The following is a 222734-nucleotide window of genomic DNA, read 5'->3' as shown; positions in this document are numbered from 1 at the left end:
GCTCCGTGGTGATCGGCACGCCGGCGGGAAGACCCTCCAGCGTCGCGACAAGTGCGGGTCCGTGGGACTCCCCAGCGGTCAGCCAACGCAACCTGCTCATACCTCCCACTCCTCAACGCCGCCGCGGGTGAACTCCCTGTCCCCGTGCAACCAGGCCACCTCGTCGTGCAACTGCTCCTGGGAGAAGGCGGAGAGCATGCTGTTGCGCGCCAACGCCTCCTCACCCGCCGGGTGGTACAACTCGTGGCCGATGCGGCGGGCCACCAGTTGAGTGCGGTTGGTGCGCGCGCGGCGCGCGGCGTTGAATTTCTCCAGGTGCTGCATCACATCGTCGCTTCGCACCCCTTCCAGCAGGTCGCCGAGGACGACCGCGTCCTCCAGGGCCTGGCAGGCGCCCTGCGCCGCGTACTGCAGCATGGGGTGTGCGGCGTCACCGGTCAGCACGGCCCGCCGGTCGGTCCAGGCGTCAACCGGATCACGGTCACACAGCACCCACTCCCGCCAGCCCTCGCCGAGTTCGAGCAGTCGGCGCGCGGTCGCCCCCAGATCAGGGAACTGGCCAAGGACGTGGGAGCGCTCGGCGGGGCGGCCGGCAACGGCCTCGGTGGCGCCGTCGTCGCGGGTAGCGGCGAGGTTGAGGAACTCGCCCCCGCCGATGATGTAGTGCACGAAGTGCCACTTGGGGCCGGCCCACAGGGTGACCGTGTTCCAGCGCAACTCCTCAGGCACCTTGTCGATCGGGATCACCGAACGGTAGATGGTGTGCCCGGACACACGCGGCCCGCCGTCGTCGAGCATCTGTGCGCGCACGGTGGAGCGGATACCGTCGGCGCCGACCAGAACCGCCCCGGTGAACGTCCGTCCGTCCTCGGTGTGCGCGGTGATGCGGTCGGGGCTCTGCTCGTAGCGTCCGACGGCCGCACCGGCCACCAACTCCACGGAGTCCGAAGCCTGGCAGGCGGCGAGAAGCGGCTGATACAGATCGCCCCGGTGCACCACCGCGTACGGATTGCCGAACCGCTCCCGGTAGGTGCCGGTCAACTCCATCGAGGTGACCATCTCGTCCGTCGTGCCGTCCATGAAGCGCAGTTCATCGATGAACACGGCACGCTCTCGCACCCCGTCGCCCACCCCGAGCCGGTCCAGGGCGTGGAAGGCGTTGGGGCCCAGTTGAATGCCCGCGCCGATCTCGGCGAAGGTGTCGCTCCGTTCCAGGACGGTGGCGCGGTGCCCGTGCCGGGCGAGCGACAGAGCTGTGGCGAGCCCTCCGATACCGCCGCCGGCAATCACGATGTGAGCCATGTTGTACGTCGCGTCCTCTCTGTTCACGTGCTGGTGGTGGCCCTTCACTTGACGGTGGCGGGCCTGTACTGCGGAAAGAGCCGGTCCAGTTCCTCGTGGAAACCGGGAAACGTCTTTGCCACGCAGCCGCGGTCGTCGAGGGTGATGCCGTCGGCGCGCAGGCCAAGGACCGAGAACGCCATCGCGATGCGGTGGTCGCGGTGGCAGGCGATCTCGGTGGGCGCACATGTGCCGGGGTGGATGGTGATCCGATCGTGCCCGACGTCGGTGCGGATACCGAGAGCACGAAGGTTCTCGGCGACGGCGGCGATGCGGTCCGACTCCTTCAGGCGGGCATGGGCGATGCCACGGATCGTGATCGGGCCGTCGGCCAAGGGCGCGATGGCGGCCAAGGTCATGAAGGTGTCGGAGATTTCGCCCATGTCGACGGTGAATCCACCCCGCAGAGCACCTGTCCCGGTGACCGTGGTCGCCTCCTGCGTACGTTCGACGTGTGCCCCCGCCCGTTCCAGCACCTCGGTGAAGCGCAAGTCGCCCTGGAGGCTGCCGCGGTCGAGGCCGGCCACCGTCACGGTGGTGCCGGTGATCGCGGCAGCGGCGAAGAAGTACGAGGCAGTGGAGGCATCGGGCTCGATGTGCAGCTCCGCCGCCCGATATCCCGCGGGGTCGATGGTGAACACACCAGGAACGTCCTCACCGACGTGCGCCCCGAAGCGCCGCATCAAAGCCAGGGTCATATCGACGTAAGGGCGGCTGACCAAGTCGCGCACCGTCAGCACCAGCGGCTGGCGCATCAGCGGACCGGCCATCAGCACCCCGGACAGGAATTGGCTGCTGAGCTTCCCGTCCAGGCCCAACTCCCCGCCGTCCAGGCCGGCGGAGCGCACCCGCAGCGGCAGCTGTCCGTCCGGCTCGGTGTGGACGTCGGCGCCCAGGTGCCGCAGCGCCTCGGCGAGGGGGGCCACCGGCCGTGCCGTGAGCTGGGCGGTGCCCTCGAAGCGGAAGTCGCCCTGCCCGGCCGCGGCGAACGGCGGCAGGAAACGGGCCGCGGTCCCCGCGTCCTCGCACCACACGCTGCCACTCCCGGTCGGCCCGTGACCCAGACCCGCGACGACCCAGGCGCGGTCGCCGGACTCCCGCTCGATCCGCACGCCCAGACCCGTCAGGGCATGCCGGAAGGCGACGGTGTCATCGCTCACCAGAGGGGCCTCCAGGACGCTGGTTCCGCGCGCGGCCGCGGCGAGCAACAGCGCCCGGTTGGTGAGGGACTTCGACCCGGGGATGCGGGCTTGGCGGGCAGGGGGTGATGCGGCGGTCATCGCTCTCCTTCATTGGGTGCGGCCATTGAGTGCGGCCGACGCGGCAGCGGTCAGCCGGTCCCGGCGGTCGGTCTTGGACGGAGCGGGTGAGGCGGAGGCCAGGGCGCTGTTTGGAACGGCCGGCCCCCGTCAGGGCGACCCTGGCTCCCGGTAAGCGCGATCGGCAAAGCGATACATCCCGGTTCGTCACTATCGAGGTCAGTCCGTCAAGTCGGGTCCGGACCGAAGCGGTCGTGCCTCGGCGAGTGGGACCACCGCTCACACAAGGGCCGCGAGGGCGACGGCGATCTCCACAGCGATCTCATCCGGCTCGCGGTGCTCGGCCCGCACGGACACCGTCGCAACGTCCCGATACAGCGGCAGACGCTCCTGCATCATCTGCGCAAGCCTGCGCCGCGGGTCCTCGGTGAGCAGCGGCCGCGACTCCGCACTTCCGACCCGTTCGGCGAGAGTGTCCAGGCCGGCCCATAGATGCACGACGCGGCACTCCTTGAGCTGGCGACGCGTCGCGTGATGCAGCACCGCACCCCCGCCGAGTGCCAGAACCCCGGCGTGCTCCCGGACCGCCACCCCGACAGCCCGGCGCTCCCACGCGCGGAAGCGGACCTCGCCACCAGAGCCCAGCAGCTCGTGCGCCGGCTGCCCGGTCAGCCGCTCCAGATCGTGGTCGGTATCGCGGAATGCGAGGCCGAGGTGGTCGGCAAGGGCCTGCCCGACTACGGACTTGCCCGTGCCGGGCATTCCGACGAGCACCACCGCAGGTCCGTTCATGGCTGCTCCGTAAGCTGTCAGGGGGTCCCTGTAGCGTCCCTCCGCATACAGAATCGGAGGGACGCTACAGGGGGACACCCGATTGAACGGCCGGCTCGGCTACTGGAGCGCCAGCCCGCGCCCGGCGAGCGCGGCAGCGGCGAATTCGCCCTCGACGGTGGCCTCCACGTCAAAGGCGTACCGCTCGGTGGGCGGGTAACCGATCAGCTCCGCCGCCCGTGCGGGGACCGGCGCTGCGGCGGCCTCGGCCGACTCCCACAGCAACACCGCTCCCCACCGGTTCGTGGCCGGATCCGAGATCCACACCTTCAGGCGCAGCCCCGCCACCTTCGAGAAGCGCTCCACGGCCTCGTCGCGCAGGAACCCTCTCAGCGAGGAGATGCTCTGCCGCGACTCGGTCAGGTCCCACCAGACGATTACCGCGTGCATGTCGACGTCACCGCCTGGAGCAGGGAACCGATGATCCGAGGCCCGTCGACAGTGAGCATCGATTCGGCATGGAACTGCATCGACGCGAAGCCGTTGGCGCGCAGCGCGTGCACCTCGCCCCCTTCGGCGTCCCGGCTGACCTCGATCCGGCCGTGCACCGGGTGGGTGATGACGTCATCGGCGCATTGGGCGGCGAACGTGTTGTAGAAGCCCACCCGCTCCGTGCGGCCGAACAGGTCTATCTCCCGCTGCGTCCCCTGGTTGGGAACGGGCCGGCGCACGACGTCCAGACCGAGCAGAGTGCTGAGGACCTGATGGCTCAGACACACCGCCAGGAACGGACGGCGCTCCTCCAGGAGTTGGGCCACCGCCGTCCGCAGGTGTGCGATCTTGGGATGGCCGGTGTCCTGCGGATCGCCCGGACCCGGCCCCATGACCACCAGGTCATGCGCGTCGAAGCCGTACGGCTCGTCGAAACGGCGCACCACCACCTCGCAGCCCAGTGAACGGATCTGCTGGGCGATCATCTCGGTGAAGGTGTCCTCGGCATCAATGATGAGGACACGCCGACCGGTCAGCGACTCGACCGCCTGACCGCGCCGGCCCTGCTCCTGCAGCCAGAACCCGGCGACGAGGTCATTGCGCTCGTCCAGCGCCTCACGCACCGCCGGGTGTGCCCCGAACCGGGTGGGCTCCGGCTCGCCGAGGGCGGCGAGCAGTCCCGCGGCCTTCGCACGGGTCTCGTGCACCTCGGACTCCGGGTCGGAGTGGCGTACCAGCGTCGCCCCCACTCCGATCCGCAGCTGCCCACTCGCGTTGATGTCGGCGGTGCGGATCAGGATCGAGGAATCCAGGGTGCGGCCGCCCGACGCGTCCCGGCCGATCAGGGCGGCCACCCCGCTGTAGTAGCCGCGCCCGGCCGGCTCATAGCGGGCGATGACCCGGGCCGCCGATTCCAGCGGAGATCCCGTCACCGTCGGCGCGAACAGCGTCTCGCGCAGGATGTCGGCCGCATCGCGGTCGGTGCGGCCCTCGATGAAGTACTCGGTGTGAGCGAGCCGGGCCATCTCCTTCAGGTACGGGCCCACGACCCGTCCGCCTTCGGGGCAGATGCGGCCCATCATCTTCAGTTCCTCGTCGACGACCATGTACAGCTCGTCGGTCTCCTTGCGGTCGGCCAGGAACCGAAGGACGCCGTCCAGGTCGGGACCGCTCGCCGGGTACCGGTAGGTGCCGCTGATCGGGTTCATCACGGCGGTGGAGTCATGAACGCTGATGTGCCGCTCCGGGGTCGCGCCGACGAAGGTCCGCTCACCGGTGTGTACGAGGAACGTCCAGTAGGCGCCTGCCTCCCGCTCGACCAGGCGGCGGAAGAACGACAGTGCCGATCGGGGCGTGAAGCCCGGCAATTGGGCTGTGAAGGAGCGCTTGATGACGAAGTTCGCCCCCTTGCCGGTGCCGATCTCGTCGGCGACGACTTGGCGCACGATGTCGGCGTATGCCGCGTCGTCCACGTCGAAGCGGCCGTCAGCGACCTTCACCGGTTCATTGGGCAGCCGCGCCAGCGTCTCATGCAGGGGCAGTGTTGCCTGCTCGCGCACCCGCATCGTGAGCAGCGGCTCTCCGTCGTCGGGTGCCGCGAAGCCCCGCTCGGCGAGCTGGCGATAGGGCACCAGCGCGAGCAACTCGTGGTGCGCCCCCGGCCGGGGCTGTTCGGGCAGGTCGAGTCCGGCGAGCGAGTCGACCTGCGCGATGTCGCCCGTCAGCAGCTCCAGGGTGTCCGGGCCGGCCGACTCGGGGCGGTGCAGCAGCGCGAACGGGCCAGAGGTGCCGCCGAGGATCCGCGCGAGCAGTTTCTGCGCGTCGTCCTGTCGTCGTGCCATGGAAGTCGTTCCTTTCGCGGCCGGCGCGTTCAGCGCGCCACCTCGGCTGTATCGAGTTCGGTCAGCACGGACTTGGTGGTCACGACACGGGCGGCGCGCTGCGCCGCGTAGTCGAGTGCCAGCCGGTGGTAGTCGGCGGAGAAGTCGGCGACCGCATCCGCCACCAGGAACGGCTGGATGTCGTTGGTGAACGCGTCCACCGCGCTCATGAGGACACCGACGTGCGCGTACACGCCGCAGATGACCAGCTGGTCCCGGTTGTGGAAGCGCATCCGTTCCAGCAGGTCCGACTTGTGGAAGGCGCTGTAGCGCCACTTGGTGAACTCCCAGTCACCCGGCGTCGGTTCGAGCGGTGGGACCACCCGGCGGTGCTCGGGCGTCGCCTTCATGCCGGGCCCCCAGAAGTCCTTCAGCAGACCGCGCTGCTCGGGCGTCATGCTGCCGGGCTGGGCGGTGTAGGCAACGGGAACACCCAGTGCGGCACAACGCTCACGCAGCAGCGCGGTGTTGGCGATCAGGGAGCCGCCGGGCTCGCCGGATCGTGGGAAGGGTTTGAGGAAGTACTCCTGCATGTCGTGCAGCAGAAGCACCGCGCGCTCCGGATCCACGGTCCACTGGGCGGTGCTGGCCGGGAGTTCGCCCTCGGAGGGCATCGGGTACGGCTCGACGGCCGGAATTCCGGGCACGGTCTTGTCGGTCCTTTCAGAGCTAGACACCGAGCGTCGCACCGCCGTCCACGGTCAGCTCGTGCATCGTGATGTGCCCGGCGGCGTCCGACAGCAGGAAGGCGACGGCCTCCGCGATGTCGTGCGGTGTCGCCACCTTGCCGAGGGGTATGCCGGCCCGGAACGCGGCAGGGTCACCAGCGATCGACTTCTTCGCCGCGGAGTCCGCGGCATGCATGCCGCGCAGCATCGGAGTGTCCGTGGAACCGGGGGCGACGACGTTGCAGCGGATGCCGTGCGCGGAGACCTCCAGTCCCAGGCACTTGGTGAAGGCGGTCGCGGCGGCCTTGGAAGCGGCGTAGGCGGCCATGCCGGCGCGGGCCGTGCCCGCGGCGTTCGACGCGACCGTGACGACCGCGCCCCGTCCGCGCGGGATCATCCGGTTGACCACGGTCCGCGAAGTGTGGAACACCCCGGTCGTGTTGACCGCGAACGTCGCTGCCCAGTCCTCGTCGGACAGCGTGTGCGCCGCTCCCTGGCGAAGCACGCCGGCGGCATTCACCAGCTGCTCGATCGGCCCGAGTTCGTCCTCCACCTGCTGGACCAGAAGCTCCACAGCGGGACTTGAGGTGACATCGGCCGTGAAGGCGGTGACGTCGAGCCCGTCCGCGCGCATCTTCGCGACGGTCTCCTCGATCAAGCTGCCTTCCAGGTCCACCGCCGCGACCTTGAGCTGCCGCTCGGCGAGCAGCCGGGTGACTGCCGCACCGATGCCGCCCGCGGCGCCCGTGACCAGGGCGAGGGGTTCTTCCACGTTCACAACCTCCGTACGAGATGGGTGTCGGCGCGTACCAGGGGCCGGGTTCATGCGCGCCAGGCCGAGACGACCTCGATGGCCTGCCGCGCGTTCAGGCGCGGGTCACAGAAGCTGAGGTACTTGTCGCCCAGGTGGTGGAGTTCTCCGGAGTCGAGGACGCACTCGACGACGCTCTCGGGGGTGGTCTCCAGATGCAGACCGGCCGGAGTGCCGCCGTTCTCGAACACGGCGCTCTGGAAGGCCTCGACCTCGCGCACCACGGTCTTCACATAGCGCGTCTTGAGGCCGTCGGGCCCGGCGACGGTGTTGCCGTGCATGGGGTCGGACAGCCACAGCACGGGGTGGCCCGCCCGGCTCACGGCATCGACGAGTGCGGGCAGCTTCTGCTCCGCGTTCTCGGCGCCCATGCGGGCGATCAGGGTGAGCCGGCCCGGGAGGCGCTGGCCGTCCAGCCGGTCGCACAGGGCGAGCAACTCGTCCGGTGTCATGGACGGACCGACCTTCACCGCGACCGGGTTGGACACGGCGGCGAGCAGGGCGATGTGCGCACCGTCCAGCTGGCGGGTGCGCTCTCCGACCCAGGGCCAGTGAGTGGAGGTCAGCAGCAGAGATCCGTCACCTTCCCGGCGCAGCATCGGGAGTTCGTAGTCGAGCAGCAGGGCCTCATGGCTCGTCCACACCGGCACGCCCAGCTCGGAGCGGCCGGCGGTACCACGCCAGCCGAGGTAGTGCATGGTGTCGCTGGCGGCCCGGTAGCCGGTGAGCAGATTGCCGGGGTCGGGGCGGCGCAGCTCGGGGTCCGGCTCCGGGTGGTTGACCATGTGCCCCCGGTAGACGGGCAGTTCGGTGCCGGCGACGTTCTCGGTCGCGTTGGAGCGGGGCTTGCCGTACTGGCCGGCGATCCGGCCCACCCGCAGCACCGGCTTGCCGGAGGACAGCTTCATCGTGCCGGCCAGCACGTCGAGCAGCGCGGCCTTGCGGGCCACGTCGTTCGGGGTGGCCTCGGCCGGGTCCTCGGCGCAGTCACCGGTCTGGATCACCTGGATGTGTCCGGCGGCGGCCTCCATCAGCAGTGCGCGCAGCCGGCGCACCGCCTCGGAGTCCACCAGGGCCGGCATCCGGACGAGATCCGCCCTGACATCGGCAAGGCGCGGGTGGGCTGCCCAGTCGGGCTGCTGGAGGGCGGGTAGGGAACGGAGGTAGGACTGAATGTCGATCATCGACTTCCCTCGGCGAGCATGCCGGAACAGGTCCGGCGGATGGTGGGCGTGGTAGGTCGGCGGCGGCACGGGCAGGTGGCGCGCCGCCGGTATGCCCTGCCCGGCGCTCTTCGTCCTGCAGCGGCTCGGGTGCGGAGCGTTCCGGGGCGATGCGAATGCATGCGGCCCGTCCCCCTGGAGACGGGCCGACCGGGGCGAATACCACTATCAGGAGATAAATAATCTCCTGCAATGGCTTATGGAGGAGTCCGTCAAGTGACGCTCTGTGGGCGGCAGTTGACCGATCGCGACCTTCGCCGGGCATTGCCGGCGGCACTCGGTGAGGTGAACCGGCTCGAAGGGTCAGGCGGCGAGGTCGGCCAGTACGGCGAGCCGGACGAGCGCGACCCGGCTGGAAATGCCCAGTTTGGCGAAGATGTTCCGCAGGTGGCTGTCGACCGTGTGCGGCGAGACGGACAGCTGCGCGGCGACGGCCCGATTGGTCAGCCCCTCGGCGACCAGGTTCGCCACCCGCAGTTCGGCGCGGGTCAGAGCTGCCCACCCATGGTGTGGGGCCGCGGGGCGCAAGGCGCTGCGCGCTGCGGGGAGTGTGGCGTCAGGAATGTTCTTGAGGGTCGGCCGGGAGTCCGCGTTGGCTCGTATCACCCGGCCGACCCTGCCCGCGCCGGGGATGAGCCGCAATACGGAATGCGTGAGTCTGTCATGTTCTGCGGCGGGCGTTGAGGACGGATGCCGCCGGAGCTAGAACCCGCCCAGCAGGCCGTCCACCACGTTCAGCAGGGCCTGGCGGTCACTGTGCACCCTGGCCAGGACCCGCAGGCCGTAATAGGTACTCAGCACTTGGCCCGCCAGGGTCCTGGCGTCGTGTGCTGCGGTGATCTCGCCGGTCCGCTGTCCGCGAGCGATGGCCTCACGCAGAGCCTCCTCCACCGTGGTGAAGTGCCGCCGCACCTCTTCCTTCACGGCGGGATCCGAACTCGCCTTCTCCACCGAGGCGTTGATGGCGAAGCAGCCCGGCGTCTGCGAATCGGCGAGATCGGCGTCGATGGCCCCGACGATCAGCTCCCGGAGCCGGTCCTTGACCGGGCCCGGCCGCCGCAGCAGAGCGGTCTGCTCGGCCGTGGTGGTGTCGTAGTAGCGACGCAGGGCGCGCAGATACAGCTGCTGCTTGTCCCCGAACGTGTTGTACAGGCTCGACTGGCCCAGGCCTGTGCAGTTGGCCAGGTCCCGGGTGGAGGTCGCTTCGTAGCCGTGCCGCCAGAACGCGTCCATGGCGGACGTGAGCGCGTGCGTCTCGTCGAACTTCCTGGGCCTGGCCATGCTCGTACCCTAAAGGTTTTGGAGCGGTCGCACAAAAAACTTGCGACACAGTCCGACGTCGCCCGCGAACGTGCTCCGGTCTCGCACTACGCCACCACCCCGACCGCCTCGATCTCGATCAGCCAGTCCGGGTCGGCCAAGGAGGAGACCTCGACGAACGACTCGGCGAACGCGTGCGCGGTGAAGTACTGCGCGCGCAGCGCGGCGAACGCGTCTTGGTGCCGGGCGATGTCGGTGACGAACACCGTCGCCTTGACGACGTGGCCGAGACCTGACCCGGCGTTGTCCAGGACGGTGGCGAGATTGGTCAGGGCCCTGCGGGCCTGTGCCTCGAAGTCGCCCCGGCCGACGGTGACCCCGTGCTCGTCCACCGGCGCCTGGCCGGAGGTGAAGACGAGGTCGCCCACGCGTACGCCGAGCGCGATGCCGGCGGGGGAGTACCAGTCGTTCTCCGCCGTGACGCGCTCGGGCCGAGGCGCGCCGGATACTGCAGTCATGATGCTCCTCGCAGCAGGACCAGGGTGGGAAGGGGGGGCGGTCAGTCACCCAGATGTTCACGCACGGCGTGGACCAGCTCCGCTATGGAGCGCTCGCCCGTGGCGGTGCCGAAGGAGTCGAAGATGTGGAAGGCGCCGGACCACTGGTGCAGTGTGACCGGGACGCCCGCTTCGAGCAGTCGCTGCCCATAGCGGATGCCTTCATCGCGCAGCGGGTCGTACTCGGCGGTGACGATGTGAGCGGGGGGCAGCTCCGCGAGGGTCGCGGCCCGGTTCGGTGCCGCGTACGGCGACGTCTCGCGCTGCTCGTGCCCCTCGCCGAGGTAGTGCCGCCACATCGCCTCGGACTGCGGCGTGGACCAGACCGGGGTGTCGTGGAACCGGCGCGCGGACGGCGTGTCCATCCGGTCGTCCGTCACCGGGAAGGTCAGAAGCTGCAGGGCGAGTTCGGGGCCCTGCCGGTCGCGCGCCATGAGGGAGACGGCCGCGGCCAGGGCACCGCCCGCGCTGCACCCCGCCACCCCCAACCGGCCCGGTACCACGCCGAGTTCCCCGGCCTGGGCAGCGAGCCAGCGCAGCGCGGCGTAGCAGTCCTCCGCGCCCGCGGGGAAGGGGTGCTCGGGCGCGAGCCGGTACTGAACGCTGACCACGACGCACTTGGCCTGTGAAGCGAACCAGACGCACTGGTTGTGCTCGGTCTCCAGGCTGCCCATGACGAAGCCGCCGCCGTGGATCCACAGCAGGCCACCGTGCGGCCCCGGTGCCTTGGGGCTGTAGACCCGCACGACGACGTCCGGGGCGCCTTCGGGCCCGGGGATCAACTGCTCGGTGACAGTGATCGCGCTCGTGTCCGCGGGCTCCCACTGAGCCTCAAGCTCCTTGAGGGTGGCGCGGGCCACCTGCGGGTCGCGCACGTCGAGATACGGGATGCCCTCCACCAGAGCCGCCAGATCGGGCCGCAGATTCATCCGGGTCGGTGCCTGGCCCGTGGAACGGGAAGTGGTGTCACTCATGGGGTCATCCTGCGGTGGGAGGAGTGTCGTCCGCCTCCGCCACTTGTCGCCCATTGCCCGCTGCGCATGCGCCGATTGGCGCGGCAACCTGACGGACTGCTGTTGCCGCGAGCTGCCAAGGCGGGGGTGCGGCCTAGCCTCCGCGGATGTACCCACCGACACCGAACCCGCCGTATCCGGTCTCTGGAGAGGGGGCCGTGCACAGCGCCGTCCCCCGCTTCGATCCCGTCCTCGAAGGGTGGGCAGGAACCGCCATGCTGGGCCACCCGGGCGCGGATGGAGAGGACTGTGCGCCAGGGGGGCGCTGGCCGCTGCGTCTGGGGGATCCCGGTCTGGTGCAGGCGGCGCTGTCCGCGCGGCTCCCCGAGGCCGAGCGCTCCCGGGCCCTGCAACTCCTGGGACTGAGCCCTCGGGCCGACGTGCGCGCCGTAGCGGTCGTGGTGTGCGAACCCGGCCTGCTGCACCGGGCGTTGCACGGCTGCGCGGAACGCCTGGGCGGCCGCGAGGGCGCTCCCACGGCTGCGCATGTGGCAGCCCTTTGGCCGACGGTCGGGGCGGTTCTGTTGCCCGGTTCGGTGGCCGTTCCGCGGGAGGCGGAACCTGGGCCGGCCCGCACGGCGATGGGGGTGGGGCCGGCGACAGGCCCCCAGCAGCTCCCGGATTCGTGGGCGCAGGCGCGGCGCGCGGCGCGTTTCGCCGGTCTGGGGCCCACATGGCCGCGTGCGGTCGTGGCCGAGGACCTGGGCGCGCTGGCTCTGCTCGCCGATCTCCCGGCACCAACTGCCCTCGCCCATCCCGATGTTGCGGCCGTCGCACGGCTGGGCTGCGGTACGGACGGAGAGCAGGCCCTGGCCACGCTGGAGGCGGTGTGCCGCAGCTCATCGCTGCGGGAGGCCGCCAAGATCCTGTGCCTGCACCACAGTGCGGTGGCGCATCGCATACGGCGCATCGAGCGGATTCTGCGAGTGTCGCTGAGTGATGCGCACGGGCGTCAGCGGATCCAGACGGCGCTGCTGCTGTGGCAGCTGAACGCCCCGGGCAACTGGCGCAGCGACCAGGAGAGTTCACGACAGCACGGTGGACCGCACTCATTTTGAATCAGTCGCTTCAAAACTGTGTTAGCGTCGCCCCGCGGCCGCCCGCTCCCCGCTCTGTTCCCCTGCATCTGGAGGCATTCCATGCCCCTTGCCGTCTACGTACTCGGCTTGGGAATCTTCACCCAAGGCACGTCGGAGTTCATGCTGTCCGGACTGCTGCCCGACATGGCCCACGACATGGGTGTCTCCATTCCCGACGCCGGTCTGCTCATCTCCGCCTTCGCGATCGGAATGGTGATCGGTGCGCCACTGCTGGCCGTTGCGACCCTGAAGTGGCCGCGCCGCACCGCCCTGGCAGCCCTCCAGGCCGTGTTCATCGCCGCACACGTCGCCGGTGCGCTCGCACCCGGCTACGGCGTCCTCTTCGCCACCCGGATCATCAGCGCCCTCGCCTACGCCGGATTCTGGGGCGTCGCCGTGGCCACCGCCGTCGCACTCGTCCCCGCCGACGCCAAGGGCAAGGCGGTCGCCGTCGTCGCCTCCGGCCTGACCCTCGCCACGATCGTCGGCGTGCCCGCCGGTACGGTGCTCAGCCAGGTGTCCGGCTGGCGCGCCGCCTTCTGGGGCGTCGCGGCCCTGACCCTCATCAGCCTGCTGTGCTCCCTGGCAGCCATCCCCGGCGGCAAGGGAGCCGCGGACGAACAACGCACGGTCCGCAGCGAACTCAGGGCCATGGCCCGCCCCCAACTGTGGCTCTCGTACGCCGTGACAGCCTTCGCCTTCGGCGCGGTCATCGTCACCTTCAGCTACCTCGCCACACTGCTCACCGATGTCACCGGCCTGTCCGAGGGCTGGGTGCCCGTCCTCCTCGCGCTCTTCGGCGTCGGCGGCCTGATCGGCATGGTGATCGGCGGCAAGGTCGCCGAGGTCTATCCCATCCGCACCCTCGTTCTGGCCATGGGCGTCCTGGTGGTCGCGTCCGCGCTGCTGGCCGTGACCGCGCACAACACGGTCGCCACCGTCGTCCTGGTCTTCGTCCTGGGCCTGGCCGGTTACGTGACCAACCCCGTTCTGCAGTCACGGGTGTTCGTCGTGGCACCGGGCGCGCCCACCCTCGTCGGTGCGACCAATACCTCCGCCTTCAACGTCGGCAACACGCTGGCACCCGCCCTCGGCGGCATGGTCATCAGCGCCGGCTTCGGCTACGCCTCCGTCGCCTGGGTGGGCGCGGCGCTCGGCGCCGTGGCCCTTGTCGGCGCCCTCTGGGCAGGCCGGCTGCAGTACCGCACCCCCCGCCCCAGCGACGTCGTCGCCCATGGTGCGGCGCGCCAGGAAGCGGCCGCCGCGACCCACCGCTGACCCGACCGGTGCGGAGAACAGCGCCGTGCCCCCGTCCGCCGCACAGAAGCAGCGGCAGACGGGGGCACGGCCACAACGGACACTGGCAACCGCGAGGTTCAGGACGTGATGCCGCCGTCGATGACCAGGTCATGGCCGAGGGCGAAGCCCGATTCGTCGGAGGCGAGCCACAGCACGGCCGCCGCCCCCTCCTCAACAGTGCCGATTCGGCCCAACGGGAACATCCCCTTGGCCCGCTCCACCCGCTCGGCCTCGGTCTCGTTCTCCAGCAGCGACATCGGCGTCTCCATGGACGACGGGCTGAGTGTGTTGACCCGGATGCCGTCGGCCGCGTACTCGCGTGCCGCGCTGCGCGTCAGTGCCGCGATCGCCGCCTTGCTCGCCCCGTACGCAGCCGCACCCGGGATGGTCAGATGCGCGCCGACCACCGACCCGACGTTGACGATGGCGCCGCCACCGTTGGCCCGCATGTGAAGAATCTCGTGCTTCATCGACAGCCAGGTGCCCAGCAGATTGATCTGCAGGGTGCGCGAGAACGTCTCGTGGTCGAGTTCGGCGAGGCCGGCCGGACGCGGCAGGTGGCCCGCGTTGTTCACGGCAATGTCAAGCGAGCCGAACTCCTCCACCACCGTGCTGACCAGACGCTCGACATCCGGCTCCCGAGCGATGTCCGCCACCACGAATCCACCGCGGCCGCCGTCCTTTTCGATCAGGCGGACCGTCTCCTCCAGGTGCTCCACGGTGCGCCCCGCAACGACCGCCGTCGCCCCCGCCCGAGCGAAGGCCAACGCGGTCGCCCGGCCGATTCCGGAGCCGCCACCGGTGACCAGAGCCACCTTGCCCGTGAAGCGAGCAGTCATGTTCCCATCCATTCCTCGGTACGGAGAACGCCGGCACGCACAGTCCGCGCGCGACGCTCCGCACACCATGACGTCTGGCCGCGCCGGTGCCATCCCGTATCCACGCCAGTGACCGGGAAAAACCCCGGATTCACGTGATGCCGGACGGCCGTCGGCTCGGTGTGGGATGGAAGCGCACGCACCGACCACGGAAGGAAACCGGTGAGTTTCGAGGAATCCGAGGGGATCGTCTACATCCCGCCGAAGGCCGGAGTGTCCCGCTGGGTGTTCGGTGACCACTACACGATCAAGGCCGACAAGGAGAACACCCACGGATCCCTCGGCCTGATCGAGGCGCTCGTACCCCCCGGCGGCGGGCCGCCCCTGCACATCCACCACGACAGCGACGAGGCCTTCTACCTCATCGACGGAGAGCTGGAGATCTCGAACGAACAGCGCTCCGAAGTCGTCGGGACGGGCGCGTTCATCTTCGTGCCCCGCGGCAAGGTCCACGCTTTCAAGAACACCGGCGACAAGCCCTGCAAGATGCTCATCATCTTCACCCCCGCAGGATTCGAGCGCTTCTTCACCGAACTCGGTGTGTCCGGCGAGGGCGACATGCCCGCCGCCGACGCGGAGCAGTACGCCCGGGACCTCGCGAAGGCGGAGAGCATCGTGGCACGTTACGCAGCGGAGTACATCTGATGCTCGATGCAAAGACAGTCGACGCCTACCTGGAACGCATCGGCGCCAAACGCCCCGAGCGCCCCACCACCCAGGCGCTGGCCCACCTCCACGAACGCCACGTCCTCAGCGTTCCCTTCGAGAACATCGACTTCGCCCTCGGCCGGCCCAGCCCACCCGTCGGTCTCGGCGAACCGGCCCTTGACAAGATCATCGGCCAGAACCGGGGCGGCTGCTGCTACGAACTCAACGGCGCCTTCTACGAGTTGCTGCTCTCGCTCGGCTTCGACGCGGTCCCTCTCGCCGGCCGGGTCCTCGAAGACGGCGAATTCGGGCCTCTGCTCGGCCACTTGACCCTGGGCGTGCAGACCGAGGACGAGGACGGGCCCTGGCTCGCCGACGTCGGCTACGGCCAAGGCTTCCGGCATCCCCTGCTCCTCGCCTCCCGCGCCCCTCAGCCCGACGCACAAGGCACCTTCGAACTGGCCGAGACCCCCCTCGGCGATCTGGACCTGCTGCGTGACGGGGAGGTGCAGTACCGACTTGAGCTGCGGCCGCGTGAGCTCGCCGACTTCGCTCCCATGGTGTGGTGGTTCCGCAGCGCTCCACAATCGCCGTTCCTGGCCCGCCAGGTGTGCTCGCTGCCCACCGCCGACGGACGAGTCACTCTGGCCGGCCGCACCCTCACCCGCACCGTCGGCGGGCACAAGACCAAGCAGGAACTGACCGACGACCCCGCGGTCCTGGACGCGTACCGCACCTGGTTCGGCATCGAACTCGCTGCGCCGCCCCCCACAACCGGCGCCCCCCAGGACACCTGACCCCAGCCAGTACCACCATCGGAGCACACCATGCCGCAGGCGACCGACCTCATCGACGTCCACCACCACGCGATACCGCCCGCCTACGCCCAGGCACTCGGCGATCGCGTCGCCATCCCGGGCGTCGACTACCCCACCTGGACGCCGGAGGAGAGCCTGGAGGTAATGGACCGCCACTCCATAGCCGCCTCCGTCCTGTCCATCACCGCGCCCGGCGTCACCTTCGCCGACCGCGACGAGGCCCGCCACCTGGCCCGCCAGGTCAATGAGTACTACGCCGAACTCATCGCCCGCCACCCGGCCCGCTTCGGCGCGTTCGCGATCCTTCCCCTGCCCGACGTCGCGGCGGCCAAGGACGAACTCGCCTACGCCGTCGACGAGCTGGGGCTCGACGGCATCGGCCTGCTCACCAGCTACGGCAACCGCTACCTCGGTGATCCGGAGTTCGAGCCGCTGCTCGCCGAGATCGCCGAACGAGGCCTGCCCGTCCACGTCCACCCGGGCACCCCGCCGGCCAAGGACCTGGCCACCTTCGACCTGCCGCCGTCGCTGTACGAGTTCACCTTCGAGACCACTCGCACCGTGATCAGCCTGCTCTTCAACGGCGTACTGGAGCGGCTGCCCCATCTCAAGCTGATCGTCTCCCACGCCGGCGGCACCCTGCCGTTCCTCGCCCAGCGCCTCACCTATGGCCCCACGATCGGCAAGTACCTGACCGAGCGTGCACCCAGCGACGTCATCGCGTCCCTGCGCGGTCTCTACTACGACATCGCCATGTCGGCCAACCCCTACGCCCTGCCGGCCCTTACCGAACTGGCTGCCCCGGACAGGATTCTGTTCGGCAGCGACTTCCCGTTCATGCCGGCCGCCCACACCACCGAAAACGTCACCGGATTCGCGACGTACCCGGGCTGGAACGACCAACAGCGCATGGCCATCGGCCGAACCAATGCCCTGCAACTGTTTCCGCGTCTGGCCGAGCAACTGCGCGGGACTGTCTGATCAATGGGTGATCTTGGTTGTTGAGGTGTCAGTTGCTGGTGAAGGAGAGGAAGGGCACCATCTCGGCCCAGGCGTCGAACCACAGCTTGGCCACAGCTGGATATTTGGTGCCCGACTTCTAGGGGAACTCCAGGAACCGCTCGGTCGCGGCGACCGAGTATGAGGACAGTCCTCGACGTCGCGGTTGCGGAGTTCGGTGAACACGCTGAGCCGGTGCCTGGCGCCCTGGTCTCCGTCACCTGCCCAGATCCCGAGGACGTTGCGGGTGCTCTCGACGGTCACGGCCATGGCGATATGGATCGGTCGGTTCGCAATCTGGCCGTCGTGGATCTTCACGTTGATGGCGTCCACGAACGCGACCGGGTGGACGCGGTCCAGCGGCCGTGACTGCCATTCGGCCATGCCCACCATGACCTTGTGCGTGATCGTGGTGATGGTCTGCTTGGACACCTCAGCCCGTACACCTCGGCCAGATGCGCGGCTATCCCCCCCGTGCGGCGACCCCTCTTGCGGACAGTGGCAGCGCCATTTCATCAACGCCGGTCAGACGGCGCTGCCGCTTCTCGACGATCTGCGGCTCGAAGGTGCCGGCCACGTCGCGAGGCACCTTCACCTCGGTCGGGGCCGCACTGGGTGCAGGAAGTCGGTGCCGAGTTCCCGGTAAAGCAGCCGGTCGCGCAGGAATCACAGCTCGCGATCGCGAGCTCGTGCGTGACCGTGACCATGGCGGGTTTCCCTTTCTGACGGGCGGAGATGCGGCGCAAGTACACGGAGTGAGCGTCATTGGATTGGGGGATGTCGGCCAGCGCCCAGGCTGAGTGAAGTGCGTGGCGTCCGAACAGAATGGGCAACGCTGCCCGTGAGGTATCGGTCACCGCGTGACGACCTTGGCTTGTCGTGCGAGCGCGATGTCGCCGCTGACCAGCGGCGTGTGCCTATGTCCAGTCTCGCCCCTCGGACACAGAGCACGTACACATGGAAGAGCGGGTTGTGACTCGACGGTCACGATCCGCTCTTTTGCGTAGTAGGTCAGCTTGAGAGGCCGAGGGCCAGGTAGAGCCGCTGCTTGCCTTCGGGGGAGGCGGTTGAGAGGGCGGAGTGGATGCTCCGTGAACAACGGATGCGCCAACACCGCCCGATCAACCATGCCCCTCACCACCAGAGCATGCCCACCCGCAATCACGCACCAACTCGTTAAGGGTAGGCGGGGGTGGCGGTAATGCGTCGGCAGGCAGGGTCTTCCACTTGGGTCACGGGGCGTCGGGAACTCCAGGACCTTGGAAGTCCGTGCCCTGCGTTGCTCCCGGAAGGCGGCCGGGCTGACAGATCGTCATGGACCGGACCTCTTTGATCTTTCCAACGGCTGTCGGCGGTTGCTTCTGTGCACCGTCTGCCCATCGCTCGAAGGTGGTGCGCATTTCTTCCGGTGTCTCAACATGAGTCCCTCCCCCCCCGCCGACTGCCTCCACCCTTGACCCCTATGAAGCCGTCCAGCACTCGGCCACACGCACATCTGGTGGCTTCGCTTCCTTTTCCTGTGGCCGAGCCACCTCCGCCTTGACCGGGCGATGAGCCCAGTGATCTGATCAGTACCTGGCTTGTCCCGATCTCGCCCGGATTGCGGTTTGATCCGAGGAGACACGCAATGGCTTGCGGCCATGGCTCCAGTAGTCATGGCAAGCAGAGGCAGCTTCGTGGCCCAGGCCAAAGTGAATTCCCGCACGACGTGCCGTGTGCCGCGTGCTGTGCCGGATCGGTGGCTCCGCCCCCTTTCCCTGCCCCTATGGAGAACCGATGGACCATGTACATTCCCGCGAGCGCACGGGCCGCAGACGCCGCGCGCTCCTGGGCGCGGCTCTAGCTCTCGCATCGACCGTGCTCGGCACCGTCGGTGTCACCGCCTCGGCGGCTTCGTCCACCTCGCCAGACGTGCGAAGCGCGGCCGTGACCGCGCCGCCGTCGAGCGGGACCCTGTTCGACGACTTCAACTACACCGGCCCGGACGATCCAGGCCTCGCCGCGCATAACTGGACCATACGCGGGGAGACTGGCGGGCCCGGCCCGATCGGCGCGAAATGGTCGCCGAACGCGGTGAGTTTCCCCGCTGACTCCACCGCGCAGGGCGGCCGGGCCATGCAGCTGCGAGCCAGCACCGACGGCACGGCCGCCGGAACCGTACAGGCCCAGGTCAGCACCGCCCAGCGCAAGTTCTACAGCGGCACCTATGCCGCACGCGTCTTCTTCACCGACAGACCCACCGCCGGCGACAGTGACGGTCGCCCCGTGGACCACCCGGTCCAGACCTTCTATGCCATCACCCCGGAGAACCCGCTCTACAGCGAGCTCGACCACGAGTACCTGCCCAATGGCGGCTGGGGCGCCCCCGGTTCCTCGCACTTCACCACCGCATGGCACGACACGGAGCCGGCGGACAAGGAGACGTACAACAAGGAGAACGCGGTCACCTCGCTCCAGGGCTGGCACACCCTGCAGATGACGGCCGTGAATGGTGCGGTCGACTTCTACCTGGACGGCCGGAAGTACTTCAGTCCGTCCGCGAAGTACGCCCCGCGTGAGCCCATGACACTGAACTTCAACGAGTGGTTCATCGACCTGGTGTCTCCCGGCCAGACCCGCACCTGGGACCAGAGGGTCAACTGGGTCTACTACGACGACTCCGGTGCCCAGACACCTGCGCAGGTGGACGCCGCCGTCAACGGCTACTACGCGGGCGGCATCCACTTCGTCGACACCGTGCCCACGAAGAGTCCCGCGAACGACCACGACGGCGACGGTATCGGCGACCTCTCCCTGCTGTACGACTACGGCAAGGGCAGCGCCACCGGTTGTGCCCAGAACGGAAGCGCCAGGCGCACCGCGCTGTTCAGCCTGTCCGGCAAGGCCGACCGTTCCGGCGGTCTGAGCGGCATCACCCCCCTGTCGGACAGCCCCTGCGAGACGGCCAGTCCGAAGTTCGTCACCTCCGGCGACTTCAACGGCGACGGCAAGAGCGACGTAGCCGCGTTCTACGACTACGGATCCGCAGGTTCCACCTGCTCACCCACCAACCACGTGGCAATCGTCGAATGGCTCGCCGACCCGAAGGGCAGCGGTGCACTTCAGTCACCCAAGACGGTCTGGGAGAGCACCTGTTGGGGCGGTGGGACCTCATTCATGAAGTCCGGTGACTTCAACGGCGATGGCAAGAGCGACCTGGCCCTGCTGTATGACTACGGTGCCGGGCACGTCCGCCTGTTCACGCAGACCGCCGATGGGAAGGGCAGCGGCGGGTTCGGCGGCGTGGTGTCCCAGTGGGACGGAAGCAGTTGGGGCACGGGCACGAAGTTCCTCACCTCCGGCGATTTCAACGGAGACGGGAAGAGCGACATCGCCCTCTTCTACGACTACGGCGCTACCGGCGCCACGTGCAAGGGCAATGCCCACCAATCCGTTTCCACCCTGACCGCCAACTCGAACGGCGACGGCGGCTTCAACGGCAGCGCAGACCCCACCAAAGTCTGGGAGAGCACCTGTTGGGGCGGCGGCACTGCATTCTTCAACTCCGGTGACTTCAACGGCGATGGCAAGAGCGACCTGGCCCTGCTGTACGACTACGGCGCGGGGAACGTCAGCCTGCTCACCCTGAGTGCGAACCCGAACGGCAGCGGCGGGTTCGGCGGTCTTGTCCCGCGTTGGGACGGGACCCGCTGGGGCGCCGGCACGAAGTTCATGACCACCAGTGACTACAACGGAGACGGCAAGAGCGACATCGCCCTGTTCAAGGACTACGGCGCCTCCGGGGCCACCTGTGCGGGCAACGCCCACCAGGCCATCTCCACCCTCACAGCCGACCCCTACGGCACCGGCGCCCTGCACAGCCCGGCCACCGCCTGGGAGAGCACCTGCTGGGGAGGCGGCACCGCGTTCATGAACTGACGGCGCGCAGACAAGGCACCGCCCAACTCGCCCGGCTGGGCGGTGACTTGCGGCAAGTGGCGCGGCGCGCGCTGGCTCCCCTCGGTCCCGATGTGGCCTGGAACCGGTCCGCCGCGTCTGGCTGTCCCCAGGGCGCGTGCCCCGGAGTGGAACTGGCCGTGCTCTCGGTGTGCGTCGCGGTCGCGGCCTATGTGGCGGGGCTGTGGATCGGGTTCGGAACCAACGGGCGGCTGAGGCATGCGTACGGGCCCTGGGCAACCCGATGCGGGACGAGGTCCCGTCGGTGAACCAACCGTCGTGGAGCGTCTGTTCCTGCTGTCCCGGGAATGGCCGCTGAGGTGGGGTGACGGTACCCGTATCGACCTGGTACCGCTCTGGCCGAACGTGGTGATCTCCACGACCCTCGGCGGCATCGTCATCGGCAGTGTTTTGGCGGTCTGCCGTCTGGTGCGCGGCCGGCCGGAAAACCCCCAATCAACACCTCGCAGAAGGCGGGCAGTTGGAGTGAGCGAGTTCAAGGCCTCAAGCCGACGAGGCATCCTCACTGGCGGCCTCAGCCTGGTCGGCGGCGCCCTCGCGGTCACCGGCCTGCCTGGGCGATGGCAGCCGTGCTCCCCGTCAAGTGGCATGAGCTCGGCTCCAGGGACAGCGGAGCTCCAGCCCAGCCTCACATGGAAAGCGGTGCAACTTGCCGTTTGAGCGCACGGACGGCGGGGCGTTCGACGAGGCGGTGTACGAGCCAGGCTGCGAGCAGCATGACCGCGGTGATGGCAGTGACGAGGAGCCATGGGGGGAGGTGGCCGTGGAGTTGGCGGATGGCTTCCCAGCCGAGTTCCTCGTGGAGGAGGTAGAGGGGGTAGGTGAGGGCGCCGGCGGTGGCCAGCCAGCGGTAGTTGAAGGGGGGATGTCGCTTGATGGCGACGGTGAGGACGGCCGCGTAGAAGAGCGTGATCGCAGCCAGGCAGACGGTCCAGGACAGCGGGTGGTGGACGGAGTTTTCGGCGGGCTTCATCAAGTTCCGCAGCTGCCCCTGGGCGAGGATCCACGAGGCCCCGAGCAGGACCCACAGCGCCAAGGTGGGGCGGAAGCGGTGCATCAGGTAGATGAGGATGCCGGCGACGAAGTACGGGGCGGAGTCGGGCATCGCGAACAGGCTCAGGAGCGGGATGCCGGCGTGGGGGGCCAGAACGGTCAGCAGGAGCCAGATGCCGCAGAAGTAGAGCACCCTGCGGTAGGTGAGGCCGAGCGCGGCGACCAGGGCGAAGAGGAGGTAGAAACGCATCTCCGCCCAGAGGGTCCAGTAGACGGGATCGATGTCGCCGACACCGATCGGCTCCTGAAGCATCGTGAGGTTGGAGAGGATCTTGGAGAGGGTGGCTGGGACCGGTTCGAGGCGGCCCGCCGCGAGCAGGGCGCCGGAGGTGAGCAGGACGGCGAACCAGTAGGCGGGGTAGAGCCTGAGGAAGCGGGAGATGGCGAACTGGCGCAGTGAACGTCCCCAGCAGGACATGCAGATGACGAAGCCGCTGATCAGGAAGAAGAGCTGCACGCCGAGCCAGCCGTAGGCGGCAGCGTGGTGGGCGGTGGGGAACACCCGGGAGGTGGAGGCGCCCCAGGGGGAAGCGGCCCAGTCGTCGAAGCCTATGAAGTGGAAGGAGACGACCATGAGTGCCGCCAGGAGCCGCAGTCCGTCCAGGGCGTAGAGCCGGGTCGTCGCCGTTTTGCCGCCTGTAGTGGTGCCTTTGGGGGGAGCGACGGAAGGGGCGGCCAGCAGGGAAGTCATTGCTTGGTGTCCTTGGGCGCGGGTGTGGTGCGGAGGGTGGCGTCCGGGGCGAGGTGGGCCAGCACGGGGCGGTCTTGTGCGTCGACGGCCAGGGTGTGGGTGCCTACCATTGGGCCGGGGATGGTAGTCCAGCGGGCCGGAGTTCCGGTGCGCCAAGTAGCAGTGCTGGTCGTGCCGTTGTTGTTGCGGGCGGCCAGGAGGGTTTCGCCGCGGCGGGCGAGCAGCGCGAGCGGGCCGTAGCCGCGTGCGGAGAGGCCGGGCCGTTCCACGTGCCACTCGTCGGTGTCGGAGGGAAGCCGACAGAGGAGTGGGCGGCTGCTCTTGGCCTCGCGGTAGGCGAGTACCAGCGTCCCGTCGGGGCCGACGGCCACTGCTGGTGGGTCTGCCGGCGCCGGGAGACCCGTCTTGGCGAACGTGAAGGGTCCGCCCGGTTTCTCCTGCGTCCAGTGGTGGATGGTGTCGTGGCCGGAAGCCAGGACATGGATTCGGCGCTCTGCGCCGGTGACTGCGCTGAGGCCTTCCTGGACGTCAGCGCCGCCGAGGTCGCTCCAGGCACTCCACCGGCCGTCGGGCAGTTGCCGGCGCATGGAGATGCCCTTGGACCAGTTACGGACGAAGACCAGTGCTTGTCCGTCCCTGTCACGCGTGACGACGGGAGTGCCGACGCGGCGCCCGTGGTCCGGGTCGCGTTCGGGGTTGCCGAGGGTGGTCCACGCGCCGAATGGGCCGTTCCTGGTGCGTTGTTCGGCGGTGACGATTTCGCGGGTGTTCTGGGAGGAGGTAGGGCCGAGTGAGGCGACGCGCTCGGCGAACAACTGCCAGCGGCCGTCCTTGGTGAGGCTGGAGGCCAGGCCGGGTAGCAGTTGCTCGGCACCGAAGAGGACGGGTGCGGCCCACGTGCCGCTGGCTTTGGTGTTCTCGCGCCACATGGCGGCCTGGCCGCCGAGTACAGCGAAGGCGGTCAGCCGGCCGTCGGGGTCGAGTTGGAGCGCGGGCGCGGCCGGATAGCGCAGGGACGTGCGCTGCAGCCAGCCGGTGCCGTAAGAGCGGTCCTTGCCGACGTCGTAGTCGCCGCAGCCGGCCGAGAAGTCGCAGCTGTCGGGTGAGCCCCCGTAGATGTTGAGGACGTCGGCCTTGGCTCGGACCAGTTCCTCGGGGAGGTTCTGGGGCCAGCGTTCGTTGTAATAGCCGCGGTAGGAGACCACGGTGTACGGGCGGCCCTCTCCAGGTCCTTGGTAGTGCTCCAGAGCCGCCAGGGTGAACAGGGCCGTGGCGGTGTGATCGGGGTGGTCGGAATAGCCGGTTTGGTCGTGGTGGGTACGGTGCGCGGCGTCGTGCACCTGCATGTCGGGGTCCGGATCCATGGACCTGACCAGGGTGGGCCGGTAGCGGTCGAGCAAGTGGGCAAGGGCGGCGATCACACTGTCGCGGGTGATTGGGTGCGTCTTCCGTACGGGCGAGCCGGTGCTGACAAGGGTGCTGGTCGCCATCGAGGGATCGGCCCACAGCTCCGGCAGTCCCTTGCTGGGGCCGTTTCCGTACGACGTGTGCTGGCGCACGCCGAGAAAGACCAACTGCAGGCCGGGATGTCCGTCGAGGGTGTCGAGTTCGACCTGGGTGCCGTCGGGCAGGGTGAGCGCCTCGGCCTTCCATGCCGTGTGTGCCTTGCCGGTGGCCATGTACGCGTAGGCCTGGCGCAGGCCCTGGCGGCGTGCTCCGGCGTAGGCGGCGACGTCGGGTTTGGGCGGGGTCTTGCTGCCGGGGACCTTGTTGACGCCGCCGGTCTCGCCGCAGTTGAGGTAGATGCTGACCAGCTGGTCATTGGCGGCGATGGACTGGGACAGCTCCGGGTTCATGAAGTACAGGTCGTCGTCGGGGTGGGCGACGATCTGCATCACCCGGCTTCCGCTGTGCCCGTCCCGGCCGGCGGGCACCTTGGCGCGGGCCGGGACAGTGGGCTTGTCCGCACCGGACGAGGTGCAGGCAACGGCGCCGAGTGCGACGAGGCCGCCCACCACGGTGCGTCGGGTCAGGCGACTGGTGGGAAATATGGACACGAGGGAATCCAAGGCGGTGCGGTGGTCGGCGGTCGGTCGAGCCGGTGTCACAGGGGACGCTCGAACCGGCTGGCCACCGGGAAGTACGCCTCCAGGAAGGTCCGGATCAGGCGATCGCTTCGCGCGAAGTCGCCCTCGTTGGACGTGGTGTCGTTGAGGCAGAACACGTCCTTGTCGCGCGCGAGCAGCAGCCGGTCGAGATGATTGGGCGTGTGCGGGTGGGCGACGTCCAGGTACACGTACCGCAGGTCGCCGGGGACTGCGCGGCGTGTGTGGAAGGCGTGGTAGTGGTACAGGGACGACGGGATGGCGATGTCGTCGCTGCTGCGGAACCGGTGGGAAGCCGTCGTGGCGTGCTGCTCGGCGAAAACCGTCTCGATCTCTTCCAGGACGCTGCGGCTCAGGGCGTGCGGAGTGTGCCGCATCTTCTCGACGGGCGTGGTCCCGAACCGCCGCTGGATCAGCGTGCGGTTGTTCTTGCCGGCGGCCGCGACGGGGACGTCCTCGGCAGAGGGAGGACCCAGCGGCACAAGGGCGGGCGAGGGGAAGAACCTGGTTAGCCCGTTGGCGAGGAAGAAGTCCCTGGGGGACAGTTCCGAACCCAGGAACACGTCGTCGTTGAAGTAGAGGAAGTGCTCCGACAGCCCATCGATGTGGTGCAACTGGCTCTCGATGGCGTGGGAGTTGAAGGTCGGCAGCACGCTGGTGTCACGGAAGACGTCCCGGTGCGACACCACCTGGATCCCCGGGGCGGAGGTGTCCAGCCAGGCGGGGGTCTGGTCGTCGGTGACGACGTAGATGGTGCGGATCCACGGCGCGTACATGTCCAGGGACCGCAATGAGTAACGCAGTTCGTCGTGGTCCGCGTAGCGCGCTGCGTTGGCCGCCTCTGCGTGATAACTGGTGCCCGAGAAACGCGAGCGGCGCGTGAGCCACGCCGGGTCGGACCCGTTGACCCACGTGTAGACCGCGTCGACGGGGAAGGTGATGTCCCGGGGCAGGACGGTGGTGAACTCCTCCCGGGTGCGGACCGTCAGCAGGCCACGGTCCCGGGTGCCGTAGGGAGCGGTGAAGGTCTCGGCCGGGGTCTCGACGGTCAGGCCGTCGGCGGGCACGGACTCCACGATCGAGTTGCGACGCGGGGCCGTCAGCTTCTCGCCATCCGCGGACCAGAATTCCAGGTCGCAGCCATGCTCGGCGCCGAGGACCAAGCGCCGACTGGGGTCGGTGTGGTACGTGAACAGTCGTACCACCTTGGCAGAGGCGAAACGCCTCCAACTCGGGGACCGGTAGCCGGCGAAGACCTTCCCGGCGTTCCCCGGAGTTGTCAGGTAGCAGGATTGGACGCTGGAGTGTTCGCTCAGGGCCTGGAGCGCGGCGGCGCGATCGGCGCGAGCGACGGCGACGGTCGTGGCCGAGCGGTCTCGCTGGCGTATGCAGAAGTAGTCGATACCGGCCGAGGCGAGTACCTCGGTGACGGTGGCCAGGTTGGCACGCCGCGCTGCCTCGGGAGACAGACGTGGCTGGGGGAGAGCGAGGCGTGAGCGTCCCTCGATCGTGACCACGACCGTGCCAGAGCCTGCGATCAGCGCGCGGTGGGCCGCAGTGAAGGCTGAGGACCGCAGCCCGGTGGCTTGCAGACCCGCCGAAGCGGCGGTCAGGCGCTGCTTGAACCTGCGGCGCTGCTCGGGCGAGAAACGCCGGGCGATGGCACGCCGCCCATTGGCGGGCAGTGCCTTGCGGTAAAGGGAGACAAGGCCGGAGGCCTCGGCATTCGGCGCTGTGCCACTGACCGTGCCGGCCACGTTGCCAGAGGCGGCGGACTGGTGCGCCCCCGGTGTGGCCTGTGCCCGGTTCCCCTGCGCTGACGCTGTCGTCGGCGCCCCCTGGGCCTGTGTCATGCTGTTTTGCTCCGTTTACTGGTGTTCGTCCCGAGACGCAGGACGGTGCCCCCAGAGGGGCCCGCCGGTGGTCATGAGCCGGACCCTTCAGTCTCAGGTGAAGATAAGATGATGTTCACGTAACGGTAATGTACGTAATGCGCTGGTCAAGACCAATCACTCGCGAGATAGGTGCATATGTCCGAATTGACCGGTAGTTTTCGGGTCTAACCATCCGATTTCACATGGTGCCCGCCAAATCGGGCTATGGACTGGACTGCGGGGCACCGGTTCACATTCCATGGGGTCCCCGGTGCGGCCAGGAGTCGCAGAACACAGAACGGAACGTCATGGGTGAACCCCTCCTGTCCCACGCGGTGCGAGCCGCCAAGTGGGCCCGAGGAGCAGCAAGTCGTGCACGGCTGCGTACCGAACAGATCGACACGCTCCCCGCGCTGGGCGCCCGCGGACGTTCACTCGCTCTGCTGCGACCCGTCCACCTGTCCGTCCTCGGGGGCCGCACCCTCAACCTCGCCCTACCCTGCCCCTCATCGGCCGGTGGCGTGACCGGGGCCCGACTCCTCCTGGAGTCCCGCGGCCGCAGTCAACACCTGCCTCTGGAGGTGGAGCCCCAACCTGACGGCGGAGTTTTGCTGACGTTGACCACCCCGCTGCGCCACGCCCGCCTGGACCCAGCGGACGCCAGGGGACTTCGACTGCACGACGGCATCTGGCGGCTCACCCTGGTGGCCACCGACCATGCGGGCCGACAGCACCGGGCCGCGGTGGCTTCCCCCACCGCGCCCATCGGCGACGGACCCACGCTGCGGACCTCACCCGACCCCGCAACCGGCGTGCGCTACCGGGTGGCCCGAACCGTGGACGGTCACGCCGTGATCAAGGTCTCCGCGCCGCGTCGGCAAGCCGAGTTGACCGCCCTTGACCTGAAGTGGGACCGGATCACCGTGCGGGGCAGGCTACTCGCCGTCCAACCACCCCACGACGCCTACGCAGCCGAGGCGATACGCCGTGGCGCCGGCGGCACACCCATTGCCATACGGCCGCGCTGGCAGGGCTCCGACTTCACCTTCGACCTGCCGCTCGCCGAGATGAGCCGGCACAGCCGCGGCCAGCGCATGTGGGACATCCGCCTGACGTCCAACACCACCCGGATCAAGATCGGCCGCCGTCTTACCGACGTACGCCATCCGAAGCGGGTCTTTCGTACGCCCTTCCGTGCCGTCGCCCTGGACGACGGCACCGTTCTGCGCGTGCACGCCCATCTCTCCGCAGCAGGCACCCTCGCTGTCAGTTGCGCCCCCTTCGTCACCCCCGAGGACTCCACCCGATGAAGATCACGTTCCTGCTCACCTGGGGCGACGAGATGGGCGGCACCGAGATGGCCGCCTACACCCAGGCCACTCACCTGGCACCCAGCCATCAGGTCGAGGTCATCAGCGTCTTCAAGACCCGCCCCGAGCCCTTCTTCGAGGTCGGCCATACCGTCGCGCGCCGCTACCTCATCGACCGCACCGGCCCCTACGAACAGCCGGTCCGCGCAAGCGACTTGAGCGAGCAGGAATGCCGCACTCTCGCCTCGCTGCCCAGCGAGGTCATCAAGCCCTCCTGGGAAGCGACCTTCGACCGCCTCTCCGACGTCGAGATGACCGCCGCACTCGGCTCCCTCGATACGGACGTACTCATCACCACCACCCCGGCCCTGATGGCCGCGGCCGCCGAACTCGCGCCCGCCCGCGTCATCACCGTCCACCAGGAACACCGCGCCTCTCAGCTACGCGGCGCCACCGGCGAGCCCCTGCTGGTCTACGCGCCCCGCATTGATGCCCTGGTCTCCCTCACCGAGCGCACCAACGACTGGTTCGCCGACTCCCTGGGGACGGCCGCCCCTGAACTCGTCGCCATCCCCAACGCCGTCCCCAGCGGCTTCCGGCCCCGCTCCGACCTCGACAGCAAGACCATCGTGCTCGCTGCCCGGATGACGCCGGAGAAGCAACTCGACCATGCCATCGAGGCCTTCGCGACGCTGGCCGAGGAGCACCCCGACTGGACCATGCGGATCTTCGGCGACGGCCCGCAGGAGGTGAACCTCCGCCGCCTGATCGACGGCCTCGCCCTGCACGACCGGGTCCAACTCCTCGGCCGATCCGCCCAGATGGAACAGGAATGGGCGAAGGCGGCACTCGCCGTGCTGCCCTCCCGCAATGAGGCGTTCCCGCTGGTGCTGTTGGAGGTCTTCGCCGCGGGCGTGCCGGTCGTTGCGTACGACATCGTCACCGGCCCCGCCGAGATCGTCCGCCACGGCACCGACGGGCTGCTCGTACCCGCCGCCGACAAGGATTCCCTCGCCGCGGCCATGGCCAAGCTGATGGAGGACGACGACACCCGCCTCGCCTACGGCGCCGCAGCCCGCCATGGGGTGCACGCACGCTTCGGCTCCGCCGACATCGCTGCTCGCTGGGAAGCCCTCTTCACTCGCCTCGTATCGCGGCGTGACGACCCCAAGCGGCTGGCCCAACGCGCCGACCGCACGGCCCGGCGCATCGCAGCCGGTGGCACCCGCAGCTTCAACATCAGTGCTCCGGTCACGGCCCTCGCCCACTCCGCCGATGAGCAGAAGGCGCGCGAAGTCCTCCTCCAGGCTCAGGACCGCAGCGGCACCCTGGTGCGCACCGCCGGCCGCCTCGCCGAAGTCCGCGACGACGTCCTGGCTTCCCGCATGGCCGAGTGGAACCTCGAACTGGTCACCGCTGCCCTCACCGCGCACCAGATCCCGTATGTACTCCTGCGGGATGGTGGCACCTCGTACCGCATCGCCGTCGAAGTCGAGTGCAGGGCCCAGGCATTGGACGCACTCGCCACGGAGCTGCACGGCAAGCCCGTCTACGGCGAACTCATAGCCCCCAAGGGCGCCGCCCCCGGCGCATGGCTGGCTGAGCGGCTGCGCGATGCGGGGGACGTTGCCGGAGTCCGTGTCTTCAAGCCGGTGACCACTACCGGCCGCACCCTGCGATACGGGCCGGCCTTCGGCTGCACCGTCGAATTCTGGGCCGTCAGCGACGAAGACGAGGAATTCCCCGGCTGGCGCAAGGCCCCTCGCGGCTCCACCCTGATCGGCCCACGCCTGCCCAGCCTGGAGACCGCCGCCACGCTACGGGTGGGCGAGCGCGAACACCCCACCGCCGCGGCGTTCACCGGCCGGCTCATGAACGACATCGACTTTCCCATCGACGTCGTCTACACCTGGGTCGACGACACCGATCCCGCCTGGCAGCGGCGCCGCGACAACGCCCGCCGCGAAGCCGGCATCGCAACGACGGGCGGCGCGGACAGCGGCGACGTGCGCTTCCGCAACCGCGACGAACTCCGTTACTCCCTGCGTTCCCTGGCCATGTACGCACCCTGGGTACGCACCATCCACATCGTCACCGACGACCAGGCACCCGCCTGGCTGGACACCAGCGACCCCCGCATCAAGCTGGTCAGCCACCGGGACATCTTCACCGACCCCACTTGGCTCCCCACCTTCAACTCCCACGCCATCGAGAGCCAGTTGCACCGCATCGACGGCCTCGCCGAGCACTTCCTCTACCTCAACGACGACGTGTTCGTCGGACGGCCGGTGACCCCGCAGGCCTTCTTCGACAGCAACGGCACGGCACACCACTTCCGTTCCCCCACCGCCGTACCGCCGAACGAACTCTCCGAAGACGACGAAGGCTACTTCGCCGCAGCGAAGAACAACCGGACTGTATTGAAGAGGGAGTTCGGCCGCACCGCCACCCACAGCTTCCTGCACGCACCGCACCCCCTGCGGCGCAGCGTCCTTGCGGAGATCAGCGAGAAATACGCTTCCGAGGTCGCGGCAACAGCCGGCAATCGCTTCCGTGCCGCCACGGACCTCTCCATCACTTCGTCCCTCCATCACCACTACGGCTACCTCACGGGACGCTCCACACCAGCGACGATCTCCTGTACTTACGTCAATGTCGGCAACTCCCAGCACCACACGGTCCTGAGCCGCCTCCTGGCCACCCGCGGCCGCACTGTGTTCTGCATCGGCGAATCCGCAGACGCGGAAGTCTCCGTCACGGAGCAGGACCGCACCCTGCGCGCCTTCCTTGAGGCCTACTATCCCGTGCCCTCACCGTTCGAGCGCGCCTAGAACAACACCGACAGAGGGCGTATCCCGGGCCTCGGCGGACCCACCGCCGGGGCCCGCACGCGCCACAAATCGACGCCGTCGGGCATCACGCGCCCATCGGCGACGAGCCTGTCCGATAGCTCGCTTCGACACCGCTTCGGCGCCCGCGGTCGACAGATCCCCGCCCCCATTAGGGGATCTGTTGGCTCACCAGCAGCACCCCCGGGCAGATTCCGGGGCTTGCCAGAATGCTCACGTGCAAGACATGTTGGCTCAGTGCTCGTAAGAGGATCTGCTGAAGCGCCCTGATCGAGTGCAGTCGAGGCGATGGTTCACTGCTACGGCGCGGGGTCGAGGTGGTGAGTGTTCCCGAGGCTGACGACTTGGCGGTTGTGGAAGAAGTCGTCCTCGCGCAGCGTGGTAATGCTGCCGGAGGGGGCCCGGAAACTGGCGTAACCGGCCGACTCGATCGGCATCTTGATCCAGGACGCCACGACGAAGGTCAGCGAGCCGCCGTGCGTCACGATGATCTGGTGTTCGCGCGGATGCCGCAGGATCTCGTCCATGGCCGTGTAGATGCGCTGCGCCCACTCCGCTTTCGTCTCGGCTCCCTCCACGCCCTCGTCGTGGTCCATCCGTTCGCCGACAGCCGGCGGTGGGACGAAGCGTCGGTCCAGCCACTCCTGTGGCCTTCCCTCCGCCTCGCCGTAGGACTTCTCTCGCAGCCTGCGGTCAAGGATCGGCCTTACGCCGAACAGTTCGGCTACCTGCTCGGCGGTTTGCCGGGTGCGCTGCAGATCCGAGGAGAACAGGTCAACCTCGGCGCCGTCCGGGATCTGGGCCCGAAGTGCCTGGGCGATGGAGGCCGCTGCGCGGATGCCGGTGGGCGTCAGGCGGGAGTCGTGCCATCCGCCGACGACTCCCTCGACGTGGTGCGTCGCCTCTGGGTGGGTCACGACGTAAAGAGTGCGCACGAGAGCTTGCCCTTCGTGTGACTGGAGTCCTGTCCCGCAGGACGCGGCCCGCTACCTTAGCCAACACGATCGCGATCCGGCCTTCCTGCGTCGTCGGCCCCGGCGACCGCTCGGGCCAGGGCGGCAGCAACGGTTCGAGGAGCCCACAAGCCGTCGTCCAGGATCCACGGTCGAGTCGTCACACCCACCCGAACGGTCCGATCGTCACAACTGTCGCGCCGGAGCAAGGCACTTCAGCAAGATCCTGTTCCGAGCTCTTCGCTACGAGAACCGTCACTTCGACGATCGTGCTGACGGTCCCCAGAGTCAGCGTCTCAGTAGGCACGCTCACGCATCGAGCGTAGCCGCGGCGGCGAGCCGCCCGAATCTCGGCTCGCACTCAACCCTGGTGCCCTCTGTAGCCGACCCGTCACCATAGGTGGTGCTGCGGCGGCGGCCGCGGCGGACGGTTGGCAGAGCCGGGGAGGGGCCATGAAACGTGCCAGGAGTCCCGAGAACGCCCAGCGCCGGGTCGCGCGCAACCTGGTCCTCTTCACCGTTCCGCTGGCCCTGATACTCCTGTTGTCGGTGCTGCTGATCTGGGAGATCGTGCGCGACAACATGGCCGAGGCGACCCGGGCACGCTGGCCCTGGCGACTCGCGCTCCTCGACCAGCAGTCGCTCGGGCACATGCTTGCGCTCACCGGCGGTGTCGCCTTCGCCCGGGCCCAGTACGCGCGGTCGGTGCGGCCGCAGATCGGCTGGTCCGGGATGCCCATGCCGAACACGTACGGGATGTCCGGTGACGAGGTGTGGGAGGTGACGGTACACAACGGAGGGACGCGAAGCGCCACCATCGAGTGCGCCGAATACGCAATCGAGTGGAAGGGGCAGCCGACGGGCGGCTGGCTGAGCTCTCAGGAAGCGAGCCGCGCGCTGGCCCAAGGGCCGATCGAACGAGCTCTGCCCACGCAGCCGGAAGGCCCGCTTCCCCCTGCACAACCGGCAGTTGAGAATGCATCGGGGAAATCGACGGCGGCGACATCCGCAGGCTGGAAACCCGTGAACGGAAAGGATTTCTATCTCAACACGATTGGCTACGGTGGTCAGCTGGGCACATTTGTGGTGGGACGGTTCTCTCACCGGATCGTGGACGAACTGGCCGACTTGCACTTGCGCATTCGGGTCGTCGACGCGGCGGGCGACCACCACGAGCGCGTGCTGAACTGCTTGATCGGCGCCGAGAACGAGATGCGGGCCGCGGCGGAGGAGATGCCGCCCCCCAGGGCCGTGTTCCCCGCCAGGGCAGGCTCGTTGTCTCTCAAGAAGGGCAGGGCTTCGAAACCGCGACGCGCGCCGGTCCCGGCCCCTCGTAGGCGCCGACCAACGGCCCGCGGAATCCGGGGCGCCCAGGCTGAGCCGCCTGGGCCTGAAGGGATGTGTTGACTTGAACGTCCACCACGATGAAGCCCGACTCACCGCCCAACTGTCGGACCTTGGCGTACAAAAGGGCGGCGCCCTGATGGTGCACGCGTCCCTACGCGCCATCGGCACGACGGCCGACGGCCCCGCGACGGTGGTACGGGCGCTGCGCAGCGCGCTCGGACCGGCCGGCACCTTGACCGTGCCCACCTTCACTCCCGCGAACTCCGACACCTCGCCCGAATACCTGGAACGAGTACGCGGCCTCGACGAGGATGCCGTGGCCGAACTCAGAGCGACCATGGCCCCTTTCGATCCGGCGGAAACCCCTTCCACGATGGGCCTGCTCGCCGAGACAGTGCGCCAGACGCGAGGCGCGATCCGCAGCGAACACCCGCAGACCTCTTTCGCCGCACTCGGTGAAGAAGCGGCGAAGATCATCGAGAACCATCACCCGGACTGCCACCTCGGCGAGGACTCGCCGCTGGCGCGCCTGTACGACTTGCACGCTCAAGTGCTGCTCCTGGGCGTCGGGTTCAACGTCTGTACGACCTTCCACCTCGCGGAATATCGGGTGCCGCGACCGGTTCGGCGCCGCTACAACTGCGTGATCACGCTCGACGGACAACGTCAGTGGTGGACGTACGAGGACGTCGCCCTGAACGACGGCGACTTCGGCACTCTGGGGGCGGACTTCGAGCGCCTGACGCCGGCCGGCACCGTGCGCACCGGCCGGGTCGGTTCCGCCACCGCCCGCCTCTTCAGCCTGCGCAAGGCCGCCGACTTCGCCCAGCACTGGCTCCCCGAACACCGGCCGCCGGGCCGCTGACACGCCCGCCTGGCGGATTCACCCGGCAGCGGCCCTGGACCGACATCGTCATCGGTGCGGTCAAACGCCTCGAAGCCCTCCCGAACCCCGGATGACCAGCCTCGCGGTGGAGACGGCGGACGTCGTCGTCCCGGCGGGACTAGTACCGGGTCTCCCGCCACCTGCTGGTGCGGCACGGCGACGGGTGCCCGGGGCGCATATCAGTTGCCGGTGTGCCGGGCCCACGTCCGTTCCGTGTGACCCGGAGTTAACCCGCGGCGGGCTCCCTTAACGCGCAGGCAATCCCGGGTGGCCGCGTGCTGTCATGTCCGGCTCCTACCTTCCGGTCCGTACCCGCACACCGGACCGACGAACGGGGAGCCGCGATGACGGACACCGCCGCCGCACCATCCGCCAGGACGGGCGCGCAGCCGCCGCCGGAGGGCGGGCCCCGGCGCAGCTACGCCAGGATGGCCGCCGACGAGAGCCGCGAGGACTACTCGCTGCGCTATGCCCCGTACTCCTTCCGGCGCTGGTCGCCCACGATGGTGGCGTCCACTGCGCTCGGCGGCATCGCCTACCTCGCTGACTTCGCGATCGGCGCGTCCATCGTCTTCACCTACGGCTTCACCAGTGGGCTCGCCTCGATCCTTACCGCCGCGACGATCATCTTCGTCACCGGCATCCCGATCGCACGGGCCTGCGCCAAGTACGGCCTGGACATGGACCTGATCACGCGCGGAGCCGGCTTCGGCTACTTCGGGTCCACCCTCACCAGCCTCATCTATGCCTCGTTCACCTTCATCTTCTTCGCCCTCGAAGGCTCGATCATGGCCCAGGCCATGCACCAGGCCATTGGACTCCCGGTCCAGGTGGGGTACTTGGTGACGACGCTCATCGTGATCCCGATCGTGTTCCGCGGAATGGGGGCGCTGGCCAAGGTGCAGGCCTGGACCCAGCCGCTCTGGATCATCGGCATGGTCCTGCCGTTCCTGGTCCTGGCTTTCGAGGCCCCGGACGCCTGGGGCGCGTTCGGCTCCTTCGGCGGCACCGAGGGGGCGGGCTCCGGCTTCTCCTGGATCGGCTTCGGGCTCGGCACGGGCGTGGCGCTCTCGCTCATCGCGCAGATCGGCGAGCAGGCGGACTACCTGCGGTTCATGCCCGCCAAGTCCGAGGCGAACAGGCGCCGTTGGAACCTCGCCGTGCTTGCCGCCGGACCCGGCTGGGTGATCATCGGGGCGGCCAAGCAGCTCGGCGGCGCATTCCTCGCCTTCGTGGCCCTGGATGCGGTCGGCAAGACGCACGCCCTGGAGCCGATCGCCCCGCAGATCGAAGCCCTGCGCCCCTGGCTCGGTTCGTTCGCGCTGCCGGCCGCCGCGCTGTTCGTGATCGTCTCGCAGGTGAAGATCAACGTGACCAACGCGTACAGCGGTTCGCTGTCCTGGTCGAACTTCTTCTCCCGGCTCACCCACCGCCACCCGGGCCGGGTCTGGTACATCTTCCTCAACCTCGCCATCGCGCTGACGCTGATGGAGATGAACATGTTCGCAGCCCTCAACAAGCTGCTCGGCTTCTACTCGAATGTGGGCATCGCCTGGATCACGGCCGTCGCAGTGGACCTCGTCATCAACAAAAGCGTGGGCTGGAGCCCCAAGTACATCGAGTTCAAGAGGGCTTATCTGTACGCCGTGAACCCGGCCGGGTTCGGCTCGATGGCGATCGCCTCGGTCGTCTCCATCCTGGCCTTCTTCGGTCTGTTCGGCCGGTACGCCGAAGCCTTCTCGACGTTCATCGCGGCCGGACTCGCCCTCGTGCTCTGCCCGTTGATCGCCTGGGCCACCCAAGGCAGGTACTACCTCGCCCGCCCCAACCCGGTGAACGGACCGGAAGCGGCTGTGGCGGACGTGACGGCCACCCACACCTGCGCGGTCTGCGAGACGGCCTACGAACTCCCGGACATCGCCGACTGCCCGGTGCAGGCCGGGCCGATCTGCTCGCTGTGCTGCTCGCTCGACGCCGAGTGCGGCGATGCCTGCCGCAAGGACCCGGCGGCGGGCCCGGTCCTGATGCCGCTGCCGACTGTGCGTACCACGGTCTGACGGCCCGAGTTCCGTAGCAGTGGGCGCGCCCGCGAGCCGCGCGAACTCCTCCAGGGTGACGTTGCCGTCGGTGGTCTCGAACGGCACCGGCACTTCGCCTGGCACCAGGTGCTGGCGGGCGGCGACGCCGGGGCGCTCGACACCTGGCGGCCGGTCCTCGCCGACGGCATGGGCTGCACCGAGGAGCCGCAGATGAGCCAGGCGCGCCCTGCTGCGGCTGCTGCGGACGAGCCGCCTCGACGAGGCCCGCTCCCACCACCTCACCGGCTACCGGCGGGTCCGGGGCAACACGGGCATGCAGGACGAGGTCGGCCTTCACGTGGAGTTCTGCGCGCTCTCGCGCAATGAGGGCCGGGGCCTTGAGATCCTCGCGGAGAACCGCTCGCTCTTCGAGGCGGCCGGCGCCGCGCTGGCCCACCTGGACTTCCTCACCGGCACCGACGTCCTGCTCGCCCGCCTCGTCGCGGACGGACACGACGGCACCGCGGTCGCCGGGCCCGTGGGAAGGAACTGGACGACGGGTGAACTCCTCACCCACGTACGCTCCGAGGCGGACCGGCTCACCAAGGCGTTCGGCGGGCGCAACGGCTCCACGGCCGTCTCGCGACGCCGTCAACTGCGCCTCGCCCGACGGCCGTTGCTCGACGAACCGCTGCCGCTAGGACTGCGAACCTCCCTGCCGCGCTCGCCCTCGCCCGCGGCCGTCGCGGCAGCCCCTGTACCCGCCACCGGGGTGGAGACTCCCCAGGACTTCGTCGCCCTGGTGCGCGAGGCGCGGCGCATGGCGGCCGTGGGGCACCCGGGGGCCGACAGGCTGTGGACCGGCGTCGCCGAACGCCTCGCCGACGGCACCGCCACGCACGACGACCGGCTCGGCCCGCCGGACCTTCCGCATGCGGAAATCGCCGAGCAGCGCGCCTACCGGCTCTCGCGCGAGGACCGCCACACGGAGAGCGTCACCGAACTGAAGGGGGCCGCCGAGCTGTTCGCGGGGCTCGGGATGCCTGGCACGACCTCTCCGCACGCACCCGCGTCCTCGCCTGGGCGACGGTTTCCGGAAGAGATGTAGAGGACGAGGCCTCGCAGGAGGGCCGGGGAGCAGATCACGTAACCGGGAGCCCGGACGTGGACGCGGACCCGGTCCGGGCCGGCATCGACGGAGCCTTGCGCGAGGCGGAACGCCTCAAGACCGAGGCCCCGCTCAGCGGCGGAGCCTCGGCGCGGGAGAGCCGCGTCCGAGGAAGACCCGGCGGCGGCACGTGCCCTTGAATACCTCACGGTGCTGTACTCGTGCACGTTCGCGGCCTATCAGGAGGTCATGCGGCAGCTGCCGGAGCCTGCCGAGGCGGCCGTGGCGCGGTTCGAGGAGTTCCTGCGGCTCGCGGACACCATCGCCGCTCGGGAGGACGAGCGCGGGCTGCAGACCATGGCCCGGAAGGCGGATCTCGCGGGGGCCGCCCAGATCCTCGATGCCCTGCGGCAGGACTACCGGCGGCGACAGCAGGGCTGAGCGCCCCGGCCCGGGTCCCGCGCGACGGCCGACGATCGCGTGGTGGCCCGGTCAGGCCGGCCGGGACGGGGTGTGGATCCTCGCTCGCAGGCCCTCGGCGAACGCCCGCGCCGCCTCCAGGTCGGCGGCGTTGGGGTGTTGCTTCCTGATGCCGCCGATCGGCTTGAAGGGAAGCCAGGTGTCCAACGCGCGGCACGAGAAGGCGTCGATCGCCTCGAAACCCTTCTGCTGGAGAAGCTGTAGCAGAGGGCGGGTGTAGGGCCGGAACGGTGCTTCTGGAAGTCCGCTGGTGGCGAATACGAATGCCTTGCCCCGATCTTCCTTCGGGAGGGACCGGACGAACTCGCGCAGTCGTGGATGGAAGGCCATGGAGAAGATCCCCGAGCCGAATCCCACGAGGTCGCAGGCGGAGAGTTCCGCCAGATCGACCTGTTCGGGGGTGACGACAGGGGCCTCCAGGACGTGGCCCATGGCGTCGGCGATCCTCTTGGTGTTGCCGTGCGACACGGAGACACACACGATCATGGCCTTCATGGCGATGCTCCTTTCACTTCCACGATTCCCGCCCATGGGACACGGCCCGACCCGAGACCGTGACACCGCACGACTGTGACCCCCATCACCTTCGTCCGGGTCGAACGCCCGGAGTCGACGCCGCACGACTTCGCGGGCTTTTAGTGCGGAATGAGGGATTCAGTGAACTTTTGTGGCGCGCCGGACGTCTAGTGATGTGGGTGGCCGTTGACCTGGCCGCCTGATGGGGGTCACCGCGCGCATTGACCTGCGCGACGGTGCACGAGACGAGAACACGGGGGTGTTCCATCTTGACCGACATCATCGAACGCATCGCGGACCGGCTGACCGGCGAGGCGTCACCGACCCCGAAGGACGGTGAACTGAGGCCGTACATCGCGCAGTTGCCCGTCCCACCGGTGCTGCGCCCGGCCTCCGGTGACGTACGCGAGGAAACAGAGATCGCCGTACGGCCGACGTGGGTGAGGCTGCATCCGCAGCTGCCGCCCACTCTGATGTGGGGGTACGGGGGGCACGTGCCGGGACCCACCATTGAGGTGCGGCGCGGACAGAGGGTGCGCATCGCGTGGACCAACCGCGTCCCGAAAGGCAGCGAATATCCCGTCACCGCCGTCGAGGTTCCGTTGGCCGCGCCCTCGCCGTCCACCGAGCCGGGGCGCGGCGGTGCGGAGCCCAACAAGGGCGTCGTGGCGCTGCCGGCCTGGACGGTGACGCACCTGCACGGCGCCCGTACCGGTGGCGGCAACGACGGCTGGGCGGACAATGCCGTGGGGTACGGCGATGCCCAGCTCTCGGAGTACCCGAACGACCATCGGGCGGTGCAGTGGTGGTACCACGACCACGCGATGAACATCACCCGGTGGAACGTCCACACGGGTCTGTACGGCACGTACCTGGTGAGGGACGACGAGGAGGACGCACTTCAACTTCCGTCCGGTGAGCGGGAGATACCGCTCCTGCTCGCCGACCGCAATCTGGACACGGACGACGACGGCCGGCTCACCGGCCGCCTGCTGCACAAGACGGTCGTCGTCGACCCGAAGAACGCCGAGACGGGCAAGCCGGTGACGCTGCCCTTCACGGGTCCGTACACGACGGTCAACGGCCGCATCTGGCCGTACGCCGACGTGGACCCCGCCTGGTACCGCTTCCGGCTGGTCAACGCGTCCAATGCCCGGATCTACGAACTGGTGCTGGTCGATGAGGACGACCGGCCGGTCCCGGGCGTGCTCCACCAGATCGGCAGCGACGGGGGGCTCATGCCGAGCCCCGTGTCCGTCGACTTCGGCCACGACCTGCCCACGCTCACCATTGCCCCGGCCGAGAGGATGGACCTCCTCATCGACTTCCGGGCGCTGGCGGGCCGGACCGTCCGCTTCGTCAACAAGGGGCCGAACGCGGCACCGGGCGTGCCCGACGTGGCGGGCGGCGTGCGCTATCCGCAGGTCATGGAGTTCCGCGTCGGCACGTGCGAGGACCCGGGGGAGCCGGGCGAGGGCGACGGTTTCGAGCTGCCGAGCGTCCTGTCCGGTTCGTTCCGCAGGATCACGCACGACGTCGAGCACGGCCACCGCCTCGTCGTGCTGACCCCGCCCGGCACGAAGGGCGGCGGCGGGCACCCCGAGATCTGGGAGATGGCCGAGGTCCAGGACACCGGGGACCTGCGGCTGCCGGCCGACGGCGTCGTCCAGGTGCGCGGCGCGGACGGCGCGACCAAGACGTACCGCCGCATCGCGCGCACCTTCAACGACGGCCTGGGCTTCACGATCGCCGAGGGCGCCTACGAGCAGTGGAGCTTCCTCAACCTCGCGGTGAACCCGCCCGTCACGCACCCGATGCACATCCACCTGGCCGATTTCCAGCTGCTCGGCCGCGATCCGTACGACGTGTCGGGGTTCGACCCGACGGTGGGCGGTACGCGCACTCCCGTGGCGTTCGACCCGCAGCGGCAGATACCTCTCGCGCCGAATGAGCGTGGCTACAAGGACGTGTTCCGGGTGCCCGGTGGTCAGGTTCTGCGCGTGATGGGCCGGTTCGAGGGGGCGTACGGGCGGTTCATGTACCACTGCCATCTGCTGGAACACGAGGACATGGGCATGATGCGGCCGTTCGTCGTCATGCCCAAGGAGGCGATGGCGTTCGACCACGGAGCCGGACACGGCGGCCACGAGGGGCACACCGGCTGAACGGGGGCAACGCGCTTCTCCACCAGCACGGTGGAGACCTGCCTGCCCGAGCGCACTCCAACAGAAGCCTCCCCGGCCCCTGTTGGGGTGCGCGTCGCCGATCAGGCTCCGCGCTCCGTGGTTCGCTCCGCGAGCCAGCCGGTCATCGCCCGTACGCCGACGCCGATGGCGCGCTCGTCCGGGGCGAAGTCGGGGTAGTGCGGGTAGGCCGTTGTGATGGGTGCGCCGGGGGCACGGACGCCGAGGAAGGTGAACGTGCCCGGGACACGGTCCAAGTAGAGGGCGAAGTCCTCGCCGCTGAAGGGAGGGAAGGCGGCATGGAGCACGGTGACCGCGTCCCGGCCCCGTGTGCGGCGCAGGTGGTGGGCGAGCACGCGGGCGTCGCGTTCTGGGCAGACCATGGCGGGGAACGGGTCGGCGGGGAAGCTCACCCCGGCCCCCGGGTGTGAGGAGGCCAGGCGGCGGATGTCCTGGCGTACCTCCGTGTACCGCTCCTGCGGCCAGCAGCGGTAGGACACGCTCACCTTGGCCTCCTGCGCCCTGGCCCGGACGGTCACGAACCGTGCCAGCGGTCCGTCGGGTGTCTGGGCGTCGGCGATGAGCCGCTCGATGTCCGCGGGCGTCTGTGGCGGTGTCACGGTCGAGAGCGCGCCGATCTCGGCAGCCATCCGCCGCGCCGTATCGGGCGCGTCCGGTCCGGAGAGAGTCACCTCCGCCTTGTCCAGGCCCGGCAGCCCGAAGCCCGGGGCCATGGCGAACTGGCCGACAGGGAACGGCCCGCAGTGCAGCGCGTGGATCTCCTCGACGCGGGTGCGCTCCAGCACGCCCGCGTCGATCATCGCTCGCGCCCCGGACAGGCTCTCCTCGGCAGGCTGGAAGACGAACACCACCGTTCCGCCCAGTTGCCGGCGCAGCCGCGCCAGGACCTGCGCGACGCCGACCGCCACGGTGGTGTGGATGTCGTGCCCGCAGACGTGGGCCGCCGCCGCGCCGCCCCCAACGATGTCCTGGGGCGGCACGGCGTCCATGTCCGCGCGATACGCGACGGTCCGGCCCGGACGCGAGCCCCGCAGTACGCCGACAACGCCGTTGCCGCCCACTCCGGTGGTGACCTCCAGGCCGGCCGCTCGCAGCTCTCGGGCCACCACACCGGCGGTGCGCCGCTCCTGACCCGGCAGCTCGGGGTGCTGGTGGATGTCCCGCCGCAGAGCGACCAGCCCGCGCTCCAGGCGAGCCACCTCGGCGTCCACCGATCCCTGCGCCACCGGCCCCGTCCGCCCATGGGCGACGGCCCTCCCGGCAGTACCCCACACCATTGCGGCACTTGCTGCCGCTGCGCCGGCCAGCACCGTACGGCGCGCGAGAGCGTGCTTCACGGGATGCTTCACTGTTCCCCCTTCGTGCGGAATCGCTGTCACGACACGATCGCCGCACGCAGACCCCGCTGCCCATCCGGCTGACCACCACGCAGGGGTGGGGACAGCCCCACCGGCTCCTGGACGCGGCTCGGTGCCGGCCCGTTTCCGCGGACCGGCACCGAGCGGGATCAGTAGGCCGGGATCAGTAGGCCGTCGTGACCGTTACCCCGCTGAACGCGGTCTTCGCGTACAGGCTGAGGTACCGGTATCCGGCGGTCTTGTTGGTGACGGTGATGCTCTCGGTGTTGCCGGCCTTGATCGAACGGGCCGTGTAGGACGTGTTGGTCGCCCAGTTGCTCGGGTTGTAGTAGAGGTCGGCGTTGCCGGTGCCGCCGGTGGTGGTGATGTGCAGGGTCACCGTTCCGGCCGGCAGGTACAGGAACATGTAGTCCAGGTTGCCCGCCGTGGCCGCGCGGCCGGAGCGGGAGCAGTTCCGGTCCATGACCCGGGGGTCGGCGTTCGTGCAGGTGGGCAGGGCGCCGGTCACCGCGACGGACTTGGTGGTGGTGTTGGTCAGGCCCTTCGCGTCCGTGACCTTCAGGGTGATCGTGTAGGTGCCGGGGGCCTTGTAGGTCTTCGACGGGTTGGTGGCCGTGGAGGTCGTACCGTCGCCGAAGTCCCACGCGCGGGCGGTGATGGTGCTGCCGGCGTCGGTCGACTTGTCGGTCAGGTTCACCGACAGGCCCGAGACGGTGGCGTCGAAGGCCGCGACCGGGCCGCTGGTCGTGGCACCGCAGGCGCCGGCGGCGCAGGCGTCGAGCCAGGTGTTGAAGTCGGCGTCGTAGCGGGTGCCGATGCCGGTGTTGTAGACCGCGTACGCGCCGGTGTAGTCGCCGGAGCGGAACTTGGCCAGCATGTTCTGGACGTCCGCCGGGTGCTTCTCGACCATGTAGCGGGTGGCGAGGTAGCCCCACGGATAGGTGCGGGTCTGGTCGGAGTTGGAGTACGAGCTCTGCCACAACGTGCTCAGCGGGTAGGTGTGCTGGGCGGCGTCGGAGATCGCCTCGGTGTCGGGCAGGCCGCGGTAGCTGTACGAGACGTACTCGGCGAAGCCCTCGATCCACCAGATGTCCGGGACGACCTGCCCGGCGTTGAAGTCACCGGCCATGTCGTAGCGGCCGTCGAGGTAGTGCGTGTACTCGTGGTTCAGGTTCCAGATGTCGGCGGGGAAGCCGTCGTTGACGCTCTTCACGTAGGAGAGGAAGCGGGCCTGGTTGGCCGGGTCGGAGGGGTTGCCCTCCAGGTACTCGCCGCCGTTGTTGGTGCTGTTGCCGAAGATCCAGCCGGAGTACGTCTGGTAGTCCTTCGGGCTGGCGAACGTCACGATCTGGATGTTGGTGTTGTGGTCGTCGGCCACCGGGCCGTTGTCCTTGACGATGCCGTGGAAGTACGCGTCCTGGCCCTGAAGGCTCTTGCACGCCTCGGCGAGGGCCGCGCTGGTCAGGGACTGGGCGCGGAAGGTGTGGCCGGCGTCGCAGTTGTACGTGATCGGCAGCGCGGCGCTGGTGAGCTGGCCGATAAAGTCGCAGGTGCCGTAGTACGAGCACTGGGCCTTGTCGTTGGCGTCGGTCATCGCGGCGACCCCGACCCACAGCGGCGCGGTCGAGCCCGTGATGGCGGACGCGCCGAGCAGGCCCTTGACCAGCGGACGCACCTTGGCCTGGAGCGCGGGGGTGTCGAGGAAGCGGGCCATCTCCGTACCCGCGTTGGAATCCAGGTAGAACCACGTGTCGTTGAGCTTGGCGAGGTGGCTCAGCGTGAACGTGCTCAGTGTGTCGATGATGCTCGGGTCGGCGGTCACCGCCGAGATGTACGCGGGGTTCCAGTGGCCGCGGAAGAGCGGGGTGAACACGTCGTTGACGGCGGTGTCCATGCTCCAGTACGCGTCGTAGGAGCTGTTGTAGGCGTTGAGCACCTTCTTGTACGTATTCAGGTAGCGGGCCTGCTCGTTGGCGCTGTCGGTGAGGATCAGGACCTCGCCCATGATGTCGCCGTTGGCCGCGCTGACGTCCATGAAGTGCGAGGACGCGGTGAAGGTGTCCAGGGCGGCCTCACTGGCGGTGGCCAGGGTCGGGCCGTAGGGGCCGACGTCGGAGGCGTTGTTGGACTGCACGTAGTACCCGGCACGCAGGAACAGCACGAGCTGCCACACGTTGGTGGAGTTGTCACCCGGGTAGGTGCGCGCCGTGTTCTGCAGGGCGCCCGCGATGGTGACCATCTGCGCCTCGCGGAACGCGTTGTAGGCGTTGGTCCCGGTGAGGCTGAACAGCGTGTTGACGCAGTCGGTGGTCGACGCCTGGACGAACGCGACCAGGTCGGACCCGGTCCGGCTGCCGAAGTCGCCCGGGGTGCAGGACGCCGCGGCGGCGCCCTTGGCCGCGTTGCTCTTCGACTTCTGCGGGGTCGGCGAGGTCAACGGCCTGTTCGGAGGAAGGTGAGCGGCGTCGATCGGGCTGCGGCGGGCGTCGGAACGGTCGGACATGGCGGCCGTCGAGCCGACGGGCGGCGGCGCGGCCTGGGCCTTGCCGTTCTTGGCGGACGGGGTGGCCGCCCCCGGGTGGCCGTCCGCGGCTGCGGCCCGGCCTGGTTGGGCGAGCATGGCGATGCCGAGACAGAGCGCGAGGGCAAGTATCAGGAAGCCGGTGAGACTTCGTCTCTGGCTGTCCGGTCGGGTGTTCACGTGCCGCCTCCCAGCGGTGTGGCCGCGCTCCGGCGCGCGGCGGGTGGGGGTACCGCGGGCCTGGCCCGCCCGGCTGCCCCGACCTCGGGGCGCGACGGAGCGGACCCGGGTGACCCGCGGGTCGTGCTGATCAATTGGCATGAACGCGGCTTGGTTCATTGGTTCTGCGGTCTGTAAAATTGCATATGTCACATGGCTTGGGAAGGGAGTGCGGGTAAACCGGAGGCAATTCCTGGGGGACGGAGGCGACTTGACGGTCCTTCTGGGCCGCGTGGACATCGCCCGAGCACGAGCAGGCGGCAACTCGGGTTCTGGGCTCCGGCTTGACCTCAACCGCGCTTGACGTTCCATGCTCCTTGGCACAGGGCGACGACAGGAGTTTCGTGTGACAACGCATCAGCTGCCGGATCTGGCCCGGCTCGACGCCGGGACCACGCTGATCAGCGAGTGGATCGTGGACACGCCGGACCGGCAGGACCGGGCGGGCCGCGCGCTGCTTGGGGAGTGGGGCGAGCTCTCGGTCAGGGTCCGACCCAAGGCTTTCCTGCAGCTCAGCTGCTTCGCGAGCGCGGACGGGCGTGTGCTGCTCAGCGTCGCGCAGTGGACCAGCGACGAGGCCCACCTCGCCTTCGTCCGCGAGCACCGGGCTGACATGGTCGGCCGCATCGACCGTGAGGTCCCGGGGATCAGGCGCCCCGGGCTGGTCCGCTACCGGTTGGCGCACACCGTCGTACCTGACGGCACCGGCGACGACACGACCGACATGATCGTCGTCGCGCGCGCCGGGAGTGAGTCGGCGTCCCATGCCGAGCGATGGGCCGAGGCCACCGCCGACGGACTTCGGGCGGCTCCGCCCCTGGGCATGGGCGCCGCCCACGTCTTCGTGAGCGAGGACGGTGCCCACGGCCTGCTCTACACACCGGTGACCCAGGCGAACGGCGTTGTCGGTGCGCGGCCCTACCGGCTGCTCGGCGCCGTCGCCGGGCCGGGCGCCGGTGCGGATGGCGTGGGCTCAGCGGGGAGTGGGCGTTCTGACGGCGCGGGCAGCGCGTAGCCGACTCCGGACAGCGGTGCCGGCAACCTCCACGGGCGACCGGTCCCGGGGCGGCGGCCGTTGGGGCGAGCGGTAGCCGCGGCGGTGTGCGGTGTGGCTCACCCCCTGCCGCCCGGTCCGATGAACTCCCCGGTCGCGCCAGTCGCGACCTGAGGTCGGTCGTCTCGTACCGGCGCGGCAGGCGCGCCGCACTCCGGCCGCCCGAGTGAGCCGCGAGCCCGCGCTGAACTGCCTTGTCCTGTCAGCCGGATCCGGCGGATTGAGGAGGGGAGCGCGCTTCCGTTGGGCGGAGGTATGGCGGTCACCGAAATCGCGGCGCCTGCGGCAGGCCGCGCGGGGGCCCGGCGGGTGAGCGAGGGCGGACTCGTTGGCCGCTCAGGGGATCGGGGCCCGGCCCTCCGCCGACGGCCCGGGCCCGCCGCCTTCGCGTCAGCGCTGGCGAGCTGCCAGTGCCTTGGCCGCCTTCATCCGGGCCGGGGTCGTGGCCTCGATCGTGCCCGCGCCCTCGTCCGGCTTGATATCCCAGCCCCGCAGCTTCGCCGCGACCCGGCGCAGCGCCGGGTCACCCGGCTTCACGTCGATCTGGAAGTGCGACTCCTTGGCCGGCCTCAGGTCGCCGCCCCACTTCACGACGCCCTCCAGGTCGGCGAGGATGTCGCGGACCACTACGAGCTCGTGCGGGAAGAACCCGCCCTGCGCCCGCGCCGGATAGAGCAGCGGACGGATCGCGATCGCCGTACCCGAGAGGTAGTTGCTCTCGTACGGCGCCGCCACCGTGTGCGACGTGGCGTGGCCGGTGACCTCGCCCGGCGCGAGCGTGGCGATCTCGTAGTGGAAGCGGCGAACCACGTGCGTCAGCATGGTGGCCACATCGCCGTCTGCCGCGTCGAAGTGGACACCACCCGTGCCCTCGACACGGTGGGCCGGGGCCGAGTCGAGCACGCGCCACCCGTTGGCGCTGGTCCTGCCGCGCCACTGGGTGCCGGCCGCGGCGGCCACCGTTGTGGTCACCCCGCCGAGCGCGAGCGCCGCGCCTGCGGTGGCACCGAGGCCGGTCAGCAGAAAGCGGCGACGGTCGAGCCGTATCGCCGGCGTCATGACATCACGCATGAGTCAAATCCCCCTCCTTGGCCGCGGCCGGCCGACCCACGGCGGCCGCGTGCAACTGTTGTGATGTGCAAAAGCCCGCTGCGATCCCGCGCCCCGATCAGGGGCACAGGAACCGTGCGGCCTGCCAAGGCCGGTCCACGGCCCTGCGGCCGCACTCGCAACGGAGCGCCTACGCACCCTTGGCGTTGGTCTCCTGCAGGGCCCGGTCGTGGAGACCGTCCGCGAACCCCCGGCAGAAGTCGTTGAGGACGCTGTCCGAGAGCTGCGCAGGCAGCGTGGCGTTCTGCCCCGCGATGCCCCTGATGAGGCTCGTGCGGCCGGCCGCGATGACCGGGTCGTACTGCAGGAGCAGGATGGAACGGGCCATGGTGACTACGTAGTCGACGTTGCCGCCGAAGCGCTGCTCGAAGTAGTCACGGAAGCGGGTCAGCGCGCCGGCGTCACGCTCGCCCTGGCCGTAGTGTTCGCGCACGACGTCGAGGAACTGACCGCCTCGCTGCACGCGCCGGGCGATCAGATAGCCGTCCGCGTCCTCGATGAGGTCGTTGAATCCGAACGTCGAGGTCACTCCCAGCTTGGCGAACTTCGCGTCGCAGTAGGCGTGTCCGGACGGGTACGCCTTGATGTCGCGCTGCCACTCCGCGTACAGGGTGATGAGGTCGCCGCCCCACCCCGAGATGTCGCCCGCACCGACCTCGCGGATGTCACTCTCGTTCTGCGGTTTGACGTAGTGCCCGTTGGCGGTGGCCAGCAGATGCGGGGCACCGATCGAGTACCCGGTGACGAAGTCCTTGAAGTCCGGGAGTACGGACGCGCCGTGGCTGTCCGCGAACTTGATGAAGTCGGGGTCGGGATCGCCGATCAGCATGGCCCACTTGAAACCGCCGTAGTCCTTGTGGCGGCCGTACTCCATGGTGAGCCGGTTCGGGTCGCCGGCCCTGGTGGACGTGAACTGCATCGCCAGCGGGAAGACCGTCTCCAGGTTCTTGACGAACGCGTCGGCGGGGTCGACCACTTGGTGGATGGTGTTCTGGCCGGTGTCGCTGCCCGAGCGGTGCGCGTCGTTGTCGAGGTCGAACGCGTCGGACCCGGCCGTGAACTTGAACTCCTTGATCTGGTTGAACGCCCAGTTCGGCGGGAGCGGGAAGCCGAGGTTTCCGGAGAAGCCCCAGGACATGCCGGACACGAACGAATACCGGGCGCCGGTGTTCTTGCTGACCTGCGTGCACACGTTCCGGGAGCCGTAGACGCCGTGGAAGTAGCGCATGCCCTGGTTGGCGAGACCGGCCTGGACGCCCTGGAAGTACGGGACGATGTTGGACGCGATCTCGTCCGCGGTCGCGTCGTAGTCGACCGCGAAGTAGATGACCGTACCCCGGTTGAAGCCGTACTGTTCGGCGTGCGAGTGCGCGTTCAGGGCGTGGTTGAAGCCCTGCTCGAAGGTGAAGTCCACCAGGCGCCGGGCGTTGTCCTGGTAGATCGGGAACACGCTCAGACCGGCCGCGAAGATGTCCTCCAGCTCGCCGTCCTTGATGTTCTTGTCCAGCGTGCTGCCCGGAGGGTCGAACAGGTAGCGGCCCACATGGCGGTAGCCCGCCGCGTACAGGGCGTCCGCGCGGGGGCGGGTGATCCGGAAGCGGGTGTCGCACGCCTGGGCGGGGCGGTCCGGGTCACCGGTGGAGACCAGCAGCTGCGCCCAGGTGCGGTAGTCGCCCACGCCGCTGGGGCTGCCCAGCTCCGAGAACCCCTGGAACGCCCGTACCCACTCGGTGAGTTTGGCGTCGAAGGTGCTGCGGAACGTGGTCATGATGTTGGTGTCGGGCGTGACCACCGGCGAGTTGAACACGCACGCGGCGGAGAAGAGCTGGACGAAGATGCCCGAGTCACCCTCCTTCACCGCATGGTTCTTCAGACCCGCCTGGGTGCCGGGGCCGAAGGCTCCGGTGGCCTGGTCGTCGGGTATGCCGAGCTCGTACTGGATCGCCTTCATCAGCGACTTCTGCACGTCACGCGAGTAGACGCCGTCGGCGGGACCGATGAAGAACGACGACCGGTTGACGTAGCGGCTGTTGAGCCAGCGCTGCACCGCGCGGACCGTGTCGGTGCCGCCGGTGACCGAGACGTACGCGTCCATGCTCAGGAGCGCCTTGAAGATCTTGGGCTGCACCAGGCCGTTCGAAGCGTCGACACCGGCGTCGTTCTTGAGCGCCCTGACCGACTTGTCGGTGGCGGCGCCATACGATCCCGAACCGTCGCCGCCCCAGTAGCCCTTGCAGAACAGCGCGTGCTCGATGATTTTCTTGATGTTGACGTTCGACTCGTTCGGGCCGATGTCGCCGCGCTTCGCGAGCTCGGAAAGCGTGCCCGGGCCGAAGCTCGCGACGAGCGGGGCCATGGCCAGCTCCGCCTGGAGCGCCATCGTCAGCGAGAACATCGTCGACCAGCCGGTGCGCCCGTCCTCGGGGCATTTCGCATAGCCGGGGACATTCGCGTAAGTGGCGTTGACCCATTTCTGGGCAGCGAGGACCTTGTCGTCCGCCATGTTTCTCTTTCTGGTGAGCGGGGCTCGGGGGGGGCATGGGTGCGGGAATTCGACGCCGGGGAGAGCCATTTCGGCGCGGTTGCCCGTTCGGCCCGCCTGTCAGGGCGGCGCTGTCACCAGATGGGATACAGGCGGAAGCGCGAGTTGGGGCCGGTGTCGCTGCAGGGGAAGAGGCGCATGACGGCGCCCGGGGTCTGACCGCCGTACATGTTCACGCAGTTCGCCGAGGCCTTCATCGGCTGGAACTGCCAGTAATTGCCGAAGTCGGCGCCGACCGTGTTGAAGTTGCTGTCCACGCTGTCGCAGTTGTAGAGCTTGATGTAATCGCCCTGGGCTCCACCACCGCTCCAGTTGTTGAGGCAAAACTGCGGCCACGCGGCGCTCTGGACCTTGAAGTAGTGGGAGCCGGAGTCGAGGACGTTCCACTTCTGAGCGTTGCTGTCATTGCACGTCCACTGCTGGACAACCTGCCCGTTGTAGGGGTTGCTGTTCGGGATGTCCAGACAGAAGGCGTCCGCGATGTTGATCGAGATGTTGTAACGGGGGGCGGCCTGGGCCGGAGCGGCGGTCAGCACCGTCCCGAGGGTGGCTGCGGCGGCCGTGGCCAGGGCGGCAGTGCGTATGCGCATGAAGGATCCCGTGATGTGTCGGTGGCGGGGGAGTCCTGTCGGACCCGCCCCGCGGAATGAATTGCGAGAGTGGACATACCGCCTTGCGACGACGCGGGTCTTTGTCCACCGCGTCGGACGGCGTCACTGAGAAACGTAGCCGTCCCGTGAACCCCGAACTGCCGTCCCGAGGCCCCTAACGGGCCGTCCCACGGCCCGCTACTGCTGTCCCGCAGCCATGTCGGGACATCCCGGGACAGAGTTCGTCACGAAAGGTGGTGGCTCAGATGCCGCTCATGGGCCCGAACCCACTGGTTCGCACACCCTGTTGAAGCCGGGGTCGAATGGCTCGTCGTGTGGTGTGCAGGGTTCAGGCGAAGTTCTCGCCGGGGGCGTCGGTGCAGGGGTAGAGGCGGATTTCGTTGCCCTGGCCGGTTCCGCTCCAGGCGTCGAGGCAGTTCGTGGCGGCGCTGCGGGGCTGCATCTGGGTGCCGTTGCCCCTGTGGACCCAGTTGAAGGAGCCGTCGCCGGTGTTGGCGCAGTTGTAGAGCTTGATGTGGTTGCCGGTCTTGTCTCCGCCTTCCCAGTTGTTGATGCAGAGGTTGGTGTCGAGGGAGCTCTGGACGAGGAAGTGGGTGGAGTCGACGTGAACGAAGTTCCACCGCTGGGCGTCGCTGCCATTGCAACCCCACTGTTGGATCTGGGCACCGATCACGGCGTGGCCGCCGGGGATGTCGAGGCAGAGGTTGTCCTGGAGCTTGATCGGGACGCCGCCGTCGCTGGGGAGGGCGCTGGCCGGGCTGGCGGTGAGGCCGGTGGCCATGAGGCCGGTGGCGGCGACGGCGACGGCGGCCATACGGCGCTTGAGCATGGGGGTGTTCCCCCGGGTGGGTCGGGCCATTCCGTCGCGAAGCGCCGACGTCATGTTCAGCCTCATCTTGTTCTCCCAGTGATCAGTGACACGGCCTGTGTTGCGCGCCGGCCGTTGACGCAGTTCAAACGTAGGTACTCGGTACGACCTTGAAGTCTGGTCAGCGCTGTCCCGGGACAACGGGAAGGCCGTCTCACGCCGCTGACCAGGGCATTGGGATGCGGACTCACACTGAACCCGGGACATCCCAGGCGTTTGCCGGCCGAGGCCCGGCACCGAGTGACGGGGCGAGCGGCGGTGACGGCCCGTCCCCGGCTGGCGACGGGGGCTGTGACGTACCGCTGCCCTGGGATGAGGCGAGGGCTGGGTGGCCGACGGCGAAAGAGAGGGCGTGGCGAGTCCCCCCGGCTCCGGCTGCGCCCGCTGTTCGGCAACGCTCTCCGCGAACCGCTTTGCCGACCGGGTCAGTTGAAGTGGAGCCGCCCGCCCCAAGCGCGGCCCAAGCCGCCACGCCAGACGGCCAGTTCACGATCGACGAGACTCCGCATCGTCGCGCCGAGGCGCCCGTTCGGGGTGCTTCACCCGGACGTCGGCCGCAGGATCAGGCATACGAAGCCGAAGACGTCCCGGTACACGTTCAGCCATTCGTCGCGGTGGGTGGTGGCTGCCGCCAGGGCCTGCGGGCTGTCGGGGTCGTCCGGGTGGTCCAGGGCCCATGAGGCCAGGGATCCCGTCCATGCCCATTCGTAGGCGTCGAGCTCCTGACGTGTGCTGATGTGTGCCTGGACGGGGGTCCAGCCATCAGCGACGACGTGGTCCAGGGTGGTCGGCAGGTCGCTGAGGTCGCCCAGCATTTCGGCGGCCTCGGGGGAGGGTTCGCGCAGCCAGAATCCCTCGCCGACCAGGACGCGCCCGCCGGGAGCCAGATGCTTGCGCGCCGCCGCGAGGGTGGGGAGCAGGCCGCCGAAGGCATGCGTGGCCCCGACGCTGAGCACCAGGTCGAAGGCGTGTGGGGCGGTGAACTGCGCGGCATCGGCCTGGTGGAGGACGAGTCGCCGTTGGACGCCGGCGAGCTGCGCGGCCTCGCGGGCGTGGGTCAGCGAGCTCTCGGAGACGTCCACTCCTTCGGCCCGTAGGCGCGGGTGCGCGGTGAGGGCGCGCAGGAGCCACTCCCCGCCGCCGCAGCCGAGGTCGAGTACGCGGGCGTCGGCGCGCGGGACACCGCGTTCCAGCAGCCGACGTACCGAGTCGTCGTCGAGCGGGGCCGCGATCGGATGGTCCGCGTGGGCATGCCGGGAGATCTGGTCACGATTCATTGGGGGAGCCTGGCAGGGGGCGGAGGGGGTACGCACCCCTTTTGTTCCCGGGAGTTGGATTGCGGGTCCTCTCAGCCCGCGGGCATGCCGATCTGGTCGCGTTCCAGTACGGAACGGAGCTCCGAGAGGGGCTGCGCCATGGCCGTCAGGCGGGTTCCTTCGAGAGTGCCGCCGATCAGCTCGGCCAGCCGCTCGGTGAAGGTGCGGTCGGCCGCGTCGACCAGTTCCAGGCCCTCATCGGTCAGCGCCAGCAGCGATGACCGGCGATCCGATGGATTGCGTTGCCGGACGACCCAGCCCTGCTTCTCCAGGCGGTCGACACCCTTGCTGGTCGCCCCGATCCCGACCGCGAACTCGGTGGCGAGGTCCGCCACCCGGGACCCGGGGTGGTCACGGAGATGGCGCAGGAACTCGAACTGGGACGTGACGATGCCGTGCCGCTCGCGAAGGCGGTCGTTGAGGGCGTTGTACAGACGCGTCTCGCAACGGACGAGGTCGGAGAAGAAGCCCGGGAGATCGGCAGGGCTCGATTTGTATGCCACGGCATATAGTGTAGCGGCAGCTACTTACGATGGAGGCCTGGGATGAGCAGGGAACAGCGCACGATGATCGACGCCATGCTGCGGCAGCCCCGACCCGAGGGTCCTCAACCGGTTGAGGCGATGCGAGCGGGGTTCAGGGCGATGATGGCCACGATGATCGTCCCGGACGGAATCCGCACCACGGCCACGACGCTCGCCGCACGCCCCGCACTGCTCGTCGAACCGGTCGAGGGCGCACGCGCCGGGACGATCCTGTACTTCCACGGCGGCGGCTTCGTGTTCGGTTCACCCGAGACCGCACTGTCGCTGACGGGCAACCTCGTGACCAAGACCGGGGCCAGGGCCTACTCGTTGGACTACCGGCTCGCCCCCGAGCACCCGTTCCCGGCCGCGATCGAAGACACGCTGAGCGCGTACCGCGCGTTGCTCGACGGCGGCGAAGATCCTTCCGGCATCGTGTTCGCCGGTGACTCCGCCGGCGGTGGGCTCGCCGTCACCACCTGCCTTGCCGCCCGCGCCGCGAACCTCCCCCTGCCTGCGGCGATCGTCGCGTTCTCGCCCGGCCTCGACGCCACCCGGACGGGCGCGAGCATGGACACCAAAGCAGGCATCGACCCGTTCTTCACCCGCGAATCGCTGGGGCGCACCGGAGCCATGTACCTCGCGGGGCAGGACCCGGAACACCCCATGCTCAGCCCGGCCATCCGGGCCGACCTGAGCGGTTTCCCGCCGATGCTCCTCCAGGTGGGCACCAACGAAGTGCTCCTGGACGACTCCACGCGCATGGCCGCGCGCGCGAGGGCCGCCGGAGTGGACGTGGTCCTCGACATCACCGCCGACGTACCCCACGTGTTCCAGTCGTTCGCCGGCGTCCTCGACGAAGCCGACGAGGCATTGGATCGCGCGGCCCTCTTCCTCACCCAGCACATCCGCACGCCGGACGTTGCGAGTATGTCCGCGGGGTGAGGCCGGCCGACGGCCCCGCGTTCGTGTGACCACCGTCCCCACAGCGTGATCTTTCGTAGCTTCTGCCAGTACGGGCCTGCCGCCGAGTGTGGAGAGACTGCCGGTGTCCGGGACAGGACACCGCAAAAACGGGAGGAGTGCTCGATGAGCGCGCAGGAGACGTACGACGAGATCGGCGAGGCGTTCGAGGGGTTCAAGGCCCTGCCGCTGGCCCAGTACGTGGAAGCGCCCAGCTTCCTCGGCTTGGTCGGGGACGTCACCGGCAAGAAGGTGATCGACCTGGCCTGCGGCACCGGCTTCTACAGCCGTGAGTTGAAGCGGCGCGGCGCGGCGGACGTGTTCGGCATCGACATCTCCGGCGAGATGATCGCCGCCGCGACGGGCATCGAGCAGGCCGACCCACTGGGCGTGCGCTACCAGGTCGGCGACGTGGCCGACCTGTCACTGGCGGAGGAACGCTTCGACGTGGCCACCGCGGTGATGCTGCTCAACTACGCCGAAACCGTCCCCGAGTTCGAGCACCTGTGTCGCAAGGTGCACCAGAGCCTGAAGAGCGGAGGCGAGTTCTTCATGCTCCACCAGACGCCGGACTACGACTTCTCCGGGCCGTCGCCGCGCCCGTACGGGTTCCTCACCGAGCTGACGGGTGAAGAGTCCGGCACCGGGCCCCGGGTGAAGGTCACCGCACTGCTGGAGGGTGCGCCGATCTCGTTCACATCCGGCCTGGCGCGCCGCGAGGTGTTCGAAACGTGCCTGGCCAAGGCCGGGTTCAGCGAGATCACGTGGGTGCCGACCGAGGTGTCGCCCGCCGGGATCGCCGCGTACGGCGCCGACTTCTGGGCGGACTACCGGGCCAACCCGTCCTTCGAGATGCTGCGCTGCCGCGCCTGACGGCTGACCGGACGTCCTGGTGGCCCGGCAGGTGCCCGCCGGTAGCGGAGTTCGGTGACGGGGACTCCGTCGTAGTCCTCCTGCTCCTCGGCGCCGTCCGGGGCGTACCCGGCGAGTTCGTAGAAGCGGCGGGCACGGGCGTTGTCCCGCAGGACCCACAGATCGACGGCGGCCCGGGGATCAACGGCCTCGTGGACGGCGGCTAGGAGAGCCCGCCCCACTCCGATGTGCCAGCCCCCGCACCCGTATCTCGGCCACCGCCGGGACATCCGCGTCGTCCATGACCCTCACTCGCACCATGCGCCACACGGTACGGGGCCGGGATCGGTGGGGGACTCAACGGGCCCCGGGGGTGGCTGCGGTGCTGCGTTGCGGAGGTTGCCCGGCGAAGGGCCTCCCTCCCGGCACCCGCACCAACTGGGCGTTCGCCACGAGTTGTTGGGGGAGGGGAACAGGCGACGGACGTCGATGCCCCGGCCCGCCGTCACGTTCGCCCATTCAGCTACGAAGGGCCGCATCCAGCTCGTAGTAGAGCGTGTCCAGGCGGCTGCGGCCGGGGCCGCGCGGTGGCAGTCGGCGTAGCAGTTCGCGGACTTCCGGTGGGGCGAGGCTGATCGCCCGTTGGATCTCCTCGTCACCGACCGCGGCGTCGTCGCCCGTCGCCAGCTCGCTCGCGCGAGCTGCGTACACCGCGGGCGCGAGCGCGTGCCTCGACTGGTGCGGGGTGGCCAAGGGGTGGATGTACGGGGTCGCCGCCGCGTAGCCCGCGGCGCGGGCGGCGGCTGTGGCGGCCGGGTCGTCCACGTCTCGGGCAGCTGCGAGCGCCGCCCAGGCCACGGCCCGCAGTCGACCGGTCCGCTTCCCCTCGCGTACGAAGGCCCGGACGCCCGCGATCGCCTCGCGAGGGCGGGCATCCGAGGGGGCCTTCGCCTCGAAGAGGGGCAGCGCGTGCTCCACGCACTCGGCGGCCCAGAGTCCGAGCGCCCGGCGGTCTTCTTCGCTGATGGTCACCTGGTTCACCCGTACATCCTGGTGGCTGTGGCGCTCAAGCGGTATCAGGTTCCAGGCCGCCAACCCGTGTACGGCGTGAGGCCGTCCCGGGTGCGGATGCCCGGCTCGCAGGACGCGGCGGTCCAGCCCGATGGCTCGTAGACATGGTAATTCCCTTACTCCATCCGTGAGTTGGAGTGCGTGGCGTCGCGGGACGTCCCGGGAACGCGCATGCCCGGTGTCCCAAGTCGCAGGTCAGGTCGGTGGGATGACGGTGGGACGTTTCCCGGGAACCTTTGAGTACGGCTCAGCCGTGGGTGGCTGCATACCGTTGAGGAGTGGGTCGTCAGGCCGGGAGTCGGCGCCCACCTGGTCCGGGCTCCGGGTGAGTCGGGACCGTAATCCGTAGCCATCCGAAACAGGGGGATCAGACATGCGTGTCAAGCGCGTAGCTCAGGCGGTCGGAACGATGGTGCTCGCTCCGCTCCTCGTCCTGGCGACCAGCGCGGCGGCTCACGCCGACTCGGACGTCCACTGGACCCACAAGCCGGACAACAAGTGCCTGGAGCCCCACTACAACTGGGCCGGCACGCCGGACGACGTCGAAATCGACAGCTGCCACAACACCGTCCCCTTCTGGCACGACGTGCACCAGGGCGACGGAAGCTGGCTGGAGACCGTCTCGGGCAAGACCAACTTCTGTATGACGGCTTACACGGACCACGACGTCTACACGGAGTCCTGCAGCGGCAACAACTACCAGCGCTGGGACGAGATCGACACCGGTAACGGCTGGAAGCTGCGGAACCGGCAGACCGGCGAATGCCTCGACAGCAACGGGAGCTCCGTCTACATGCACGAGTGCAACGACGGGAACGTCTACCAGCTCTGGTACTGAGACGACCTGCCGCAAGACCACCACAACGAAAGGGAACTGAAGTGATTCGGCAGCGTATTGGGCGTGTGTTGGGGGCGGCACTTGTCGCGCCGCTCCTGGTCGTCGGGGCGAGTGCCGCGGCCCATGCGGACGGTGACGTCGTGTGGAACCACAAGAACGGCGGGGGCTGTCTCACCGGCATGTGGGACCACCACTTCGGCTGGAACAACGTGGGTCTCTACCCCTGCTCGTTCGGCGCCGCGAAGTGGCACGACGTCAACGTCGGAGGCAATGTCTGGATCGAGCGGCTGGCGGAGGTGCCGGGGTCCTGCCTCGCCGGGTACACCGACCACGACGCCTACGTCGAGGCCTGCAGCAGCGGCCAGAACGACTACCAGCGCTGGCGCGAGCTCAACACCGGTGACGGCTGGAAGCTGCAGAACGTGGCCACCGGCGAATGCCTCGACGCCAACGACAAGAATCAGGTCTACACGCACGAGTGCAACGACGGGAACGTCTACCAGCTCTGGTCGTGAGGGCCCGACGGGAGGACCCGCCGAACGCTCTCAGGTCTCTTCCGGAAGGTCATTGATGACTCCCGTCGCCGCCGAGCCGTCGGGCTGAATCGGCCAGCCGGTCGGCGAGGGCGGCGACGAGACCGCGGAGTTCGTCCGGTCGCTCGATGACGAACGGCCGGTCCAGCGCGGCGAGTTCACCCGGCAGCCAGTCGAGCCGCTCCACCCGCAGCTCGACTCGGAACCAGGGCCCGGCCGACGCGTCCGCGCTGCTCGCGGGCGGCAACTCCGTCAGGCCGGCGAGGCCGGCGGGCAGCCGGGCGCGGATCTGCTCGGCCGTTCCCTGGATCCGCAGGGTCACCTCGTGCCGGTACGGAGCCGTGGCGAGCCCGGACAGGACGCGTTGCGCCGGATCGATCGCGGCGGGCGGCACGAACGAGCCCGGCAGGGTCCTCGCGTCGGCGACGCGGTCGAGCCGGAACGTCCGGTCCTCGCCGATCGCGGTATCCGTGCCCGTCACGTACCACTTGCCCGAGTGGGCGACGAGCCCGTACGGGTGCAGGGTGCGCTCGCTGCGCCGGCCGTCGGCGGCGGCGTACCGGATCGAGACCGGCCGGTGGTGGCGCACCGCGTCGGCGATCGTGAGCAGGACCGTGCTCTCGGGCGCGACCGACTCGCCGGGCGGGGCGGTGAAGGCCAGCGAGTCGAGCACGGCGTCGAGCCGGCGGCCGAGCCGCGCGGGCAGGACCCGCCGGACCTTGGCCGCCGCAGTCTCGCTCGCCGCGCCGGTGCTCGTCATCAGGCCGGCCCGCTGACCGGCGACCAGACCGAGGAGCACGGCCAGCGCCTCGTCGTCGCTCAGCATGAGCGGAGGCATGCGGAAGCCGGAGGCCAGCCGGTAGCCGCCGTACCGGCCGCGCACCGACTCGACGGGCACGTCGAGATCGATGAGGTGCTGGACGTAGCGCCGCACCGTGCGCTCGTCCACGCCGAGCTGATCGGCGAGTTCGGCGACGTTGCGGACGCCGCCGGACTGCAGGAGTTCCAGCAGGGCGAGTACGCGGGCGGTGGGTCGGGGCATGGTCGGAGTCTCTCGCGAATACCGGGCGGGTTCTGCCCGGTATCGGTCGTAGCGTGCGACTGGAAGCCCCCACGCACTCACCCAGGGAGACCACCCATGGACTTCGTCTCGATCCGTGTCATCACGGATGACATCACCCGCCTCGTCGACTTCTACGAGCACGCGACCGGCGTGCGGGCGAGCTGGTCCACCGAGGACTTCGCCGAACTCAGGACCGCCACGGCCACCCTCGCGATCGGCAGCACCCGTACCGTCCCGATGTTCGCGCCGGGCGCCGCGCACCCGGCCGACAACCGGAGCGTCATCCTCGAATTCCGGGTGGACGACGTGGACGGCCTCGCGCACAACCTAACCGCCCACGTCCAGGAGTTCGTCCAGGAGCCCACCACGATGCCGTGGGGCAACCGCTCACTCCTCCTCCGCGACCCCGACGGCAACCTCGTGAACTTCTTCACGCCCGTCACACCTGCCGCGATCGAGAGGCTCGCCGGCTGAATCGGCCTCCTCGTTCACCTCGCGGGCGGGAACGGACCCCAACCCGGCGAACCGATGCGGTCACAGCACTGCCCGAGGCAGGGGCCTGGCAGTCCCAGGACGATCCCACTCCTGGATGCGGGCGGGAGGACTTGCCACGCTGGTCCCACTCCAGAGATCTCCAGGGAAGGGCCATGACCATGAAGGCCGCACTGCTCAAGGCGTTCGGATCACCGCTGGTGGTCGAGACACTGCCGGACCCGGTCCTCGGCACGGGGGAGGTGGTGGTCGATGTCGTGGCGAGTTCCGTACTCCCTTATATGGGCGAGGTGTTGAGCGGCGAGCGCGGATACCTGCTCCAACTGCCACTCGTGCCGGGGGTCGGGGCGATCGGCAGGGTGCGGGCGGTCGGTCCCGACGCGACGCGGCTGACCGTCGGCGACTGGGTGTTCTGCGATCCCACCGTGCGCTCGCGCGACGACGCGCGGACCCCGGACGTCACGCTCCAGGGCCTGAGCGCGCGCGGTGACGGCGGCCTGCGCCTGCAGCGGCACTTCCGCCACGGCCCCTTCGCCGAGCAGATGCTGATCCCGACCGAGAACGCGATCCCGATCGGCCAGATCGACGCCGCGGACGCCGGACGCTGGTGCGCACTCGGACCGCTCCTGGTGCCGTACGGAGGCTTCCTCGCGGCGGAGCTGGGGGCAGGCGAGACGGTCCTTGTCAGCGGCGCGACGGGTTACTTCGGCAGCGGGGCCGTCCAAGTCGCCCTGGCGATGGGGGCGGGCTGCGTGGTGGCGCCCGGCCGCAACGAGAAGGTCCTTGACGACCTGGTACGCCGCTTCGGCTCACGGGTCCGGCCCGTACGGCTCACCGGTGACGAGGACGAGGACGGTGAACGGATGCGCCGGGCGGCCCCGGGCCCGATCGACTGCGTACTCGACCTGCTCCCGCCCGGCGCCGGGCCGACCCCGGTGCGGACCGCCGCGATGACCGTCCGCGAGTTCGGCCGGGTCGTCCTGATGGGAGGCGTGGGCATGCAGGGCGGCGAGGACCTCCACCTGCCCTACCCGTGGCTCATGCGGAACAGCATCACGGTCCGGGGCCGGTGGATGTACCCGGCGGGGGCCGTCGCCCGACTGATCGCACTGATCAGGTCCGGCCTCCTGGACCTGACCGAGTACGACGTTGCGGAATTCGCCCTGGGTGAGGCCAATGAGGCCGTTGCCCATGCTGCGGCCGAAGGGGGTGCGTTCAGGACCACCGTGCTCCGGCCCGATCAGCGGTGACCACCTGCCGCTGACGGGCGGGGTCGCAGCCAGAGCACGGCGCCCGGAGCTTGGCCCGCCCGAGTCGCCCGTTGCCCGCCCGAGTCACCCGTTCATGCGGCATTTCATGCGGGTTTACCATGCTTCTCTAAGTGTTCGAGCGGTGGGTCACAAGGGGGCGCATTCGGTGGGCAGGCTGCTGCAGGGGTGGGATCGGACGGGGCAGCGGAGCGCCGAGGAGATGATCGCGGAGGCGCGCAAGGCGTTCTTCGTCATGTTCGGATTCATGGTGGCCGTCTGGGCCCTGCAACTCGTCAACTGGCTGTCGGACTACCGCCTGGATATGGACTTCGGAGTCGTCCCGCACGACCCGAGCCGGCTGGGAGCCATCCTGGCCGCACCGTTCCTGCACTTCGGCTGGGACCACATCGAGGCCAATTCCGGGCCCCTGTTCGTCTTCGGGTTCCTGGCGGCGTACCGCGGTGTCGTCCGCTTCCTGTGGCTGACCCTGCTCGTCGCGGTGACCAGCGGCCTCGCCGTCTGGCTCTTCCAGGGCAGCGACACCCTCGTGGTGGGCGCCAGCGGAGTGATCTTCGGCTACTTCGGATACGTGGTGCTGCGCGGCCTGTTCGACCGGCGGCTCGTCGACACGCTCATCGGCCTGGTGATGGCGGCGTCCTTCGCGTACATGGTGACGGTCGCCGTCCCCGGCACGCCCGGCGTCAGCTGGCTGGCGCACCTTGGTGGGTTGGTCGGCGGCATGGTCGGTGCCTATCTGCTGCGTGACGGTCGCCGTCCCACCGCCGTGTCGGGCGCGGGGCGCCCCGCCCCTCCGCTGGACTCGGGCCGCACCGACCTGCACAAGGAACTCCGCGATCTGGGGCTTCTCTGAGCGCGACGGGCCGTACCCGGCGGAACCGCACCAACTCCACCGCTCTGCACCCGACTCCGTGGGGCCGGCCGTCCCTTCTGGCGGTCGGCCCCATCAGGTGTTCAACCACCCGCGTACGGGATCAGGCCACAGCCGGGTCTCCGCGCCGGGCCAGGGCGTCCGACGTCCTAGCCGTGATGTAGAGGGACGCCGCGAGCGTGAGGACCAGGGCGGCGCCCACCGTGATGATGCTGCCGCTCGTGACGGCCGGCGCGCTGCCCGCCTCCGAGCGGGCCGATCCGCTGAGGAAGGGGATCACGGCCAGGACGGCGATTCCCAGGGCGACCTCGGCCCATACGACCTTGGGGAAGTGACGCAGCGTCAGGTGCAGGAGGGGTGCCTTGGCGTCGGCGCGACGGGCCTGGGCGATGCGGGGCATCAGCCAGAACTGGTTGACGCCTCCGGCCGTGACCATGCCGAGCACCAACGCGATCTTGATGAGCAGGAAGAGACCGTAACTCGTGTTCCACAGCTGCCCGATGCCGCCGACGTGCTTCCAGCTCATCCACAGTCCGGAGGTGAGCACGGCGCCGACGCAGATCAGGGCCACGAGGCTGAAGCGGCGCCACAGGTCTGCCCACAGGGCGCCGGCGCTCTCGCTGAGGCGGCCGCGGGCCGTGGCGAGCACGGCGAGGATCACCAGGCCGCCGATCCACACCGTGCCGCTCACGATGTGGACCTGGTCGCATACGAGGTCGATCGCCTTCTCCGCGTCCTTGGGCACGGTGGCGGGTACGGCCGCGACGAGCGACACCGCCAGCGAGAGGGGGAGGGCGGTGAGAGCGAGGAGGTCGAGGTGTCTTCGAGCGCGGGGGAGGAAGAGCGCGATCAGTGTCGCGGCCGCCACTACCAGGACCACGTTCTGCACGATGTAGATCGTTCCCTGGGCCACCCATGCGCCCTTCGTCGCGGGTGCGCGCAGGAAGTCCCAGATGTTCCCGGGCGCGAGCGCCTCGCCGAACGGCATGCCCTTCCCGGCCCGGGCCACGCGGCCGGCGAGCTGGAGGTACCCGGTCACCAGCAGCACGACCCCGGCCCACGCCAGGTAAGTCGCCGACCGCCGACGCAGCACGTCGATGTCACCTTGCTCGTTCCCCGGCGCGCGCAGTGCCGGGCGGACTGTCGCCGCGTACGTCACTGTGGCGCCGATGGCCCCGGACAAGCCTGCGAAATAGCCCGATTTCGTGAGAATCCGCCAGAGCGGGGGCGTGGTGTAGCCGGCCGAGGCGGCCAGGTGAACGAGATTCATGAGAGGTGAGGCTAACCTAAGTAACTCGATGGTGGGTTACATCGTCCGTCGATCGGGCGGGGAAGGTGTGCCTTTGCCCTCGGGAGTCGGAATTGCACCCGGAGGTGAGGGGGCGCGTTGGGGGGGGGGGCTCCTCAGATCGCGGCTGACTGTGTCCCGGCGGTTTTCGCGAGCGCCTGCGGGGCGGGCGGCTGGTGTCGCTGTGCCCACCTCACGATGAGGGGTGCCGCGAGGCCGGCGAGGGCGAACAGCGCCCCGACGACGTACCAGCCGGGTCGGCCCCAGCTGATGCACAGGGCGATCAGCAGGGTCGGACCGGCGGCTTCGGCCAGGCCCGTGCCGAGTCCGAAGACGCCGAGGTACTGACCGGTGGCGTGTTTGGGGGCGAGGGCGAAGGAGACTTCGAAGCCCGCGGCGGCGTGCCACAGTTCACCGATCGTGTGGACGACTACCGCCGCCAGAAGGAGAGTTGCGGCCGCCCAGGCCGGTATCCCGGCGGACAGCGAGATGAGTGCGCAGGACAGGAGGAAGGCGACGCCTGAGCGGCGGTATGCGAGTGCGCCGGCGGCCGGGGTGTCGACGTCGCGGCTCGCGCGCATCTGGAACGCGATGACGATGACGGTGTTGAGCAGCATGGTGCCCGAGATGAGCCAGTGCGGGGCCGTGGTGGCGGCGACCAGCCAGAGCGGGATGGCCACCGTGAGCACCTTGAACTGGATCGCCATGACCCCGTCGAGGAAGGTGAGCGCGAGGTAGGGCCGGTCTCGCAGGGCTGCCCAGCGTGGCCCGCCCGCGGCGGGCTCCGGTGCGACCGGCGGCAGGAGCAGCAGGACCGCCGCGGATGCCGCGAAGGCCAGGGCGTTGCCGAGGACGAGGACCCGGTAGGCGCTGTGGGTGCCGACCTGTACGGCCCACCCCGCCAGTACGGCTCCCAGCGAGATGCCGATGTTGGTCACGGCGCGCAGATAGGCACGGAATGCCTGGGGCCGGTCCCCGCCGTGGTGCCGGATGAGCGGACCCCGCGCGGCATTTCCCGCCCCCTTCGCTCCCGTGGCCACGGACACCGCGAGCACGAACGGCCAGAAGCCGTGCGCGAGTACGAAGCCGGCGGTGGCCAGTGCCTGCACGACAAGGGCTGTCGCATACACCCCGCGCGCGCCGAGCCGATCCGCGAGGTGCCCCACGGCGATGCCCACCCCGAGCGACAGGAGGCCTGCGATGCCGAGCCCGAGACCCACCTGGGCTGCCGGCAGGTGACGGTCGTGCGTGAAGTAGAGCACCCCGGCGGTCAGATAGAGACCGCTGCCGACGGTGTAGACGAAGTTCGAGGCGGCGAGGGTGCGTTGGGGTCCTGGCTCCGGCAACAGGTAGGCCACTGCAGGGTCCGTTTCATGGGCGACAGTAAGGACTGCCCTAGCCTGTTGATTATTACGCGCTGTGGCAAGGGGTCCGTGTCATACGTCTCCGCCGGACAGGGCCCGGGCAGGCCGGTCGGCGACCACCACGTACAACGTGACCGTCGCGAGGAAGGGCTCATGGGCGAGTGCGTCCAACCACCCCTGCGCCGATGCGGCGGTGAGGTAACCGGCCTTCGCCGCTCGCTGGGCGTTGCGCCGCAAGCCCAGGATCTGGTCGGCTTCGCGTGCGTCCCGCAGTACGGAGGTGACGGGAACGACCTCGCCGACGTCGAACCCGGCTCGTGCGGCGCGCCGGGGGAGCTGGCGTCCGATGAGGGCGTTGCGGACCATTCGGCCCACGAGGTGGCGGGTGTAGGCGCGCGAGGCGTCCGGATCGGGGTGGTCGAAGACGAGGGACTCCCAGTCGGGTTCAGCCATGACCAGCCGCCCGCCCGGGCGCAGCACGCGGTGGACTTCGGCCAGCACCCCGTCGGGGTCGGCCACATGCTGGAGGGTCCGGTCGGTCCAGGCGCGGTCGACGCTCGCGTCCCCGGCGGGGAGCGCGTGCACGTCTGCTTGCAGGACGCAAACCTGGGAGCGCTCGGCCAGGCGGGTGCGTGCGCGCTTCACCATGTGGGCGTCGCGGTCGACGCCGAGTGCGCGGCCCGAAGAGGTGACTGCCTCGGCCAGGGTCTCCAGGTCGCCCCCGGGGCCGCAGCCGAGGTCCAGAACGGTCTGTCCGGGGAGAGCGGCCAGTGCCCGGAGCATGACGTTCTTGTAGGCGCGGGCGGTGTCGGTCGCCGCCAGCCGCTCCTGGTAGTCGGCCCTGTCGGGCACGGCCGACTCGAACATGCGTCGGGTGATACGAGCCGTGAACTCCAGCTCCTGCTCAAGGAGTTGGCGGCCCACCGAGGTCAGTTGCAGTGGACGCTGCCTGCCTCGGGCGGGGAGCGGCTCGATCAGCTCCTTGCCCTCCAGCCGGGTCAGGGCGCTGGAGAGGCTGCCTCGCCCCAGGCGCTGTCCGGTCAGTTCCTCGACGGCGGTGTTGATGGCGTAACCGTGCAGAGGGCCGCGTGCGAGCACGCAGAGGACGAGCAACTGGGCGTCGGTCGTCTGCATTTCTGGTTGCTCCCTCGGGCTGAACGCTGAAATGACACGCGTCGCGTGTTAATTGCCTCGTAGTATGCCCGAGGGGCCGGATGGCGGCGAACTCGCCACATGGAGCTGCGCGAAGCGGCCTGGCCCTCGCGCACCCAGCCGACCGCCGCGCGCCGGTCATGCGAAAGGACGCCATGAAACCTTTGAAACTTTCCGGGCCCCTCTACGCCCTCTACGCCGGGAAGTTGCGCAAACAGGTCGCTGCCGGGCCGTTGCCCCGGCACATCGGTCTGATCATGGACGGCAACCGGCGCTGGGCACGCCAGATGGGCCTGGCGCACCCGGGCCTGGGGCACAAGCACGGGGCCGACCATGTCGAGGAAGTGCTGTCGTGGTGCGAACTCCTGGGAATCAGGCACGTCAGCGTGTTCGTCTGCTCCACCGAGAACCTCACCGGCCGCAGCGAAGCCGAGGTCGCCTTCCTCATGCAGGTCATCGAGACCGTGGCGGCCGAGAACCTTGCCCGCCCCGACGCCCGCTGGCAGTTGCACATCGCCGGCTCCCTCGACCTCCTGCCCGACTCCACGGCGCACGCCCTCAAGCAGGCGGTGGAGGCCACGAGGGAGTGCATTACCGGCGCGCACTTGACCCTGGCCATCGGTTACGGAGGTCGACAGGAAGTCATCGACGCCATACGGGACTTGTTGTACGAACAGGCCGCGGTCGGCCGCACCCTCGACGAGGTCGCCGATGCCCTGAGCGCGGACGACCTCACGCGTCACTTGTACACTGCAGGCCAACCTGACCCGGACCTCGTCATCCGCACCAGCGGTGAGCAGCGGATGTCCAACTTCCTGCTGTGGCAGAGCGCCTATTCGGAGCTCTACTTCTGCGACACGAACTGGCCCGCCTTCCGGGAGATCGACTTCCTCCGCGCCGTCCGCAGTTTCGCCGCCCGGCAGCGGCGCTTCGGCTCCTGACCCCGGGGCCGACCCCTACCCGAGCCTCGCAACGAACCGCCGCTGCCAAGGCGTTTCGACCGCGCGGTGCGAATAGCGCTGCCGTACGTAGGCGACCGCGTCCGCGTTGGGGACGCCGTCCAGGACAGCCAGGCAGGCCAGAGCCGTTCCCGTGCGGCCGAAGCCGCCTCCGCAGGCCACTTCCACGCGCTCGTTCTTGGCGCGGGCCAGCAGGGTGCGCAGTGCCTGCGCGAAGGCGGGCCGGTCGGTCGGCAGCCAGAAGTCCGGCCAGCGGAGCCACTGGTGCTCCCACTCGACCGGGGCGGGTCGGCGGCCGCGCAGGTGGAGGGCGAACTCCGGCTTCGGGCCGGGCGGGAGGGGCTTTCGCAGGCCCCGGCCGCGTACGAGCAGTCCCGACGGCAGTTGTAAGACGCCTTCGGCCGAAGGGTCCCAGGGTTTCTCCATGGCGTTCATGGGGTGAGGCTAGCCCTTGGGTGCCGCGGGGGACGGAGTCCTCCGGCTGTGTACGGCACCAGCCTGTTCTGCCTGCGCGTATGCACGGTCCAGCGGCTCCCGCAACCCGGGCGCCGCCATGCGGGGGCGGCTCGGCGGGCCTAGCGTGGGAAGCGAGTGATGTCATCGTCCGGATGTCGATGTCCGGATGTTCCTCGTCCGGCAGGAGGCCTGCCCGTGAGGTATTCACAGATCCAGTGGCGCAGAGCGGGTGTGGGGGCCGCCGCGGCCGCTCTGCTGACCGTCCCTGCCGTCACGGGCACCGCGTACGGAGCCACAGTGTCCCCGTCCCCCTCCGCGTCGGCATCGAGTGACAGCAACGGCGACTTCGCCCAGCTCAGCCCGGCCGTCGCCGCGAAGCTCGACACTGCCATCAAGCAGGTCATGAAAGAGACGGGTGTCCCCGGCGTGAGTGTCAGTCTCTCGGCACCCGGCAAGGGGAGCTACGTCAAGAGCTTCGGCGTCGCCGACAAGGCCACGGGCGCCCCGATGAAGCCGGACATGTACACGCGCATCGGCAGCATCACCAAGACCTTCACCGTGACCGCGCTGCTCGAACTGGTCGACCAGGGCAAGGTGGGCCTCGACGATCCGATCGGCAAGTACATCCCGGGCGTCCCCAACGGCGACAAGATCACCCTGCGTCAACTCGCCGAGATGCGGAGCGGGTTGTTCAACTACTCGGCGGACGACGGCTTCGTCAAGGCGCTGGAGTCCAACCCGACGAAGCCCTTCACACCGCAGCAGTTGCTGGACTACTCCTTCAAACACCCGGTCCTGTTCCAGCCGGGCAAGGAGTTCCTCTACTGCAACACCAACCTGATCCTGCTCGGGCTCGTCGTGGAGAAGGCGGGCGGCATGCCGCTCAACCAGTTCATCGAGCAGAAGGTCGTGAAGCCGGCCGGGCTGACCCACACCAGTTTCCCGACGAACGCGGCGTTCCCCAGCCCGCACCCCCAGGGCTACACCAACCAGACCCCCTCCGGAAAGGTCGAGGAATCCACCAACTGGGACCCCTCCTGGGGCTGGGCGGCCGGAGCGATGATCTCCGACCTGTCCGACCTGAAGAGCTGGGCCACCACCCTCGCCACCGGCACCCTGCTGTCGCACAAGACGCAGGCCGAGCGCCTCAAGACCAACCCGACGGCGATTCCGGGCGCCGGTTACGGTCTGGGCATCTTCAACATCCAGGGCTGGATCGGACACAACGGGTCGCTGCCCGGGTACGAGGCCCTGACGATGTACCTCCCCGAGGCGAAGGCCACGGTGACCCTGGTCCTCAACACGGACATCCTGCACAACGAGAATGAGCCAAGCACCCTCTTCGGCCAGGCGATCACCAAGATCGTGACTCCGAAGCACGTGTACAACATCCCGGTCGTGGAGCCCCATGCGTCGTCCTCACCGAGCTCCGGGTGATGCGGGGGACCGACTCGCAGCCAGCAACCTCCTTGCCAGGGGACGGAGTTGCTCGTCCGGGTGGGTGTGCTCGGATCCTCGGGGCCCTGGACCACGGCGGCCAGAGCCCCGAGGCCGGTACGACTTGGCCCGGCCTCCTTTGGGTGGCGGAGCTTTTATTCACGTGCCGGTGTCACCACGTGCGAGCTACGGTGGGTCTCGTCCAGGTGCGCAGGCAGCGGTTACTTCGACTATTAATCGAGATGTCGCGGGTTCGAGTCCCGTCGCAGGCTTCGGCCGGTGTAGCTCAGTTCGGTAGAGCACTTTGTACCGCCGCCGACCCTGACCTCTGGACGCATGCCCGGCCCCTGGCCGGCCTTCGGGCCGGACGGGGGCCTCTGTGTGTGCGGCGGAGGCGGACACCGGCACGGCGGGCTGACCTGGTCACGGCCTCCGTCTCCAGCAGGGCCGCGCGGACGCAGGGCAACACCTGCGTCCGCCCCCGTCGCGGCTTATGCCTCGCCCCGCCTCTCCAGCCGGCTCCCGCCCCGCACCGTGACGGACATCATGTCGCTCGGGGCGTCGAGTTCGATGCGGTGCCAGCGGCCTCGCGGCACGATGACCGCGGTGCCCGCCGCCAGCTTGACCTCTTCCTCCTCCTTGCCGTGCCGCTCGGGGCGGAAGTAGAGGCGTATTCCGCCGGTGAGGCAGGTGACCAGTTCCTCCGCCTCCGGGTGTACTTCCCAGTGGTCGGCGTGGACGTCGGCGTCGGTCTCCACGTGGAAGGTCATCATGTGCCAGCCGTCGCTACCAGAATCCCTGAACTCCTGTGGTTTCGGGCGCACTTGGCCGCCGTTGCCGAGGTGGATGAAGCGGGCGAAGAGGTCTATCGGGGGCGTGATGGCGGTGTCGGTCATTCCCATGTGTCCTTCCTTCGACGCTGCGGTTCGGGTCTGCGGTTCGTGTCACTTGGCCAGGGCTCGGCACAACACCGCGCCCAATTCGGCTATCTGACGCTGTGACACCTCAGCCGGCAGGAGCGCCTGCGAGCCGTGGAACGTGCCGGCCCACTGGTGCAGTTCGACCGACACCCCCGACTGCAACAGGCGCAGCGCGTAGGCGATGTCCTCGTCGCGGTTCGGGCAGTACTCCGCGGTGGCGATGTACGCGGGCGGCAGGCCGGAGAGGTCGGTGGCGCGGGCGGGGGCGGCGTACGGGGAGGCCGGTGTGGAGCCCAGGTAGTGGCGCCACGATGCGGTGATCTTGTCGCGGGTCATCCAGGGCGTATCGGTGAACTCCCGTGCAGACCAGGTCTGTTGGCGATCGTCCAGGCCCGGCTGGTTGAGCAGTTGGAAGTGGATCCGCGGGCCCTGTTCGTCACGGGCCCGCAGTGCGATCGCGGCCGCGAGGCCGCCGCCCGCGCTGTGGCCGCCCACCGCGATCCGGTCCGGGTCGATGCCGAGTTCGGCCGCGTGCCCGGCCGCCCAGGTCAGTACGGCGTAGGCGTCGTCCGGCGCGGCCGGGAACGGGTTCTCGGGGGCCAGGCGGTAGCCCACCGAGATCACCACCGCGCCGGAGGCCTCGGCGATGCGGGCGGCCCACGGGTGCTCGGTCTCCACGTCGCCCATGACGAATCCGCCGCCGTGCAGCCAGATGATGGTGCCCTGCGCCTGGCGCGGGCGGTAGATCCGTACGGGCACCTCGGGAGCGGCGGGCACCATGAGGTCCTCGACGTCCAGGTTCGAGGTGTCCGGTGCCGGTACCGAGGCGGCCAACGCGGCGAAGTTCCCCCGCTCCTTGACCGGGTCGGTCAGGTCGGCGCGGGGGAACAGCGAGATGAATGCTTCGAGTTCGGGGTCGAGTTTGTGGTCCATGCGGACCATCCTCGGTCCGCCCGGCCGCCCGGAGCATCCGCCGGGCGTCGGGCATCGGGCCCGCATCGCGCGCCGTTCGGCGCTTACCCTCCTGTGGGGGAGGTGTCATGGAGGCACTGGTCATACGGCTGTCGCAGGTGGATTCCGCGGCGGAAGGCGCCATCCGCGTCGTCATGTTCTACGACACGCTCATGCGCCGACGCGTCGATCTCCCGGGGCTCGCCCGGGCCTCGGCGGGCCTGGCCGAATGCGTGGCCGGGATCCGGCTGCACGGCACCGGGAGGGCGGTCCGCTTCGCGCCCGACGGAACGGCGGCGTCCGCCCCGCCGCCGCCTCCGTCCAGCACGGCGCCGATCATCCTCGACGAGGAGGAGATCGGCGCGGTGTGGCTGGAGCGGGCCGGCGCGACGGGACCGCTCGACGACATGGTGCTCGAACGGCTCTCCATCGCCGTCGCGGCGGCCGTCGAGCGGTACGGACCGGCCCGCACCACCATGGCCGACCCCGCCCTCGTCGAACTCGTCGTCAGCTCGGACAGCGAGGAGGCGGCCCGCGCCCGGGCCCTGAGGTTGCTTGGCTTCGCCGCCGAGGTGCCGGTCCGCGTCGTCGCCGTACGCTCGCGCCTTCCGCTCGACAAGATCGGCGCGCTGCTCTGCCCCGCGCGTCCGGTGAAGGCGGCACCGCTCGGCGACGTGGGCGTCGTCCTGGCCGCGAGCGTGGACGCGGCCCGGCTTCCGGCAGGCGTGCGCGCGGGCATCGGCGCCGCCGAGAGCCCCGACCGGTCGTGGTGCCAGGCGCGTACCGCACTGCGCTTCACCACCGTGCGCGAACCCGTAGTCCATTACGGCGAGTTGGGGGCGCTTGCGCTCCTTGCCGAGGTACCGCAGGGCGTCTCGCGGGACAACGCCGACGTGGCCGCGATCGCGCGCCTCGCCGGCCACCCGGAGGATCTGGAGACGCTGGACGCGTACTGCGCCACCGGCTCCCTGCGCAGGGCCGCCGACCTGCTCCATCTGCACCACAGCAGCGTCGCCCGCCGGCTGGAGCAGATCGGGAAGACCCTGGGCATCGAACTCACCGAGCCCACCGGGTTGTTGAGAGTCCGGCTCGCCCTCACCGCCCGGCGGCTGCTGCTGGACGACTGAAACACGTCGGTCCGCTCCCCGCGAGGAGTGCGGGGAGCGGACCGAGACGCAGTGCCGTCCAAGTGTTCTTGGCGAAGTCCGGTGCGGCGGGCGCGACCCGAAAGGGGCGCGGGGAACGGTGCGATCAGCCCCGACCGGCCCGCGGACGAAGAACTCCCCTTCCCGCGGAGTGCTAGTCCGTGCCGGACTCCATCGCCGCCCGGTCCAGGAGCTCGTCGGCCTCGGAGACCTCGCCGCGCGAGGCGATGACCTCCGCGCCGCCCTCCGGCATGGCTCCGATGAGGCCGGTCGCCGCCGCCTGCGCGGCGCCGATCAGCTCCGGGTGCGCGGTGCCGACGATGCCGAGACCGGCGTACTGCTCAAGGCGGGCGCGCGAGTCGGCGATGTCGAGGTTGCGCATGGTGAGCTGGCCGATCCGGTCCACGGGACCGAACGCCGAGTCCTCGGTGCGCTCCATCGAGAGCTTGTCCGGGTGGTAACTGAAGGCGGGGCCCGTGGTGTTGAGGATCGAGTAGTCCTCGCCGCGCCGCAGCCGCAGGGTCACCTCGCCGGTCACGGCCGAGCCGACCCAGCGCTGGAGCGACTCGCGGACCATCAGCGCCTGCGGGTCCAGCCACCGGCCCTCGTACATGAGCCGCCCGAGACGCCGGCCCTCGTTGTAGTACTGCGCGAGGGTGTCCTCGTTGTGGATCGCGTTCACGAGCCGCTCGTACGCCGCGTGCAGCAGCGCCATGCCGGGGGCCTCGTAGATGCCGCGGCTCTTCGCCTCGATGATCCGGTTCTCGATCTGGTCGGACATGCCCATGCCGTGGCGGCCGCCGATCGCGTTCGCCTCCATCACCAGGTCGACCGGGGAGGCGAACTCCTTGCCGTTGATCGTCACCGGGCGGCCCTGGGCGAAGCCGATCGTCACGTCCTCGGTGTCGATCTCGACCGACGGGTCCCAGAACCGCACGCCCATGATCGGCTCGACGGTCTCGACACCCGTGTCCAGGTGCTCAAGCGTCTTGGCCTCGTGGGTGGCGCCCCAGATGTTGGCGTCGGTGGAGTACGCCTTCTCCGTGCTGTCCCGGTACGGCAGGTCGTGGGCGAGCAGCCACTCCGACATCTCCTTGCGGCCGCCGAGCTCGGTCACGAAGTCCGCGTCCAGCCAGGGCTTGTAGATCCGCAGGTGCGGGTTGGCGAGCAGGCCGTACCGGTAGAACCGCTCGATGTCGTTGCCCTTGAAGGTCGAGCCGTCGCCCCAGATCTGGACGTTGTCCTCCAGCATCGCCCGCACCAGGAGCGTGCCGGTGACGGCGCGGCCCAGCGGGGTGGTGTTGAAGTAGGCGCGACCGCCCGAGCGGATGTGGAACGCGCCGCACGCGAGCGCGGCCAGGCCCTCCTCGACCAGCGCCGCACGGCAGTCGACCAGGCGGGCGATCTCGGCACCGTAGGCCTTCGCGCGGCCGGGCACCGACGCGATGTCGGGCTCGTCGTACTGGCCGATGTCGGCGGTGTAGGTGCACGGGACGGCGCCCTTGTCGCGCATCCACGCGACCGCGACGGAGGTGTCGAGTCCGCCGGAGAAGGCGATGCCGACGCGCTCGCCGGCGGGCAGGGAGGTGAGAACCTTGGACATGGGAAGAGTATGCATCAAAGCGAATGTTTATGCAACCCGCTCGGAGCGCTCGGGGGGTTTCCTGTCACGATCCGGTCTCGCTACCCCCTTCGGGTCTTGCCCGACCCCCGTGTAATCGATTCCAATGCCTGCGTGTAATCGATTCCACGACCGGCTGTGGTCCGTGGAATCCGGGAGTCCAGGTTCCACGAGGAGGTGGTCCGGCGATGGCGGGCATCAAGGATGTCGCGGCCGAGGCGGGGGTGTCCGTCGCCACGGTGTCGCGGGTGCTCAACAGCCATCCGTCGGTCAGCGAGGCGGCCCGCGCCCGGGTGCTCGCGGCCGTCGAGACGCTCGGCTACCGGCCCAACGCCGTGGCCCGCTCGCTGCGCACCGACCAGACGCGCACGCTGGGCCTGGTCATCAGCGACGTACTGAACCCGTACTTCACCGAGCTCGCCCGCTCCGTCGAGGAGGCGGCCCGGGCGCTCGGCTACAGCGTGATCATCGGCAACGCCGACGAGCGGCCCGAGCTCCAGGACCACCACGTCCGCACCCTCCTGGACCGCCGCATCGACGGGCTGCTCGTCTCGCCCACCGACGGCGGCTCCCCGCTCATGCTGGAGGCGGCCCGCGGCGGCACCCCCATGGTCTTCGTCGACCGCTGGATCCCCGGCATCGACGTCCCCGTGGTGCGCGCCGACGGCCGCGCCGCCATTCGTGACCTGGTCGCCCATCTGCACCGGCTCGGCCGCCGCAGGCTCGCCATCATCGCGGGCCCGGCCGCCACCACCACCGGCAGCGAGCGTGTCGAGGCGTTCCGCGCGGCGCTCGGCGAGCACGGCATCTCGCTCCCCGACGACTACGTGGGCCAGGGCGACTTCCAGGCGGCCAGCGGGCGCCGGGCCGCCGAACGGTTCCTGGCCCTGCCCGAGCCGCCCGACGCCGTCTTCGCCGCCGACAACCTGATGACGCTCGGCGCGCTCGACGCCCTGCGCGCCCGTGGGCTGCGCATCGGCGACGACATCGCGCTCGCCGCCTTCGACGACATCCCGTGGTTCGTGCACACCGACCCGCCCATCACCGCGATCGCCCAGCCGACCGGCGAGCTCGGCCGGGCCGCCGTGCGTGCGCTCGCCGACCTCATCGAGGGCCGGACCCCGCAGTCCGTCACCCTCCCCGCCTCCCTCGTCGTACGCCGTTCCTGCGGCGAGAGCGCCCCGAACCCGAGGAGGGGACAGTGAGCTCAGCAGAGGATCAACCGGCCGTCGATACAGGCGAGTTGCTGCGTATCGAAGGGGTCCGGAAAGCATTCCCCGGTGTCGTCGCCCTCGACGGGGTCGACTTCGATCTGCGGCGCGGCGAGGTGCACGTCCTGCTCGGCGAGAACGGCGCCGGCAAGAGCACCCTCATCAAAATGCTCTCCGGCGCCCACCGGCCCGACGGCGGACGCATCCTCGCCGAAGGCCGCGAGGTACGCATCCACGGCGCACAGGACGCCGAACGCCTCGGCATCGCCACCATCTACCAGGAGTTCAACCTGGTGCCCGAGCTGAGCGTCGCCGAGAACATCTTCCTCGGCCGCCAGCCCCGGCGCTTCGGGATGATCGACCGCCGGACGATGGAAGCGGCCGCCGAGAAGCTGCTCAAGCGGGTCGGCGTGGACGTCTCGCCCCGCGCCAAAGTGCGCGAACTCGGCATCGCCCGGCTCCAGATGGTGGAGATAGCCAAGGCGCTCAGCCTGGACGCCCGCGTACTGATCATGGACGAGCCGACCGCCGTGCTCACCTCCGAAGAGGTGGACAAGCTCTTCCGGATCGTGCGCACCCTGCGCGACGACGGCGTGGGCATCGTCTTCATCACCCACCACCTCGAAGAGATCGCGGCACTCGGCGATCGGGTCACGGTGCTGCGCGACGGCCGCAGCATCGACCAGGTGCCCGCCTCGACACCCGAGGACGAGCTCGTACGGCTGATGGTGGGGCGCAGCATCGAGCAGCAGTACCCGCGCGAACGCCCCGACCCGGGGCGGCCGTTGCTCCAGGTGAACGGCCTGACCCGGCACGGCGTCTTCCACGACGTCAGCTTCGAGGTGCGGGCCGGGGAGGTCGTCGGCCTCGCCGGGCTCGTCGGCGCCGGGCGCACCGAGGTGGCCCGCGCGGTGTTCGGCGCCGACCGCTACGACGCGGGCACCGTCGAGGTGCGCGGCGAACGGCTCGCCCGGGGTGATGTGAACGCCGCGATGGGCGCCGGGGTCGGGCTCGTGCCCGAGGACCGCAAGGGGCAGGGCCTGGTGCTCGACGCCTCCGTGCAGGACAACCTCGGCCTGGTCACCCTGCGCTCGGCCAGCCGCGCCGGGCTCGTCGACCTCAAGGGCCAGCGCACGGCGGCCGCCCGCATCGCCGGACAGCTCGGGGTGCGCATGGCCGGGCTCGACCAGCAGGTCCGCACTCTGTCCGGCGGCAACCAGCAGAAGGTCGTCATCGGCAAATGGCTGCTCGCCGATACCAAGGTGCTGATCCTCGACGAGCCGACCCGCGGCATCGACGTCGGCGCCAAGGTCGAGATCTACCAGCTCATCAACGAGCTGACGGCCACCGGGCACGCGGTCCTGATGGTCTCCAGCGATCTGCCCGAAGTGCTCGGCATGAGCGACCGGGTCCTCGTCATGAACCAGGGCCGCATCGCCGGCGAACTCCCCGCACATGAGGCGACCCAGGACGCCGTGATGGCGCTGGCCGTCGCCGCACCGAACGCACAGCACGACCAGGAAGAAGGGGTGGGCTCCCGTGGCCACTGACACGCTCGACAACCGTACGGGCGCGAGCGGGGCCGCGACCGTGCGCCGCCTGCTGCTCGACAACGGGGCGCTGAGCGCCCTGGTGGTCCTGGTCGCGGCGATGGCGCTGCTCTCCGGGGACTTCCTCACCACGCAGAACCTGCTGAACGTCGGCGTGCAGGCCGCGGTCACCGCGATCCTCGCGTTCGGCGTCACCTTCGTCATCGTGTCGGCGGGCATCGACCTGTCGGTCGGCTCGGTGGCCGCGCTGTCGGCGACCGTCCTGGGCTGGTCGGCGACGTCCGAGGGCGTGCCCGTGTGGCTCGCCGTCCTGATGGCCGTCGCTACCGGCATCGCCTGCGGCCTCGTCAACGGCGTGCTCGTCTCGTACGGCAAACTCCCGCCGTTCATCGCCACGTTGGCGATGCTGTCGGTCGGCCGCGGCCTGTCCCTGGTGATCTCCCAGGGCAGCCCGATCGCCTTCCCCGACTCGGTGTCGGTCCTCGGCGACACGCTCGGCGGCTGGCTGCCGGTCCCGGTCCTCGTCATGATCGCGGCCGGACTCGTCACCGCGCTCGTCCTGTCCCGTACGTACATGGGACGCTCGATGTACGCGATCGGCGGCAACGAGGAGGCGGCGCGGCTCTCGGGCCTGCGCGTGAGGCGGCAGAAGCTCGTCATCTACGCGCTGTCCGGCCTGTTCGCCGCCGTCGCGGGCATCGTCCTCGCCTCCCGGCTCGCCTCCGCGCAGCCGCAGGCGGCCCAGGGGTACGAGCTCGACGCGATCGCCGCGGTCGTCATCGGCGGGGCCAGCCTGTCGGGCGGCGTCGGCAAGGCGTCGGGCACCCTGATCGGCGCGCTGATCCTCGCCGTGCTGCGCAACGGGCTCAACCTCCTTTCCGTGTCGGCGTTCTGGCAGCAGGTCGTCATCGGCGTCGTCATCGCGCTGGCGGTCCTGCTCGACACCCTGCGCCGCAAGGCGGGCGCGACGCCCGGTGCCCCCTCCGGCACGGCCGGGCCCGGCAGGAAGGGGCCCGGCGCGGTGAGACTCGCGGTCGCCGCGGTGTGCCTGGCGGCCGTCGTCGGTGCGGCGTACCTCCTGAACCCGGGGGCGTCCGGCACGACGACCACCAAACTGGGCATGTCCTTGTCCACCCTCAACAACCCCTTCTTCGTACAGATGAAGGCGGGCGCGCAGGCCGAGGCGAAGGCGGAGGGCATCGACCTCACCGTCACCGACGCGCAGAACGACGCGTCTCAACAGGCCAACCAGATACAGAACTTCACCAGCTCCGGCATGAAGTCGATCATCGTCAACCCGGTGGACTCGGACGCGGTCGGACCTTCCGTACGCGGCGCCAACCAGGCGGACATCCCGGTGGTCGCCGCCGACCGCGGGGTCAACAAGGCCCGGACCGCGACGCTGGTCGCCTCCGACAACGTGGCGGGCGGCAGGCTCGCCGCGCAGACCCTCGCCGAGAAGCTCGGCGGCAAGGGGAAGATCGTGATCCTCCAGGGCACCGCGGGCACCTCCGCGAGCCGGGAGCGCGGCGCGGGTTTCGCCGAGGGCCTCACGGCGTACCCGGGCATCGAGGTCGCCGCCCGCCAGCCCGCCGACTTCGACCGCACCAAGGGCCTGGACGTCATGACCAACCTCCTCCAGTCCCACCCCGACATCACCGGGGTCTTCGCCGAGAACGACGAGATGGCGCTGGGCGCGGTGAAGGCGCTGGGCGGCAGGGCGGGCAGCTCGGTCGCTGTCGTCGGGTTCGACGGAACTCCCGATGGAATCAAGGCAGTTGGGGAGGGAACGCTGTACGCGTCGGTGGCTCAGCAACCGGCGGAACTCGGCAGGATGGCCGTGCGGAACGCGGTCCGGGCGGCCCGGGGCGAGAAGCCGGAGAGCGCGGTGAAGGTGCCGGTGAAGGTGGTGACGAAGAAGAACGCAGCGGAATTCTCGTGAACGAGGCGCACGACACCGGCGTCTGACGATCCATCATCTGCAATGAGGAACGGATTCATGCACGACTACGGCCTGTTGGTGGTGGGTTCGGCGAACGCCGATCTGGTGATCGGGGTGGAGCGCAGGCCTGCCCCCGGCGAGACGGTGCTCGGCTCGGACCTGGCCGTCCACCCCGGCGGCAAGGGCGCGAACCAGGCGGTGGCCGCCGCCCGCCTGGGAGCCCGCACGGCCCTGCTGGCCAAGGTGGGCGACGACGATCACGGACGGCTGTTGCTGGCCTCGCTGCGGAGAGCAGGGGTGGACACGGTGGGCGTGTTGGTGGACAACACACCCACCGGGGTCGCCGTGATCACCGTCGACCCGTCGGGCGACAACAGCATCGTCGTGTCCCCGGGCGCCAACGCGCGCCTGACCCCCGACGACATCCGCGCCGCCCGGGCCCTGTTCGCCCTGGCCCCGGTCGTCTCCGTACAGCTGGAGATCCCCCTGGAGACGGTGACGGAGGTGGCCCGCTCGCTGGCGCCGGACGCCCGCCTGGTCCTGAACCCGTCACCGCCCGCCCCCCTCCCAGCCGAAGTCCTGGCGGCCTGCGACCCGTTGATCGTCAACGAACACGAGGCGCGGTTCATGCTGGGGGAGTTGGCGGGGGAGGGGCCACAGGACTGGGCGCGGGCGCTGCTCGCCATCGGTCCGCGCTCGGTCGTCGTCACGCTGGGCGCGGACGGCGCCCTCGTCGCCTCCTCGGACGGGTGTGTACGGGTGCCGAGCCCGAAGGTCGCCCCGGTCGACACGACGGGCGCGGGCGACGCGTTCACGGCGGCGCTTGCGTGGCGGTTGGGGGCGGGGGAGGAGCTCGCGGTGGCGGCCCGGTTCGCGGTGCGGGTGGGCGCGGCGGCGGTGACCCGGCAGGGGGCGCAGGAGTCCTATCCGACCGCGGAGGAGCTTCTCGGCGTTGGGATTCAAGGGCGGTGCCACGAATGGGTGAGCCGGGGAGCGCCGCCGAACGGCCCTCGGTAGCGTCGGAGCTCCTTGAACCCGGCATCAGTCACAGAAAGGACATTGCCATGGGAGCTTTGGGAGATCTGCTGGGCGGTCTGGTCAGAATTGTCACCAGTCTGCTCGGCCTGTAGTAAGCGCCGCCGCCCGTGTCGCCCCGGTGATGAGCCGGGGCGACACGGATAGGGCGCGCACCCTCCGGTGGCGTTCTGATCGCTCAGCCCGGCCGGTTTCCGGCCGTGGTCGTCGTAGCGTCCGCCGCCCCACCAGTCCTCACACCCTCTCCGCGCCCGGCAGCGCCGCCAGCGCCCGGGTCACGAACTCGGCGAGCAGATCGCGCCCTTCACCGGGCGGCAGTCCGTCGAGCGCGCCGATGGCGGCGTTCGCGTGCCGACCCGCCAGCGCGAGAGACTTGTCGATCGCCCCCGACGTCCGCAGGATCGAGGCCAGAGCGGCCAATGCCCCGGCCGGATCCGTGCGCCCCGAGAGACAGTCCTCGATCTCACGCCGGGTGGACTCGCCGCCATCGCGGTGGGCGAGGATGACCGGCAGCACCGGCCGCCCGTTCCTGACGTCGCTCGTCGGTGCCTTGCCCGCGCTCTGCGCATCACTGGTGTAGGCCAGCAGGTCGTCGTGGACCTGGAAGGCCACGCCCAGCCGGTTCGCGTACGAGACCAGCGAGGCGAGCGCGGCCGGTCCGCCCCCGCCCAGAATCCCGCCGACCTCGCACGCCGCGCGGAACAGCGCCGCCGTCTTCAGGCGGACCATCTCCAGATACGGGCCCACCTCGAACACCCGGCACCCGGTGAGCCGGGCCTCCAGGCTCTGGCCCCGGCACAGGTCCATCCCGGCCCGCGCGATCGCGGCGACCGCGGTCACCACGCGGTCGGCCGGAACACCCCGCTCGCGGCAGTCCGCGAGGCACTCGAAGAGCGAGAAGAAGAGCAGGTCGCCCGCGACGATGGCCTCGTCGGCCCCGTACTTGCGGTGAGCCGCGGGACGCCCCCGCCGGACCGTGTCCGCGTCGATGATGTCGTCGTGGATCAGGCTGCCGACATGCCCGAACTCCGCCGCGACCGCCGCCGGAAGCACGCTCATGGGGTCGCCACCGACGGCCTGCGCGGCGGCGAGAAGCAGGCAGGGCCGGAACAGCTTCCCGGCCGGCAACAGGGAGTGCCGGCACACCTCGTCGAGGCCGTCCGCCCCGGCCGGCCAGCGTGCGTCGAGCTCACGCACCACCACATCGCGCAGCCGGAAGCCCGCCTCGAATGCTTCCGGCGCCGTGCGAGACGCTTCGGTTTCGGTCATGTGCCGAGTCCCGTCTGTCGAGCGAGCCCCTCAAAAACTGCGGTACGGCATTCTCGCGGACGGCCACCGAAATCAGCGGGAATGGCCGCCCGGACACCGAGTGCGGCGGCCGGGGCGGGGCACCGCCGCACGACCCGAACGCACCACCCGCGCTGAACGTGCCGCCACCCGTCCGAATGCAGCCACCACCTGACTGTGGATCATATTCCTTTACCCCGGGCGCTGTTGGCCGCGACGGGACGCCGTGTCTACCCTGGTATCCGCCTGAGGGGGAGACGCATGAGCGGACGCATCGAAGGCACCCGAACCAACGGACGGCCGCCCGAGACCGGCAAGGGCGAGCGCCTCGCGGACTGGGCGGACGGCCGGCTCGGCATCCACACGCTGGCCAAGGCCAACCTGCGCAAGATCTTCCCGGACCACTGGTCGTTCATGTTCGGCGAGATCTGCCTGTACAGCTTCCTCATCCTCATCCTGACCGGCATCTGGCTGACCCTGTTCTTCGAGCCGAGCGGCGTCGAAGTCGTCTACCACGGCTCGTACGTGCCCCTGAACGGCATCCGCATGACGCGGGCGTACGAATCCGCCGTGGACATCAGCCTCGACGTGCGCGGGGGTCTGCTCATCCGGCAGATCCACCACTGGGCGGCGATCGTCTTCGTCGCCGGGCTCATGGTGCACATGATGCGGGTGTTCTTCACCGGCGCGTTCCGCAAGCCGCGCGAGGTGAACTGGCTGTTCGGCTGGACGATCCTGATGCTGGCCCTGCTCACCGGGCTCACCGGCTACTCGCTCCCCGACGACATGCTCTCCGGCACCGGCATCCGCTTCGCCCAGGGCGCGATCCTGTCCGTCCCGGTGATCGGAACGTACCTCTCGTTCTTCCTCTTCGGCGGCGAGTTCCCCGGCCACGACATCATTTCGCGGCTCTACCCGATCCACGTCCTGCTGCTGCCCGGCATCATGCTCGGCCTGGTCGTGGTCCATCTGATCCTGGTCTTCTACCACAAGCACACCCAGTTCGCCGGGCCCGGCCGGACCGAGGAGAACGTGGTGGGAGCGCCGTTCCTGCCCGTCTACATGGCCAAGGCGGGCGGCTTCTTCTTCCTCGTGTTCGGGGTGCTCGCGGTGCTGGGCGCGGTCGCCACCATCAACCCGCTGTGGGCGATCGGCCCCTACCGGCCCGACCTCGTGTCCACCGGAGCCCAGCCCGACTGGTACCTCGGCTTCTCCGAAGGGCTCATCCGGGTCATGCCCGGCTGGGAGATCAACGCCTGGGGCCACACCCTCCAACTCGGCGTCTTCATCCCCTTCATGCTCTTCCCGGTGATCATGACCGCGATCGCGGTGTACCCGTTCATCGAGGCGTGGATCACCGGCGACAGACGCGAGCACCACATCGCCGAACGGCCCCGGAACGCACCCGCCCGCACCGGCATCGGCGTCGCGTGGCTGACGCTGTACGGGGTGCTGCTCATCGGCGGCGGCAACGACCTGTGGGCCACCCACTTCCATGTGTCGATCAACGCGATCACCTGGTTCGTGCGCATCGGGGTCTTCGTGGGCCCGGCCATCGCCTTCGTCGTCGCCCAGCGGTTCTGCCAGGGGCTCCAGCGCCGCGACCGGGACAAGGCCCTGCACGGCCGCGAGTCGGGCATCGTCAAGCGCCTGCCGCACGGGGAGTACGTGGAGGTCCACACCCCGCTCACCCAGGCCGAGCTGTACACCCTCACCGCCCACGAGCAGCCCCGGCCCTACGAGCTCGGGCCCACCGTCGACGCGAACGGAGTGGTACGCAAACCGCGCCGCTCCGACCGACTGCGGGCCCGCCTGGCGAAGGCCATGTACGGCCCCGGCACCCAGATCCCCAAGCCGACGGCCGAGGAGTATCTGGAACTCAACCGGGGGGACGGGCATCACTGAGGGGGCGCCTCTGGGGCCGGGGACCGGTCAGACCTCCCGCCAAAATGATATCTATGAGTGACACTCGATGGTATCGTTTTGCTGACAAGGGCATCCGCGGAAGGGCTGTTCACGTGGCTAGAACCGTCATCGACCTCGACGAAGACATGGTCGCCGAGGCCATGCGCATCTTCGGAACCAAGACCAAAGCCAAGGCTGTCCGCCTGGCCATGGAAGACGCCGTCAAAAGGCACCTGCGGCAGGAGGGGTTCGACGCCATGGACGCCGGCGAATTCGACTTCAGCGAGATCGTCGAGAACACCGGCCCCCGCAACGCCGACGGCTCCCTCAAGCATCACGGTCACCGCGACGGAGGTCAGGCCGCCTGATGCAGGACCGCTACCTGATCGACAAGTCCGCCCTCGCCCGCTGGACGAAGACAAGTGTCAAGAAGGTGCTCCAGCCCCTGCATGACCGTTACCTCCTTGCCGTGTGCCGGCCCACCGAGTACGAGATGATCCATTCCGCACGTGACAGCTCCGAGGCCACACGAATCAGTACCTGGCTGCACGCCTTCGACTACCTCGGCACCGATGACGCCATCTTCATCCGCGCGCTCCAGATTCAGCGCCATGCCCTCAATGCAGGTTTCCACCGCGCCCTGTCCCTCCCCGACCTGCTGATCGCCGCCACGGCGGAACTCAACCGGCGGACGATCCTCCACTACGACGGCGACTTCGACATGATCGCCTCCCTCACCGGCCAACCCAGCGAATGGGTCGTCCCACCAGGCACCGCCGACCGATGAGTGTCAGTCCGACAGTTCTCGCCTTCATCGTCGCCTGATCGGATCAACTGCCTTGCATGCGCCCGGAGTTGAATGTCACCGGCGAGAGGATGTTGTGGCGGAGCCGCCTACCCGTAAGCCAGCGGGTCCGCGAGGACTCTCCGGGCGACGCGGGCCGCCGCTCCCCGGGCCGCGTCGCCCGCGAGCGACGACGCGCGCAGGCGGCCGCTCTCCGGGTGCCAGAGGCCCGACACGGCCCGGCGGGTCAGCTCGTGGGCGGCGGCGGGGGCGAGCCAGGGCATCAGGGTGCGGTAGATGCCGCCGAGGACGACCGCGTCCGGGTCGAAGAGGTTGACCGCGCCGGACAGGGCGACGCCCAGGGTGCGGCCCGCGTCGGCGAGGGCGCCGAGAGCGCTCTCATCACCGGCCTGGGCCCGGCGTTCGAGCTCCGTGACGCCCGGCATCCCGGCGTTCTCGTCGAGGCCCGCCGACCGCAGCAGCGCCAGCTGGCCCGCGTACTGTTCGAGGCAGCCCCGCGAGCCGCAGCGGCACTCCGGCCCGCCCGGGTCCACCACCACGTGCCCGATCTCCCCGGCGAAGCCGTGCGCGCCGCGCAGCAGTTCACCCCCGACGACCAGCGCCCCGCCGACGCCGATCTCCCCGGTCAGGTAGAGGAAGTGGTCCACGCGCCCGCTCGGGCCGCCGAACCACAGCTCGGCGAGCGCCGCGAGATTGGCCTCGTTGTCCGAACTGACAGGCAGGGCAGGGGAGTTGGGGCGCAGGGAGAGCAGGGCCCTGCTGAACAGCTCCTCGGCCTCTACCTGGTTCCAGCCCAGGTTGGGGGCCTGGCGCACGGCACCCTGGGAGACCAGGCCGGGCAGCGCCAGCTCCGCGCCGACCGGGAGGAGTCCCTGCTCGGCCGCCGAGTCCAGCGCGCGGGCGGCGATCCGGGCCGCCCGCGCCAGCACGTCGACCGCCGGCTCGCCCCGGTTGTCGAGGTGCTCGGTCAGGCGCACCCGGTCCGTCCCGGCGAGGTCCACCACGCACACCGATACGTAGTCGACGTTGACCTCGACCCCGGCCCCGGCGGGACCGGTGCGGGCCGGGGTCAGCATGGTGCCCGGCCGCCCCGCCTGCCCACTGAACGACTTGCCCGACTCGGTGAGGAACCCGCCCCGGATCAGCTGATCGGCCAGCGAGGACACGGCCGCCCTGGTCAGGCCGGTGCGGGCGGCGGCCCCGGCCCGGCTGAGAGCGCTCTCGTCGTGCACGGCACGCAGCACCAGGCTGAGGTTGTGCCGGCGCACGGTGTCCTTGTCCGCCTTGGGCCCGAGCGGGGCGGGCCGGCTGCGCGGAGTCGAGTGGTCGTCCATATACCCGCGAGCCTAATCCCAGCCTCCGAAAGCCCCGGGGGTGGCCGTCTGTGTCGAGCGCGGCAGGTGAGAGCGCTTTCCGGTGCATGCACCGCGGAGGGCGACGTGGATGGGCTGCCGGCCGAGAGCGCTCTCACGCGTTGTCGTCGTCGGTCAGGGGCCCAGGACACGGTCGCGGTGGGCCGCCCGGGCATCGGCGGGACCACACCGAGTGGTGAGCCGGGCGCCGCCCGGGTGCCGCGCGACGCGGACGGGACCCTCGACCGGCCCCGCCCGCGACCCCGGCCGAGCCCATCGGCCGAACAGCGACCACCTGACGAAACGCGGAGCGATCCCTTACCCGCCCATGGCCCTTTCTTGCCCTCCCCTTTCTTTGGAGTGCATTCATCTGCCGGACATTTGCGAGGCAGTGCCCAAATCGCGCTCACGTCAATTCCCGTGTATTGGCGAAAGGTTGACCCATTCGGTGGAGAGTCGCAGGTGACCCGCCAGTATGGTCGCCGCATGCCCCCCAATCGTCCGGTGCTCCCGGTTCTTCCCTATCGCAAGCCCAAACTCGGCCGGGACTACTGGGTGTTGGACGATGTGCTGCCCAACATTGATGAAGTCAGGGCACGTTGTGTGGCCAAGGACGACTGGGTCGAGGGATATCCGCACAAGCCCGAGTCCTGGCCGGGACTGCGTACCATGCCCGGCCTGGCGCCCGCCGAGCTCGCCCGCGTGGAGCGCCTGGTCATGCAGCACACCGGGGCCAAGGAACTGTGGCAGGCCACCGCCCCCGGCGGGGCGACGCTCAACCACAATTGCATCCAAGTCGTCGGCGCCGGCGAGAGCGAACCGCGCCCCCACACCGATTCGCGCGCGCTGTGCCGCTACGCGGCTGTGCTCTACCTCAACCCGCAGGCGCCCAAGGACTGCGGCACCAGCTTCTTCCGGCAGAGCCTGCCCGGCGGTGTCCTGGGCGGCAACATGGTCACCGCCCCGCACAACAACCTCGTAGAGGCGCTCGGTACGCGCTTCGTGCCACCGGACTCCTTCACCGAGGACGTGCGGGTCGCGCACCGCTACAACCGGCTGCTGCTCTACACCGCCAACACCATGCACAGCGCGACCGGCTACTGCGGCAGCACCATCGACGACAAGCGGATGACCGCGGTCTTCTTCTGGATGGCATAGGTGGCGAACACAGGAACTCCACAACCCTGTGGTGTGGGCCACCACACGGGGTTCCTGTTAGTTTCCCGTACCGCGGAACGTCACAGTGACGACATGGGGGCTTTCGCGGTCCCGGGTGTTCTTGGTACACCCCTCTCGCCCCCCTGTTCCCTCACGCTTGCAGAGGCCCCCACTCATGGCTGAACTCAACCGGCGCCGGTTCATGCAGCTCGCGGGCGGCACCGCCGCCTTCGCCGCCCTGTCCCAGAGCATCGCGCGGGCCGCGTCCATCCCGGCCGCGGGCAGCACCGGCACCATCCAGGACGTCGAGCACGTCGTCGTCCTGATGCAGGAGAACCGTTCATTCGACCACTACTTCGGTTCCCTGAAGGGCGTCCGCGGCTTCGGTGACCCGCGGCCCGTCACGCTGCCCAGCGGCAAGTCGGTGTTCCACCAGGTCGGCGGCGGCAAGGAAGTGCTGCCGTTCCGGCCCAAGGCGGACAAGCTCGGCCTCCAGTTCATCCAGGACCTGAACCACGACTGGGCGGGCAGCCACAAGGCGTTCAACAACGGCAAGTACGACCAGTGGGTCCCCGCCAAGACGTCCACGACGATGGCGTACCTCACCCGCGAGGACATCCCGTTCCACTACGCGCTCGCCGACACCTTCACCATCTGCGACGCCTACCACTGCTCGTTCATCGGCTCCACCGACCCGAACCGCTACTACATGTGGACGGGCTACACAGGCAACGACAACACCGGTGGTGGTCCGGTCCTGGGCAACGACGAGAAGGGGTATGGCTGGACCACATACCCCGAGCGCCTGGAGCAGGCGGGCGTCTCCTGGAAGATCTACCAGGACACCGGCGACGGCCTGGACGCGGCCGGCGGCTGGGGCTGGATCAGCGACGCCTACCGGGGCAACTACGGCGACAACTCGCTGCTCTACTTCAACAACTACCGCAACGCCAAGCCCGGCGACCCCTTGTACGACAAGGCGCGTACCGGCACCAACGCCAAGAACGGCGACGGCTTCTTCGACATCCTCAAGGCCGACGTCAAGGCCGGAACGCTGCCCAAGGTCTCCTGGATCGCCGCCCCCGAGGCCTTCACCGAGCACCCCAACTGGCCAGCCAACTACGGGGCTTGGTACATCTCGCAGGTCCTGGACGCGCTCACCTCCAACCCCGCGGTGTGGGCCAAGACGGCGCTGTTCATCACGTACGACGAGAACGACGGCTTCTTCGACCACGTGATCCCGCCCTTCGTGCCCTCCGGCGCCTCCCAGGGCCTGTCCACGGTCGCGACCGCCCCCGACTACTTCCCGGGCAACATCAGCTACGCGGCCGGGCCGTACGGACTCGGCCAGCGCGTGCCGATGCTCGTCGTGTCGCCCTGGAGCACCGGCGGCTACACCTGCTCCGAGACCTTCGACCACACCTCCATCATCCGGTTCATGGAGCGCCGCTTCGGCGTGCACGAGCCGAACATCTCGCCCTGGCGGCGCGCGATCTGCGGCGACCTGACCTCGGCGTTCGACTTCAGCCGCACCAACTCCTCGGCCCCGTCGCTGCCTTCGACGACCGCCTACATCCCGCCGGACCACAACAGGCACCCCGACTTCGTGCCGGTCCCGCCCGCCACCGGCACGCTCCCCAAGCAGGAGTCCGGGTCCCGGCCCACCCGCCCGCTGCGCTACGCGCCCTTCGTGGACGGGTCGGCGAACGTGAGCACCGGCAAGTATTCGCTCACCTTCAGTGGCGGCGCCTCGGCCGGCGCGCAGTTCCTCGTGACGTCCGCGAACCGTACGGACGGCCCGTGGACCTACACCACGGAGGCGGGCAAGACGATCTCCGACGCCTGGAACACGACCTATTCGAGCGGCGTCACCAAGCTGAGCGTGTTCGGGCCCAACGGCTTCCTGCGGACGTTCCAGAGCCCCGGCAAGACCGCCGGGCCCGAGGTCACCGCCCGCCACAACGCCGGCACCGGCAACCTCGACCTCACCATGACCAACGCGGGCAGGACCACCGTCCACCTCAAGATCGCGAACGCGAGCGTCTACGGCGGGGCGACCCACACCTTCACCGTGGCCGCGGGCGCCACCGTCACGTTCACGGCCGACCTGCGCTCCAGCAAGAGCTGGTACGACGTGTCCGTGACATCGGACGCCGACGCCACCTTCCTGCGCCGCTTCGCCGGCCACGTCGAGACCGGCGCGACGGGCGTGAGCGACCCGGCACTGCTCACGGCCTGACTCGTCCCGGCACACGGCTGAGGGGCCCCCGCCCGACCGGGCGGGGGCCCCTCAGGGGCGTACGGGGATCAGACCTCGTCCGCGCCGCCGAAGCGCTCGCGGTAGGACTCCAGGTCCTCCTCCGTGATCTTCGCGAACAGCACCGGCGGCACCGTGAAGGCCGTACCGGCCGGAACCGTGTCCAGCGCCCTGGCCTGCTCCGGCGTCACCCAGGAGGCCGTGTCCTCGGTCAGCGCGAACGCGGAGCGCATCGCCTTCGCCGAGGACGGGATGAACGGCTCGGACACCACCGAGTACAGGTGGATCAGGTTCATCGCCGTACGCAGCGTGAGAGCGGCGGCCTCCGGGTCGGTCTTGATCTCCAGCCAGGGCGCCTTCTCCTCCAGGTAGGAGTTGCCGGCCGACCACAGGGCGCGCAGCGAAGCGGCCGCCTTGCGGAACTGGAGCGCCTCCATGTGGCCCTCGTACTCGGCGAGCAGCCCCGCGATCTCCTCGCCCAGCTTCGCCTCGGCGGCCCCGGCCACGGCGCCCGCCGGGACGTCGTCGCCGAAGCGCTTGCGCGAGAAGGACAGGACCCGGTTCACGAAGTTGCCGAGCGTGTCCGCCAGGTCCTTGTTGACCGTCGCGGTGAAGTGCTCCCAGGTGAACGACGTGTCGTCGGACTCGGGGGCGTTCGCCATCATGAAGTAGCGCCAGTAGTCGGCGGGCAGGATCTCCAGGGCGTCGTGCGTGAAGACACCACGGCGCTGCGAGGTGGAGAACTTGCCGCCGTAGTAGTTGAGCCAGTTGAAGGCCTTGACGTAGTCGACCTTCTTCCACGGCTCGCGCACACCCAGCTCGGTCGCCGGGAACATCACCGTGTGGAAGGGGACGTTGTCCTTGCCCATGAACTCGGTGTAGCGGACGTCGGCCGCACCCTCGGGCTCGTACCACCACGACTTCCAGTCGCGGTTCGCCGGGTCGAGGTCGGCCCACTCCTTCGTCGCGCCGATGTACTCGATCGGCGCGTCGAACCAGACGTAGAAGACCTTGCCCTCGGCGGCCAGCTCCGGCCACGTGTCGGCCGGGACCGGCACGCCCCACTCCAGGTCACGCGTGATCGAGCGGTCGTGCAGGCCCTCGGTCAGCCACTTGCGGGCGATCGACGACGCGAGCTGCGGCCACTCGCCGCCGACCCGGTCGATCCACTCCTCGACCTCGCCCTGGAGCTTGGACTGGAGCAGGAAGAGGTGCCGGGTCTCGCGGACCTCCAGGTCGCTGCTGCCGCTGATCGCTGAACGCGCTTCCAGCAGGTCCGTCGGGTCCAGGACGCGGGTGCAGTTCTCGCACTGGTCGCCGCGCGCCTTGTCGTAGCCGCAGTGCGGGCAGGTGCCGACGATGTAGCGGTCCGGCAGGAAGCGGTCGTCGGCGATCGAGAAGACCTGGCGGATCGCCCGCTCCTCGATGAACCCGTTCTCCTTCAGCTTCCGCGCGAAGTGCTGCGTGATCTCGACGTTCTGCTGCGAGGAGCTCCGGCCGAAGTAGTCGAAGGCCAGGTGGAAGCCGTCGTAGATCGCCTTCTGGGTGTCGTGCGACTGCGCGCAGAAGTCGGCGACTGAGAGCCCGGCCTCCTTGGCGGCCAGCTCGGCAGGGGTGCCGTGCTCGTCGGTGGCGCAGATGTACAGCACGTCGTGGCCGCGCTGGCGCAGGTAGCGGGAGTAGACGTCCGCGGGGAGCATCGACCCGACCATGTTGCCCAGGTGCTTGATTCCGTTGATGTACGGCAGCGCGCTGGTGATCAGGTGTCGAGACATCCTCGGATGCTCCTTATGTTCGTGCGTGCGGCACCGCGGCGCGGCCGCGGCGAACCCAGGTAGGGAGGCCCACCCGGAGGATCACACCAGGTGACACCCCCGCCCGATGGGCAGAGCCATGCTATCGAACCGCTCGCGCCCTTCTCGCCGGACTTTTTGGCGCCCGGCCGAGCCGGGCCCGGCGTCCGTCGCGGCCCGTCACGCATGGTCACAGCCCGGTACGGCCCGCGAAGTACGTCGCGATCATGTCCTCGGCGCCGTGCCCGGCGGCCTCGGCCCGGGCGAACCGCTCGGCCGACGCCTCGGTCAAGTCGAGCCGTACGCCTGCCTGTTGGGCCGCATCGAGGATCAGCCGGGTGTCCTTGAGGGCGGTGGAGACGGCGAAGCTGGGCGTCAGGTCGCCGGTGAGCAGGGCCGCGGACTTGGCGTGCAGATAGGCGGTGTCCAGCGGGCCGCCGGCGATCGCGTCCAGGAAGAGGCGGGGGTCCACCTGGAGCCCCTCGGCAAGGCCGAGGCATTCGGCGATGGCGCCGACCAGATTGATCACCCAGGTGTTGGCGACCAGCTTCAGACGCGAGGCCCCGCCCGGCTCGTGGCTCACCCAGACGGTCCGCCGCCCGATCGCGTCGAGTACGGGTGCGAGGCGCTCGCGGGCCTCGGCGGGCCCGGAGACGAAGACGGTCAGCTTGCCCTCCTCGGCGGGTCCCCGTGTGCCGAGGACCGGGGCGTCGCAGTACGCCACCCCCAACTCGGCTGCCCGGGCGGCCAGTTCGAGGGTCGCGTCCGGTCCGACGGTGGAGGTCTGGAGCCACAGCTGGCCCGGGTGCAGGCCCGGGGAGGCGGCGTCGAGGGTGGCGGACACGGAGGGGCCGTCGTTCAGCGCGGTCAGGACGACATCGGCGTCGCGCACCGCCTCGTCGGCGTCCGCGTGCACAGAGGCCCCGTCGTCGGCGAGTGCCTCGGCCTTGGCCAGGGTCCGGTTCCAGGCCCGTACGGTCAGCCCGGCCCGCAGCAGACTGCGGGCCATGCCGGACCCCATGATCCCGGTGCCGAGTACGGCGACGGTGGGCGTGCTCGAAGCTGAGGACACGATGGAACTCCTTCGCGGAGGGTGGCGCTCGGTCGCGTACCTCCGAGTCTGGTACGGACGGGGCCGCTCGGGGGTGTACGGCACCGCCGAAAACGGGCCTGCCCACCGTCCCCGGGGTGGGGAGGGTGGGCAGGCCCGTTTTCGGCAGCGGTGCGTGAGAGCGCTCTCGCACCTGGCGCGGCCCGAGGGATCGGGGCCGACGTAGGGACTGAGAGCGCTCTCAGGCGTCCCTCCGCTCTCACACCCCCCGCGGCACCCGCGAAGGCCGCCCGCGGCCCCGTGTCAGGTTGTAGCCGCCGACGCCGGCGAGCGCGGCGAGCAGGCCGCCCGCGCCGGTCCACAGCCAGCGGTCGGTCCACCAGCCCGACGCCCAGCCGCCGTCCGGCTCGACCGCGGACTTCGCGCCGAGTGGGGTGGCCAGCTTGCCGTCCACCGCGTGCGCGCCGCCGGTGTCCAGGACGGTCGGCTCCACCTCCGTCTTGAACGGCAGACCCCGGTCGGTCTCGGGCAGCGAGACGGCGGTGAGGCGGACGTAGTAGCTGCCCGGCAGCGGATCGTTCGACCACGTGTCGGCCCAGGCAACGGTCGGCCGCAGGGTGCAGGACAGCTCGACCGCGGTCGCGTCCTGTGCCGCCGAGCGGGACTGCATGCCGTACATGCAGGGCTGGCGGCGGCGCAGACCGTCGTACACGTCGATGCGCCAGGTGGAGGCGCCGTGCCGGGAGGCGGCGTCCGGCAGCGTGACCTTGGCGGTGACGGTCGGGCGCTGCCCGGCGTCGGCGGGGAACACCCAGTACAGGTAGTCGCCGGTCGACCCGGACGCGGTGGCCTTCTGGCCCTGCTGCACGGCGACCGCCGTACGGAACGCGGTGCCCGCCTCGGTGGGCGCCGCATCGCTCTTGGAGGCGGAAGGGCTCGGCGATGGCGAGTCGGCGAGCGCGGACCCGGCCGCCCCGCCGAGGAGCGCCGCACCGGCTAGTGCGCCGATCGCCAACTTCCGTACGGTACACATCAGTTGACCCCCGGAGTGAGAGGTGGTGTTCGGCATCAGTTGGTCCGCCAGACCGCGATGCGCCAGCGCGAGATCCAGCCCCACACCAGACCCGCGACGAGGCCGGTCAGCGCGAGCGCGCCGAGCAGCCACCAGCCCCGGCCGAGGCCGAAGGAGGCCACGTCGGAGGCGTGGTCGGGGCCGTCCACCACGTCGATGGCGAGCTCGACCGGCAGCCCCGGGTCCGTCTTGACGCCGGGCGGCGCGGAGAAGGAGTTGGAGACCTGGAGGCAGACGGTCTCCGGCGTCTTGTCGTCCGAGTCGTCGGCGGGGGCCTTGGGATAGCGCAGACCCGTCGAGATCAGGTCCGTACGGCCGTCGCCGGCCTCCGAACCGCGGACGATCTCGCGGCCGTGCGCGGTCACCGCCCGCAGCAGGACGCCGTAGTCGGGGTTGGTCTGCCGGTCCACGCCGATGCTGGCGGAGGCGCGCAGCTCCTGGCCGGGCTTCACGTCCACCTTGTACGAGCGGTGCTCGGCGAACTTCTCGCGGTCCGTGTACAGGCCGGGCTTGAGCTGCGGGGCGTTCTCACAGCTCGCGGTTCCGGTGGTGGCGACGGGCACGGCGACCGGGTCGGCCGCGCGGTCCACCAACTGCTTTACCTTGCCGGAGAGTTGGTCGGTGTGCTGCACCGAGGTGTAGGTGCCGCCGGTGGCCTCGGCGATGCAGGTGAGCTGCTCGCGGGTCTTGGCGTCCGGGATCAGGCCGAGCGTGTCGATGGTGAGGTGGATGCCCTGGGCGGCGATGTCGCGGGCCACCTCGCACGGGTCGAGCGGCTGGCAGGTGTCCTCGCCGTCGGTGATGAGCACGATCCGGCGGGTGGCGTCACCGCCCTTGAGGTCCTCGGCCGCGCCCTGCAGCGCCGGGCCGATGGGGGTCCAGCCGGTGGGCGCGAGCGTGGCGACGGCGGTCTTGGCCTCGGTGCGGTTGAGCGGGCCGACCGGGTAGAGCGCGCGGGTGTCCTTGCAGCCCACCTTGCGGTCCTCGCCGGGGTAGTTGGCCCCTAGCGTCCGTATCCCGAGCTGGACCTCCTGCGGGACCGAGTCGAGGACCTCGTTGAACGCCTGCTTGGCGGCGGACATCCGGGACTTGCCGTCGATGTCGGCGGTCCGCATGGAACCGGAGACGTCGAGGACCAGGTCGACCTTGGGTGCGGCCTGCTCGGACTGCCCGTCGGGCGCTACGGCCGCGGAGGCCGTGCCCGCGGCCGGGAGGATGCCGGTGGCGAAAGTGGCGACCAGCGCGCACACTCCGGCCGCCAGCCGTTTTCTGGTGATCATCGCCGGATCCTATGGAAGCATCGATACGCGCCCCAAATCGGCCGCCTCCGCGTCGGATGCGCGATGCCTGACTAGGAGGTCTTCTGCGGGCTTTGTGCGAGGGCGAGTTCACGTTCCGTCAGCGGAGGGGCCGTCAGTCGCGGCTTGCCGGGTCCGGCCAGCGCGGCGAGCAGGACACGGGGATGCAGCAGCCCGGTGGCGGGACCCGACAGCGTCATGACCTCGGTGAGGGCGGTGGCCACCGTGTAGTTGCCGGTCGCGGTGTGCGTGAGCCGGCCCACATAGCGGGACAGCGCCCGGTCGGCCGGGCCGGGCCTGTGCGCGGCGGCCCCTGGGTAGAACGCGTCCTGCCCGGCCGAGAGGATCCATGCCATGCCCACCGGGCGGGCCACCGCCCGCTGTATCCGGCGCGCGAGTCCGCGGGCCGTCAGACCGCGTGCGGCGACCTCCTCGCGCAGGGCGAGCGCGCTCTGCGCGGCCACCGACATGCCGTGCCCGTACACGGGGTTGGAGACGGCGACCGCGTCGCCGACCGCGACGAATCCCTCGGGCCAGTGGCTCACGTCCTCGAAGTACCTGCGCCGGTTGGCGGTGTTGGCATAGGTGCTGACCTCGCTCAGCGGTTCGGCCTCGGCGATGAGTTCGCCCACCACCGGATGCCGGGCGCCCAGTGCGAAGGGCACGAAGGCCTCGTTGTCCCCGGTGGGACGGCCGCCCCGGGTGCCGGAGAGCGTGATCAGCCACTGGCGGTCCTCGATCGGCAGGAGCGTCGCGGTGCGACCGGGGACCGGCGCGTGCACATCGGCCTGCAGGCTGATCACGGGGAACGGCTCGTCCCCGGCCGGTGACCGGAACAGCCGGCTCGCATAGACGGTGCCGGCGTCGACCACTTCCTCCTTCGCGAGGGGGACGCCGAGTTCGGTGAGCCACTGCTGGGCGCGCGAACCCCGGCCGCCGGCGTCGACGATCAGGTCGGCCTCGACGACCCGCTCGACACCGTCCTCCGTACGCACCCGGACACCGGTGATCCTGCCCGGGCCACCCGTCAGGGAAAGCACCTTGGTCCGCTGGAGCACCCTCACCGAGGGGCGGGCGGTGACCCGTTCGCGTACCACCCAGTCCAGGAGGTCGCGGCCGCAGGAGATCAGGTAGTGGGAATCACGCCAGCGCCGGAACCAGCCCTGCGCCGACAGGCCGACCATCCCGGACGTCAGAGGTATCCGGTGCGCGCCGCGGGCCAGCCAGTCCTCCATCACCCCGGGCACCAGGCGTTCCATCGCCTCGGCCCCGCCGCACCAGAGCATGTGGCCGTGCCGGGCCTGGGGGAGGCACTTGCGCGGCTGCGGCCCCGTGGGCAGGGTGTCCTGCTCGATGACGGTGATCTCGTCGCAGTGTCCGGCGAGCGCGGCCGCCGACAGCATGCCAGCGAGCCCGCCTCCGACGATGACGGCCCGGCCTTTTCGCAGGGGCGCAGAGGCGGTTGCGTCGGGCCTGTGCGATGAGCCCGAGGATGTTGCGTCCGGTGTGTTCATGGCTGCTTGCTTCCCGCCCGTGCCGGGTCGCGGCGGGCTGCTTCGACGATGCGTGAGTTGCGGAACGCCTCGGACACCAGCACCAGGTCCCGCGCCCGCTCGATGGCGGTCGGGGCCTCCACCTGCTCGCCGCGCAGTGCCAGGCCCTCCGGATCGTCCGCCCGCGCCGTGAGGGCGGCGGCGATCATGGCCGCGTCGGCGACCGCCTTGGCCCGCCGGGGGTCGGCTCCGGCGCAGACTGCCGCCGACTTGGCGGCGGTGTGCACCGCGAGGTCGAAGTAGGGGGCGAGCGAGAGGACCCCGTCGAGGATGCCCGCCTCGCGATAGGTCAGCCGGAGCTCGGCCGGTGACCACCACGCCATCCGCACCGAACCAGCCGCGGCCGTCGGCTCGGCGTGCAGGGCCCGCCACAGGGGGCCCAGCTTGCGGTAGGCGGACCAGGACTGCCGAGTGTGCGAGAGCCTCGGCCCGATCAGCGGAACGAGGAAGCCCGCGGCGACGAGCAGTGCCGACACGGACGCCACCGGCGGAGCCGCGTTGGTACTGAGCCAGTCCCAGTCGTGCCCCGACCAACGCGCCCCGACCGCGCCGAACTTGAGGACGTCGAAGACCAGGTTGAGCAGATACCCGCTGACGATGAGCACCAGGCCCGTACGCAGCCAGCCGTGCACCCGGACCGACCATTTCCAGCACAGCACGGTCGTGACCAGGGAGGCGATGGAGTGCGCGACCAGATAGAGGACGATCATCTCGCGGATGTACGGGGTGTTCGCGTAGTACGTGTCCAGGTCCCTGAGCCGCTCCTCGGAGGCGTCCCCGAGAGCGAACAGGGTGAACAGCGCGATGATCACGAGGGCGTAGGCCGCCAGACACCGCAGGCTCGCCCGGCGGGCCGCCTTCGGGGGGCCGCCCCGCCAGTTGATGATCATCACTAGGCAGGCGGCGTTGTACGCGGTGAGGATCGAGTAGACCAGCGGAGCGGAGAAGTTCGGCACCCCGGTGATGCGGTTGACTTCCGCGATCGTCGTCGGCGCGGCGAAGAAGAGCACCGAACTGGCCACGAGCAGAAGCGCGTTGACGGTTCGGAGCAGCGGGTCGCGCCAGGTGCGGCGCATGCCGGGCACCCGGCAGGCGAACCCGATGGCGAGCAGCACGGCCGGGACGTAGAAATCCAGGTCCTTCACGCGTCAGCCCTGTGGTCGGTGATAGCCCAGGGAGGCTTCGATCCGACCGGCGATGGCGTCCCGGTGCGCGGGCACGTATGCCCCTGAACCGGGCAGCCAGGGGCGGCACTTGCTGCCGAGCAGCAGCCCGAAGCTCTCCGCCTCGGACTCCTCCGCCAAGTGGGAACGCGTCCGGGCCGCCACCTTGCGTACGGCCGCGCCCAGGTCGCCGTCCGCGGTCAGCAGCCGGGCGGCGACCGCCGCGCCCGCCACATGGTGGCTGCCGTGCCCCGCGTCCATGTGCCACAACTCGTGCCCGAGGATGACCAGTTGGTGATCGGGTGTCGTGCGCTCCTCCACCACCACCAGATCCCGGTCCGCCATGTCGAGCCAGAGCCCGCTCGCGGTGCCGGGCGGGAAGGCCGCCATGCGGAACTCGACGGGGCGGCCCCGGCGCTTGCTCATGCCCTCGCACAGGGCGGCGTACAGAGCGGTCGGCTCCGCCGGGGCGGGGATCGTGATTCCCGCGACCAGCTCGCCGCACAGCCGGCGCATCTCCTTGCCTATGCCCACCGTTCTCCCCGCCAGCCGTTCATGGAGCAGCACTTCGTCGAGCAGCCCGTCTCTGTGCAGCCTGCCGAGCCGTACGCGATTGATCCAGTCAACATTGAGCCGGAGTTCGTTGAACTCGGCATCACATGACGGCCTGAAATGAACGGACGGCGATGTCCGGGCAGGCCGATGGGTGCGGCAGGGTGCTGCCGCCGCGTGGTGCGGATCATGTCAGGACTCCGACCGCTTGACGCTCTCCAGGAGCATGTCGAGCCACTCGGTGACCTTGTCGCGGTGCTTGTCGGTGGGGAGCTGGGCGGCCCGCCAGGCGATGCCGCGCACCCCGTGGTCCTGGAGCAGGCGCTCCAGCGCGTCCCCGCCGGGGGCCCCGGCGAGCGCCCCCTCGCGTTCGCGGTCCGCGAGTTGCTGGAGCAGCTCCTGCTCGGTGCGCAGCAGGGCGCCGCCGAGCGCGTCGGTGTCGTCGGCGGTCAGGAACCCCGCGTGCACCCCGAAGAAGCGCTGGATCGCGTCACAGTGCTCCATCGTCGGCCGCCGGTCGCCGTTGATCAGGGCGCCCGCCTGCTGGCGCGACATGCCCGCGCCGTCGGCGATCTCCTGCTGGGTGTGCGGCCGGCCGTTGGGTTTGCGCCGGGTGCTGCGCAGCAGGCTGAACCGCTGCAGGAAGCGTGCCTGCAGATCGGGTTCGCCGGCCGGCTGCCCGTCGAGCAGCGCGCCCACGACGTCGGCCGGAACGCCCGAGGCCTCGGAGAGCCGGTGGACGTCGAACACGTCCGCCTGACTCGTTCCGAGCTTTGCGGCGAGCTCGGCCACACGGGCGACGACGGCCGCGAGGGGGCCCGTGGCCGCCGGTCCCGGAACCAAGAAGCCGTCCGTCACCAGTAGTTCTCCTAGATCATGCGAGGTCGGTGGGCACAACAGTGGATGCTCCGGAGGTTAGCGGGTCCCGGCAACAACAACCAGAACTTGCCACAGTTGTGGCGCAATCAATGCTTCGGGGGGCCGGAATGCCACGATGCTTGACATCATTGTGTCGGCGGTATCAGGATCGCCACGCGGTGTGAAGATCGCCCTCCGAGCCCCGGGCGGGCCCGAAGGCCGGCCGCCGCACTCGCGGGCCAGCAAGAGGAGTCGCGTACTCGATGGCGGAAGAATCGGTGGCGAAGGATTCGGTGACCAAGGTTGTGACAGCGCACGCTCCGGTGGTGGGGCGCCCGTTCGCCCTGGTCCAGGAGCGGCCCGGACAGCAGACGGCCGCGGGGGAGCGTGCCGCCGACGACACGACGACCGTGAGAACGGGCGCCCCTGTGGCCAGGGAGCTCCCGGACGACCCCGAGCTCAGGGCCTATGTCCACGACTACTTCGCGATGACGGACGCCCTGCCCTTCCCGTCCGTGGTCCTCGATCCGGGCTGGGGCGTGGCCCACGCCAATCCGGCGTACGACGCGCTCTTCGGCGGCGTCGGGCCGCACCCGACCGCCATGCCCGGCCACAACTTCCTGCGCTTCGTGCTGTTCCACCCGGAGGCGGCCAGTGTGCTCGCCGAGCACGAGACCGCTTGGTGCCTGCCGATGCTGGCCCAGTTCGCCGAGGCGTTCGCCGACGACGAGAGCGCTCCCGGGCTGCGGGACATCCGCCAGGAGATCGCCGACGACCCGATCATGGACGCCGCCTTCCGCCTCGGCCTGCCGCACTGGGTCCGGGCGGTCGGCGACGCGGCGGTGCACCACGACGGCGCGGTACGGCACGTGCGCCACCCCGACCCGGAGCGCGGCCGCACCAGCTGCCGCCTGGTCAGCGAATCCCCGCGCACGCTGCGGGAGTTCGGGCTTCGCCGGCTGACCCTGGTGCTCCGCGAGACCGAGCCCACCGCCCCCCGGCGCGGCCGCGCCCACCTCAGCGTGGTGCCGACCCGCTAGCGTCGCCCGCACCGTACGGTTTCGGCCAACCCCGGGCGAACTCGGGTCCCCGGAAAGGATGTTGCTAGGGTCTGTCCGGTGGATCTGGTCGCCCACGAGGCGCCTTGACCCATGTGGTCCTGGTGAGCGGGGATCTGGTGCGTCCGGCTGCAAGGCGGAGGATTGAGGCGACGCGGAGCGTCGGCGATTGACGACAACGCCGCAGATGGGCGTGCCGGACCCCCGCGTCCCAGACAAGATCCGCCGGACGGGCCCTGGCGTGGCCGCGGCAGGCCGGGGCGACAGGTGAATCGGGGGCGGGACATGCTGGATCCCACATCGACGGCGGCCATCGCCGCCGTACTCGGCTCGGTCGGCACGGCCCTCGCGAACGAAGCGGGCAAAGCCGCCTGGGAAAGCGTCGGCGGTCTGGTCCGCCGTGCCGTCGGCCGCGAGGTCCGCGCCCCACAGAGCCGCGACGAACTGGACGGCGTCGCCCGGCAGGTTCACGAGGCGTTACGTCAGGACGCCGCCCTCGCCGGCGCCTGGACGGCGTTCGCGCGCAGCGCCCCGCGCCCCGGCCACCCGAACCAAGTGCCCGCACTGCACGCCTCCACCCGCTTCTTCACCGACCGCGACAGCCAGCGCCGGGCCCTGAGCCGGGAGGCCTTCCGCAAGGCGGACGGCCGGCCCCGGGTCGCCGTGCTGCACGGCCCGCAGGGCATCGGCACCAGCGCGCTCGCCATCCACTGGGGCTGCACCGAACTGCGCCGCTTCCCCGACGGACAGCTGTACGCCGACCTGCGCGGCACCGGCCCCGGCACCGGCTCCACCACCGGGGCCGACCCGTCGACCGTACTGCGGCTGCTGCTCCAGCAGTTCGGCATCCCGGCGGCGGAGATCCCGCCGGGGCACGACGACCGCCAGACCCTGTTGCGCGCCTGTACGGCGGACCGCCGGATGCTGATCGTCCTCGACCACGCCCGGTCCGCGGCGCAGATCCTGCCCGTGCTCACCTCCGCGCCCGGCGTGTTCGTCATCGTGGCGGCCCGCCACCCCCTGCCCGGCCTCGACGCGGTGGGGATCCCGGTCGGACCGCTCGCCGACAGGGACGCGCGGCGGCTCCTCGCCGAGGTCGCCAAGGCCGGGAACGTGCCGCTGGACCGTGCCGCCCTGCCCGCCGTGCTCGCGCGCTGCGCCGGTTCCCCCTTCGCGCTGCGCGCCGCCGCCGCCCGTCTCACCGCACGGCACTGGCGCCAGGACGCGGACCCGGGCGGCGACGCGGCCCGCACGGCCGTCGCCGACGGCATGCGCGACCTCGGCCCGGACGCCGCGCGGGCCCTGCGGCTGCTCGCCCAGCACGACTGGCCCGCCATCGGCGCGCCGATGGCCGCGGCCACGCTGGGTCTTGACGAGACGGCCGCCGAACGCATCCTGGGCGAACTCGCGGACAGCCGCCTCCTTGAGAGCGCGACCAACGGAACGTACCGGGTCAGACCGTTGGCCCGGGAGTACGCCGCGACGCAGGCGCTCCGTGAGGACGGCCTCGCCGCGGTGGAAGAGGCGGTGCGGCGCGCGGTGCGCTGGTGCGTCGGCTTCGCCGAACCGGCGAGCAAGGCCGCCCTCAGCCAGGGCTGGCGGCTGGGTCCGGAGCAGCCGACGCGGGCCGGTGCGCGGTATACGGACGCCGGCGAGGCGCTGAAGGCGCTGCGCGACGAACTGGGCAATCTCCTCCAAGCGATCGGCGCGGCCGAGGAGTTGGGGGACGCGGACTCCGTCTTCCGGCTGAACCAGGCCCTGTGGCCGATGCAGCTGAAGATGGGCTGCCACGACGAACTGCTCCCCGCCCTGCGCGCGGGCGTCCGGGTCACCGAGGCCCACGACCCGAACTCCCGCGAGGCCGCCCGTATGCAGACCCTGCTCGGCCTGAACCTCACGGAACTTCGCCGGCCGGCCGAGGCCGAGAGCGCTTTCACCTCGGCCGCCCGCATCGAACAGGCCGTCGGCCACGTCCGGGGCCACGCCACCGCCGTCGAATCCCTGGGACTGCTGCGACTGCGCGAGTGGCGCTACCCGGAGGCGTACGACTGCTTCGAGGCGGCCGACCGCATCCTCGACGGGGTGCCCGCCGACGGCGAGGGAAGCGGTGATCTCCCGCGTGCCCGCGCCCTGTTGGAACGCCACCGGGGCCGGGCGCTGCGCGGCCTCGGCCGATGGACGGAGGCGGCGGCCCGCCTTGAGAGCGCTCTCGCCTTCTTCCGCGGCACCCACGAGGCGTACAACACGGCCCGCACGCTCACGGATCTCGCCGAGACCTTCGAGGAGAGTGGCCGTCCGGCGGACGCACTGCCGCTGATCGACGAAGCGATGGCGGCGCTTGCGAACGAACAGGCCCACTACCAGTTGGTCCGGTTGCGGGCGGCCCGTGAACGGTGCGAGGGCGCGGCGGGGGAGTGAAGGGCCGGGGCCCCTACGGCCGTGGCGCCGCCAGCCCCCGAAGGAGCAGCTCGACCAGCCGCCGGGGGTCATAGCGGGGGTCGCTGTCGCGGCCGATGCAGAGGTTGCCGATACCGCGCATCAGCTCGTACGCCTGCGTACCGGGCCTGATCTCCCCGGCGTCGACCGCGGCGTCGAGCAACTCGGCGCAGACGGGCACAAGGCGCTCCTGGAAGTAGCTGAGCAGTGCGTCGAAGCCGCCGCTGTCCGACTGCATCGCCTTGGCGAGCCCGTGCTTGGTGACGAGGAAGTCGACGAAGAGGTCGACCCACTGGCGGAGGGCCGCGAGCGGGGACTCGCCGTCGGCCAGCAGGCTCGGGCCGGCCTCGGCGCACGCGTCGACCTGGTGGCGGTAGACGGCCACGACCAGGTCCGCCCGCGTCGGGAAGTGGCGGTAGATCGTTCCCATCCCGACGCCCGCCCGCGCCGCGATCTCACGGATCGGCGCGTCGACACCGGAGGTGACGAACACGGCGGCGGCGGCGTCGAGCAGCGTCTGCTTGTTGCGCAGCGCGTCGGCCCGCTTGCTCCGGGCCGCACCTTCCCCGGCGGGACTCGTCCTGGGCACCGTGCACTCCTTCCGACGGCCATTGACTAAACGGAACAGTGCTCCGTATATTAAACGGAGCGACGTTCCGCTTGCAGCCTAGCTCAAGCCGGACGCGCCCGACCGCCTTCCCCCTACGCCGCGAGCCCTATGAAGCCGCCGTCAGAGCCGCTGAAGGCACACCAAAGGCACATCGCGAGCGCATCACGGGCGTACGAAGGCACATCAAAGACATATCGAAGGGGCACGCACACCATGAGCGAACCGACATCGACGTACGCAGCCGACGCCTTCACCCCGCCGCCCACTCCCGTCCTCTCGGTCGGTCCGGTGGTACTGCCGGCGCCCGGGCGGCCCGTGGACCTGGAGGTACGGGTCTCCGCCCCGGTCACCGGAACCGGCCTGCCGGTCATCCTCCTCTCCCACGGCCAGGGCCACTCGAACCACCTGTCCTCACTGAACGGCTACGCCCCGCTCGTCAACTACTGGGCGGCGCACGGCTTCGCTGTCATCCAGCCCACCCATCTGAGTTCGACGACGCTGAGCCTCGACCCCGCCACCCCCGGGGCGCCCATGTACTGGCGATCGCGGGCCGAGGACATGACGCGCATCCTCGACGCACTCGACGCGATCGAGGCCGCGGTGCCGCAGCTCCTCGGACGCCTGGACCGCGGCAGGGTCGCCGTTGCCGGGCACTCGATGGGCGGCCACACCGCGAGCCTGCTCCTCGGCGCGAGGCTCACCGACCCGGACGACGGCACGGAGGTGAACCTGGCCGAGCCCCGGATCAAGGCGGGCGTACTGCTCGCCGCCCCCGGCAGGGGAGGTGACGCCCTCACCGAGCGCATGGCCGAGGACTTCCCCTTCCTCGGGACTCCGGACTTCTCCCGGATGACGGCCCCCGCGCTGGTGGTGGCCGGCGACAAGGACGCCTCCGCCCACTTGACGGTGAACGGCCCCGACTGGCACACCGACCCGTACGCCCTCGCCCCGGCCCCCAAGTCCCTGCTCACCCTCTTCGACGCGGAGCACGGCCTCGGCGGGATCTCCGGGTACGACGTCGCCGAGACCACGGACGAGAACCCCGAGCGGGTCTCCGCGGTCCAGCGCCTCACTTGGGCCTACCTCCGCTCCGAGCTCTACCCGGGGGACCCGGCCTGGGAGTTTGCGCAGGACGCGCTGGCGGGCAAGGCGGATCCGCTGGGCCGGGTCGAATCCAAGTAGGGCTCCTCGGCCGTCATGTCGCGACGGTGACCGTGACTGTGACCCGGTGCGCGGTGCGTCCCGTGCGTACGGCCAACCCCTCTTCCACCGCCTGCTCGACGGTGTGGCCCGTCGTCAGCCAGGCGTGCAGGGCCGAGGCCGCGGCCGCTGGGTCGAGTCCGGTCGGGGCGCCGGTGAGGCGGAGGGGCGGACCGGTGCGCGTTCGTACCGTGCATTCGCCCGGGGCCGTGATGTAGGCGGCCAGGGCGCTGTGCGGATGGCGGGCGAGCACCTCGTACGTCCACCGCTCGGGCGATCCGAAGCGGGGGTCGTCCGCTGCTCCGTGTCTCAACAGCACGTCAGCCAGGGCGAGTTGGGACGGATCTCGGGTGTCCTCGTGGACGGCTACGTGGGCGTGGCCCTCACCGTCCGGCTCGTACCAGGGGTCGGCGTACCGGGCCATGTGGATCTCGGGCGGGTCCGTCGTCACCCGGGTCAGGACGTGCAGCGGAGCGGTGAGGGGTGCGCGTTGGAGCGGGGGCGTGCGAAGGCGTTCGAGGAGTGCGGGGCGCGGCGGCTCGGGGATGTTGATCAGACGGTAGAAGAGGGCGCGCAGCAGGGCCGCCGACTCGCCGGGGGAGGACGTGGTGAGGTTCGCCGGGCCCGGGAACGGGTGGTGCTTCGCCAGTAGGTCGTCCAGTTGCGTGGCCAGCGGCAGGTGCGGGTCCAACTGGGGTGCCTGCCGTACGAATTCGGCCACGGGGGATCGCGGGTCGAGGCCGCCCGTGGGAGCCGCGCCGAGCAGTACGGGGGTGCCGAGAGCTGCCGCGTAGTAGCTCACCGAGCCGTGGTCGCCGATCACCGCGTCCGCCGCGAGCAGCGCCTGGCGCCAGTCGTGCAGGGGGTCGACGAGTACGAGGCCGCCGCGCCGAGCCCGGTCGAGCCAGGCCCGGACCTGGCCGGGGCCGTGCCCGTGCCAGATGTTGGGGTGCAGCACGGCGGCGACCCGGTACTCGTCGGCGGGCAGCTCGGCGGTGAGCCGGGGCAACAGGGAAGGGAGCGCGTCGTCCCCGCCGCCGTCGCCGAACAGCGACTCGGGGTTCCAGGTCGAGTTCAGCAGAACCAGACGCTGTCCCCGGCGCACTCCGAACGCCTTCTGGAAGCGCTCTCGGTACGGGCGTTCGGCCAGTATCCGATCGAAGCAGGGATCGCCCGCGAGGGTCGCGGTGGGCACGGCCTTGGGGCACGCGGCGCGCAAACGGTTCAGTTGCTCGGGGTGCGAGAGGACCATGGCATCCGCGACCGGTATGCCTTCGTGCAGCAGCCACTCGGGGGAGAGGCCGAAGACGGGAGGCGGAGTGAGAGCGCTCTCGGACTCGGGTGGGGACTGGTGATGCTTGCCTGAGCCTGAGCCTGAGCCTGAGCCTGAGCCTGAGCCTGAGCCTGAGCCTGAGGCGTCGGGCGAAGGGTGTCCGGTGTCCGGTGTCCGGTGTCCGGTGTCCGGTGTGGAGAGCGTCTTATTGTAGCCGACGCCGTGTGAGAGCAGAGCCAACTTCCCTGAAATCAGGTGGAGTTGACCGCCCAGGCTGGCCGTGATCGCCAGGTCGACCTTGGTTTCGAGGGCCTGCTCCCACGGCAGCACCGGGAGCCCGGTCTCGGCGAGCAGGGCCTCCACGCCACCCTCGAACGCGGAGGAACCCGTGCACGTGGTCAGGAGCTGTATGCGGAGGTCGTCGTGGAACAGGGGCAGTACGTCGAGTAGCCGGGTCGCCGATGTCACGTTGTGCACCACGAACAGCACGCGCCGACAGCGGCCGCGAGTCGCCCACCGAGCGGCGTCGTCCCCGACCGGCACCCGTATGCGCCGGTCGCCGGACCCGTTCACCGCGCCACCCCCAGCTCCACGCCTGCCATCCCCTCGTTGTGGTCCGGCCACGATAGCCAAGGGGCAGGGCCGCATCCGCGCGGGTGGCGGGCTTGCGCGGTGCGGACCGGGTGCCGGGACGATCCTGGTCGGCACCCGTTGGAGAATGGGCGGGTGATGCTCCGCTACCGCGTACTCGGACCGACGCAGGCTCTGCGTCCTGACGGCAGTGAAGCGCGGCTCGGGGGCGCCCGCCTGAGAGCGCTCCTCGCCGCGCTCGCGGCAGGCGCCGGGCGTGCGGTGCCCCAGTCGGTGCTGATCTCGCAGGTGTGGGGCGAAGGGGACGCGCCGCCCGCCGACGAGGTCGCTGCGGTGCAGGCCCTGGTGGGACGGCTGCGGCGGGCGCTCGGGCCGGACGCGGTGGTATCCGCCCCAGGCGGGTATCGGCTCGCCGCCCACGCCGACGAGATCGACCTCTTCCGCTTCGAGCGACTCGTGGCGGAGGGTGCGACCGCACTCGCCGCCGGAGACGCGGAGTGCGCGGCAGGACTTCTGGACGACGCGCTCGCGCTGTGGCAAGGGCCCGCGCTGGCCGACCTTCCGGCGCGGGACGGCGACCCGCTGGTGGTACGGGCCGAACGGCACCAGGCCGACGCCCGCCGCAATCGGCTGGCGGCGGAGGTCGAGCTGGGACGCGCCGAGAGCGCTCTCGGCGAGCTGACCGCGCTCGCGGCCGCCGCCCCGCTCGACGAACCGCTCCAAGCCCTTCGCATCCGGGCGCTGAGGGCCGCAGGTCGCTCGGCCGAGGCGCTGGCCGCCTACGAATCCGTACGGGGAGCGCTCTCGGAACGCCTCGGCACGAACCCGGGGCCGGAGCTGCTGGCCCTGCACGCCGAATTGCTCAACCCTGAACGCCATGGGGAGAGCACTCGTACGGGCCATCGCCACACCGGCTCGTCCTATATGGCCTCGTCCCACATGGCCTCGCAGGACATGGCCCCGGACCACACGGGCTCGCGCCACACGTCCTCGCCCCACGTGGGTTCATCCCACACGGGCTCGCCGCACATGGCTCCGCGCGACATGGCGTCCTCCTATATGGGCTCGCAGCACATGGCTGCACCGCACGCGGGATCGCCCCACATGGCGTCACCCGACGCGGCCTCCTCACCGGTCCGCCCACCTGGCAACCTCCGTGCGCGCCTCACCTCGTTCGTCGGGCGGGAGACCGATGTCCGTGCCCTGCACGACGATCTGCGGCAGGAGCGCCTGATCACGCTCACGGGACCCGGCGGCGCGGGCAAGACGCGCCTTGCGGTGGAGGCGGCCGATGCCGCGGCGGCGGAGTGGGGCGACGGGGTGTGGCTGGTCGAGCTCGCGCCCGTACGGGACGCGGTCAGCCTGGCCGAGGCCGTGCTCACCGCGCTGGGCGCCCGGGAGACGCGGCTCGTCGGGCCGGCCGAGACGGCACCCAGGGACCCGCTCGCGCAGTTGCTGGCCCACTGCGGACGCCTGCGCATGCTCATCGTGCTCGACAACTGCGAGCAAGTCGTGGCCGCGGCAGCCGAGTTGGTGGAGGAGCTGCTCACGGCATGCCCGGACGTCACGGTCCTCGCCACCAGCCGGGAGCCGCTCGGTGTGCCGGGGGAGCGGGTGACGGCGATCGGGCCGCTGCCGCATGAGAGCGCTCTCATGCTGTTCGGGCAGCGTGGCGCCGCGGCCCGGCCGGAGTTCAGCGCCGAGGCCGATCCGGACGCGGTCGCGGAGATCTGCCGGCGCCTGGACGGGCTGCCGCTCGCCCTCGAACTCGCCGCCGCACGGCTGCGGTTGTTCACGCCGCGTCAGATCGCGGACCGGCTCGACGACCGGTTCCGGCTGCTCAACACCGGCCCCCGCACCAGTAGGACCCTCCAGCCGAGACAGCAGACCCTGCGCGCGGTGGTCGATTGGTCCTGGGACCTGCTCGACACCCCGGAGCGAGCCGTTCTGCGGCGCCTCGCCGTCTTCGCGGGCGGCTTCGCCCTGTCGGAGGCGGAAGCCGTCTGCGCGGATCCGGAGGAGGAAGCCGTCTGCGCGGATTCGAAGGAGGCGGGGACCGAGGAGACGGACCCCAAGAGGCCGGGCTCCAACAAGCCAAGCCCCAAGAAGCCAAGCCCGCGGAAGCCAGGTCCCGGGGTGGGCTCCGCCGATGTCCTGGACCTCCTCGGCTCCCTCGTCGACAAGTCACTCGTCACGGCCGCGCCCGACGGTGACGGCGCGACGATGCGGTACCGCCTGCTGGAGACCGTCGCCGAGTACGCCGCCCAGCGGCTCGACGAGGCCGGCGAGCGGGCGGAGGTCGAGCTGCGCCATCTCGTCACGTACCGCGAACTCGTCCGCACGGGCGAGGCGGCACTGCGCGGCCCGCGCCAGCGCGAGATCATCGAACGTCTCGAAGCCGAGCACGACAACATAAGTGCCGCCCTGCGTACGGCAGTTGGGCGAAAGCGCGAGCAGGACGCGCTGTGTCTCGTCCTCGCCATGGCCTGGTTCTGGCAGCTGCGGGGGCACCAGGCGGACGCGCGGAGCTGGTCCGGGGCCGTCGCCGAGCTCGGTCAGGATCCCTTCACCGAGCCCGTGCGGCTCGCCGTCCCGCTCGCCGACCGCTGCACGGACAGCCCGCCGCCCTGGTCCGAGGAGCAGCTCTGGGAAGCCCGGCGCGGGGTGCGGCTCATGGTGTTCGCGGCCAGGGGCGGGGGCGACACGGAGCTCAACAGTCCCGAGACCGTGGCGTATCTGCGCCGGATCGTCCGGGCGTACGGATCCGGTCTCCCGCAGAACAGCCGCCAGCCGGGCTCCGTCTGGTACTTCGCCCGGCTTCTCACGGGTGAGTTCACCGGCTTCGACCGCGTCGTCGACGAGATGGTCGCCGACGCCCGGCAGCACGGCGACCCCTGGGACCTCGCCTTCGCCCTCCTGATCCGCGCGAAACTGCTCGTCGGCAGCGACGCCGACGACGCTCTCGCCCTCTTCGAGCGCGTCGGCGACCCCTGGGGAATCGCAGAATCCCTCTCCGCGCGCGGTGACTCCTACGAGCGGGAAGGCCGGTACGAGGAGGCTGCCACGGACTTCGAGCGGGCTCTGCAGAGGGTCACCGAGATGGGTGCGCACGCCCAAGTGTCCGTGTTCAAGGGCAAGTTGGCCTCGGCCCGCCTTGAGATGGCCCGTACTCCGGCCGAGCGGGAAGAGGCGGAGCGGCTGCTCGCGGAGGCCGTCGAGGAGTCGAGGCAGTTCCCGCAGGAAAGCCTCGGAACCGCCCGGATGCTCCTCGCCCAGCACTTCGGCCGCACCGGCCGCACCGGTGCCGCCCGCCAGCAACTCCAGCTGATGGAAGGCGAGTTCACCGCGCTGACGCCCGAGCTCTTCCGTGGTCTCGTCGCCGGGATGTACGGCTGGCTCGACTGTCTGGACGGCAAGTACGCCGACGCCCAGGGCCGGATCCAGGACGCGGTGCGCCACCTGGAGAGCCAGGCCTACCTGGTCGCCCCGAATCTGATTCTCAGTCAATTTCTGTCCGCGGCCTGGGCGAAGGCCGAACTGGGCGCTGCGGTGGACGGAGCGCGGCTGCTCGGGGCGTACGACCGGAACTCGACCGGACGCGACAGCTTCGGATTCCGCCCGCTGCCCGCCGAGCCCGAGACCCGGCGCCGGGCGGAGGCCGAACTGCGCCGGACGCTCGACCCGGCGGCGTACGAACGCGCCTACGCCGAGGGAGCGGACCTGGACGTGAGGCAGGCCGCCGCCCTGGTGTGATCCACCCCGCCCCGCTTCCCGCCGGGTTTCCTATTGGGCCCACCCCTGCGCCCGCTCCCGCGCCTCCGCCAGGTCCGCCTCGGTCGGGGCGTCGTCCTGGGTGAGGCGGTGGCGCCAATAGCCCGCGAAGCTCACCGACCGCTTGGGCAGGCCGCGTTCGGCGACGAGTTGGCGGCGCACGGCCCGTACCGCGCCCGCCTCCCCGGCCAGCCACGCGTGCGCCGACCCCGGCGGGAATTCGGCCGCCCGCACCGCCCGTACCAGCACTTCGCCGGTCCCCGGCCGCAGCGGCGCCCGGTGCAGCCAGTGCACGGTCAGCTCGCCCGGCGACTCCAGGGCGAGCTCGTCCTGCGGCCCGTTCACCTCGATGTACGCCACCGCGCGTGCCCCCTTCGGCAGCGCCTCGACGATCGTCGCGAGCGCCGGAAGGCCCGACTCGTCGGCCACGAGCAGCATCCAGTCGGTGGTCGCGATCGGCACCGGCGTCGCGAAGTACGCCGAGGGGCCGAACATGCCGAGGACGGCGCCGGGCGCCGCAGTCCGGGCCCAGCGGGTCGCCGGGCCGTCAGCACCGGCGTGCAGTACGAAGTCGATGTCGATCGTGCCGCGCTCCGTGTCGTGCGCCCGGACGGTATAGCTCCGCATCCACGGCCGCCGCGGCTCGGGGATCTCCTGGAAGGCCTGGTACCAGCGCATGAAGTCGCCGTCCGCGCCCGCTGCGGGCAGCACGGGCACGGACTGGCCGGGCCGGGGAAAGTACAGCTTGATCTGCTGGTCGGGGCCCTCGACGCGGAAGTCCGCGAGGTCGGCGCCGCCGAACGTCACCCGCACCATGTGCCCGGCGATCCTGCGGACCCCGGCCGCTTCGACGAACCGCACCGGAAGCGACCGGCCCGCCGCCGAGTGCTCGGTCGGCCCACCCGTAATCGACCGGCTCGCCCTCTGCCCCGCTGCTGACTGCTCCATCTGGCTTTTTCCTCCCTGTCCCCGGCGTGCGTCTCACGCCCGGGCCCCCACCGTCACGGCAGACGCCTACAGATGGCCGACATCCCGGCTACAGGGACGGTCCGACAGGCCCCCCGAGTGGGGCGCGAGGGGCGCGCGTGAAGCTCGGCTGTTGACCCGCTTAAGAAATCCTCGATGGACTCTTAGGCCCGGGCTCGGCAGATTGGTGATCAGCAAGATCGGCCGGGTCATCCGGATCAGCAAGATCCTCCAGCGCGTCCGTACCCGTCAGATGCATCAGATACGTCAGATGCATCAGATACGTCGGATTCATCGGACCCGCCCGATCCTCAGCCCGTACGTCCGGCCACCGATCCGTGGCCGGCCGCCCCTCTCCGTACGCCGGGAGCCCCGCCCATGAAGGCACTTGTCAAGCAGCACGCCGAACCCGGACTGTGGCTCATGGACGTTCCCGAGCCGGAGACCGGGCCCGGTGATGTGCTGATCAAGGTCCTTCGCACCGGCATCTGCGGCACCGACCTGCACATCCGCTCCTGGGACGGCTGGGCGCAGGGCGCCGTCAAGACCCCGTTGATCCTGGGCCACGAGTTCGTCGGCGAGGTAGCCGCGATCGGCGCGGACGTCCAGGACATCGCGGTCGGCGACCTGGTCAGCGGCGAGGGCCACCTGGTCTGCGGGAAGTGCCGCAACTGTCTGGCCGGACGCCGCCACCTGTGCCGCTCCACCATCGGCCTGGGCGTCGGCCGCAACGGCGCGTTCGCCGAGTACGTGGCGCTGCCCGCCTCCAACGTGTGGGTGCACCGCACCCAGGTCGACCTCGACGTCGCCGCGATCTTCGACCCGTTCGGCAACGCCGTGCACACCGCGCTGTCGTTCCCGCTGGTCGGCGAGGACGTGCTGATCACCGGCGCGGGCCCGATCGGCATCATGGCCGCGGCCGTCGCCAAGCACGCCGGCGCCCGCAGCGTCGTGATCACGGACGTCAGCGAGTCCCGCCTGGAGATCGCCCGCAAGGCCGGTGCCACCCTCGCGCTCAACGTCGCCGAGCACGACATCGCTCACGCCCAGAAGCAGCTCGGCCTCAAGGAGGGCTTCGACATCGGCCTGGAGATGTCGGGCCGACCCGAGGCGATGCGGGACATGGTCGCGAACATGACGCACGGCGGCCGCATCGCGATGCTCGGCCTGCCCGCGCAGGAGTTCGCCGTGGACTGGGCGAAGATCGTCACCTCGATGATCACCATCAAGGGCATCTACGGCCGCGAGATGTTCGAGACGTGGTACGCCATGACGGTGCTGCTCGAAGGCGGCCTCGACCTCAGCCCGGTGATCACCGGCAAGTACGGCTACCAGGACTTCGACGCGGCCTTCGACGAGGCCGCCACCGCCCGCAGCGGCAAGATCATCCTCGACTGGACCGTCTGAGTCCCCGCCCGGACCCACCGGACACCCCCTAGGAGCCCCGAGCATGTACGCGAACGTCCGCGACGACCTCCAGAAGACCCTCGACGAGATCAAGGAAGCCGGTCTCTTCAAGCCCGAGCGCGTGATCTCCACCCCGCAGAGCGCCTCCGTCTCCGTGCCGTCGGGCGACGTACTCAACTTCTGCGCCAACAACTACCTCGGCCTCGCCGACCACCCCGAGGTGATCGCGGCCGCCAAGGACGCCCTGGACCGCTGGGGCTACGGCATGGCCTCGGTCCGCTTCATCTGCGGCACCCAGGACGTCCACAAGGAGCTGGAGGGCCGCCTGTCGGCGTTCCTCGGCCAGGAGGACACGATCCTCTACTCGTCCTGCTTCGACGCCAACGGCGGCGTCTTCGAGACCCTGCTCGACGCGCAGGACGCGGTCATCTCCGACGCCCTCAACCACGCCTCGATCATCGACGGCATCCGCCTGTCCAAGGCGGCCCGCTTCCGCTACGCCAACCGCGACATGGCCGACCTGGAGGCCAAGCTCAAGGAGGCGTCCGGCGCCCGGCGCCGTCTGATCGTCACCGACGGCGTGTTCTCCATGGACGGCTACATCGCGCCGCTCCAGGAGATCTGCGACCTCGCCGACCGCTACGACGCCATGGTCATGGTCGACGACTCGCACGCCGTCGGCTTCACCGGCCCCGGCGGCGCGGGCACCCCGGCCCTGCACGGCGTCAGCGACCGCGTCGACATCATCACCGGCACCCTCGGCAAGGCGCTCGGCGGCGCCTCCGGCGGCTATGTCGCGGCCCGCGCCGAGATCGTCGCCCTGCTGCGCCAGCGCTCCCGCCCGTACCTGTTCTCGAACTCGCTCGCCCCCGTCATCGCCGCCGCCTCCCTCAAGGTCCTCGACCTCCTGGAGTCGGCCGGTGACCTGCGCGAGAAGCTCGCCGCCAACACCACGCTCTTCCGTACGAGGATGACGGAGGCGGGCTTCGAGATCCTGCCCGGCGAGCACCCCATCGCGCCCGTCATGATCGGCGACGCCGCCGAGGCGGCCCGCATGGCCGAGCTGCTCCTGGAGCGCGGCGTGTACGTGATCGGCTTCTCCTACCCGGTGGTCCCGATGGGCGCGGCCCGCATCCGCGTCCAGCTCTCGGCGGCGCACTCCACCGAGGACATCGAGAAGACGGTGGCCGCATTCGTCGACGCGCGAGCAGCGATGAGGGCCTGACGCGCGAGCGGAGGTGAGGGCGGAGGTGAGGGGCTGAGGCCGGGGCGTCGATGAGGTGCTGAGGTCCAGGCGTCGATGAGGGGCTGAGGTCCGGGCGACAATGGCTGGGTGATCGACCCCCGCCGGCTTCGCATCCTGCGTGCCGCGGCGGACCACCGTACGGTGACCGCCGCGGCTGCAGCGCTGTATCTGACCCCCTCCGCCGTCTCCCAGCAGCTCGCGGCCCTGGAGCAGGAGACCGGGCACACCCTGCTCACCCGCAGCGGCAAGGGCGTACGGCTCACGGCCGCCGGAGAGATCCTCCTGGAGCACGCCAACGCGGTCCTGGCCCAGCTGGAGCGGGCCGAGGCGGAGCTGGCCGCCTACGCGGGCGGCGCCGCCGGAGAGGTCACCGTGGCGGCCTTCGCGACGGGCATCGCGGAGGTCCTCGCGCCCGCGATCACGCGGCTGCGCACGAGCCACCCCGCGATCCGGGTCCGGGTCCGGGACGCCGAGGGCGACGAGGCGCTGCCGCTGGTCCTGGACGGCGAGGCGGATCTGGCGCTCGCGGTCGAATACCGGGGCGCGCCCCGCGAGGACGACAGCAGGCTCTCGCGCGTCCCGCTGTACGCCGAGCCCTTCGATGCCGTGCTGCACGCGGCGCACCCTCTCGCACAGTCCCCGCAGGTGCCGCTCTCCGCCCTCGCCGACGACGACTGGATCGGCCCCTACCCGGGCAACCCCTGCCACGACGTGATGCTGCTCGCCTGTGAACTCGCGGGATTCCAGCCCAAGTTGGTGCATTCCTCGGACGACTTCCGGGCGGTGGTCGCGCTGGCGGGCGCGGGCGCCGGGGTGGCCCTCGTGCCGCGTTCCGCGCTGCGCGGCATGGAGCAGAAGGACACCGTGGTACGCCCCGTGGCGGGCCCGGCGGCGACCCGCCGGGTGTTCGCCGCGGTACGCAGAGGAGCCGAGGGCCACCCGCTGTTCCGCCCGGTACTGGAGGCACTGGCGGAGGCGGCGCGCGGCCTGCCGACCGACTAGGTCCAGGAGTCCAGGGCCGGACATCAGCCGCACGACCGCCGCGACGTTCAGAGCGGTAGCCGTCGCCGGAGATCCCCGGAGACGTGCGGCCCGGCGGCTGTGCCGCGGCCGGGCCGTGCGATGTCGTCGACCGCGAGAAACCGCTCGGCGGCCACGGTCGCGGGGGGCAACCCGGTGAACGCCATGACGTCACGATGCAGGTGGGACTGGTCGGCGTAGCCTGCGTCGGCCGCGACTCGGGCCGCGCCTTCACCCGCGACCAGGCGGTGGGCGGCACGGTCGAAGCGGACCGGTTTCACGGCGCGCTTGGGCGGCAGGCCGAGCTGTGACCGGAACCGGGACCACAGGCGCTTACGACTCCATCCGACCTCGGCCGCGAGTGCGCCGACCCGGGCCGGACCGCGGCTGCTGACGATCCGGTGCCAGGCCCAGGCCACCTCCGGGTCCACCGGCGGCCCCGCCTCATGGCGGCGGGCGAGCAGCGCGTCCGTCAACGCGAAGCGATCCCGCCGCGGCGAGACGTCGCCAGCCGCTCGCGGACCCGGGACGCCTCCCGGCCCCACAGGTCGTCCAAGGGCACGACGGCGCCGTCGAGGTCGGCGGGGGAGACGCCCAGAACCGCCCGCGCGATCACCGGGGACAGGCGCACCCGCACGCACTCGACGTTCTCTCCCCGCGCCCGGACCGCACCCCCGGACCCGAATCCGGGCCCGGCGACGACGCTTCCCCGCTGGTGCCGCCCGGCGTCACAGTCAAGGACGGGCGAGCCCGTGCCGAACTCCAGGAGCAGCGTCACGGCCGGGTGCGGGACCATCCGGAGCGCGCCCAGGTCATGGACGCGGAACCCGGCCATGGTGACACCGGCCACCCTGCTGGGACACCGCGGGCATGCGACGCCCCACACCTCCGCACCGTGCGTGAAAGTCCGCACCGTCCCAGGCCAGGGCCTGTCCTCGAAGAGCTGAGCAGCATCGCGGGCGACCAGACCCGTCGGACAGACCCCAGTGAGCGGCCGCGGCCTACGTGAGCCCGCCGAGCGGAACATTCGTCCAATCCGTGGCTGGGCAGTGGCGGCGACAGTGGGCTCATGACTGTTTCTGACGGCGTCCCCCACGTGAACCGCGGGGCCGGGACCACCGAGCATTCGACTCTGTCGCTGGACGACGGCGACATCCACGTGTGCCAGGACGGCCCTCGTGACGCCCCCGCACTCCTGCTCATCCACGGGTCCGCGTCCTCGACCCGCTCGTGGGACCCGCTGGTTTCGATGCTGACCGGACCTCATCGCGTCATCCGGATCGACCTGCTCGGGCACGGCCGGTCGGCCAAACCGGCCGACCGCGGCTACGCGATCCCGGACCAGGCGCGCCGGGTCGGCGTGGCCCTGGACCGGCTCGGCGTCGAGCACGCCGTGGTCGTCGATCATTCCAGCGGTGGTGTCGTCGCCACCGCCCTCGCCGAACAGCGCCCCGACCTGGTGACCGCGCTCGCGCTCATCAACACCGGACCCAGCCTGGACGCCTTCATCGCACCGGAGTCCGCCGCGGCCGGACTCTCGCAGTGGCCGCCGACCGACGAGCAGATCCGCCGGTTCGCGAGCACCGCCTTCAGCCGGGCGGGCTACCGGATCCCACCAGAGCTCCTGGACGACGTGCGCCGCATGACCCACCACACGCTCACCGCAACGATGCGGGCCACCCACGACTATCTGGGGCAGCGGGCGCTCCCGGACCGGCTGAAGGCCCTCGGCAAGCCGCTGCTGGTGCTCTTCGGCGAGGAAGACCGCAGGTGGCGATCCGCGTCCGCCGCCGACTACCGCGCGGTCGAGGGCGCGAAAGTCGAGCTGCTGCCCGGTCTCGGACACTCACCCCTACTGGAGGATCCCCCGCGGACCGCCACCCCGCTGCTCGCCTTCACCACGATCCACGCCGTAGGGGCAGTACGGCGGAGTGCATGAACGCCTCCGCAACGCCACGACCACCGACGCCCCCCCCCGGCCGCCTTCAGGCCCAGGCGGGCGCCGTGCCCGTCAGCTGGCAGACCACCAGGTACAGCGGGATCGGCGGGGTGTAGGGCGTCGCGCCCTCCGGGAAGTTGATCAGGCGGGGCCGGTCGGCGTCCGGGACCACGGCCCCGGGCGCGTAGCGCACCGGCCGGGGCCAGGGCAGCTCCTGGTCGGAGCCGGCCGGAACGATCCACCACCACCAGTCGGCCGAGGCGAAGACGCAGCCGGACCGGGGCAGCCGGGACAGCAGCCGGAAACCGTGCACGGCGGGCACCCCCACCGCGTCCCGGCCCAGCGTGGCGGGCCGGACGGCGGGCAGCAGTACCCCGCCGCCGGTTCGAGCGGCGGAGCCGCCGGGCCCGGGCACTCCGTGCGCACCCCCACTGCGCACGGGGCCACGGGGCCCGGCGGATCCGGACCCATCGGGTCGCGGGCCCTGTCGCCCGGACCGGGGTCCCCAAGGAAGCTTTTCTCTCAGCACGGCCGGCCCGCCTTGCCGGGCCCGCCGTGCGCGAGCTCGGCCCAGACGATCCGGCCGGGCCCGTACGGGGCGTCGTGCGTGCCCCACGCGCTGCTCACCGCGTCCACGAGCAGCAGCCCGCGTCCGCGCTCCTCCTCGTCGTCCGAATAACAAAGGCGTGGGCCCGCGGAGCCGCAGCCCAGGTCCCTGACCGCTATCCGCAACGCCCGCTGGAGATCGGTGAGTTCGCACAGTATGTGGTCGCCCGCCGTGTGCACGACGGCGTTGGTGACGAGCTCCGAGATCACCAGGGCGGCGGTCTCGTGAAGGTCCTCGTGGTGCCCCCACCCGGTCAGCATGTCCTTGCTGCGCCGCCGGGCGAGAGAGACCGAATCGGTACGAGCCGGCACGTCGAAGGCGTACCGCCGCACAGCGGTCCCGGAAGGTGCGCCTGTCAGCTGGGGGATGAGCGCGTTACCAGGAGCCACGACCGGAATCCTCACAGTGGGGAAGCAGCACCCGGCACGGCCTCCCCCAAGGCTGTGCACGAACACCGCGTGTGAACTGGTTCACCCGACCTACCTTGTACCCGCGGCGGACACTTGGCAAGGGGCACTCTGAAAATTGCAGAGTGCCGTTCTCCTCTCTGCAACGACATGGCACACTGCTCGCAACAGCGCGTGGGGAGGTCTGAAGTGAGTGAACCCCGGTCCGCCCCGACCGTGGGCCAGGTCGTGCTGGGCAGACGCCTGCAGGACCTGCGCGAGCGGGCCGGCCTCAGGCGCGAGGAAGCGGCCAAGGTGCTGCGGGTGGCCCCGGCCACCGTCCGGCGCATGGAGATGGCCGAGGTTTCCCTCAAAATCCCTTACGTGGTCCTGCTGTTGAAGGCGTACGGGATCGGCGACGGGGAGGCGGAAGGTTTCATCGCCCTGGCCGAGGAGGCCAACAAGCCGGGCTGGTGGCAGCGCTTCCACGACATCCTGCCCGACTGGTTCAGCATGTACGTCAGCCTGGAGGGCGCGGCCTCGCTGATCAGGTCGTACGAGCCGCACTTCGTGCCCGGGCTGCTGCAGACCGAGGAGTACGCCCGCCACGTGATGCGCAGCGGGGCACTCGGCGCCACCAGCGAGGCCGACATCGACCGGCACGTGGCGCTGCGCATGGAGCGCCAGTCGCTGCTCACTCGAAAGGACGCCCCGCGACTGTGGGTCGTCATGGACGAGACCGTGCTGCGCCGCCCGGTCGGCTCGCCGCAGGTGATGCGGGACCAGATCGACCGCCTCCTGGAGGCGTCGACGCTGCCCACCGTCACCGTGCAGCTGGCCGAGTTCGCCTCCGGGCACCATCCGGGGACGTACGGGCCCTTCGTCCTCTTCCGCTTCGCCGTGCCCGAACTGCCGGACATGGTCTACAGCGAGTACCTGACCGGCGCCGTCTACCTCGACGCGCGCCCCGAGGTGGCCACCCACCTGGAGGTCATGGACCGCATGGCGGCTCAGGCCGCCACTGCACAACGCACGAAGGAGATCCTCAAGGATCTCCGCAAGGAGCTGTGAATGGATCACATATACGACGGCGGGCCGGCGGACGGGCACATCTACAACGGCATGCCCGCCACCGAACTCGGCGCCGAGGGCTGGCACAAGCCGTGGAGCGGCGGCAACGGCGGCAACTGCTTCGAGGCCATGAAGCTGGCCGACGGCCGGGTCGCGGTGCGCCAGTCGGCCGACCCCGAGGGGCCGGCGCTGATCTACACCCCCGGTGAGATCGCCGCCTTCATCCAGGGCGCGAAGTCCGGCCAGGCCGACTTCCTGCTGACGTGATCCCAGCTCACCCCCAACTGCCTTGATTCCCCCACCTGTTCACTGACCTTCATCCCCATGGAGCGCGCATGACCGGGCAAGACCGCACCGCCGTGACGATCGACACGAGCAAGCCCCATCCGGCCCGGGTGTACGACTGGTTCCTCGGCGGCAAGGACAACTACCCGGTCGACGAGGCGCTCGCCGAGCAGCTGCTCGCCCTCGACTCGCGAGGCCGCGACATCGCGCGGGTCAACCGGGCCTTCATGCACCGCGCCACACGCTGGCTCGCCGAACAGGGCGTACGCCAGTTCCTGGACATCGGCACCGGCATCCCCACCGAGCCCAACCTCCACCAGGTCGCCCAGCGCACCGCGAGCGACGCCCGCATCGTGTACGCGGACAACGACCCGATCGTGCTGCGGCACGCGGAGGCCCTGCTGCGCTCCACCCCCGACGGCGTCACCGAGTACATCCAGGCCGACGTCCGCGAACCCGAGCGCATCCTCGAACTGGCCCGGGACACCCTGGACTTCGAGCGTCCGGTGGCCCTCTCGCTGATCGCGCTGACCCACTTCATCGGGGATGACGACGATGTGTACGGCATCGTCGACCGCCTCCTCGACGTCCTCGCGCCGGGCAGTTTTCTGGTGCTCTCGCAGATCACCGGAGACTTCGACCCGGAGAGCGCGGCCCGTGCCGTGGAGCTCTACAAGGGCGGCGGCGTCACCCTGCGCCCGCGCACCAAGGCCGAGGTCGCCCGGTTCTTCGACGGCCGCGAACTGACCGCCCCGGGCGTCGGCCTGGCCGCGGCCTGGCACCCGGACCTTGGCGAGCCGGGGGCCGAGGGCGACGACACCATTCCGGTGTACTCGGGCGTGGCGCGGAAGGTGTGAGGGCGCGGGGCGGCTCCCCGCGCCCGCCCCGCTCACCCCACGTCGAAGACGTTCGGCAGGCCGAGCCGGTGGCGCAGCCGGTCGTTCCCCTTCAGGAAGTCGAGCTCCGGCGCGCTGTACAGCGGGGTCACCGTGCAGCGCGGCGCCGTCGAACCCACCCTGTCCAGAAGGGCGTTGGCGGCCAGCCGGCCCGAGGTGTTGGCGCCCTCCATCGTGGCCAGGTCGATGGGGACGGCCACGTAGTCTCCCGCCAGATAGAAGTTGGGGATCTTCGTGGCGGCCGACGGGCGGTTGTGGAAGGTGCCGGTGGGGTGAATGAGCAGCTCGTCCTCGTTCTGCGGGTTCGGCGTCCCGATCCCCGAGACGCCCGGGTCCAGGAACCAGGAGTGCAGCTTGGAGTCGCTGAGGACCGTCTTGCCGGTGTCGTTGAGCGCGGCCTTCAGCTGCGCCCACACCTCGCACGCGACCTCCTCGCGGGTGCACTGCTTGGCCGTCTTCCCGTACAGGATCCCGGGCTTGTCCCATTCGGAGATGTCGACCGAGAGGCAGTCGGCGACCGTCCCGTCGCCGTAGTCGGCGGCGAAGGGGTGCCGCGGCCAGTGCTCGGCCTGCGCTATGGCGGTCAGCGACCACTGAGAGTCGATGCAGTCGACGTGCCCGTGCACGATGTCGGGCCGCTCGGTCAGATAGAACTGAATGCCCGTCATCCAGTCGGTGCGCAGCTGGTCGCAGCGCGCCAACTGCGGGTCGGCTTCCCGCATCGCCGCACTCCAGGTGGGCCGCGCGTGCTCCACGGGAAGCGCCGAGACGTAGTGGTCGGCGGTGACGGTCCGGACGGCTCCGCCCTCGTCCTCGACCTGAACCCCCGTCACCATGCCATTGCCGTACGTGACTTCGCGTACGGTCCAGCCCACCTTGAACTCGACGCCCAGTGAACGGAGTTGAGTGACCCACGGGTCGATCCAGGCCTCGTTGGTGGGCGCGTTCAGGATGCGGTCGAGGGGGCCGTCCGCGCCCCGGCCAAGGGCGTTGAATATGAAGGCTTCGAGCAGGCTGCCCACCGTGCGGGTGCTGGCCTCCTCGGCCTTGGTCGCCACGATGTTGCGGGTGACGCCGACGGCGAGGATGCGCTGGTAGTCGTAACTCATCTGCGCGGCCCGGGTGAACGTCCACCAGGGCGTGGTCTCCCACTGGTTGTCGCGGCGCTCCTGGCAGCTGGTGAGGAAGACCGCGAGCCGGTCCACGAAGTAGGCGACCTCGCGGGCGGGCAGCCGCTGGAAGGTGCCGAGCACTCCGGTCAGGGCGCGGCGGATGTCGTCGAGGGTGAGCGGCTGGGGCATGCCGGCCCCGGGCATCGGCAGCCGCAGATCCTCCTGGCCGGTCCGCGCGAACATCATTTCCTTCGGCGCCACCAGGTTGTCCCAGACGCCGTGCTGGTTGCCGGGGAACGGGATCCGCCGCATCGTGTCCGGCAGGTTGTGATAAATGCCGGGGATGAACCGGAAGCCGTGCTCGGCGGGCAGCGGCTTGCGGCCGCCCTTGGCGCTGTCCGGCACGTCCATGGAGCGGGCCTTGCCGCCGAGCGCCCGGCGCTCGAAGAGCGTCACCCGGAACCCGCGCTCGGCGAGCTCATGGGCGGCCGTAAGCCCGGCGACCCCGCCGCCGAGCACGGCCACGCTCTGGCCGCCCGCCGCCGATGGGCTCGGCGCGGCCGAGGCGGCGGGCGCCTCGACCCCGAGGGCTGCCACCGCGCCCGCCGCCGCCGTACCCGCGACAAAAGTCCGTCTCGTACTGCCCGTGCGCGCCACAGTGCTCCCTATTACCGGTGGTAACGGTCACGTCCGGCGCAGGAGCATACGGTCGCCGCGTCGATCTCGGAAGACGGACCGGGCGTCCAGCCGGCGGCGATTATGAGACGAACTCCTCGTCTCCGTAACGGACTTGGGCCTTGTTCCAGTCGACGCCCAGCGACTTGGTGAACTTCTGGGCCAGCGGCAGATCGGCGAGCGGGGCGATGAGGGTGAGCCGCCCGTCGAGGGTGACCGAGCCGCCGCCGAGCTCGTCGCGGGCCTCCGGGTTCGCGACCAGCGCGTCATGCAGCCGCGTCGCGGACACGCCGGGCGCCTGGATCTCGACCGCGTCGGTCTCCGGCGAGGTACGCGGCAGGCAGCGGAAGGTCAGCACCGACTCCTGGTGGTACTGCTTGGCGATGACCCCGGCGATGTGGTGAAGGCCGTCGCGGCCGACCCGGTTGACGTCGAACTCGCGCGAGCGCTCATAGGTGGTCTGCTTCAGGTCACCGGACCAGAAGACGCCGTCGAGCAGCTTCGACGCGCCGGGACGGGCTCCGTTAGCGCGGACGATCCCGCGTACTTCGTGGTCGAAGCGCGTGAGCTGGGTCCTGAGGCGCGGGTCGGCCGGATCGGTGATGATCGCGGTGTTGTTCGTGGCGAAGATCTCTGCCGTCGGGCAGCCGGGCGCCGCCGTGGCAGCCTGCGCGGTTCCGGCTCCCGCCACTCCCAGCGTCAGGGCCCCCACCGCGACCAGGACGCGCAACCTCTGCTTCATGCCTCAACTCCCTGCCCAATGGCTCACGTTGCTGCGCCTCGGGCGCATCTGGATCACGGTAGGGGTTCTGACGCAGGGTTAATGGAGGTAACTCCATGTATGGCTGATAACGAGTGGTGTGCCGGCGGGCTGCCCGCCGGTATGGCGCGGTGGGCGGGCGTACGGAGTTCGGGATCAGAGTGTGTCGGCGTCGGTGATCGCCTGTGTGAAGGCTTCGGGGGCTTCCTGGGGCACGTTGTGGCCGATGCCCTTGAGGGTGCGGTGGTCGTACGAGCCGGTGAAGTGATCGCGGTAGGCGGTGCCGTCGCCGGGAGGCGTGAAAGGGTCCAGCTCGCCGTCCAGGGTGACCGTGGGCGTCGCGATGGCGGGGCCTTGGGCGAGCCGCTGTTCGAGGTGGTCGTAACGGGGGTCGCCATCGGCCAGGCCCAGTCGCCACCGGTAGTTGTGGATCACGATGGGGACCCAGTCGGGGTTGTCGAAGGACGCGGCTGTGCGGTCGAAGGTCGGGTCGTCGAACTGCCACGTCGGGGAGACGTTCCGCCAGATGAGCTTCGCGAACGCGTGCCTGTTCTCTTCGAGGCCGAGCCGCCCCCGTTCCGTCGCGAAGTAGTACTGGTACCACCAGGACCACTCGGCCTCGGGCGCCAGCGGAGCCTTGTTGCGCTCGCGGTTGGTGATCAGATAGCCGGTCACGGAGACGAGGGCCTTGCAGCGCCGCGGCCAGAGCGCCGCGATGATGTCGGCGGTCCGCGCTCCCCAGTCGAAGCCGGCGAGCACCGCCCTCTCGATCCTCAGCGCGTCCATCAGCGCGACGATGTCGAGCGCGACCGCCGCCTGCTGAGCGTTGCGGAACGCCTTGTCCGAGCGGAACCGCGTGGTGCCGTGACCGCGCAGGTGCGGGACGATCACCCGGTATCCGCAGGCCGCGAGCAACGGCGCCACCTCGGCATAGCTGTGAATGTCGTACGGCCAGCCGTGCAGCAGCACGACCGCGGGACCGCGCGCGGGTCCGGCCTCGACGTATCCGATGTTCAGAGCTCCGGCATCGATCTGCTTGAGCGGGCCGAAGGGGGCGACGGGCCGTGGGGAGGCGACGGGGAGCTCCGTATCGGCACTCGCCGCGGCCGATGTCGCCGGAAGTGCCAGCGAGGCTCCGGCCGTTCCCGCGCCCAGCAGCCTGGAAAACGTACGCCTGTCGATGACGTTCACCTCTCTCGGAGGACGTGCGCCGAAAGGAGCGGCGTGGCTCACCGCCGGGTCACTGGCCTCGCCACACGTTGTCGAAGGCGGCGTCCTCGATGCTGCGCCGCTGGCGGACGCCCGCCAGTTCCGTCACCGCTTCGTCGACGGCGGCCAGCACGGTCACGACCGCGTCGCCGGTGCGGTCCGCGAGCTCCTCGGGGGGCTCGTCGCGGAGCCGGGCGGCGGCCGCCAGACCGGTGAGAACGGGCTCGCCCGAGGCCCAGCGCTGCACCGCGCGACGCCGCTCGGGCGAGTCGGCCAGTGCCGTCCGGCCGGTGCTCAGCGGAATCCAGCGCCGGTGCTGCCGGGTGACACCTCCGTCGGTCTCCAGGGCGGCGAGGTAGGCCGCGTACAGGCCACGCCCCCGGCGCCACAGCCAGTCCTCGACGGACTCGTACGGTGTCTGCCGGGCGAGGGCCGCCGCCGCTTCGGTCAACTGCCGGTCACCCAGCTCGCGCGCGAGACCGGGGACGATGCGGTCGCCGTCCAGGGTGAGGATCTCGGCGTCGGCGAGATCGAGCAGCTCGGCGCCGGCGAGGGCCAGTGAGAGGTCGCCCTGCTCGACGGGGCGGTCGGCGGCGGTGCCATCCATGCTGACGATCAGCAGGTCCCGTGCTGTGGTCATGCGCGGATCCTAGTGAGCCAGGGACGGCACGGGGAGTGCGCCTCACCGTCGGCGCGCATCCCGGCCAAGTGGGCGCCAGTCGTGATCACCGGGCGGTCAGATGGCGTAGTGCCAGGTGGTGAGCATGTAGGCGCCGTACCAGGAGCCGAACAGGGAAGCCGCGGTCAAGGTGATGGCCGCAGTGCGCGGGCGGGCGTGGCTGAGGGCGCGGGAGAGGGGGACGAGGAAGATCAGGGCGGGGACCACGAGGCGGAGTTTGGAGTGGTAGTAGTTGCTCTGCCCAAGGGTGAGGACGAGGATCGCGGTGCCGTAGATCAGGAGCGGTGGCCAGGTGCCGCGCTGCCAGGCGAGGACGGTGGCGACGATGAGCGCGAGGAGCAGCACGGCCGTGCTGACGGGGACCCAGCCGTCGGCCTCGGTGAACGCGTGGCCGAGGAAGTGCCAGAACGAGCTGCCGTTGTCCCAGCGGGTGTCCCAGCCGGCCTGTTGGATGGTGAACCAGGCGTCGGCCTTGTGGAGGCGCTGGCCCACCCACCACAGGTAGGCCGGGGTGCCGGTGCAGGCCAGGGCGATGGCGGCGAGGGGGCGCCAGGTCACGCGGCGCTCGCGCATCAGGTGCAGGACGACGGCGGCGACCAGGGCCGCGGCCACGGCTGCGGCGGCGGGCCGGGTCAGCCCCGTCAGGAAGGCGAAGGTTCCGGCGGTGAGCCATGCCTTGCGGTGGGCGGCCACGAGGGTGGCGGCGGCCAGGGCCAGGAACAGGGACTCGCTGTACGCCATGAGGAAGGCCAGCGCCATGGGCTGGGCGCAGGCCAGCAGGATGGTGGCGACGGTGGCGGTGCGGCGGTCGTAGAGCCGGCTCACCAGGAGGTGGACGGCGACGAGTGCGGCGATCATCGCGAGGTGGGCGGCGACCAGGGCGGCGGTGCCGTAGCCGAGGCCGGTCAGGGCGTGGACGGTGCGGATCAGCGCCGGGTAGGCCGGGAAGAAGGCCAGGTTGTTGCCGACGAGCTTTCCGTCGGCGTCATGGGTGAAGCTGTCGGGATAGCCGTTCTGTGCGATGGACCGGTAGAGGTCGCCGTCCCAGGAGAGCAGCTTGTCGTGGACGCCGGGTGCGCCGGGCGGGCTCATGACCGCAAGCAGTACGAGGTGCAGGACGGCGGAGGTCGCGTAGATCGCCAGCGCGGGCCGGATCGCGTACCAGGCTCTGTGCGGCCAGGTGTTCTTGGCGGGTGTGCGGGGCGTGCCGTCGGGCGGACGGGTGGTCGTGGCGGCGGGAGCGGTGTGCTGGGCCTGCGGCGGTATTCGCTGGGCGCCGATCGCCGTGGTCGTCGAAGTCTTCATGAGGCTTTCTTGGTAGGCGGTCGGCGTGGCCGGGTGCTGAGGGACGCGGTCGGGCGGGTCGGCTGGTCGCTTCCGTAGCGCGGCGCGGCGCACAGACGCCGCCGTACGGCCGGCGGGCCCAGGCCCACTGGCTCGACGCCGGTCGCGGGGCACGGCCCGCCGGCGGCCCGTGGAGCCGAGGCGGTGCGGCACTCGGTGAACTCCTCCTCGGTCAACAGCAGCCCAGCTCCTCGCGTGATCGGTCCTTTGTCATGCCTACGCCTGGGAGGGGGAGCTTGGTTGGCACACGAGACGCACATCACACACGCGGCGCCCGCTCGTGAGCTCGGCTCCGTCCCGAGGCCGGCGACCAGGAACGGGCCCGGGACACCTGTCGCGCCGGGGCACCGAGCCGGTGCCCCGGCCTGCTGGTGCGCCCCGCCGCGTGGCGGCCAGTGAGACACGCGAAGGCGCCCCGCGAGACACGAGAAGGCCCGCCGTCGCGACCCCCACCACGCCTGGATCATCCCATTGCCCCTTTTTGCGGACTCACCCGGGCCGCGTCCATGCCGACGGGAAGGCGGCCGCACGCAGCCCGATGGCGATGCCGCGGAGGGGGACCCCTGTGATCAGATAAGGGCATGTCCCGTCGCACCAAGCGCCCCGCACGGCCCGCCGTCCCCACGTCCTGCCCCTGCGGGCTGCCCGCCGCCTATGCCCAGTGCTGCGGCCGCTACCACTCGGGCGCTGCCGCCGCCCCCACCGCCGAGGCGCTGATGCGCTCGCGGTTCAGCGCCTTCGCGGTGCAGGACGGGCCGTACCTGTTGCGCACCTGGCACCCGGACACCCGGCCCGCCGAGATCGACTTCGACGCCGGCATGCGCTGGACCCGCCTGGAGATCCTGGACACCGCCGACGGCAGCGCCTTCCACTCCACCGGCACGGTCACCTTCCGGGCGCACTACACCCACGGCGGCGAGGCCGGCTCCCTGCACGAGCGGAGCCGGTTCTCGCGGGTCGACGGCGCCTGGGTCTACCTCGACGCGATCTTCACCGAATGACCCACCGGACTGAAGACGAACCCGAACTCGGCCTCTCCTACCCGTAGTTGATACTCAGTCAGTACGCCCGGACCGCATGACGCCGAGCCGATCCCGTGCATCGCGTGGTCCAGGTTGAGCCAGACGCGGTCGCCGGGGGCCAGGTCGGGCAGGTGCCGGGCCGAGGTCAGCTCCTCGCTCGTCCAGGGCCGGGCGGTGAACCAGAACTCCGGTTCGCCCTCGATCCGCAACCCCCTTCGCCCGTCGCCGAGTTCGGCCCACCGGACCTCGGCGCGGGCCCCGTTCTCCTGCGGCCGCACGTACGGCGTCTGCATCGCCTCGACGGACATGGCCCAGCGGCCGACGCGGGCGGCGCGCCGGGTGTCCGGATACGCCTCGCCGGGCCCCGCGCCGAACCACTCGGCCCGTCCGTACGTGCCCGGCAACCCCATCCGTACGCCGAGCCGGGGCAGCGGCAGCGTCCACGTGCCCTCGGGGGTGACCGAGACCGCGAGCCGCACCCGATCCGCGTCGGCGCTCCAGGCGTACGTCACCCGGAGCCCCAGATCCGACCCGGCGGGCGCCACCCGTGAGCGCACGACGAACCGGTCATCCCTCAACTCGATGCCGTCCAGGCGGTGTTGCATGCGGTCGAGGCCCAGCTCGCGCCACCGCCGGGCGTGCTGCTCCTGCGGCGCCCAGGCCGCACCCGCGTCGTTGTCGGTCGGCGCACGCCACACATCGAGCCGCGGCCCGTCCACCGGGATGCCGCCGAGCTCCGTGAGCAGACCGGTCCGGCTGTCGAAGGCGGCCGGACCGAGCGTGACCCGGTGGCCCGCACGGACCGGGGCCGTCCCCACGGCGGGGGCCGGCGCCGGGCGCGGCACCACCGGAAGCTGGCCCCACGCGATCTCGTGCCCGCGCGGCGCCCAGGGCGTGTCCCGCGCGAGGACCGCCCGTACCGTCCAGCACGCCTCGCGCGAGGCGTCGGCGACCGGCGGCGGGTCCAGTTTCAGCTCCACGCTCCCACCGGGTGCGAGGTCGGGAACGGCGAGCGGCCCCGAGGCCACCGCCTCGCCCTCCGCCTCGTACGACCAGTCGAAGGAGAGATGCGAAAGCCCGCTGAAATCATGGCAGTTGGTGATGTGCAGCGTGCCTGCCGTGCCATCCCCGGCGAACCTGACCGGCTCGATCACCTTCTTGTACTCGACGAGCCCGGGGGAGGGGGTGCGGTCGGGGAACAGGAGGCCGTCGCAGACGAAGTTGCCGTCGTGGAGCGCCTCGCCGAAGTCGCCGCCGTAGGCGTGGCCCAGCTCGGGGTGGGCCAGACCGTGGTCGATCCACTCCCAGACGAACCCGCCCTGGCAGCGCTCGTAGGTCTCGAACAGGTCCTGGTACTCCGTGAGACCGCCGGGCCCGTTGCCCATCGCGTGCCCGTACTCGCAGAGGATGAAGGGGAGTTGGGCCCTCTCGGCCGGCCCGTCCGTGTCCTCGTGGCGGCCGATCCGGCCGGTCTCCTCCTGCGAGGCGTACATGCGGGAGTACACATCGGTGTCCCGGCACGAGCGGTCGCCCTCGTAGTGGATCGGGCGGCCCGGGTCGCGGTCGCGTATCCAGTCGGCCATGGCGCCCAGGCCCTGCCCGGTGCCGCACTCGTTGCCGAGCGACCAGAGCACCACCGAGGGATGGTTCTTGTCGCGCTCGACCATGCGGGCCGCGCGGTCCAGGAGGGCGGGCGTCCAGCGGGGGTCGTCGACCGGGTTGCCGCGCCAGCCCACCTCCTCGAAGCCGTGCGTCTCCAGGTCGCACTCGTCGACCACCCACAGGCCCAGCTCGTCGCAGAGGTCCAGGAACGCGGGGTGCGGCGGATAGTGGCTGGTGCGTACGGCGTTGATGTTGTGCCGCTTCATGAGGACCAGGTCCTCGCGCATGGTGGCGAGGTCGAGGGTGCGGCCCGTCCCGGGGTGGAACTCGTGCCGGTTGACCCCGCGGAACAGGATCCGGCGCCCGTTGACCTTGAGGAGGCCGTCCTCGACCGCGACCGTGCGGAATCCGATCCGCAGACGAACGCGCTCTCCGGGCGTGATCAGCTCGGCCGCGTACAGCCGGGGCGTCTCGGCCGTCCACGGCTCGACGGGGACGAGAGCGCTCTCACCGGTGGCGAGGTCGAGCCCCAGCTCCGGGACGAGCACCCGCCCCGGGACCGCGCTCTCGACGCGCAGCGCGCCCCGGCCCGTGCGGTGGTCGTAGGACGAGTGCACGAAGAAGTCGCCGGCCGCGCCCGGGGGCCGGTGCAGCAGGGTCACCTCGCGGAAGATGCCCGGCAGCCACCACTGGTCCTGGTCCTCCAAGTAGCTGCCGGCCGACCACTGGTGGACCCGCACGGCCAGGACGTTGCCGTGCGGCCGGAGCAGCGCGCCGACCTCGAACTCGTGGGGCAGCCGGCTGCCCATGAAGGTGCCGAGCTCGGCGCCGTTCAGCCAGAGACGGGCGCAGGACTCGACCCCGTCGAACCGCAGCAGCACCTCGCCGTCGGCCCGCATCGCGTCCGGCACGTCGAAGGTGCGCAGGTGGTCGCCGGTCGGATTCTCGGTGGGCACGCGCGGGGGATCGACGGGGAAGGGGTAGCGGACGTTGGTGTAGGCCGGGCTGCCGTGCCCCTGGAGCACCCAGTGGCCCGGCACGGCGAGCTCGGCCCAGCCGGACGCGTCGTACCCGGGCGCGGCGAACGAGGTGTCCTCGCCGTCGGCCGTCGGGGACAGCCGGAACCGCCACGTCCCGTTGAGCGGGAGGCGTGCCGCGTCGGAGGCGGCGAACCAGGCGCGCGGCTGCAACGGGCCGGTGCCGGGCGACGGTTCCTCGTACCAGGGTGCAGTGCTCATGAATCTCCTTCACGGGGACTTGGGGAAGATCCTCGGCCGTACCGGCCGGTCGAGGAAGCCCCCGCGGCGGGACAGTTCCACCCGCGGCCGTGCGCATCCTCCGACGTGGCTGCCTACCGATCGATCAGATTGCTGACCGATCGGTTAGAGTCGAGTCCAGTGGCATCGAGGGAGAGGGAGTGGTGAACGTGGGGGCTGCGGAGCCTGTGCACCGCACGACCTGTTGCATCGTCGGCGGGGGACCGGCGGGGATGATGCTCGGACTGCTGCTCGCCAGAGCCGGTCTCGACGTGACGGTCCTGGAGAAACACGGGGACTTCCTGCGGGACTTCAGGGGCGACACCGTCCACCCCTCGACCCTGCGCCTCCTGGACGAACTCGGCCTCGGGGAGCGCTTCGCGGCGCTGCCCGCGCGCAGGCTGGAGGAGATGCGGATGGAGATCGGCGGCACGACCGTCGTCATGGCCGACTTCCGCCGCATCCCCGGCCCGCACAAGTACATCGCCATGGTGCCGCAGTGGGACTTCCTCGGCCTGCTCGCCGAAGCGGCTGCCGAGGAACCGTCGTTCACGCTGCGCATGCGCACCGCCGTGACCGCCCTGCGCACCGAGGGCGGCCGCGTCACAGGCGTGCGGTACGTGGACGAGCGCGGCAGGCCCGGCGAGCTGGCCGCCGAGCTCACGGTGGCCTGCGACGGGCGGGACTCGGTGGTGGCCCGCGAAGCCGGGCTGTTCCAGGACGCGTTCGAGGTGCCGATGGACGTCTGGCAGGCGAAGGTGCCCGCGCCCGGGGACGGCGTGCAGGAGGGCCGCGTCTTCGCCCGCTTCGGCGGCGGCCAGGCGGCCGTCACCATGGACCGGGGCGACTACTACCAGACCGCCTACCTGATCCCGAAGGGCCAGGACGCTGCCCTGCGCGGCCACGACATCCAGTGGCTGCGCGACCGCCTGGGTCAACTCTTCGGCTGGGACGCGGAAGTGACCGCCGCGATCCGCTCCTGGGACGAGGTGAAACTGCTCGACGTGACCATGGGGCGGCTGCCCCGCTGGCACCGGGACGGACTGCTGTGCATCGGTGACGCCGCTCACGCCATGTCCCCGGTGGGTGGCGTGGGCGTCAACCTGGCCGTCCAGGACGCGGTCGCCGCGGCCCGCATCCTCGCTGGGCCGCTGCGCCAACGAAGCGTTACCGCGAGGGAGTTGGAGCGCGTCCAGCGCCGCCGTGGGCTTCCCGTGACTGTCGTGCAGAAGCAGCAGCGCGGCGAGCACGACCTGCTCCTGAAGCCCGCGCTCGACGGGACGCTGCGGGGCGACCGCCTCCCGCTGCCGCTGCGCCTGGTCCGGCGGTTCCCGGTGCTGCGCGGCGTGACCGCGTACCTGGGCGGCATCGGCGTACGGCCCGAGCGCGCACCCCAATTCGCCCGCAGGAATGGGTAGTTTTTTTGGGGGGGCTCAGCGCTCCACGGCGAGCAGCGTGAACGTCACCAGCTCGTCCGCCGCCGCGTCCAGGTCGAGCTCGGGGTGGACGAGCCAGTGCGCGATCACCCCGTCGATCGCGCCGCCGATGGCGAGCGCGACCGTACGGGCGTCGAACTCGCGGAAGCCGCCCGCTTCCTGACCCTTCGTCAGTAGTTCTGCCAGCCCTTGCCGGCGGCCGGCGGTGTCGTGCGAGCCCGGCGTCTTCAGCTTGGTGCCGCCCTGGTCGTCGAGCAGCATCTCGACGATCACCCGCACATGGCGCCGGTTGGCTTCCTGGTAGCCGATCATCGCCCGCACATAGGCGACGAGGGCGGCCTTCGGGTCGTCCTCGCGCTCGACGCGTTCGGTGACGTACGCCATGAACCGTCCGAGCACGTGCGCCAGGGTCGCCTCGGTCAGCTTGTCCTTGGAGGCGTAGTGGTAGAGGACGGCCGCCTTGGAGACGCCGGCCTGTTCGGCGATGGCGGCGAGCGAGGTGGCCGGGTAGCCGCGGGTGGCGATCGAGTCGATGGTGGCCTCGATCAGCTGCCGGCGGCGGGCCTGTTCGGTGAAGGTGAGCCGGTCCGGATCGGGACTCCGACGAGCGGACATCGCGCCACCAACCCCTTGCTCCGAACTCCCTGACCTGCCGGTTCCTGACCGTATCAGGCACTGCGGGGGCGCGGCCCGCGAGCTCAGGAGGGGGCGGCCGCGGCCACCTTCTCGCGGACCGAGGGCAGTCCGTTCGCCAGGTCCTCGGCCATCAGGCGCTTGGCGATGGTGTCCGCGGCGGCGCGGAGTTCCGCGCTGCGCGGGCGGCCGCGGTCCTTCTCCAACTGCTCGTTCAGCCACGCCGACCAGGAGTCGGTGATGGCGCCGACCTCGCGCTCACCGGCCGGGGTGTGCGAGAAGTAGCTGCCCTCGCGGCTGAGGAATCCCTCGTCGACCATCCGCTGGAACACCGGCACGAGGACCTCGGGCGGCACATGGCGGCGGGAGGCGATCAGGCCGAGGCTCGCGTGCCCGACCATGCGCGTGTACTGCTCGACCTGCATGACCGCCCAGGCCCCGGCCACGTCGAGCCGGGTGTCGGAGGAGGCGACGATGCGCCGCGCGGTGTTCATGTCCGCGCCCCGCACGATCTTGCCCACGGCGAGTTCGAGCACCTTCGCGGAGTCGCCCGTGGTCGGCTGCGCGAAGCCCTCGCCCATGTCGGTGGAGGCGGACCGGGCGGTGTCGCGCAGCTCGACCTGTTTGAGGAAGAGCGCCACCAGGAAACCCACCGCGGCGACCGGCACCGTCCACAGGAACACGGTGTGGAGGCTGTCGGAGTACGCCTGCACGATGGGCGCGGCCGTCGCGGGGGGCAGACGGTGCAGCCCGGCCGGGGACTGCGCGGCCTGCCCGAGCTGGGCCGGATTCGCGCCGCCGAGCGTCGCGGCCGCGGCCACCCCGTCCTGGAGGTTCGGTTTGAGGGTGTTGGCGTAGATGGTGCCGAAGACCGCGGTGCCGAACGAGCTGCCGAGCGTACGGAAGAAGGTGACTCCGGACGTCGCCGTGCCCAGGTCGGCGTAGTCGACGGTGTTCTGCACGGCGATGGTGAGGACCTGCATGCACAGCCCGATGCCGAGGCCGAGCACCAACATGTAGAGCGATTCCAGCCACGCGCTGACGCCGGGCCCCATCAGCGAGAGCAGGTAGAGGCCCACCCCCATGACGAGGGCGCCGACGATGGGGAAGATCCGGTACTGGCCGGTCTTGCTCACCACGTTGCCGCTGAAGATCGACGCGATGAGCAGGCCGATGACCATGGGCAGGGTGCGCACGCCCGAGACGGTGGCCGAGTCGCCGTCGACGTACTGGAGATAGGTCGGCAGGAACGTCATCGCGCCCAGCATCGCGAAGCCCACGATGAAGCTGAGGACCGAGCACACCGTGAAGACGGGGTTGCGGAAGAGGCGCATCGGCAGCATCGGTTCGGCGGCCCGGGTCTCCACCCGGCAGAACAGGGCGAGCGCGATCAGACCGCCCGCGAACAGGGCGATGATCGTCGGCGAGCCCCAGGCGAACTCGTTGCCGCCCCAGCTCGTCGCCAGGATCAGGGCGCTGGCCCCGGCCGCGACCAGGCCGATGCCGAGGTAGTCGATGACGGGCTTGCCGACCGAGCGGACCGAAGGGATGTTCCGGGCCGCCGCGATCACCACGAGGATGGCGATGGGAACGTTGACGTAGAACGCCCAGCGCCAGCTCAGGTGGTCGGTGAAGAGCCCGCCGAGCAGCGGCCCGATGACGGTGGAGACGCCGAACACGGCGCCGATGGCGCCCTGGTACTTGCCGCGTTCGCGCAGCGGGATCACATCGGCGATCAGCGCCATCGCGGTCACCATCAGGCCGCCGGCGCCGATGCCCTGGAGCGCCCGCCAGGCGATGAGGAGCGACATGTTCGTCGCCAGACCGCACAGGAACGAACCGGTGATGAAGGTGATCGCGGAGACCTGGAAGACGACCTTGCGGCCGAAGAGGTCGCCGAACTTGCCGACCAGGGCGGTGGCGACGGTCTCCGCCAGAAGGTAGGAAGTGACCACCCACGACATGTGGGCGGCGCCGCCGAGGTCCGAGACGATCGTGGGGAGCGCGGTGCCGACGATGGTCTGGTCGAGCGCGGCGAGCAGCATCCCGAGCATGATCGTCCCGAACACGATGTTCCGCTGCCGGACGTCGAGCACGGGTGGCGCGGACACGGGTGCTGTATCGCTGGCGGTGGTCACACTCGCACCCTCACACCGCCCCAGGTGACACGCATGCCGTGTAGGCCGTGCGAGTGAAGCGCCTCCGGCTCTCTCAGGCGCCTAGGACGACGTCGGAACCGACCGGCTCGGCCGGCGGCAGGACGGCTGGTGGCTCCGTACGGTGAAGCCTCGGCAGCGCCGGTACGGAGGCGACGAACACCAGCGTGGTGAGAACGAACGGCCACGTGAAGGAGTGCCCGCCGGCCGGCGCGAACAGCGCGTTCAGGGCGGGCCCGAGCACGGTGGCCGCAGCCGCGCCGACCACCGCGAAGCCGAGGCTCCAGCGGTCGGCCGCGAGCAGCACCCCGCACAGCGCCATCGCGACCAGCACGGCGTTGTAGCCCATGGTGCCGTCCACGATCCTGGCGGTGGGGGCGCCGAGCGCCCAGGCGGTCACCACGCCGACGGCGCTGCCGACGCAGGCCATCGCCCCCGCCGTGCGGCTGGCCGCGAAGATGCCGATCAGGAAGATCAGGCCGACGTACCACTGCGGCATGAGCAGGATCTGCGCGATGTTCGCGAAGAAGGCGCGGGCCACGTCGTCGACGGCCAGCGCGACCGTCCCCTCGGCGGCGCGGCTCAGCTCGGCCGTCGCAGGACCGCCGTGCCACACCCGCTCGAAGCCGGGCGCCGCGATCGTCATCGCGCTCGCCAGCAGGCAGAAGGGCAGCGTCAGGGTGGGCAGTCCCCAGCCGCGCAGCAGGGTCGCGGCGGCCGCCGTCACCACGGTGGCGACCGCGCAGCCGCCCGCCGCGAGCACCACCGTGGACGGATGGGCGGGGCCGAGGAACACCGCGAAGCCGACCGCGACGAGACATGCGTTGAACCCTTCGAGCCCGGCGGACACCCTGCTCCGGTCCACCCCGAGCAGTTGGGCGGTGCCGGTCCCGATGGCGGTGCCGATCAGCCCGTAGAGGCCGTACTGCCAGCCCGCGATGAACAGCGCGACCGTGAAGATCACCCCGGTCGGCGCGCTCGGCATGAAGTGCACCTGCGCCTGGCCGCGCAGCACGTGTACCGCGAACAGCCTCCCTCGTCGCGCCCGCGGCATCCGCACGTGACCCTCCCCCTGACCATCAAGAAATCAGCCCGTAACGGCCAAGCGCACAGTAAGGGGTGGCATAGGGGACTTAGCAAGGGACATACATCGGCAGAATATGTTGTAAAGACGCCCGAAACTCGCACGGCCGGAAAGGTTTGTATACGACGACAGAGCAGAGGGGACGGTTACGGACGATGGAACGAGCGGGGTCCCGGGCGGCCCCGCCGGACCCCCTCGCTCAAGATCCGGCGGCACGTGGTGGCGGCCGCGTACGCGCCGGAAGGTCTGCGCCAGACGTACCGGACGCACTACGTATGACGATCCGTCAACTTGCCCTCCGGGTGGGCAGATCCGGGAGCTTCTTGTCGTAGAGCCATGCCTGGAGCAGCGGGCGTACCGCTTGTCCGGCCGTGGTCTCGGCGTGCGCGATGAAGGTGGCGGTGTCGCCGATGCGGCCGCGCCGCGCCGCGTGCCAGCCGCGCAGCACCGCGAAGAACCGCTCGTCGCCCAGCGTCAGGCGCAGTGCGTGCAAGGTGCAGGCGCCCCGGTTGTAGAGCCGGTCGTCGAAGATGCGGCGCGGGCCCGGCTCGGCGAGCCGCAGGTTCTGACTGCGCCGTGCGAGGCCCCGCCACTCGCGCCGGGCGATCTCGTCGGCGCTGTCCTCGCCGATCTGCTCCGACCACAGCCACTCGGCATACGTCGCGAAGCCCTCGTTGAGCCAGATGTGCCGCCACTCGCGGATGCCCACGCTGTTGCCGAACCACTGGTGCGCCAGCTCGTGGGCCACCAGCGTCTCCCAGCCCCGCCGCCCGTCGATGTGGTTGCGGCCGAACACCGAGCGGGTCTGGTTCTCGACGGGCGCGCCGAGATCCGCGTCGACCACCACCGCCCCGTACGCCTCGAACGGATACGGCCCGAACCGCTCCGAGAAGTACCGCAGCATGTCGGGCTGGCGGCCGAGGTCGTGCCGGGCCGCCTCGGCGATGCGGGACGGGTAGGCGTTGTGCACCGGGATCGGCTTGCCGCCCGGCGGCCCCGGTGCGAGCACGCTGTCGTGCTGGAAGCGGCCGGTGTAGAGCGCGGCCAGGTAGGTGGCCATGGGGCCGGGGTGGTGGTAGGTCCACACATCGGTGGAGCCCTCGCTGCGGCACTCGGTGAGCGTGCCGTTCGCGAGCGCCTGCCGGTCGCGCGGCACCGTGACCCGGAACGTGTACGCGGCCTTGTCGTCGGGCCGGTCGTTGCACGGGAACCAGGACGGTGCCCCCAGCGGCTGCGAGGCGACCAGGGTGCCGTCGTGGCTGTCGCCGGTACGGTCCCAGCCGATGCTCCCGAACGGCGAACGGATCGGCCCGGGCCGCCCGCCGTACCGCACCTTCGTCGTGAACAGCTCGCCCGCCGCGACGGGTTGACGGGGCGTCACGAACAGCTTGCCCTGCCGCTGGCGGATGCGGGCGGCCCTGCCGTCGACGTGCGCCGCGTGCGCGCTGAGCCGGGACAGGTCGAGCTCGACCCGATCCAGCGGCCGCAGGGCGACGGCCTGGATGAGCGCCGTGCCCGCGAGCTGGCCACTGACCGAGTCGTAGGCGATCCGCAGGTCGTAGGCGAGCGTGTCGTGCCCGTACGAGCCGTGCTGCGGGAAGTACCGGTCCCGGTGACCGATCGCCCCCTCGTCCGCCACGGCAAGACCGCCGAGGGCGGACAGGGCGGCGACCCGGACGAGCGACCGCCGCGTGCACCGGGTCATGCGGCGCTCCCTTCCCGCGAAGAACCCTGACGGATCGTCAACAAGGGCTTGTTAACGGCTGGTTGGACCTCGGAAGACTGCTCGCCCGCGATGGGGTTGCCCGCCCAGCGGGTGTCCGGCGGCACGCTCTCGCCGCGCATCACGAGCGAGGCCGCGCCCACCGAGGCCCGGGCGCCGACATCGGTGCCGGGCAGCGCGATGCTGTGCGGACCGAGCGAGGCGCCCTCGGCGAGCCGCACGGTGTCCAGGCGCATGATCCGGTCGTGGAAGAGATGGGTCTGGAGCACACACCCGCGGTTCACGCTCGCCCCGTCCCCCAGCGTGATCAGATCGGTCTCCGGCAGCCAGTACGTCTCCAGCCACACCCCGCGCCCGATGTGCGCGCCGAGGCTGCGCAGCCACCAGTTGAGGACCGGCGTGCCGGTGAACGAGCCCGCCATCCACGGCACCGCGAGGGACTCGACGAAGGTGTCGTACAGCTCGTTGCGCCACACGAAGGACGACCACAGCGGATGCTCGCCCACCTCGAACCGGCCGACCAGGATCCACTTCGCGGCGGTCGCCGTGAGCCCCGCCACCGCGGCCGCCACCACGAGCAGCACCGTCCCGGCCAGCGCCGCCAGTGCCGGCCCGCCCCGGTTGAGAGCGCTCTGTTCGCCGATCAGGACCGCCTCGGCGAGCAGCACCGAGCACATCAGCGGCAGCACCCGGCACAGCTCGACCGCGGACCGGGCGAGGACGAGCCTCCGCGACGGTTCGAAGGTGCGGCCCGGGTCGGCCGCGGTCGGAACCCTCGGCAGCGGAAGCGCGGGCCGGCCGAGCCACGAACTGTCGGGCTCGCTCTGCGCGGGCGCGTCGCACAGCACGCCGATCAGCGCCCCGTCGGGCACCCGGCGGTCCGGGCCGACGATTCCCGAGTTGCCGACGAACGCCCTGCGCCCGACGCTCGCCCTCCCCAACCGCAGCCAGCCGCCACGGATTTCGTACGGCGCGACCAGGGTGTCGTCGGCGAGGAACGCGCCGTCCTCGACGGTCAGGAGCGAGGGCAGCGGAAGCACCGTCGAGATCTCGGCCCGCCGCCCCACCTTGGCCCCGAGCAGCCGCAGCCACACCGGGGTCGCGAGGCTCGCGTACAGCGGGAAGAAGCTGCCGCGGGCGCCGCTGAGCAGCCGGGTCACCAGCCAGGCGCGCCAGGCGACACCGCCGCACACCGGATGGAAGCCGGGCTTCAGGCCCCGCCCGAGGATCCGGACCAGGGCGGCGAGCGTCAGCATCGAGCACAGGGTGGTGACCACCGCGATGGGCGGCGCGGCGAGCAGCAGGCGTACGGCGACCGCCGAGAGCGTGTCGCAGGACCGCACCAGGTAGTACACGCCGACCATCGCGGGCGCCGTGGACAGCACCGTAAGGAGCGGCAGGCCGATGAGCGAGAGCGCGTACGCGGCGGCCCAGCGGCGCGAGCGCTCGGGGCGCGGCGCGGGCCAGCCGGTGCCGGCGACGCGCTCGTACGATTCGGCCTGCCGCGCCGGTGAGCCGAGCCAGCGACGGCCGGGCGGGACGTGGGCGTCCAGGCAGGCGCCCGGCTCCAGTTCGGCGTCCGCGCCGAGGACCGCGCCGGGCATCAGGGTGCTGCGGTGGCCGACCCGGGCGCCGTCGCCGATGCGGACCGCGCCGATGTGCAGGGTCGCGCCGTCCAGCCACCAGCCGCTGATGTCGGCCTCCGGCTCCACGCTCGCATCCCGGCCGATCGTCGCGAGACCGGTCACCGGGGGCATGGCGTGCAGGGCGACGCCGCGCCCGACCCGGCAGCCGAGCGAGCGCGCGTACAGCCGGGCCCACGGCGTGCCGAGCAGGGAGGCGACGCCGAACGCGGCCACGATGCGCTCGGCCGTCCACAGCCGCAGATGGACGCGGCCGCCGCGCGGATACGCGCCCGGCACCACGCCCCGGGTCAGGAGCCGCGCCGCCCCGCCGCCGATCGCGAGGCGCGCGGGCGCGCTCATCAGGACCAGCATGCCGATGATGACGAACCACCACGAGGTGTGCGGCGCCCAGGCCTGTGGCGCCAGCCACCCCAGGATGTTGTCGGCCATGGCCAGACCGACGAGCCCCCGCAGCCCGGCGACCCCGAACAGGCCTGTGGTGACCAGGAGTTGGACCGCTCCCGCGCCGCGCGGCACCGGCTCGACGGGCCGGGCTTCGGCGGCCGGGCCTTCGAGGGATTCGAGGTGCTGAGCCATGTCGCGCAGCACGGGACGGCGGTAGAGGTCGGCGACGGACACCCCGGGGTAGTGCTCGCGCAGTTCGGAGGCCAGGCGCGCCGCGCTCAGGCTGGAGCCACCGAGCGCGAAGAAGTCGCTGTCCGCCTCGGGGCGCACGCCCAGCATCCGCTCCCACGCCCCGGCGAGGCGGCAGGCGGTGGAGCCGTCCTGAGCGGCGTCGCCGACGGGGCCGCGCGGGGAGGGCAGCGGCCAGGGCAGGGCGTCCCGGTCCACCTTGCCCGAGGTGCGCGTCGGCAGTTCGGTGACCTCGACGAGCAGCGGCACCAGGGCGGCGGGCAGGCGCTCGGCGAGGAAGTCGCGGGCCTGGTCGGCGCGGAAGCCGCCCTGCTCGGGCACCACGTAGCCGACCAGGATCTGGCCGCCGGCCGGGGTGCCGCGCACCGCTGCGGCCGCCGCGCGCACGCCCGGCAGCGCCCTCAACATGGCGTCGATCTCGCCGAGTTCGATGCGCCGCCCGCCCACCTTGACCTGGTCGTCGGCCCGCCCGAGATGGACGAGCCCGGCCGCGTCGGCCCGTACGAGATCGCCGGTGCGATAGGCGCGCCGGGTGTCGAGGAGGGGAAGCGGGGTGAACCGTTCGGCGTCCTTGGCGGCGTCGAGGTAGCGGGCCGTGCCCGCGCCCGCGATCACCAGCTCGCCCTCGCCTCCGTACGGAACGGGGTCGCCGCCCGCGTCCAGGACCGCCAACTCCCAACCGGCCAGGGGGAGTCCGATGCGTACGGGATCGCCGGGCAGCATGCGTGCGGCGGTCGCCACCACCGTCGTCTCGGTGGGGCCGTAGGTGTTCCACATCTCGCGGCCCTTGACCGCGAACCGGTCGGCGAGGGCGCCCGGGCAGGCCTCGCCGCCGACGATCAGGAGCCGGACCTCGTCGAGTGCCTCGTCCGGCCAGAGGGCCGCGAGCGTGGGCACCGTGGAGACCACCGTGATGCCGCGCTCGATCAGCCAGGGCCCGAGCTCGTGGCCCGCCCGCACCAGCGAGCGGGGCGCCGGGACCAGGCAGCCGCCGTGCCGCCAGGCCAGCCACATCTCCTCGCAGGAGGCGTCGAAGGCGACCGAGAGCCCGGCGAGCACCCGGTCGCCCGGGCCCAACGGCCGTTCGGTGAGGAAGAGTTGGGCCTCGGCGTCGACGAACGCCGCCGCCGAGCGGTGGGTGACCGCCACGCCCTTGGGCAGCCCCGTCGAACCGGACGTGAAGATGATCCAGGCGTCGTCGTCGGGCGACGCGGGTCGCCAGCGCTCGGCCAGCGGCGCCACGGGCCCCGGCAGTATGCGTTCCTCCGCCTCGATCACGGCGCACACCCCCGCCTCGCGGAAGACGGTCGCCGCGCGCTCCTCGGGATCGTCCGCGTCGACCGGCACATACGCCGCGCCGCACAGCAGGACCGCCAGGATGGCGAGGTAAAGGTCGCAGGTGCCGGACGGGATCCGGACGCCGACCCGGTCGCCGGGGCCGATGCCGTGGCGGGTCAGCCGCACGGCGCGTTCGGTGATCCGGTCGCACAGGTCTTGGTAGGTGAGCCTCTCGCCGCCCGCGTCGAGTGCGGGTGCGCCCGGGTGGGCGGCCGCCGTCGCGTCCAGTACGTCGAGCAGGGTGCGGGGGTGCGGGGCGGCGGCTCCGCGGAAGACAGCCGGCAGGTGCGAAGACATACGGTATGCCTCTGGCGTAGTGCGGGTGGTACGGACATCCTTCGGACATCCGCCCACTCAGACGGGCATATCCAGCGGCGGGTTCGCTCCGGCCTTGGGACTTGACGATATTTATCCGTTGTTTTCGAAGTGAATCGGATGATTATGGCGCCGACCGGGGCAAGTTCAGGGCCGATCGCGGTGGCCGAGATCCCTCGCGCGTAGCACTAGTTCGGTGGCGAACCGGTGTTCGGGGTCGGTGAGTCGCTCGCCGAAAATGGACTCCAGGGTGCGCATCCGATAGCGCACGGTTTGCGGGTGCACGTCAAGCAGTTCGCCCATCTGGGCGGCCGTGCCACGGGTTGCGAGCCAGGTCCGCAGGGTTTCGATGAGCCGGTCGCGCCGCCCGGGCGTCAGCGCGTCGAGCGGCGCGAGCTCCCGGCGGCCGAGGTGTTCGAGGAGCGCCGGGTCCGAGCGCAGCCACAGCGTGACGAGGTGGTCCTCGCAGTACAGCGTGCCGGTGCCGCTGTCGATGACCCCCGATGCGGCGAGTTCGAGGACCCGACGGGCCCAGCGCAGAGAATCGGACGCATCGCCGAAGGGGACCTCCAGGCCGACCGCCGCCCAGGACCCGTGCAGCGCCGCGTCCAGCATCCGTCTTCGTACTTCGTCGACCGGACCCGGCACGAGGAGGTGCGGCGCCGGCTCGCCCGGATCGATCAGGACATCGTTGTCCAACGCCGCCCGCGTGAGCCCCGCCCCGGACCGGAGCGCGACCAGCGTGACCCGCTCGGGCAGCGGCCAGTGGGCCCGGTCGGCGAGCTCCGCGACCGCCGCGCGCGGTACCGGGGACCCGGCCAGGATCAGGTGCAGCAGCCGTCTTCGCAGCGCGTCCGAGCGCTCTCCGGAGAACGAGGTGACCTCCAGATAGCCCTCTCGTGAGAGCGCTTCCAGCTCCTCGACGTAGGTGAAGAGGGCGTCCGCGAAACTGAGCATGACGGCGGGCGAGAGGTTGTAGCGCCGGCCGATCTTCTTGGCCCGGCGCAGCGCCACCCGGGCGCCGAGCCGGTAGGCGCCCTGGAGGGTGTCCAGGCTCCGGCCCTCGTACGCCTCGAACCGGCCGAAGCGGCGGCACATCTCGTCGCGCAGCGTGGAGGGCGCGCTCGGGGACGCCACCTGGTCGACGAAGACGGCGAGGTTCTGCTCCACGCCGACCCGGATCGCCTCGCCGTAGGGCCCGTCGAGCAGCCGGGCGTACTCGGGGTAGGCGCGGGTGATCTCGGCGCCGATCTCCTTGAGCAGGCCCGGCAGTTCGGGCCGCATGATCGCGGCGAACTCCTGTGGGAGCGGTCCCAACGGCTCATGGGTGTCCGGTGATTGCGCGGCTGCGGGCATCTCACTCCCCTTGCACTACGGCGCCCGGTGGGGGGAGAGCCGATGGAGAAAGCGCTCCCACCGACCGTCAGGTGCGTACCTTTCGCGGACTGCTGAACCTAGAACAACTCCCTTGTGATGGACAACACTTGGGGCAGCGATCGATTCAGGGTGCATCGGTTGTCGGCCGATTCCGGGGCGGCCCGGCCGGAGCACGCACGGGCCGCCGGTGGCAGGGGGCGGCGAAGGCTACTGAACCGCTGAATGCCAGTACTGGGAGAGCAGTTTGCCGTTGTTCGGAACGACCGTGCCGGGGGCGTTCAGACCGGCGAGATGGGTCGAGGCGCTGTCCAGTACGACGCTGTTGTGGCCGGCCGCCGAGGGCAGCCCCGTCTTGAGGTTCACCGCCCAGTCGAGCAGCCCGGCGAGTCCGCAACCGCTTGCACCCGGCACCGCGAACGTGGTGTCCGTCTGGCTGGCGCCTGTGAGGCTGAGCCGGTTCATGACGCCCGCGTTGTTGGGTGTGCCGTTGCCGTCGAAGCGCTTGATGGCGAGGGCCGGAGCGGTGACGTTCTGCGGGCGCAGCACGATGGGGTGGGCGGCGGAGCCGATGTAGCAGGAGTCGCCGAGGAACGGGTTCTGGAGGTGGATGCGGACCGGGAGCGAAATGATCGGCTGCCCGGCGGTGGCGCCCGCCGTGAGGTTGAAGTCGGTGGGCACACCGGCCGATTCGACGGTCGCGGTGACCCGGTTGAGGGCGCTGTTGGTGATCTGCCGGCAGATGTCGCCGATGACGGGGATGTCGCTCGGACACATCAGGCCGAGCAGGCCACCCGGGATGTCCGCGGAGTCGGCGATCAGCGCGCCGCCCGCCGGTGCGACCAGGGTGGGTGCGCCGCCGGTGTGCTGCACCACACCGACCTGCAGATCACTGGCCCCGGTGACGACCTCGGTGCTCCCCAGCTTGATGGAGCCGCTCGCCGCGTGGGAGGCGACGCACTGCACGATCTCGGCGCGCCCGTCGGCGGCCAGCATCGCCGGGTCGTCCACCGGGCAACGGGTGAACGGCGCCCAGGTGCCCCCGAGTTGGGTGACCGGGGCGGAATCGGCGGAGGCCGGTCCCACGGTCACCAGCACGGTCAGGGCCGTGCACGTGGCAAGCAGCCCCGCGCGCAGACGGGTGGATACGGGTCTCATGAGGTCGTCCCCTCTTGACGTCTCGACTCGCGACGTCCTGTACGGATATGGGCGGGTGCGGCAACGTCCTTGTGCTCTGCGGGAGTTGGCCGGATCTGCATGGCGTGGTGGTCAACGCAGGGGCGGCGGTACGTTCGTCGGCTGCTTGTCGGGGGTGCAGAGCTTCGCGGGGTCGTCCGGGATGCCGGACGCGCACGGCGCCCCCTGGTTCTGCTTGACGGTGTTGGCGGGTCCGGACACGGATGTGGTGAACAGCGGGCTGAGGTCCTCGCCCACCCCGCAGCCGGTGAACGGCGGAATGGTCACGGAGCCGTCGAGCGGTCCGCCCCGGGAGAGCGAGTAGCCCCGCCAGACGGTGTCCGTGCCTTTCTTGAGCTTCCCGAGCAGGACCAGGTGGTCCTTGGTGTTCCTCGCCGGGTCGGGATCGTCGGAGTAGACGGAGCCGGTGGTACGGCAGTTGGGTCCCACATCGAGGGGAGTCCCGTTGACCTTGACGTCGGAGATGCGCAGCACCAGCGGGATCCTGATGTACGTCTCGCCGTGCCCCGCGGTGTTGTTGAGGTCCGAGTCGATGGCCATGGGCCCGGTCTCCTCCAGCGTCATCGTGGCCGTGGTCGGCATGAACCCGAAGGTCAGGAACGTCGCGGGGGCGGGCGGGGTCTGGGCGCGGCCCTGGTAGTCGAGTCGGCCGACCGAGCTCTGGAACAGGTGGAGTTCGAAGACGCCCGGTCTGACCTCGATCCGCTTGAGCTGACTGGGCCCCTGGACGATCTTGGCGCAGTAGACGGGGATCAGCGAGGCGCCGCCCAGCTTGGTGACGTTCGAGTACCCGGTGACGTACGCCGAGAGCGCGAGCGGCTGGGTGGTGTCGCCGCGACACTCGGGGGCGGCGGCGGGCGGGGCGCCCTGGGCCTTCGGGGGGACCACCTTCGGGGCGCCGGGCGAGGGCTGTCGCGGCCCGCCGGTCGCCGGGTCCGTCGCCGAGGTGCTGGGGGTCGGGGTGGGCGAGGAACTGGCCGCGATCACCGGCACTTTGGCGAGCAGCGCCGATCCGCCAGGGGTGAGCGTGCAGGACACCGAGAGGGTGGCGGGTTCGGTCGCGGCGCCCTCGGCGGTGACCGGGCTGAAGTCGATGGTGAGGCCCGCCGCCGTCACGGTGAGGTCGCCGGGGCTGTTCGCGGTGACGGTGGGGACCTCGCCGGTCGCCTTGAGCGTGACGCCGCCCGTCGCGGCGAGCGGCACGGAGGGCGCGGCCCCCTGCCACAGGGCCCCGGCCGCGGCGCCGTTCTGGGCCACCTCGGTCGTGAGGCGGGTGGTGGCGCCGGTCTTGGCCGCATGGATCTTCGTGAGCTCGGTGACCGCGGCATCGGGCAAGGTCAGCGACGTCGTGACCTCGGCGGGCTGGATGGGCGCGCCCGCCGCCGCCCGGTCGGGGAACCTGGCGCCGACCCCGACCTTCACCGGCCGCGCCCCGCCGGGGAAGGCGCAGCTGTAGGCGAGTTCGGTGCTGACCTGCTGGTCGCCGAGGGCCACGTCCGCGCCTGGCACGATCCCGGCCAGGACCACGGTGGCCGCCGCGACCGCACCCCGCCCGCGCATGCTCCGCCGGCGGCCGGCCGAGCCCAGGGTCCCTGTCACGTCGCGTTCAGCTCCACTCGCTCAGCTCCTCGAAACGGCCGGCGGCGCCTGCGCCGCGGCTGGGGGACCGCCTGGCCGGCCAAGGGCGCCGACCGGACGGTCCCGGGCGTACGCGATGCGTCATGCGGCGTTACGAGCCGACGATGGTCGGGTGTGTGCTGGTGCCGCCGACCACCGCGAAGTAGTCGCCGTTGAACGAGGGGTGGTCGCCCGCGGCCACCACGCCCGAGCAGCCCGCCGTCGGGTCCGAGACCGTCAGCTCGGTGGGGTTGGCCGCGATGGCCAGGTCACCGGTGGAGTTGGTGTACGTGCCGTGCGCGGTCCCGGTCACGGTGAAGGCACAAGTCGCCACGGTCACACGGGCGTTGACGCCGGAGATGTAGCCCTGCGAGACGCCGCTGCCCGCGTCGTAGTCGGTCACGTTCAGCGTCCAGGGAGTGTTCGCCACCGTGTCGACCGCACCGAGGAAGCTGGTGCACGGCTCACCCGATCTGCCGAAGTGCACCGGGTCGATGCTGCCGACCGCCGCCGGGTTGCCGGTGGCGCTCTGGAGGGTGCCCCCGGCGTCGGAGTAGGTGCAGGTCATGTCGATGCCGTTGATGGAAAGCACGACATTGCTGGACGTGGCGGTGAAACTCTCGGGCGAGTTGGGGCCGATCACCCAGTTCGTGGGCGACGCGGCCATGGCGGGCGCGGTCGCCAGGGCGAATGCGGCCGTCGCGGCGCCGCATACCAGCGCAAGCTGTCCAAAGGTGCTTCGCACAGTAAATTCCTCCGATTTCACCAGCTACGGGTACGGATTCGGCCACGTACGATCCGTGACCAGGCGGACGTTACTTGCGAGAAACATCGGCGCACAATCCTGTCGTTGAAGATTGTGCCGAGCGAGGCCCTTCCTTGTGCCCTGGATGAGCAACCGGCCGGTTTTTCTTGTTGATTGGTGCGCAATACCGTCCTGCGCGTCAGGTCATTCGTGCCGAAGCTCCCGGTTCTCTCCCCATAAGGATTGACCGGCCGACCGGTTACAGGTGAAACTCCTCACCGGATGACAAGTTCCGGAGTGAAAGCACTGCCGCGATGACAAGTTGTCGACGGCCGTGACCCGCGTCACGGAAACTTCCGGAACCGGTATTGCAGAGCGAGGTTACCCGGCCGTAGCGTCCGGTGTGCGGTTGGTCCGGTCCGCTCACCCGGCATCCGGTCCGCCGGCGTCCACGCTCCCGGCCACGCCCCCGAAGGCCGGGAGCCGCACGGGCGAAGCCCCAGGCCCGTCCCTGATTCCGGGCCCGGGCTCGCTGCCCGGGGCGGGGGCGCCACGGTCAAGCTCCCCTCGGCCGCGGCGCCCCCGTCCTTTCGCGGCTGCCCACAACTGCTCAATTGCTGCGCAGTCGTCCGCCAGGCCGACTTGGAAACTTGTCAACGAGTGACAAGGAAAAGGGATTTCACTGATGTGGCCGTCCGAGATCTTGTTTCGGCGCCGCTGCGCAACTTACCGTGCGCCCCTCGGTGCCCTCGCGTCACTCCGTATGTGCCTGCTGGAGGTGGGATGGGAATTGAAGTCGTGGTCGAAGGCTTGACCAAGTCCTTCGGCAAGCAGAACATCTGGCAGGACGTCACCCTCACCCTGCCCGCAGGGGAAGTCAGCGTCATGCTGGGGCCCTCCGGCACCGGAAAGACGGTCTTCCTCAAGTCGCTCATCGGCCTGCTCAAACCGGAGCGCGGCCGGGTCCTCATCAATGGCGTCGACATGGTGAGCAGCCCCGAGCGGGACATCTACGAGACCCGGAAACTCTTCGGCCTGATGTTCCAGGACGGTGCGCTTTTCGGCTCGATGTCCCTTTTTGACAACATCGCCTTTCCACTGCGCGAGCACACCCGCAAGAAGGAGTCCGAGATCCGCCGCATCGTCATGGAGCGGGTGGACATGGTCGGCCTGCTCGGCGCCGAGGGGAAGCTGCCCGGGGAGATCTCCGGCGGGATGCGCAAACGCGCCGGGCTCGCCCGCGCCCTGGTGCTCGACCCCCAGATCATCCTGTGCGACGAGCCGGACTCGGGGCTCGACCCGGTCCGTACCGCCTTCATCTCGCAACTCCTGATCGACCTGAACGCGCAGATCGACGCGACGATGCTGATCGTCACCCACAACCTCGACATCGCCTCGACCGTGCCCGACAACATGGGCATGCTCTTCCGTCGCAACCTCGTCACCTTCGGCCCGCGCGAGGTGCTCCTGACCAGTGAAGAGCCCGTCGTCGCCCAGTTCCTCAGCGGGCGCCGCGAGGGCCCCATCGGCATGTCCGAGGAGAAGGACGCGGCGACGCTCGCCATGGAACAGCTCAACTCGCCCCGGGAAGCGGACAGTTCGCCGCGTCGCATCCCCGCGCAACTGGAACCGTCGCCGGGTCTGCCCGCCCGGCAGGCGGTGCTGCGCCGCAAACTGAGGGTGATGGCCATGCTCGACCAGCTGCCGCCCGCGGCCCGCCGCGCCATCGAGAACGGCATGGCGCCGGCCCAGGAGGCGACGCCGTGACGATGGAGGCCGAGAGAAACTCCCCGACCCCGACACCCCCTCGGCCCCCGACCTCCCGGCCGCCGCGCCGGCCGCTCCCCGGACTCGGCGCGTTCCGCCAGACCGGGCAGCTCTTCGCGCTCGCCGCCGCCGTCACCCGGGCGGTCTTCAAACGGCCCTTCCAACTCCGCGAATTCATCGAGCAGTTCTGGTTCGTCGCCAGCGTCACCATCCTGCCCGCGGCCCTCGTCTCCATCCCGTTCGGCGCCGTCATCGCGCTCCAGGTCGGCTCGCTCACCCAGCAGCTCGGCGCCCAGTCCTTCACCGGCGGTGCCAGCGTCCTCGCCGTCATCCAGCAGGCCAGCCCGCTCATCGTGGCCCTGCTCATCGCGGGCGCCGGCGGCTCCGCGATCTGCGCCGACCTGGGCTCCCGCGCGATCCGCGAAGAGCTCGACGCCATGGAGGTCATGGGCGTCTCGCCCGTCCAACGCCTGGTCGTACCAAGGGTGTTGGCGACCATGTCCGTGGCCGTGCTGCTCAACGGGATGGTCTCCGTCGTCGGCACCCTCGGCGGCTACTTCTTCAACGTCATCATGCAGGGCGGCACCCCGGGCGCCTACCTCTCCAGCTTCTCCGCGCTCGCCCAGCTGCCCGATCTGTACGTCAGCGAGGTCAAGGCGCTGATCTTCGGCTTCATCGCCGGGATCGTCGCCGCGTACCGCGGGCTCCACCCGCGCGGCGGCCCCAAGGGCGTCGGTGACGCCGTCAACCAGTCCGTCGTCATCACCTTCCTGCTGCTCTTCTTCGTGAACATGGTCCTCACCGGGATCTACCTCCAGATCGTCCCCCCGAAGGGCGGCTGACCGATGGCCCTCTTCACCCTCCTCGACCGCTCCGGCGACCAACTCACCTTCTACGTCAAGGCGTTGCTGTGGATCCCGCGCACGCTGCGGCGCTACACGAAGGAGGTCCAGCGGCTGCTCGCCGAGGTCGCGTTCGGCAACGGCGGGCTCGGTGTCATCGGCGGCACCATCGGCGTGATGATCGCCATGACCCTGTTCACCGGCACCGTGGTCGGCCTCCAGGGCTACGCCGCCCTGAACCAGATCGGCACCGCGGCCTTCACCGGCTTCGTCTCCGCCTACTTCAACACCCGCGAGATCGCCCCGCTGGTCGCCGGCCTCGCCCTGTCCGCCACCGTGGGCGCCGGCTTCACCGCCCAACTGGGCGCGATGCGCATCAACGAGGAGGTCGACGCCCTCGAAGGCATGGGCGTGCGCAGCCTCCCGTATCTCGTCACCACCCGGATCATCGCCGGAGTCGTCGCCATCGTCCCGCTGTACGCGATCGGACTGCTCAGCTCCTACTTCGCCTCCCGGCTGACCACGGTGGTCTTCAAGGGCCAGTCGCGCGGCACGTTCGACCACTACTTCAACCTGTTCCTCTCCCCGACCGACGTGCTGCTCTCCGTGCTCAAGGTGCTGATCTTCAGCGTGATGGTGATCCTGGCCCACTGCTACTACGGCTTCCGCGCCACGGGCGGCCCGGCCGGAGTCGGCGTCGCGGTGGGGCGCTCGGTCCGCAACGCGATCGTGCTCATCGCCGTCACCGACTTCTTCCTCTCGCTGGCCATCTGGGGTGCCACCACGACCGTGAAGGTGGCCGGATGAACACCCCGACCGTCCGCCGCCGCCTCGCCGGAGTCGTCTTCCTCGTGGTCCCGGCGCTGCTCGTGTGGCTCTCGATCGCCGTGTACGACAAGGACTTCACCCGCTCGGACACCATCACCGTCGAGACGAGCAGCGTCGGCAACGAGATGCACCCGGGCGCCGAGGTGAAGCTGCGCGGCGTCGTCGTCGGCGAGGTCCGCACCATCAGCGCCGACGGAGCGGGCGCGAAGCTCACCCTCGCCCTCCAGCCCGGCAAGCGCGGCCACATCCCGTCCGACGTGCGGGCGCAGATGCTGCCGACCACGCTGTTCGGCGAGCGGTTCGTCGCGCTCGTACCGCCACCGAACCCGTCCACGAGAGCGCTCTCAGCCGGTGCGACCATCCCGCAGGACCGGTCCCGCAACGCCATCGAGCTGGAGCAGGTCCTGGACAACGTCCTGCCGATGCTGACCGCGGTCAAGCCGGACAAGCTGTCGTCGACCCTCTCCGCCGTCGCCCAGGCGCTGCGCGGCCACGGCTCCCAGCTCGGCGACACCTTCGTCACGCTGGACGCGCACCTGAAGAAGTTCAACCCCGACCTGCCCACCCTCAACGCCGACCTGAAGCAGCTCGTCAAGGTCTCCCAGACCTACAGCGACGCGGCCCCCGACATCCTGAGAGCGCTCACGGACGCGACGACCACCACCGGCACCCTCGTCGACCAGCAGACCCAACTCCTCGGCGTCTACGGCCGGACGACGAAGACCGCCCAGGACCTCACGGCCTTCCTCCAGCAGAACAAGGACAACATCATCCGGCTCAGTGCGGTGAGCCGCCCCACCCTGGAGCTCCTCGCCAAGTACTCCTCGTCCTTCCCCTGCACCCTGCGCACCCTGGCCGGGTTCGTCCCCGCGATGGACAAGGCCCTCGGCAAGGGCACGGATCAGCCCGGACTCCACGTCACCGTCAAGGCCGTGCCCTCGCTCGGCAAGTACGTCCCCGGCCGCGACACCCCCGCGTACACGGCGAGCGGCGGCCCGCACTGCTATCCGGTGCCGTACCTCGGCGCCCCGCTGCCCGCCGAGAGCGCTCTCACGAACACGGCGGCCGCCTCCGACGCCGGGCTCGGGCCGGCGAACTCGCCGCAGGAGAACCAGCTGGTGAACGAGCTGCTCGCACCCGGCCTGCAACAGGCCCCGCAGTCCTTGCCGGACTGGAGCAGCCTGCTCGTCGGGCCCGCCCTGAGGGGGACGGAGGTGACCATCAAGTGAAGCGCCGCAGCATCGCGGGCCCGCTCGTGAAGTCGCTCGTCTTCGTCCTGGTGACCGCGCTCGCGACCACCGTGCTCGCCCTGTCCATCGCCAACACCGGGGTGGGCGACACCCGGACGTACAAGGCGCGCTTCACCGACACCACCGGCCTGATCGAGGGCGACAGCGTCCGCATCGCCGGAGTGAAGGTCGGCCAGGTCGACAGCGTGGAGGTCGTCGACCGGCGGCTCGCTCAGGTCACCTTCTCCGTACAGCGCGGCCGGACGCTGCCGGGCACGGCGACCGCCTCGATCAAGTACCTCAACATGGTCGGCCAGCGCTACATCGAGCTGGGCCGGGGCACCGGCGCGGTCGGCGCGACCCTCGCGCCCGGCGGGACGATCCCGCTGGACCGCACCACCCCGGCCCTCGACCTCACCCAGCTCTTCAACGGCTTCCAGCCCCTCTTCGAAGGGCTCTCGCCCAAGGACGTCAACCAGCTCGCCGGCTCCATCGTGCAGGTCCTCCAAGGCGAGGGCGGCACCGTCGACAGCCTGCTGAAACACATCGGTTCGCTGACCCGGACCGTCGCCGCCAAGGACAAGGTGATCGGCGAGGTCATCAGCAATCTGAACACCGTCCTGACCACCGTCAACGACCGCGAAGCGGGCTTCAACGACCTGGTGGTCACGCTCCAGCAACTCGTCTCCGGGTTCGCGGGCGACCGCAAGCCGCTCGGCGAGGCCATCGCCGCGATGGGCGACCTCACCACCGTCACCGCCGGACTGTTCGAGGACGGCCGCGCCCCGCTCAAGGACGACATCAAACAGCTCGGCCGGCTCTCCTCCAACCTCGCCGAGAGCGCTCCCCAGATCGAGAACTTCCTGCGCAAGACCCCCGACAAGATGCGGGCCGTCACACGGATCGCGTCGTACGGGTCCTGGCTCAACCTCTACCTCTGCGAGGCCAAGGTGTCCGGCGTGACGACCGAGGACGGCAGCCCGCCGCCCACCGGAATCCCGGTCAGCGATTCGAGGTGCCAGGGATGAGACTCCCCGTACCGCGCCGGCCCCGCACCCTTCGCCTTCCGCGCCCGACGTTGCCGCGCCCGAGCCTCAAGCGCCCCGCCCTGAAGCGTCCGGCCCTGAAGCGCCCCCGCCTCAAGCCCATGAAGGAGCGCAACCCCGTCGCCGTCAGCCTGGTGGGCCTGCTGCTCCTGGCCCTGATCGGCGTCGCCGCGTACAACGCGGACTCGCTGCCGTTCATCGGCGGCGGCACGACCTACAGCGCCGACTTCTCGGAGTCCGCCGGGCTGCGCGACGGCGACGAGGTGCGGATCGCCGGGGTCAAGGTGGGCGAGGTCAGCGGTGTCTCCCTTGACGGAGCCAAGGTGAAGGTCACCTTCAAGGTGAAGCACGCCTGGATCGGCGACGCCTCGACCGCGGCCATCGCCATCAAGACCCTGCTCGGCGAGAAGTACCTGGCCATCGACCCGCTAGGCACCACCGAGCAGGACCCCGGCAGCCGCATCCCGCTGGCCCGCACGACCTCCCCGTACGACGTCACCCAGGCCTTCGAAGGGCTCAGCAACACGATCGGCGACATCGACACCGCGCAGCTCGCCAAGAGCTTCGAGACGATCTCCGACACCTTCAAGGACTCGCCCCCCGAGGTGCGCACCGCCGTCTCCGGACTCTCGGCACTGTCCAAGACCGTCTCCCGGCGCGACACGCAATTAGCCCAACTCCTCAAAGGCAGCGAGGAGTTGACGAAGACATTGGCCAACAAGAAGAGCAGCTTCGAGACGCTCATCGACGACGGCGGACTGCTCCTCGGCGAACTCAAACAGCGCCGCGACGCCATCCAGGCGCTGCTCACCGGAACCCGCGGCCTCGGCACCCAGCTCACCGGCCTCGTCAAGGACAACTCGGCCCAACTGAAGCCCACCCTCACGGCGCTGGGCCGCGTCACGGACGTCCTCATGAAGAACCAGCAGGGCCTCGACCGCACGCTGGCGCTGGCCGGCCCCTACTACCGGCTCGTCGGCAACACCCTCGGAAACGGCCGCTGGTTCGACACGTACATCTGCGGGCTCGTCCCCAGGAACTACCTGCCGGCGAAGTCGCTTCCGGGCCACGGCTGCATGCCGCCGAAGAACGGAGGCTACCCATGAGCCGGCGACGCGCTCTCACGATCGTCCTGGCCCTCGCGGTGATCGCCGCGACCGTGGCCGGCGGGCTGCGCGTGTTCGCCGGCCCGGGCGGCAAGCGGATCACCGCCTACTTCGACCACGCCGTCGGGATCTACCCCGGGTCGGACCTGCGGATCCTCGGGGTCAAGGTCGGCGAGGTCGACTCGGTCACCCCCCAGGGCCGGCAGGTCAAGGTGGTGGTCACGCTGGACCGGGGCGTACGGGTGCCCAAGGACGCGCGGGCCGCCGTCGTCTCGCCCAGCGTCGTCGCCGACCGCTACGTCCAGCTCACCCCGGCCTACACCGGCGGCCCCGAGATCGCCGACCGGGCGGAACTCCCGGCCTCGCGCAACGCCACCCCCGTCGAGGTCGACCAGCTCTACGCCTCCATCACCGAGCTCAGCAAATCGCTCGGCCCCAGCGGCGTGAACGCCTCGGGAGCGCTCTCAGGGCTGCTCGACACCGGGGCCAAGAACCTCGACGGCAACGGCGCCGCGATCGGCGACTCCATCGAGCAGTTCGGCAAGGCGGCCAAGACGCTCGACGGCAGCAGCGAGCACCTCTTCGCCACCCTGTCGTACCTGCAGACGTTCACCACGATGCTGAAGAACAAGGACGGCGCGGTGCGCGACGCGCAGAACCAACTCGCCGACGTGACCTCGTTCTTCGCCGACAACAAGGACAACCTGGCGGGCGCGCTGAAGGAACTCGGCACCGCGCTCGGCAACGTCAAGACCTTCATCCAGGACAATCGCGGCAGCCTCAAGGCCGAGGTCGACAAGCTCGCCCCGCTCACCCAGATCCTCGTCGACCAGCGGGCCTCGCTCGCGGAGGCCCTGGACACCGCGCCCCTGGCCGCCGGAAACGCTCTCAACGCCTACGACCCGGCGCACCGCACCCTCGACGGCCGCGGCAACATCAACGAGATCAGCATGGGCGGCGACATCGTGTTCCCGCTCAACCCGGCGGCCGCGGGCAGCGCGGGGCTCGTGCCGGTGCCGCAGGCCCGCCTGAAAGCGCTCCCAACCCTGCCCCTGCCCCCCGTCGGCACGGTGTACGGGACGGCGGCCGACCCCGCGAAGGGCGCCGCCCCCGGCCCCTCGGCGAAGAAGGGGGGCCGGGGATGAAGGCCCGCGTCACACGCCGTACCGGCGCCGCGCTGGGCGCCGGTGTCGCCGTCGTCGTCGCCCTGGCCCTCACCCTCGGCAGCTGCTCGGTGCCGTCGTTCTCCGGGATCGACCAGCTGCCGCTGCCCGGCGGCGCCGACCTGGGCAGCCATCCGTACGACATCACCGCCGACTTCGCCGACGTACTGAGCCTGGTGCCGCAGGCCGCGGTGAAGGTCAACGACGTCGCCGTCGGCCGGGTCACCAAGGTGTCGCTCGCCTCCGACGGCTGGTCCGCCAAAGTCACCATGCGGATCAGGGGAGACGTCAAGCTGCCGGCCAACGCGTACGCCCAGCTGGAACAGTCCAGCCTCCTCGGCGAGAAGTTCGTCCAGCTCTCCGCGCCGGCGAAGGAGACCAAGGAGGCGGCCCAGGGGCGCCTCGGGCCCGGCGCCGCCATCCCGATCACGCGGACCAACCGCAACCCCGAGGTCGAGGAGGTCCTGGGAGCGCTCTCCATGCTGCTCAACGGAGGCGGCGTCAACCAGCTCAAGACCATCACGACCGAGCTCAACAAGGCGATCGGCGGCCGCGAGCCCGAGGTCCGCTCCATGCTTCAGCGCGTCAACACGCTGGTCACCGACCTGGACGGCCACCGCACCGACATCACCGACGCGCTCGACGGGGTCAACCGGCTCTCCGCCACCCTCGCCACCCGCAAACAGCAGGTCGGCACCGTACTCACCGGACTGTCCCCGGGCCTCAAAGTCCTGGAGGACCAGCGGGGTTCACTCCTCACGATGCTCAAGTCGCTCGACACCCTCTCCACGGTCGCCGTCTCGACGATCAACAAGAGCAAGGACGACATGGTGGCCGATCTGAAGGCGATCGCACCGACGCTGAAGGCGCTCGCGGACTCCGGCAAGGACCTGCCGGACTCCCTCCAGGTGCTTGTCACCTATCCGTTCACCGACGAGGTGCTGCGCGGCGTGAAGGGCGACTACCTCAACGTCTACCTCGACGTGACGGCCGCCCCCGGCACCCAGGTCATCCCGCCGCTGACCACGCCGCCCGCATCGGTCACCGCGCAGCAGGCGCCCCTCGGCCTGCCGTCCGTCGGCGGCACGGGAGGGACGCGCTGATGCTGACCACGGCGACGAGGCTCAAGAACCTCGCGTTCCTCGTGATCGGGGTGCTGGTCCTCGGCTACACCGGGTTCCGTTACGCCGACATCGGCCACTACGTCGGCATCCGCGACTACTACACGGTGAAGGTCCATCTCGCCGAGACCGGCGGCCTGTTCACCCACTCCAACGTCACCTATCGGGGCGTGTCGGTGGGCCGGGTCGGACCCATCGGACTCACCGACGACGGGGTCGTCGCCGAGTTGCACATCGACAACTCGGCCCCGCCCATCCCGACCGCGCTCAGAGCCGTGGTGGCCAACCTGTCCGCCGTCGGCGAGCAGTACATCGACCTGCGGCCCACCGCCGGCGGGGCGCCCTACCTGGGCGACGGCGGCGAGATCGAGCAGGACGACACCGCCACCCCGGCGCCCGTCACCACCGTCCTCAGCAGCGTCAACGACCTCGCCGCATCAGTGCCCCTTGACTCGCTGCGCACCGTCGTCGACGAGTTCGGCAAGGCCTTCGAAGGGCGCGGCGACGACCTCCAGGTGCTCCTCGACAGCGGCACCGACTTCGTGAAGGCGGCCGACAGGGCGCTGCCCACCACGACCACGCTGCTCGCGGACGGCCAGACCGTGCTCAGCACCCAGGCCGAGGAAGGACAGGCCATCAAGTCCTTCGCTTCGGGCGCCCAGCGATTGGCTGCCACGCTCAAGGACTCGGACACCGATCTGCGCCGCCTCATCGCCGCCGCGCCCGACGCCGCCGGGCAGATCAGCGGGCTGCTCAGGGATCTGAACCCGCAGCTCAGCGTGGTGCTCGCCAACCTCCTCACGACCGCCGACGTAGCCGTGACCCGGCAGCGCGGAATCGAGGAACTCCTCGTGAAACTGCCGCCGTTGGCGGCGGCGGGAGCCACGGCCATCGACGCCAAGGGCGCCAATCTGGGAATGGCGGTCACCTTCTTCGCGCCGCTTCCCTGCACCGACGGATACGGCGGCACGGTCTACCGCAACGGCCTGGACACCCTCGACACGCCGAACCTCAACACGAAGGCGAGATGCGCCGCGCCCGCGAGCAGCGGCACCGACGTGCGCGGCTCGGCACACGCTCCGACCGGCGGCCAGGTCCCAACTCCCGCCCAGCCAGGTGCACTTCCGCCTGCGCAGCAGGTCGCGCCCGCAGCCCAGCCGTCAACGCTCCCCGGAGCCCTGGCCCTGCCCGCGCTGCCGAGCGGCGGCCCCCTGGACCTGGCCGCACTGCTCGGCCTCAGCCCCGCCGCCGGTGGGAAGGAGGTGCGCCCGTGATCGCTCTCCCCGGCCCATCCCGACTCCGCCGCGCACTCGTGGTGGCCGCGCTCACCGCCTCGCTCGCCTTCGCCGCCTTCGCGGGCCGGGCGTACCTGGAGGCGCGGGACGACTCAACGGTCGCGTACGCCACCTCGCGCGACGCCGCCCTGCAGGCGGGCCGGACGCAGATCGCCGCGCTCTCCACACTGGACGCGGCCCACCCCGACGCCGCCCTGCGCACCTGGCTCGACGCCTCGACTGGCCCGCTGCACGACGAGCTCCGCCGTACGGGCGCAGGGAAGCCGACCACCTCGGCGCGCGGCAGCGTCACCGACGCCGCCGTCACCGAGCTCGACGACCGCTCCGGCACGGCGAAGGTCATCGCGACGGTGCAGGTCCAGCTCACCCCGGCGGGCGGAGCGGCCACCACCACCGACCGCAAACGCTTCGAGGCGGCGCTCGAACGCACCGGATCCGGCTGGAAGTTGAAGGCACTCAACGCGGTCCCGGTCACCGCCCCCTGACCCCGGACCGATAGGGAGAAGCAGCGTGAGCACAGCAGAGCTGAAGACGGCGCCGGAGCCGGAGCCCGGGCGCGATGTGGAGTGCGAGGACGAGAGGGCGGGCCCTGACCCCACCCCCGCCGAAGCCCCAGCCCCTACCGACCGCCTCAGCGCCGTCACCCTCGCCTGCGTACTCGTGCTTCTCCTTGCCGGGGCCGGACTCCTGTTCCAGGCAGGGCAGTTGACCGACACCACCGCCACCCGCAACCACGCACTCACCGACACTTCAGCCACCACCCGGGTCATCGGCGACGTCAGCAACACGCTCGGCAAGGTGTTCTCGTACGCGCCCCAGGACACCCGCGCCACCGAGGACGCGGCGAAGGAGCTGCTCGGCGGGCGCGCCGCCGGTCAATACACCTCCCTGTTCGGTGAGTTGAGGCAGCGGGTCGCCGACCAGAAGCTCAGCCTCACCACCCATGTCGTACGGGCCGGGGTCACCCGGCTGACCCGCGACACGGCGGAGCTGCTCGTCTTCCTCGACCAGCGGGCCCAGCGCGACACGAAGCCGGCCACCACCGCCGCCGCCCAGCTGTCCATCACGGCCCGACTCACCGACGGCCACTGGCAGATCACCGACATCCGAGCCCGTTAGGACGCGCCCGCTGCCGCCGGGCCCCGCGAGAGGGATCACGAAGAACATGGCACGCATGACGATCCAGCCCCTGCTCATCGCCGCGATGGTGTTCACCCTGCTGGCAGGCGGATTCGCGGTGTGGGCGGGCTGGTCCTGGTACGGCGCGGCGCACAACGACTCCGCCGCCTATGCCGCCTCCCGCGACAAGGTCCTCGCGGCCGGCGAACAGGCCGTGCAGAACCTCTCCACCCTGGACCACAAGGACCTGGCCCACGGACTCGACATGTGGCAGGACTCCACCACCGGCGACCTGCACCAGCAACTGGCCGACGGCAGAAGCGAGTTCGAGAAGCAGGTGCAGCAGGCTCAGACCGTCACGAGCGCCAAGGTGCTCGACGGCGCGGTCACCGAGCTCGACGACCGGGCGGGGCGGGCCAGGGTGATGGTGGCGCTGCGGATCACCGTGCAGGCCCCGAAGGAGAAGCCCGCCGCCAAGGACAGCCGGATGCTCGGCGAACTCACCCGTACGTCCGGCGGCTGGAAACTCAGCGCGCTCGGCCAGGCGCCGGTCGGCAACAGCGCGGCCAACTGACCACCTAATCGTCCCCGGACAGGAGCCGCACATGTCGACGACCCGCCACCTGGTCAACCGTCAGCGCCGACTCGCGAACGCGGGCGCCACCCGCGTGGCCGCCACGGAGACACCGCCGGAGCGCGGGAAGCGAGCGACCAATATCCCCGGTGACGCCAGCATCCTTAAAGGAAAGGGTAGTTCGGAGGTCGAGGCAGGCGCAGGGCCCCGCCGTCGGCTCCCCGTCTCCCTCCACCCCTTGGCCGAGCGGTCCCTCGGTGGCGTCCGCCGCCTGGTCTCCGTCCGGGCCCCCGTCGTCCTGTGCGTGCTCGTCGTCCTGCTCGGGGCCTTCGCCGCACTCGCCGCCACCCGGGCCGATTCGCTGCGCTCCGATCCGGCCGCGCGCAACGCCGCTCTCACCGATCCGGCCCGTACCAGCGAGGTCAAGGGGCAGACCGCCAAGGCCGTCGCCGCGCTGTTCTCCTACAACTACGCCGACACCGCCGCCGCCGACAATGCGGCATCAACTCTCCTTACCGGCAAGGCGGTTCAGCAGCACCACGACATGCTGGACGCCGTGCGGGCGCAGGCCAAGGACCAGAAACTGGTGCTTACGACCACCGTGACCGAGAGCGGGGTGGAGATGATCGACGGCTCTCGCGCCCGGGTCCTCGTCTACGCCGACCAGAGCAGCACACGAACGGCGGGCGCGAAGCCCGAAACGACCTACGCCGCCGCGATGTTCACCGTCGACCTGGTGCGGGGGAGCGGCGCCACCTGGCGGATCTCCGGCATCGACACCTTCGGGCAGGGGGCGTGAAGGCCCCGGGGCTGCACCTCGTCGCGCGGCTGCCGGGCGGGAAGCGGTTACGGCGCGGGCTGACCGGTACGGCGGTCGTGGCTGTCGCCATGACCGCGCTCACCGCGTCGCAGGCCCCCGGCCTCCTGCATGCCGCGCCGCCGCGCCCGGACGAACCGGTAGCCGGCCCTTCCACCTCCGTACGGGAACAGTCGCCGGCCGACGGCTCGTACCACACCGAGCTCCCGCCGCTGGTCTCCCCACGGCCCCCGAGTTCACCGCCGGCCGTGGGCGTGATCGACCCGGTGTGGACGCAGGAGGGCATCCCGGCCACCGTCCTCGCCGCGTACCAGCAGGCGGAAGCCCGGCTGCGGAACGCCGAGCCCCGCTGTCATCTGCCCTGGCAACTCCTGGCCGCCCTCGGCAAGGTGGAGTCGGGGCACGCGGGCGGCGGCCGGGTCGACGCGCACGGCACGACCCTCACGCCGATCCTCGGGCCCGTGCTCAACGGCGCGGGCTTCGCCGACATCGCCGACACCGATCACGGCACCCTGGACGGGGACACCCGCCACGACCGTGCGGTGGGCCCCATGCAGTTCATCCCGTCCACCTGGTCGACCTGGGCCCAGGACGGCAATGGTGACGGCCGCAAGGACCCCAACAACGTCTTCGACGCCGCGCTCGCCGCCGGGGTCCATCTGTGCGCGGACTCCCGCGACCTCGCGGTCCCGGCGGACCTGGACCGCGCGGTGCTGAGCTACAACCACTCCGCGGACTATCTGCGTACGGTCCTGTCGTGGCTGGAGTTCTACCGCCGGGGCACCCATGCCGTACCGGACGGGAAGGGCGCGCTGCCCACCACGCCCGGCGCGGGCGGCGCCCGGCAGATCGACGACGATCACGGAAAGAAGCAGGGCGGAGGCATCGTCATCGGCCCCCAGCCGAGCAGCGGACCCTCCGCCTCGGTCCCCGCGCGTCCCGGCGGCAGCCCGTCCGCGTCGCCGCCTCCGCAGTCGCCGTCCCCTTCGCCCTCCCCGTCCGCCTCCGATTCCCCGGGCCCGTTGCCCTCGGGGAGCACGAGTCCCGGGCCCTCGCCGTCGGGCAGCCCGGGCCTGCCGGACTGCCCCACCGGGTCGCCGTCCGCGCCGACGACGCCGGACCCCACGGGCACGCCGCCCGCACCGGGCTGCCCCTCACCCACCCCCTGACGAAAGCACCTCGGCCAGGTCGTACCGGACCGGCTCCTCCAGCTGTGCGTAGGTGCAGCTGCCGGGGGAGCGGTCCGGGCGCCAGCGGCGGAACTGCGCGGTGTGCCGGAACCGGTCGCCCTCCATGTGGTCGTACGCCACCTCCACCACCCGCTCGGGGCGCACCGCCACCCACGACAGGTCCTTCTTGCCGGTCCAGCGGCTGGTCGCGCCCGGAAGGCGGGCGCTTTCGTGCGCCGCCTCCTCGGCCCAGGCGGCCCACGGATGGCCTTCGGCCACCGGGTCGGCCATGAGCAGCGGGGCGAGCTCGTCGATCAGTTCCGCGCGGCGCTTCATCGGGAAGGCCGCGCACACGCCGACATGCTGGAGAGCGCTCTCGGCGTCGTACAGGCCGAGCAGGAGCGAGCCGACCACCGGTCCGCTCTTGTGGTGGCGGTATCCGGCCACCACCACGTCCGCCGTGCGCTCGTGCTTGATCTTGTACATGAGGCGGGCATCGGGCCGGTAGGGAAGGTCGAGCGGCTTGGCGACCACCCCGTCGAGCCCGGCGCCCTCGTACTGCTCGAACCACCGCCGGGCCACCTCGATGTCGGTGGTGGCGGGAGCGAGGTGCACCGGTGGCGAGACGTCCTTCAAAGCCTCGGACAGGAGTGAGCGGCGCTCGGCCAGCGGGGTGTCGAGGAGCGAGGCGTCGCCGAGGGCGAGCAGGTCGAAGGCGATGAAGCTCGCCGGGGTCTGTTCGGCGAGCAGTCTCACCCGGGACGCGGCGGGGTGGATGCGTTCGGTGAGCCGGTCGAAGTCGAGTCGCCCCTCGTGCGCGATGACGATCTCGCCGTCCACCACGCAGCGCTCGGGAAGACGTTCCTCAAGGGCGGTGGCCAGCTCGGGAAAGTAGCGGGTCAGGGGCTTGCCGTTGCGGCTACCGATGACGATCTCGGCGCCGTCGCGGTGCACGATCGCCCGGAACCCGTCCCACTTGGCCTCGTACTGCATCCCGGGCGGAATCCTCGCCACGGACTTGGCGAGCATCGGCTTCATGGGCGGCATCACCGGAAGATCCATACAATCGATTCTCACCGATATGCGGCATTGATGCCCGCCGCCTACCGTGGCCTGCATGGGCAAGGGCGAGGCGATCGAACTGGAGGCCGGCGGGCGGACCGTGCGGCTCTCCAATCCGGGCAAGGTGTACTTCCCGGAGTTCGGCTACACCAAGCTGGACGTGGCGAACTACTACCTGTCCGTCGCCGACGGCATCACGCGCGCCCTGCGCGACCGGCCCACCACTCTGGAGCGCTATCCGGACGGCGTCGACGGCGAGTCGTTCTTCCAGAAGCGTGCCCCGAAGAACCTCCCCGACTGGATCCCCACCGCCCGCATCGCCTTCCCCAGCGGCCGCCACGCCGACGAGATCTGCCCCACCGAGCCCGCCGCCGTCCTGTGGGCCGCCCAGCTCGGCTGTCTCACCTTCCACCCCTGGCCGGTGCGGCGCGAGGCCACCGACCACCCCGACGAACTCCGCATCGACCTGGACCCGCAGCCCGGCACCGACTTCGACGACGCGGTGCCCGTAGCCCATGAACTCCGGGCATTTCTGGGGGAGTTTGGCATCACTGGCTGGCCCAAGACGTCCGGCGGCCGGGGCATCCACGTGTTCATCCCGATCGAACCGCGCTGGACGTTCACCGAGGTACGCCGCTGCGCCATCGTCATCGGCCGCGAGCTGGAGCGCCGCATGGCGGGCAAGGTCACCACCGCCTGGTGGAAGGAGGAACGCGGCGAGCGGATCTTCGTGGACTACAACCAGACCGCCCGCGACCGCACCATCGCCTCCGCCTATTCGGTACGCCCCAAGCCGCACGCCCCGGTCTCGGCGCCGCTGCGCTGGGACGAGCTCGACGACGTACACCCCAAGGACTTCGACCTGCGGACCATGCCCGCGCGCTACGCCGAACTCGGCGATCTGCACGCGGACATGGACACCTACGCCTTCGGCCTTGAGTCGCTGCTCGAACTCGCCGAGCGGGACGAGCGCGACCACGAGCTCGGCGACATGCCGTACCCGCCGGACTACCCCAAGATGCCGGGGGAGCCCAAGCGGGTACAGCCGAGCCGCGCCGCCAAGGACAAGTAGCTCAGGCGACCGCGACCGGCGAGGCCAGCTCGAAGTCCGCCGCGTCGACACCGCCCTCCTTGGTGTCGTCGTTGGCGAACACGAACGACTCGATGGGCACGCCGCGTTCGTCGCTGAGCGCCGCCACCAGCTCCTGCACGACGACCGTCTCCAGGACGACCCGGGCGCTGGGGGCGCACTGGGGCAGGCGTACGACACCGAGGCTGTCGGCCACCTCCACGTCCTGGGTGGTGATCAGGAGGGTGAGATGGCCGGCCGCCGACAGGGAGCGGGCCAGTTCGACCTCGCGGCCGTCGCCGAAGACGAGGTGCAGCGTATTGCCCGCCGACTCCATCTCGCCGTGCAGGTAGTTGCGGGTGACCGAGGCCGCGGCCGGCATTCGGGGCACCTCGCGAAGGAGCAGGGCGGCTTCCTCGGCGCTGACCCGGGAGGCGCCGGAGGCCACGCAGTCGACGGCCACGCAGCGGGCCGCGCGCGAGCGCAGCGCGGCGACCACCTGGGCCGCGCGGCCACGGACGGTCTCGGCGTGCGCGGCGATGCCGTCCCAGGGGTCGCCCCGGCGGCCCGCGATGGCTCCGGCGATCAGATCGAGGGCGACGACCGTGGCGGTGAAGCCGACGGTCGAGGCGTACGAGTCGGGCTCGTTGCCCATGTCCACGGTCAGGTCGGCGAGTTCGCCGAGCGGCGAGGGGGTGACATTGAGGACGGCGAGCGTCGGCACGCCCCGCGCCGTCTTGAACGCCGCGATCGTCTCCGAGCTGCGGCCGCCCTGCGAGACCCCGATCAGCAGATCGGTGTCGAAGCCGCGCAGCCCGTCCTCGATCTCGCTGGAGAGCACCCGCTGGGCGGGCACGCCGTGGCCGCGGAGCACCTCGACGGGGACGGCGAGGGCCGCGTAGGAGGCGCCGATCCCGGCCAGGAGCGGCCGCTCGGCCGTGCGCAGCCGGCCGAGCGTCGGGCCGTCGAGCTGCCGCCGCACCTGGGCGATCACGCGCTCAAGCGCCTGCGGCTGGCCACTTTGGCCGTCGAGGAAGGTGATACGCGATCCGGACATCGAGGGATCCTTTCGTAGGCCCCGCCGCACGCGGACGGCGGGAGCGCGGACTGGGGAGGAGCGGGCGGAGCGTCAGGCCTTGGAGGCCGGATCGTCCTCCAGGGTGGCGCCCGAGGGAATGGCGTCAGGGGAGCGCACGGGAGTGTCCGCAGGTGCGTCGGCGGATATGTCGGCGGCATCTCCCTCGCTCGGATCGCCCTCTACGGGTTCGCGGCCGGGCGTCGGCAGGTTGAAGCGCACGATCGCGAACCGGAAGACCGCGTAGTAGAGCGCCGCGAAGGCCAGGCCTATCGGGATCAGGAGCCAGGGCCTGGTGGCGATGCCGTAGTTGACGACGTAGTCGATGGCGCCGGAGGAGAAGCCGAAGCCGTCGCGGATGCCAAGCGCGTAGCAGACCGCCATGGAGACTCCGAAGAGCAGCGCATGGACGGCGTACAGGAGCGGGGCCACGAACATGAAGCTGAACTCGATGGGCTCGGTGACACCCGTGACGAACGAGGTGAGCGCGACCGAGATCATCATGCCCTTGACCATCTTGCGGTTCTCGGGCCGCGCGGTGTGCGCAATGGCCATGGCCGCGGCGGGCAGCGCGAACATGTAGATCGGGAAGCCGCCGGTCATGAACTGGCCGGCGCTCGGGTCGCCCGCCAGGAAGCGCGCGATGTCGCCGTGGACCTCGGCGCCGGTGTGGGGGTTGACGAACGTGCCGGCGTCGAACCAGGGGAAGACCGTGAAGAAGTGGTGCATGCCGATCGGGATCAGCGCGCGGACCACCAGGCCGAAGATGCCCGCACCCCAGGCGCCGGTGCCCACCAGCCACTCGCCGAAGTGGTAGAACCAGCCGCCGACCGTCGGCCAGACCACGCCGAAGACGATGCCCATGCCGACGCCGGCGAAGGCGCAGAGGATCGGCACCAGCCTGCGGCCGCCGAAGAAGCCCAGCCATTCGGGGAGTTTGGTGCGGCTGAAGCGCTGGTAGAGCAGCGCCGCGACGAGACCCATGACGATGCCGCCGAAGACCTTGGCGTCGAGCGGCTCGCCGTCCACCCCCTTCGGGAAGGCGGGGCTGGCGAGGACCGCCTTGAAGACGAGGTAGCCGACCGTGGCCGCCAGCGCCGTCGAGCCGTCCGCCTTCCTGGCGAAGCCGATGGCCACGCCGATGGCGAAGAGCAGCGGCAGATAGTCGAAGACGGTCTGGCCGCCGGCGGCCAAAACCATGCCGAGCTTGCGGACCGGCTCGGGGAAGTTCTCGCGGCCCAGCAGGTCCGTGCCGCCGAGGCGGACCAGGAGCGCGGCCGCCGGGAGGGTCGCGACCGGGAGCATCAGACTGCGCCCGATGCGCTGCAGGACCGCCATGACGCCACTGCCGCCGCGCTGTTTGCCGGCGGCCTTCGCTGGACCCGTACTCATCCGTCTTCCTCCATCGCGCATGCGGTCCCGTGGCCATCCAGGGGTGTGGTCATCGGGCCGGTCGGCCGCCGGGTCTCGCCGGCCGCCGCAACCCAAAGGTATGCAGTGGTATTCGAGTGGTCAATAGTGGTCTGCTCGGATTTTCGTCCGGTGACCAAAGGCCCGGGGCCCTTGCCCCGCGAGCTGCGCCAAGACAAGTGGTATGCGGTGGTACGCTCCGAGGATCCCGCTGGAGGTTTCCGATGAGCGCCGACGCCGCCCCCGCCCGCCCCGCCCGCAGCAGCGGGCCCGCCCCCCTGTGGGCGCAGACCGCCGAGCTCATCCAGGACGAGATCCAGCGCCGCGGCCTGGCAGCGGGCGCACGGCTGCCCGCCGAGCGCGAACTCTGCGAACGGCTCGACATCTCCCGGGTGACCCTGCGCAAGGCCCTGGCGCACCTCGTCGACCAGGGCCTGGTGACGGCCTCGCACGGCCGGGGCTGGTTCGTCGCGGCGCCGGTGGCACCCCGCGAGTGGCCCAACGACCTGGAGTCGTTCACCACGACCGCCCGCCGCAAGCACATGCGGCCGAGCTCCCTCGTGCTGCACCAGGAACTGCGCCCCGCCACCCTCGACGACGGCGACCGCCTCGACGTACCGGCCGGCGCCCCGCTGCTGCGCCTGGAGCGCGTCCGGCTGCTCGACGACGTACGCATCGCCGTCGACCGCACTCTCCTTGTCGCATCCCTCGCGCCCGGCCTCGACGAGGTCGACTTCACCACGGCCTCGCTCTTCGAGGAACTGCACGCCCGCGGCGTCGAGTTGGAGCGCTCCGAGACCACCATCGAGGCGCGCGGCGCGGACAAGGCCCTCGCCCGGCACCTCGGCATCGAGCCGGGTTCGCCCGTGCTCGCCCTGGACCAGACGATCTACGCGCGCGACCAGCGCCCGGTGCTCCTGTCGACCGTCGAGTACAGCGGGGACCGCTACCGCCTGCGCACCACACTCCAGCCACGCTGACAGGCCCGAACGGGCCGGGCCGTCGCCATTGGGCGCGAACGCGGGGGCCGTTCGTCCCCGGCCGGCCCGCGCGGCCCGAAGGTCCCGGACGCGCGGCCCCGCCGGGGGTCCGCGCCCGCGCACACCAGCACCCCTTCAAGGCGCCGCGGAACGGCTCCGTCCCGAATTGTCAGTGCCCGGTGCGAGACTCAAGATGGCAGGACAACGGGACACACGAAGGAGCTCACCATGCTCAGCACCCGTTACGTCACGGGCTCTCCCAGCTGGTTCGACCTCGGCACGCCCGACCTGGACGCCGCGGCCGCGTTCTACACCGGAGTCTTCGGCTGGACGTTCCGGCCGGGCGGCCCGGAGATCGGCGGGTACGGCACGTTCCAGGCCGCCGGCAGGACCATCGCGGGCGGCATGACCGTCACCCCCGAGCAGGGCGCCCCGGCGTGGAACGTGTACTTCCGGACCCCGGACGCCGACGAAACGGCCAAGGCCGTGGAGCGGGACGGCGGCACCGTGGTCCTCCAGCCCATGGACGTCATGGAGCTCGGCCGCAGCGCGTACTTCCGGGACCCGGCGGGCGTCGGCTTCGCCGCCTGGCAGCCGAAACAGATGCCCGGCATGGAAGCCGCCAACGAGCCGAACACGCTGTCCTGGGTCGAGCTGGCCACCCCGGACGTGCGGGCGGCCACCGCCTTCTACCACGCGGTGTTCGGCTGGGAGACCTCCGAGGTGACCTTCCCGGGCGGCACGTACACGACGGTCAACCCCGCTGCCGCCGGCCCCGACTCGATGTTCGGCGGCGTGGTCCCGCTCGACAGCGATCCGCTGGAGGCGGAGGCGGGGGCGTACTGGATGCCGTACATCGAAGTGGCCGACGTCGACGCGGTCGCCACCAAGGCGCAGGAGCTGGGCGGCACGGTCCGGATGGCGCCCGTGGACATCGAGGGTGTGGGCCGCCTCGCCAAGCTCGCCGACCCGCACGGAGCGCGCATCGCGATCATCAAGAACGCGACGCCGAGTCCGTAGTCGGATGCCGTGAGCAGCGCCGGGCGCGGATCGATCCCCAGGCCGTGAGCGGCATCGGGCGCCGATCAACTCCGACGTTCAACATTCGTTGACCGGACGTTGATCAGTGCCCGGCAGCGTGGGGAGCATGCTGAACGACACCATCACCATCGGCCCGGAACTCGCCTGGCAGGAGACCGCGTTGTGCGCCCAGGCGGGCCCCGAGTTCTTCTTCCCCGCCCCGGGCAGCTCGACGCGGGAGGCCAAGCAGCTCTGCGGAGCCTGCGAGCAACGCAAAGCCTGCCTTGAGTACGCCCTGGCCAACGACGAGCGATTCGGCGTGTGGGGCGGCCTCTCCGAGAAGGAGCGGCTGACGCTGCAGCGCACCCGGCAGCGCTGACAGGGCGCGCCCCTCGAAGCCACCCGGGCCCGACCGGGCCCGCCCGCCCCGATCACGCCGGATCGTCCGACGTCCCCTGGCGCCGCGCCGCCCGGCCGGTCCATGCTGGCCCGCACCGACAACTGCGGGAAAAGGGGGCTGAGTTGAACACTCGGGGAACAGCGGGCGGCGGAACCTACGACTACATCGTGGTGGGCGCGGGATCGGCGGGGTGCGTCGTCGCGTCGCGGCTCTCCGAGGATCCGACCGTCCGGGTGGCCCTGGTCGAGTCCGGCCCGCGCGACCGCAAGAGCGAGATCCGCATCCCGGCGGCCTTCCCCAAGCTCTTCAAGACGGCCTACGACTGGGACTTCACCACCGCCAAGCAGGAGGCGCTTGGCGGCCGCGAGCTGTACTGGCCGCGCGGCCACACCCTCGGCGGCTCGTCCTCGATGAACGCCATGATGTGGGTGCGGGGCCACCGCGACGACTACGACGCCTGGGGCATCGCGGCCGGACCCGAGTGGTCCTACGACCGGCTCGTGCGCTACTTCCGGCGGGCCGAGCGCTGGACGGGACCCACGGCCGACGGCACGGTGTACGGAACGGACGGCCCGCTCTTCATCTCACCGCAGCGCGATCCGAACCCGACGACCGCCGCGTTCCTCACCGCCTGCAAAGGGACGGGCCTGCCCGAACTGCCGGAGCTCAATGCCCCGGACCACTCGGGCTGTGCGATCACTCCGGTCAACCAGCGCGACGGGCGCCGCTGGAGCGCCGCGGACGGCTATCTCAAACCCGCCGCCCGCCGCCCCAACCTGCACGTCCTCACCGACGTCCGGGTGAACGGGCTCCGGTTCGACGGCTCCCGCGTCACCGGCGTCACCATCGAAGGGCTGCCGGAGCCGCTCACCGCGCGCCGCGAGGTGATCCTCAGCGCGGGCGCCATCGGCTCGCCGCACCTGCTCATGCTGTCCGGCATCGGGGACCCCGAGCGGCTGCGCGCCGCGGGCGTCACCGTGCGGGCCGCGTCCCCCGAGGTCGGCCGGCACCTTCAGGACCACCTGTCGTACGCGGTAACCGTGGGCTGTCCGCGGCCCGTCAGCCTCACCGGCGCCGACTCGCTCGCCAACGTGGCCCGCTTCCTGCTGCGCGGCCGGGGCCCGCTCACCTCCAACGTCGGCGAGGCCGCGGCCTTCATCCGCACCGACCCCCAACTGGCCGCCCCCGACGTCGAGTTGGTGTACGCGCCGGGGCCGTTCATCAACCACGGCCTGACTCCGGCCACCGAACACGGGCTCACCATCGGTGTGATCCTGCTGCAGCCCGAGAGCGAGGGCCGCATCGACCTGGCGGGCACCGACGTGTGCACCGCGCCCCGGATCGACCCCGGCTACCTCACCGCGGAGCGGGACCTGCCCCGCCTGATGGCCGGGATCCGCAGGGCGGAGGAGCTCTTCGCGCATCCCGCCCTCGCCCCGTACGTCTCGGGGCCGCTGGGGCCCTACCCGGGCACGGTCGACGACGAGCGCCTCGCGCAGAGCGTCCGGGACGCCGCCGAGACGCTGTACCACCCGGTCGGCACCTGCCGCATGGGCAGCGACGAGGACTCGGTCACCGATCCGCGGCTGAGGGTCAGGGGCGTGGAGGGCCTGCGCGTCGTGGACGCCTCGGTCATGCCGCGCATCACCCGCGGCCACACGCACGCGCCCACGGTGGCGACAGCCGAGCGGGCCGCGGAAATGATCCGGCAGGACGCCCGCTGAGCAGAGCGATGCCGGGCGGGTACGGGAACCTCGACCCGTACCCGCCCGGCATCGGCCCGACGGTCAGGCGCGGGCGGCCATCCGCGCCTTGCGCGCGGCGAGCTTCTCGTCGAACTTGGCCGCCTCGCTGTCGAGCCCGCCCATGTACAGGCCGAGCTCCTCCTGGGCCTTGAGGCCCTCGGGGCCGAGCCCGTCGATCTCCAGGACCTTGAGGTAGCGAAGGACCGGCTGGAGCACGTCGTCGTGGTGGATCCGCATGTTGTAGATCTCGCCGATCGCCATCTGCGCCGCCGCCCGCTCGAAGCCGGGCATGCCGTGCCCGGGCATCCGGAAGTTCACGACGACGTCGCGCACCGACTGCATCGTCAGGTCCGGGGCGATCTCGAAGGCCGCGCCGAGCAGGTTGCGGTAGAAGACCATGTGCAGGTTCTCGTCGGTCGCGATCCGGGCCAGCATCCGGTCGCAGACCGGGTCGCCGGACTGGTGGCCGGTGTTGCGGTGCGAGACCCGGGTCGCCAGCTCCTGGAAGGCGACGTAGGCGACCGAGTGCAGCATCGAGTGCCGGTTGTCCGACTCGAAGCCCTCGCTCATGTGGGCCATCCGGAACTGCTCCAGCTTGTCCGGGTCCACCGCCCGGGAGGCGAGCAGGTAGTCGCGCATCACGATGCCGTGCCGGCCCTCCTCGGCGGTCCAGCGGTGCACCCAGGTGCCCCAGGCGCCGTCGCGGCCGAACAGCGAGGCGATCTCGTGGTGGTAGCTGGGGAGGTTGTCCTCGGTGAGCAGGTTGACCACCAGGGCGATCTTGCCGAGGTCGGTGACCTTGGACTGCTGTGGGTCCCAGGCCTGCCCGTCCTCGAAGAATCCGGGGAAGTTGCGCGCGTCCGACCACGGCACGTAGTCGTGCGGCATCCAGTCCTTGGCGACCTTGAGGTGCCGGTTGAGCTCCTTTTCGACTACCTCTTCCAGCGCGAACAGCAGCCGGGCGTCGGTCCACGCGTCCGAGCTGCCGAGGTGGGGAGAAGTGATCGTCACGGGGGTGCTCCAGGGGGACGGAAAAGGGGGACGGCAGGCGTACCTACGCAAACGTAGGTTACGAGACCGTAGGTTAAGGCGGCCGTAAGCCCACGCCAAGCCCGCCTTCCCCTTCGTCCGGTTACGTTCTGTTATATGGGCAGGTCGTGGAGGCGGAACGAGAGGCATCTCACCTCGCACGACAGGAAAAAGACAAGGGGGGTGGGGCTGGTCGGATCCCGACCGGCCCCACCCCCTCGCGCTCCTCGCGGTGCGTCTACCGCGTGCTCAGCCCGCCCCTGACCTCCTCCGCCGTGGTGTCGGTGAGCTCACCGTCGAGAAGGAGCCAGCGGGTGACCCCGATCGACTCCAGGAACGGCACGTCGTGGCTCGCCACGATCAGCGCCCCTTCGTAGGCGTCGAGCGCGGCCTTGAGGGCGCGCACGCTCGGCATGTCCAGGTTGTTGGTGGGCTCGTCCAGCATCAGGAGCTGGGGCGCGGGCTCCGCGAGCAGCAGCGCCGCGAGCGCGGCCCGGAACCGCTCGCCGCCCGAGAGGGTTCCGGCCGGCTGGGCGGCCCGGGCCCCCCTGAACAGGAAGCGCGCGAGCCGGGCCCGGATGGCGTTGTCGGTCGCCCCCGGCGCGTAGCGGGCCACGTTCTCCACCACGCTCAGCTCGTCGTCGAGCACATCCAGGCGCTGGGGCAGAAAGCGCAGCGGCACATGGACGATCGCCTCGCCCGCCACCGGCTCCAACTGCCCGGCGAGCGTCCTGAGCAGCGTCGTCTTGCCCGACCCGTTCCGCCCGACCAGCGCGATCCGCTCGGGACCGCGCACATCGAGCTCGCCCTCCACCCGTTCCCCGTACGGGAGTTGGAGCTCTTGCAGGGTCAGCACCGAGCGGCCCGGATGCACCTTGGTGTACCGCAGCTCGATGCGGATCTCCTCGTCGTCGCGCACCAGCTCCACGGCCTGGTCCAGCCGCTCACGCGCCTGGTCGAGGCGCTCGGACTGCAGGATGCGGTGCTTGCCCGCCGACACCTGCGCCTCGCGCCTGCGGTTGTTCGCGACGATCCTCGGCACCACCTTGTTGTCGTAGCTCTTCTGTCCGTACCGCTGCCGCCGCGCCAACTTGACCTGCGCGTCGGACAGTTCACGCTTCTGGCGCTGTACGTCGGCCTCGGCGACCCGCACCATCCGCTCGGCCGCGTCCTGCTCGGCCCGCAGCGACTCCTCGTACGCCGTGAAGTTGCCGCCGTACCAGGCGAGTTGGCCCTCGCGCAGATCGGCGATGCGGTCCACCCGGTCGAGCAGCTCGCGGTCGTGGCTGACCACCAGGAGCACTCCGCCCCAGGCGTCGACCGTGCTGTAGAGGCGCTGTCGCGCGGGCAGGTCCAGGTTGTTCGTCGGCTCGTCGAGCAGCAGGACGTCCGGACGCCTGAGGAGCAGTGCGGCAAGGCGCAGCAGCACCGACTCGCCGCCGGAGACCTCGCCGATCGTGCGGTCCAGGCCGATGCGGCCGAGACCGAGCTGGTCGAGGGTGGCGCGGGCCCGCTCCTCGACGTCCCAGTCGTCGCCCACCGTCTCGAAGTGCCGCTCGTCCGCGTCGCCGCCCTCGATGGCGTGCAGCGCGGCGCGGACCGCGTCGATGCCGAGCGCCTGGTCGACCCGCAGGGCGGTGTCCAGGACCAGGTTCTGCGGCAGGTATCCGACCTCGCCCGCGATCTTGACGTTGCCTTCGGTCGGGGTGAGTTCGCCGGCGATCAGCTTCAACAGGGTTGATTTTCCGGACCCGTTGAGGCCGACGAGGCCGGTGCGGCCGGGGCCGACGGCGAGCTGGAAGTCCTCGAAGACGGTGGTGCCGTCCGGCCACGCGTAGGACAGCGCGGCCGAGCTGATCTGAGGGGTGAAGGTTGACATACGGGTCTCCCGGTTGCGGGGAAGGAATGAGGGCAACGGGGGTTCTGAGACACCGCTCAGGGCAGGAAAAAGGCCCTGGTCGTGGTGGAGGACATGGCTCGGAGGCAAAGGTCACACCGGGGCGCGCGACACGGAAGGGAGTGCGCGAAACGGTGTCTCAGGGGCCTCAGACGAGCAACGTCCTACTCCGTTCGACGACAACAGGGCCAGGCACGAACGTACGCGGGTGGCGCGCGGTCCCGCAACCGATTAAATCCGGGCTGCGGGACCGATGACACGGTCGCGGCGGTGCACCGCCGCGACCGGGCAGGAGCGGAGGCGGTGCGGGAGGCGGTCGCCTCCGGAGGAGGGCTGACTCAGCAGGCGTCGCGCAGCAGCGCGGCGAGGTCTCCGTCCATGTCGAGGTACTGGTGCTCGCGGCCGGTCGGCACCAGGAGCTGTGCCTGGTTGAGGAAGCGGCGCACCTCGGAGGTGCGGATGTGGACCATCGCGACGCCCTCGCGGGCGTGGAATTCGAGGACCGTGCGGTCGTATCCGTACGGCCGCACCCGGACGTCGCCGACCCCGGCCGGTGCCTCGATGCCCGCTTCGAGCAGCTCGCGCGCGAACTCCCAGGAGACCTCGGTGCCTTCGAGGGTGGCCGGCGCGGGGAACGCCATGTGCACGGCGAAGGGGTCCTCGGGGTCGTAGCGCAGCGTCGCGGGCACGGTCTCCATGCGGGGTGCGGACGCGATCAGGCGTACCTGGACGGGCTGCTCGATGACGGTGGACAAAGCCCTGCTCCCTCAACCTCGGGGTTCTCTCCTGCCGCCCGGAAAGACGTCGAAATTCAGCGTTCCGTGCACCGGAGGTTCACGTGACCTGCGTCACTGCCGATCGCCGTTGCCTCGGCGCGCGACCCGGAATGCTCGCAATAGGGCGGATTCCCGCTCTCACCACAGCCACACGACTTCATCGGTGTCTCACGTGACACATGTTTTTCAGCCCGTACGGCGAGGCCGCCGTGCTGCATCGGACGGTGCTCGACGTGTCTCGCGTACGCCTTGGGACCCGGCTCCTCGGTGCCGGCGGCGTAGGCACCCTGGACGGGTCGGGTGGGCTGGGCTAGCTTCCGACGCCATGAGGTCCATGGGGAAGACGAGACGCATGCTGTCGGTGGGACTGGGCGGGATGGCGCTGGCGGCCGCACTGACCGTGCCGGCCCAGGCACACGGGCACGGGCACGGCGATCCGGCGTGGGAACTGAAGGACACGAAGACCGACGCGCGCTTCCGCGGCCTCGCCGCGGTCAGCCGGTCGACGGCGTGGGTCGCGGGGACGAAGGGGACGGTCCTGCGGACCTCCGACGGCGGCCGCAGCTGGCGGAACGTGTCGCCGGCCGGCGCGGCCGACCTGGAGTTCCGTGATGTGGAGGCCTTCGACGGGCGGCGCGCCGTCGTCCTCGCCATCGGTGAGGGCGAGGCGTCCCGGGTCTACCGCACCGAGGACGGCGGAGCGACCTGGAGCGAGTCGTTCCGCAACACCGACCCGAAGGCGTTCTACGACTGTCTCACCTTCCTCGACCCCCGGCACGGCCTGGCGGTGAGCGACCCCGTCGACGGCAAGTACCGCATCCTGTCCACCGCGGACGGCGGCCGTTCCTGGAACGTCCTGCCCGGCAAGGGGATGCCGGCCGCGCAGCCCGGCGAGGCGGGGTTCGCCGCGAGCGGCCAGTGCCTGGTGAGCTCGGGGCCGCGCGACGTCTGGCTCGCCACGGGCGGCGGCGCGACCGGCCGCGTGCTGCACTCCTCGGACCGGGGGCTCACCTGGACGGCCGCCGAGTCGACCATCCCGGCCGGCGACCCGGCCCGCGGGGTGTTCGGCCTCGCCTTCCGCGACCGTACGCACGGGATCGCGGTCGGCGGCGACTACCGGGCGGGCCAGCCGTCACCGCAGGCGGCGGCCGTCACCGGGAGCGGCGGCCGGGCCTGGCGTCAGGCCGCCACCCCGGTCGCCGCCTACCGCTCGGGCGTTGCCTGGCTGCCCCACTCCCGCTCGTCCGCGCTTGCCGTCGGGCCGACGGGCACGGACCTGACCCGCGATGGGGGCCGCACCTGGCGCACGGTGGACACCGCCTCGTACGACACGGTCGACTGCACGGCGGACGGCGGGTGCTGGGCGGCGGGGGAGCAGGGCAGGGTGGCCCGGCTGGCCGACTAGCCGCTTCGGCCGACCGACTCATCGATCAAGCCGCTGGCGGCAACTCCTGCTGGAATGCCGCCAGTTCGGGGGCCACCTTGGTCGCCAGGAACTCGGTGATCCGGTACGTGGCCAGGTCGTTGACGTTGAAGGGGTCGGTCGCGACGATCTTGTCGATCGCCGCGCGATCGTCCCCGACGGCCAGGATGACGCCGCCGTCGCGCGGCTCCTTGCGCCCGGAGGCGACGAAGACGCCCGCCTCGTACTGTGCGTCGAGCCAGGCGACATGGTCGGTGAGATGCTCGTCGACGCGTTCGAGCGGGACGATGTAGGTCAACTCAACTATGAACATGATCGCCAGGCTACTCCCGAGCCGCTTGAGGCTCCCCCGGGTCAGAACACGCGGGCCATGCCCACCGACTCGGGCGCGGTCTCGGCGAAGCCGAACTGCCCGTAGAGGCGGCGTGCTTCGCCGTCCGCGATCAGTGACACGTACGCGGTGGCGGGCGCCCTGCGCTCCAGCTCCGCCGTCAGCGCGGTCATGATCCGCTTGCCGAGGCCGCGGCCCTGGTGGTCGGGGTGGACGCAGATGTCCGTGACCTGGAACGCGGTTCCGCCGTCGCCGATGATCCGGCCCATCCCGATCGGCTCGCCCCGCGCGTAAAGGATCACGCCGTACCAGGTGTTGGGCAGCGCCAGGGCGACCGCCTCGGCCGATCGGTCGGACAGGCCCGCGACGGTGCGCAGGTGCCGAAAGGTCTCGGGGGAGGGCACGCCCTCACGTACCTCGTAATGGTCTATCGCGTCATCCATACCTTACATGCTAAGCGCGGGGGGCCGGGATTCGCCAGCGCTGGACATTAGGGTGGGCCCCATGGAGATCACGGGGATTCCGGCGGCCTGGCCGGACAGCGAGGCGGCCGCCCTGGCCGTGCAGGACGAACTGCGCGGCAAGGTCGTGCTCGACGAGCCGGGGCCGCCGCCGGGCAGCGGGCTCGTTACGGGGGTCGACGTGGCGTACGACGACGAGCGGGACCTCGTTGTCGCGGCCGCCGTGGTGCTCGACGCGGCGACCCTGGAGGTGGTCGAGGAGGCCACCGCCGTCGGCCGGGTGGCCTTCCCCTATGTTCCCGGTCTGCTCGCCTTCCGCGAGATCCCCACGGTGCTCGCCGCTCTTGAACGGCTCAACTCCGGTCCGGGGACGGTCATTTGCGACGGCTACGGGCTCGCGCACCCGCGCCGCTTCGGCCTCGCCAGCCACCTCGGCGTACTCACCGGGCTCCCCGTCATCGGCGTCGCCAAGAACCCGTTCACCTTCAGCTTCGAGCAGCCGGGACCCCGGCGCGGAGACAGCTCGCCGCTGCTCGCCGACGACGGAGCCGAGGTCGGCCGCGCCCTGCGGACCCAGGACGGCACCAAGCCGGTGTTCGTCTCGGTCGGCCACCGGGTGAGCCTCGACGGCGCTTGTGCCCACACCCTCGAACTCGCCCGGCGCTACCGCCTCCCCGAGTCCACCCGGGGCGCCGACTCCCTGTGCCGCCGAGCGCTCAAGGAAGCCCAACAGGCCACGGCCCGGCGGTAGTTGGCGCTCAGCGTGCGTCGGCCACCCGGAAGCGCATCCCTGCCTTCTGGAGCCGCTCGGCCAGGGCCGGGCCCATCGCGGTCGCGGGTGTCAACTGGCCGGCCAGCTCCGGGAGTTCGTCGAAGGCGAGGCTGAGCGCGCCCTCGGCGAGGATCTTCGCCGTCTCGTCGTAGCCGGGGTCGCCGCCCGACACCTCGGTGAAGACCCGGCGTCCGCCGCCCTCGCCGACGAAGCGGACCGTGAACCAGCTGCGCCGGCGCCGCGCCTCGTCCGGGCCGTTGCCCGCCTCGTAACGGCTCATCAACCACGCGCGGGCGGGCGGGAGTTGAGTGGCAGCGGCCACGGCGCTCACCGCGGCCACCCCGCCGATGGCCACCGGGAGATGCTTCACCGCGGCGAAGTGCCGGTAGCGGAAGTCGGGGCCGTAGCGTTCGTCGGCCGCCGCCGAGCGGGCGATGACCTGCGGGTCGATGGTGGGCATGGGCAGCGCCCAGGTGCCGGTCTCCTTGCTGAAGTGCGGGGCGCCGAGCGGGGCGCGGGCCCGCCGGCCCACCAGGCGCGGCTCGTGCAGCCGGCGCTCCTTGGCCGCCCGCGCGGTCTGTGCGCCGCGCCCGAGCGAGGTCAGCGCGGAGGCCAGCGTTCCGCCCGAGAACGTCGCGTTGGTCCGCACGAAGCCGTCGATCCGCAGCGGCACCCCGGTCGGGAGCTGCTGGACGGTGAACTGGACGCCGAGGTCGTGCGGCGCCGAGTCGAAACCGCAGGCGTGCACCAGGCGGGCGCCGCGCTCGCGGGCCCGCGCGTCATGGCGTACGTACATCGTGTCCACGAACTCCGGCTCGCCGGTCAGGTCGAGGTAATCCGTGCCCGCCTCGGCGCACGCCGCGACCAGGCCCTCGCCGTACCAGACGTAGGGGCCCACCGTGGTGGCGACGACGCGCGCCGACTCGGCAAGCGCCCGCAGCGAGGCCGGATCGGTGGAGTCGGCGGTGAGCAGCGGCAGCGTGGCGCACGCCGGGTTGAGCTCGGCGAGCCGCTCGCGCAGCCGCTCCAGCTTGGTGCGGTTGCGGCCGGCGATCGCCCAGCGGCATTCGTCGGGGGCTTGGGTCGCGAGATATTGGGCGGTCAGCGACCCGACGAAACCCGTCGCGCCGAACAGCACGATGTCGTAATTCCGCTTCGAGGGTTCCACCGTGTGCCTCCGCACTTGAGCTGCCTGGTGACGCCGTCGGCCGATGCCGGGTTGTGAGGCTAGCGTGCGGCCCCCGGTCGGGGCACCTGGGTCACCATCGGGCATGGTCAAGCCCGGCGTATCGGGCAACCGGCGCCCGAGCGGCTGCCGCACATGCTGAGCGGCTGCTCATTGGGGCTTGTGCGGAGTGGAACGTGTTCTTAGCATCATTGATGTTACATCAGTTGTGTCACAGTGCTGGGGGCTTGATGGCAGCGACAGGAACCGGCCCGCTCGCCGGGGTGCGCGTGGTCGAGCTGGCGGGCATCGGGCCGGGCCCGTTCGCCGCCATGCTCCTCGCCGACCTCGGCGCCGACGTGGTGCGCGTGGACCGTCCGGGGGGCGCCGGCCTGGCCGTCGATCCGGCGTACGACCTCACCAACCGCAACAAGCGCTCCGTGATCATCGACCTCAAGGCGGACGAGGGGCCGGGTCTGGTCCTCGACCTCGTCGAGCGCGCCGACATCCTCATCGAGGGCTACCGGCCGGGCGTCGCCGAACGCCTCGGCGTCGGGCCCGAGGACTGCCTGGCCCGCAACCCCGGGCTCGTCTACGGCCGGATGACCGGCTGGGGCCAGGACGGGCCGCTCGCCCAGCGGGCCGGTCACGACATCGCGTACATCGCCGTCACCGGCACCCTCGGCATGATCGGCAGCCCGGACGAGGGCCCGACCGTCCCGGCCAACCTCGTCGGCGACTACGCGGGCGGCTCGCTCTACCTCGTCATCGGCGTCCTCGCCGCCCTCCAGCACGCCCGGGGCGGGGGAGCGGGGCAGGTCGTGGACGCGGCCATCGTCGACGGCGCCGCTCATCTCGCCACGATGATCCACGGCATGCTGGCGGCCGGCGGCTGGCAGGACCGGCGCGGCGCCAACCTCCTCGACGGCGGCTGCCCCTTCTACGGCACGTACGAGACCTCGGACGGCCAGTACATGGCGGTCGGCTCCCTGGAGCAGCAGTTCTACGACGAGTTCATCCGGCTCCTCGGCATCCAGGACGTGGCCCCCGCCCGCAAGGACCTGGCCCGCTGGGCCGAACTGCGCACCACCATCGCCGACCGGTTCCGAACCAGGACCCGCGAGGAGTGGACGGCCGTCTTCGAGGGCTCGGACGCCTGCGTCGCGCCCGTGCTGTCCCTGAAGGAGGCGCCGCACCACCCCCACCTGGCGGCCCGCGCCACGTTCACCGGGCACGGCGGCATCACCCAGCCCGCGCCCGCACCCCGCTTCTCCGCCACCCCCGGATCCATCCAGCGGCCCCCCGCGATGCCGGGCGCCGACACGGCGGACGTCGCCCGCGACTGGGACCTGCCGGCGCTCTCGGCGGGCCCGGCGCCAACTCCCGTACAGGAGGCTTGAGTTGAAACGGCAGATCTTCACCGCCGAGCACGAGGCGTTCCGCGAGACCGTCCGCACCTTCCTCGCCAAGGAGGTCCTGCCGCACTACGAGCAGTGGGAGAAGGACGGCATCGTCTCGCGGCAGGCCTGGCTCGCGGCCGGTAAGCAGGGGCTGCTCGGGCTCGCCGTGCCCGAGGAGTACGGGGGCGGAGGCAACGCGGACTTCCGCTACAGCGCCGTCCTCGCCGAGGAGTTCACCCGCGCCGGGGCGGCGGGCCTCGCGCTCGGCCTGCACAACGACATCATCGGGCCCTATCTGACCGGGCTCGCCACCGAGGAACAGAAGCGGCGCTGGCTGCCCGGCTTCTGCGACGGCTCCCTGATCACCGCCATCGCGATGACGGAACCGGGTGCGGGATCCGATCTCCAGGGCATCCGCACCACCGCCGAGGACAAGGGCGACCACTGGCTCCTGAACGGCTCCAAGACGTTCATCTCCAACGGCATCCTCGCCGACCTGGTCGTCGTGGTCGCCAAGACCACCCCCGAGGGCGGCGCCAAGGGGCTGTCCCTCATCGTTGTCGAGCGCGGCGCCGAGGGCTTCGAGCGGGGCCGCAACCTCGACAAGATCGGCCAGAAGGCGCAGGACACGGCCGAGCTGTTCTTCCACGACGTACGCGTCCCGAAGGACAATCTCCTCGGCGAGCGGGACGGCGCCTTCATCCATCTGATGACCAACCTCGCCCAGGAGCGGATGGGCATCGCGGTCGCCGGGATCGCCGCCGCCGAACACCTCCTGGAGATCACCACGAGTTACGTCAAGGAGCGCGAGGCCTTCGGCCGGCCGCTGTCCAAGCTCCAGCACATCCGGTTCGAGATCGCGGAGATGGCCACCGAGTGCGCCGTCACCCGCACCTTCCTGGACCGCTGCATCGTCGACCACTCCGCCGGGGAGCTGGACGCCGTGCACGCCTCGATGGCCAAGTGGTGGGCCACCGAACTGCAAAAACGCGTCGCCGACCGCTGTCTCCAACTGCACGGCGGCTACGGCTACATGACCGAGTACCGGGTCGCCAAGGCCTTCACGGACGGCCGTATCCAGACGATCTACGGTGGCACGACCGAGATCATGAAGGAGATCATCGGCCGTTCCCTGCTCGGCTGACCACGCTCCCCAGATTCACCCTCATCCGAAAGGCTTGACGTTGAGCACCGAAGCGTATGTATACGACGCGATCCGCACCCCGCGCGGCCGCGGCAAGGCCAACGGCGCCCTGCACGGGACCAAGCCGATCGACCTCGTCGTCGGCCTGATCCACGAGATCCAGGCGCGCTTCCCGGGCCTCGACCCGGCCGCCATCGACGACATCGTGCTCGGCGTCGTCGGCCCGGTCGGCGACCAGGGCTCCGACATCGCCCGCATCGCGGCGATCGCCGCCGGACTGCCCGACACGGTCGCCGGCGTCCAGGAGAACCGCTTCTGTGCCTCCGGCCTCGAAGCGGTCAACATGGCCGCCATGAAGGTCCGTTCAGGCTGGGAGGACCTCGTCCTCGCAGGCGGCGTCGAGTCCATGTCGCGCGTCCCGATGGCCTCCGACGGCGGCGCCTGGTTCGCCGACCCGATGACCAACTTCGACACCAACTTCGCCCCGCAGGGCATCGGCGCGGACCTCATCGCCACCGTGGAGGGCTACTCGCGCCGCGACGTCGACGAGTACGCGGAGCTGTCCCAGGAGCGGGCCGCCGAGGCGTGGAAGGACGGCCGCTTCGCGCGGTCCGTCGTGCCCGTCAAGGACCGCAACGGCCTCGTCGTCCTCGACCACGACGAGCACATGCGCCCCGGCACCACCGCGGACTCCCTCGCGGGCCTCAAGCCCTCGTTCGCCGCGATCGGCGAGATGGGCGGCTTCGACGCCGTCGCGCTGCAGAAGTACCACTGGGTCGAGGAGATCAACCACGTCCACCACGCGGGCAACTCCTCGGGGATCGTCGACGGTTCGGCCCTCGTCGCCATCGGCTCCAAGGCCGTCGGCGAGCGGTACGGGATGACCCCGCGGGCCCGCATCGTCTCCGCGGCCGTCTCCGGCTCCGAGCCCACCATCATGCTGACCGGGCCCGCGCCCGCCTCCCGCAAGGCGCTCGCCAAGGCCGGCCTGACCATCGACGACATCGACCTCGTCGAGATCAACGAGGCCTTCGCCGCGGTCGTGCTCCGCTTCGTCAAGGACATGGGCCTCAGCCTCGACAAGGTCAACGTCAACGGCGGCGCCATCGCGATGGGCCACCCGCTCGGCGCGACCGGCGCGATGATCCTGGGCACCCTCGTCGACGAGCTGGAGCGCCGCGACCTGCGCTACGGGCTCGCCACGCTGTGCGTCGGCGGCGGCATGGGCATCGCCACCGTCGTCGAGCGTCTCTGACCGTCCTGTCCCGGCACCCCCTCATACGGACCCATACGGAGATTTCAGCAATGACGAAGAGCACGACCATCCGCTGGGAACAGGACGAGACCGGCGTCGTCACCCTCGTACTCGACGACCCCAACCAGTCCGCCAACACCATGAACCAGGCCTTCAAGGACTCCATCGCGGCCGTCGCGGACCGCGCCGAGGCCGAGAAGGACTCCATCCGGGGCATCATCTACGCCTCGGCCAAGAAGACCTTCTTCGCTGGCGGCGACCTCAAGGACATGATCCAGGTCGGCCCCGAACTCGCCCAGCAGGCCTTCGACACCGGCACCGCCATCAAGCGCTCGCTGCGCCGCATCGAGACCCTGGGCAAGCCGGTCGTCGCCGCCATCAACGGCGCTGCCCTGGGCGGCGGTTACGAGATCGCGCTCGCCTCCCACCACCGCGTCGCGCTCGACGCGCCCGGCTCCAAGATCGGCCTGCCCGAGGTCACCCTCGGCCTGCTCCCCGCCGGCGGCGGCGTGACCCGCACCGTACGCCTCATGGGCATCACGGACGCCCTGCTCAAGGTGCTGCTCCAGGGCACCCAGTACTCGCCGCGGCGCGCCCTCGAAAACGGCCTCGTCCACGAAGTCGCGGCCACCCGCGAGGAGATGCTGGCCAAGGCGCACGCGTTCATCGACGCCCACCCCGAGTCCCAGCAGCCCTGGGACGTCAAGGGCTACAAGATCCCGGGCGGCACGCCGTCCAACCCGCGCTTCGCCGCCAACCTGCCCGCGTTCCCGGCCAACCTGAAGAAGCAGCTCCAGGGCGCGCCCTACCCGGCGCCGCGCAACATCCTGGCGGCCGCCGTCGAGGGCTCCCAGGTCGACTTCGAGACCGCTCTCACCATCGAGGCCCGTTACTTCACCGAGCTGGTCACCGGGCAGACCTCGAAGAACATGATCCAGGCGTTCTTCTTCGACCTCCAGGCCGTCAACTCCGGGCTGAGCCGCCCCCGGGGCATCGAGCCGCGCCCGGTCCGCAAGGTCGCGGTCCTGGGCGCCGGAATGATGGGCGCGGGCATCGCGTACTCGTGCGCACGGGCCGGCATCGAGGTCGTCCTGAAGGACGTGTCGCAGGAAGCCGCCGACAAGGGCAAGGCGTACTCCGAGAAGCTCCTCGCGAAAGCGCTCTCACGCGGGCGCACCACCGAGGCCAAGCGCGACGCACTGCTCGCGCTGATCACGCCGACCGCCGACCCGGGGGCCCTCGCGGGCTGCGACGCCGTCATCGAGGCGGTCTTCGAGGACACCGCGCTCAAGCACAAGGTGTTCCAGGAGATCCAGGACATCGTCGAGCCGGACGCGCTCCTGTGCTCCAACACCTCGACGCTGCCGATCACCGGCCTCGCCGAGGGCGTCCGGCGCCAGGCAGACTTCATCGGCCTGCACTTCTTCTCGCCCGTCGACAAGATGCCGCTTGTCGAGATCATCAAGGGCGAGCGCACCGGCGACGAGGCGCTGGCCCGCGCCTTCGACCTCGTACGCCAGATCAAGAAGACGCCGATCGTCGTGAACGACTCGCGCGGCTTCTTCACCTCGCGCGTCATCGGCCACTTCATCAACGAGGGCGTCGCGATGGTCGGCGAGGGCATCGAGCCCGCGTCCATCGAGCAGGCCGCGGGCCAGGCCGGCTACCCGGCCAAGGTCCTGTCCCTGATGGACGAGCTGACCCTGACCCTGCCGCGCAAGATCCGCAACGAGACGAAGCGTGCCGTCGAGGAGGCGGGCGGCGTCTGGCCCGGCCACCCCTCGGACGCGGTCATCGACCGCATGGTCGACGAGTTCGGCCGCACCGGCCGCAGCGGCGGCGCCGGGTTCTACGAGTACGGCGAGGACGGCAAGCGCGGCAAGCTGTGGCCCGGCCTGCGCGAGCACTTCGCGAAGCCGGGCCACGAGATCCCGTTCGAGGACATGAAGGAGCGGATGCTCTTCTCGGAGTCCCTGGACACGGTGCGCCTCTTCGAGGAGGGCGTGCTCACCTCGGTCGCCGACGCCAACATCGGCTCCATCATGGGCATCGGCTTCCCGGCGTGGACCGGCGGCGTCATCCAGTACATCAACGGCTACGAGGGCGGCCTGCCCGGCTTCGTGGCCCGCGCCCGCGAGCTCGCCGAGCGGTACGGAGAGCGCTTCCAGCCGCCGGCCCTCCTGGTGGAGAAGGCGGCGAAGGGCGAGAAGTTCAAGGACGCGTAGCCCGCGCGGGGGGCGCCTCGGGGTCGCGTTCCCCGGGGCGCCCTTCGGCCGATCCGAACGCCGCCCGCAGCTCCTCCTTGAGCGACCGCTGGAAGGCGGTGACCAGGGCCTGGAGGACCATCGGCTGCATGTGCGCGGACAGCGACTTCATCGCCTCGACGTGATCGGGGTCCGACTCCCGCTCCCGGTACGGGTTCCAGACCTCGTCGCGGAAGAGCCGGGTCAGCTCGTGCGCGGCCGAGCGGGTGTGCTCCATGAGCACCGTACGGGCCGCCAGGATCGTCTCGTGCGCGATCGGTACGTCCAGGAGCTGGACCCCGAGCGCGAGGAGCCCGGGGTCGACGCGGAAGGTGTCGGGAGAGCCGGGAATCCGCTCCAGGACGTTCATCGCGGCGAGCCGGTCGATGTCGTCGGCGGACAGCGACCGCCCGGCCCGCCGCTCCAGCTCGGCGCGGCTCGCGTCGTCCGCCGAGTCGGGAGCCCAGGAGGCGACGACGGCCCGGTGGATGGCGAGGTCGTGGGCGCTCAGGTCGGCCGGCAGCTGCTGGAGGTAGCGCTCGATCGCGGCCAGCGTCATCCCGTGGTGCTGCAACTCCTCGATCAGCGCGAGCCGGGACAGATGGGCCGGCCCGTAGTGCCCGACCCGGCGCGGCCCGATCACGGGCGGCGGCAGCAGCCCCCGGGTGCTGTAGAACCGGATGGTCCGCACGGTGACGCCGGCCCGCGCGGCCAGCTCGTCAACCGTGAGTGTCGGCTTCTCGGTCTCCGTCGCCATGCCGGCGCCTCGCCTCCCCCGTGTCACCCGGCCGCCCGGGTGCGCGGCCCTGTCCAGTGCAACAGTATTGCTGTCTCACCAATACTGCTCAATATCGACCGGAGCTGAACGAGGAAACACCCCGGCCGACCGGCGGGTGCCGGACGGCCGGGGTTGCAGGTGGCGCGTCGGCTACGGCGTGCGGCCGGCCTGGAGAGGGTAGTGGTCGCTGAGGTTCGTGTACGTGTAGTTCGTTCCCCAACTGCTCACCGTCCAGGGCGCGGTGGACTCCTGCACCACGTTGTTGTTCCAGCCCGACGGGCGCGCGTGGCCCGCGAGGTGGAGGACGTGGTCGAGGTCCTCGCTCGGGTCGGTGGGGTAGCGGTAGTGGGCGATCGAGTTCTCGGCGGTGTCGAAGGAGTACGCGTGGCCCGTCCGTGAATCGGCGCCCACCAGGCCGCTGTTGGCGAGCATCGAGGCGTACTCGGAGCCGTGCGAGTCCACGTTGAAGTCGCCCGCGACCATCACCTCCTCGCTCGCCGGAATGTTCTTCGCGTCGAGGAAGGACTTGATCGCCTTGAACTGGAGGGCGCGGTCCTTGGCCGCCTCGCCCGCGCCGCACCCGGAATCCGTCGACTGGGTGTGGGTGCCGACGACGTGCACCTTGGTGCCGTTCACGTCCAGCACGGCATAGACGAAGCCCTTGTTGGAGTACCAGTCGGAGCCGCAGGCGTCCTTGTAGACGTACTGCTCCTTGTGCAGGATCGGCCACTTGCTCAGCAGGGTGACCCCGCCGTCCTCGGGGGTGGTCGAGGAGTACGACCCGCCGGTCGCGTCCCAGCCGTCCTTGCTGCGGCCCACGACGGGCGTCTGGTACGGGTACTGGGCAGAGGCGTTCCGCTTCAGCGCGTCCGAGGCCGAGTTGTCGAACGCCTCCTGGAGAACGACGACGTCGTTGCCCTGGAAGAAGGGGGCTGCGGGGATCGCCTGGGCCCGGTGGTCCTGGCCCCAGTTCGGGTACAGGGTCTGGCTCATGAGGAACGTGTTGTACGTCAGCACCTTCAGCCGGGGCGGCTCGGCTGCGGCGGCAGGAGCGGGGGTGGCCGCCGCCAGCGTGACGGCTGCGAGCGCGGCGGCGAGGGCCGCTCCGGGGGCCCGGCGGAGCGAGGAGTGCGGCACGTGAACTCCTGTGTCTGGAGTGGGGATTTGGACCGGCGCGCACATCAAAGCAGCTGCGGTTACCTAGAGGTAACCTCGGTGCGCCCACTGTCTTACCCCTGTCGTACGATCAGGAGTACGAACGCTCGGGCAACACCAGTCACGGGCGTGTGCGCGAGAGAAGGTGCCAAGGCGTGAAGCTTCTCCCCATGAATGTGGGCCCCCTCAATCCCACGGTCCCCGATCTCCTGATCGGTCTTGTCCTGTTCCTGCTCTGCTTCTGGATGATGGCGGGCGTGCTGCTGCCCCGCATCAAGCGGACGCTGGAGCAGCGCGAGGCGCTCACGACGGGCCGCTCGCGCGAGGCCGAAGCCGTGCTCGCGGAGGCCGCCGAGGTGCGGTCCCAGTACGAGGCCGAGCTCGCCGGGGCACGGCACGAGGCGGCCCGCATCAGGCAGCAGGCCAAGGAGGAGGGCGCAGCGGCGATAGCCGCCGCCCGCGCCGAGGGCAACCGTGAGCGCGACGAGATCCTCACCGCCGGCACCGCGAAGATAGCCGCCGCCCGAGCGGCCGCCGAGGGTGAACTGCGCCCGTACGTCGAGGAGTTGGCCGCCGAACTCGCCGGCCGCATCCTCGGCGAGCCCCTGCCGACCCCGGCCGGCCGCTGAGTCCGCCCGCCGAGCGCCCCTGGTGAACGGGCTTCACCGGGGGCGCGGGTGGGGTGCGCGCCGCAGGCCCGCGGCCCGGCGCTCTTGAGAATCCTGGGGACGGCAGGGTGGGGCTGATGAAGGGCCTTGCGTCCCGCCGTGGCTTCGGCAGAGCTGCTCCCTGCCGGACCCCGCGTGCCGCTGTGACCTGGGGGATTGCATACTGGAATCCCTACAAACACGGCAGTGCACCAGGGACCCGTCAGCCCCAGGGAGACCAGAGCCATGAGTCGCCGCGACGCCGCGCCCGTGCCGCCTCCGCCCGGTGGCGTGCTGTGGAGCCTGGCCGGGGACATCAGGATGCTCCTCACCCTGCCCGCCGCGCTCACCATGCAGGTGGCGCACCCCGCGGTCGGGGCGGGCGTGGACGAGCACTCGGTGTTCCGTACCGACCCGTGGGGCCGCGGAGAGCGCTCGCTGCGCTCGCTCCAGCTCTGGGTGTACGGAGGCGAGCAGGCCGCCAAGGAGGGGCGCCGGCTCCGGGAACTCCACAAGACGATCCAGGGCACGGACGCCACCGGCCGCCGCTACCACGCGCTCACCCCCGCCTACTACGCGTGGGTGCACGCCACCGGATACCCCGTCTACGCACACGCCCAGCAGTACATCGGGCGCCCCTTCACCGACGCCCAGCACCGCAAGCTGTACGCGGAGTGGCTCCAGGTGGGCCGGATACTGGGGATAAGCGACCGGGACATGCCGGCGACCATCGAGGAGTTCTGGCCCTACTACCGCAAGGTCCTCGCCGACGAGATACGTACCAACGTCGTCGTCGAGGAGCTCGTCGCCACCGACCGCCCGGTCCCGGCCCCCGACCGCGGCCCGCTGCTCCTGCGCCTCCTCCTGAGAGCGCTCTGGCCGGTGCTGTTGCCGCCGCTCGCGCGCTTCCGCCGGTTCGTCACCATCGGTTTCATGCCGCCGGACGCGCGCGAGGCGATAGGCCTCGACTGGACGGACGAGCAGGAGCGGAAGCTGCGCCGCTTCGGCCGGGTGGTGCGCGCGGTCGTGCCGGTGCTGCCCGAGCGGCTGCGCTATCTGCCGCTCGCCCGCCGTGCGCGTGCGGAGTTCAGGCGCTCGGCGCGCTCCCGAACCTGAAGCGCCGTCCCCGCCTCACGCGGAGGCGCGTCGCACCAACACCGTCGGCGTGATCACCGAGGCAGGCGGGGACACCTCGGTGCCGCCCTGGTCGAGGCCGCGCAGCAGCAGCCGCGCCATGAGCCGGCCCATCTCCTCGACCTCTTGGCGCACGGTCGTCAGCGGCGGATCGGTGGCCTCCGCGACCGAGGCCATGTCATCGAACCCGACCAGCGCGACATCCTCCGGCACGCGTCGGCCGCGCTCCCGAAGCACCCTCAGTGCGCCCGATGCCATCAGGTCGTTGGCGGCGAACACGGCGTCCAAGTCCGGTCGGCGCGCGAGCAGTTCGGCCATCGCACGGGCCCCGCTCTCGGCCGTGAACGCGCCCTGCGCCACCAGTGCCGGACTGGCTTCCGGGAGTACGTCGCGGTACCCGTCGAGTCGGTCCGTCGAGGCGGTCTGATCCAGCGGGCCCGCGATGTGGGCGATGCGCTCGCGCCCGATGGACAGCAGATGGCGCACGGCCTCACGCGCGCCACCCCGGTTGTCGGCATCGACGTACGGAACGGCGGTCGGAAAGCCGGGCCGCCCGCCGAAGACCGTCAGCATCCCGGCCCCGCGCGTGATCGCGGGCAGCGGATCCTCGTCGTGCAGCGAGAAGGCGAGCGCCCCGTCGACATGACCACCCGTCAGATAGCGGGAGATGCGCCCGTAGTCGTCCGGGCCTTCGACCAGGAGCAGCACCAACTGGGCGTCGTGGGCGGCGAGTTCCTTGCTGATGCCGCGGATCTGCTGGGAGAAGAAGGGGTCGGAGAAGAACCGGGTCTCGGGCTCGGCCACGATCACGGCGACCGCGCCGGTGCGGCGGGTGACGAGCGAACGGGCCGCCTGATTGGGGATGTACCCCAGCTCCTCGACGGCCTGCCGCACCTTGTCGACCAAGGGTGGCCGCACCCCCGCACCGCCGTTGATCACCCGGGACGCCGTCGCCCGGGACACCCCCGCGTGCGCCGCGACGGCTTCGAGCGTGGGGCGCGTCCCGAAGTACTGCTCGGTCAAGGCGGGTTCTCCCATCGGCGGATCGTCGGCGATCCCTCGGCGGAACTGCGTTGCCGGGCAGCGTATCGGGTGTCCGGAGCTCCGTGGAGAGAGCGCTCTCAGCTCCTCACGACCGGAAGCCTCCCGTCCCGGCCTCGCTCCCTGAGAGCGCTCTCAATCCTTGGCGGCTCCGAGCCCTCGTCCCGCCTCAACCCCCTGAAAACGCTCTCAGGGCTCTGAGGGCTCAGAACGTGCCGAAAGCCGGGGCGGCGGGCGCGAGGAACCCTCCGGCCCAGGCCACCCCGGCCCTCCTGGTCGTCTCAGTGCTGGTCGGGCACCTGGTGCGATGCTGCGATCTGCTTCCACGACTTGGGCTCAACCGGCTTGACCGTCTTGGCCGACGGGGAGGCGGCGACCCCCGCTCGCGGACCGAACTTGGCCTTCGCCGCAGCCGAGTTGGACGGCTTCGCAGGCTGGAAGAGCCAGGTGTCGAAGAGCTCGGCCAGCGGCTTGCCCGAGATCTTCTCGGCGTACTTCACGAAGTCGCCGACCGCCGCGTTGCCGTAGGCGTGCTCGGCCGGCCAGCCCTTGAGGATCTTGAAGAAGGCCGCGTCGCCGACCGTGTTGCGCAAGGCCTGGATGGCGACGGCACCGCGGTCGTAGACGGCGGCGTCGAACTGCTTGTCCGGGCCCGGGTCGCCCGGCTTGACCTTCCAGAACGGGTCGTCGGCCGGGTGCTGCGAGTACACCCAGTCCGCCAGCTGCTGCGCGGTGCCGTCGCCCTCCTTCTCCGACCAGAGCCACTGGGCGTAGGACGCGAAGCCCTCGTTGTCCCAGATGTCCTTCCAGCCCTTGACGGAGACGTCGTCGCCGTACCACTGGTGCGCCAGCTCATGGACAACCACGGACACGTTGGCGCCGTTGGCGAACTGCGCCGGGCTGTAGAACGGCCGTGTCTGCGTTTCGAGGGCGAAGTGGCTCGGCACGTTCGGGACGTAGCCGCCGACCGCGTTGAAGGGGTACTTGCCGAAGACGCTTTCAAGCCACTCCGTGACGTCCTTCGAGCGTTCGATGCTGGCGCGCGCGGCGTCACCGTTGTCGCCGAGGTCCTTGCTGTACGCGTTCAGGACCGGCAGCCCGCTCGCGGTCTTGTCGGTGGTGATGTCGAACTTGCCCACCGCGAGCGTCGCCAGGTAGGAGGCCTGCGGCTTGTTGGAGCGCCAGTTGTACGTCGTCCAGCCCAGCTTCGAACTCTGCGACTGCAGAACGCCGTTGCTGATCGCCTGGGTGCCGTCGGGCACCTTGACCGACACGTCGTACGTGGCCTTGTCCAGCGGGTGGTCGTTGGACGGGAACCACCACACGGCCGAGTCCGGCTCCTGGGCCGCCACGCCGCCGTCCGGGGTGCGCTGCCAGGCCGTCCAGCCGTCGACCTTCAGCTCGGAGGGCTTGCCCGCGTACTTCACGACCACGGTGATGGACTTGCCCTTCGGCAGCGGCGTGGCCGGGGTGATCTCCAGCTCGTGGCTGCCCGACGTGGCGAACGTGGCCTTGGCGCCGTTGACCCGCACTTCGCTGACGGCGAGACCGAAGTCCAGGTTGAAACGGGAGAGGTCCTGCTGGGTGGTGGCGAGCAGCGTGGCCGTGCCCTCAAGGAGGTCGGTGGCGGGCTGGTACCTGAGCTTCAGGTCGTAGTGCGAGACGTCGTAGCCGCCGTTGCCGCTGGCCGGGTAGTAGGGGTCGCCGATGCCCGGGGCGCCCGGAGTGAAGTCCGCGGCCGATGCCGGGATCACCAGCAGCAGGGAGGCGGCGAGCACGCTCGGGGCGATGATTTTGCGGTGCACGAAAAGCTCCAAGTCGTCAGTGTCGTCGTGGGGTGAACGATGGTGAACGATCTCCTCGGACCCTATTCAGCCCCTGCCGTCCCGGTCATGTCCATGGCTCCTGCTGTCACACGATCGCCATTCGGCCGACATGTTGACTTGTGCGGCTTCGTTCGCTTAAGTGCCTCGACTGCCCTCTTTTGCGCGGGAGTTGACCGGAGTACCTTCCGCCCCATGCCGATACGCGCGCGGGGCACCCGCCACAGGTCAAGATCCCTCAGATCGCTCGTCCTCGCGGCCGTGGCCGCCCTCGCGGCGGTGCTCCTCGCCCCGGCGGGCGCGCAGGCGGCCCGTGCCGGGGAGAGCCAACCGGTCTACTCCTACCAGAACGCGATACGCGAGGCCGTCTGGGTCGACACCGGCCTGGACGGCGACGGGGACGGGAAGAACGACCGGGTCGCGGTCGACATCGTCCGGCCGCGCGAACCCGCGCAGCAGGGCCGCAAAGTGCCGGTCATCATGGACGCCAGCCCCTACTACTCGTGCTGCGGCCGCGGCAACGAGAGCCAGCTCAAGACGTACGACGCCAACGGCAACGTCGTCCAGATGCCGCTGTACTACGACAACTACTTCGTGCCGCGCGGCTACGCCTTCGTCGGCGTGGACCTGGCCGGAACCAATCGCTCGGACGGCTGTGTCGACGTCGGCGGCCCCTCCGACGTCCTGTCCGCGAAGGCCGTCGTCGACTGGCTGAACGGCCGGGCCCGCGCCTACACGACGCGTACGGGCACCCAGCGCGCCACCGCCGGCTGGACCAACGGCCGCACCGGCATGATCGGCAAGAGCTGGGACGGCACCATAGCCAACGGGGTCGCCGCCACCGGTGTCGAGGGCCTCAGGACGATCGTGCCGATCAGCTCGATCTCGTCCTGGTACGACTACTACTTCGCCAAGGGCGCGGCGCTCTACGACGGGGGCCCGGCCGACCTCGCCGGCTACGTCGACAGCCCGGCCGCGCAGGCCCGCTGCGCCGCGGCGCAGCAGAAGCTCGTCGACGGATCCCCGCGCAACGGGGACTGGACGAAGCTCTGGACCGACCGGGACTACGCGAGCCACGCGGACAACGTGAAGGCCAGCGTGTTCGTCGTGCACGGCATGCAGGACCTCAACGTGCGGACGAAGAACTTCGGCCAGTGGTGGGACGGGCTCGCCAAGAACGGGGTGGAGCGGAAGATCTGGCTGTCGCAGACGGGCCACGTCGACCCGTTCGACTACCGGCGTGCCGAGTGGGTGGACACCCTCCACCGGTGGTTCGACCACTACCTCCTGGGCTACGACAACGGCATCGAGCGGCAGCCGATGGCCGACATCGAGCGCCACCCCGACCAGTGGAGCACCGACAAGTCGTGGCCGCCGGCCGGCACCACGGCGACCGTGCTGCACCCGGTGAGCGGCCCGGCTCCGGGCGTCGGCGGGCTCTCGCTGAAGGCCGCTCCGGCCGGGACGACCTCGACCTTCACCGACAACCCGGCCCTGGACGAGACCAGTTGGGCCGCTTCGATCGACAAGTCCACACCCGACAAGGCGGGTTTCGTCACCCAGCCGCTGACCAAGGACCTGCGGGTGTCCGGCTCGTCCAAGGTGACCGTCACCGCGACGCCCACCACGAGCAGCGCCCACCTCTCGGCGGTCCTCGTCGACCTCGGGCCCGACACCATCCGCAACTACGCCGGCTCCGGCGAAGGCATCCTCACTGGCACCGACCGCACCTGCTGGGGCGCGAGCACGGCCGGTGACAGCTCCTGCTACCTGACGACCTCGGCGGACAAGACCGATGTGGGCTACACCGTCTTCAGCCGCGGCTGGGCTGACCTCGGCCACTACGCCTCCGCCGGCAAGGGCGTCCCGCTCACCCCGGGCAAGCCGTACACGATCACGCTCGACCTGGCCGCCACCGACCACGTCGTACCGGCCGGGCACCGACTCGCGCTGATCGTCGCGGGCACCGACAATGGCCTCATCGAGCCTCCGACGAGCAAGCCGACGCTCACCGTGGACCTCGCGCGAACAGGCGCCACGGTGCCGTTCGGCGGTGGCGCCGGGGCGTTCGCTCGGGCCACGTCCGGTACGCACGGGCAGATAGGCGGGCCTTCGGCGGCGCCGAAGGGTGTTCCGGTGCCGCGGATGACGCAGCGGCTCCCCGGGGACGTCCCCCGATGAAGGCGCGTCTGGTGGCGCTCGGGGTGACGGCGGCCGTGCTCGCCGTCCCCCTGGCCACCGCGCCCGCCACGGCCCGGTCCACCGAGCCCCGCACCGGCTTCGAGGTCAGTGACGGGGCGCGCTGGACCGGCCAGCCGGAGGAGCAGGACTTCCTCGCCGCCGTCGACCGGCTCAGCGAGCGGACCTCGGTGCGCCGGATCGGCACCACCCGCCAGGGGCGCCCGCTGCAGGAGGTGCGCATCGGCGGCCGGCACACGTCCAGCACCGTACTCCTCGTGTGCAGCCAGCACGGTAACGAACCGTCAGGCCGCGAGGCCTGCCTCAGCACGCTCCGCGACCTCGCCCTGACCAAGGACCGGGCCACGCTCCGCTTCCTGGAGCGCACCACCGTCCTGGTCATCCCGACCGCCAACCCGGACGGCCGGGCCGCCGACACCCGCGAGAACTCCGAAGGCGTCGACATCAACCGCGACCACATCGCGCTGAAGACGGCCGAAGCGCGGGCCACCGCCTCGGTGCTGCGCGACGAACACCCCGATGTCGTCTACGACTTGCACGAGTACGGCGCGACTCCCGGGTACTACGACAAGGACCTGTTCGACCTCTGGCCGCGCAACCTCAACACCTTTCCGATGGTGCACGAGGAGGCGCGGACGCTGTCCGGCGACTACGTCCGCGATGCCACGCAGGGCGCGGGCTACCGCACGGGCACCTACGGCATCTGGACCGACCCGGTCACCGGCGACCCCGTCAAACAGGTCGCCGGTGACGGCCAGGAGCGGATCCTGCGCAACACGGCGGGCATCAAGCACGCCGTCGCGCTGCTCATCGAGAGCCGGGTGGATCCGATGACCGATGCGGAGAAGGCCGACCCGGCCGTCAACAACCGGCGCCGCGTCGACTCCCAACTGACCGGTCTGGGCGGCCTGTTCGACTTCGTGGCGGATCGTCGAGGGCGCATCGAGGCGGCCACGGGCGCGGCGCGCGCCGCCGGATACCGCGACCAGGGGCCCGTCTATCTGGGCGGCGCCGACAATACGCCGCCGACCCCGGCGGAAATCCTCCGCGACCCACCGTGCGGCTACCGCCTGAGCCCCGCCCAGTACGCACAGGTCAAGGAGCAACTCGCGCTGCACGGCGTGCAGGTGAGGCGCACCGCCGACGAGGGGGCCATCGCCCCGCTGCGCCAGTCGCTGCGCGACCTGGTGCCCCTGCTGCTCGACGGCCGCGCCCAGTACCACCTGACGGCCGCCGAGCCCGTCGAACGCTGCTGAATCAGCGGGAGGAGCAGGGAGCGGAGGGGGCCGTGGCCAGCGCCGCGGCCTCCTGCGCGCAGCCCCAGGCGACCGTCACCCCGGCCCCGCCGTGCCCGTAGTTGTGCACCAACACCCATCCATTGGAGGCGAGTTGGCGCTCTACCCGCACACCCGCGTCGCGTACCGGGCGCAATCCCACGCGGTGGCCGAGCACTCGCGCGTCCGCGATCTCGGGGTGGATTCGCGCACAGCCCGCGATGATGCGCCCGGCCGTCGCCGGGTCGGGCGTCAGGTTCCCGTCGTCCTCCTGCGCGGTGCCGCCGAGCAGCAGCCCGTACGGCTGGGGCATGAAGTACGTCGACTCCTCGCCGGCGTCCTCCACCGCGGTGTACCACTCGCGGATCCCCGGATTCTCGACCACCACCAACTGGCCCCGCACGGGCCGTACTTGGGGATCAGGCACCAGGTGGCGCGCGCCGAGTCCCGTGCAGTTGACCACGATCGGCGCGTCCGGAAGGCGCTCGACGTCCCGGACCTCCACCGCTCCGCCCGCTTCGATGAGGCGCCGTTCCAGCCAGTCCAGATGTGTCGGCATGTCGATCAGCGGGAGCCTGGCCCGCAGTCCCTCCGGGCCCTCGCGGAGCCCGGGCACCTGGGCCGCCCACGGCCCGAGGCCGTCGAGCCGCGCCCCGGCGTGCAGCCCCTCGGTCAGCCGCACCCCGGTCTCCTCCGCCTTGAGCGCCAGCTCCTCGTACACCCGCAGCGAGGCGAGTGCCCAGTCGCCGACGCGTTCCTCGGGCTCGATGCGGTACGGCCACCACAGCCCGCCGGCCACGGCCGACGTCGAATCCCGCGCCCGCTCCCGGCACCAGACCCGGACCTGGCGGCCCGACTCCGCCAGGACGATCGCCGTCGTCAACCCGATGACCCCGCCGCCCACCACGATCACGTCGCTGCTCATGCCGGGACGGTAGCCCACCCGTGCGCTCCGGGGCAGGTGAGCGGCGGGGGCGCGAGGGTCAGCGTGCCCCGGCGTCCCGCAGTGCCGCCTCCAGTGCCCGCAGCACGGGCGCGGGCTCCTCGCGCAAGTAGAAGTGGCCGCCCGGGAATTGACGTACCGTCACCTCTGCGGTGGTGTGCTGCCGCCAGGCTTCGAGCTGCTCGCGCGGGTGGTCGGCGCTGCCGCCGAACATCGTGATCGGCACGGGCAGCGGCTCCGCTTCCCGCCAGGCGTACGTCTCCAGAATGCGGTAGTCGTCCCGCAGCCCGCCCACGACCAGCCCGCGCAGCTCCGCCGAGTCCAGGACCTCCTGCGGGATGCCGCCGTGGATCTTCGCGATCCGCTCGATGAGCTCGTTATCGGGCAGGTGGTGCAGCGGGTCGTCGACACGCACGTGGCGCAGGTGCGGCGCCGCGTAGCCGGACAGGACCAGCCGGGCGGGCAGCGGCCGGCCCGCGTCGCGCAGGGCGCGCGTGATCTCGTACGCGATGAGGGAACCCAGACTGTGCCCGAAGAAGGCGAACGGCGCCGGGCTGAGCTGGACCTCGTCGAGGAACGCGGCCACCAGCGCCTCCATCGAGGTGAATCCCGGCTCCCCGTACCGCGAGCCGCGGCCCGGCAACTGCACGGCCTGGAGCTCGGCGCCCGGCATGTCGCGGCCCCAGCGGAGGTACTCCGTGGCCGAACCCCCACCGTGCGCGAAACAGTAGAGCTTGGGGGCGCCGGGGCGCGGCGACCCGGCGATGAGCCAACGGGGCGACACGGCGGTGCTCATGGTGCGCAAACCTCCAGGGGGAACGGGCCGGTGAAATGCCGCAGCGCCACGAGTCTCGCACCGCACCCGAAACATCCGCCCGGGTTTCGGCCATCGCGGCCGTGATCAGGAGGGGGGTCTCGGTGCGCGGGCGCTCCCCCGGGGCCGCAGGCCGGGATCGGGGCCGGGCCGGGGGACGGCTCAAGACCGGGCCGGCGGACGGCTTAAGATCGGTCACCTCATGACTGCAACTCTCGTCGCCAAGGACCTCGCCGCCGGCCACGGCGACCGCACCCTGTTCGCCGGGCTCGACCTGGTGGTCGCCCCCGGCGACGTCATCGGCCTCGTCGGACCCAACGGCGCGGGCAAGTCCTCCCTGCTCCGCCTGCTCGCCGGGCTCGACACCCCCGAGCAGGGCGAGCTGCGCCTGTCCCCGCCGGGCGCGAGCGTCGGCCACCTTCCGCAGGAGCCCGACCGGCGCCCCGGCGAGACGATCCGGGCCTTCCTCGCCCGGCGCACCGGAGTCGCCGCCGCCCAGGAAACGATGGACGCCGCGACCCAGGCCCTGGTCGACGGAGCCCCCGGCGCCGACGACGCGTACGCCGACAGCCTGGAGCGCTGGCTCGCGCTCGGCGGCGCCGACCTCGACGAGCGGGCCGAGGAGGTGGCCGCGTCCCTCGGCCTGACCACCGGCCTCGACCAGCCCATGACCGCGCTCTCCGGCGGCCAGGCCGCCCGCGCCGGACTCGCCTCGCTGCTCCTGTCCCGCTACGACGTCTTCCTGCTCGACGAGCCGACCAACGACCTCGACCTGGACGGCCTGGAGCGCCTCGAAGCGTTCGTGAAGGGACTGCGGGCCGGCACGGTCGTCGTCAGCCACGACCGCGAGTTCCTCGCCCGCACCGTCACCAAGGTGCTCGAACTCGACCTCGCCCAGCAGCAGATCAACCTGTACGGCGGCGGCTACGAGGCCTACCTCGAAGAGCGCGCCACCGCCCGCCGGCACGCCCGCGAGGACTTCGAGGAGTACGCCGACAAGCGCTCCGCCCTCGAAGGCCGCGCCCAGATGCAGCGCTCCTGGATGGACAAGGGCGTCAAGAACGCCCGCCGCAAGGCCACCGACAGCGACAAGCTCGGAAAGAAGTTCCGCAGCGAGTCCAGCGAGAAGCAGGCCGCCAAGGCCCGCCAGACCCAGCGCATGATCGAGCGCCTCGACGTGGTGGACGAGCCCCGCAAGGAGTGGGAGCTGCGCATGGAGATCGCCGCCGCGCCCCGCTCCGGCGCGGTCGTCGCGACGCTGAACGGCGCCGAGGTCCACCGTGAGGGCTTCACCTTCGGTCCCGTCTCGCTCCAGATCGACTGGGCCGACCGCGTCGCCATCACCGGCGCCAACGGCTCCGGCAAGTCGACCCTGCTCGCGGCCCTCCTCGGCCGGCTGCCGCTCGACGCGGGCCAGGGAGCGCTCGGCTCCGGCGTCGTCGTGGGCGAGGTCGACCAGGCGCGCGGCCTGTTCCTGGGCGAGGAGTCGCTGCTCGACGCGTTCTGTGCGGCGGTCCCCGACACGGAACCGGCCGAGGTGCGCACCCTGCTCGCCAAGTTCGGGCTGAAGGCACACCACGTGCTGCGGCCCGCCGGTTCGCTCTCGCCGGGCGAGCGCACCCGCGCGGCCCTCGCGCTGCTCCAGGGCCGTGGCGTCAACCTCCTCGTCCTGGACGAGCCGACCAACCACCTCGACCTGCCCGCCATCGAGCAGCTGGAGTCCGCGCTCGACTCGTACACCGGCACCCTGCTCCTGGTCACCCACGACCGCCGGATGCTCGACGCCGTGCACACCACCCGTCGCCTGGAGGTCGCGGACGGGAAGGTCAGCGAACACTGACACCCCTGACTGCCGGGCCGTGCGGACGTGTCCCTTCGCGACTGCGATTCGCGGTGGCCCGAGCGTACGGTGGTCGGGTGCACCGCGACCGACTGCAGGCCGTCCTGGAAGCGCTGCCCAGGGCGGCCATCGTCCAAGGCGGCGACGACATCGTGATCGCCGTCAACCGGCGTTTCATCGACATGTTCGCCCTCGAAGGCCGCGTCGAGACCACCCCGGGCGCGCCGCTCGGCCCCGTCGTCGACGCCGTGTGCGACACCTTCGCCGAACGTCCCGCCTGGGTCGTCGACACCACCCACGCCATCGCCGCCCGGCACATCCACCGGGCGGCCGAGATCCCGCTCACCGACGGCCGCGTGATCCGGCGCGACGTGGAGCCGCTGTACGACGCGGACGGCGTGCCCTTCGGCTCGCTGTGGACCGCCGAGGACATCACCGAGGACAAGCGCCGCGAGCACGCCCTGGAGCGGGACAACGCGGCGCTCGCCGAGCTGGCCGGGCAGCGCAACGAGTTCCTCGCCCTCGCCTCGCACAGCCTGCGCACCCCGCTCACCTCCATCCTCAGCTTCTGCGAGCTCCTCGCCGAGCCGGCGTCCGGCCCGCTCGACGCCGACCAGCAGGCCCTCCTGGCCGCGATCCGGCGCAACGCCGCACGGATGGAAGGTGTCATGACCACGCTCATGAACACGGCCCGGCTGCGCAGCCCGCAGCTGAAGCTGGAGTTCGACCGGGTGGACATCGCGCGGATGCTCCAGCACGCGGTCCTCGACCGGATGTCCACCACCTCGCGGGCCGGGGTGTTCGTGGCGCTGCGCTGCGCCGAGGGCCCGCTGCTCCACGGCGACGAGCACCGTCTGGAGCACGTGCTCGCCAACCTCCTGGAGAACGCCGCCAAGTTCACCCCGCCCGGCGGACGCATCGACATCGACGCCGCCCCGCACGGCGACCAGTGGCACATCGACGTCGCCGACACCGGGATCGGCGTGCCCGAGCAGTACCGCGAAGAGATCTTCTCCGGCTTCGTACGCGCCCCCAACGCCGAGACCGGCGGCTTTCCCGGCACCGGCCTCGGCCTCACCATCAGCCGCGAGATCGTGCGCCGACACGGCGGCGAGCTCACCGTCTCGGCCGCCGAGAGCGGGGGAGCGGTGTTCGGCATCCGGCTGCCCGTCGCGGGACCGACTGCCGAAGGGACCGGGCGGTGACGCGGATCCTGGTCGTCGAGGACGACCCGGACGTCGCGATGGCCCTGCGCATCCTGTTCACCCGGGCCGGGTACGAGGTCGTGCCCGCCGCGGACGGCCGCGAAGGGCTGCGCCGGCTCTTCGCGGACAGACCCGACCTCATGGTCCTGGACGTCGGCCTGCCGGAACTCGACGGCTGGCAGGTCCTGGAGCGCACCCGCGACATGACCGACCTGCCCGTGCTGCTGCTCACCGCCCGCGGCGCCGAGACCGACCGGGTACGGGGTCTGCGCGCCGGGGCCGACGACTATCTCCCCAAGCCGTTCGGCAACGAGGAACTGCTCGCCCGCGTCGAGGCCCTGCTGCGCCGCACCTCGCCCGCTCGCTGGGCCGGGGCCCTCCACGACGGAGCCCTGCGCCTCGTGCCCGAACGGCGCTCGGCCCTCTGGCGAGGCGAGGAGGTGCGGCTCAGCGACATCGAGTACCGGCTGCTCCAGGTCCTGGTTCGCAACCGGGGCCGCGTCGTCAGCACCGATCAGCTGCTCGACCAGGTCTGGGACGACCCCCAGGGCATCGGCCGCGAGCGGGTGAAGTTCGCGGTCCTGCGCGTACGCCGCAAGCTCCAGCAGGCGGCGGGCAGCCTTGAGTCCGACCCCCTTGAGGCGGTGCGGGGGCTCGGCTACCGGTACCGGGGGGATCAAGAGGCCTGAGCTCCGGCTCCGCTGCCGGTACGGGGCGAAGGTCCCGGCCGCGCGGGGGACGAAAGACCCAAAATGCCCGATTGTCGCCTTCGCAACCGTCGGGCAACCGAACGCCATCCGGGTGCGCAACGGACACCGGGCAGCCTCAGCACGTCCCGCCGGTCCGTTCCTGGAGTTCCCGTGTCCGCCCTGCCGCCCCGCAGCATCGCCGTCGTTCTCGGCACCCGCCCCGAGCTGGTGAAGCTGACCGAGCTGATCCGTCTCCTCGGGCCCGCCGCGCACGTCGTGCACACCGGGCAGCACTACGACGAGGAGCTCTCCGGCCGCTTCCTCACCGACCTCTGCATCCCCGAGCCGACCTACCTCACCGGCATCGGCGGCCGGCCCCGCGCGGTCCAGATCTCCGCGGCCCTTGCCCAGCTCGACGCGGTGTTCTGCGCCGAGCCGCCGCGCGCGGTCGTCGTCCAGGGCGACACCAATGCGGCCCTGTCCGGCGCCCTCGTCGCCAACGCGCGCGCCATCCCGCTCGTCCACGTCGAGGCGGGGCTGCGCAGCCACGACCGGAACATGCCCGAGGAGCACAACCGGGTGCTGATCGACCGGATCGCGGACGTGCTGTGCGCGGCGACTCCGAAGAACCGGGACAACCTGCTGGCCGAGGGCATCCCGGCGGGCCGCATCGAGGTCACCGGCAACACGGTCGTCGAGGCTGTGCGCGGTCAACTCCCCACCAGCGCCCAGCGGTTCGCCGAACTCGGGCGACTCGGCCTGGTGAGTGACGGGTACGTCCTCGCCACCGTGCACCGGCCCGAGAACACCGACGACCCGGCCTCGCTGCGCGCCGTCCTCGCCGAGCTCGCCTCGCTCGCCGCCGAGCTGCCGGTGGTCCTTCCGCTGCATCCCCGCACCCGGGCCCGCGTCGAGGCGGCCGGTCTCGCGGAGCTCCTCGACCCCCTCCTGGTGACCCCGCCGCTGGGGTACCGCACCTTCCTGGCGCTGGCCCAGCACGCGGCGCTCCTGGTGTCCGACTCCGGGGGAGTCCAGGAGGAGGTCACGGTGCTCGGCCGTCCCCTTGTCGTCGTACGCAACTCCACGGAGCGGCCCGAGGCGATGCCCGACTTCGCCGAACTGGTGGGCCCCGGGCGGCAGTTGGGGGAGGCGGCGCGGCGACGGCTGGCTTCGGGCGAGGCGGGCCGGGCGCGGCTCGCCTCGCTCCCGAGTCCCTTCGGGGACGGGCTGGCTTCGCGGCGGGTCGTCGCGCTGCTGGTGGGGCTCGCGGCGCGGGGGTCCTACGCGGCGGTGGCCTGACGGGTGCGGTCCCTTCGCGCGCGGTAGCGCTGAAGCCCGCCCGCGACACCCATGAAGCCGCGCCCGCTCCCCGGCAGACGATCTCCAAGGACCCCCGCTCCATGCCCAACAGCCTCTTCCTCTTTCCCTTCTTCCTCCTCGGGTGCTTCCTGCTCTACTGGGCCGGGGCCCGTCACGCCTACCTGCGCCGGGCGCGTACCGAAGCGGGCGATCCCGGCGTGCTCGACTGGCACTTCTTCGTGCCCTGCCGGGACGAGGAGGCCGTCGTCGGCGCCACCGTCGCGCAGTTGCGGGCGGACTTTCCCTCGGCGCACGTCTGGGTGATCGACGACGACAGCGACGACCGGACCGGGGTCATCGTCGCCGCGCTCGCGGAGGACGACCGGCGCGTCCACCTCGTGCGCCGGGTGCGGCCCGACGCGCGTACCGGCAAGGGAGACGCCCTGAACGCCGCCTACGAGCAGCTCGGGGACTTCCTGCCCGCCGGGGCGGACCGGGAGCGGACCGTCGTGTGCGTGGTCGACGCCGACGGGCGGCTCGACCCGCGCGCCCTCGAACTCGTCTCGGGCCCGGCCGCGTTCGCCGACCCGGAGGTCGGCGGGGTCCAGGTCGGTGTGCGGATGCGCAATGTCGACGACGAGCGCCCGCTGCCCGACCGGGGCCGGACGGCCAACGCCTTCGCGCGGCTCCTCGTGCGCGTCCAGGACATGGAGTTCGCCGTGTCCAACGCGGGCATGCAACTGCTGCGGGGCCGCACCGGTTCGGTCGGACTAGGCGGCAACGGCCAGTTCACCCGGCTCTCCGCGCTCGACCGGATAGCCGCCGCAGAGCGCCGCCCCTGGCAGCGCGGCGCGCTCCTGGAGGACTACGAGCTGGGCCTCCAGATGATCCTCGCCGGGTACCGCGTCACGCACGTCGCCGACGCCTGGGTCTCCCAGGAGGGCCTCCCGCACGCCCGTCGACTGCTCACCCAGCGCACCCGCTGGGCCCAGGGCAACCTGCAGTGCGTGCGTTACGCGGGCCGGATCCTCTCCTCGCGCCAGTACACCGGCGCGGGCGTTCTGGAGACGCTGTACACGTTCTTCCAGCCCGTCGCGCATCTGCTCACGCTCGTGCTGTGCGCCGCGATGCTGGTGCTCGGCCAACTCGGCTCGCTCGCGATGTGGCCGCTCACGCTGATCCTCGCGGCGTTCTCCATTGGCCCGTTCGTCCTGTGGGGCCCGGTCTACCGCCGCGACCACGCGCCGGACGTCTCGCGGATCACCGGCGTGCTGTGGGGTTTCGCCCTGTGGCTGTACGCCTACCACCTGTTCGTGGTCTCGGCGCGCGGCTTCGTGCGCAGCCTGCGCGGCCGCACCGGCTGGGCCAAGACCCGCCGCAACGCCGAGCCGGTCACGGCGGGACCGGTCGCCCTGGAGGGCTGACCCACCGTCAACGAGGGGCGGGTGTACGGCAGTTGATGCCCGTACGGCCGCCCCTCGCCCATCCCTCAGCGTCCGCCGCGGCCCTTCGGGTCCAGCAGGCCCGCCTTGCGCAGGGCGTCCGCCATCGCGCTGTTCGACGGGGCCGGTGCCGAGCCGCGGCCCTGGCCGCCGCCCTGGCGGTCGCCACCACGGGCGCCGCCCTGCCGATTCCCGCCGCGGGCCTCGCCGCCACCGTTGCCACGGCGCTGCTGGCCCTCGCCCTGGCGCTGCTGCGGAGGCCGGTTGCCCTGTCCCTGACCGCCCCGCTCCCGCTTGGGCGCGCCGCCCGGCGCCGACGCGTCGTCGTCGAGCCGCAGGGTCAGCGAGATCCGCTTGCGCGGCACATCCACGTCCAGGACCTTCACCCGGACGATGTCGCCCGGCTTCACCACGTCACGCGGGTCCTTCACGAACGTCTTCGACAGCGCCGAGACATGCGCGAGCCCGTCCTGGTGCACGCCGATGTCGATGAACGCGCCGAACGCCGCCACGTTCGTGACCACGCCCTCAAGGAGCATCCCGGGCTCCAGGTCGCCGATCTTCTCGACGCCCTCCTTGAAGGTGGCCGTCTTGAAGGCCGGGCGGGGGTCGCGGCCCGGCTTCTCCAGCTCGCGCAGGATGTCGGTGACGGTGGGCAGACCGAAGGTCTCGTCCACGAAGTCGTCGGGCCGCAGCGAGCGCAGCACCCCCGTGTTGCCGATGAGGGAGGCGACCTCGCTGCCCGCCGTCTTCACCATCCGCCGCACCACCGGGTACGCCTCGGGGTGCACGCTGGACGCGTCCAGCGGGTCCTCGCCGTCCCGGATCCGCAGGAAGCCCGCGCACTGCTCGTACGCCTTCGGGCCGAGCCGCGCCACGTCCTTCAGCGCGCGGCGCGAGCGGAACGGGCCGTTGGCGTCGCGGTGCGCCACGATGTTCTCGGCGAGGCCCGAGCCGATGCCCGAGACCCGCGAAAGCAGCGGCGCGGAGGCGGTGTTGACGTCGACACCCACGCCGTTCACACAGTCCTCGACCACCGCGTCGAGCGAGCGCGACAGCTTCACCTCGGACAGGTCGTGCTGGTACTGGCCCACCCCGATGGACTTCGGGTCGATCTTCACCAGCTCGGCGAGCGGGTCCTGCAGGCGCCGGGCGATGGAGACCGCGCCGCGCAGCGACACGTCCATGTCCGGGAACTCCTGCGAGGCGAACGCCGAAGCCGAGTACACCGAGGCACCCGCCTCCGACACCATCACCTTGGCGAGGTTCAACTCCGGGTGCTTGGCGATGAGTTCACCGGCGAGCTTGTCGGTCTCGCGGGACGCCGTGCCGTTGCCGATGGCGATCAGCTCGACCGCGTGCTCCGCGCAGAGCCCGGCGAGCTTCGCCAGCGCCTGGTCCCACTTGTTCGCGGGGACGTGCGGGTGGATCACGTCCGTCGCCACGACCTTGCCGGTCGCGTCGATGACCGCCACCTTGACGCCGGTACGGAAACCGGGGTCGAGGCCGAGCGTGGCCCGGGTGCCGGCCGGGGCGGCGAGCAGCAGGTCGCGCAGGTTGGAGGCGAAGACGCGGACCGCCTCGTCCTCGGCGGCCGTGCGCAGCCGCAGTCGCAGGTCGATGCCGAGGTGGACGAGGATGCGGGTGCGCCAGGCCCAGCGGACCGTGTCACCCAGCCACTTGTCGCCGGGGCGGCCCCGGTCGGCGACGCCGAAGCGGCGCGCCACCATGTTCTCGTACGTCGAGGGGCCCGGCTCGGCGGACGGCTCCTCGGGCTCCAGGACGAGGTCGAGGACGTCCTCCTTCTCACCGCGCAGCATCGCGAGCACCCGGTGCGAGGGCAGCGCGGTGAACGGCTCGGTGAAGTCGAAGTAGTCGGCGAACTTGGCGCCCGCCTCCTCCTTGCCGTCCCGTACCTTCGCCGCCAGCCGGCCCTTGGTCCACATGCGCTCGCGCAGCTCGCCGATCAGGTCGGCGTCCTCGGAGAAGCGCTCGGCGAGGATGGCCCGGGCGCCCTCCAGGGCGGCCGCCGGATCGGCGACGCCCTTGTCCGCGTCGACGAACGCGGCGGCCGCGGCGAGCGGGTCCACCGAAGGGTCGCCGAGCAGGCCGTCCGCGAGCGGCTCCAGGCCCGCCTCGCGCGCGATCTGCGCCTTGGTGCGCCGCTTCGGCTTGAACGGCAGGTAGATGTCCTCCAGGCGGGCCTTGGTGTCGGCGGCCCGGATCTGCGCCTCAAGGGCCTCGGTGAGCTTGCCCTGTTCCCGTACGGACTCCAGGACCGCCGTGCGCCGCTCCTCCAGCTCCCGCAGATAGCGCAGCCGCTCCTCAAGGGTGCGCAGCTGGGCGTCGTCCAGCATCTCGGTCGCTTCCTTGCGGTAGCGCGCGATGAACGGGACGGTGGACCCGCCGTCGAGCAGCTCGACGGCGGCCTTCACCTGCCGGTCCCGTACGCCGAGTTCCTCGGCGATCCTGCCTTCGATGGACGTCGTCACGTTGCCGTACCGCCTTCTCGCTGAGCCTGAGGCGCCATTGTGGCAGGCGGCACCGACAACCGACGGTCAGCCCTTGCCGACGAGGTCGGCCGGGAAGCCGCCCGCCAGGGCCGCCGCCACCAGGAAGCCCTTGGCGAGTTCGGTGAGCCGGGCCACGCCCTGCGCGCCGAGGAGTTCGTAGGGGGCGAGGTCGAGGCGGTCGGTACGGTCCTCAAGGTCGGCGCGCAGTGCCACGCCCGCCTCCGTCAACTCGCCCTCCCCGTCGAGCAGTCCGCGCTCGCGGAGCCGCCCGGCCGCCGCGTCCCAGTCCGACTGCTCCCAGCCGCGCGTGGCCATGACCCACTTGCGTGCCATGCCCTTGCCGGTCGCGGTGTGGCTGACCAGTGCCTCCAGCGGGTCGAGGGACAGGTCGAGCAGCGCGGTGAGGTGCCCGTCGCCGCGGTGCTCGCGCAGCAGCGTCGTCGCGTGCCAGTAGGCCAGGTGCGGCTGGTCGGGCACGGGCAGGTCGGCGTGCGCGGCGTACAGGGGCCGGGCGTGCCGGGTGCAGCCCTCGGCGGCGCGCAGCGCGAGCCGGGCCGCCTCCGCCATCTCGTCCGAGGCGATGGCCTCCTCGCCGAGCAGGCGGCGCAGCGTGCTGTCGACGGCCCTCAGGCGTGCGGCGAGCACGGCCTCGGGGGAGGCGGTGCGCCACACCGCGGGCAGGTGCCGGGCTATCAGGTCGTGCCGGAAGTTGTAGAACGTGGCCGCCACGACCCCGGGGCCCACGGCTCCCATCGCGGCCGCACGCCCCGCGAAGTAGGCGGCGCCGGGGTCCTCGACACCGAGCCCGGCGAGCTCCTTGGTGAAGTCCGGTGAGAAGTAGACCGTGGCGTGCAGCGAGTTGAGGGGGTTGTGGCAGTGGCGTCCGGCGCGCGGCGGGAGAGAACTCATACCCAGCACGTTACCGACTGGTCGGTACGCCGTGAAGGGGTGGGTCGGGCTCGGTCGGGGATGGCAGGAAAGGTGGGGTTCTCGTCATTGCGGCCATCGCGGCCTGCCCCAAGGATGGGGGCATGACGCAGCACTCCGTCCTGGTGGTCCTCTTCGACGACGTCCAGAGCCTCGATGTGACCGGACCGGCCGAGGTGTTCGCCGCGGCGGGCCGCGTCCTCGGGGACCGCGCCGCCTACCGGCTGCGCTTCGCCTCGCTCGACGGGGCCCCGGTCGCCGCGCACAGCGGGCTGCGCCTCATGGCCGACTCCGCGCTCGCCGACGCCGGTCCTGCCGACATCCTGCTCGTCCCGGGCGGTGACGGCGCCGGCGCGCCCGACCCCCGGCTGGTCGACTGGCTGCGGGCGCACGGCCCGGACGCCCGGCGGCTCGTCTCGGTGTGCACGGGCTCGCTGCTGCTCGCCGAGGCCGGGCTGCTCGACGGGCGCAGGGCCACCACGCACTGGGCCCTGTGCACCCGGATGACGAACCGCTATCCGGCCGTGCGCGTCGAGCCGGATCCGATCTTCGTGCGGGACGGCAACGTCGCCACCTCGGCCGGGGTCACCGCGGGCATCGACCTGGCGCTGGCCCTGGTGGAGGAGGACCACGGCAGGGACGTGGCCCTGGCCGTCGCCCGCGCGATGGTGGTGTTCCTGCGGCGGCCGGGCAACCAGGCCCAGTTCAGCGCCCAGCTCGCCGCGCAGACGGCCCGGCGCGAGCCGCTGCGCGAACTCCAGCAGTGGATCACCGAGCACCCGGACGGCGACCTGTCCGTCGAGGCCCTCGCCCAGCGGGCCAGCCTCTCGCCGCGCCACTTCGCCCGCGCCTTCCACGCCGAGACCGGCACGACCCCCGGCCGCTACGTCGAGCGCGTCCGTCTGGAACACGCCCGGCGCCTCCTCGAAGAGACCCCGAACGGCGTCCAGGAGGTCTCCCGCGCGGCCGGCTACGGCACCCCCGAGGCCATGCGGCGCGCCTTCGTCAAGACGCTGGGCACGGCCCCCGCCGAGTACCGCCGCCGCTTCCGGCCCAGTCCCGCGTGACCCTCCGTAAGAAGGCAGCAGACATGCAGATCGCGATCCTGCTCTACGACCGGTTCACCGCCCTGGACGCCGTCGGCCCGTACGAGATCCTGGGCCGGACGCCCGGCGCCGAGACGGTGTTCGTGGCCGAGCGGGCCGGGCTCGTACGCAACGACAACCGGGGCAGCCTCGGCCTCGCCGCCGACCGCACGCTCGGCGAGGTGCTGCGGCCGGACGTCGTGGTGGTCCCGGGCGGCCCGGGCCAGACCCGGCAGATGGACAACGCGGCCGTCCTGGACTGGCTGCGCGCCGTCGATGCCACGTCCACCTGGACGACATCGGTGTGCACGGGCTCGCTGCTGCTCGCCGCGGCCGGTCTGCTGAACGGCCGGCGCGCGACCTCGCACTGGCTCGCCCTCGACCACCTCGCGACGTTCGGCGCGCGGCCCACCGGGGAGCGGGTCGTCTTCGACGGCAAGTACGCCACGGCCGCCGGCGTCTCCTCCGGCATCGACATGGGGCTCGCCCTGCTCGGCCGGATCGCCGGCGACGAGCGGGCCCAGGCCGTCCAGCTCCTCACCGAGTACGACCCGCAGCCGCCCTACGACGCGGGCTCGCCCGACAAGGCCCCGGCCCATCTCGTCGAGGAGTTCCGCGCCGCGAGCCGATTCGGCCCCGCAGACCAGAACTGACCGAACCCGCAACCTCCTCAGAAGGACAGCCCATGCAGATAGCCGTCGCCCTGTACCCCGGCTTCACCGCCCTGGACGCGATAGGCCCGTACGAGACCCTCAGCCCGCTCCCCGGCGCCGAGACGGTGTTCGTCGCCGAGCAGGCCGGGCCCGTACGCAACGACAGGGGGAGCCTCACCCTGGTCGCCGAGAAGTCCTTCGCGGAGGTGACCCGGCCGGACATCGTGATCGTGCCGGGCGCCCCGCCCGAGGCCGTCGAGCCGCACCTTCAGGGCGGGCCGCTCGTCGACTGGCTGCGCACCGTCGACATCGCCTCGACCTGGACGACGTCGGTGTGCACGGGCTCGCTGCTGCTGGCTGCCACCGGGCTCCTCAAGGGCCGTCGCGCGACCTCGCACTGGCTCTCGCTCGACCACCTCGCGACGTTCGGCGTGACACCGACCGGTGAGCGGGTCGTCTTCGACCACAAGTACGTCACCGCGGCCGGCGTCTCCTCCGGCATCGACATGGGCCTGACCCTGGCCGGGATGATCGCCGGGGACCGGCACGCCCAGGCCGTGCAGCTCCTCATCGAGTACGACCCGCAGCCGCCCTACGACGCGGGCTCGCCCGACAAGGCGCCCGCCGACCTGGTGGAGCACTTCAGGACGAAGGGCCTGCCTCGGGGCTGAGGTGCCAGGTGAAGCGCGGAGTCCGGCGCTCCAGGAACGCGGCGACGCCCTCCGCGGTGTCGCCGCTGCCGCGCTCCTGCTCCGCCCAGTGGGCGTCCCGGTCGATCCGGCCGTCCGCGAACTCCTTCGCCGCCGCCTGGGTGAGCTGTGAGCGCGAGACCAGGACGCGGGTGAACTCGGCCACCCGCTTGCCCAGTCCGCCCGCCGGCAGCACCTCGTCCACCAGACCCGTCCGCAGCGCGCGCTCGCTGTCGATCAACTCACCTGAAAACAACAGGTACTTGGCGGTCGATGGCCCGACCAGTGCGGCCAGGCGCCGGGTGGAGGACGCCGGGTAGACGATGCCGAGCTTCGCGGGCGTGACGCCGAAGAGCGCCCCCTCCTCGGCGAACCGCAGATCGCAGGCGGCCGCGAGCTGGCTGCCGCCGCCCACGCAGTGACCGCGCACCGCGGCCAGCGTCGGCTTGGGAAAGGCGGCCAGCGCCTCCTCGGCCCGTACCGCGAGCATCTTGGGATCGTTGCCGGGGTCGCGCAGCGTCGAGATGTCGGCGCCCGCGCAGAACGTGTCCCCGGCCCCGGTCAGCACCAGCGCCCGCACCTCCGGATCGGCGGCCAGGGCCGCGAGCAGCGGCGGCAGCGCCCGCCACATCGCGGACGTCATCGCATTGCGCTTGGCGGGGTTGCTGATGACGACGATGGCGACGCCCTCGGTGAGGCTCTGCTCCAGCTGCGGCTGCATGCGCCGGATGCTATCCGGGCACCCGAAACCTATGATCGCAAGGGGGGTCGTCGCACGCGCACCGTAAGGAGACGCTGATGGCCGGACCCAGGCACAACGTCGGGCGCGAAGGCCGGAAACTCAGCCGGAGCTTCGGGCTGCTCGCCCTGCTCGGGGCGATCCTCGTCGTGGCCGGCCTGGTGGGCCTCGGCTACACCGAGTTCGCCACCCTCACCACCATGCTGCTGTTCGGCTGGCTGCTGCTCGTCGGCGGCGTCGTGGGCCTCGCGCACGCGATCCAGTCACGCGGCTCCAGCTTCTTCTGGCTCGGCGTCGTGGTCGCCGCGCTGAACCTCGCCGCGGGCGTGGTGATCATCCGCCGCCCCGAGGGCAGCGCCGAGGCGCTCACGATGTTCGCCGCGCTGCTGTTCCTGACCGGCGGGGTCTTCCGCCTGGTGGGCAGTGTGGTGGTGCGCGGGCCGCAGTTCGGCTGGACGCTGGTGCAGGGCGCGTTCGGGGTGCTCCTGGGCGTCCTTGTGCTCGCGAACTGGCCGAGCAACAGCCGCTACGTCATCGGCTGTTTCTTCTCGCTGGCCCTGCTGTTCGACGGTCTCGGGCTGATCGCCATCGGATTGAGCGGACGCAGAATCGTCACTCTTGTGAGTGACGCCGTGACCCCCGTGGAGGCCGGAAGCGGCACACCTCCGATGTCTCCGACACCCCCGCAAGCCGTGGCAAAGCCCTCGGAGGGGGAGCAGAACCCGAAGGAGGGATGACCTTCTCTTGCATCGGGAATCAAAAAGCGGCGATAGATGCTGACTTCTGTTCAGTCGGCCGGTCCGGACCAACACACTCCACACACTCTTCAGTAGAGGGGTGTGCTGTCGAGCCGCGAGGGTGGGTGCCGGACAACATGGAGATCCGCGGGAGCCTCCCGCCCGAACCCGCCGCTCCGGCCAGGCAGCAGTCGTACGAGGGAGTGTGGCGGTTCACCGCGCCCGCCGTCGACGTCTCCGTGCCACAGGCCCGGCACGCGGTGCGAGACCTGCTGTGCCGACAGGGCGTACCGGCCCACGAGGACCTGATCCAGGGCCTGCTCCTGATCGTCTCGGAGCTGGTCACCAACGCGGTCAGACACGCGGCCCTGCTCTCGCCGCAGGTCGCCGTCGAGGTGGCGATCGGCGCCGAGTGGATCCGGGTGTCCGTCGAGGACAACCACCCCTACCGGCCCAAGGCCCTGGAGACCGACCACGGCCAGACCGGCGGCCGGGGGCTGCTCCTGGTGCGCGAGATCACCGAGGAGGCCGGCGGGGTGTGCGACGTCGAGCAGACCGCGAACGGCGGAAAGATCGTCTGGGCCGCACTCCCGCTGGCCCCGCTGCCGGGGATCACCAGCCCGCGTCGGGCCCCGTGAGCTCCTTGACCGCGGGCCGCGCCGCGTCGAGCACCGTCATGAACCACGCCGAGAACGTGGCGCGGGCGTGCCGCTCGGTGAGTTCCTCGGGCGTGACGAACGCCGTCTCGCCGACCTCCTCCGGGTCCGGCCGCAGCGGGGACTGCACCAGGCCCACGAAGAGGTGGTTGTACTCCTGCTCCACCAGGCCCGAGTCCGGATCCGGGTGGTTGTAGCGCACCGTGCCCGCCTCGGCCAGCAGCGTCGGCGAGATGCCCAGCTCCTCGTACGTACGCCGGGCGGCCGCCGCGAACGGGGACTCGCCGGGGTAGGGGTGGCCGCAGCAGGTGTTGGACCAGACGCCGGGGGAGTGGTACTTGCCGAGCGCGCGGCGCTGGAGCAGCAGCCGGCCCGCCGGGTCGAAGAGGAAGACGGAGAACGCCCGGTGCAGCTGCCCGGGCGCCTGGTGCGCGGAGAGCTTCTCCGCGGTTCCGATGGTGTTGCCGCTCTCGTCGACGAGTTCGAGCAAGATCTCTGGTGCGGCGCCCGCGGTCCCGTCCGACGAGTTGTTCGCCGTGGTGGCTGGTGTGCTCGGCATAACCATCCTTCGCTTCGGTCCTCGGCTGCCCAGTCTGCCGTACAAAAGCGGCGTGTCCGCCATTGACCGGCATCCGCATGTCCTGCCCCACGCGGGGCCCCGGGAACCACGCGTGTCAGTGGCAGAGCTTCGCCTCGTGCTCGGCGTGGCCGCCCGGCTCCAGCTGGAAGGTGCAGTGCTCGACGTCGAAGTGATCGCCCAGGCACCCCTGCAACTCGTGCAGCAGCTTCTCGTGCCCCACCGAGTCGAGCACCTCCTGGCTGACCACCACGTGCGCCGAGAGCACCGGCATCCCCGAGGTGATCGTCCAGGCGTGCAGATCGTGTACGTCCTCGACGCCCGGCAGCTCCACGATGTGCGCCCGCACCTCAGCCATGTCGACGCCCTTGGGCGCCGATTCGAGCAGCACGTTGAGGGTCTCGCGCAGCAGCTTGACGGTCCTGGGCACGATCATCAGGCCGATCACCAGGGAGGCGATCGGGTCGGCCGCCTGCCAGCCGGTGGTCATGATGACCAGACCGGCGATCACGACGGCCGCCGAGCCGAGCGCGTCCGAGAGGACCTCCAGGAAAGCGCCGCGCACGTTCAGGCTGTCCTGCTGCCCCTTCATCAGGAGCGACAGCGACACCGAGTTGGCGACCAGGCCGATCAGGCCGAAGACCACGGCCGTGCCGCCCGCGGTGTCGGCCGGCTCGACGAACCGCGAGACCGCCTCGAACAGGACGTAGCCGCCCACCCCGAGCAGCAGCAGACAGTTGGCGAGCGCCGCGAGTATCTCGGCGCGGGCGTACCCGAAGGTGCGGTTGCCCCCGGCCGGGCGGTTGGCGAAGTGGATGGCGAGCAGCGCCATCGCGAGGCCGAGGCCGTCCGTCGCCATGTGCGCCGCGTCCGCGACGAGCGCCAGCGAGTCCGCGAGCAGACCGCCGACGACCTCCACGACCATCACGGTCAGTGTGATGCCGAGTGCGATGCGCAGCCGTCCCCGGTAGGCGGCGGCCGCGGTGCCGGTCGGCGGTGGTCCGCCGTGCGTGTGTCCGTGGTCGTGCCCAGCCCCCATGAGGCCCTCCCAGATCCGTTTTCCGATCGATCCCTACGCTGTGTACGAGGGGTCAGTGAACTACGGGTAGGGGGTATGTGCAACACGGCACTGAACACCGTTGTCATGTGCTCTGACCTGCGAAAATGCTTGCAGGTCAGAGCGTCGGAGAGATCGCCGGCCCCTCCCTGGGACGCGGTCCGCGCGATCTGTGGGGCGGCGTCGTTCGAACGCGGTTTGTGGGCTGCGCCCTTGATCGACGATGATGATCGCGGCGCTCCCGCAACGGGCGCTGCCGGGCCGCCTCGGGCACAAACGGCCAGTGAATTCCCGGTTCCGTGCATCCGATAGCCTCTGCCGACGTGCCGCCCGCCCCTGTGCCGGGCCGGGCCGTCGCACTTCAGCCATGTCAGTCGCAAGGAGTGAGTTCGTCTGTCGACCGCCATCCTTACCGGTCCGCCGGTGCCCGGCTCGCAGCTCGGACCCGATCTGCTCGCGCTGGGTTTCGACGTGCAGCAGGCCTTCCTCCCCGACGATCTGCCCCGCCTCCTCGCCGAGGTTCCGACCGGTGAACGCGTCGCCCTGGTCGACCCGCGCTTCCTGGGGCACGTGCACGCGCTGCGCCTCGCGCTGACCGACCCCCGCTTCCCGGCGGCCTCGGTGTCCGGCGCCCTCACCGTCCAGGCAGAGGCCCGCCCGGCCCTCACCCGCGCCCTGGCCGGTGGCACGCAGGCGCCCGCCGCCCAGGCCGGTACGGCCTCCGTGCTCGCCGACGACATCGCCGCGGCCATCGAGGCCGACGGCGTCGCGGTGCACCACCCCGAGCTCGGCTCGCTCGTCGCGACCGTCCCCGCGGACGACGTCGCCGCGGTCGAGGCGGCCCAGGCCATCGCCGCCGTCGACGACGAGTCCGTACGCCTGCGCAATGCCGTGAAGTCCCGCGACGGCTTCTTCACCACCCACTTCATCAGCCCGTACTCCCGCTACATCGCGCGCTGGTGCGCCCGCCGGGGGCTCACCCCCAACCAGGTCACCACCGCCTCGCTGATCACCGCCCTGATCGCGGCTGGCTGCGCGGCGACCGGGACGCGCGGCGGCTACGTAGCGGCCGGAGTGCTGCTGATCCTCTCCTTCGTCCTGGACTGCACCGACGGGCAGCTCGCCCGCTACTCGCTCCAGTACTCGACGATGGGCGCCTGGCTCGACGCCACCTTCGACCGCGCCAAGGAGTACGCCTACTACGCGGGCCTCGCCCTCGGGGCGGCCCGGGGCGGCGACGACGTATGGGCACTGGCGCTCGGCGCGATGGTGCTCCAGACCTGCCGCCACGTCGTGGACTTCTCGTTCAACGAGGCCAACCACGACGCGTCTGCCAACACCAGCCCCACCGCCGCCCTCTCCGACAAGCTCGACTCGGTCGGCTGGACGGTGTGGGTGCGCCGCATGATCGTGCTGCCCATCGGCGAGCGCTGGGCGATGATCGCCGTGCTGACCGCCGTCACCACGCCCCGCATCGTCTTCTACGCGCTGCTCATCGGCTGCGCCTTCGCCGCCTGCTACACCACCGCCGGCCGCGTCCTTCGCTCACTGACCCGCCGTGCCACCCGCACCGACCGCGCGGCCCTCGCGCTCGCCGAGCTCGCCGACAGCGGGCCCGTCGCGCAGCTGGTCGCGGCCAGGGCACCCAGGATCCCGGGCCCCCCTGTGGTCGCCGCCGTCGGCGCCGCGGCCCTCGTCGCCGCGGCGCTCACGCAGCCGGTCGGCAGCCGCCAGATGATCGTCGCGGCCGTCTTCTACGCGATCCTGTCGGGCCTCGCCGTCGCCCGCCCCCTCAAGGGCGCCCTCGACTGGCTCGTGCCGCCACTCTTCCGGGTGGCCGAATACTGCACGGTCCTGATCCTCGCGGCCCGCTCGGACGTGAACGGGGCCCTTCCCGCAGCCTTCGGGCTGGTGTCCGCGGTCGCCTACCATCACTACGACACGGTCTACCGCATCAAGGGCGGCTCGGGCGCGCCGCCGAAGTGGCTGGTGCGGCTGATCGGCGGCCACGAGGGCCGCACGCTCGCGGTGACGGTGCTCGCCGCCGTCCTCGCCACGCGAGACACAGACTTCACCCTGGCGCTCACCGCCCTCGCGGCGGCCATCGCGCTCGTGGTGCTCGTGGAGTCCATCCGCTTCTGGGTGTCCTCCGGAGCACCTGCCGTACATGACGAAGGAGAAACAGCATGATTGGCCTCGTACTGGCAGCCGGTGCCGGACGGCGTCTGCGCCCCTACACCGACACGCTCCCGAAGGCCCTCGTGCCTGTCGACGGTGACACCACCGTCCTGGACATCGCGCTGAAGAACTTCGCCGAGGTCGGCCTGACCGAGGTCGCCGTCGTCGTCGGCTACCGCAAGGAAGCCGTGTACGCGCGCAAGGAGGCCCTGGAGGCCAAGTACGGCGTCGCGATCACGCTGATCGACAACGACAAGGCCGAGGAGTGGAACAACGCCTACTCCCTGTGGTGCGCCCGTGAGGTCCTCAAGCGCGGTGTGATCCTCGCCAACGGCGATACGGTCCACCCCGTCTCCGTCGAGAAGACCCTGCTCGCCGCGCGCGGCGACGGCCAGAAGATCATCCTCGCCCTCGACACGGTGAAGAGCCTCGCCGACGAGGAGATGAAGGTCATCACCGCCGACGGCAAGGGCGTCCAGCGCATCACCAAGCTGATGGACCCGGCGACCGCCACCGGCGAGTACATCGGCGTCACGCTGATCGAGGCCGAGGCCGCCGAGGAGCTCGCCGACGCCCTGAAGACCACCTTCGAGCGCGACCCCGACCTCTACTACGAGGACGGCTACCAGGAGCTCGTGAACCGCGGCTTCACCGTCGACGTGGCCCCCATCGGCGAGGTGTCGTGGGTCGAGATCGACAACCACGACGACCTGGCGAAGGGCCGTGAGATCGCGTGCCAGTACTGACGAGGCTCATCCCGTCCCCGGTTGTCGTCGACATCCGGGCCGGGGCGCTGGATGATCTGGCCGGCGTCCTCGCCGACCAGCGCATCTCGGCGTCGGGCAAACTCGCGGTGGCCATCAGCGGCGGCTCCGGGGCGGTGCTGCGCGAGCGGCTCGCCCCGGCGCTGCCCGGCGCCGACTGGTACGAGGTCGGCGGCGGCACGCTCGACAACGCGATCAAGCTCGCCGACGCGATGAAGTCGGGTCACTACGACGCGGTCGTCGGCCTCGGCGGCGGCAAGATCATCGACTGTGCCAAGTACGCCGCGGCACGCATCGGCCTCCCGTTGGTCGCCGTCCCGACGAACCTGGCGCACGACGGCCTGTGCTCGCCGGTCGCCACCCTCGACAACGACGCGGGCCGCGGCTCCTACGGGGTGCCCACGCCGATCGCCGTCGTCATCGACCTGGACGTCATCCGTGCGGCTCCGGTCCGCTTCGTGCGGTCCGGCATCGGCGACGCCGTGTCGAACATCTCCTGCATCGCGGACTGGGAGCTGTCCAACCGCGAGACCGGCGAGTCCATCGACGGCCTCGCCGCGGCCATGGCCCGCCAGGCCGGCGAGGCCGTGCTGCGCCACCCCGGTGGCGTCGAGGACGACGGCTTCCTCCAGGTGCTCGCCGAGGGCCTGGTCCTCACCGGCATCTCCATGTCGATCTCCGGCGACTCGCGCCCCGCGTCGGGCGCCTGCCACGAGATCAACCACGCTTTCGACATCCTCTTCCCCAAGCGGGCCGCGAGCCACGGCGAGCAGGTGGCCCTCGGTGCCGCCTTCGCCATGCACCTGCGCGGCGCCGTGGAGGAGTCCGCGCTGATGGCGAGCGTGCTGCGACGGCACCGGCTGCCGGTCACCCCACAGGACATCGGCTTCAGCGTCGACGAGTTCGTGCAGGCCGTCGAGTTCGCCCCGCAGACCCGCCCCGGCCGCTACACCATCCTCGAGCACCTCGACCTGTCCACCGACCAGATCAGGGACGCGTACGCCGACTATGCCAAGACCATCCGTAGCTGAGCTCCGCCCGGTCGTGCACCCCGCGGGTGTCAAGGACCGGGTCAGCGGAGAACACTGGGGCGGCCGCCTGTACATGCGCGAGATCTCCCTGCGCATCACCCGCGTCCTGGTCACCACCAAGGTCACGCCGAACCAGCTGACCTACCTGATGACCCTCAGCGGTGTCCTCGCCGCCCCGGCCCTGCTCATCCCGGGCATCTGGGGCGCGGTCCTCGGCGTCGTGGCCGTCCAGGGCTATCTGCTGCTCGACTGCGTCGACGGCGAAGTCGCGCGCTGGAAGAAGCAGTTCTCGCTCTCCGGGGTGTACCTGGACCGCGTCGGCGCCTACCTGTGCGACGCGGCGGTCCTGGTCGGCTTCGGCCTGCGCGCCGCCGACCTGTGGGGCGGTGGCCGGATCGACTGGCTGTGGGCCTTCCTCGGTACGCTCGCGGCCCTTGGCGCGATCCTGATCAAGGCGGAGACCGACCTCGTCGGCGTCGCCCGGCACCAGGCCGGTCTGCCGCAGGTCAAGGACGCGGCGGCCACACCGCGCTCGTCCGGCATGGCGCTGGCCCGCCGGGCCGCCGCCGCGCTGAAGTTCCACCGCCTGGTCCTCGGCATCGAGGCGTCCCTGCTGATCCTGGTCCTCGCGATCGTGGACCAGGTCCGGGGCGACCTGTACTTCTCGCGCCTGGGCGTCGCGGTGCTCGCCGGCATCGCGCTCCTTCAGACGGTGCTGCACCTCGTGTCCATCCTCGCCTCCAGCAGGCTGAAGTGAGCGCCCCCATGAAGGTCGGCGCGGTCGTCATCACCATGGGCAACCGCCCCGCCGAGCTGCGGGCCCTGCTCGACTCGGTCGCCAAGCAGGACGGCGACCCGGTCGAGGTCGTCGTGGTCGGCAACGGCGCCCCGGTCCCGGACGTCCCCGAGGGCGTACGCACCGTGGAACTGCCGGAGAACCTGGGCATCCCGGGCGGCCGCAACGTCGGCATCGAGGCGTTCGGCCCCTCGGGCGCGGAGGTCGACGTGCTGCTCTTCCTCGACGACGACGGGCTGCTCGCCAACCCGGACACCGCCGAGCTGTGCCGCAAGGCCTTCGCGGCCGACCCGGAGCTGGGCATCATCAGCTTCCGGATCGCCGACCCGGAGACCGGCGTCACCCAGCGCCGCCACGTCCCGAGGCTGCGCGCCGCCGATCCGATGCGCTCCTCGCGCGTGACGACGTTCCTCGGCGGCGCCAACGCCGTGCGCACCCGGGTGTTCGCGGAGGTCGGCGGGCTGCCCGACGAGTTCTTCTACGCCCACGAGGAGACCGACCTCGCGTGGCGGGCGCTCGATGCCGGCTGGATGATCGACTACCGCGCGGACATGGTCCTGCACCACCCGACGACCGCCCCGTCCCGGCACGCGGTGTACCACCGGATGGTGGCCCGCAACCGGGTCTGGCTGGCCCGGCGCAACCTGCCCGCCCCGCTCGTCCCGGTCTACCTCGGGGTCTGGCTGCTCCTCACCCTGGCCCGCAAGCCCTCGGGCCCGGCTCTGAAGGCCTGGTTCGGCGGCTTCAAGGAGGGCTGGGCGACGCCCTGCGGACCGCGCCGCCCCATGAAGTGGCGTACGGTCTTCAAGCTCACCCGGCTGGGCCGTCCCCCCGTCATCTGAGAGTCTCGGCTCTGAGACCATCGGGCGTAGTTCTTGAACACGAAAGTTTTCACTTGTGAGTGACACAACCCTGTCCCCGGCGGACCTCGCCGCCAAGCACGGGCTGTCGGTGAGCGGAGCCCGGCCCGGGCTCTCCGCCTACATCAAGCAGCTGTGGGGCCGGCGCCACTTCATCCTGTCGTTCTCGTCGGCCAAGCTGACCGCCCAGTACAGCGAGGCGAAGCTCGGCCAGATCTGGCAGGTGGCGACGCCCCTGCTGAACGCGCTCGTCTACTACTTCATCTTCGGCGTTCTGATGAACGCGAAGCGGGGCATCGACTCGAACGCGTACATCCCGTTCCTGGTCACCGGCGTGTTCCTGTTCACGTTCACGCAGAACTCGCTGATGGCGGGCGTCCGGGCGATCTCGGGCAACCTCGGCCTGGTGCGGGCCCTGCACTTCCCGCGCGCCTCGCTGCCCGTCTCCTTCGCGCTGCAGCAGCTCCAGCAGCTGCTCTTCTCGATGATCGTCCTGATGATCGTGGTCGTGTCCTCCGGCTTCATGCCGAGCATGACCTGGCCGCTGATCATCCCGGTGCTCGCGCTGCAGTTCGTGTTCAACACCGGCCTGGCGCTGATCTTCGCGCGGCTCGGCTCCAAGACGCCGGACCTCGCGCAGTTGATGCCGTTCATCATGCGTACGTGGATGTACTCGTCCGGCGTGATGTTCAGCCTCAGCACCGTACTCAAGGGCAAACCGCACTGGCTGAAGGACATCCTTCAGTGCAACCCCGCCGCGGTCTACATGGACCTGGCGCGCTACGCCCTGATGGACGGCTACGGCGGCCACTCGCTGCCCCCGCACGTGTGGGCCCTCGCGGCCGGCTGGGCGGTCGTCGTCGGTGGGCTGGGCTTCGTGTACTTCTGGAAGGCTGAGGAGCGGTACGGCCGTGGCTGAGGACATCAAGGACCGCATCGCGGTCGAGACGCGGATTCCCACCGTCATCTGCGACGACGTGCACATCGTGTACACCGTCAATGGCGGTGGCGGAGGCAAGGGCAGCGCGACCGCCGCCCTGAGCCGCATAGTCAAGAAGGACAAGACCGGCGGCGCCTCCCGGGGCATGCGCCGGGTGCACGCCGTCAAGGGCGTGTCGTTCACGGCGTACCGCGGCGAGGCCATCGGCCTGATCGGCTCCAACGGTTCGGGCAAGTCGACGCTGCTCCGGGCGATCGCCGGCCTGCTGCCGCCCGAGAGCGGCCGGGTCTACACCGACGGCCAGCCCTCGCTGCTCGGCGTGAACGCGGCGCTGATGAACGACCTGACCGGCGAGCGCAACGTGATCCTGGGCGGCCTCGCCATGGGCATGTCGCGCGAGGAGGTCAGGGAGCGCTACGAGGAGATCGTCGACTTCTCCGGCATCAACGACAAGGGCGACTTCATCTCGCTGCCGATGCGGACGTACTCCTCCGGCATGGCGGCCCGGCTGCGGTTCTCCATCGCCGCGGCCAAGGACCACGACGTCCTCATGATCGACGAGGCGCTCGCCACCGGTGACCGGCAGTTCCAGATCCGCTCGGAGGAGCGCATCCGGGAGCTGCGCAAGCACGCCGGAACCGTCTTCCTGGTGAGCCACAGCATCGGCTCCATCCGGGACACCTGCGACCGCGTGCTCTGGCTGGAGCGCGGCGAGCTCCTCATGGACGGGCCGACGGACGAGGTCGTGAAGGCCTACCAGAAGGAGTCCGGCCGCTGACATTTGGCCATCCGGCGGACAGCGGAACCCGCGGCCCCTGTCGATCAACCCCGGCAGGGGCTTCCGCGTCCTATGGTGTGGCCGGACAGTCAAGATCCCGTCAAGTTGCCAGTGTGCGGGGAAGGTTGGGCCGGATTGGAGTGTTGTTGTAATGCTCGCAACACCCCGACGTGTTGTCGGCCGTTGTACAACGTAAGCTGTACCGGTGCTGATTCGCGGCAAGTGGGGTAATACGCCCCGGGCTCCTCGCGAGACGGGTCGCCCCGTCCGGGGAGGTCAGGCGGCGTGTCCGAAATAGGATGTTTTGGGTCGGCGGTGTAGAACGGGAGATGTGACGGCCATGGCTACGGAAAATCTCCAGCTCAAAGGGACGGCCGCCGTTCCCGCGCCGGGCGGTACCCGGTGACCCCAGTGCGGGACGTGCGCACCGGATCCTCCTCGCGCGCCACGCTCGACAAGGCCACGGACGAGAACTTCCCGGTGGCCCCCTTCTTCCTGCCGCGCGCGTGGCGCGACGACCTGATGGCCGTCTACGGCTTCGCCCGGCTCGTCGACGACATCGGTGACGGCGACCTCGCCCCCGGCGGCGCCGACGCCCGCCACCTGGGCGTCGCCCCCGCCGACGCGGACGACCGGCTCCACATGCTCGACGCCTTCGAGACGGATCTGCGCCGCGTCTTCGACGCGACGCCGCACCACCCGCTCCTGAAGGCGCTGCAGCCCACCGTGCGGCGCTGCGCGCTGACCCCCGAGCCGTTCCTCGGGCTGATCGCCGCCAACCGCCAGGACCAGCGGGTCGCGCGCTACGAGACGTACGAGGAACTGCTCGCCTACTGCGAGCTTTCGGCCAACCCCGTGGGGCGGCTCGTCCTCGCCATCACCGGCACCGCGAGCCCGGAGCGCATCCGCCGTTCCGACGAGATCTGCACGGCGCTGCAGATCGTCGAACACCTCCAGGACGTCAAGGAGGACCTCGGGCGGGACCGGATCTATCTGCCCGCCGAGGACATGGCGCGGTTCCACGTCACGCAAGCCGATCTGGCCGCCCCCACAGGGAGCGCCTCGGTGCGTGCCCTGGTCGCGTTCGAAGCGGAACGCGCCGGGTCGTTGCTGAATGAAGGCACCCCCCTGGTGGGTAGCGTCCACGGCAGACTCAAGCTGCTGCTGGCCGGATTCGTGGCCGGAGGACGCGCCGCGCTCGACGCGGTCGCTGCCGCCGGCCACGACGTACTCCCGGGACCGCCCAAGCCCACCAGGGCAAGGCTGATGCGCGAGGTGGGAGCCGTCTTGCGAAGAGCGCGTAGAGAGGGGTGAGCCGGACAGTGGAGGCACAGGCACCCGTGTCCGCACCGGTACAGGCCGCATACAGCTATTGCGAGGCCGTGACCGGGCAGCAGGCGCGCAATTTCGCGTACGGCATCAGACTGCTGCCGGCCGACAAGCGGCAGGCGATGTCGGCGCTGTACGCGTTCTCGCGCCGGGTCGACGACATCGGCGACGGCACGCTGGCCGACGGCGCCAAGGAGGTGCGCCTGGAGGAGACCCGGGCGCTGCTCGGGCGCATCCGCGACGGCGGGGTCGACGAGGACGACACCGACCCGGTGGCGGTCGCGCTCGCGGACGCGGCGCGCCGGTTCCCGATCCCGCTCGGCGGGCTCGACGAACTCATCGACGGCGTCCTCATGGACGTGCACGGCGAGAGCTACGAGACCTGGGACGACCTGAAGGTCTACTGCCGGTGTGTCGCGGGTGCCATCGGTCGGCTCTCGTTGGGCGTTTTCGGTACGCAGCCGGGCGCACCGGGCATCGAACGCGCCGGGGAGTACGCCGACACGCTGGGGCTCGCGCTCCAACTCACCAACATCCTCAGGGACGTTCGCGAGGACGCCGGCAACGGGCGGACGTACCTGCCTTCGGACGACCTCGCCAAGTTCGGCTGCTCGACGGGTTTCAACGGCCCCGTGCCGCCGCCCGGCTCCGACTTCGCCGGGCTCGTCCACTTCGAAGTGCGGCGCGCCCGGGCCCTGTTCGCCGAGGGCTACCGGCTCCTTCCCATGCTGGACCGGCGCAGCGGCGCCTGCGTCGCCGCCATGGCCGGGATCTACCGGCGGCTGCTCGACCGCATCGAGCGCGACCCGGAGGCGGTGCTGCGCGGGCGGGTCTCGCTGCCCGGACGCGAGAAGGCGTACGTGGCGGTACGCGGACTGTCCGGCCTCGACACCCGGCACGTCTCCCGGCAGACCGCCAGGAGGCGCGCCTGATGCACCACGCGCACCCGGACGAAGGGCTGAGCACCATTACGCAGGCCCGACGTGCAACTTCCCGGCACGTTGATGCGTCCCTGACTGCGTCGGCCTGCCGTGCGCACCACGCCGGCGCGGCCAAAGGGGAGGGCGCATGAACGACGCGCAGCCCAAACGCGCGGTGGTGATCGGCGGCGGACTCGCCGGGATCACCGCGGCGCTCGAACTCGCCGACGCGGGCCTGGGCGTGACCCTCGTCGAGGGCCGCCCGCGCCTGGGCGGTCTCGCGTTCTCCTTCCGGCGCGGCGAGCTCACCGTGGACAACGGCCAGCACGTCTACCTGCGCTGCTGCACCGCCTACCGGTGGTTCCTCGACCGGGTCGGCGGGGCCGAACTCGCCCCGGTCCAGGCCAAGTTGGACGTCCCCGTCCTCGACGTGGCGCACCGCGGGGGCCCCCGGCTCGGCCGGCTGCGCCGCGACGCACTGCCCGTGCCGCTGCACCTCGCCCGGAGCCTGGCGACCTACCCGCACCTCTCGCTCGCCGAGCGGGCCTCCGTCGGGCGCGCCGCGCTCGCGCTCAAGAAACTCGATCCGGCCGACCCGGCCCTGGACGGCGTGGACTTCGCGACGTGGCTGGGCCGGCACGGCCAGTCGGCGCGCACCATCGAGGCCCTGTGGGACCTGGTGGGCGTCGCGACCCTGAACGCCACCGCGCCGCACGCCTCGCTGGGCCTGGCCGCCATGGTCTTCAAGACCGGGCTGCTCTCCGAGCCGGGCGCCGCCGACATCGGCTGGGCCCGTGTGCCGCTCGGCGAACTGCACGACACGCTGGCCCGCAAGGCCCTCGACTCGGCGGGGGTGCGCACCGAGACGCGTACCAAGGCCGAGGCCATCTCCCGTACGGGCAACGGCAGTTGGCAGGTCCAGCTGGCCGGCGAGACGCTGGACGCCGAGGTCGTCGTGCTCGCCGTGCCGCAGAAGGAGACGCACGACCTGCTGCCCGACGGCGCCCTCGACGAGCCGGGCAAGCTGCTCGACATCAACACCGCGCCGATCCTCAACGTCCATGTCGTCTACGACCGCAAGGTCCTGCGGCAGCCCTTCTTCGCCGCGCTCGGCAGCCCGGTGCAGTGGGTCTTCGACCGGACGGACTCCTCGGGGCTGAAGGGCCAGGGGCAGTATCTGGCCATCTCGCAGTCGGCCGCCGAGGACGAGATCGACCTGCCCGTGGCCGAACTGCGCGCCCGCTATCTTCCCGAGCTGGAAAAGCTGTTGCCCGCGGCGCGCGGCGCGGAGATCCTCGACTTCTTCGTCACCCGGGAGCGGACAGCGACGTTCGCCCCCACCCCCGGCGTCGGACGGCTGCGGCCGTCGGCACGGACCCGCGCGGACGGCCTGTACCTGGCCGGCGCGTGGACCGCGACCGGCTGGCCCGCGACCATGGAGGGAGCCGTGCGCAGCGGATTCAGCGCCGCCGGCGCCGCCCTCTCCACCCTCGGCCGCCCCCATGTTCATCCGCTTCAGGAGGCGGCATGACTGTTAGCAGTACTGGAACAAGAGGAGAGACTGTGCCGACTGTGCCTTCGGCTTCGGCGAATCCGGCTGTGGACACCGTGGACGTCAACGCCCTGCTGGAGCGGGGGCGCGCGCTGTCGACTCCGGAGCTGCGCGCGGCCGTCGACCGGCTCGCGGCTCCCATGGACACCGTCGCCGCCTACCACTTCGGGTGGATCGACGCCCAGGGCCGCCCGGCGGCCGGCGACGGCGGCAAGGCCATCAGGCCCGCGCTCGCCCTGCTCTCCGCCGAGGCGGCGGGCGCCAGTGCGGAGGTCGGGGTGCCGGGGGCGGTCGCCGTGGAGCTCGTGCACAACTTCTCGCTCCTGCACGACGACCTCATGGACGGCGACGAGCAGCGCCGCCACCGCGACACGGTGTGGAAGGTGCACGGCCCCGCCCAGGCGATCCTCGTCGGCGACGCCCTGTTCGCCCTCGCGAATGAGGTCCTGCTGGAACTCGGCACGGTCGAAGCGGGCCGCGCCACCCGCCGACTCACCACCGCCACCCGGAAGTTGATCGACGGTCAGGCCCAGGACATCTCCTACGAGCACCGCGAGCGGGTCACCGTCGAGGAGTGTCTGGAGATGGAGGGCAACAAGACGGGCGCGCTGCTCGCCTGCGCCGTCTCCATCGGCGCGGTCCTCGGCGGCGCCGACGACAGGACCGCCGACACCCTTGAGGCGTACGGCTACCACCTCGGCCTCGCCTTCCAGGCCGTCGACGACCTGCTCGGCATCTGGGGCGACCCGGACGCCACGGGCAAGCAGACCTGGAGCGACCTGCGCCAGCGCAAGAAGTCGCTGCCGGTCGTCGCGGCCCTCGCCGCGGGCGGCCCGGCCTCCACGCGGCTCGGCGAACTGCTCGCCGCCGACGCCAAGAGCAACGACTTCGACAGCTTCTCCGAGGCGGAGTTCGCCACCCGCGCGGCCCTGATCGAGGAGGCCGGCGGCCGCGAGTGGACCTCCCAGGAGGCCCGCAGGCAGCACACCATCGCCATCGAGGCGCTCAGCGCCGTCGACATGCCGGAACACGTCCGCGCGCAGCTCACCGCGCTCGCGGACTTCGTCGTCGTCCGAAAGAGATGATCGCCATTCCCATATGACTCGCAGTCGCCGGTAGGGCCCGTTGGCACGGGCCCCGCCGACGGAGACCCCAGCACAGCAGAAGTAGCAACTGCACTTGCATTAAGGGGAAGCCATGACAGCGACGACCGACGGAAGCACCGGGGCCCCGCGGCCCCGGGCCGCCGCGGCCAGTGCAACAACCGGGATCACTCCCGGCGCGGACGCGGTACTCGACGCCGCCCGGCAGGCCGCCGAGCGCGGCGTCGAGCATCTGCTGGCGAGGCAGGACGCCCAGGGCTGGTGGAAGGGCGACCTGGAGACCAACGTCACCATGGACGCCGAGGACCTGCTGCTGCGTCAGTTCCTCGGGATCCAGGACGAGAAGACCGTCCAGGCGGCCGCCCTCTTCATCCGGGGCGAGCAGCGCGACGACGGGACCTGGGCCACCTTCTACGGCGGGCCCGGCGAGCTCTCCACCACCATCGAGGCGTACGTCGCGCTCAGGCTGGCCGGTGACCGGCCCGAGGACGCGCACATGGCCCGCGCCTCGGCCTGGATCAGGGCGAAGGGCGGGATCGCGGCCGCCCGGGTCTTCACCCGCATCTGGCTGGCCCTGTTCGGCTGGTGGAAGTGGGACGACCTGCCGGAGCTGCCGCCCGAGCTGATCTTCCTGCCCAAGTGGGTCCCGCTCAACATCTACGACTTCGGCTGCTGGGCCCGGCAGACCATCGTGCCGCTCACGGTGGTCTCGGCCAAGCGGCCGGTACGGCCCGCCCCCTTCGCGCTCGACGAGCTGCACACCGACGCCCGCCGCCCCAATCCGGTCAAACCCCTTGCCCCGGTGGCGAGTTGGAACGGCGCTTTCCAGCGGCTCGACAAGGTCCTGCACGCCTACCACAAGGTGGCCCCGCGCACGTTGCGCCGCACCGCGATGCGCAGCGCCGCCCGCTGGATCATCGAGCGCCAGGAGAACGACGGCTGCTGGGGCGGCATCCAGCCACCTGCCGTGTACTCCGTGATCGCCCTGCACCTGCTCGGGTACGACCTCCAACACCCCGTGATGCGGGCCGGGTTGGAGTCCCTTGACCGGTTCGCGGTGTGGCGCGAGGACGGCGCCCGGATGATCGAGGCCTGCCAGTCCCCGGTGTGGGACACGTGCCTGGCCGCCATCGCCCTGGCCGACGCGGGCGTGCCGGCCGACCACCCCGCCCTCGTCAAGGCCGCCGACTGGATGCTGGACGAGGAGATCACCCGGCCCGGTGACTGGGCCGTACGGCGTCCCCAACTCCCCCCGGGCGGCTGGGCGTTCGAGTTCCACAACGACAACTACCCTGACATCGACGACACTGCCGAGGTGATCCTGGCGCTGCGCCGCGTCAAGCACCCGCGGCAGGCCAGGGTCGACGCGGCCATCGCCCGCGGGGTGCGCTGGAGCCTCGGCATGCAGTCGAAGAACGGCGCCTGGGGCGCGTTCGACGCCGACAACACCAGCGCCTTCCCCAACCGGCTGCCCTTCTGTGACTTCGGGGAGGTCATCGACCCGCCGTCGGCCGACGTCACCGCGCACGTCGTCGAGATGCTCGCCTACGAGGGCAAGTCGCACGATCCGCGCACCCGGCGCGGCATCGAGTGGCTGCTTGCCGAACAGGAGGCCAACGGCTCCTGGTTCGGGCGCTGGGGCGTCAACTACGTGTACGGCACGGGGTCGGTGGTGCCCGCGCTGACCGCCGCCGGGATCCCCGCCTCGCACCCCGCGATCCGGCGCGCGGTCGGCTGGCTGGAATCCGTACAGAACGACGACGGCGGCTGGGGCGAGGACCTGCGCTCGTACGGCGAGACCGAATGGGCGGGGCGCGGCCCCTCCACCGCCTCGCAGACCGCCTGGGCGCTGCTCGCGCTGCTCGCGGCGGGGGAGCGGGACGGCAAGGCCGCCGAGCGGGGCATCGCCTGGCTCGCCGAGAACCAGCGCGAGGACGGCTCCTGGGACGAGCCGTACTTCACCGGCACGGGGTTTCCCTGGGACTTCTCGATCAACTACCACCTCTACCGGCAGGTCTTCCCGCTGACCGCGCTCGGCCGCTACGTCCATGGAGAACCGTTCTCCCCCAACGGCACCAAGGGGAGTTGATGGACGCACCCCAGGCCCCGCAGCCCGTGCCGATGGTGATCGCCTGTGCGCTCACCATCGAGCGGCTCGCGCTGCGCGGCGCCCGCGGCGGCGCGGCGGGGCCGGTCACCGTGCTGCGCAGCGGCATGGGCCCCCCGGCCGCCGAGCGCGCCGTCGTCCGGACCCTTGGCGGGGACCGGATGCGCGACGCGGCGGTCATCGCCTCAGGCTTCTGCGCCGGCCTGGTCCCCGGGATGCACCCGGGGGACCTGGTCGTCGCCGAGGAAACCCGCGACCCGCGGGGCACCACGGTGTGCACCGACATCGAGGTGCTCGCCAAGGCGCTCGCCGAGGCGCTGCCGGGCCGCACGGTCCACACCGGCCCGCTCACCGGGTCGGACCACGTCGTACGGGGCCCCGAGCGGGCCGATCTGCGGGCGACCGGGGCGATCGCGGTGGACATGGAGTCCGCCGCCACGCTGTGGGCCGCCCAGCAGGCCGGACCGCGTCCGGTTGCGGCCGTACGGGTGGTCGTGGACGCTCCAGAACATGAACTCGTCCGGATTGGCACGGTGTGCGGTGGAATATCAGCCTTCCGCGTTCTTCGTGCCGTCCTTCCCGCTTTCTTTGAATGGCACCGTTCTTTGCTGCTCCCCAGGAGGTGAGCCAGATGGCCATGCCGCTTCGTCAGTCCATCAGGGTCGGGACCTATCTCTTTGAACAGAAGTTGCGGGGGCGTGAGAAGTTCCCGCTGATCGTCGAGCTGGAACCGCTCTTCGCCTGCAACCTGAAATGCGAGGGCTGCGGAAAGATCCAGCATCCGGCCGGGATCCTGAAGCAGCGGATGCCGGTGGCCCAGGCCGTCGGAGCGGTCCTGGAATCCGGTGCGCCGATGGTCTCCATCGCGGGCGGCGAGCCCCTGATGCACCCTCAGATCGATGAGATCGTGCGGCAGTTGGTGGCCAAGAGGAAGTACGTCTTCCTGTGCACCAACGCGCTTCTGATGCGCAAGAAGCTGGAGAAGTTCAAGCCTTCGCCGTACTTCGCCTTCGCCGTGCACATCGACGGGCTGCGCGAGCGGCACGACGAGTCGGTGGCGAAGGAGGGAGTGTTCGACGAGGCCGTCGAGGCGATCAAGGAGGCCAAGCGACAGGGCTTCCGGGTCACCACCAACTCGACCTTCTTCAACACCGACACCCCGCAGACCATCATCGAGGTGCTCAACTTCCTCAACGACGACCTCAAGGTCGACGAGATGATGATCTCGCCCGCGTACGCCTACGAGAAGGCACCCGACCAGGAGCACTTCCTGGGCGTCGAGCAGACCAGGGAGCTCTTCAAGAAGGCGTTCGCCGGCGGCAACCGGGCGCGCTGGCGGCTCAACCACTCGCCGCTCTTCCTGGACTTCCTGGAGGGCAAGGCCGACTTCCCGTGCACGGCGTGGGCGATCCCCAACTACTCCCTCTTCGGCTGGCAGCGGCCCTGCTACCTGATGAGCGACGGGTACGTGCCGACGTACCGGCAGCTCGTGGAGGAGACCGACTGGGACAAGTACGGCCGCGGCAAGGACGAGCGGTGCGCGAACTGCATGGCGCACTGCGGCTACGAGCCGACCGCCGTGCTCGCCACCATGGGGTCGTTGAAGGAGTCGATCCGGGCGGTCCGCGAGACCGTCCAGGGAAACCGCGGGTGATGTCATGAGCCTCGGAGAGCCGGTCTCCCTGGGGCTCCCCGCGCTGCCGGCCCGGCCGCTGGCGGTGCGTCGCCCCTCGCGGCGCATCCAGGTCGGGTCGGTGGCGGTCGGCGGGGACGCACCCGTCTCGGTGCAGTCCATGACCACGACGAGGACGTCGGACATCGGTGCGACGTTGCAGCAGATCGCCGAGTTGACG

The 222734-nt window shown here is 70.8% G+C and carries 188 protein-coding genes, 1 tRNA gene and 2 pseudogenes; 102 read left to right on the top strand and 89 right to left on the bottom strand.

The annotated features are described in order from the left end of the window. The 13 genes from ADK54_RS44840 to ADK54_RS45895 all read right to left on the bottom strand — a co-directional run. Positions 1–100, bottom strand: a 100-nt coding sequence (locus tag ADK54_RS44840) for a chorismate synthase (protein WP_159047589.1), incomplete at its 3' end; no start/stop codon positions are given. After that, the gene (locus ADK54_RS12855) at positions 97–1302 is read right to left on the bottom strand and encodes a 3-hydroxybenzoate 6-monooxygenase (protein WP_053725741.1); all 1206 of its coding nucleotides are present in this window, start codon (positions 1300–1302) and stop codon (positions 97–99) included. The genes ADK54_RS12855 and ADK54_RS44840, both read right to left, overlap by 4 nt. 44 nt (positions 1303–1346) lie before the next feature. Beyond that, positions 1347–2621, bottom strand: coding sequence for a 3-phosphoshikimate 1-carboxyvinyltransferase (aroA, locus tag ADK54_RS12850; protein WP_053725720.1), 1275 nt, complete (start codon positions 2619–2621; stop codon positions 1347–1349). A 258-nt stretch (positions 2622–2879) separates the two neighbouring features. Further along, positions 2880–3392 carry a shikimate kinase gene (locus ADK54_RS12845; protein WP_053725719.1) on the bottom strand — a complete coding sequence of 171 codons (513 nt, stop codon included), beginning with the start codon at positions 3390–3392 and terminating at the stop codon, positions 2880–2882. Positions 3393–3491: 99 nt separating this feature from the next. Next, entirely contained in the window at positions 3492–3821 is a 330-nt protein-coding gene (locus tag ADK54_RS12840) for a hypothetical protein (RefSeq protein ID WP_053725718.1), read from the bottom strand. Next, the gene (locus tag ADK54_RS12835; protein WP_053725717.1) at positions 3809–5704 is read right to left on the bottom strand and encodes an anthranilate synthase family protein; all 1896 of its coding nucleotides are present in this window, start codon (positions 5702–5704) and stop codon (positions 3809–3811) included. Before ADK54_RS12835 ends, ADK54_RS12840 begins: the two co-directional genes overlap by 13 nt. 29 nt (positions 5705–5733) lie before the next feature. Further along, complete coding sequence (locus tag ADK54_RS12830) at positions 5734–6390, bottom strand: isochorismatase family protein (RefSeq protein WP_053725716.1); 657 nt, start codon at positions 6388–6390, stop codon at positions 5734–5736. A gap of 22 nt (positions 6391–6412) precedes the next feature. After that, the gene (locus ADK54_RS12825; RefSeq protein WP_053725740.1) at positions 6413–7183 is read right to left on the bottom strand and encodes a 2,3-dihydro-2,3-dihydroxybenzoate dehydrogenase; all 771 of its coding nucleotides are present in this window, start codon (positions 7181–7183) and stop codon (positions 6413–6415) included. A 50-nt stretch (positions 7184–7233) separates the two neighbouring features. Continuing rightward, entirely contained in the window at positions 7234–8406 is a 1173-nt protein-coding gene (locus ADK54_RS12820) for a 3-deoxy-7-phosphoheptulonate synthase (protein ID WP_078966335.1), read from the bottom strand. A 342-nt stretch (positions 8407–8748) separates the two neighbouring features. Further along, a complete protein-coding gene (locus tag ADK54_RS12815) occupies positions 8749–9051 on the bottom strand; it encodes a helix-turn-helix domain-containing protein (RefSeq protein ID WP_234392031.1) in 303 nt (100 codons plus the stop codon). A 96-nt stretch (positions 9052–9147) separates the two neighbouring features. Next, entirely contained in the window at positions 9148–9726 is a 579-nt protein-coding gene (locus ADK54_RS12810; protein WP_053725715.1) for a TetR/AcrR family transcriptional regulator, read from the bottom strand. A gap of 86 nt (positions 9727–9812) precedes the next feature. Then, positions 9813–10223: a RidA family protein gene (locus ADK54_RS12805; RefSeq protein ID WP_053725714.1), complete on the bottom strand. Its 411-nt coding sequence runs from the start codon at positions 10221–10223 to the stop codon at positions 9813–9815. 41 nt (positions 10224–10264) lie between these two features. Beyond that, positions 10265–11236, bottom strand: coding sequence for an alpha/beta hydrolase (locus tag ADK54_RS45895; RefSeq protein ID WP_159047740.1), 972 nt, complete (start codon positions 11234–11236; stop codon positions 10265–10267). A gap of 197 nt (positions 11237–11433) precedes the next feature. On the opposite strand from ADK54_RS45895, the gene ADK54_RS45890 reads away from it, so the two are divergent. Beyond that, positions 11434–12333, top strand: a complete 900-nt coding sequence (locus ADK54_RS45890) for a helix-turn-helix domain-containing protein (protein ID WP_159047739.1) — start codon at positions 11434–11436, stop codon at positions 12331–12333. Positions 12334–12414: 81 nt separating this feature from the next. Then, the gene (locus tag ADK54_RS12790; RefSeq protein WP_053725712.1) at positions 12415–13632 is read left to right on the top strand and encodes a Cmx/CmrA family chloramphenicol efflux MFS transporter; all 1218 of its coding nucleotides are present in this window, start codon (positions 12415–12417) and stop codon (positions 13630–13632) included. A gap of 98 nt (positions 13633–13730) precedes the next feature. Here ADK54_RS12790 and ADK54_RS12785 read toward each other — a convergent pair whose 3' ends face one another. Then, on the bottom strand, positions 13731–14492 hold the full coding sequence (locus tag ADK54_RS12785; protein WP_053725711.1) for an SDR family NAD(P)-dependent oxidoreductase: 762 nt from the start codon (positions 14490–14492) through the stop codon (positions 13731–13733). Positions 14493–14693: 201 nt separating this feature from the next. Between ADK54_RS12785 and ADK54_RS12780 the strand changes: the two genes are divergently transcribed. From ADK54_RS12780 to ADK54_RS12770, 3 genes are read left to right on the top strand one after another with little or no spacing between them, the layout of a single operon-like run. Beyond that, entirely contained in the window at positions 14694–15176 is a 483-nt protein-coding gene (locus ADK54_RS12780; RefSeq protein ID WP_053725710.1) for a cupin domain-containing protein, read from the top strand. Beyond that, positions 15176–15976 (top strand): arylamine N-acetyltransferase family protein, encoded by an 801-nt coding sequence (locus ADK54_RS12775; RefSeq protein ID WP_053725709.1) that lies wholly within the window; start codon positions 15176–15178, stop codon positions 15974–15976. Before ADK54_RS12780 ends, ADK54_RS12775 begins: the two co-directional genes overlap by 1 nt. 30 nt (positions 15977–16006) lie before the next feature. Then, the gene (locus tag ADK54_RS12770; protein WP_053725708.1) at positions 16007–16978 is read left to right on the top strand and encodes an amidohydrolase family protein; all 972 of its coding nucleotides are present in this window, start codon (positions 16007–16009) and stop codon (positions 16976–16978) included. A 40-nt stretch (positions 16979–17018) separates the two neighbouring features. Here ADK54_RS12770 and ADK54_RS43290 read toward each other — a convergent pair. Further along, positions 17019–17636 (bottom strand): annotated as a pseudogene (locus tag ADK54_RS43290) (transposase); the annotation flags it as partial. A gap of 1136 nt (positions 17637–18772) precedes the next feature. Here ADK54_RS43290 and ADK54_RS12760 point away from each other — a divergent pair. Then, the gene (locus ADK54_RS12760) at positions 18773–20914 is read left to right on the top strand and encodes an FG-GAP-like repeat-containing protein (RefSeq protein ID WP_053725706.1); all 2142 of its coding nucleotides are present in this window, start codon (positions 18773–18775) and stop codon (positions 20912–20914) included. A 667-nt stretch (positions 20915–21581) separates the two neighbouring features. Here the strand turns inward: ADK54_RS12760 and ADK54_RS12755 are convergent. From ADK54_RS12755 to ADK54_RS12745, 3 genes are read right to left on the bottom strand one after another with little or no spacing between them, the layout of a single operon-like run. Next, on the bottom strand, positions 21582–22697 hold the full coding sequence (locus tag ADK54_RS12755; RefSeq protein WP_053725705.1) for an acyltransferase family protein: 1116 nt from the start codon (positions 22695–22697) through the stop codon (positions 21582–21584). Next, entirely contained in the window at positions 22694–24754 is a 2061-nt protein-coding gene (locus tag ADK54_RS12750) for a PIG-L family deacetylase (protein ID WP_234392030.1), read from the bottom strand. The genes ADK54_RS12755 and ADK54_RS12750 overlap by 4 nt, the downstream gene beginning before the upstream one ends. A 47-nt stretch (positions 24755–24801) precedes the next feature. Then, complete coding sequence (locus ADK54_RS12745; RefSeq protein WP_078966333.1) at positions 24802–26655, bottom strand: stealth family protein; 1854 nt, start codon at positions 26653–26655, stop codon at positions 24802–24804. Between the two features lie 329 nt (positions 26656–26984). Here ADK54_RS12745 and ADK54_RS12740 point away from each other — a divergent pair, with 329 nt between their 5' ends. Together ADK54_RS12740 and ADK54_RS12735 are read left to right on the top strand one after the other, a co-directional pair. Beyond that, positions 26985–27986: a hypothetical protein gene (locus ADK54_RS12740; protein ID WP_053725703.1), complete on the top strand. Its 1002-nt coding sequence runs from the start codon at positions 26985–26987 to the stop codon at positions 27984–27986. Further along, positions 27983–30817: a stealth conserved region 3 domain-containing protein gene (locus tag ADK54_RS12735; protein WP_053725702.1), complete on the top strand. Its 2835-nt coding sequence runs from the start codon at positions 27983–27985 to the stop codon at positions 30815–30817. Before ADK54_RS12740 ends, ADK54_RS12735 begins: the two co-directional genes overlap by 4 nt. Before the next feature lie 317 nt (positions 30818–31134). Here the strand turns inward: ADK54_RS12735 and ADK54_RS12730 are convergent, their stop codons facing one another. Further along, positions 31135–31770 carry a histidine phosphatase family protein gene (locus ADK54_RS12730; RefSeq protein ID WP_053725701.1) on the bottom strand — a complete coding sequence of 212 codons (636 nt, stop codon included), beginning with the start codon at positions 31768–31770 and terminating at the stop codon, positions 31135–31137. 471 nt (positions 31771–32241) lie between these two features. Between ADK54_RS12730 and ADK54_RS12725 the strand changes: the two genes are divergently transcribed. The 5 genes from ADK54_RS12725 to ADK54_RS12705 all read left to right on the top strand — a co-directional run bounded on the left by ADK54_RS12725 (position 32242) and on the right by ADK54_RS12705 (position 37588). Further along, on the top strand, positions 32242–33195 hold the full coding sequence (locus ADK54_RS12725) for a hypothetical protein (RefSeq protein WP_053725700.1): 954 nt from the start codon (positions 32242–32244) through the stop codon (positions 33193–33195). Position 33196: 1 nt separating this feature from the next. Beyond that, positions 33197–34000 carry an aminoglycoside N(3)-acetyltransferase gene (locus tag ADK54_RS12720; protein ID WP_234392028.1) on the top strand — a complete coding sequence of 268 codons (804 nt, stop codon included), beginning with the start codon at positions 33197–33199 and terminating at the stop codon, positions 33998–34000. Between the two features lie 365 nt (positions 34001–34365). Further along, on the top strand, positions 34366–36078 hold the full coding sequence (locus ADK54_RS12715) for a purine-cytosine permease family protein (RefSeq protein WP_053725698.1): 1713 nt from the start codon (positions 34366–34368) through the stop codon (positions 36076–36078). A gap of 295 nt (positions 36079–36373) precedes the next feature. Further along, complete coding sequence (locus tag ADK54_RS12710; protein ID WP_053725697.1) at positions 36374–37147, top strand: hypothetical protein; 774 nt, start codon at positions 36374–36376, stop codon at positions 37145–37147. 249 nt (positions 37148–37396) lie between these two features. Further along, the gene (locus ADK54_RS12705) at positions 37397–37588 is read left to right on the top strand and encodes a hypothetical protein (protein WP_159047738.1); all 192 of its coding nucleotides are present in this window, start codon (positions 37397–37399) and stop codon (positions 37586–37588) included. A 51-nt stretch (positions 37589–37639) separates the two neighbouring features. Here ADK54_RS12705 and ADK54_RS12700 read toward each other — a convergent pair whose 3' ends face one another. Next, positions 37640–38122 carry a flavodoxin family protein gene (locus ADK54_RS12700; protein ID WP_053725695.1) on the bottom strand — a complete coding sequence of 161 codons (483 nt, stop codon included), beginning with the start codon at positions 38120–38122 and terminating at the stop codon, positions 37640–37642. A 290-nt stretch (positions 38123–38412) separates the two neighbouring features. On the opposite strand from ADK54_RS12700, the gene phsA reads away from it, so the two are divergent. Beyond that, positions 38413–40308 carry an O-aminophenol oxidase PhsA gene (gene phsA, locus ADK54_RS12695; protein ID WP_053725694.1) on the top strand — a complete coding sequence of 632 codons (1896 nt, stop codon included), beginning with the start codon at positions 38413–38415 and terminating at the stop codon, positions 40306–40308. 101 nt (positions 40309–40409) lie between these two features. On the opposite strand, the gene ADK54_RS12690 is transcribed toward phsA, so the two are convergent. Continuing rightward, positions 40410–41624, bottom strand: a complete 1215-nt coding sequence (locus ADK54_RS12690) for a M20 metallopeptidase family protein (RefSeq protein WP_053725693.1) — start codon at positions 41622–41624, stop codon at positions 40410–40412. Between the two features lie 244 nt (positions 41625–41868). Further along, positions 41869–44406 carry a collagenase gene (locus ADK54_RS12685; RefSeq protein WP_053725692.1) on the bottom strand — a complete coding sequence of 846 codons (2538 nt, stop codon included), beginning with the start codon at positions 44404–44406 and terminating at the stop codon, positions 41869–41871. A 385-nt stretch (positions 44407–44791) separates the two neighbouring features. Between ADK54_RS12685 and ADK54_RS12680 the strand changes: the two genes are divergently transcribed. Continuing rightward, on the top strand, positions 44792–45460 hold the full coding sequence (locus ADK54_RS12680) for a hypothetical protein (RefSeq protein ID WP_053725691.1): 669 nt from the start codon (positions 44792–44794) through the stop codon (positions 45458–45460). A 429-nt stretch (positions 45461–45889) separates the two neighbouring features. On the opposite strand, the gene ADK54_RS12675 is transcribed toward ADK54_RS12680, so the two are convergent. The 6 genes from ADK54_RS12675 to ADK54_RS12650 form a co-directional block, all read right to left on the bottom strand. Further along, complete coding sequence (locus tag ADK54_RS12675; protein WP_053725690.1) at positions 45890–46570, bottom strand: hypothetical protein; 681 nt, start codon at positions 46568–46570, stop codon at positions 45890–45892. A 169-nt stretch (positions 46571–46739) separates the two neighbouring features. Beyond that, positions 46740–49112 (bottom strand): glycoside hydrolase domain-containing protein, encoded by a 2373-nt coding sequence (locus ADK54_RS12670; protein ID WP_053725689.1) that lies wholly within the window; start codon positions 49110–49112, stop codon positions 46740–46742. Between the two features lie 113 nt (positions 49113–49225). After that, positions 49226–49741, bottom strand: a complete 516-nt coding sequence (locus tag ADK54_RS12665) for an RICIN domain-containing protein (RefSeq protein WP_053725688.1) — start codon at positions 49739–49741, stop codon at positions 49226–49228. A gap of 349 nt (positions 49742–50090) precedes the next feature. Continuing rightward, positions 50091–50591, bottom strand: a complete 501-nt coding sequence (locus tag ADK54_RS12660) for an RICIN domain-containing protein (RefSeq protein ID WP_078966332.1) — start codon at positions 50589–50591, stop codon at positions 50091–50093. Between the two features lie 578 nt (positions 50592–51169). After that, positions 51170–51907, bottom strand: a complete 738-nt coding sequence (locus tag ADK54_RS12655; RefSeq protein WP_053725686.1) for an SAM-dependent methyltransferase — start codon at positions 51905–51907, stop codon at positions 51170–51172. A 71-nt stretch (positions 51908–51978) separates the two neighbouring features. Further along, positions 51979–52449: a MarR family winged helix-turn-helix transcriptional regulator gene (locus ADK54_RS12650; RefSeq protein ID WP_053725685.1), complete on the bottom strand. Its 471-nt coding sequence runs from the start codon at positions 52447–52449 to the stop codon at positions 51979–51981. A 42-nt stretch (positions 52450–52491) separates the two neighbouring features. On the opposite strand from ADK54_RS12650, the gene ADK54_RS12645 reads away from it, so the two are divergent. Then, positions 52492–53415, top strand: a complete 924-nt coding sequence (locus ADK54_RS12645) for an alpha/beta hydrolase (RefSeq protein WP_053725684.1) — start codon at positions 52492–52494, stop codon at positions 53413–53415. A gap of 144 nt (positions 53416–53559) precedes the next feature. Further along, positions 53560–54306 (top strand): class I SAM-dependent methyltransferase, encoded by a 747-nt coding sequence (locus ADK54_RS12640; RefSeq protein ID WP_053725683.1) that lies wholly within the window; start codon positions 53560–53562, stop codon positions 54304–54306. On the opposite strand, the gene ADK54_RS12635 is transcribed toward ADK54_RS12640, so the two are convergent. Next, positions 54261–54575 (bottom strand): GNAT family N-acetyltransferase, encoded by a 315-nt coding sequence (locus tag ADK54_RS12635; protein WP_053725682.1) that lies wholly within the window; start codon positions 54573–54575, stop codon positions 54261–54263. The two genes, ADK54_RS12640 and ADK54_RS12635, sit on opposite strands and share 46 nt — an antisense overlap. A gap of 229 nt (positions 54576–54804) precedes the next feature. After that, the gene (locus ADK54_RS12630) at positions 54805–55326 is read right to left on the bottom strand and encodes a putative immunity protein (RefSeq protein ID WP_053725681.1); all 522 of its coding nucleotides are present in this window, start codon (positions 55324–55326) and stop codon (positions 54805–54807) included. A 403-nt stretch (positions 55327–55729) separates the two neighbouring features. Here ADK54_RS12630 and ADK54_RS12625 point away from each other — a divergent pair, with 403 nt between their 5' ends. Together ADK54_RS12625 and ADK54_RS12620 are read left to right on the top strand one after the other, a co-directional pair. Next, positions 55730–56194: an RICIN domain-containing protein gene (locus tag ADK54_RS12625; RefSeq protein WP_053725680.1), complete on the top strand. Its 465-nt coding sequence runs from the start codon at positions 55730–55732 to the stop codon at positions 56192–56194. A gap of 68 nt (positions 56195–56262) precedes the next feature. Further along, the gene (locus tag ADK54_RS12620; protein WP_159047737.1) at positions 56263–56709 is read left to right on the top strand and encodes an RICIN domain-containing protein; all 447 of its coding nucleotides are present in this window, start codon (positions 56263–56265) and stop codon (positions 56707–56709) included. A gap of 49 nt (positions 56710–56758) precedes the next feature. On the opposite strand, the gene ADK54_RS12615 is transcribed toward ADK54_RS12620, so the two are convergent. Continuing rightward, positions 56759–57769 (bottom strand): helix-turn-helix transcriptional regulator, encoded by a 1011-nt coding sequence (locus tag ADK54_RS12615; protein ID WP_053725678.1) that lies wholly within the window; start codon positions 57767–57769, stop codon positions 56759–56761. 96 nt (positions 57770–57865) lie between these two features. On the opposite strand from ADK54_RS12615, the gene ADK54_RS12610 reads away from it, so the two are divergent. The 3 genes from ADK54_RS12610 to ADK54_RS12600 all read left to right on the top strand — a co-directional run bounded on the left by ADK54_RS12610 (position 57866) and on the right by ADK54_RS12600 (position 60403). Beyond that, the gene (locus ADK54_RS12610) at positions 57866–58264 is read left to right on the top strand and encodes a VOC family protein (protein WP_053725677.1); all 399 of its coding nucleotides are present in this window, start codon (positions 57866–57868) and stop codon (positions 58262–58264) included. 173 nt (positions 58265–58437) lie between these two features. Continuing rightward, positions 58438–59532 carry a medium chain dehydrogenase/reductase family protein gene (locus ADK54_RS12605; protein WP_324610150.1) on the top strand — a complete coding sequence of 365 codons (1095 nt, stop codon included), beginning with the start codon at positions 58438–58440 and terminating at the stop codon, positions 59530–59532. A gap of 166 nt (positions 59533–59698) precedes the next feature. Continuing rightward, positions 59699–60403: a rhomboid family intramembrane serine protease gene (locus ADK54_RS12600; protein WP_234392027.1), complete on the top strand. Its 705-nt coding sequence runs from the start codon at positions 59699–59701 to the stop codon at positions 60401–60403. A gap of 121 nt (positions 60404–60524) precedes the next feature. Here ADK54_RS12600 and ADK54_RS12595 read toward each other — a convergent pair whose 3' ends face one another. The 3 genes from ADK54_RS12595 to ADK54_RS12585 form a co-directional block, all read right to left on the bottom strand. Continuing rightward, the gene (locus tag ADK54_RS12595; RefSeq protein ID WP_053725675.1) at positions 60525–61691 is read right to left on the bottom strand and encodes a copper resistance D family protein; all 1167 of its coding nucleotides are present in this window, start codon (positions 61689–61691) and stop codon (positions 60525–60527) included. A 134-nt stretch (positions 61692–61825) separates the two neighbouring features. Further along, entirely contained in the window at positions 61826–63067 is a 1242-nt protein-coding gene (locus ADK54_RS12590; protein WP_053725674.1) for an MFS transporter, read from the bottom strand. Between the two features lie 78 nt (positions 63068–63145). Next, entirely contained in the window at positions 63146–64207 is a 1062-nt protein-coding gene (locus tag ADK54_RS12585; RefSeq protein ID WP_053725673.1) for a methyltransferase domain-containing protein, read from the bottom strand. A 173-nt stretch (positions 64208–64380) separates the two neighbouring features. Here ADK54_RS12585 and uppS point away from each other — a divergent pair, with 173 nt between their 5' ends. Further along, complete coding sequence (gene uppS, locus ADK54_RS12580; protein ID WP_053725672.1) at positions 64381–65166, top strand: polyprenyl diphosphate synthase; 786 nt, start codon at positions 64381–64383, stop codon at positions 65164–65166. Between the two features lie 15 nt (positions 65167–65181). Here the strand turns inward: uppS and ADK54_RS12575 are convergent, their stop codons facing one another. Beyond that, on the bottom strand, positions 65182–65610 hold the full coding sequence (locus tag ADK54_RS12575) for a protein-tyrosine phosphatase family protein (RefSeq protein WP_053725671.1): 429 nt from the start codon (positions 65608–65610) through the stop codon (positions 65182–65184). A 225-nt stretch (positions 65611–65835) separates the two neighbouring features. On the opposite strand from ADK54_RS12575, the gene ADK54_RS12570 reads away from it, so the two are divergent. Then, positions 65836–67077 (top strand): serine hydrolase domain-containing protein, encoded by a 1242-nt coding sequence (locus tag ADK54_RS12570; protein ID WP_053725670.1) that lies wholly within the window; start codon positions 65836–65838, stop codon positions 67075–67077. A gap of 205 nt (positions 67078–67282) precedes the next feature. Continuing rightward, positions 67283–67346: transfer RNA gene (locus tag ADK54_RS45885), tRNA-OTHER, on the top strand. 222 nt (positions 67347–67568) lie between these two features. On the opposite strand, the gene ADK54_RS12565 is transcribed toward ADK54_RS45885, so the two are convergent. Then, entirely contained in the window at positions 67569–67973 is a 405-nt protein-coding gene (locus ADK54_RS12565; protein WP_053725669.1) for a cupin domain-containing protein, read from the bottom strand. 48 nt (positions 67974–68021) lie between these two features. Then, positions 68022–68930: an alpha/beta hydrolase gene (locus ADK54_RS12560; protein WP_199826935.1), complete on the bottom strand. Its 909-nt coding sequence runs from the start codon at positions 68928–68930 to the stop codon at positions 68022–68024. A gap of 107 nt (positions 68931–69037) precedes the next feature. On the opposite strand from ADK54_RS12560, the gene ADK54_RS12555 reads away from it, so the two are divergent. After that, positions 69038–70075 (top strand): helix-turn-helix domain-containing protein, encoded by a 1038-nt coding sequence (locus ADK54_RS12555; RefSeq protein ID WP_053725667.1) that lies wholly within the window; start codon positions 69038–69040, stop codon positions 70073–70075. Between the two features lie 172 nt (positions 70076–70247). Here the strand turns inward: ADK54_RS12555 and argG are convergent, their stop codons facing one another. Further along, positions 70248–71696, bottom strand: a complete 1449-nt coding sequence (argG, locus tag ADK54_RS12550) for an argininosuccinate synthase (protein ID WP_053725666.1) — start codon at positions 71694–71696, stop codon at positions 70248–70250. A gap of 206 nt (positions 71697–71902) precedes the next feature. Here argG and ADK54_RS12545 point away from each other — a divergent pair, with 206 nt between their 5' ends. The 4 genes from ADK54_RS12545 to ADK54_RS12530 are packed head-to-tail and all read left to right on the top strand — an operon-like array spanning position 71903 to position 77434. Then, positions 71903–72919 carry a LacI family DNA-binding transcriptional regulator gene (locus ADK54_RS12545; protein ID WP_053725665.1) on the top strand — a complete coding sequence of 339 codons (1017 nt, stop codon included), beginning with the start codon at positions 71903–71905 and terminating at the stop codon, positions 72917–72919. Continuing rightward, positions 72916–74475 carry a sugar ABC transporter ATP-binding protein gene (locus ADK54_RS12540; RefSeq protein ID WP_053725664.1) on the top strand — a complete coding sequence of 520 codons (1560 nt, stop codon included), beginning with the start codon at positions 72916–72918 and terminating at the stop codon, positions 74473–74475. Before ADK54_RS12545 ends, ADK54_RS12540 begins: the two co-directional genes overlap by 4 nt. Beyond that, a complete protein-coding gene (locus tag ADK54_RS12535) occupies positions 74465–76417 on the top strand; it encodes a substrate-binding domain-containing protein (protein ID WP_053725663.1) in 1953 nt (650 codons plus the stop codon). Before ADK54_RS12540 ends, ADK54_RS12535 begins: the two co-directional genes overlap by 11 nt. Before the next feature lie 57 nt (positions 76418–76474). Then, positions 76475–77434 carry a ribokinase gene (locus tag ADK54_RS12530; RefSeq protein WP_053725662.1) on the top strand — a complete coding sequence of 320 codons (960 nt, stop codon included), beginning with the start codon at positions 76475–76477 and terminating at the stop codon, positions 77432–77434. Between the two features lie 252 nt (positions 77435–77686). On the opposite strand, the gene ADK54_RS12525 is transcribed toward ADK54_RS12530, so the two are convergent. Then, the gene (locus ADK54_RS12525; RefSeq protein ID WP_053725661.1) at positions 77687–78721 is read right to left on the bottom strand and encodes a polyprenyl synthetase family protein; all 1035 of its coding nucleotides are present in this window, start codon (positions 78719–78721) and stop codon (positions 77687–77689) included. A gap of 279 nt (positions 78722–79000) precedes the next feature. Here ADK54_RS12525 and ADK54_RS12520 point away from each other — a divergent pair, with 279 nt between their 5' ends. The 3 genes from ADK54_RS12520 (at position 79001) to ADK54_RS12510 (ending at position 81431) form a co-directional block, all read left to right on the top strand. Beyond that, positions 79001–80644: a cytochrome b gene (locus ADK54_RS12520; protein WP_053725660.1), complete on the top strand. Its 1644-nt coding sequence runs from the start codon at positions 79001–79003 to the stop codon at positions 80642–80644. Between the two features lie 113 nt (positions 80645–80757). Then, complete coding sequence (locus ADK54_RS12515; RefSeq protein WP_053725659.1) at positions 80758–81012, top strand: type II toxin-antitoxin system VapB family antitoxin; 255 nt, start codon at positions 80758–80760, stop codon at positions 81010–81012. Continuing rightward, positions 81012–81431: a PIN domain nuclease gene (locus ADK54_RS12510; RefSeq protein ID WP_053725658.1), complete on the top strand. Its 420-nt coding sequence runs from the start codon at positions 81012–81014 to the stop codon at positions 81429–81431. The genes ADK54_RS12515 and ADK54_RS12510 overlap by 1 nt, the downstream gene beginning before the upstream one ends. Positions 81432–81538: 107 nt before the next feature. On the opposite strand, the gene ADK54_RS12505 is transcribed toward ADK54_RS12510, so the two are convergent. After that, the gene (locus tag ADK54_RS12505) at positions 81539–82783 is read right to left on the bottom strand and encodes an ROK family protein (RefSeq protein WP_053725657.1); all 1245 of its coding nucleotides are present in this window, start codon (positions 82781–82783) and stop codon (positions 81539–81541) included. 504 nt (positions 82784–83287) lie between these two features. Here ADK54_RS12505 and ADK54_RS12500 point away from each other — a divergent pair. Together ADK54_RS12500 and ADK54_RS12495 are read left to right on the top strand one after the other, a co-directional pair. After that, positions 83288–83959 carry a DUF6445 family protein gene (locus ADK54_RS12500; RefSeq protein ID WP_053725656.1) on the top strand — a complete coding sequence of 224 codons (672 nt, stop codon included), beginning with the start codon at positions 83288–83290 and terminating at the stop codon, positions 83957–83959. A 175-nt stretch (positions 83960–84134) separates the two neighbouring features. Then, the gene (locus tag ADK54_RS12495; RefSeq protein ID WP_053725655.1) at positions 84135–86198 is read left to right on the top strand and encodes a phosphocholine-specific phospholipase C; all 2064 of its coding nucleotides are present in this window, start codon (positions 84135–84137) and stop codon (positions 86196–86198) included. A gap of 68 nt (positions 86199–86266) precedes the next feature. Here ADK54_RS12495 and metG read toward each other — a convergent pair whose 3' ends face one another. From metG to ADK54_RS12455, 8 genes are all read right to left on the bottom strand, one after another. Beyond that, on the bottom strand, positions 86267–87991 hold the full coding sequence (metG, locus tag ADK54_RS12490) for a methionine--tRNA ligase (protein WP_053725654.1): 1725 nt from the start codon (positions 87989–87991) through the stop codon (positions 86267–86269). 208 nt (positions 87992–88199) lie between these two features. Then, entirely contained in the window at positions 88200–89084 is an 885-nt protein-coding gene (locus tag ADK54_RS12485) for an NAD(P)-dependent oxidoreductase (RefSeq protein ID WP_267887002.1), read from the bottom strand. A 235-nt stretch (positions 89085–89319) separates the two neighbouring features. Next, positions 89320–90093, bottom strand: a complete 774-nt coding sequence (locus tag ADK54_RS12480; RefSeq protein WP_053725733.1) for a hypothetical protein — start codon at positions 90091–90093, stop codon at positions 89320–89322. A 35-nt stretch (positions 90094–90128) separates the two neighbouring features. After that, complete coding sequence (locus ADK54_RS12475; protein WP_053725653.1) at positions 90129–91412, bottom strand: VWA domain-containing protein; 1284 nt, start codon at positions 91410–91412, stop codon at positions 90129–90131. 71 nt (positions 91413–91483) lie between these two features. Continuing rightward, the gene (locus ADK54_RS12470; protein ID WP_107090516.1) at positions 91484–92944 is read right to left on the bottom strand and encodes an FAD-dependent oxidoreductase; all 1461 of its coding nucleotides are present in this window, start codon (positions 92942–92944) and stop codon (positions 91484–91486) included. Then, positions 92941–94128 (bottom strand): MAB_1171c family putative transporter, encoded by a 1188-nt coding sequence (locus ADK54_RS12465; RefSeq protein WP_053725651.1) that lies wholly within the window; start codon positions 94126–94128, stop codon positions 92941–92943. The genes ADK54_RS12470 and ADK54_RS12465 overlap by 4 nt, the downstream gene beginning before the upstream one ends. 3 nt (positions 94129–94131) lie before the next feature. Beyond that, positions 94132–94662, bottom strand: a complete 531-nt coding sequence (locus tag ADK54_RS12460) for a hypothetical protein (protein ID WP_053725650.1) — start codon at positions 94660–94662, stop codon at positions 94132–94134. Positions 94663–94890: 228 nt separating this feature from the next. Continuing rightward, entirely contained in the window at positions 94891–95556 is a 666-nt protein-coding gene (locus tag ADK54_RS12455) for a helix-turn-helix domain-containing protein (RefSeq protein ID WP_053725649.1), read from the bottom strand. Between the two features lie 263 nt (positions 95557–95819). Here ADK54_RS12455 and ADK54_RS12450 point away from each other — a divergent pair, with 263 nt between their 5' ends. Together ADK54_RS12450 and ADK54_RS12445 are read left to right on the top strand one after the other, a co-directional pair. Then, positions 95820–96596: a hypothetical protein gene (locus ADK54_RS12450; protein ID WP_159047736.1), complete on the top strand. Its 777-nt coding sequence runs from the start codon at positions 95820–95822 to the stop codon at positions 96594–96596. Positions 96597–96899: 303 nt separating this feature from the next. Next, a complete protein-coding gene (locus tag ADK54_RS12445) occupies positions 96900–99032 on the top strand; it encodes a tetratricopeptide repeat protein (protein ID WP_053725648.1) in 2133 nt (710 codons plus the stop codon). A gap of 13 nt (positions 99033–99045) precedes the next feature. Here ADK54_RS12445 and ADK54_RS12440 read toward each other — a convergent pair whose 3' ends face one another. After that, the gene (locus ADK54_RS12440) at positions 99046–99639 is read right to left on the bottom strand and encodes a TetR/AcrR family transcriptional regulator (RefSeq protein WP_053725647.1); all 594 of its coding nucleotides are present in this window, start codon (positions 99637–99639) and stop codon (positions 99046–99048) included. A gap of 234 nt (positions 99640–99873) precedes the next feature. On the opposite strand from ADK54_RS12440, the gene ADK54_RS12435 reads away from it, so the two are divergent. Then, positions 99874–100842, top strand: coding sequence for an alpha/beta hydrolase family protein (locus ADK54_RS12435; RefSeq protein WP_053725646.1), 969 nt, complete (start codon positions 99874–99876; stop codon positions 100840–100842). Positions 100843–100855: 13 nt separating this feature from the next. Here ADK54_RS12435 and ADK54_RS12430 read toward each other — a convergent pair whose 3' ends face one another. Then, complete coding sequence (locus ADK54_RS12430) at positions 100856–102706, bottom strand: hypothetical protein (protein WP_053725645.1); 1851 nt, start codon at positions 102704–102706, stop codon at positions 100856–100858. A 156-nt stretch (positions 102707–102862) separates the two neighbouring features. On the opposite strand from ADK54_RS12430, the gene ADK54_RS12425 reads away from it, so the two are divergent. Next, a complete protein-coding gene (locus ADK54_RS12425; RefSeq protein ID WP_053725644.1) occupies positions 102863–106477 on the top strand; it encodes an AfsR/SARP family transcriptional regulator in 3615 nt (1204 codons plus the stop codon). 30 nt (positions 106478–106507) lie between these two features. On the opposite strand, the gene ADK54_RS12420 is transcribed toward ADK54_RS12425, so the two are convergent. Next, the gene (locus tag ADK54_RS12420; protein ID WP_078966327.1) at positions 106508–107443 is read right to left on the bottom strand and encodes a siderophore-interacting protein; all 936 of its coding nucleotides are present in this window, start codon (positions 107441–107443) and stop codon (positions 106508–106510) included. A 396-nt stretch (positions 107444–107839) separates the two neighbouring features. Between ADK54_RS12420 and tdh the strand changes: the two genes are divergently transcribed. From tdh to ADK54_RS12405, 3 genes are all read left to right on the top strand, one after another. Then, positions 107840–108868 carry an L-threonine 3-dehydrogenase gene (tdh, locus tag ADK54_RS12415; RefSeq protein WP_053725642.1) on the top strand — a complete coding sequence of 343 codons (1029 nt, stop codon included), beginning with the start codon at positions 107840–107842 and terminating at the stop codon, positions 108866–108868. Positions 108869–108911: 43 nt separating this feature from the next. Beyond that, positions 108912–110093 (top strand): glycine C-acetyltransferase, encoded by a 1182-nt coding sequence (locus ADK54_RS12410; protein ID WP_053725641.1) that lies wholly within the window; start codon positions 108912–108914, stop codon positions 110091–110093. Between the two features lie 108 nt (positions 110094–110201). Beyond that, positions 110202–111116, top strand: a complete 915-nt coding sequence (locus tag ADK54_RS12405) for a LysR family transcriptional regulator (RefSeq protein WP_053725640.1) — start codon at positions 110202–110204, stop codon at positions 111114–111116. A 47-nt stretch (positions 111117–111163) separates the two neighbouring features. On the opposite strand, the pseudogene ADK54_RS12400 reads toward ADK54_RS12405, so the two are convergent. Beyond that, a pseudogene (locus ADK54_RS12400) lies at positions 111164–112047 on the bottom strand (helix-turn-helix domain-containing protein). Positions 112048–112203: 156 nt separating this feature from the next. Between ADK54_RS12400 and ADK54_RS12395 the strand changes: the two are divergent. Then, positions 112204–113073: an alpha/beta fold hydrolase gene (locus ADK54_RS12395; protein ID WP_053725639.1), complete on the top strand. Its 870-nt coding sequence runs from the start codon at positions 112204–112206 to the stop codon at positions 113071–113073. 46 nt (positions 113074–113119) lie between these two features. Here ADK54_RS12395 and ADK54_RS12390 read toward each other — a convergent pair whose 3' ends face one another. Beyond that, a complete protein-coding gene (locus ADK54_RS12390; protein WP_053725638.1) occupies positions 113120–113488 on the bottom strand; it encodes a hypothetical protein in 369 nt (122 codons plus the stop codon). 107 nt (positions 113489–113595) lie between these two features. Beyond that, positions 113596–114069 (bottom strand): ATP-binding protein, encoded by a 474-nt coding sequence (locus tag ADK54_RS12385; protein WP_053725637.1) that lies wholly within the window; start codon positions 114067–114069, stop codon positions 113596–113598. A gap of 207 nt (positions 114070–114276) precedes the next feature. On the opposite strand from ADK54_RS12385, the gene ADK54_RS12380 reads away from it, so the two are divergent. From ADK54_RS12380 to ADK54_RS12370, 3 genes are all read left to right on the top strand, one after another. Next, on the top strand, positions 114277–115137 hold the full coding sequence (locus ADK54_RS12380; RefSeq protein WP_053725636.1) for a helix-turn-helix domain-containing protein: 861 nt from the start codon (positions 114277–114279) through the stop codon (positions 115135–115137). Next, positions 115138–115404 carry a DUF397 domain-containing protein gene (locus ADK54_RS12375; RefSeq protein WP_053725635.1) on the top strand — a complete coding sequence of 89 codons (267 nt, stop codon included), beginning with the start codon at positions 115138–115140 and terminating at the stop codon, positions 115402–115404. It abuts the gene before it with no gap. Positions 115405–115472: 68 nt separating this feature from the next. Then, the gene (locus ADK54_RS12370; protein WP_053725634.1) at positions 115473–116279 is read left to right on the top strand and encodes an SAM-dependent methyltransferase; all 807 of its coding nucleotides are present in this window, start codon (positions 115473–115475) and stop codon (positions 116277–116279) included. Between the two features lie 32 nt (positions 116280–116311). On the opposite strand, the gene ADK54_RS12365 is transcribed toward ADK54_RS12370, so the two are convergent. The 5 genes from ADK54_RS12365 to ADK54_RS12345 form a co-directional block, all read right to left on the bottom strand. Beyond that, positions 116312–118087, bottom strand: coding sequence for a hydroxysqualene dehydroxylase (locus tag ADK54_RS12365; protein ID WP_053725633.1), 1776 nt, complete (start codon positions 118085–118087; stop codon positions 116312–116314). Positions 118088–118187: 100 nt separating this feature from the next. Beyond that, a complete protein-coding gene (locus ADK54_RS12360; protein WP_053725632.1) occupies positions 118188–118847 on the bottom strand; it encodes a hypothetical protein in 660 nt (219 codons plus the stop codon). Positions 118848–119021: 174 nt separating this feature from the next. Beyond that, positions 119022–120056: an alpha/beta fold hydrolase gene (locus ADK54_RS12355; protein ID WP_078966326.1), complete on the bottom strand. Its 1035-nt coding sequence runs from the start codon at positions 120054–120056 to the stop codon at positions 119022–119024. Between the two features lie 49 nt (positions 120057–120105). After that, positions 120106–120714 (bottom strand): GOLPH3/VPS74 family protein, encoded by a 609-nt coding sequence (locus ADK54_RS12350; RefSeq protein WP_053725631.1) that lies wholly within the window; start codon positions 120712–120714, stop codon positions 120106–120108. 96 nt (positions 120715–120810) lie between these two features. After that, positions 120811–122058, bottom strand: a complete 1248-nt coding sequence (locus ADK54_RS12345; protein WP_234392024.1) for a hypothetical protein — start codon at positions 122056–122058, stop codon at positions 120811–120813. A 620-nt stretch (positions 122059–122678) separates the two neighbouring features. Between ADK54_RS12345 and ADK54_RS12340 the strand changes: the two genes are divergently transcribed. Beyond that, entirely contained in the window at positions 122679–123098 is a 420-nt protein-coding gene (locus tag ADK54_RS12340; protein WP_053725630.1) for a YchJ family protein, read from the top strand. Here the strand turns inward: ADK54_RS12340 and ADK54_RS12335 are convergent. Beyond that, positions 123071–125959, bottom strand: a complete 2889-nt coding sequence (locus tag ADK54_RS12335) for a glycoside hydrolase family 2 TIM barrel-domain containing protein (protein ID WP_053725629.1) — start codon at positions 125957–125959, stop codon at positions 123071–123073. The two genes, ADK54_RS12340 and ADK54_RS12335, sit on opposite strands and share 28 nt — an antisense overlap. 206 nt (positions 125960–126165) lie before the next feature. Between ADK54_RS12335 and ADK54_RS12330 the strand changes: the two genes are divergently transcribed. After that, on the top strand, positions 126166–127395 hold the full coding sequence (locus ADK54_RS12330) for an FAD-dependent oxidoreductase (RefSeq protein ID WP_078966325.1): 1230 nt from the start codon (positions 126166–126168) through the stop codon (positions 127393–127395). A gap of 15 nt (positions 127396–127410) precedes the next feature. Here the strand turns inward: ADK54_RS12330 and ADK54_RS12325 are convergent, their stop codons facing one another. The 9 genes from ADK54_RS12325 to ADK54_RS12285 all read right to left on the bottom strand — a co-directional run bounded on the left by ADK54_RS12325 (position 127411) and on the right by ADK54_RS12285 (position 141874). Continuing rightward, on the bottom strand, positions 127411–128028 hold the full coding sequence (locus ADK54_RS12325; protein WP_053725627.1) for a TetR/AcrR family transcriptional regulator: 618 nt from the start codon (positions 128026–128028) through the stop codon (positions 127411–127413). Between the two features lie 83 nt (positions 128029–128111). Continuing rightward, on the bottom strand, positions 128112–130184 hold the full coding sequence (locus ADK54_RS12320) for an MDR family MFS transporter (RefSeq protein WP_053725626.1): 2073 nt from the start codon (positions 130182–130184) through the stop codon (positions 128112–128114). 73 nt (positions 130185–130257) lie between these two features. Then, positions 130258–131256 (bottom strand): urea transporter, encoded by a 999-nt coding sequence (locus tag ADK54_RS12315; RefSeq protein WP_053725625.1) that lies wholly within the window; start codon positions 131254–131256, stop codon positions 130258–130260. Positions 131257–131572: 316 nt separating this feature from the next. Further along, on the bottom strand, positions 131573–132991 hold the full coding sequence (locus ADK54_RS12310; protein WP_053725624.1) for a M1 family metallopeptidase: 1419 nt from the start codon (positions 132989–132991) through the stop codon (positions 131573–131575). Beyond that, complete coding sequence (locus ADK54_RS12305) at positions 132988–136923, bottom strand: Pls/PosA family non-ribosomal peptide synthetase (protein WP_053725623.1); 3936 nt, start codon at positions 136921–136923, stop codon at positions 132988–132990. Before ADK54_RS12305 ends, ADK54_RS12310 begins: the two co-directional genes overlap by 4 nt. Positions 136924–137088: 165 nt before the next feature. Further along, complete coding sequence (locus tag ADK54_RS12300) at positions 137089–138297, bottom strand: helix-turn-helix domain-containing protein (RefSeq protein ID WP_053725622.1); 1209 nt, start codon at positions 138295–138297, stop codon at positions 137089–137091. Positions 138298–138525: 228 nt separating this feature from the next. Continuing rightward, complete coding sequence (locus ADK54_RS12295; protein ID WP_053725621.1) at positions 138526–139473, bottom strand: hypothetical protein; 948 nt, start codon at positions 139471–139473, stop codon at positions 138526–138528. Positions 139474–139584: 111 nt separating this feature from the next. Next, the gene (locus tag ADK54_RS12290) at positions 139585–141111 is read right to left on the bottom strand and encodes a DUF6801 domain-containing protein (protein ID WP_053725620.1); all 1527 of its coding nucleotides are present in this window, start codon (positions 141109–141111) and stop codon (positions 139585–139587) included. Between the two features lie 130 nt (positions 141112–141241). Then, entirely contained in the window at positions 141242–141874 is a 633-nt protein-coding gene (locus ADK54_RS12285) for a hypothetical protein (RefSeq protein ID WP_053725619.1), read from the bottom strand. Positions 141875–142657: 783 nt separating this feature from the next. Here ADK54_RS12285 and ADK54_RS12280 point away from each other — a divergent pair. The 14 genes from ADK54_RS12280 to ADK54_RS12215 all read left to right on the top strand — a co-directional run bounded on the left by ADK54_RS12280 (position 142658) and on the right by ADK54_RS12215 (position 155950). Further along, positions 142658–143641 (top strand): ABC transporter ATP-binding protein, encoded by a 984-nt coding sequence (locus tag ADK54_RS12280; protein ID WP_053725618.1) that lies wholly within the window; start codon positions 142658–142660, stop codon positions 143639–143641. Between the two features lie 2 nt (positions 143642–143643). Beyond that, positions 143644–144483, top strand: coding sequence for an MlaE family ABC transporter permease (locus ADK54_RS12275; RefSeq protein ID WP_053725617.1), 840 nt, complete (start codon positions 143644–143646; stop codon positions 144481–144483). A gap of 3 nt (positions 144484–144486) precedes the next feature. Next, the gene (locus ADK54_RS12270) at positions 144487–145290 is read left to right on the top strand and encodes an MlaE family ABC transporter permease (RefSeq protein WP_053725616.1); all 804 of its coding nucleotides are present in this window, start codon (positions 144487–144489) and stop codon (positions 145288–145290) included. Further along, positions 145287–146540, top strand: a complete 1254-nt coding sequence (locus ADK54_RS12265; RefSeq protein ID WP_053725615.1) for an MCE family protein — start codon at positions 145287–145289, stop codon at positions 146538–146540. The genes ADK54_RS12270 and ADK54_RS12265 overlap by 4 nt, the downstream gene beginning before the upstream one ends. Next, positions 146537–147568, top strand: coding sequence for an MCE family protein (locus tag ADK54_RS12260; RefSeq protein ID WP_053725614.1), 1032 nt, complete (start codon positions 146537–146539; stop codon positions 147566–147568). The genes ADK54_RS12265 and ADK54_RS12260 overlap by 4 nt, the downstream gene beginning before the upstream one ends. A 119-nt stretch (positions 147569–147687) precedes the next feature. After that, positions 147688–148692, top strand: a complete 1005-nt coding sequence (locus ADK54_RS12255; RefSeq protein WP_053725613.1) for an MCE family protein — start codon at positions 147688–147690, stop codon at positions 148690–148692. Next, entirely contained in the window at positions 148689–149837 is a 1149-nt protein-coding gene (locus tag ADK54_RS12250; protein ID WP_053725612.1) for an MCE family protein, read from the top strand. The genes ADK54_RS12255 and ADK54_RS12250 overlap by 4 nt, the downstream gene beginning before the upstream one ends. After that, positions 149834–150958 (top strand): MCE family protein, encoded by a 1125-nt coding sequence (locus tag ADK54_RS12245; protein ID WP_053725611.1) that lies wholly within the window; start codon positions 149834–149836, stop codon positions 150956–150958. The genes ADK54_RS12250 and ADK54_RS12245 overlap by 4 nt, the downstream gene beginning before the upstream one ends. Then, entirely contained in the window at positions 150958–152250 is a 1293-nt protein-coding gene (locus ADK54_RS12240; protein ID WP_053725610.1) for an MCE family protein, read from the top strand. Before ADK54_RS12245 ends, ADK54_RS12240 begins: the two co-directional genes overlap by 1 nt. Beyond that, entirely contained in the window at positions 152247–152756 is a 510-nt protein-coding gene (locus ADK54_RS12235; RefSeq protein WP_420717297.1) for a hypothetical protein, read from the top strand. The genes ADK54_RS12240 and ADK54_RS12235 overlap by 4 nt, the downstream gene beginning before the upstream one ends. A gap of 25 nt (positions 152757–152781) precedes the next feature. After that, positions 152782–153390, top strand: coding sequence for a hypothetical protein (locus tag ADK54_RS12230; RefSeq protein WP_234392023.1), 609 nt, complete (start codon positions 152782–152784; stop codon positions 153388–153390). 46 nt (positions 153391–153436) lie between these two features. Then, complete coding sequence (locus ADK54_RS12225; RefSeq protein WP_053725609.1) at positions 153437–153964, top strand: nuclear transport factor 2 family protein; 528 nt, start codon at positions 153437–153439, stop codon at positions 153962–153964. A 31-nt stretch (positions 153965–153995) separates the two neighbouring features. Further along, entirely contained in the window at positions 153996–154763 is a 768-nt protein-coding gene (locus tag ADK54_RS12220; protein ID WP_053725608.1) for a hypothetical protein, read from the top strand. Further along, positions 154760–155950 carry a lytic transglycosylase domain-containing protein gene (locus tag ADK54_RS12215; protein ID WP_420717296.1) on the top strand — a complete coding sequence of 397 codons (1191 nt, stop codon included), beginning with the start codon at positions 154760–154762 and terminating at the stop codon, positions 155948–155950. Before ADK54_RS12220 ends, ADK54_RS12215 begins: the two co-directional genes overlap by 4 nt. Here the strand turns inward: ADK54_RS12215 and ADK54_RS12210 are convergent. Further along, entirely contained in the window at positions 155936–157012 is a 1077-nt protein-coding gene (locus ADK54_RS12210; protein WP_053725607.1) for an ATP-dependent DNA ligase, read from the bottom strand. The two genes, ADK54_RS12215 and ADK54_RS12210, sit on opposite strands and share 15 nt — an antisense overlap. 55 nt (positions 157013–157067) lie before the next feature. Here ADK54_RS12210 and ligD point away from each other — a divergent pair, with 55 nt between their 5' ends. Next, positions 157068–158084 (top strand): non-homologous end-joining DNA ligase, encoded by a 1017-nt coding sequence (gene ligD / locus ADK54_RS12205; protein ID WP_053725606.1) that lies wholly within the window; start codon positions 157068–157070, stop codon positions 158082–158084. Between the two features lies 1 nt (position 158085). Here ligD and ADK54_RS12200 read toward each other — a convergent pair whose 3' ends face one another. Then, positions 158086–159138, bottom strand: coding sequence for an SIS domain-containing protein (locus ADK54_RS12200; RefSeq protein WP_053725605.1), 1053 nt, complete (start codon positions 159136–159138; stop codon positions 158086–158088). A gap of 72 nt (positions 159139–159210) precedes the next feature. After that, entirely contained in the window at positions 159211–160548 is a 1338-nt protein-coding gene (locus ADK54_RS12195; RefSeq protein WP_063801957.1) for a PTS transporter subunit EIIC, read from the bottom strand. A gap of 242 nt (positions 160549–160790) precedes the next feature. Here ADK54_RS12195 and ADK54_RS12190 point away from each other — a divergent pair, with 242 nt between their 5' ends. The 4 genes from ADK54_RS12190 to ADK54_RS12175 all read left to right on the top strand — a co-directional run bounded on the left by ADK54_RS12190 (position 160791) and on the right by ADK54_RS12175 (position 164690). Continuing rightward, positions 160791–161546: a GntR family transcriptional regulator gene (locus tag ADK54_RS12190; RefSeq protein ID WP_053725604.1), complete on the top strand. Its 756-nt coding sequence runs from the start codon at positions 160791–160793 to the stop codon at positions 161544–161546. A gap of 228 nt (positions 161547–161774) precedes the next feature. Continuing rightward, on the top strand, positions 161775–162566 hold the full coding sequence (locus ADK54_RS12185) for a VOC family protein (protein ID WP_053725603.1): 792 nt from the start codon (positions 161775–161777) through the stop codon (positions 162564–162566). A 127-nt stretch (positions 162567–162693) separates the two neighbouring features. Beyond that, positions 162694–162945 carry a WhiB family transcriptional regulator gene (locus ADK54_RS12180; RefSeq protein ID WP_053725602.1) on the top strand — a complete coding sequence of 84 codons (252 nt, stop codon included), beginning with the start codon at positions 162694–162696 and terminating at the stop codon, positions 162943–162945. A 143-nt stretch (positions 162946–163088) separates the two neighbouring features. Then, complete coding sequence (locus tag ADK54_RS12175) at positions 163089–164690, top strand: GMC family oxidoreductase (RefSeq protein WP_053725601.1); 1602 nt, start codon at positions 163089–163091, stop codon at positions 164688–164690. Between the two features lie 63 nt (positions 164691–164753). Here the strand turns inward: ADK54_RS12175 and ADK54_RS12170 are convergent, their stop codons facing one another. From ADK54_RS12170 to ADK54_RS12160, 3 genes are all read right to left on the bottom strand, one after another. Continuing rightward, complete coding sequence (locus ADK54_RS12170) at positions 164754–165722, bottom strand: acyl-ACP desaturase (protein ID WP_053725600.1); 969 nt, start codon at positions 165720–165722, stop codon at positions 164754–164756. A gap of 256 nt (positions 165723–165978) precedes the next feature. Continuing rightward, positions 165979–167619, bottom strand: coding sequence for an ABC-F family ATP-binding cassette domain-containing protein (locus tag ADK54_RS12165; RefSeq protein ID WP_053725599.1), 1641 nt, complete (start codon positions 167617–167619; stop codon positions 165979–165981). A 356-nt stretch (positions 167620–167975) separates the two neighbouring features. Next, the gene (locus ADK54_RS12160; RefSeq protein WP_053725598.1) at positions 167976–168392 is read right to left on the bottom strand and encodes an SsgA family sporulation/cell division regulator; all 417 of its coding nucleotides are present in this window, start codon (positions 168390–168392) and stop codon (positions 167976–167978) included. A gap of 346 nt (positions 168393–168738) precedes the next feature. On the opposite strand from ADK54_RS12160, the gene ADK54_RS12155 reads away from it, so the two are divergent. Then, positions 168739–169818: a WD40/YVTN/BNR-like repeat-containing protein gene (locus ADK54_RS12155; RefSeq protein ID WP_078966322.1), complete on the top strand. Its 1080-nt coding sequence runs from the start codon at positions 168739–168741 to the stop codon at positions 169816–169818. 25 nt (positions 169819–169843) lie between these two features. On the opposite strand, the gene ADK54_RS12150 is transcribed toward ADK54_RS12155, so the two are convergent. Together ADK54_RS12150 and ADK54_RS12145 are read right to left on the bottom strand one after the other, a co-directional pair. Beyond that, a complete protein-coding gene (locus ADK54_RS12150; RefSeq protein WP_053725597.1) occupies positions 169844–170149 on the bottom strand; it encodes a YciI family protein in 306 nt (101 codons plus the stop codon). A 41-nt stretch (positions 170150–170190) separates the two neighbouring features. Continuing rightward, on the bottom strand, positions 170191–170610 hold the full coding sequence (locus tag ADK54_RS12145) for a GNAT family N-acetyltransferase (RefSeq protein ID WP_053725596.1): 420 nt from the start codon (positions 170608–170610) through the stop codon (positions 170191–170193). Positions 170611–170671: 61 nt separating this feature from the next. Here ADK54_RS12145 and ADK54_RS12140 point away from each other — a divergent pair, with 61 nt between their 5' ends. Continuing rightward, on the top strand, positions 170672–171379 hold the full coding sequence (locus ADK54_RS12140; protein WP_053725595.1) for an endonuclease V: 708 nt from the start codon (positions 170672–170674) through the stop codon (positions 171377–171379). Between the two features lie 7 nt (positions 171380–171386). Here the strand turns inward: ADK54_RS12140 and ADK54_RS12135 are convergent, their stop codons facing one another. Further along, positions 171387–172568, bottom strand: a complete 1182-nt coding sequence (locus ADK54_RS12135) for a saccharopine dehydrogenase family protein (protein ID WP_053725594.1) — start codon at positions 172566–172568, stop codon at positions 171387–171389. 212 nt (positions 172569–172780) lie between these two features. On the opposite strand from ADK54_RS12135, the gene ADK54_RS12130 reads away from it, so the two are divergent. The 4 genes from ADK54_RS12130 to ADK54_RS12115 are packed head-to-tail and all read left to right on the top strand — an operon-like array spanning position 172781 to position 178589. Next, on the top strand, positions 172781–173965 hold the full coding sequence (locus ADK54_RS12130) for a CaiB/BaiF CoA transferase family protein (protein ID WP_199826934.1): 1185 nt from the start codon (positions 172781–172783) through the stop codon (positions 173963–173965). A gap of 1 nt (position 173966) precedes the next feature. Further along, a complete protein-coding gene (locus ADK54_RS12125; protein WP_053725592.1) occupies positions 173967–175109 on the top strand; it encodes an acyl-CoA dehydrogenase family protein in 1143 nt (380 codons plus the stop codon). 40 nt (positions 175110–175149) lie between these two features. Beyond that, entirely contained in the window at positions 175150–176364 is a 1215-nt protein-coding gene (locus ADK54_RS12120) for an acetyl-CoA C-acetyltransferase (RefSeq protein WP_053725591.1), read from the top strand. A 50-nt stretch (positions 176365–176414) separates the two neighbouring features. Further along, positions 176415–178589, top strand: a complete 2175-nt coding sequence (locus tag ADK54_RS12115) for a 3-hydroxyacyl-CoA dehydrogenase NAD-binding domain-containing protein (RefSeq protein WP_053725590.1) — start codon at positions 176415–176417, stop codon at positions 178587–178589. Here the strand turns inward: ADK54_RS12115 and ADK54_RS12110 are convergent. Next, positions 178576–179364 carry a MerR family transcriptional regulator gene (locus ADK54_RS12110; protein ID WP_053725589.1) on the bottom strand — a complete coding sequence of 263 codons (789 nt, stop codon included), beginning with the start codon at positions 179362–179364 and terminating at the stop codon, positions 178576–178578. The two genes, ADK54_RS12115 and ADK54_RS12110, sit on opposite strands and share 14 nt — an antisense overlap. A gap of 171 nt (positions 179365–179535) precedes the next feature. Next, on the bottom strand, positions 179536–180522 hold the full coding sequence (gene sph, locus ADK54_RS12105) for a sphingomyelin phosphodiesterase (protein WP_053725588.1): 987 nt from the start codon (positions 180520–180522) through the stop codon (positions 179536–179538). A 173-nt stretch (positions 180523–180695) separates the two neighbouring features. Here sph and ADK54_RS12100 point away from each other — a divergent pair, with 173 nt between their 5' ends. Further along, positions 180696–181169 (top strand): hypothetical protein, encoded by a 474-nt coding sequence (locus ADK54_RS12100; RefSeq protein WP_053725587.1) that lies wholly within the window; start codon positions 180696–180698, stop codon positions 181167–181169. A gap of 264 nt (positions 181170–181433) precedes the next feature. After that, entirely contained in the window at positions 181434–182303 is an 870-nt protein-coding gene (locus ADK54_RS12095) for an oxygenase MpaB family protein (RefSeq protein ID WP_053725586.1), read from the top strand. Between the two features lie 15 nt (positions 182304–182318). Here the strand turns inward: ADK54_RS12095 and ADK54_RS12090 are convergent, their stop codons facing one another. Further along, on the bottom strand, positions 182319–183344 hold the full coding sequence (locus ADK54_RS12090) for a LacI family DNA-binding transcriptional regulator (RefSeq protein ID WP_053725725.1): 1026 nt from the start codon (positions 183342–183344) through the stop codon (positions 182319–182321). 299 nt (positions 183345–183643) lie between these two features. After that, entirely contained in the window at positions 183644–185167 is a 1524-nt protein-coding gene (locus tag ADK54_RS12085; protein WP_053725724.1) for a M1 family metallopeptidase, read from the bottom strand. 213 nt (positions 185168–185380) lie between these two features. On the opposite strand from ADK54_RS12085, the gene ADK54_RS12080 reads away from it, so the two are divergent. Then, entirely contained in the window at positions 185381–187366 is a 1986-nt protein-coding gene (locus ADK54_RS12080) for a Xaa-Pro dipeptidyl-peptidase (protein WP_053725585.1), read from the top strand. Beyond that, complete coding sequence (locus ADK54_RS12075) at positions 187363–188640, top strand: M14 family metallopeptidase (protein ID WP_053725584.1); 1278 nt, start codon at positions 187363–187365, stop codon at positions 188638–188640. Before ADK54_RS12080 ends, ADK54_RS12075 begins: the two co-directional genes overlap by 4 nt. A 1-nt stretch (position 188641) precedes the next feature. Here the strand turns inward: ADK54_RS12075 and ADK54_RS12070 are convergent, their stop codons facing one another. Both ADK54_RS12070 and ADK54_RS12065 read right to left on the bottom strand, forming a co-directional pair. After that, positions 188642–189583, bottom strand: coding sequence for an FAD-dependent oxidoreductase (locus ADK54_RS12070; protein ID WP_199826933.1), 942 nt, complete (start codon positions 189581–189583; stop codon positions 188642–188644). A gap of 58 nt (positions 189584–189641) precedes the next feature. After that, positions 189642–190397, bottom strand: coding sequence for a thioesterase II family protein (locus tag ADK54_RS12065; protein WP_053725583.1), 756 nt, complete (start codon positions 190395–190397; stop codon positions 189642–189644). Positions 190398–190617: 220 nt separating this feature from the next. Here ADK54_RS12065 and ADK54_RS12060 point away from each other — a divergent pair, with 220 nt between their 5' ends. The 5 genes from ADK54_RS12060 (at position 190618) to ADK54_RS12040 (ending at position 196872) form a co-directional block, all read left to right on the top strand. Further along, a complete protein-coding gene (locus ADK54_RS12060; protein ID WP_053725582.1) occupies positions 190618–192255 on the top strand; it encodes an ABC-F family ATP-binding cassette domain-containing protein in 1638 nt (545 codons plus the stop codon). A 77-nt stretch (positions 192256–192332) separates the two neighbouring features. Beyond that, positions 192333–193460, top strand: coding sequence for a PAS domain-containing sensor histidine kinase (locus tag ADK54_RS12055; RefSeq protein WP_234392021.1), 1128 nt, complete (start codon positions 192333–192335; stop codon positions 193458–193460). Beyond that, entirely contained in the window at positions 193457–194149 is a 693-nt protein-coding gene (locus ADK54_RS12050) for a response regulator transcription factor (RefSeq protein ID WP_053725580.1), read from the top strand. The genes ADK54_RS12055 and ADK54_RS12050 overlap by 4 nt, the downstream gene beginning before the upstream one ends. A gap of 171 nt (positions 194150–194320) precedes the next feature. Continuing rightward, a complete protein-coding gene (gene wecB, locus ADK54_RS12045) occupies positions 194321–195448 on the top strand; it encodes a non-hydrolyzing UDP-N-acetylglucosamine 2-epimerase (protein ID WP_053725579.1) in 1128 nt (375 codons plus the stop codon). Between the two features lie 101 nt (positions 195449–195549). Beyond that, a complete protein-coding gene (locus tag ADK54_RS12040; protein WP_053725578.1) occupies positions 195550–196872 on the top strand; it encodes a glycosyltransferase in 1323 nt (440 codons plus the stop codon). A 65-nt stretch (positions 196873–196937) separates the two neighbouring features. On the opposite strand, the gene ADK54_RS12035 is transcribed toward ADK54_RS12040, so the two are convergent. After that, on the bottom strand, positions 196938–199382 hold the full coding sequence (locus ADK54_RS12035; protein ID WP_053725577.1) for a Tex family protein: 2445 nt from the start codon (positions 199380–199382) through the stop codon (positions 196938–196940). Between the two features lie 66 nt (positions 199383–199448). Next, entirely contained in the window at positions 199449–200312 is an 864-nt protein-coding gene (locus tag ADK54_RS12030) for an SCO6745 family protein (protein WP_053725576.1), read from the bottom strand. 122 nt (positions 200313–200434) lie between these two features. Here ADK54_RS12030 and ADK54_RS12025 point away from each other — a divergent pair, with 122 nt between their 5' ends. Genes ADK54_RS12025 through ADK54_RS12015 form a run of 3 tightly spaced genes read left to right on the top strand, consistent with a single transcriptional unit; the run spans position 200435 to position 202739 of the window. Beyond that, positions 200435–201397 carry a GlxA family transcriptional regulator gene (locus ADK54_RS12025; protein ID WP_053725575.1) on the top strand — a complete coding sequence of 321 codons (963 nt, stop codon included), beginning with the start codon at positions 200435–200437 and terminating at the stop codon, positions 201395–201397. Positions 201398–201420: 23 nt separating this feature from the next. After that, positions 201421–202068, top strand: a complete 648-nt coding sequence (locus ADK54_RS12020; RefSeq protein WP_053725574.1) for a DJ-1/PfpI family protein — start codon at positions 201421–201423, stop codon at positions 202066–202068. 32 nt (positions 202069–202100) lie between these two features. Continuing rightward, the gene (locus tag ADK54_RS12015; protein ID WP_053725573.1) at positions 202101–202739 is read left to right on the top strand and encodes a DJ-1/PfpI family protein; all 639 of its coding nucleotides are present in this window, start codon (positions 202101–202103) and stop codon (positions 202737–202739) included. Here ADK54_RS12015 and ADK54_RS12010 read toward each other — a convergent pair. Continuing rightward, the gene (locus ADK54_RS12010; protein ID WP_053725572.1) at positions 202711–203478 is read right to left on the bottom strand and encodes an enoyl-CoA hydratase/isomerase family protein; all 768 of its coding nucleotides are present in this window, start codon (positions 203476–203478) and stop codon (positions 202711–202713) included. The two genes, ADK54_RS12015 and ADK54_RS12010, sit on opposite strands and share 29 nt — an antisense overlap. 77 nt (positions 203479–203555) lie before the next feature. Between ADK54_RS12010 and ADK54_RS12005 the strand changes: the two genes are divergently transcribed. After that, entirely contained in the window at positions 203556–204233 is a 678-nt protein-coding gene (locus ADK54_RS12005; RefSeq protein ID WP_053725571.1) for an HdeD family acid-resistance protein, read from the top strand. A 137-nt stretch (positions 204234–204370) separates the two neighbouring features. Beyond that, complete coding sequence (locus ADK54_RS12000) at positions 204371–204871, top strand: ATP-binding protein (RefSeq protein ID WP_053725722.1); 501 nt, start codon at positions 204371–204373, stop codon at positions 204869–204871. Here the strand turns inward: ADK54_RS12000 and idi are convergent. Both idi and ADK54_RS11990 read right to left on the bottom strand, forming a co-directional pair. After that, positions 204846–205448, bottom strand: coding sequence for an isopentenyl-diphosphate Delta-isomerase (idi, locus tag ADK54_RS11995; RefSeq protein ID WP_053725570.1), 603 nt, complete (start codon positions 205446–205448; stop codon positions 204846–204848). The genes ADK54_RS12000 and idi overlap by 26 nt on opposite strands. A gap of 115 nt (positions 205449–205563) precedes the next feature. Next, complete coding sequence (locus tag ADK54_RS11990; protein ID WP_053725569.1) at positions 205564–206505, bottom strand: cation diffusion facilitator family transporter; 942 nt, start codon at positions 206503–206505, stop codon at positions 205564–205566. 411 nt (positions 206506–206916) lie between these two features. Between ADK54_RS11990 and ADK54_RS11985 the strand changes: the two genes are divergently transcribed. From ADK54_RS11985 to ADK54_RS11915, 15 genes are all read left to right on the top strand, one after another. Beyond that, positions 206917–208713 (top strand): DUF5941 domain-containing protein, encoded by a 1797-nt coding sequence (locus tag ADK54_RS11985; RefSeq protein ID WP_053725568.1) that lies wholly within the window; start codon positions 206917–206919, stop codon positions 208711–208713. Further along, the gene (locus ADK54_RS11980; protein ID WP_053725567.1) at positions 208710–209447 is read left to right on the top strand and encodes a sugar phosphate nucleotidyltransferase; all 738 of its coding nucleotides are present in this window, start codon (positions 208710–208712) and stop codon (positions 209445–209447) included. The genes ADK54_RS11985 and ADK54_RS11980 overlap by 4 nt, the downstream gene beginning before the upstream one ends. Further along, a complete protein-coding gene (locus tag ADK54_RS11975; protein WP_053725566.1) occupies positions 209435–210496 on the top strand; it encodes an iron-containing alcohol dehydrogenase family protein in 1062 nt (353 codons plus the stop codon). The genes ADK54_RS11980 and ADK54_RS11975 overlap by 13 nt, the downstream gene beginning before the upstream one ends. After that, positions 210474–211253, top strand: a complete 780-nt coding sequence (locus ADK54_RS11970; RefSeq protein WP_053725565.1) for a CDP-alcohol phosphatidyltransferase family protein — start codon at positions 210474–210476, stop codon at positions 211251–211253. Before ADK54_RS11975 ends, ADK54_RS11970 begins: the two co-directional genes overlap by 23 nt. An 8-nt stretch (positions 211254–211261) precedes the next feature. Then, complete coding sequence (locus tag ADK54_RS11965; RefSeq protein ID WP_420717300.1) at positions 211262–212134, top strand: glycosyltransferase family 2 protein; 873 nt, start codon at positions 211262–211264, stop codon at positions 212132–212134. Positions 212135–212189: 55 nt separating this feature from the next. Continuing rightward, the gene (locus tag ADK54_RS11960) at positions 212190–213071 is read left to right on the top strand and encodes an ABC transporter permease (RefSeq protein WP_053725563.1); all 882 of its coding nucleotides are present in this window, start codon (positions 212190–212192) and stop codon (positions 213069–213071) included. Further along, positions 213064–213870, top strand: coding sequence for an ABC transporter ATP-binding protein (locus tag ADK54_RS11955; RefSeq protein ID WP_078966321.1), 807 nt, complete (start codon positions 213064–213066; stop codon positions 213868–213870). Before ADK54_RS11960 ends, ADK54_RS11955 begins: the two co-directional genes overlap by 8 nt. A gap of 420 nt (positions 213871–214290) precedes the next feature. Beyond that, positions 214291–215184, top strand: coding sequence for a squalene synthase HpnC (hpnC, locus tag ADK54_RS11950; RefSeq protein ID WP_199826931.1), 894 nt, complete (start codon positions 214291–214293; stop codon positions 215182–215184). Beyond that, entirely contained in the window at positions 215181–216131 is a 951-nt protein-coding gene (gene hpnD, locus ADK54_RS11945; protein ID WP_199826930.1) for a presqualene diphosphate synthase HpnD, read from the top strand. The genes hpnC and hpnD overlap by 4 nt, the downstream gene beginning before the upstream one ends. Before the next feature lie 136 nt (positions 216132–216267). Continuing rightward, positions 216268–217650: a hydroxysqualene dehydroxylase HpnE gene (gene hpnE / locus ADK54_RS11940; RefSeq protein ID WP_053725560.1), complete on the top strand. Its 1383-nt coding sequence runs from the start codon at positions 216268–216270 to the stop codon at positions 217648–217650. Next, entirely contained in the window at positions 217647–218756 is a 1110-nt protein-coding gene (locus ADK54_RS11935) for a polyprenyl synthetase family protein (protein ID WP_053725559.1), read from the top strand. Before hpnE ends, ADK54_RS11935 begins: the two co-directional genes overlap by 4 nt. Positions 218757–218868: 112 nt before the next feature. Next, a complete protein-coding gene (gene shc, locus ADK54_RS11930; RefSeq protein ID WP_053725558.1) occupies positions 218869–220863 on the top strand; it encodes a squalene--hopene cyclase in 1995 nt (664 codons plus the stop codon). Then, entirely contained in the window at positions 220863–221507 is a 645-nt protein-coding gene (locus ADK54_RS11925) for a 1-hydroxy-2-methyl-2-butenyl 4-diphosphate reductase (protein ID WP_053725557.1), read from the top strand. Before shc ends, ADK54_RS11925 begins: the two co-directional genes overlap by 1 nt. 5 nt (positions 221508–221512) lie before the next feature. Further along, complete coding sequence (gene hpnH, locus ADK54_RS11920; protein WP_053725556.1) at positions 221513–222535, top strand: adenosyl-hopene transferase HpnH; 1023 nt, start codon at positions 221513–221515, stop codon at positions 222533–222535. A 4-nt stretch (positions 222536–222539) separates the two neighbouring features. Beyond that, positions 222540–222734, top strand: a 195-nt coding sequence (locus tag ADK54_RS11915) for a flavodoxin-dependent (E)-4-hydroxy-3-methylbut-2-enyl-diphosphate synthase (protein WP_159047735.1), incomplete at its 3' end; no start/stop codon positions are given.

Source organism: Streptomyces sp. WM6378 (assembly GCF_001279695.1).
GTDB lineage: Bacteria > Actinomycetota > Actinomycetes > Streptomycetales > Streptomycetaceae > Streptomyces.
Note: the sequence above shows the minus strand (reverse complement) of the source record. Positions and strands in the feature narration are given on the sequence as shown.

What these genes read in the sequence shown, in the direction of transcription:
- ADK54_RS12665 (WP_053725688.1), bottom strand. Translation starts at nt 49,741, where the DNA reads ATGCGCATACGCACTGCCGCCCTGGCCACGGCCGCCGCAGCCACCCTC.
- ADK54_RS12130 (WP_199826934.1), top strand. Translation starts at nt 172,781, where the DNA reads ATGTTACATCAGTTGTGTCACAGTGCTGGGGGCTTGATGGCAGCGACA.
- ADK54_RS12340 (WP_053725630.1), top strand. Translation starts at nt 122,679, where the DNA reads ATGTCCCGTCGCACCAAGCGCCCCGCACGGCCCGCCGTCCCCACGTCC.
- ADK54_RS12300 (WP_053725622.1), bottom strand. Translation starts at nt 138,297, where the DNA reads ATGCCCGCAGCCGCGCAATCACCGGACACCCATGAGCCGTTGGGACCG.
- ADK54_RS12275 (WP_053725617.1), top strand. Translation starts at nt 143,644, where the DNA reads ATGGAGGCCGAGAGAAACTCCCCGACCCCGACACCCCCTCGGCCCCCG.
- ADK54_RS12575 (WP_053725671.1), bottom strand. Translation starts at nt 65,610, where the DNA reads ATGGAGAAACCCTGGGACCCTTCGGCCGAAGGCGTCTTACAACTGCCG.
- ADK54_RS12310 (WP_053725624.1), bottom strand. Translation starts at nt 132,991, where the DNA reads ATGACCCGGTGCACGCGGCGGTCGCTCGTCCGGGTCGCCGCCCTGTCC.
- ADK54_RS12700 (WP_053725695.1), bottom strand. Translation starts at nt 38,122, where the DNA reads ATGAAGGCCATGATCGTGTGTGTCTCCGTGTCGCACGGCAACACCAAG.
- ADK54_RS12530 (WP_053725662.1), top strand. Translation starts at nt 76,475, where the DNA reads ATGCACGACTACGGCCTGTTGGTGGTGGGTTCGGCGAACGCCGATCTG.
- ADK54_RS12520 (WP_053725660.1), top strand. Translation starts at nt 79,001, where the DNA reads ATGAGCGGACGCATCGAAGGCACCCGAACCAACGGACGGCCGCCCGAG.
- ADK54_RS12185 (WP_053725603.1), top strand. Translation starts at nt 161,775, where the DNA reads ATGCTCAGCACCCGTTACGTCACGGGCTCTCCCAGCTGGTTCGACCTC.
- ADK54_RS11980 (WP_053725567.1), top strand. Translation starts at nt 208,710, where the DNA reads ATGATTGGCCTCGTACTGGCAGCCGGTGCCGGACGGCGTCTGCGCCCC.
- hpnE (WP_053725560.1), top strand. Translation starts at nt 216,268, where the DNA reads ATGAACGACGCGCAGCCCAAACGCGCGGTGGTGATCGGCGGCGGACTC.
- ADK54_RS12460 (WP_053725650.1), bottom strand. Translation starts at nt 94,662, where the DNA reads ATGCGCCGGCTGTGCGGCGAGCTGGTCGCGGGAATCACGATCCCCGCC.
- ADK54_RS12645 (WP_053725684.1), top strand. Translation starts at nt 52,492, where the DNA reads ATGAGCAGGGAACAGCGCACGATGATCGACGCCATGCTGCGGCAGCCC.
- ADK54_RS12020 (WP_053725574.1), top strand. Translation starts at nt 201,421, where the DNA reads ATGCAGATCGCGATCCTGCTCTACGACCGGTTCACCGCCCTGGACGCC.
- ADK54_RS12410 (WP_053725641.1), top strand. Translation starts at nt 108,912, where the DNA reads ATGTACGCGAACGTCCGCGACGACCTCCAGAAGACCCTCGACGAGATC.
- ADK54_RS12745 (WP_078966333.1), bottom strand. Translation starts at nt 26,655, where the DNA reads ATGACACAGGCCCAGGGGGCGCCGACGACAGCGTCAGCGCAGGGGAAC.
- ligD (WP_053725606.1), top strand. Translation starts at nt 157,068, where the DNA reads ATGGGCAAGGGCGAGGCGATCGAACTGGAGGCCGGCGGGCGGACCGTG.
- ADK54_RS12450 (WP_159047736.1), top strand. Translation starts at nt 95,820, where the DNA reads ATGGCGGAAGAATCGGTGGCGAAGGATTCGGTGACCAAGGTTGTGACA.
- ADK54_RS12150 (WP_053725597.1), bottom strand. Translation starts at nt 170,149, where the DNA reads ATGTTCATAGTTGAGTTGACCTACATCGTCCCGCTCGAACGCGTCGAC.
- ADK54_RS12790 (WP_053725712.1), top strand. Translation starts at nt 12,415, where the DNA reads ATGCCCCTTGCCGTCTACGTACTCGGCTTGGGAATCTTCACCCAAGGC.
- ADK54_RS12705 (WP_159047738.1), top strand. Translation starts at nt 37,397, where the DNA reads ATGCGGCAGCTGCCGGAGCCTGCCGAGGCGGCCGTGGCGCGGTTCGAG.
- ADK54_RS12725 (WP_053725700.1), top strand. Translation starts at nt 32,242, where the DNA reads ATGAAACGTGCCAGGAGTCCCGAGAACGCCCAGCGCCGGGTCGCGCGC.
- ADK54_RS12005 (WP_053725571.1), top strand. Translation starts at nt 203,556, where the DNA reads ATGGCCGGACCCAGGCACAACGTCGGGCGCGAAGGCCGGAAACTCAGC.
- ADK54_RS12240 (WP_053725610.1), top strand. Translation starts at nt 150,958, where the DNA reads ATGCTGACCACGGCGACGAGGCTCAAGAACCTCGCGTTCCTCGTGATC.
- ADK54_RS12060 (WP_053725582.1), top strand. Translation starts at nt 190,618, where the DNA reads ATGACTGCAACTCTCGTCGCCAAGGACCTCGCCGCCGGCCACGGCGAC.
- ADK54_RS12225 (WP_053725609.1), top strand. Translation starts at nt 153,437, where the DNA reads ATGGCACGCATGACGATCCAGCCCCTGCTCATCGCCGCGATGGTGTTC.
- ADK54_RS12155 (WP_078966322.1), top strand. Translation starts at nt 168,739, where the DNA reads ATGAGGTCCATGGGGAAGACGAGACGCATGCTGTCGGTGGGACTGGGC.
- ADK54_RS12470 (WP_107090516.1), bottom strand. Translation starts at nt 92,944, where the DNA reads ATGAACACACCGGACGCAACATCCTCGGGCTCATCGCACAGGCCCGAC.
- ADK54_RS12655 (WP_053725686.1), bottom strand. Translation starts at nt 51,907, where the DNA reads ATGAATCGTGACCAGATCTCCCGGCATGCCCACGCGGACCATCCGATC.
- ADK54_RS11925 (WP_053725557.1), top strand. Translation starts at nt 220,863, where the DNA reads ATGGACGCACCCCAGGCCCCGCAGCCCGTGCCGATGGTGATCGCCTGT.
- ADK54_RS12435 (WP_053725646.1), top strand. Translation starts at nt 99,874, where the DNA reads ATGAGCGAACCGACATCGACGTACGCAGCCGACGCCTTCACCCCGCCG.
- ADK54_RS12565 (WP_053725669.1), bottom strand. Translation starts at nt 67,973, where the DNA reads ATGACCGACACCGCCATCACGCCCCCGATAGACCTCTTCGCCCGCTTC.
- ADK54_RS12335 (WP_053725629.1), bottom strand. Translation starts at nt 125,959, where the DNA reads ATGAGCACTGCACCCTGGTACGAGGAACCGTCGCCCGGCACCGGCCCG.
- ADK54_RS12325 (WP_053725627.1), bottom strand. Translation starts at nt 128,028, where the DNA reads ATGTCCGCTCGTCGGAGTCCCGATCCGGACCGGCTCACCTTCACCGAA.
- tdh (WP_053725642.1), top strand. Translation starts at nt 107,840, where the DNA reads ATGAAGGCACTTGTCAAGCAGCACGCCGAACCCGGACTGTGGCTCATG.
- ADK54_RS12115 (WP_053725590.1), top strand. Translation starts at nt 176,415, where the DNA reads ATGACGAAGAGCACGACCATCCGCTGGGAACAGGACGAGACCGGCGTC.
- ADK54_RS12610 (WP_053725677.1), top strand. Translation starts at nt 57,866, where the DNA reads ATGGACTTCGTCTCGATCCGTGTCATCACGGATGACATCACCCGCCTC.
- ADK54_RS12555 (WP_053725667.1), top strand. Translation starts at nt 69,038, where the DNA reads ATGGAGGCACTGGTCATACGGCTGTCGCAGGTGGATTCCGCGGCGGAA.
- ADK54_RS12255 (WP_053725613.1), top strand. Translation starts at nt 147,688, where the DNA reads ATGAAGGAGCGCAACCCCGTCGCCGTCAGCCTGGTGGGCCTGCTGCTC.
- ADK54_RS12500 (WP_053725656.1), top strand. Translation starts at nt 83,288, where the DNA reads ATGCCCCCCAATCGTCCGGTGCTCCCGGTTCTTCCCTATCGCAAGCCC.
- ADK54_RS12350 (WP_053725631.1), bottom strand. Translation starts at nt 120,714, where the DNA reads ATGACCACAGCACGGGACCTGCTGATCGTCAGCATGGATGGCACCGCC.
- ADK54_RS12110 (WP_053725589.1), bottom strand. Translation starts at nt 179,364, where the DNA reads ATGGCGACGGAGACCGAGAAGCCGACACTCACGGTTGACGAGCTGGCC.
- ADK54_RS12785 (WP_053725711.1), bottom strand. Translation starts at nt 14,492, where the DNA reads ATGACTGCTCGCTTCACGGGCAAGGTGGCTCTGGTCACCGGTGGCGGC.
- ADK54_RS12165 (WP_053725599.1), bottom strand. Translation starts at nt 167,619, where the DNA reads ATGTCAACCTTCACCCCTCAGATCAGCTCGGCCGCGCTGTCCTACGCG.
- ADK54_RS12755 (WP_053725705.1), bottom strand. Translation starts at nt 22,697, where the DNA reads ATGACTTCCCTGCTGGCCGCCCCTTCCGTCGCTCCCCCCAAAGGCACC.
- ADK54_RS12845 (WP_053725719.1), bottom strand. Translation starts at nt 3,392, where the DNA reads ATGAACGGACCTGCGGTGGTGCTCGTCGGAATGCCCGGCACGGGCAAG.
- ADK54_RS12670 (WP_053725689.1), bottom strand. Translation starts at nt 49,112, where the DNA reads ATGGCGGACGACAAGGTCCTCGCTGCCCAGAAATGGGTCAACGCCACT.
- ADK54_RS12315 (WP_053725625.1), bottom strand. Translation starts at nt 131,256, where the DNA reads ATGCCGCGGGCGCGACGAGGGAGGCTGTTCGCGGTACACGTGCTGCGC.
- ADK54_RS12775 (WP_053725709.1), top strand. Translation starts at nt 15,176, where the DNA reads ATGCTCGATGCAAAGACAGTCGACGCCTACCTGGAACGCATCGGCGCC.
- ADK54_RS12595 (WP_053725675.1), bottom strand. Translation starts at nt 61,691, where the DNA reads ATGAATCTCGTTCACCTGGCCGCCTCGGCCGGCTACACCACGCCCCCG.
- ADK54_RS12360 (WP_053725632.1), bottom strand. Translation starts at nt 118,847, where the DNA reads ATGAAGCAGAGGTTGCGCGTCCTGGTCGCGGTGGGGGCCCTGACGCTG.
- ADK54_RS12250 (WP_053725612.1), top strand. Translation starts at nt 148,689, where the DNA reads ATGAGCCGGCGACGCGCTCTCACGATCGTCCTGGCCCTCGCGGTGATC.
- ADK54_RS12210 (WP_053725607.1), bottom strand. Translation starts at nt 157,012, where the DNA reads ATGGATCTTCCGGTGATGCCGCCCATGAAGCCGATGCTCGCCAAGTCC.
- uppS (WP_053725672.1), top strand. Translation starts at nt 64,381, where the DNA reads ATGAAACCTTTGAAACTTTCCGGGCCCCTCTACGCCCTCTACGCCGGG.
- ADK54_RS12545 (WP_053725665.1), top strand. Translation starts at nt 71,903, where the DNA reads ATGGCGGGCATCAAGGATGTCGCGGCCGAGGCGGGGGTGTCCGTCGCC.
- ADK54_RS12560 (WP_199826935.1), bottom strand. Translation starts at nt 68,930, where the DNA reads ATGGACCACAAACTCGACCCCGAACTCGAAGCATTCATCTCGCTGTTC.
- ADK54_RS12805 (WP_053725714.1), bottom strand. Translation starts at nt 10,223, where the DNA reads ATGACTGCAGTATCCGGCGCGCCTCGGCCCGAGCGCGTCACGGCGGAG.
- ADK54_RS12475 (WP_053725653.1), bottom strand. Translation starts at nt 91,412, where the DNA reads ATGATCACCAGAAAACGGCTGGCGGCCGGAGTGTGCGCGCTGGTCGCC.
- ADK54_RS12445 (WP_053725648.1), top strand. Translation starts at nt 96,900, where the DNA reads ATGCTGGATCCCACATCGACGGCGGCCATCGCCGCCGTACTCGGCTCG.
- ADK54_RS12295 (WP_053725621.1), bottom strand. Translation starts at nt 139,473, where the DNA reads ATGAGACCCGTATCCACCCGTCTGCGCGCGGGGCTGCTTGCCACGTGC.
- ADK54_RS12345 (WP_234392024.1), bottom strand. Translation starts at nt 122,058, where the DNA reads ATGAAGACTTCGACGACCACGGCGATCGGCGCCCAGCGAATACCGCCG.
- ADK54_RS12010 (WP_053725572.1), bottom strand. Translation starts at nt 203,478, where the DNA reads ATGCAGCCGCAGCTGGAGCAGAGCCTCACCGAGGGCGTCGCCATCGTC.
- ADK54_RS12760 (WP_053725706.1), top strand. Translation starts at nt 18,773, where the DNA reads ATGGACCATGTACATTCCCGCGAGCGCACGGGCCGCAGACGCCGCGCG.
- ADK54_RS12075 (WP_053725584.1), top strand. Translation starts at nt 187,363, where the DNA reads ATGAAGGCGCGTCTGGTGGCGCTCGGGGTGACGGCGGCCGTGCTCGCC.
- ADK54_RS12675 (WP_053725690.1), bottom strand. Translation starts at nt 46,570, where the DNA reads ATGCGTGATGTCATGACGCCGGCGATACGGCTCGACCGTCGCCGCTTT.
- ADK54_RS12280 (WP_053725618.1), top strand. Translation starts at nt 142,658, where the DNA reads ATGGGAATTGAAGTCGTGGTCGAAGGCTTGACCAAGTCCTTCGGCAAG.
- ADK54_RS12270 (WP_053725616.1), top strand. Translation starts at nt 144,487, where the DNA reads ATGGCCCTCTTCACCCTCCTCGACCGCTCCGGCGACCAACTCACCTTC.
- ADK54_RS12480 (WP_053725733.1), bottom strand. Translation starts at nt 90,093, where the DNA reads ATGTGTACCGTACGGAAGTTGGCGATCGGCGCACTAGCCGGTGCGGCG.
- ADK54_RS12095 (WP_053725586.1), top strand. Translation starts at nt 181,434, where the DNA reads ATGAGTCGCCGCGACGCCGCGCCCGTGCCGCCTCCGCCCGGTGGCGTG.
- ADK54_RS12690 (WP_053725693.1), bottom strand. Translation starts at nt 41,624, where the DNA reads ATGGTGTGGGGTACTGCCGGGAGGGCCGTCGCCCATGGGCGGACGGGG.
- metG (WP_053725654.1), bottom strand. Translation starts at nt 87,991, where the DNA reads ATGTCTCGACACCTGATCACCAGCGCGCTGCCGTACATCAACGGAATC.
- ADK54_RS12525 (WP_053725661.1), bottom strand. Translation starts at nt 78,721, where the DNA reads ATGACCGAAACCGAAGCGTCTCGCACGGCGCCGGAAGCATTCGAGGCG.
- ADK54_RS12200 (WP_053725605.1), bottom strand. Translation starts at nt 159,138, where the DNA reads ATGTCCGGATCGCGTATCACCTTCCTCGACGGCCAAAGTGGCCAGCCG.
- ADK54_RS12585 (WP_053725673.1), bottom strand. Translation starts at nt 64,207, where the DNA reads ATGCAGACGACCGACGCCCAGTTGCTCGTCCTCTGCGTGCTCGCACGC.
- ADK54_RS12180 (WP_053725602.1), top strand. Translation starts at nt 162,694, where the DNA reads ATGCTGAACGACACCATCACCATCGGCCCGGAACTCGCCTGGCAGGAG.
- ADK54_RS12395 (WP_053725639.1), top strand. Translation starts at nt 112,204, where the DNA reads ATGACTGTTTCTGACGGCGTCCCCCACGTGAACCGCGGGGCCGGGACC.
- ADK54_RS12265 (WP_053725615.1), top strand. Translation starts at nt 145,287, where the DNA reads ATGAACACCCCGACCGTCCGCCGCCGCCTCGCCGGAGTCGTCTTCCTC.
- ADK54_RS45895 (WP_159047740.1), bottom strand. Translation starts at nt 11,236, where the DNA reads ATGAGTGACACCACTTCCCGTTCCACGGGCCAGGCACCGACCCGGATG.
- idi (WP_053725570.1), bottom strand. Translation starts at nt 205,448, where the DNA reads ATGCCGAGCACACCAGCCACCACGGCGAACAACTCGTCGGACGGGACC.
- ADK54_RS12190 (WP_053725604.1), top strand. Translation starts at nt 160,791, where the DNA reads ATGAGCGCCGACGCCGCCCCCGCCCGCCCCGCCCGCAGCAGCGGGCCC.
- ADK54_RS12625 (WP_053725680.1), top strand. Translation starts at nt 55,730, where the DNA reads ATGCGTGTCAAGCGCGTAGCTCAGGCGGTCGGAACGATGGTGCTCGCT.
- ADK54_RS12635 (WP_053725682.1), bottom strand. Translation starts at nt 54,575, where the DNA reads ATGTCCCGGCGGTGGCCGAGATACGGGTGCGGGGGCTGGCACATCGGA.
- ADK54_RS11965 (WP_420717300.1), top strand. Translation starts at nt 211,262, where the DNA reads ATGAAGGTCGGCGCGGTCGTCATCACCATGGGCAACCGCCCCGCCGAG.
- aroA (WP_053725720.1), bottom strand. Translation starts at nt 2,621, where the DNA reads ATGACCGCCGCATCACCCCCTGCCCGCCAAGCCCGCATCCCCGGGTCG.
- ADK54_RS12640 (WP_053725683.1), top strand. Translation starts at nt 53,560, where the DNA reads ATGAGCGCGCAGGAGACGTACGACGAGATCGGCGAGGCGTTCGAGGGG.
- ADK54_RS12145 (WP_053725596.1), bottom strand. Translation starts at nt 170,610, where the DNA reads ATGGATGACGCGATAGACCATTACGAGGTACGTGAGGGCGTGCCCTCC.
- ADK54_RS12615 (WP_053725678.1), bottom strand. Translation starts at nt 57,769, where the DNA reads ATGCCCCGACCCACCGCCCGCGTACTCGCCCTGCTGGAACTCCTGCAG.
- ADK54_RS12810 (WP_053725715.1), bottom strand. Translation starts at nt 9,726, where the DNA reads ATGGCCAGGCCCAGGAAGTTCGACGAGACGCACGCGCTCACGTCCGCC.
- ADK54_RS11970 (WP_053725565.1), top strand. Translation starts at nt 210,474, where the DNA reads ATGCCAAGACCATCCGTAGCTGAGCTCCGCCCGGTCGTGCACCCCGCG.
- ADK54_RS12195 (WP_063801957.1), bottom strand. Translation starts at nt 160,548, where the DNA reads ATGAGTACGGGTCCAGCGAAGGCCGCCGGCAAACAGCGCGGCGGCAGT.
- ADK54_RS12015 (WP_053725573.1), top strand. Translation starts at nt 202,101, where the DNA reads ATGCAGATAGCCGTCGCCCTGTACCCCGGCTTCACCGCCCTGGACGCG.
- shc (WP_053725558.1), top strand. Translation starts at nt 218,869, where the DNA reads ATGACAGCGACGACCGACGGAAGCACCGGGGCCCCGCGGCCCCGGGCC.
- ADK54_RS12425 (WP_053725644.1), top strand. Translation starts at nt 102,863, where the DNA reads ATGCTCCGCTACCGCGTACTCGGACCGACGCAGGCTCTGCGTCCTGAC.
- ADK54_RS12025 (WP_053725575.1), top strand. Translation starts at nt 200,435, where the DNA reads ATGACGCAGCACTCCGTCCTGGTGGTCCTCTTCGACGACGTCCAGAGC.
- ADK54_RS12840 (WP_053725718.1), bottom strand. Translation starts at nt 3,821, where the DNA reads ATGCACGCGGTAATCGTCTGGTGGGACCTGACCGAGTCGCGGCAGAGC.
- ADK54_RS12370 (WP_053725634.1), top strand. Translation starts at nt 115,473, where the DNA reads ATGACCGGGCAAGACCGCACCGCCGTGACGATCGACACGAGCAAGCCC.
- ADK54_RS12375 (WP_053725635.1), top strand. Translation starts at nt 115,138, where the DNA reads ATGGATCACATATACGACGGCGGGCCGGCGGACGGGCACATCTACAAC.
- ADK54_RS11935 (WP_053725559.1), top strand. Translation starts at nt 217,647, where the DNA reads ATGACTGTTAGCAGTACTGGAACAAGAGGAGAGACTGTGCCGACTGTG.
- ADK54_RS12070 (WP_199826933.1), bottom strand. Translation starts at nt 189,583, where the DNA reads ATGAGCAGCGACGTGATCGTGGTGGGCGGCGGGGTCATCGGGTTGACG.
- argG (WP_053725666.1), bottom strand. Translation starts at nt 71,696, where the DNA reads ATGTCCAAGGTTCTCACCTCCCTGCCCGCCGGCGAGCGCGTCGGCATC.
- ADK54_RS12220 (WP_053725608.1), top strand. Translation starts at nt 153,996, where the DNA reads ATGTCGACGACCCGCCACCTGGTCAACCGTCAGCGCCGACTCGCGAAC.
- hpnH (WP_053725556.1), top strand. Translation starts at nt 221,513, where the DNA reads ATGGCCATGCCGCTTCGTCAGTCCATCAGGGTCGGGACCTATCTCTTT.
- ADK54_RS12000 (WP_053725722.1), top strand. Translation starts at nt 204,371, where the DNA reads ATGGAGATCCGCGGGAGCCTCCCGCCCGAACCCGCCGCTCCGGCCAGG.
- ADK54_RS12140 (WP_053725595.1), top strand. Translation starts at nt 170,672, where the DNA reads ATGGAGATCACGGGGATTCCGGCGGCCTGGCCGGACAGCGAGGCGGCC.
- ADK54_RS12305 (WP_053725623.1), bottom strand. Translation starts at nt 136,923, where the DNA reads ATGTCTTCGCACCTGCCGGCTGTCTTCCGCGGAGCCGCCGCCCCGCAC.
- ADK54_RS12715 (WP_053725698.1), top strand. Translation starts at nt 34,366, where the DNA reads ATGACGGACACCGCCGCCGCACCATCCGCCAGGACGGGCGCGCAGCCG.
- ADK54_RS12770 (WP_053725708.1), top strand. Translation starts at nt 16,007, where the DNA reads ATGCCGCAGGCGACCGACCTCATCGACGTCCACCACCACGCGATACCG.
- ADK54_RS12040 (WP_053725578.1), top strand. Translation starts at nt 195,550, where the DNA reads ATGCCCAACAGCCTCTTCCTCTTTCCCTTCTTCCTCCTCGGGTGCTTC.
- ADK54_RS12660 (WP_078966332.1), bottom strand. Translation starts at nt 50,591, where the DNA reads ATGCTCAAGCGCCGTATGGCCGCCGTCGCCGTCGCCGCCACCGGCCTC.
- ADK54_RS12245 (WP_053725611.1), top strand. Translation starts at nt 149,834, where the DNA reads ATGAAGGCCCGCGTCACACGCCGTACCGGCGCCGCGCTGGGCGCCGGT.
- ADK54_RS12420 (WP_078966327.1), bottom strand. Translation starts at nt 107,443, where the DNA reads ATGGAGCAGTCAGCAGCGGGGCAGAGGGCGAGCCGGTCGATTACGGGT.
- ADK54_RS12510 (WP_053725658.1), top strand. Translation starts at nt 81,012, where the DNA reads ATGCAGGACCGCTACCTGATCGACAAGTCCGCCCTCGCCCGCTGGACG.
- ADK54_RS12855 (WP_053725741.1), bottom strand. Translation starts at nt 1,302, where the DNA reads ATGGCTCACATCGTGATTGCCGGCGGCGGTATCGGAGGGCTCGCCACA.
- ADK54_RS12835 (WP_053725717.1), bottom strand. Translation starts at nt 5,704, where the DNA reads ATGGCACGACGACAGGACGACGCGCAGAAACTGCTCGCGCGGATCCTC.
- ADK54_RS11990 (WP_053725569.1), bottom strand. Translation starts at nt 206,505, where the DNA reads ATGGGGGCTGGGCACGACCACGGACACACGCACGGCGGACCACCGCCG.
- ADK54_RS12030 (WP_053725576.1), bottom strand. Translation starts at nt 200,312, where the DNA reads ATGAGTTCTCTCCCGCCGCGCGCCGGACGCCACTGCCACAACCCCCTC.
- ADK54_RS12820 (WP_078966335.1), bottom strand. Translation starts at nt 8,406, where the DNA reads ATGATCGACATTCAGTCCTACCTCCGTTCCCTACCCGCCCTCCAGCAG.
- ADK54_RS12505 (WP_053725657.1), bottom strand. Translation starts at nt 82,783, where the DNA reads ATGGACGACCACTCGACTCCGCGCAGCCGGCCCGCCCCGCTCGGGCCC.
- ADK54_RS12080 (WP_053725585.1), top strand. Translation starts at nt 185,381, where the DNA reads ATGCCGATACGCGCGCGGGGCACCCGCCACAGGTCAAGATCCCTCAGA.
- ADK54_RS12065 (WP_053725583.1), bottom strand. Translation starts at nt 190,397, where the DNA reads ATGAGCACCGCCGTGTCGCCCCGTTGGCTCATCGCCGGGTCGCCGCGC.
- ADK54_RS12605 (WP_324610150.1), top strand. Translation starts at nt 58,438, where the DNA reads ATGACCATGAAGGCCGCACTGCTCAAGGCGTTCGGATCACCGCTGGTG.
- ADK54_RS12495 (WP_053725655.1), top strand. Translation starts at nt 84,135, where the DNA reads ATGGCTGAACTCAACCGGCGCCGGTTCATGCAGCTCGCGGGCGGCACC.
- ADK54_RS12735 (WP_053725702.1), top strand. Translation starts at nt 27,983, where the DNA reads ATGAAGATCACGTTCCTGCTCACCTGGGGCGACGAGATGGGCGGCACC.
- ADK54_RS12740 (WP_053725703.1), top strand. Translation starts at nt 26,985, where the DNA reads ATGGGTGAACCCCTCCTGTCCCACGCGGTGCGAGCCGCCAAGTGGGCC.
- ADK54_RS12710 (WP_053725697.1), top strand. Translation starts at nt 36,374, where the DNA reads ATGCAGGACGAGGTCGGCCTTCACGTGGAGTTCTGCGCGCTCTCGCGC.